Source organism: Halomonas sp. SL18_1 (genome assembly GCF_055755715.1).
Window position 1 is genome coordinate 676,043 of the sequence record NZ_JBVTRK010000001.1, and the last position, 230,686, is coordinate 906,728.

Annotated in this window: 162 protein-coding genes, 2 tRNA genes, 3 rRNA genes, 55 pseudogenes and 1 CRISPR repeat array (2 of these 223 cut by a window edge); of the genes and pseudogenes, 123 read left to right on the forward strand and 99 right to left on the reverse strand. The window is 66.9% G+C overall.

All coding sequences use genetic code 11. From position 1 onward, the window contains the following. The 3 genes in view from ACSJDS_RS03495 to ACSJDS_RS03505 are tightly spaced (at most 48 nt apart) and all read right to left on the reverse strand, a layout consistent with a single transcriptional unit that may run on beyond the window. Positions 1-79, reverse strand: the 5' portion of a protein-coding gene (locus ACSJDS_RS03495; RefSeq protein WP_473032125.1) for an ABC transporter ATP-binding protein. Its footprint begins 602 nt before the window's first position; 79 of the gene's 681 nt are visible here — the first part of the coding sequence; its start codon is at positions 77-79; its stop codon lies off the left edge, out of view. Positions 80-127: 48 nt separating this feature from the next. Then, positions 128-655 (reverse strand): hypothetical protein, encoded by a 528-nt coding sequence (locus tag ACSJDS_RS03500; RefSeq protein ID WP_473032126.1) that lies wholly within the window; start codon positions 653-655, stop codon positions 128-130. Next, the gene (locus ACSJDS_RS03505) at positions 652-954 is read right to left on the reverse strand and encodes a nucleotidyltransferase family protein (RefSeq protein ID WP_473032127.1); all 303 of its coding nucleotides are present in this window, start codon (positions 952-954) and stop codon (positions 652-654) included. The genes ACSJDS_RS03500 and ACSJDS_RS03505 overlap by 4 nt, the downstream gene beginning before the upstream one ends. Positions 955-1,091: 137 nt before the next feature. Here ACSJDS_RS03505 and ACSJDS_RS03510 point away from each other — a divergent pair, with 137 nt between their 5' ends. Then, positions 1,092-2,108: an AraC family transcriptional regulator gene (locus ACSJDS_RS03510; protein ID WP_473032128.1), complete on the forward strand. Its 1,017-nt coding sequence runs from the start codon at positions 1,092-1,094 to the stop codon at positions 2,106-2,108. A 12-nt stretch (positions 2,109-2,120) separates the two neighbouring features. Here ACSJDS_RS03510 and ACSJDS_RS03515 read toward each other — a convergent pair. From ACSJDS_RS03515 to ACSJDS_RS03560, 10 genes and pseudogenes are all read right to left on the reverse strand, one after another. After that, positions 2,121-3,772, reverse strand: a pseudogene (locus ACSJDS_RS03515) (fatty acid--CoA ligase). A 47-nt stretch (positions 3,773-3,819) separates the two neighbouring features. Further along, positions 3,820-5,009, reverse strand: a pseudogene (gene bktB, locus ACSJDS_RS03520) (beta-ketothiolase BktB). 15 nt (positions 5,010-5,024) lie between these two features. Beyond that, a pseudogene (locus ACSJDS_RS03525) lies at positions 5,025-6,172 on the reverse strand (acyl-CoA dehydrogenase family protein). Positions 6,173-6,174: 2 nt separating this feature from the next. After that, on the reverse strand, positions 6,175-7,740 hold the full coding sequence (locus ACSJDS_RS03530) for a fatty acyl-CoA synthetase (RefSeq protein WP_473032129.1): 1,566 nt from the start codon (positions 7,738-7,740) through the stop codon (positions 6,175-6,177). Between the two features lie 180 nt (positions 7,741-7,920). Continuing rightward, positions 7,921-9,143, reverse strand: a pseudogene (locus ACSJDS_RS03535) (ABC transporter substrate-binding protein). A 590-nt stretch (positions 9,144-9,733) separates the two neighbouring features. Then, positions 9,734-10,813 (reverse strand): metal ABC transporter solute-binding protein, Zn/Mn family, encoded by a 1,080-nt coding sequence (locus ACSJDS_RS03540; RefSeq protein WP_473032130.1) that lies wholly within the window; start codon positions 10,811-10,813, stop codon positions 9,734-9,736. Between the two features lie 38 nt (positions 10,814-10,851). Further along, entirely contained in the window at positions 10,852-11,754 is a 903-nt protein-coding gene (locus ACSJDS_RS03545) for a metal ABC transporter permease (protein WP_473032131.1), read from the reverse strand. After that, entirely contained in the window at positions 11,748-12,485 is a 738-nt protein-coding gene (locus tag ACSJDS_RS03550; protein ID WP_473032132.1) for a metal ABC transporter ATP-binding protein, read from the reverse strand. Before ACSJDS_RS03550 ends, ACSJDS_RS03545 begins: the two co-directional genes overlap by 7 nt. Continuing rightward, positions 12,485-12,640: a hypothetical protein gene (locus tag ACSJDS_RS03555; protein ID WP_473032133.1), complete on the reverse strand. Its 156-nt coding sequence runs from the start codon at positions 12,638-12,640 to the stop codon at positions 12,485-12,487. Before ACSJDS_RS03555 ends, ACSJDS_RS03550 begins: the two co-directional genes overlap by 1 nt. A gap of 145 nt (positions 12,641-12,785) precedes the next feature. Continuing rightward, the gene (locus tag ACSJDS_RS03560; RefSeq protein ID WP_473032134.1) at positions 12,786-13,463 is read right to left on the reverse strand and encodes a hypothetical protein; all 678 of its coding nucleotides are present in this window, start codon (positions 13,461-13,463) and stop codon (positions 12,786-12,788) included. Positions 13,464-13,710: 247 nt separating this feature from the next. Between ACSJDS_RS03560 and ACSJDS_RS03565 the strand changes: the two are divergent. Beyond that, a pseudogene (locus ACSJDS_RS03565) lies at positions 13,711-14,151 on the forward strand (malonic semialdehyde reductase); the annotation flags it as partial. Between the two features lie 162 nt (positions 14,152-14,313). Here the strand turns inward: ACSJDS_RS03565 and ACSJDS_RS03570 are convergent. Further along, positions 14,314-15,258 (reverse strand): glycerophosphodiester phosphodiesterase, encoded by a 945-nt coding sequence (locus tag ACSJDS_RS03570; RefSeq protein ID WP_473032135.1) that lies wholly within the window; start codon positions 15,256-15,258, stop codon positions 14,314-14,316. A gap of 221 nt (positions 15,259-15,479) precedes the next feature. Between ACSJDS_RS03570 and ACSJDS_RS03575 the strand changes: the two genes are divergently transcribed. From ACSJDS_RS03575 to cas2, 10 genes and pseudogenes are all read left to right on the forward strand, one after another. Further along, positions 15,480-16,076, forward strand: a complete 597-nt coding sequence (locus ACSJDS_RS03575) for a CRISPR-associated endonuclease Cas3'' (RefSeq protein WP_473032136.1) — start codon at positions 15,480-15,482, stop codon at positions 16,074-16,076. A gap of 144 nt (positions 16,077-16,220) precedes the next feature. After that, a complete protein-coding gene (locus ACSJDS_RS03580; protein WP_473032137.1) occupies positions 16,221-17,702 on the forward strand; it encodes a CRISPR-associated helicase/endonuclease Cas3 in 1,482 nt (493 codons plus the stop codon). A gap of 95 nt (positions 17,703-17,797) precedes the next feature. Further along, the gene (cas5c, locus tag ACSJDS_RS03585; RefSeq protein WP_473032138.1) at positions 17,798-18,406 is read left to right on the forward strand and encodes a type I-C CRISPR-associated protein Cas5c; all 609 of its coding nucleotides are present in this window, start codon (positions 17,798-17,800) and stop codon (positions 18,404-18,406) included. Then, positions 18,403-18,900, forward strand: coding sequence for a type I-C CRISPR-associated protein Cas8c/Csd1 (locus tag ACSJDS_RS03590; protein WP_473032139.1), 498 nt, complete (start codon positions 18,403-18,405; stop codon positions 18,898-18,900). Before cas5c ends, ACSJDS_RS03590 begins: the two co-directional genes overlap by 4 nt. A gap of 41 nt (positions 18,901-18,941) precedes the next feature. Next, a pseudogene (locus ACSJDS_RS03595) lies at positions 18,942-20,299 on the forward strand (IS1380 family transposase). 261 nt (positions 20,300-20,560) lie between these two features. Beyond that, positions 20,561-21,885: pseudogene (cas8c, locus tag ACSJDS_RS03600) on the forward strand (type I-C CRISPR-associated protein Cas8c/Csd1). Further along, the gene (cas7c, locus tag ACSJDS_RS03605; RefSeq protein WP_473032140.1) at positions 21,882-22,751 is read left to right on the forward strand and encodes a type I-C CRISPR-associated protein Cas7/Csd2; all 870 of its coding nucleotides are present in this window, start codon (positions 21,882-21,884) and stop codon (positions 22,749-22,751) included. The pseudogene cas8c and the gene cas7c overlap by 4 nt, the downstream one beginning before the upstream one ends. 9 nt (positions 22,752-22,760) lie before the next feature. Next, a complete protein-coding gene (gene cas4 / locus ACSJDS_RS03610; protein ID WP_473032141.1) occupies positions 22,761-23,399 on the forward strand; it encodes a CRISPR-associated protein Cas4 in 639 nt (212 codons plus the stop codon). 5 nt (positions 23,400-23,404) lie between these two features. Further along, positions 23,405-24,445 (forward strand): type I-C CRISPR-associated endonuclease Cas1c, encoded by a 1,041-nt coding sequence (cas1c, locus tag ACSJDS_RS03615; RefSeq protein ID WP_473032142.1) that lies wholly within the window; start codon positions 23,405-23,407, stop codon positions 24,443-24,445. A gap of 21 nt (positions 24,446-24,466) precedes the next feature. Continuing rightward, entirely contained in the window at positions 24,467-24,757 is a 291-nt protein-coding gene (gene cas2 / locus ACSJDS_RS03620; RefSeq protein ID WP_095620334.1) for a CRISPR-associated endonuclease Cas2, read from the forward strand. 187 nt (positions 24,758-24,944) lie between these two features. Then, positions 24,945-25,923: a CRISPR direct-repeat array (repeat unit 33 nt; unit sequence GTCGCGCCCCGCCCGGGGCGCGTGGATAGAAAC). A gap of 311 nt (positions 25,924-26,234) precedes the next feature. On the opposite strand, the gene ACSJDS_RS03625 is transcribed toward cas2, so the two are convergent. Beyond that, on the reverse strand, positions 26,235-27,239 hold the full coding sequence (locus tag ACSJDS_RS03625; protein WP_473032143.1) for an aldo/keto reductase: 1,005 nt from the start codon (positions 27,237-27,239) through the stop codon (positions 26,235-26,237). Positions 27,240-27,445: 206 nt separating this feature from the next. Here ACSJDS_RS03625 and ACSJDS_RS03630 point away from each other — a divergent pair, with 206 nt between their 5' ends. The 3 genes and pseudogenes from ACSJDS_RS03630 (at position 27,446) to ACSJDS_RS03640 (ending at position 30,161) form a co-directional block, all read left to right on the forward strand. Continuing rightward, positions 27,446-27,829 (forward strand): DUF4168 domain-containing protein, encoded by a 384-nt coding sequence (locus tag ACSJDS_RS03630; protein WP_473032144.1) that lies wholly within the window; start codon positions 27,446-27,448, stop codon positions 27,827-27,829. A 269-nt stretch (positions 27,830-28,098) separates the two neighbouring features. Further along, positions 28,099-29,186, forward strand: a pseudogene (locus ACSJDS_RS03635) (amidase family protein); the annotation flags it as partial. Positions 29,187-29,570: 384 nt separating this feature from the next. Beyond that, on the forward strand, positions 29,571-30,161 hold the full coding sequence (locus tag ACSJDS_RS03640) for a DUF4202 domain-containing protein (protein WP_473034967.1): 591 nt from the start codon (positions 29,571-29,573) through the stop codon (positions 30,159-30,161). A 42-nt stretch (positions 30,162-30,203) separates the two neighbouring features. Here the strand turns inward: ACSJDS_RS03640 and ACSJDS_RS03645 are convergent, their stop codons facing one another. Next, positions 30,204-30,587 carry a DUF6746 family protein gene (locus tag ACSJDS_RS03645; protein WP_473032145.1) on the reverse strand — a complete coding sequence of 128 codons (384 nt, stop codon included), beginning with the start codon at positions 30,585-30,587 and terminating at the stop codon, positions 30,204-30,206. Positions 30,588-30,791: 204 nt separating this feature from the next. Between ACSJDS_RS03645 and ACSJDS_RS03650 the strand changes: the two genes are divergently transcribed. Further along, positions 30,792-31,043 (forward strand): hypothetical protein, encoded by a 252-nt coding sequence (locus tag ACSJDS_RS03650; protein WP_473032146.1) that lies wholly within the window; start codon positions 30,792-30,794, stop codon positions 31,041-31,043. On the opposite strand, the gene ACSJDS_RS03655 is transcribed toward ACSJDS_RS03650, so the two are convergent. After that, positions 31,040-32,122: a C45 family autoproteolytic acyltransferase/hydolase gene (locus ACSJDS_RS03655; protein ID WP_473032147.1), complete on the reverse strand. Its 1,083-nt coding sequence runs from the start codon at positions 32,120-32,122 to the stop codon at positions 31,040-31,042. The two genes, ACSJDS_RS03650 and ACSJDS_RS03655, sit on opposite strands and share 4 nt — an antisense overlap. A 236-nt stretch (positions 32,123-32,358) precedes the next feature. On the opposite strand from ACSJDS_RS03655, the gene ACSJDS_RS03660 reads away from it, so the two are divergent. Beyond that, positions 32,359-33,564 (forward strand): ABC transporter substrate-binding protein, encoded by a 1,206-nt coding sequence (locus ACSJDS_RS03660; RefSeq protein ID WP_473032148.1) that lies wholly within the window; start codon positions 32,359-32,361, stop codon positions 33,562-33,564. Between the two features lie 263 nt (positions 33,565-33,827). Here ACSJDS_RS03660 and ACSJDS_RS03665 read toward each other — a convergent pair whose 3' ends face one another. The 7 genes and pseudogenes from ACSJDS_RS03665 to typA form a co-directional block, all read right to left on the reverse strand. Continuing rightward, positions 33,828-35,141 (reverse strand): branched-chain amino acid ABC transporter permease, encoded by a 1,314-nt coding sequence (locus ACSJDS_RS03665; RefSeq protein WP_473032149.1) that lies wholly within the window; start codon positions 35,139-35,141, stop codon positions 33,828-33,830. Continuing rightward, on the reverse strand, positions 35,141-36,148 hold the full coding sequence (locus ACSJDS_RS03670; RefSeq protein WP_473032150.1) for a branched-chain amino acid ABC transporter permease: 1,008 nt from the start codon (positions 36,146-36,148) through the stop codon (positions 35,141-35,143). The genes ACSJDS_RS03665 and ACSJDS_RS03670 overlap by 1 nt, the downstream gene beginning before the upstream one ends. Before the next feature lie 29 nt (positions 36,149-36,177). After that, positions 36,178-36,882, reverse strand: a complete 705-nt coding sequence (locus ACSJDS_RS03675; RefSeq protein ID WP_473032151.1) for an ABC transporter ATP-binding protein — start codon at positions 36,880-36,882, stop codon at positions 36,178-36,180. 37 nt (positions 36,883-36,919) lie between these two features. Continuing rightward, positions 36,920-37,689 (reverse strand): annotated as a pseudogene (locus ACSJDS_RS03680) (ABC transporter ATP-binding protein). A gap of 132 nt (positions 37,690-37,821) precedes the next feature. After that, positions 37,822-39,267, reverse strand: a complete 1,446-nt coding sequence (locus tag ACSJDS_RS03685; protein ID WP_473032152.1) for a sodium-dependent transporter — start codon at positions 39,265-39,267, stop codon at positions 37,822-37,824. A 156-nt stretch (positions 39,268-39,423) separates the two neighbouring features. Further along, positions 39,424-39,756 (reverse strand): hypothetical protein, encoded by a 333-nt coding sequence (locus ACSJDS_RS03690; protein WP_473032153.1) that lies wholly within the window; start codon positions 39,754-39,756, stop codon positions 39,424-39,426. 108 nt (positions 39,757-39,864) lie between these two features. Next, entirely contained in the window at positions 39,865-41,691 is a 1,827-nt protein-coding gene (gene typA, locus ACSJDS_RS03695; protein ID WP_473032154.1) for a translational GTPase TypA, read from the reverse strand. A 407-nt stretch (positions 41,692-42,098) separates the two neighbouring features. On the opposite strand from typA, the gene ACSJDS_RS03700 reads away from it, so the two are divergent. Further along, entirely contained in the window at positions 42,099-42,644 is a 546-nt protein-coding gene (locus tag ACSJDS_RS03700; RefSeq protein ID WP_473032155.1) for a glycosyltransferase family 2 protein, read from the forward strand. A gap of 128 nt (positions 42,645-42,772) precedes the next feature. Here ACSJDS_RS03700 and ACSJDS_RS03705 read toward each other — a convergent pair whose 3' ends face one another. The 4 genes and pseudogenes from ACSJDS_RS03705 to ACSJDS_RS03720 form a co-directional block, all read right to left on the reverse strand. Then, positions 42,773-43,744, reverse strand: a complete 972-nt coding sequence (locus tag ACSJDS_RS03705) for a Bug family tripartite tricarboxylate transporter substrate binding protein (protein ID WP_473032156.1) — start codon at positions 43,742-43,744, stop codon at positions 42,773-42,775. 176 nt (positions 43,745-43,920) lie between these two features. After that, the gene (locus ACSJDS_RS03710) at positions 43,921-44,889 is read right to left on the reverse strand and encodes a tripartite tricarboxylate transporter substrate binding protein (protein WP_473032157.1); all 969 of its coding nucleotides are present in this window, start codon (positions 44,887-44,889) and stop codon (positions 43,921-43,923) included. A 92-nt stretch (positions 44,890-44,981) separates the two neighbouring features. Next, positions 44,982-46,500, reverse strand: a pseudogene (locus tag ACSJDS_RS03715) (tripartite tricarboxylate transporter permease). 1 nt (position 46,501) lies between these two features. Next, positions 46,502-46,960 carry a hypothetical protein gene (locus tag ACSJDS_RS03720; RefSeq protein WP_473032158.1) on the reverse strand — a complete coding sequence of 153 codons (459 nt, stop codon included), beginning with the start codon at positions 46,958-46,960 and terminating at the stop codon, positions 46,502-46,504. 593 nt (positions 46,961-47,553) lie between these two features. Here ACSJDS_RS03720 and glnA point away from each other — a divergent pair. From glnA to ltrA, 5 genes are all read left to right on the forward strand, one after another. Continuing rightward, positions 47,554-48,960, forward strand: a complete 1,407-nt coding sequence (gene glnA / locus ACSJDS_RS03725; protein WP_473032159.1) for a glutamate--ammonia ligase — start codon at positions 47,554-47,556, stop codon at positions 48,958-48,960. 179 nt (positions 48,961-49,139) lie between these two features. Then, the gene (locus ACSJDS_RS03730) at positions 49,140-49,721 is read left to right on the forward strand and encodes a DUF4124 domain-containing protein (RefSeq protein WP_473032160.1); all 582 of its coding nucleotides are present in this window, start codon (positions 49,140-49,142) and stop codon (positions 49,719-49,721) included. 460 nt (positions 49,722-50,181) lie between these two features. Then, a complete protein-coding gene (gene glnL, locus ACSJDS_RS03735) occupies positions 50,182-51,228 on the forward strand; it encodes a nitrogen regulation protein NR(II) (protein WP_473032161.1) in 1,047 nt (348 codons plus the stop codon). Next, the gene (gene glnG / locus ACSJDS_RS03740; RefSeq protein ID WP_473032162.1) at positions 51,221-52,633 is read left to right on the forward strand and encodes a nitrogen regulation protein NR(I); all 1,413 of its coding nucleotides are present in this window, start codon (positions 51,221-51,223) and stop codon (positions 52,631-52,633) included. Before glnL ends, glnG begins: the two co-directional genes overlap by 8 nt. A gap of 647 nt (positions 52,634-53,280) precedes the next feature. Further along, positions 53,281-54,576, forward strand: a complete 1,296-nt coding sequence (ltrA, locus tag ACSJDS_RS03745; protein ID WP_473032163.1) for a group II intron reverse transcriptase/maturase — start codon at positions 53,281-53,283, stop codon at positions 54,574-54,576. 242 nt (positions 54,577-54,818) lie between these two features. Here ltrA and ACSJDS_RS03750 read toward each other — a convergent pair whose 3' ends face one another. The 6 genes and pseudogenes from ACSJDS_RS03750 to ACSJDS_RS03775 all read right to left on the reverse strand — a co-directional run bounded on the left by ACSJDS_RS03750 (position 54,819) and on the right by ACSJDS_RS03775 (position 62,152). Then, the gene (locus ACSJDS_RS03750) at positions 54,819-55,139 is read right to left on the reverse strand and encodes a type II toxin-antitoxin system RelE/ParE family toxin (RefSeq protein ID WP_473032164.1); all 321 of its coding nucleotides are present in this window, start codon (positions 55,137-55,139) and stop codon (positions 54,819-54,821) included. A 2-nt stretch (positions 55,140-55,141) separates the two neighbouring features. Beyond that, the gene (locus ACSJDS_RS03755) at positions 55,142-55,411 is read right to left on the reverse strand and encodes a type II toxin-antitoxin system Phd/YefM family antitoxin (protein ID WP_473032165.1); all 270 of its coding nucleotides are present in this window, start codon (positions 55,409-55,411) and stop codon (positions 55,142-55,144) included. 41 nt (positions 55,412-55,452) lie between these two features. Beyond that, positions 55,453-56,697 (reverse strand): Wadjet anti-phage system protein JetD domain-containing protein, encoded by a 1,245-nt coding sequence (locus ACSJDS_RS03760; protein WP_473032166.1) that lies wholly within the window; start codon positions 56,695-56,697, stop codon positions 55,453-55,455. A 1-nt stretch (position 56,698) separates the two neighbouring features. Next, complete coding sequence (locus ACSJDS_RS03765) at positions 56,699-60,082, reverse strand: ATP-binding protein (RefSeq protein WP_473032167.1); 3,384 nt, start codon at positions 60,080-60,082, stop codon at positions 56,699-56,701. A gap of 1 nt (position 60,083) precedes the next feature. Continuing rightward, positions 60,084-60,689: a DUF4194 domain-containing protein gene (locus ACSJDS_RS03770; RefSeq protein ID WP_473032168.1), complete on the reverse strand. Its 606-nt coding sequence runs from the start codon at positions 60,687-60,689 to the stop codon at positions 60,084-60,086. Next, positions 60,686-62,152 (reverse strand): annotated as a pseudogene (locus tag ACSJDS_RS03775) (DUF3375 domain-containing protein). Before ACSJDS_RS03775 ends, ACSJDS_RS03770 begins: the two are co-directional and overlap by 4 nt. A gap of 96 nt (positions 62,153-62,248) precedes the next feature. Here ACSJDS_RS03775 and ACSJDS_RS03780 point away from each other — a divergent pair. Next, positions 62,249-63,604, forward strand: a complete 1,356-nt coding sequence (locus tag ACSJDS_RS03780; RefSeq protein ID WP_473032169.1) for a deoxyguanosinetriphosphate triphosphohydrolase — start codon at positions 62,249-62,251, stop codon at positions 63,602-63,604. A 7-nt stretch (positions 63,605-63,611) separates the two neighbouring features. Here the strand turns inward: ACSJDS_RS03780 and ACSJDS_RS03785 are convergent, their stop codons facing one another. After that, entirely contained in the window at positions 63,612-64,526 is a 915-nt protein-coding gene (locus ACSJDS_RS03785; protein ID WP_473034968.1) for a nuclease-related domain-containing protein, read from the reverse strand. Between the two features lie 131 nt (positions 64,527-64,657). Here ACSJDS_RS03785 and ACSJDS_RS03790 point away from each other — a divergent pair. Further along, positions 64,658-65,622: pseudogene (locus ACSJDS_RS03790) on the forward strand (NAD-dependent protein deacetylase). Here ACSJDS_RS03790 and ACSJDS_RS03795 read toward each other — a convergent pair. The 3 genes from ACSJDS_RS03795 to ACSJDS_RS03805 all read right to left on the reverse strand — a co-directional run bounded on the left by ACSJDS_RS03795 (position 65,507) and on the right by ACSJDS_RS03805 (position 67,086). Continuing rightward, positions 65,507-65,911 (reverse strand): YbaY family lipoprotein, encoded by a 405-nt coding sequence (locus ACSJDS_RS03795; RefSeq protein ID WP_473032170.1) that lies wholly within the window; start codon positions 65,909-65,911, stop codon positions 65,507-65,509. The pseudogene ACSJDS_RS03790 and the gene ACSJDS_RS03795 sit on opposite strands and share 116 nt — an antisense overlap. 11 nt (positions 65,912-65,922) lie before the next feature. Further along, a complete protein-coding gene (locus ACSJDS_RS03800) occupies positions 65,923-66,297 on the reverse strand; it encodes a translation initiation factor Sui1 (RefSeq protein WP_473032171.1) in 375 nt (124 codons plus the stop codon). 90 nt (positions 66,298-66,387) lie between these two features. Continuing rightward, positions 66,388-67,086: an HAD family hydrolase gene (locus ACSJDS_RS03805; protein WP_473032172.1), complete on the reverse strand. Its 699-nt coding sequence runs from the start codon at positions 67,084-67,086 to the stop codon at positions 66,388-66,390. A gap of 456 nt (positions 67,087-67,542) precedes the next feature. Here ACSJDS_RS03805 and ACSJDS_RS03810 point away from each other — a divergent pair, with 456 nt between their 5' ends. Next, positions 67,543-67,836, forward strand: coding sequence for a hypothetical protein (locus ACSJDS_RS03810; protein WP_473032173.1), 294 nt, complete (start codon positions 67,543-67,545; stop codon positions 67,834-67,836). A 341-nt stretch (positions 67,837-68,177) separates the two neighbouring features. On the opposite strand, the gene fba is transcribed toward ACSJDS_RS03810, so the two are convergent. The 3 genes from fba to ACSJDS_RS03825 form a co-directional block, all read right to left on the reverse strand. Beyond that, positions 68,178-69,242 carry a class II fructose-bisphosphate aldolase gene (gene fba / locus ACSJDS_RS03815; protein WP_473032174.1) on the reverse strand — a complete coding sequence of 355 codons (1,065 nt, stop codon included), beginning with the start codon at positions 69,240-69,242 and terminating at the stop codon, positions 68,178-68,180. 72 nt (positions 69,243-69,314) lie between these two features. Then, complete coding sequence (locus ACSJDS_RS03820; protein WP_473032175.1) at positions 69,315-70,481, reverse strand: phosphoglycerate kinase; 1,167 nt, start codon at positions 70,479-70,481, stop codon at positions 69,315-69,317. A 37-nt stretch (positions 70,482-70,518) separates the two neighbouring features. Beyond that, positions 70,519-71,541 carry a type I glyceraldehyde-3-phosphate dehydrogenase gene (locus ACSJDS_RS03825; protein WP_473032176.1) on the reverse strand — a complete coding sequence of 341 codons (1,023 nt, stop codon included), beginning with the start codon at positions 71,539-71,541 and terminating at the stop codon, positions 70,519-70,521. Between the two features lie 195 nt (positions 71,542-71,736). Here ACSJDS_RS03825 and ACSJDS_RS03830 point away from each other — a divergent pair, with 195 nt between their 5' ends. From ACSJDS_RS03830 to ACSJDS_RS03840, 3 genes and pseudogenes are all read left to right on the forward strand, one after another. Further along, on the forward strand, positions 71,737-72,198 hold the full coding sequence (locus ACSJDS_RS03830) for an Hsp20/alpha crystallin family protein (RefSeq protein ID WP_473034969.1): 462 nt from the start codon (positions 71,737-71,739) through the stop codon (positions 72,196-72,198). Between the two features lie 36 nt (positions 72,199-72,234). Then, on the forward strand, positions 72,235-72,645 hold the full coding sequence (locus ACSJDS_RS03835) for an Hsp20/alpha crystallin family protein (protein WP_473032177.1): 411 nt from the start codon (positions 72,235-72,237) through the stop codon (positions 72,643-72,645). 154 nt (positions 72,646-72,799) lie between these two features. Next, positions 72,800-73,851: pseudogene (locus tag ACSJDS_RS03840) on the forward strand (class I fructose-bisphosphate aldolase). A gap of 252 nt (positions 73,852-74,103) precedes the next feature. Here the strand turns inward: ACSJDS_RS03840 and tkt are convergent. Next, positions 74,104-76,098 carry a transketolase gene (gene tkt, locus ACSJDS_RS03845; protein ID WP_473032178.1) on the reverse strand — a complete coding sequence of 665 codons (1,995 nt, stop codon included), beginning with the start codon at positions 76,096-76,098 and terminating at the stop codon, positions 74,104-74,106. A gap of 336 nt (positions 76,099-76,434) precedes the next feature. On the opposite strand from tkt, the pseudogene metK reads away from it, so the two are divergent. Both metK and ahcY read left to right on the forward strand, forming a co-directional pair. Next, positions 76,435-77,654: pseudogene (gene metK, locus ACSJDS_RS03850) on the forward strand (methionine adenosyltransferase). 150 nt (positions 77,655-77,804) lie between these two features. Further along, entirely contained in the window at positions 77,805-79,214 is a 1,410-nt protein-coding gene (gene ahcY, locus ACSJDS_RS03855) for an adenosylhomocysteinase (RefSeq protein WP_473032179.1), read from the forward strand. A gap of 57 nt (positions 79,215-79,271) precedes the next feature. On the opposite strand, the gene ACSJDS_RS03860 is transcribed toward ahcY, so the two are convergent. The 3 genes from ACSJDS_RS03860 to ACSJDS_RS03870 form a co-directional block, all read right to left on the reverse strand. Next, complete coding sequence (locus ACSJDS_RS03860; RefSeq protein WP_473032180.1) at positions 79,272-79,736, reverse strand: hypothetical protein; 465 nt, start codon at positions 79,734-79,736, stop codon at positions 79,272-79,274. 9 nt (positions 79,737-79,745) lie between these two features. Continuing rightward, positions 79,746-80,096 (reverse strand): DUF6152 family protein, encoded by a 351-nt coding sequence (locus tag ACSJDS_RS03865; RefSeq protein WP_473032181.1) that lies wholly within the window; start codon positions 80,094-80,096, stop codon positions 79,746-79,748. A gap of 69 nt (positions 80,097-80,165) precedes the next feature. After that, positions 80,166-81,095 (reverse strand): AEC family transporter, encoded by a 930-nt coding sequence (locus ACSJDS_RS03870; protein ID WP_473032182.1) that lies wholly within the window; start codon positions 81,093-81,095, stop codon positions 80,166-80,168. 168 nt (positions 81,096-81,263) lie between these two features. Between ACSJDS_RS03870 and metF the strand changes: the two are divergent. After that, positions 81,264-82,114 (forward strand): annotated as a pseudogene (metF, locus tag ACSJDS_RS03875) (methylenetetrahydrofolate reductase [NAD(P)H]). Positions 82,115-82,259: 145 nt separating this feature from the next. On the opposite strand, the gene ACSJDS_RS03880 reads toward metF, so the two are convergent. The 7 genes and pseudogenes from ACSJDS_RS03880 to prlC form a co-directional block, all read right to left on the reverse strand. Further along, positions 82,260-83,447, reverse strand: a complete 1,188-nt coding sequence (locus ACSJDS_RS03880; protein ID WP_473032183.1) for a TAXI family TRAP transporter solute-binding subunit — start codon at positions 83,445-83,447, stop codon at positions 82,260-82,262. 95 nt (positions 83,448-83,542) lie between these two features. Beyond that, a pseudogene (locus ACSJDS_RS03885) lies at positions 83,543-84,816 on the reverse strand (TRAP transporter permease). Next, positions 84,762-85,703, reverse strand: coding sequence for a hypothetical protein (locus tag ACSJDS_RS03890; RefSeq protein WP_473032184.1), 942 nt, complete (start codon positions 85,701-85,703; stop codon positions 84,762-84,764). Before ACSJDS_RS03890 ends, ACSJDS_RS03885 begins: the two are co-directional and overlap by 55 nt. Positions 85,704-85,793: 90 nt before the next feature. Beyond that, on the reverse strand, positions 85,794-86,777 hold the full coding sequence (locus tag ACSJDS_RS03895; protein ID WP_473032185.1) for a TAXI family TRAP transporter solute-binding subunit: 984 nt from the start codon (positions 86,775-86,777) through the stop codon (positions 85,794-85,796). Between the two features lie 63 nt (positions 86,778-86,840). Further along, a complete protein-coding gene (locus tag ACSJDS_RS03900) occupies positions 86,841-87,644 on the reverse strand; it encodes a Na/Pi symporter (RefSeq protein WP_473032186.1) in 804 nt (267 codons plus the stop codon). 2 nt (positions 87,645-87,646) lie between these two features. Continuing rightward, complete coding sequence (locus tag ACSJDS_RS03905) at positions 87,647-87,892, reverse strand: YheV family putative zinc ribbon protein (RefSeq protein ID WP_473032187.1); 246 nt, start codon at positions 87,890-87,892, stop codon at positions 87,647-87,649. Positions 87,893-87,970: 78 nt separating this feature from the next. Further along, positions 87,971-90,019, reverse strand: a complete 2,049-nt coding sequence (prlC, locus tag ACSJDS_RS03910; RefSeq protein WP_473032188.1) for an oligopeptidase A — start codon at positions 90,017-90,019, stop codon at positions 87,971-87,973. A gap of 144 nt (positions 90,020-90,163) precedes the next feature. On the opposite strand from prlC, the pseudogene ACSJDS_RS03915 reads away from it, so the two are divergent. From ACSJDS_RS03915 to ACSJDS_RS03925, 3 genes and pseudogenes are all read left to right on the forward strand, one after another. Beyond that, positions 90,164-91,502, forward strand: a pseudogene (locus ACSJDS_RS03915) (sodium-dependent transporter). A gap of 56 nt (positions 91,503-91,558) precedes the next feature. Next, positions 91,559-92,098, forward strand: coding sequence for a gamma carbonic anhydrase family protein (locus tag ACSJDS_RS03920; protein ID WP_473032189.1), 540 nt, complete (start codon positions 91,559-91,561; stop codon positions 92,096-92,098). Between the two features lie 71 nt (positions 92,099-92,169). Then, complete coding sequence (locus ACSJDS_RS03925; protein ID WP_473032190.1) at positions 92,170-92,841, forward strand: metal-dependent hydrolase; 672 nt, start codon at positions 92,170-92,172, stop codon at positions 92,839-92,841. Here ACSJDS_RS03925 and ACSJDS_RS03930 read toward each other — a convergent pair. The 4 genes and pseudogenes from ACSJDS_RS03930 to ACSJDS_RS03945 all read right to left on the reverse strand — a co-directional run bounded on the left by ACSJDS_RS03930 (position 92,817) and on the right by ACSJDS_RS03945 (position 96,900). Next, positions 92,817-94,199: a sigma-54-dependent transcriptional regulator gene (locus tag ACSJDS_RS03930; protein WP_473034970.1), complete on the reverse strand. Its 1,383-nt coding sequence runs from the start codon at positions 94,197-94,199 to the stop codon at positions 92,817-92,819. The two genes, ACSJDS_RS03925 and ACSJDS_RS03930, sit on opposite strands and share 25 nt — an antisense overlap. Positions 94,200-94,307: 108 nt before the next feature. After that, positions 94,308-95,255, reverse strand: a pseudogene (locus ACSJDS_RS03935) (sensor histidine kinase); the annotation flags it as partial. An 8-nt stretch (positions 95,256-95,263) separates the two neighbouring features. After that, a complete protein-coding gene (locus ACSJDS_RS03940; RefSeq protein WP_473032191.1) occupies positions 95,264-96,115 on the reverse strand; it encodes a hypothetical protein in 852 nt (283 codons plus the stop codon). Positions 96,116-96,127: 12 nt separating this feature from the next. Beyond that, positions 96,128-96,900 (reverse strand): annotated as a pseudogene (locus ACSJDS_RS03945) (GntR family transcriptional regulator). Positions 96,901-97,261: 361 nt separating this feature from the next. On the opposite strand from ACSJDS_RS03945, the pseudogene lldD reads away from it, so the two are divergent. The 8 genes and pseudogenes from lldD (at position 97,262) to ACSJDS_RS03985 (ending at position 108,140) form a co-directional block, all read left to right on the forward strand. Next, positions 97,262-98,415, forward strand: a pseudogene (lldD, locus tag ACSJDS_RS03950) (FMN-dependent L-lactate dehydrogenase LldD). Between the two features lie 280 nt (positions 98,416-98,695). Further along, a pseudogene (locus ACSJDS_RS03955) lies at positions 98,696-100,326 on the forward strand (FAD-binding oxidoreductase); the annotation flags it as partial. A gap of 81 nt (positions 100,327-100,407) precedes the next feature. Further along, on the forward strand, positions 100,408-101,379 hold the full coding sequence (locus ACSJDS_RS03960) for a (Fe-S)-binding protein (protein WP_473034971.1): 972 nt from the start codon (positions 100,408-100,410) through the stop codon (positions 101,377-101,379). Positions 101,380-101,998: 619 nt separating this feature from the next. Beyond that, positions 101,999-103,539: ribosomal RNA gene (locus ACSJDS_RS03965) — 16S ribosomal RNA — on the forward strand. Positions 103,540-103,633: 94 nt separating this feature from the next. After that, positions 103,634-103,710: transfer RNA gene (locus ACSJDS_RS03970), tRNA-Ile, on the forward strand. Between the two features lie 462 nt (positions 103,711-104,172). After that, positions 104,173-107,171: ribosomal RNA gene (locus ACSJDS_RS03975) — 23S ribosomal RNA — on the forward strand. Between the two features lie 83 nt (positions 107,172-107,254). After that, a 5S ribosomal RNA gene (rrf, locus tag ACSJDS_RS03980) occupies positions 107,255-107,370 on the forward strand. Together the 16S, 23S and 5S rRNA genes with 1 tRNA gene alongside form the textbook arrangement of a ribosomal RNA operon. A 575-nt stretch (positions 107,371-107,945) precedes the next feature. Beyond that, positions 107,946-108,140 (forward strand): hypothetical protein, encoded by a 195-nt coding sequence (locus ACSJDS_RS03985; RefSeq protein ID WP_473032192.1) that lies wholly within the window; start codon positions 107,946-107,948, stop codon positions 108,138-108,140. A 131-nt stretch (positions 108,141-108,271) separates the two neighbouring features. Here the strand turns inward: ACSJDS_RS03985 and ACSJDS_RS03990 are convergent, their stop codons facing one another. After that, positions 108,272-108,604, reverse strand: coding sequence for a TIM44-like domain-containing protein (locus ACSJDS_RS03990; RefSeq protein ID WP_473034972.1), 333 nt, complete (start codon positions 108,602-108,604; stop codon positions 108,272-108,274). After that, complete coding sequence (locus ACSJDS_RS03995) at positions 108,591-109,043, reverse strand: hypothetical protein (protein ID WP_473032193.1); 453 nt, start codon at positions 109,041-109,043, stop codon at positions 108,591-108,593. Before ACSJDS_RS03995 ends, ACSJDS_RS03990 begins: the two co-directional genes overlap by 14 nt. A 125-nt stretch (positions 109,044-109,168) precedes the next feature. On the opposite strand from ACSJDS_RS03995, the pseudogene ACSJDS_RS04000 reads away from it, so the two are divergent. After that, positions 109,169-109,743, forward strand: a pseudogene (locus ACSJDS_RS04000) (isochorismatase family protein). A 13-nt stretch (positions 109,744-109,756) separates the two neighbouring features. Here ACSJDS_RS04000 and yaaA read toward each other — a convergent pair. Both yaaA and ACSJDS_RS04010 read right to left on the reverse strand, forming a co-directional pair. Further along, positions 109,757-110,535, reverse strand: a pseudogene (gene yaaA / locus ACSJDS_RS04005) (peroxide stress protein YaaA). A 103-nt stretch (positions 110,536-110,638) separates the two neighbouring features. After that, positions 110,639-111,669, reverse strand: a pseudogene (locus ACSJDS_RS04010) (NADP(H)-dependent aldo-keto reductase). A gap of 224 nt (positions 111,670-111,893) precedes the next feature. Here ACSJDS_RS04010 and ACSJDS_RS04015 point away from each other — a divergent pair. After that, positions 111,894-112,412, forward strand: coding sequence for a tetratricopeptide repeat protein (locus ACSJDS_RS04015; RefSeq protein WP_473032194.1), 519 nt, complete (start codon positions 111,894-111,896; stop codon positions 112,410-112,412). 55 nt (positions 112,413-112,467) lie between these two features. Further along, complete coding sequence (locus tag ACSJDS_RS04020) at positions 112,468-112,968, forward strand: hypothetical protein (RefSeq protein WP_473032195.1); 501 nt, start codon at positions 112,468-112,470, stop codon at positions 112,966-112,968. A 13-nt stretch (positions 112,969-112,981) separates the two neighbouring features. Here the strand turns inward: ACSJDS_RS04020 and ACSJDS_RS04025 are convergent, their stop codons facing one another. The 7 genes from ACSJDS_RS04025 to ACSJDS_RS04055 form a co-directional block, all read right to left on the reverse strand. After that, positions 112,982-113,953, reverse strand: coding sequence for an NAD(P)H-quinone oxidoreductase (locus tag ACSJDS_RS04025; RefSeq protein WP_473032196.1), 972 nt, complete (start codon positions 113,951-113,953; stop codon positions 112,982-112,984). 22 nt (positions 113,954-113,975) lie between these two features. Next, complete coding sequence (locus ACSJDS_RS04030; protein ID WP_473032197.1) at positions 113,976-114,527, reverse strand: LOG family protein; 552 nt, start codon at positions 114,525-114,527, stop codon at positions 113,976-113,978. A gap of 57 nt (positions 114,528-114,584) precedes the next feature. After that, complete coding sequence (locus ACSJDS_RS04035) at positions 114,585-115,106, reverse strand: DUF501 domain-containing protein (protein WP_473032198.1); 522 nt, start codon at positions 115,104-115,106, stop codon at positions 114,585-114,587. After that, positions 115,078-115,407 (reverse strand): hypothetical protein, encoded by a 330-nt coding sequence (locus ACSJDS_RS04040; protein ID WP_473032199.1) that lies wholly within the window; start codon positions 115,405-115,407, stop codon positions 115,078-115,080. Before ACSJDS_RS04040 ends, ACSJDS_RS04035 begins: the two co-directional genes overlap by 29 nt. A 63-nt stretch (positions 115,408-115,470) precedes the next feature. After that, positions 115,471-115,941, reverse strand: a complete 471-nt coding sequence (ybaK, locus tag ACSJDS_RS04045) for a Cys-tRNA(Pro) deacylase (protein ID WP_473032200.1) — start codon at positions 115,939-115,941, stop codon at positions 115,471-115,473. Further along, complete coding sequence (locus ACSJDS_RS04050; protein ID WP_473032201.1) at positions 115,938-116,351, reverse strand: acyl-CoA thioesterase; 414 nt, start codon at positions 116,349-116,351, stop codon at positions 115,938-115,940. The genes ybaK and ACSJDS_RS04050 overlap by 4 nt, the downstream gene beginning before the upstream one ends. A gap of 155 nt (positions 116,352-116,506) precedes the next feature. Next, on the reverse strand, positions 116,507-116,941 hold the full coding sequence (locus ACSJDS_RS04055; RefSeq protein WP_473034973.1) for a hypothetical protein: 435 nt from the start codon (positions 116,939-116,941) through the stop codon (positions 116,507-116,509). 45 nt (positions 116,942-116,986) lie between these two features. Between ACSJDS_RS04055 and ACSJDS_RS04060 the strand changes: the two genes are divergently transcribed. Next, positions 116,987-118,180: a MalY/PatB family protein gene (locus tag ACSJDS_RS04060; RefSeq protein ID WP_473032202.1), complete on the forward strand. Its 1,194-nt coding sequence runs from the start codon at positions 116,987-116,989 to the stop codon at positions 118,178-118,180. Positions 118,181-118,234: 54 nt separating this feature from the next. Here the strand turns inward: ACSJDS_RS04060 and ACSJDS_RS04065 are convergent. After that, positions 118,235-119,163 (reverse strand): annotated as a pseudogene (locus ACSJDS_RS04065) (tetratricopeptide repeat protein). 181 nt (positions 119,164-119,344) lie between these two features. Between ACSJDS_RS04065 and ACSJDS_RS04070 the strand changes: the two are divergent. Both ACSJDS_RS04070 and ACSJDS_RS04075 read left to right on the forward strand, forming a co-directional pair. After that, positions 119,345-120,013, forward strand: a complete 669-nt coding sequence (locus ACSJDS_RS04070) for a vWA domain-containing protein (RefSeq protein ID WP_473032203.1) — start codon at positions 119,345-119,347, stop codon at positions 120,011-120,013. 48 nt (positions 120,014-120,061) lie between these two features. After that, positions 120,062-121,933: a protein phosphatase 2C domain-containing protein gene (locus ACSJDS_RS04075; protein WP_473032204.1), complete on the forward strand. Its 1,872-nt coding sequence runs from the start codon at positions 120,062-120,064 to the stop codon at positions 121,931-121,933. Between the two features lie 462 nt (positions 121,934-122,395). On the opposite strand, the gene ACSJDS_RS04080 is transcribed toward ACSJDS_RS04075, so the two are convergent. Continuing rightward, a tRNA-Met gene (locus ACSJDS_RS04080) sits at positions 122,396-122,472 on the reverse strand. A gap of 195 nt (positions 122,473-122,667) precedes the next feature. Here ACSJDS_RS04080 and phbB point away from each other — a divergent pair. After that, positions 122,668-123,414 carry an acetoacetyl-CoA reductase gene (gene phbB / locus ACSJDS_RS04085; protein ID WP_473032205.1) on the forward strand — a complete coding sequence of 249 codons (747 nt, stop codon included), beginning with the start codon at positions 122,668-122,670 and terminating at the stop codon, positions 123,412-123,414. 127 nt (positions 123,415-123,541) lie between these two features. On the opposite strand, the gene ACSJDS_RS04090 is transcribed toward phbB, so the two are convergent. Continuing rightward, the gene (locus ACSJDS_RS04090; RefSeq protein ID WP_473034974.1) at positions 123,542-124,300 is read right to left on the reverse strand and encodes a hypothetical protein; all 759 of its coding nucleotides are present in this window, start codon (positions 124,298-124,300) and stop codon (positions 123,542-123,544) included. Next, positions 124,189-125,892 (reverse strand): DUF349 domain-containing protein, encoded by a 1,704-nt coding sequence (locus tag ACSJDS_RS04095; protein ID WP_473032206.1) that lies wholly within the window; start codon positions 125,890-125,892, stop codon positions 124,189-124,191. The genes ACSJDS_RS04090 and ACSJDS_RS04095 overlap by 112 nt, the downstream gene beginning before the upstream one ends. Here ACSJDS_RS04095 and ACSJDS_RS04100 point away from each other — a divergent pair. The 6 genes and pseudogenes from ACSJDS_RS04100 (at position 125,884) to sbcB (ending at position 130,026) form a co-directional block, all read left to right on the forward strand. Then, positions 125,884-126,048 carry a hypothetical protein gene (locus tag ACSJDS_RS04100; RefSeq protein WP_473032207.1) on the forward strand — a complete coding sequence of 55 codons (165 nt, stop codon included), beginning with the start codon at positions 125,884-125,886 and terminating at the stop codon, positions 126,046-126,048. The genes ACSJDS_RS04095 and ACSJDS_RS04100 overlap by 9 nt on opposite strands. Further along, positions 126,014-126,343 carry a hypothetical protein gene (locus tag ACSJDS_RS04105; RefSeq protein ID WP_473032208.1) on the forward strand — a complete coding sequence of 110 codons (330 nt, stop codon included), beginning with the start codon at positions 126,014-126,016 and terminating at the stop codon, positions 126,341-126,343. The genes ACSJDS_RS04100 and ACSJDS_RS04105 overlap by 35 nt, the downstream gene beginning before the upstream one ends. A gap of 241 nt (positions 126,344-126,584) precedes the next feature. Next, positions 126,585-127,348 (forward strand): annotated as a pseudogene (minC, locus tag ACSJDS_RS04110) (septum site-determining protein MinC). A 55-nt stretch (positions 127,349-127,403) separates the two neighbouring features. Beyond that, on the forward strand, positions 127,404-128,222 hold the full coding sequence (gene minD, locus ACSJDS_RS04115; protein WP_473032209.1) for a septum site-determining protein MinD: 819 nt from the start codon (positions 127,404-127,406) through the stop codon (positions 128,220-128,222). Further along, a complete protein-coding gene (gene minE / locus ACSJDS_RS04120) occupies positions 128,219-128,470 on the forward strand; it encodes a cell division topological specificity factor MinE (protein ID WP_102588074.1) in 252 nt (83 codons plus the stop codon). Before minD ends, minE begins: the two co-directional genes overlap by 4 nt. Before the next feature lie 67 nt (positions 128,471-128,537). Beyond that, positions 128,538-130,026: pseudogene (gene sbcB, locus ACSJDS_RS04125) on the forward strand (exodeoxyribonuclease I). Between the two features lie 160 nt (positions 130,027-130,186). Here the strand turns inward: sbcB and ACSJDS_RS04130 are convergent. The 3 genes and pseudogenes from ACSJDS_RS04130 to ACSJDS_RS04140 all read right to left on the reverse strand — a co-directional run bounded on the left by ACSJDS_RS04130 (position 130,187) and on the right by ACSJDS_RS04140 (position 133,741). Beyond that, entirely contained in the window at positions 130,187-130,684 is a 498-nt protein-coding gene (locus ACSJDS_RS04130; protein WP_473032210.1) for a hypothetical protein, read from the reverse strand. A 368-nt stretch (positions 130,685-131,052) separates the two neighbouring features. After that, positions 131,053-133,059 (reverse strand): annotated as a pseudogene (locus ACSJDS_RS04135) (insulinase family protein); the annotation flags it as partial. Further along, positions 133,056-133,741: pseudogene (locus ACSJDS_RS04140) on the reverse strand (SOS response-associated peptidase). The pseudogenes ACSJDS_RS04135 and ACSJDS_RS04140, both read right to left, overlap by 4 nt. Positions 133,742-133,877: 136 nt before the next feature. On the opposite strand from ACSJDS_RS04140, the gene ACSJDS_RS04145 reads away from it, so the two are divergent. Together ACSJDS_RS04145 and ACSJDS_RS04150 are read left to right on the forward strand one after the other, a co-directional pair. Next, positions 133,878-134,495 carry a TetR/AcrR family transcriptional regulator gene (locus tag ACSJDS_RS04145; RefSeq protein ID WP_473032211.1) on the forward strand — a complete coding sequence of 206 codons (618 nt, stop codon included), beginning with the start codon at positions 133,878-133,880 and terminating at the stop codon, positions 134,493-134,495. Next, positions 134,492-135,217: a 1-acyl-sn-glycerol-3-phosphate acyltransferase gene (locus ACSJDS_RS04150; protein WP_473032212.1), complete on the forward strand. Its 726-nt coding sequence runs from the start codon at positions 134,492-134,494 to the stop codon at positions 135,215-135,217. Before ACSJDS_RS04145 ends, ACSJDS_RS04150 begins: the two co-directional genes overlap by 4 nt. 9 nt (positions 135,218-135,226) lie before the next feature. On the opposite strand, the gene ACSJDS_RS04155 is transcribed toward ACSJDS_RS04150, so the two are convergent. Both ACSJDS_RS04155 and ACSJDS_RS04160 read right to left on the reverse strand, forming a co-directional pair. Then, positions 135,227-136,519, reverse strand: a complete 1,293-nt coding sequence (locus tag ACSJDS_RS04155; RefSeq protein ID WP_473032213.1) for an HlyC/CorC family transporter — start codon at positions 136,517-136,519, stop codon at positions 135,227-135,229. A gap of 75 nt (positions 136,520-136,594) precedes the next feature. Further along, the gene (locus ACSJDS_RS04160) at positions 136,595-137,395 is read right to left on the reverse strand and encodes a cytochrome C assembly family protein (RefSeq protein WP_473032214.1); all 801 of its coding nucleotides are present in this window, start codon (positions 137,393-137,395) and stop codon (positions 136,595-136,597) included. Between the two features lie 344 nt (positions 137,396-137,739). Between ACSJDS_RS04160 and ffh the strand changes: the two are divergent. From ffh to ACSJDS_RS04215, 11 genes and pseudogenes are all read left to right on the forward strand, one after another. After that, positions 137,740-139,166 (forward strand): annotated as a pseudogene (gene ffh, locus ACSJDS_RS04165) (signal recognition particle protein). Positions 139,167-139,429: 263 nt separating this feature from the next. After that, positions 139,430-139,678 (forward strand): 30S ribosomal protein S16, encoded by a 249-nt coding sequence (gene rpsP, locus ACSJDS_RS04170; RefSeq protein WP_102652817.1) that lies wholly within the window; start codon positions 139,430-139,432, stop codon positions 139,676-139,678. 23 nt (positions 139,679-139,701) lie between these two features. After that, positions 139,702-140,256, forward strand: a pseudogene (gene rimM / locus ACSJDS_RS04175) (ribosome maturation factor RimM); the annotation flags it as partial. 38 nt (positions 140,257-140,294) lie between these two features. Continuing rightward, positions 140,295-141,082, forward strand: a pseudogene (gene trmD / locus ACSJDS_RS04180) (tRNA (guanosine(37)-N1)-methyltransferase TrmD). A gap of 143 nt (positions 141,083-141,225) precedes the next feature. Continuing rightward, entirely contained in the window at positions 141,226-141,582 is a 357-nt protein-coding gene (gene rplS, locus ACSJDS_RS04185; protein WP_238977431.1) for a 50S ribosomal protein L19, read from the forward strand. Between the two features lie 133 nt (positions 141,583-141,715). After that, positions 141,716-142,597 (forward strand): site-specific tyrosine recombinase XerD, encoded by an 882-nt coding sequence (gene xerD, locus ACSJDS_RS04190; protein WP_473034975.1) that lies wholly within the window; start codon positions 141,716-141,718, stop codon positions 142,595-142,597. A 3-nt stretch (positions 142,598-142,600) separates the two neighbouring features. Then, entirely contained in the window at positions 142,601-143,356 is a 756-nt protein-coding gene (locus ACSJDS_RS04195; protein ID WP_473032215.1) for a DsbC family protein, read from the forward strand. A gap of 109 nt (positions 143,357-143,465) precedes the next feature. After that, a complete protein-coding gene (locus ACSJDS_RS04200; protein WP_473032216.1) occupies positions 143,466-144,782 on the forward strand; it encodes a homoserine dehydrogenase in 1,317 nt (438 codons plus the stop codon). Between the two features lie 3 nt (positions 144,783-144,785). Then, positions 144,786-146,173, forward strand: a pseudogene (gene thrC / locus ACSJDS_RS04205) (threonine synthase). Between the two features lie 394 nt (positions 146,174-146,567). Further along, a pseudogene (locus tag ACSJDS_RS04210) lies at positions 146,568-148,342 on the forward strand (single-stranded-DNA-specific exonuclease RecJ). Between the two features lie 105 nt (positions 148,343-148,447). Further along, complete coding sequence (locus ACSJDS_RS04215) at positions 148,448-149,065, forward strand: YitT family protein (protein ID WP_473032217.1); 618 nt, start codon at positions 148,448-148,450, stop codon at positions 149,063-149,065. Here the strand turns inward: ACSJDS_RS04215 and ACSJDS_RS04220 are convergent. The 3 genes and pseudogenes from ACSJDS_RS04220 to ACSJDS_RS04230 form a co-directional block, all read right to left on the reverse strand. Next, positions 149,062-149,481 (reverse strand): VOC family protein, encoded by a 420-nt coding sequence (locus ACSJDS_RS04220; RefSeq protein WP_473032218.1) that lies wholly within the window; start codon positions 149,479-149,481, stop codon positions 149,062-149,064. The genes ACSJDS_RS04215 and ACSJDS_RS04220 overlap by 4 nt on opposite strands. 187 nt (positions 149,482-149,668) lie before the next feature. Continuing rightward, positions 149,669-152,259, reverse strand: a pseudogene (locus tag ACSJDS_RS04225) (heavy metal translocating P-type ATPase). Beyond that, a pseudogene (locus ACSJDS_RS04230) lies at positions 152,256-152,695 on the reverse strand (MerR family transcriptional regulator). Before ACSJDS_RS04230 ends, ACSJDS_RS04225 begins: the two co-directional pseudogenes overlap by 4 nt. Positions 152,696-152,993: 298 nt before the next feature. On the opposite strand from ACSJDS_RS04230, the pseudogene ACSJDS_RS04235 reads away from it, so the two are divergent. The 9 genes and pseudogenes from ACSJDS_RS04235 to rimI all read left to right on the forward strand — a co-directional run bounded on the left by ACSJDS_RS04235 (position 152,994) and on the right by rimI (position 161,288). After that, positions 152,994-154,324: pseudogene (locus tag ACSJDS_RS04235) on the forward strand (OmpP1/FadL family transporter). Positions 154,325-154,720: 396 nt separating this feature from the next. Then, positions 154,721-155,819 (forward strand): peptide chain release factor 2 gene (gene prfB, locus ACSJDS_RS04240; protein ID WP_473032219.1). Its coding sequence is split into 2 segments (ribosomal slippage): positions 154,721-154,795 and positions 154,797-155,819, totalling 1,098 coding nucleotides; the frame shifts between segments, so codons are not numbered across the junction. 139 nt (positions 155,820-155,958) lie between these two features. Then, entirely contained in the window at positions 155,959-157,539 is a 1,581-nt protein-coding gene (gene lysS / locus ACSJDS_RS04245; protein ID WP_473032220.1) for a lysine--tRNA ligase, read from the forward strand. 258 nt (positions 157,540-157,797) lie between these two features. Further along, positions 157,798-158,184, forward strand: a complete 387-nt coding sequence (locus ACSJDS_RS04250) for a hypothetical protein (protein WP_473032221.1) — start codon at positions 157,798-157,800, stop codon at positions 158,182-158,184. Between the two features lie 68 nt (positions 158,185-158,252). Then, a complete protein-coding gene (locus ACSJDS_RS04255) occupies positions 158,253-158,819 on the forward strand; it encodes an MFS transporter (RefSeq protein WP_473032222.1) in 567 nt (188 codons plus the stop codon). Then, positions 158,741-159,715 (forward strand): MFS transporter, encoded by a 975-nt coding sequence (locus tag ACSJDS_RS04260; protein ID WP_473034976.1) that lies wholly within the window; start codon positions 158,741-158,743, stop codon positions 159,713-159,715. Before ACSJDS_RS04255 ends, ACSJDS_RS04260 begins: the two co-directional genes overlap by 79 nt. Beyond that, the gene (locus ACSJDS_RS04265) at positions 159,693-160,001 is read left to right on the forward strand and encodes a BolA family protein (protein WP_473032223.1); all 309 of its coding nucleotides are present in this window, start codon (positions 159,693-159,695) and stop codon (positions 159,999-160,001) included. Before ACSJDS_RS04260 ends, ACSJDS_RS04265 begins: the two co-directional genes overlap by 23 nt. Continuing rightward, positions 159,998-160,828: a hypothetical protein gene (locus ACSJDS_RS04270; RefSeq protein ID WP_473032224.1), complete on the forward strand. Its 831-nt coding sequence runs from the start codon at positions 159,998-160,000 to the stop codon at positions 160,826-160,828. The genes ACSJDS_RS04265 and ACSJDS_RS04270 overlap by 4 nt, the downstream gene beginning before the upstream one ends. Then, positions 160,809-161,288: a ribosomal protein S18-alanine N-acetyltransferase gene (gene rimI, locus ACSJDS_RS04275; protein WP_473032225.1), complete on the forward strand. Its 480-nt coding sequence runs from the start codon at positions 160,809-160,811 to the stop codon at positions 161,286-161,288. The genes ACSJDS_RS04270 and rimI overlap by 20 nt, the downstream gene beginning before the upstream one ends. A 16-nt stretch (positions 161,289-161,304) precedes the next feature. Here rimI and ACSJDS_RS04280 read toward each other — a convergent pair whose 3' ends face one another. Both ACSJDS_RS04280 and rsmD read right to left on the reverse strand, forming a co-directional pair. Continuing rightward, the gene (locus tag ACSJDS_RS04280) at positions 161,305-161,499 is read right to left on the reverse strand and encodes a cell division protein ZapB (RefSeq protein WP_473032226.1); all 195 of its coding nucleotides are present in this window, start codon (positions 161,497-161,499) and stop codon (positions 161,305-161,307) included. Positions 161,500-161,649: 150 nt separating this feature from the next. Next, a pseudogene (rsmD, locus tag ACSJDS_RS04285) lies at positions 161,650-162,311 on the reverse strand (16S rRNA (guanine(966)-N(2))-methyltransferase RsmD). Positions 162,312-162,401: 90 nt separating this feature from the next. Here rsmD and ftsY point away from each other — a divergent pair. From ftsY to rpoH, 4 genes and pseudogenes are all read left to right on the forward strand, one after another. Continuing rightward, positions 162,402-163,792: pseudogene (ftsY, locus tag ACSJDS_RS04290) on the forward strand (signal recognition particle-docking protein FtsY). Further along, positions 163,789-164,457, forward strand: a complete 669-nt coding sequence (ftsE, locus tag ACSJDS_RS04295) for a cell division ATP-binding protein FtsE (protein ID WP_473032227.1) — start codon at positions 163,789-163,791, stop codon at positions 164,455-164,457. Before ftsY ends, ftsE begins: the two are co-directional and overlap by 4 nt. Positions 164,458-164,551: 94 nt before the next feature. Further along, positions 164,552-165,430 carry a permease-like cell division protein FtsX gene (gene ftsX, locus ACSJDS_RS04300; RefSeq protein ID WP_473032228.1) on the forward strand — a complete coding sequence of 293 codons (879 nt, stop codon included), beginning with the start codon at positions 164,552-164,554 and terminating at the stop codon, positions 165,428-165,430. A 125-nt stretch (positions 165,431-165,555) separates the two neighbouring features. Beyond that, positions 165,556-166,422 carry an RNA polymerase sigma factor RpoH gene (rpoH, locus tag ACSJDS_RS04305; RefSeq protein WP_473032229.1) on the forward strand — a complete coding sequence of 289 codons (867 nt, stop codon included), beginning with the start codon at positions 165,556-165,558 and terminating at the stop codon, positions 166,420-166,422. A 236-nt stretch (positions 166,423-166,658) separates the two neighbouring features. On the opposite strand, the gene slmA is transcribed toward rpoH, so the two are convergent. The 5 genes and pseudogenes from slmA to coaBC all read right to left on the reverse strand — a co-directional run bounded on the left by slmA (position 166,659) and on the right by coaBC (position 171,529). Continuing rightward, positions 166,659-167,270 (reverse strand): nucleoid occlusion factor SlmA, encoded by a 612-nt coding sequence (slmA, locus tag ACSJDS_RS04310; protein ID WP_473032230.1) that lies wholly within the window; start codon positions 167,268-167,270, stop codon positions 166,659-166,661. Between the two features lie 88 nt (positions 167,271-167,358). Next, positions 167,359-168,278 (reverse strand): annotated as a pseudogene (argB, locus tag ACSJDS_RS04315) (acetylglutamate kinase). A gap of 35 nt (positions 168,279-168,313) precedes the next feature. Next, positions 168,314-169,709 (reverse strand): annotated as a pseudogene (locus ACSJDS_RS04320) (phosphomannomutase/phosphoglucomutase). 18 nt (positions 169,710-169,727) lie between these two features. Next, positions 169,728-170,210 (reverse strand): dUTP diphosphatase, encoded by a 483-nt coding sequence (dut, locus tag ACSJDS_RS04325; protein WP_473032231.1) that lies wholly within the window; start codon positions 170,208-170,210, stop codon positions 169,728-169,730. Positions 170,211-170,242: 32 nt separating this feature from the next. Next, positions 170,243-171,529 (reverse strand): bifunctional phosphopantothenoylcysteine decarboxylase/phosphopantothenate--cysteine ligase CoaBC, encoded by a 1,287-nt coding sequence (gene coaBC, locus ACSJDS_RS04330; protein ID WP_473032232.1) that lies wholly within the window; start codon positions 171,527-171,529, stop codon positions 170,243-170,245. Between the two features lie 169 nt (positions 171,530-171,698). Between coaBC and radC the strand changes: the two genes are divergently transcribed. From radC to ACSJDS_RS04385, 11 genes and pseudogenes are all read left to right on the forward strand, one after another. Beyond that, a complete protein-coding gene (radC, locus tag ACSJDS_RS04335) occupies positions 171,699-172,373 on the forward strand; it encodes a RadC family protein (RefSeq protein WP_473032233.1) in 675 nt (224 codons plus the stop codon). Between the two features lie 606 nt (positions 172,374-172,979). After that, the gene (gene rpmB / locus ACSJDS_RS04340; protein ID WP_473032234.1) at positions 172,980-173,216 is read left to right on the forward strand and encodes a 50S ribosomal protein L28; all 237 of its coding nucleotides are present in this window, start codon (positions 172,980-172,982) and stop codon (positions 173,214-173,216) included. A gap of 27 nt (positions 173,217-173,243) precedes the next feature. Beyond that, positions 173,244-173,399 (forward strand): 50S ribosomal protein L33, encoded by a 156-nt coding sequence (gene rpmG / locus ACSJDS_RS04345; protein WP_016417370.1) that lies wholly within the window; start codon positions 173,244-173,246, stop codon positions 173,397-173,399. A 110-nt stretch (positions 173,400-173,509) separates the two neighbouring features. Next, a complete protein-coding gene (gene mutM / locus ACSJDS_RS04350) occupies positions 173,510-174,340 on the forward strand; it encodes a bifunctional DNA-formamidopyrimidine glycosylase/DNA-(apurinic or apyrimidinic site) lyase (RefSeq protein WP_473032235.1) in 831 nt (276 codons plus the stop codon). 66 nt (positions 174,341-174,406) lie between these two features. Continuing rightward, the gene (locus ACSJDS_RS04355) at positions 174,407-175,612 is read left to right on the forward strand and encodes a class I SAM-dependent rRNA methyltransferase (protein ID WP_473032236.1); all 1,206 of its coding nucleotides are present in this window, start codon (positions 174,407-174,409) and stop codon (positions 175,610-175,612) included. 5 nt (positions 175,613-175,617) lie between these two features. Beyond that, entirely contained in the window at positions 175,618-175,953 is a 336-nt protein-coding gene (locus tag ACSJDS_RS04360) for a putative signal transducing protein (RefSeq protein WP_473032237.1), read from the forward strand. A gap of 1 nt (position 175,954) precedes the next feature. Then, the gene (locus ACSJDS_RS04365; RefSeq protein WP_473032238.1) at positions 175,955-176,389 is read left to right on the forward strand and encodes an acyl-CoA thioesterase; all 435 of its coding nucleotides are present in this window, start codon (positions 175,955-175,957) and stop codon (positions 176,387-176,389) included. A gap of 170 nt (positions 176,390-176,559) precedes the next feature. After that, on the forward strand, positions 176,560-177,675 hold the full coding sequence (ald, locus tag ACSJDS_RS04370) for an alanine dehydrogenase (RefSeq protein WP_473032239.1): 1,116 nt from the start codon (positions 176,560-176,562) through the stop codon (positions 177,673-177,675). Positions 177,676-177,904: 229 nt separating this feature from the next. Then, on the forward strand, positions 177,905-178,930 hold the full coding sequence (gene trpS / locus ACSJDS_RS04375) for a tryptophan--tRNA ligase (protein WP_473032240.1): 1,026 nt from the start codon (positions 177,905-177,907) through the stop codon (positions 178,928-178,930). Positions 178,931-179,150: 220 nt separating this feature from the next. Then, a pseudogene (locus ACSJDS_RS04380) lies at positions 179,151-180,358 on the forward strand (YeeE/YedE family protein). Between the two features lie 129 nt (positions 180,359-180,487). Continuing rightward, positions 180,488-182,166: pseudogene (locus ACSJDS_RS04385) on the forward strand (NAD-dependent malic enzyme). Between the two features lie 376 nt (positions 182,167-182,542). On the opposite strand, the pseudogene acnA reads toward ACSJDS_RS04385, so the two are convergent. Next, positions 182,543-185,289 (reverse strand): annotated as a pseudogene (gene acnA, locus ACSJDS_RS04390) (aconitate hydratase AcnA). 184 nt (positions 185,290-185,473) lie between these two features. On the opposite strand from acnA, the gene ACSJDS_RS04395 reads away from it, so the two are divergent. Both ACSJDS_RS04395 and trxB read left to right on the forward strand, forming a co-directional pair. Continuing rightward, positions 185,474-185,683 (forward strand): zinc ribbon domain-containing protein, encoded by a 210-nt coding sequence (locus ACSJDS_RS04395; RefSeq protein WP_473032241.1) that lies wholly within the window; start codon positions 185,474-185,476, stop codon positions 185,681-185,683. Between the two features lie 63 nt (positions 185,684-185,746). Continuing rightward, positions 185,747-186,697: a thioredoxin-disulfide reductase gene (gene trxB / locus ACSJDS_RS04400; protein WP_473032242.1), complete on the forward strand. Its 951-nt coding sequence runs from the start codon at positions 185,747-185,749 to the stop codon at positions 186,695-186,697. 145 nt (positions 186,698-186,842) lie between these two features. Here trxB and ACSJDS_RS04405 read toward each other — a convergent pair whose 3' ends face one another. Continuing rightward, the gene (locus ACSJDS_RS04405) at positions 186,843-187,088 is read right to left on the reverse strand and encodes a SlyX family protein (protein ID WP_473032243.1); all 246 of its coding nucleotides are present in this window, start codon (positions 187,086-187,088) and stop codon (positions 186,843-186,845) included. Positions 187,089-187,221: 133 nt separating this feature from the next. Between ACSJDS_RS04405 and ACSJDS_RS04410 the strand changes: the two genes are divergently transcribed. Next, positions 187,222-187,686: a cold-shock protein gene (locus ACSJDS_RS04410; protein WP_473032244.1), complete on the forward strand. Its 465-nt coding sequence runs from the start codon at positions 187,222-187,224 to the stop codon at positions 187,684-187,686. 102 nt (positions 187,687-187,788) lie between these two features. Here ACSJDS_RS04410 and ACSJDS_RS04415 read toward each other — a convergent pair. From ACSJDS_RS04415 to map, 7 genes and pseudogenes are all read right to left on the reverse strand, one after another. Then, a pseudogene (locus ACSJDS_RS04415) lies at positions 187,789-188,195 on the reverse strand (hypothetical protein). Between the two features lie 10 nt (positions 188,196-188,205). Further along, on the reverse strand, positions 188,206-189,375 hold the full coding sequence (gene dapE / locus ACSJDS_RS04420) for a succinyl-diaminopimelate desuccinylase (RefSeq protein WP_473032245.1): 1,170 nt from the start codon (positions 189,373-189,375) through the stop codon (positions 188,206-188,208). A gap of 60 nt (positions 189,376-189,435) precedes the next feature. Beyond that, complete coding sequence (gene dapD / locus ACSJDS_RS04425) at positions 189,436-190,461, reverse strand: 2,3,4,5-tetrahydropyridine-2,6-dicarboxylate N-succinyltransferase (RefSeq protein WP_473032246.1); 1,026 nt, start codon at positions 190,459-190,461, stop codon at positions 189,436-189,438. A gap of 35 nt (positions 190,462-190,496) precedes the next feature. Continuing rightward, positions 190,497-190,844, reverse strand: a complete 348-nt coding sequence (locus ACSJDS_RS04430; RefSeq protein ID WP_473032247.1) for an ArsC family reductase — start codon at positions 190,842-190,844, stop codon at positions 190,497-190,499. After that, entirely contained in the window at positions 190,838-192,043 is a 1,206-nt protein-coding gene (gene dapC / locus ACSJDS_RS04435; RefSeq protein ID WP_473032248.1) for a succinyldiaminopimelate transaminase, read from the reverse strand. The genes ACSJDS_RS04430 and dapC overlap by 7 nt, the downstream gene beginning before the upstream one ends. A gap of 150 nt (positions 192,044-192,193) precedes the next feature. Next, positions 192,194-194,874, reverse strand: a pseudogene (locus tag ACSJDS_RS04440) ([protein-PII] uridylyltransferase). A gap of 1 nt (position 194,875) precedes the next feature. Then, positions 194,876-195,667 carry a type I methionyl aminopeptidase gene (gene map, locus ACSJDS_RS04445; RefSeq protein ID WP_473032249.1) on the reverse strand — a complete coding sequence of 264 codons (792 nt, stop codon included), beginning with the start codon at positions 195,665-195,667 and terminating at the stop codon, positions 194,876-194,878. A gap of 311 nt (positions 195,668-195,978) precedes the next feature. On the opposite strand from map, the gene rpsB reads away from it, so the two are divergent. From rpsB to accA, 17 genes and pseudogenes are all read left to right on the forward strand, one after another. Beyond that, positions 195,979-196,719 carry a 30S ribosomal protein S2 gene (gene rpsB / locus ACSJDS_RS04450; RefSeq protein WP_473032250.1) on the forward strand — a complete coding sequence of 247 codons (741 nt, stop codon included), beginning with the start codon at positions 195,979-195,981 and terminating at the stop codon, positions 196,717-196,719. 172 nt (positions 196,720-196,891) lie between these two features. After that, positions 196,892-197,761, forward strand: a complete 870-nt coding sequence (gene tsf, locus ACSJDS_RS04455; RefSeq protein ID WP_473032251.1) for a translation elongation factor Ts — start codon at positions 196,892-196,894, stop codon at positions 197,759-197,761. A 113-nt stretch (positions 197,762-197,874) separates the two neighbouring features. Beyond that, positions 197,875-198,675, forward strand: a complete 801-nt coding sequence (gene pyrH / locus ACSJDS_RS04460) for a UMP kinase (protein ID WP_473032252.1) — start codon at positions 197,875-197,877, stop codon at positions 198,673-198,675. Between the two features lie 4 nt (positions 198,676-198,679). Further along, positions 198,680-199,237, forward strand: a complete 558-nt coding sequence (gene frr, locus ACSJDS_RS04465) for a ribosome recycling factor (RefSeq protein ID WP_473032253.1) — start codon at positions 198,680-198,682, stop codon at positions 199,235-199,237. 81 nt (positions 199,238-199,318) lie between these two features. Beyond that, complete coding sequence (gene uppS, locus ACSJDS_RS04470; RefSeq protein ID WP_473032254.1) at positions 199,319-200,086, forward strand: polyprenyl diphosphate synthase; 768 nt, start codon at positions 199,319-199,321, stop codon at positions 200,084-200,086. Between the two features lies 1 nt (position 200,087). Next, complete coding sequence (locus ACSJDS_RS04475; protein ID WP_473032255.1) at positions 200,088-200,888, forward strand: phosphatidate cytidylyltransferase; 801 nt, start codon at positions 200,088-200,090, stop codon at positions 200,886-200,888. 1 nt (position 200,889) lies between these two features. Beyond that, a complete protein-coding gene (gene ispC / locus ACSJDS_RS04480) occupies positions 200,890-202,095 on the forward strand; it encodes a 1-deoxy-D-xylulose-5-phosphate reductoisomerase (RefSeq protein ID WP_473032256.1) in 1,206 nt (401 codons plus the stop codon). 51 nt (positions 202,096-202,146) lie between these two features. Then, on the forward strand, positions 202,147-203,505 hold the full coding sequence (gene rseP, locus ACSJDS_RS04485; protein ID WP_473032257.1) for an RIP metalloprotease RseP: 1,359 nt from the start codon (positions 202,147-202,149) through the stop codon (positions 203,503-203,505). A 126-nt stretch (positions 203,506-203,631) separates the two neighbouring features. Next, positions 203,632-205,974, forward strand: coding sequence for an outer membrane protein assembly factor BamA (bamA, locus tag ACSJDS_RS04490; protein WP_473032258.1), 2,343 nt, complete (start codon positions 203,632-203,634; stop codon positions 205,972-205,974). A 26-nt stretch (positions 205,975-206,000) separates the two neighbouring features. Next, entirely contained in the window at positions 206,001-206,501 is a 501-nt protein-coding gene (locus ACSJDS_RS04495; RefSeq protein ID WP_473032259.1) for an OmpH/Skp family outer membrane protein, read from the forward strand. A 64-nt stretch (positions 206,502-206,565) separates the two neighbouring features. Beyond that, positions 206,566-207,588, forward strand: a pseudogene (gene lpxD / locus ACSJDS_RS04500) (UDP-3-O-(3-hydroxymyristoyl)glucosamine N-acyltransferase); the annotation flags it as partial. 149 nt (positions 207,589-207,737) lie between these two features. Beyond that, the gene (gene fabZ, locus ACSJDS_RS04505) at positions 207,738-208,181 is read left to right on the forward strand and encodes a 3-hydroxyacyl-ACP dehydratase FabZ (RefSeq protein WP_473032260.1); all 444 of its coding nucleotides are present in this window, start codon (positions 207,738-207,740) and stop codon (positions 208,179-208,181) included. After that, positions 208,178-208,944 (forward strand): annotated as a pseudogene (gene lpxA, locus ACSJDS_RS04510) (acyl-ACP--UDP-N-acetylglucosamine O-acyltransferase). The gene fabZ and the pseudogene lpxA overlap by 4 nt, the downstream one beginning before the upstream one ends. Before the next feature lie 3 nt (positions 208,945-208,947). Beyond that, positions 208,948-210,171: a lipid-A-disaccharide synthase gene (lpxB, locus tag ACSJDS_RS04515; protein ID WP_473032261.1), complete on the forward strand. Its 1,224-nt coding sequence runs from the start codon at positions 208,948-208,950 to the stop codon at positions 210,169-210,171. Further along, complete coding sequence (gene rnhB / locus ACSJDS_RS04520) at positions 210,168-210,794, forward strand: ribonuclease HII (protein ID WP_473032262.1); 627 nt, start codon at positions 210,168-210,170, stop codon at positions 210,792-210,794. Before lpxB ends, rnhB begins: the two co-directional genes overlap by 4 nt. A 227-nt stretch (positions 210,795-211,021) precedes the next feature. Then, the gene (gene dnaE / locus ACSJDS_RS04525; RefSeq protein WP_473032263.1) at positions 211,022-214,525 is read left to right on the forward strand and encodes a DNA polymerase III subunit alpha; all 3,504 of its coding nucleotides are present in this window, start codon (positions 211,022-211,024) and stop codon (positions 214,523-214,525) included. A 301-nt stretch (positions 214,526-214,826) separates the two neighbouring features. Further along, positions 214,827-215,780: an acetyl-CoA carboxylase carboxyl transferase subunit alpha gene (gene accA / locus ACSJDS_RS04530; protein ID WP_473032264.1), complete on the forward strand. Its 954-nt coding sequence runs from the start codon at positions 214,827-214,829 to the stop codon at positions 215,778-215,780. A gap of 249 nt (positions 215,781-216,029) precedes the next feature. On the opposite strand, the gene ACSJDS_RS04535 is transcribed toward accA, so the two are convergent. Continuing rightward, complete coding sequence (locus ACSJDS_RS04535) at positions 216,030-216,233, reverse strand: hypothetical protein (RefSeq protein WP_473032265.1); 204 nt, start codon at positions 216,231-216,233, stop codon at positions 216,030-216,032. On the opposite strand from ACSJDS_RS04535, the pseudogene tilS reads away from it, so the two are divergent. Continuing rightward, positions 216,138-217,151: pseudogene (tilS, locus tag ACSJDS_RS04540) on the forward strand (tRNA lysidine(34) synthetase TilS); the annotation flags it as partial. The gene ACSJDS_RS04535 and the pseudogene tilS sit on opposite strands and share 96 nt — an antisense overlap. Before the next feature lie 147 nt (positions 217,152-217,298). On the opposite strand, the pseudogene ppx reads toward tilS, so the two are convergent. After that, a pseudogene (ppx, locus tag ACSJDS_RS04545) lies at positions 217,299-218,806 on the reverse strand (exopolyphosphatase). 441 nt (positions 218,807-219,247) lie between these two features. Between ppx and rho the strand changes: the two are divergent. The 8 genes and pseudogenes from rho (at position 219,248) to ACSJDS_RS04585 (ending at position 226,459) form a co-directional block, all read left to right on the forward strand. Next, positions 219,248-220,507: a transcription termination factor Rho gene (gene rho, locus ACSJDS_RS04550; protein ID WP_473032266.1), complete on the forward strand. Its 1,260-nt coding sequence runs from the start codon at positions 219,248-219,250 to the stop codon at positions 220,505-220,507. A gap of 366 nt (positions 220,508-220,873) precedes the next feature. Then, positions 220,874-222,354, forward strand: a pseudogene (ubiD, locus tag ACSJDS_RS04555) (4-hydroxy-3-polyprenylbenzoate decarboxylase). A gap of 15 nt (positions 222,355-222,369) precedes the next feature. Continuing rightward, positions 222,370-223,148: pseudogene (locus ACSJDS_RS04560) on the forward strand (NAD(P)H-flavin reductase). Then, positions 223,145-223,858 carry a dihydromonapterin reductase gene (gene folM / locus ACSJDS_RS04565; RefSeq protein ID WP_473032267.1) on the forward strand — a complete coding sequence of 238 codons (714 nt, stop codon included), beginning with the start codon at positions 223,145-223,147 and terminating at the stop codon, positions 223,856-223,858. Before ACSJDS_RS04560 ends, folM begins: the two are co-directional and overlap by 4 nt. A gap of 210 nt (positions 223,859-224,068) precedes the next feature. Next, entirely contained in the window at positions 224,069-224,236 is a 168-nt protein-coding gene (locus ACSJDS_RS04570) for a hypothetical protein (RefSeq protein WP_473032268.1), read from the forward strand. A 126-nt stretch (positions 224,237-224,362) separates the two neighbouring features. Then, positions 224,363-224,536 (forward strand): hypothetical protein, encoded by a 174-nt coding sequence (locus ACSJDS_RS04575; RefSeq protein ID WP_473032269.1) that lies wholly within the window; start codon positions 224,363-224,365, stop codon positions 224,534-224,536. 5 nt (positions 224,537-224,541) lie between these two features. Further along, positions 224,542-225,621: a 3-deoxy-7-phosphoheptulonate synthase gene (locus tag ACSJDS_RS04580; protein ID WP_473032270.1), complete on the forward strand. Its 1,080-nt coding sequence runs from the start codon at positions 224,542-224,544 to the stop codon at positions 225,619-225,621. Positions 225,622-225,946: 325 nt separating this feature from the next. Further along, positions 225,947-226,459, forward strand: coding sequence for a DUF3087 family protein (locus tag ACSJDS_RS04585; protein ID WP_473032271.1), 513 nt, complete (start codon positions 225,947-225,949; stop codon positions 226,457-226,459). A 16-nt stretch (positions 226,460-226,475) separates the two neighbouring features. Here ACSJDS_RS04585 and ppk1 read toward each other — a convergent pair. After that, positions 226,476-228,718 (reverse strand): annotated as a pseudogene (ppk1, locus tag ACSJDS_RS04590) (polyphosphate kinase 1). 57 nt (positions 228,719-228,775) lie between these two features. Then, positions 228,776-229,773 (reverse strand): annotated as a pseudogene (hemB, locus tag ACSJDS_RS04595) (porphobilinogen synthase). Positions 229,774-230,093: 320 nt separating this feature from the next. Between hemB and elbB the strand changes: the two are divergent. Then, positions 230,094-230,686: pseudogene (gene elbB / locus ACSJDS_RS04600) on the forward strand (isoprenoid biosynthesis glyoxalase ElbB); it runs 69 nt beyond the window's last position.

Consider the following 230,686-nt stretch of genomic DNA (forward strand, 5'->3'; position numbering starts at 1 on the left):
GCAAGTCGATGCCGTCCAGCACCTCGAGGGGCCCCTGGGGAGTGGGGTAGGCCTTGTGAACCTGATGGAATTCCAGCATGACCACGCCTTTGTTGGGGGAAGACTCATCCTCCCATAGGCGGGTTGCCTAGGCGAAGATACGTTCGAACTCTTCAGTGAAGTCGGTGGAAGCTGGCTCGATCCCGAGCAGACTATGGCAAAGCTGAATCAGCTTTCGTGCCGTCTGGAACAGCAAGCTGCTGAGCTCATGGAGCAGGTTGAAGTGCTCGGCGATCTCACCGTAGTCCGTGGCGTAGTCATGAGCCGCCATATTGCGTACGGCTCGGCAGCGTTGCCAATCCCCCATGGAGTCGATCACGCCCTGCTTCTCGAAGAAAGCCAGCACCTTGAGGAAACTGTCGGTAGGCTCACCCATCAACAGCGCGCTGTGGCGCATGGCGGAGGCAAGGGAATCCTGCAGCTTGGCAAACCGCTCATTGATGGCGGCCAGGGTCTCGAAGAGTTCCACATCCTTCTTGTGATGACCCAGCCAGTCGGCCTCAATGGGCCATTCCATCTTGGCGTCGGACTCATGGAGGAACCAGGCACAACGCTGGATGGCCTCGAGCAGCCTGGCCAAGTGGCGATGCTGCTCGGCAAGTAGATCGGTACTCATGCCGCATCATCCAAGGGTTGGGCTTGTGAGAGGGCGATAGCCTGAAACGGGGTCGGGGGCTGGCCCTGTGTATAATTCAGGATATCCACAGGCAGGTAGAGCGCCTGTTCCAGCGCGTATTTGATCTCGGCCAGTGCCAGGCGCGGCAGTGGCTCCATCGTGATGATCAGGATGTCGAGGTCTCCTCCGCGGCGTCTGTCATCCAGGCGGGAGCCGAACACCCGTATCTCGGCCTCGTCATCGGCCAGGTCGCGCACGATGTCGCGCAGGACTCTGGTCTGTTCATACGTCAAGCGCATTGCGAGTTACTCCATCAATGGCAAGATGCAGTCTAGCAGCCTGTCGGACTTAACACTGATCTGCTTCGCGACGATCAGTCAAATCCGACAGGCTGCTAGTACCTTCGTGCTTCACTGGTCCCAGAGGAGACGCTGCCTTGACCGTCACGGTCTCGATGCATTTCGTCAACGAGCTGTTTCGCGGCGTGCCGGCCATCGCCCGCGACCAGGCCGCCTATCTCAAGCGCGCAGGGATCTCGCCCTTTCTGCTCGAGGCGCCCCACGGGCGGGTCACCGTGGAGCAGTTCGCCGAGCTCTATCGGCTGCTGGTCAACGAGTGCGACGACGAGACGCCGGGCTTCTTCGCCCGGCCGCTGCGCGGCGGCACCCTCAAGCTGCTCTGCCTGAGCGTGCTCGAGGCGCCGACCCTGAAGGTGGCGCTGCACCGCTACACGCTGTTCTTTCGTATTCTGCTCGATGACTTCGGCTACGACTACTCCGTCGAGGGGGAGCTGGCACGGGTGGCGCTGGTGGAACGGCAGCCGCCGGCGGGCAGCCGCATCCTCGTCCACGAGCTGATGCTCAAGCTGTTCCACGGCATCGCCTCCTGGATGGTGGCGCGCAAGATCCCGCCGATCATGATGGAGTGCGCCTACCCCCAGCCGGCCCACAGCGCCGACTACCTCTACTTCTATCCCGGCCGGGTGCGCTTCGAGCGGCCGGAATCGGCCATGTACTTCGACCGCGCGGTGCTGGACGAGCCGATCCGCCAGACCAAGAAGCACCTGGGGGCCTTCCTGCGCCGGGCGCCGGCGGACTGGTTCTACGTCTCCTTCGAGGATCGCCTGGTCTCGCACCGGGTGCGCGAGCATCTCTCCCGCAACCTGGCCACCTCCGGCTCGGTGCGGGACGTGGCGGCGGCGCTGCACATGTCGGTGCGCACCCTCTCCCGGCGACTGGCCGCCGAGGGCACCCACTTCCAGGCGGTGAAGGACGAGTTTCGCCGCGACTACGCCATCCAGGCCCTGACTCGCAGCGACCGGCCCCTGCTGGGGATCTCCGAGGCGCTGGGGTTCGAGGACCTGGCGTGTTTCAGTCGCGCCTTCAAGGCGTGGACGGGCAACTCGCCTGCCGCCTATCGGCGGGCGCTATCGCCGCCCGTCCCCGCCCCCTGAGCGTAGGCCCGATCAGACCTCCTGGCGGATGCGCTTCTTGTCGAGCTTGCCCACGCTGGTCTTGGGGATCTCGTCGACGAAGCGGATAAAGGAGGGAATCGCCCAGCGATTGATCTTGCCCTGCTCGACGAACCGGGTGAGGAACGCCTTGACCGCCTCGGCGTCGGGCGGGCTCGCCGGGTCGCTGGCCACGGCCAGGGCCGCGGGCCGCTCGCCCCACTGGTCGTCGGCCACGCCGATCACCGCCACCTCCTCGATGCCCGGGACCTGGCCGATCAGGTTCTCCAGCTCCAGCGACGAGATCCACTCCCCGCCGGTCTTGATCACGTCCTTGATGCGGTCGCGGATCTGCAGGAAGCTGCGCTCGTCCAGGGCGGCGACGTCGCCGGTGTGCAGCCAGCCGTCGCGCCACAGCTCCTCGCTGCGGGTCTGCTCCTTGTAGTAGCCCTGGGTCAGCCAGGGGGCGCGCACCCTGACCTCGCCGACGCTCTCGCCGTCCTGGGGCAGCGGGGTGCCCGATTCGTCGACCACCTGCAGGCTGACCAGCGGCACGGCGACCCCGGCCTTGCAGCGCCACGGCAGTTGGGTCTCGAAGTCCGCCTCGGCGATATCCCGGGCAGGATGTCGGCGGTCAGCAGTGGGCAGGTCTCGGACATGCCGTAGGCGCTGCGGGTGTCGATGCCCAGCTCCCAGGCCTTGCGGGCCAGCGGCTGGGTCAGCGGGCTGCCGCCCACCAGCACCTTCCACCCGGAGAGGTCGACCCTGCCCGAGGCGATGGGCTCGGCCGAGACCACCATATTGAGCAGCGTCGGCACGCAGTGGGAGAAGTCGACCTTCTCGCCCACCAGCAGCTTGACCAGCATCTCCGGCTCGTAGCGGCCGGGGTAGACCTGGGTGGCGCCCATCAGGGTAGCGGTGTAGGGCACCCCCCAGGCGTGGACGTGGAACATGGGGGTGATCGGCATGTACACCTTGTCGCGATTGAGCAGCTCGAAGCCCGGCGACTGGAAGGTACTGGCCTCGCCCAGGGTGTGCAGCACCAGCTGACGATGGGTGAAGAACACCCCCTTGGGATTGCCGGTGGTACCGGTGGTGTAGAACAGCGTGGCCACGGCGTTCTCGTCGAACACGGGAAAGTCATAGTGGCCGGGCTGCTCGGCCAGCAGCGCCTCGTATTCGCCCACCAGCGGCAGGGCGCTCTCCAGGGGACGGGGTTCATCCTGGCACAGCAGATAGCCGCGGATGCGCGGCAGCCGCTCGGCCAGCGGCTCCAGCAGCGGCACGAAGTCCTCGTGCACCAGCACGAAGTCGTCCTCGGCGTGCTCCATGGTGTAGTGGATCTGCTCCGGGGCCAGGCGCACGTTCACCGTGTGCAGCACCGCGCCGAGCATGGGGATGGCGAAGAAGGCCTCCAGGTAGCGGTGGCTGTCCCAGTCGAGCACCGCCACCACGTCCCCGGCGCCCACGCCCTGGGCGGTGAGCAGGTGGGCCAGCTGATGGACCCGCTCGCGGAAGCGGCGGTAGCTGTGGCGGCTCAGGTCGCGGTAGACGATGGGGTTGTCGCCGGCCATGCGCACCCCGGAGTCGAGCAGGTCGCCGATCAACAGCGGCGGGTTGGTGGCCGAGGGCGTGGCGGGCAGGATCTTGGGAGTGACGGTGCTCATGGGTGGCTCCTTGTCGTTGTTGTTTACTGGCAGAAGGTGGGGCCCGCTCAGCCGAAGCGCTCGATCAGCAGGGCGATGCCCTGGCCGCCGCCGATGCACAGGGTGATCAGGGCGTAGCGGCCGGCGATGCGCTCCAGCTCGGCCAGCGCCTTGATCGTGAGTATCGCGCCGGTGGCGCCCACCGGATGGCCCAGGCCCACGGCGCCGCCGTTGGGGTTGAGCCGCTCGGCGGGGAAGTCGAGGGCCTGGGCCACCGCCATGGCCTGGGCGGCGAAAGCCTCGTTGGATTCGATGACGTCGATGTCGCCGATGCCGAGGCCGGCCTGCTCGAGGCAGCGGGTGACCGCGGGAATCGGCCCCAGGCCCATCACCTCGGGCTCGACCCCGGCCACGGTGCCGGTGACCAGCCGCGCCCGGGCCTTCAGGCCGCGGCGGGCGGCCGCGTCGGCGTCGGCCAGCACCAGGCTGGCGGCGCCGTCGTTGAGCCCCGAGGCGTTGCCGGCGGTGACCAGGCCGTCTTTCTGGAAGGCGGGCCTGAGTCGCGCCAGGTCCTCCAGGGTGATGGCGTCACGCACGTGCTCGTCCTGGGCAAAGACCCGCTCGCCCCTCCCTTCGCGCACGCTGACCGGCAGGATCTGGTCGGTGAAGCGCCCCTCGGAGATGGCGCGGGCGGCCTTGCGGTGGCTCTCCAGGGCGAACTGGTCGACCGCCTCGCGGGTCAGGCCGTAGCGGCGGGCGATATTCTCGGCGGTGCAGCCCATGTGGCCGCTGCCGAAGGGGTCGCTGAGGATGCCCAGGGTCAGGTCGGTGACCGCGGCGTGGCCCATGCGCAGCCCGAAGCGTGCCTGGGGCGGCATCAGATAGGCGCCGCGGCTCATGGATTCGGCGCCGCCGGCCAGGGCGAAATGGCTGTCGCCCAGGGCGATCTGCTGGGCGGCGCTGAGCAGCGCCTGCACGCCGGAGCCGCACAGCCGGTTGACGTTGAAGGCGCCGGCGCTGTCGGGCACGCCGGCGTCGCGGGCGATATGGCGTGCCAGGTAGGCGTCCTGGGGGCCGGTGGTGATGATATGGCCGTAGACGGCGTGGTCGATGGCCTCGGCCTCCAGCCCGGCGCGGCTGAGCGCTTCCCGGGCGGTGAGGGTGCCCATCTCGTGGGGGCGAGCCCGGCCAGGCTGCCGCCGAAGCCGCCGATGGGGGTGCGAACGCCATCGAGGATGACGACGGAATCCAGATGCATGGGGTGTCTCCAGTGTTAGGCCTTTCCCAGCAGCGAGCGAGCGATCACTTCGCGCATGATCTCCGAGGTGCCGGCGTAGATGGTCTGGATGCGGGCGTCCAGGTAGAAGCGTGAGATCGGGTATTCGCGGGTGTAGCCGTAGCCGCCGAACAGCTGCAGGCAGTCGTCGATGGTGCGGCACTGCATCTCGCTGAGCTGCAGCTTGAGCACCGCGGCGTCGGTGGCGTTCATCTCGCCCCGGCGGTAGCGGCCCACGCACTGCGCGAAGTAGGCGCGCCCCATCTCGATCTGGGCGCGCACGTCGGCCAGGGTGAAGCGGGTGTTCTGGAAGTCGCCCACCGTGCGGCCGAAGGCGCGCCGCTCCTTCACGTAGTCCAGGGTCAGCGCCAGGGCGCCCTCCATGGCGCCCAGCGCCTGGGCCGCCACCCCCAGCCGCTCGCGGGGCAGCTCCTGCATCAGGTAGGCGAAGCCGGCGCCAGGCTCGCCGAGCAGGGCGTCGGCGGGCAGCGCCATGCCGTCGAAGAAGAGCTCGGCGGTGTCGCTGGCGTGCTGGCCGATCTTCTTGATCGGCTGGCCCCGCGAGAAGCCGGGCAGCGAGGCGTCCACCAGGAACAGCGAGACCCCCTGGCGCCGGCGGCGGGGTCGGTCTTGGCGCAGACGATCACCAGGTCGGCCACCTGGCCGTTGGTGATGAACAGCTTGCTGCCGTCGAGGCGCCAGCCGCTTTCCGTGCGCTGGGCGCGGGTCTTCATCGCCGCCAGGTCGCTGCCGGCGCCGGGCTCGGTCATGGCGATGGCGCCGATCGCCTCGCCCCTGGCCATGGCCGGCAGCCAGCGCTGCTGCTGCGACTCGGTGGCGATATGCAGCAGGTAGGGCATGACGATGTTGGCGTGGATGTTGTAGGCGCTGGCAAGCCCGCCGAAGCCCTGGCGGGAGATCTCCTCCAGGGCCATGGGCACGATGGCGAAGTCGGCGCCAGCACCGCCCAGCGCCTCGGGCAGGTCGATGCCCAGCAGGCCCGCCTGGCCGAGCCTTTGCCACAGCGAGCGCGGCATCTCGCCGGCGGTTTCCCAGGCCTCGTAGTGGGGCGCCACCTCCTGCTCCAGGAAGCGGCGAATCATGTCGAGAAACAGCGGCGTCATGTCGTCATGGGGTGTGGTCATGGTTAGCCCTTGAGCTCCTGGCGCAGGTGGCGCTTGAGAATCTTGCCGGCGGTGCTCTTGGGCAGGGCGTCGGTGAAGACCACCCGCTTGGGCACCTTGTAGGGCGCCATGCTCGCCTTGGCGTGGGCGATCAGCGCCGCCTCGCTCACCTCGGCGCCCTCCTTGGGCACCACCACCGCTGTGATCGCCTCGATCCACTTGTCGTCGGGCAGGCCGATCACGGCCACCTCGGAGACGGCCGCGTGGGTGAACAGCGCCTCCTCCACCTCGCGGCTGGCCACCACCACGCCGCCGGTGTTGATGACGTCCTTGATGCGATCGACGATGTACAGATAGCCCGCCTCGTCGAGGTAGCCCACGTCGCCGGAGTGGAACCAGCCGCCCAGGAAGGCCTCCTCGCTCATCTCCGGCTTGTCCCAGTAGCCGGTGAGCAGCTGCGGCGAGCGGTGCACGATCTCGCCGTGCTCGCCGGGCGCCACGTTGTTCATCTCGGCGTCGACGATGCGGGTCTCCACGGTGAGGATGGGGCGGCCGGCGGAGGCGGGGCGCTCGTCGTGCTCCTCGGGGCGCAGCACCGTGGCCAGCGGGGCGATCTCGCTCTGGCCGTAGCAGTTGTAGAGCCCCACGCCGGGGATGCGCCGGCGCAGCTCCTCCAGCACCGGCACCGGCATGATGGAGGCGCCGTAGTAGGCCTTTTTCAGCGCCGAGAGATCGTGGCTGTCGAAGTCGGGGTGGCGCAGCAGGCCGATCCACACCGTGGGCGGGGCGAAGAAGGAGGCGATGCCCTGGCGGCTGATCTGGGCCAGGCAGTCGTCGGGTAGCGGGGCCTCGCGCAGGTGGACCGGCGCTCCCAGCAGCAGCGCCGGCATCAGGAAGACGTGCATCTGGGCGGAGTGATAGAGCGGCAGGGCGGCCAGCATCGGCTCGTCGCCCTTGATGTCGAGCTCCACCATGCAGGCCATGTACTCGGCGAGCAGCGCCTGGTGGGTCATCATCGCCGCCTTGGGGGCGGCGGTGGTGCCGGAGGTATAGAGCAGCTGGGCGAGGCTCGCTCCCTCGAGGTCGACCGCCGGCTCGGCGGCATCGCCTTCGGCTTCGTCGAGGGCGACCTGAAGCACGTCGAGGCCCTGGGGCTCCCCGGCGTGCAGGGTGCCGGCGAGGGTCAGTGCCAGGCCCTGGGTGGCGGCGGCGACGTTGTCGGCCAGGCTGAGGTCGCTGAGCAGGCCGGCGGCGCCGGACTGCTCGAGGATGTAGCGCAGCTCGTCGCCGCTCAGCGCGAAGTTCACCGGCACGTGCACCAGGCCGGCACGGGTGGTGGCCAGCCAGGCGATCACATAGGCGTCGGAGTTCTTGCCGTAGACCGCCAGGCGATCCCCGGGGGTGAGGCCCTGGGCCAGCAGCCGGTTGGCGACCCGGTTAACCGCAGCGTCGAGCTCGGCGTAAGTCCAGTGGCGGTCGTTGAAGGCGAGCGCCAGGCGGGCGCCATGCTTGCGGGTGCTGCGGGCCAGGGCGGCGCCGATGGTGTTCTGCTGGATGCGTGATGGAGCTGTGGTTGTCGTTGTCTTCATCGCTTGCTTGACCTCTCAGACAGCGGGGATCGCGGCGAAACGGCGGCTTGGCGCCTGCCCCCGGCCTCGGCCGGGGGCGGGAGGGGCTCGTCGGGGCAGAGCACCCAGAGCAGGGAGGCGCTGACAGGCGCCGAGGGGCAACGGCGCGACGGCGACCCGTCACGCCCTGCACCGGCGCGCTCAGGCACCGCCGTTGACCAGGTGGCACTGGCTCTCGGACAGCGGCCGGAAGGCCTCGTCGGCGGGGATGGTGCGCACGATGCGGAAGAGGTCGTCCTCATCGGCGGCTTCCTCCGGCGACTTCACCTCCACCAGGTACATGTCGTGGACCATGCGGCCGTCCTCGCGGATATAGCCGCCGGTGGCGAAGATGTCGTCGACTGGCGTCTCTATCATCTGCCGGCGCACCGCCTGGGCCTCGTCGGTGCCGATGGCGTCGACGGCCTGCAGGTAGTGCAGGGTGCTGGAGTAGAGCCCGGCGTGGACCATGGTGGGCATGCTGCCGGTGCGCTCGCGGAAGCGCTCGGCCCAGGCGCGTGTCTCGTCGTTGAGGTCGTAGTACCACGCCTTGGTGAACTGCAGGCCCTGGGCGTCTTCCAGGCCGATGCTGCGGATGTCGGTGCTGAACAGCACCATGCCGGCGAGGATCTGGCCCGCCTGGGTGATCCCGAACTCGCCGGCGGTGGTGATGGCGTTGATGGTATCCCCGCCGGCGTTGTTGAGCGCGATGACGTCGGCGCCGGAGGCCTGGGCCTGCAGCATGAACGACGAGAAGTCGCTGCTGGGGAAGGGGTGGCGCGCCTTGCCGACGATGGTGCCGCCGTTCTCGGTGACCACGCGCTCCACGTCGCCCTCCAGGGCGTGGCCGAAGGAGTAGTCGGCGCTGAGCAGGTACCAGTTGGGGTTGCCCTCCTGGGTGATGGCGCGGGCGGTACCGTTGGACATGGCCCAGGTGTCGTAGACCCAGTGGATGTGATTGGGCGAGCAGCTCTCGTTGGTCACGCCGGAGGAGACGGCGCCGTTGACCAGGCCCAGGCGGTTCTCGTCTTCCAGCAGACGCACGGCGGCCAGGGTCACCGAGGAGGCCACCAGGCCGGTCACCATGTCGACGTTGCGCTCGTCGATCCATTCGCGAACGACGCTGGAACCCACATCGGCGCTGTTACGGTCGTCGGCGCTGAAGACCACGATGTCGGCCCCGCCACGCTGCCGCCCACGTCCTCGATGGCCATCTCGATGGCATCGAGCCCGATCGGGCCGATCGGGTCGCGGTAGATGCCGGACATGTCGGCCAGGTAGCCGATGCGGATTTCGTTGTCGGTGATCTCGGTGGCGCCGGCCTGAGAGGCAAGCATGACGGAGGCGGCGAGAGCGCCCAGAGCGAACTGGCGGGATGTGATCATTCGTTTGGCCTTTGCTTGTTGTTGTGTACGGGCAGCGGGGGCTGCCGGCTTCATGGTAGGAGCAAAGGTCGCCGCGGGGTTTACCCATCCGGCCACACTTTTTGCATTTCGTGCCAATCTTTCGGCGTCACGACACAGTGTAAGACCTTGGTGTGAGTCGGCGGACGGCGCGACTGCGGCGTAACGTGGCTGCTTCTTCCACTTATTCAGTGGGTTGAGGCGTATTTGGCAAGGCCGGGTGGCAATGGGAGAGAACAAGGCGGAACAGATGATGCCAGGCTGCAAGGCATCGTCGGCGGAGCTTGGAGGTGGAGCGGGACAGAAAAAGGGTTCATCGCACTTTAGCGTGAACATGTTTGGCAGGTTTAATGGTGGGAGGCCGGCTCTGCCGGGCGAAGGCGCCGCAGGCGCCCTATGAGTAGCGCTGCGCGCTACTTTGTCGAAGCGTCGAGCCGGAGCTGAAGTCGAAGCGTCGAACCGTCCCTCCCACAAAGCCAATGCACGCCAGTCTGCGAAGAGTCAGAAAAGCGGGGGCACCCTGAAGGTGCCCCCGCCGATCGGTCCGCTGAACGAGTCGCCGTCAGGCGGGCTCAGTGGCTATGGTCATGATCGTGATCGTGATCGTGATCGTGGTCATTGTCGTGGTCGTGGTCATGGTCGTCATGGCCCGGCGCTGCCAGTGCGTCGTGCAGGGTCTGGGCGTTGTGGCGCATCATGCCGAGGTAAGTGCTCGCTTCGCCCTCCGCGGCCAGGGCATCGGCGTAGAGGGTGCCGGCAACGGGCAGGCCGGTCTCCTCGGCGAGCTGGTTGATCACCGCGGGACTGGTCATGTTCTCGTGGAACAGGGCGCGGACGTTCTGTTCGCGAATCACGTCGATCAGCCGCGCCATGTCGGCGGCGCTGGGCTCGGCCTCGGTGGAGAGCCCCACCGGTGACAGGAAGTTCAGGCCGTAGGCGTTGGCGAAATAGCCGAAGGAGTCGTGCCCGGTGATCACGCTGCTGGAGGCGGGAATCTCGCCGATCAGCCGACGCATCTCCTCGTCCATCGCCTGCATCTCGGCGATGTAGCGCTCGGCGTTCTCACGGTAGGCGGCCTCTTTGTCCGGGTCGGCCTCGATCAGGCCCTCCAGGATATTGCCGGCGTAGACCTGGCCCATGGCGAGATCCTGCCAGGCATGGGGATCGTAGTCGCCATGCACATGGTCGTGATCATGCCCATGTTCGTGCCCATGGTCATGGTCGTCGTGGTCATGATCGTGGCCATGGTCGTCGTGATCATGGTCATGGCCGTGATCGTCGTGGTCATGGCCGTGGTCGTCGTGGTACTCGAGCCTGTCGATGCCATCGGTGGCGGTGACCAGCGGGCCGGCGTAGTCGCTGGAGTCGATCAGCCGCTCCATCCAGCCCTCGAACAGCAGGCCGTTGAACACCACCAGGTCGGCATCGGCAAGGGCCCGGGCGTCACGGGGGGTGGGCGAGTAGACGTGGGCATCGCTGTCGGGGCCCACCAGGGAGGTCACCTCGACGTGCTCGCCGCCGATGTTCTCGACCATATCGGCCAGGATGCTGAAGCTGGTCACCACCTGGACGCGCTCCGCGGCCATGGCGGCCGGCAGCGCCAGCATGGCCGTGGCGCCGATCATCAGGGCGGAGGGTTTGAAGCTTGGCATTGACTATCTCCTTGGTGCGGTTGTCAAAGGTTGTGCGTTCAGTGAGGCTCGGGCGCGCCCAAGGGGGCGGCCCGCCGTCGCAGGCGGGCGCTCAGGCTGTGGTGACGGCCGAACAGGGCGGAGAGGATATAGCCCACCCCGGCCAGCAGGATGATCGCCGGGCCGGAGGGGATGCTGAGGTGGTAGGAGAGCAGCAGTCCGCCGGTGCTGGCGACCATGGCCAGGCCGATGGCCACCCCGATCAGCCCCTCCAGGCGCTTGCTCCAGAAGCGCGCCGCGGTGGCCGGCAGCATCATCAGGCCCACCGCCATCAGGGTGCCCAGGGTCTGGAAGCCGGCGGTCAGGTTGAGCACCACCAGGCCCAGGAAGACCCCGTGGACCAGGCTGCCGCGCACCCCCTGGCCGCGCAGGAAGAGCGGGTCGAGGCACTCCACCACCAGGGCGCGGAAGATCACCGCCAGGGTCACCACGATCAGGCTGCTGATGGCGGCGATCAGCAGCAGGGCGGTGGTGTTGACGGCCAGTATCGAGCCGAACAGCACATGGGTCAGGTCCACGCTACTGCCGCCCAGCGAGACCAGCATCACCCCGGCGGCCAGCGAGATCAGGAAGAAGCTGGCCATGGCGGCATCTTCGCGCTGGCCGGACATCTGCGAAACGCTGCCGGCCAGCACCGCCACCAGCAGCCCGGAGAGCACCCCGCCGAGGCTCATGGCGGGCAGCGAGAAGCCGGCCAGCAAAAAGCCCAGCGCCACGCCGGGCAGGATGGCGTGGGCCATGGCATCGCCGATCAGGCTCATGCCGCGCAGCACCAGGAACACCCCCATGGGCGGGGCGGCCAGGGAGAGCGCCAGGCCGGCCACCAGGGCGCGGCGCATGAAGCCGTAGTCGAAGGGGGCGATCAGCCACTCGTGCAGGGTTCCGAACAGTTCGGCTAGCATGCGCTGACCCCCGCGATCGGCAGCGGGGCCGTGAGCTGGATCAGCTCCGCCGGCGTCATCTCGCGGAAGGCGGCCGCCGTGGTCCAGTGGGCATGGCCGCCGGCCAGCACCACCACCTCGTCGGCGAGCCTAGTGAGCTGGTCCATGTCGTGGAGCACCACCAGCAGGGTGGTGCCGGCATCGGCCATGTCGCGCAGCACCTCGATCAGCACCTCCACGGTCTCGGCATCGACGTTGGCGAAGGGCTCGTCGAGCAGCAGCAGCTCGGCCTCCTGCATCAGGGTGCGGCCGATCAGCGCCCGCTGGCGCTGGCCGCCGGAGAGCTCGCCCAGGGGGCGGTGGGCCAGATGCGAGATGCCCAGGCGCGCCATGATCTCACGGCCGCGGCGGTAGTGGGCGCCGCAGTAGCCTTTCAGCGCCCCGTGGCTGGGCCAGGTGCCGACCATGATCAGCTCTTCCACGCTCATCGGGAAGGTGAGGTCCAGCGCCAGCTGCTGGGGCAGCCAGGCGCGCCGCGACTTGGGAATCGAACAGTCGATACGCCCGGCCACCGGCTTGAGGGTGCCGGTGATGCCCTGGATCAGGGTGCTCTTGCCGGCGCCGTTGGCCCCCACCAGGGCGGTGATGGCGCCATCGGCGAACTCGCCGTCCACGTGCTGCAGCACGGTGCGATGCCCCTGGGCCAGCTGCAGGTCGCGGAGGGCCAGGCGGGCGGGCTCAGGTACCGGCATCACTGCCACCACCCCGCGGCCCAGCCGACCGTCAGCCACAGCAGTGCCAGGGGAGCGGCCACCAACAGCAGCCGGCGCCCGGCGGAGAGCGAAAGCAGGGAAAAATGGCACGGCCCTTCCTGGCGGTGCCGGTGCGAGTGTGTACGGTGTGCCATAAGCGGGCCCTCGCGACGGATGGATGAGGTTATAACATAACAAATTGGGCGTCATCCAGCGCTTCGCGATGCGTGACTACCCGTTGATGGGCGGCAGTATCCCGCATTCAGCGAAAAATGGAACCATTGGCCGTCCCGTCCGACTTCAATAGCGCAGCGCCACTCCCAGGTGGTTGGGAGTGACCAGCAGCGCATATTCGCCTTCCAGGTGAAGTTCGCCCAGCGACACCCGCGCCGGCTGGAAGCGATTGATCGCCGCCGTGGCCTGGCGCGGCTGGGTCTGTAGCTGCAGCTCGCTGACCAGCATGCCGGTGGCGAAGTTGATGGCGCCGTCGCGTCCGCGGCCGTCGCCCACCCCGATCAGCAGCCCCGCCGCGGTGTTGACGGCCAGCGAGCCGAGCCGTGCCTCCAGGCTGCGGCGCTGGCGCTCCTCCTCGGCGAGGGCCTGCATCAGCCGGCGGGCGTTCTCGATATCTCCCGGGCCATCACGAAGCTCACGGCGCGCCTGAGGGTGCGGCTGGCGGTCGAGGAACATGCCGCCCAGCGCCAGGGCCGATTTCACCACCCCCACGCGGGCATCGTAGCGGGTATCGCGGCTGCTCGATTCGCTGGCCTGATAGGCGTTCAGCGCCAGGCTGCCGGCGTAGATCCCCGTCCAGCTCGCCTGCCAGATACCCGCCTGTCGCGCCCCGCGCTCCAGGGCGTCCTGATAGGCCTGAAATTCCTGCCGAGCCGGCTCGGCAACGGCGCCGGGCGACACGGCATAGAGCAGCAGGGCGAGCAGGAAGAAGCGAGCGGGTGACCAGGGGCGAGTCGGGAACATGAGCGGCTCCAGAACCAGGCGAGTGATGCTATGAGGTTAGGCTTTGTCCGAAAAGTCGGCGAGCGAAGGCCAGACAAGGCAAAAATCGGCGAAAAGACGGAGTTTACGTGGTGTAAATGAGTACTTTGAGCCGATTTTTAACGCCGTATGGTCGAGCGCAGCCAGTTTTCAGACAGAGCCTAGCAGGGTGGAGTGACCGGCAAGACCCATTCCCGTAGAGTCAGGGGAGACCGACCCGGAGACCCCCATGCGACCGCCGCTCGACGACACCGCCCTCGACACCGCCTTCCGCGAGGCGCGCACCCACTACGGCTTTCGCGACGTGGCGATCGATGACGCCACCCTGCATCGGCTCTACGACCTGCTGAAGTGGGGGCCGACCTCGATGAACAGCCAGCCGGCCCGCTACGTCTTCGTGACCAGCCTGGTCGGCAAGTCGCGGCTGCTTCCGGCCCTCTCCGAGGGCAACCGGGACAAGGCCCGCGAGGCCGCCGCCACGGTGATCGTGGCCACCGACACTCGCTTCTACGAGCACCTGCCGACCCAGTTCCCCGGCTCGCCCAACGCCCGGGAGCGCTTCGCCGCCGACCCCGAGAAGGCCGCCGATACCGCCTGGCGCAACGCCACCCTGCAGGGCGGCTACCTGATCATCGCCGCCCGGATGCTGGGCCTGGACGTGGGCCCCATGAGCGGCTTCGACCGCCCCATGGTCGATCAGGAGTTTTCCCCGACGGGCGCTACCAGAGCAACTTCCTGGTCAACCTCGGCGTCGGCGACCCCGCCAGCCTGCGCCCCCGCGGGCCGCGGCTGGCGTTCGATGAGGTGGCCCAGGTGGTGTGAGAGGGCGCGATTAGTCGATCAGGGCGTTCAGGCGGTCCGGGAAGTCGGTGAAGATGCCGTCGACGCCCCAGTCGAGCAGCGTCTGCATGTCATCCTGCTCGTTGATGGTGTAGACATGCACCAGCAGGTCGTTGGCCTGGGCCTGCTCGATGAAGGCGGCATCGATCACCTGGAGGTCATCCTGGTAGGTCAGGTTGGTGCCGATGCCCACCGCATACTCCCGGATGGCCTGAAAGTCTGAATCGGTGATCTCGCTCGGCCCCGGGGTGACCCCGGTCCACTCCTGCAGCTCTTCACTGCCCTCGGCCTGGGGGTGGTACCACACCAGCTGCACCAGCGGCACCTGATCGTTCAGCGCCTGAACCTCGAGCAGGCTCGGCTGGCTGAACGACTGCACCACCACCGCGCCGGCTTCGATCAGCCCGTGAGCTTCCAACTCCTCGAGCAGCGCCTCCTCGATGCCGGGGTAGAGCTCCGGCGACTTGGTCTCGAGGTAGTAGCGGACATCGGTGCCGAAATGGTCGATCACCTCGCCCAGGGTGAGGACCTCGACGCCTTCGTAGGCCTCGTCGGCGTAGTCGGGGTAGGCCGCGTTGAACCAGCTGCCGGCATCCAGTGCCTTGAGCTCCTCCAGGGTGATGTCCTTGAGCTCGCCCTCGCCATCGGTGGTGCGGTCGATGGTCTCGTCATGGAAGGCCACCAGCTCGCCGTCGGCGGTCATCTGGATATCCAGCTCCAGGTAGTCCACGCCCATCTCCTCGGCCAGCACCAGCGCCGGCAGCGTCTGCTCCGGAGCGTGGCCGCTGGCGCCGCGGTGGGCGATCACCTGAAACGCCTGCAGATCGTCCAGCTGCTGCTGCAGCGGGGTGGTCTCGGCCAGCGCCGGGGCAGCCAGCGCCACGGTGCCGAGGGCGGTCAGGGCGTAACGAAACGGCTGGGGATTGAGCAGCGTCATGGGATTCCTTTTATTGAATGTTCAATCAATAAAAATACAGGGCTTGCCTGGCAGGTGCAAATCGCTCTCCTCCGTGCCGCATGAAGGCGGCAGTGTCCGGGTATGACATGCATCAAAGCCATACCGATGAATCCTGGATATTCAATGTAGAGGTGGCGAAGCAGGTTTAGGGGTGCTTAGCTGTGGGTGGGGATTTCGACAGCCAGTATGAGCAGGGATGCATGTATTACGCACACTCATTTCCAAATGAAGGGAAGTCCGCCTGGCAGCCACTTGAAAGCCACCTCAGCGCTGTGGGGCTAATGGCCGCAGAGCGGGCTGCACGTTTTGGAGCGGGTCCATGGGGTGAGGCTGTAGGCTTGTTGCACGACCTTGGCAAGTACACCGTGCCTTTCCAGCGGCGGCTGGAAGGCTCGCCGGAGCGCGTCGACCACTCCACGGCCGGCGCCCATATCGCGATTGAAAATTACCCACAGGTGGGCCATCTGCTTGCCTACCTGGTCGCCGGTCACCACGCAGGGTTAGCCAATGGAAGGGATATCGGTGAGCGCACGCCACTGCAGAACCGCCTGGAAGCTGATGTGCCCCCGCTCGATCCGGTGTGGCAGCAAGAGATAGCGCTTCCCCGTAATCTGTCGCCCCGGCACACTTTCAGCAGCGGCGCGACAGGGCGTTCTTCCAGTATGCCTTTTTGGCGAGGATGCTGTTTTCCTGCTTGGTCGATGCCGACTTTGTCGATACCGAGGCCTTCTATGCAGTGCACGAAAAGGCGTGCCTCACGCCCGTGGTGGCGGGCCGCCGCTGGGCGTGTTGCGTGATGCCCTCGATAAGCGCTTGGCCACCTTCAAGGCAGACAGCGACGTCAATCGCCTGCGTGGTGAGATCCTCTCTCATGTTCGTGCTCAAGCCGAGCTGCCGCCTGGCAGGTTTTCACTGACAGTACCGACCGGTGGGGCAAAACGTTGGCCTCACTGGCTTTCGCTCTCGATCATGCCATTGCTCACGGCATGGACCGGGTGATCTATGTGATTCCATTCACCAGTATCGTTGAACAGAATGCAGCGGTGTTTCGCGATGCCTTGGGAGAGCATGGCGAGGCGGCGGTATTGGAGCACCATAGCGCCTTTGACGCCGGCAGCCAGCGCGACCGCTACACCATCGACAAGTTGCGTCGCGACAGTGAGAACTGGGATGCGCCGATCATCGTCACCACGGCGGTGCAGTTCTTCGAAAGTCTGTTTGCTGCCAAGACCTCGCGCTGCCGCAAGCTGCACAGCATCGCAAGCAGCGTGGTGATTCTCGACGAGGCGCAGACCATGCCCTTGCCGTTGCTGCGGCCCAGCGTGGCGGCACTGGACGAACTGGCGCTGAACTATCGCACCAGTGTCGTGCTGTGCACGGCGACCCAGCCAGCACTGGCCGAAACCGACGATCCCGAGCGCAGCTTTCAGGGTGGCTTTCGGGGCATGCGCGAACTTGCGAAATGTCCTAACAAGCTTTATCGCGATCTCAAGCGCGTATCCGTGCGCCATATCGGCGCGCTAGACGATGGGGAGCTGCGCGACGAACTGCTCGCGACTGAGCAGGTGCTGTGCATCGTCAACAACCGTCGTCATGCCCGGGCGCTGTTCGAGTCGATAGCAGATCAGACTGGCATCTATCACCTCACCACTTCGATGTGCGCCGTACATCGTCGCCAAGTATTGGCCGAGATACGTCAAGTCCTCGAAGATGGTCAGTGCTGTCGGGTAATTTCGACATCACTAATAGAGGCTGGCGTAGATGTCGACTTCCCGCGGGTATTACGCGCCGAGGCGGGGCTGGATTCCATCGCCCAGGCGGCCGGACGCTGTAATCGTGAGGGGAGGCGCTCAGCGGCGGATAGCGATGTGGCGATATTTGCAAACGCTAACGATGAATGGGCACCGCCACCTGAACTCAAGAAGTTTGCACAGGTGACTCGGGAAGTTCTCAGGCACCACGGAGACGATCCTCTGTCGTTGGCGGCGATAGAGGCCTACTTCCGGCTGCTGTACTGGCAGCAGGGCTCCAAGAGCTTGGATAAACATGACCTGTTGGCGCGGGTCGAAAACGGCCGTCTCGAAGGCCTTCCCTTCGAGACCCTTGAACAGAAGTTTCGCATGATTGAGAACAATCAGCGTGCCGTGATCATTCCTTTCGACGACAAGGCCCGGGTCGCGCTGAGGGATCTGGCTTATGCCGATAAGGTAGGGGGCATCGCCCGCAAGCTGCAGCCCTATACGGTGCAAGTGCCACAGCAGGGCTATGTTGCACTTGAGCGGGTCGGTGCCATCGTGGCTATCGAGCCCGACAAATTCGGCGACCAATTCATGATATTGGCCAACGAGGATCTTTATGACAAGCACATGGGATTGAATTGGAGCGATCCGACTTTTCGTTCTGGTGAATCTAATATTTGGTGAAGCCAATACTCATCATCAGGGAACAAGGAGCAGCAGATGACATATGGGGTTCGTCTGCATATCTGGGGGAGCGGGCCTGCTTTACACGGCCCGAAATGAAGGTAGAACGCGTCTCCTATGATGTGATCACGCCTTCTGCTGCACGTGGCATCCTGGAGGCGATTCACTGGAAGCCGGCGATTCGCTGGTGCGTGGATCGTATCCATGTTCTCAAGCCGATCCGCTTCGAGTCGCTGCGACGTAACGAAGTCGCGGGCAAGCTGCCCGCGTCGACAGTTACCAAAGCGATGAAGGCGGGTCGTGTTGACGATGTGTCCTATTTCGTCGACCAGAACCGCCAGCAGCGTGCTGCCACGATTCTACGCGATGTCGGTTATGTAATCGAAGCGCACTTCGAGTTCACCTCGCGTGCCGACGAGAGTGATACGCCCGGCAAACATCTGGATATCTTCAATCGCCGCGCCCGGCAGGGGCAGTGCTTCCACATGCCGTGCCTGGGCACACGGGAGTTTCCCGCCAGCTTTGTCCTGATTGAAGCCGATGCTGCTATGCCAGCCATTGATGACCGCTTGAGTGGGGAGCGTGACCTTGGTTATATGCTGCACGATATCGACTTCGCCAACGGCAAGACGCCGCGTTTCTTTCGCGCCCAAATGCAGGATGGCGTGATTGAGGTGCCGCCTTTTGAGGAGGCGTTGGCATGATTCTCACGGCTCTCAATGACTACTACCATCGGCTAGCGGAAGAAAAGAAGGTGCCGCTCCCGGGTTTCAGCAGTGAGAAAGTCAGTTTCTGTCTGGTGTTTTCCCAAGATGGAAAGCCGTTACAGATCATCGATCTGCGCGATACCACTGGCAAGAAGCCACGGCCGAGCTCTTTTCAGGTGCCTGTGGATAAGGGGCGGTCGAGTAATGTTTACACTTATCCTCTATGGGATAAGACCTCCTATTCGCTCGGTGTCACTGCCGGTGAAAGCAAGCGACTGGCCGATGAGCATGCGGCATTCAAGGCTCGCCAGTTTTCGCTGTTCGGCGAGAGCGATGATCCTGACCTGAGCGCCTTTCTGAGGCTGCTTGATCAATGGGAGCCGGAGCAGCTCTCTGAGTTGCCCGGATATAGCGAAGATGTCTTAGATTCTAACATCATACCTGAATCCGTGAGGTCAGCCACCCGAAATGCTTCTAACTCACTGACCTGAATGGCAATATAGCTGATATCGCCATTCACCCAGACAGTGCCATGCCCAACGTCAAATTCCGCGCCAGTCGCCGCACCCTTACCAGCCACGCCGGGCTATCCATCATCGGGCAGTGCCTCGAGATCGCCGGCGTCGACAGCATCGACAGCCGCTTCCCCACCACGCTGGGCATGCGCACCAGCGACGTGGTCAAGAGCTACCTGGGCCTGCTGTGCCTGGGCATGAGCGACTATGATGCCATCGAAAACTTCCGTCGCGACAAGCCCTTCCAGCAACTGCTGACCCTGCAGAAGGTGCCGAGCACGGCGACGCTGCGACAGCGGCTGGAGAAGCTTGCCGCCAACGACCTGCAGGCACGCACCGCCACCTGGTCCACCACCCTGCTGTCGCTGGTGGAGGCACCGATCACCGCCGAGACGACACATGTCTGCCTCGACATCGACACCTTCGTCATGGACAACAGCAACTCGAAGAAGGAAGGCGTCTCGCGGACCTACAAGAAGGTCGACGGCTACACCCCAATCGCCGCCTACCTGGGCAACGAAGGGTGGTGTCTGGGCCTGGAACTGCGTCCCGGCAAGCAGCACACCATGAAGGAGAGCAACGCCTTCCTGGAGCGGGTGCTGCCCCGCGCCCAAGGCCTGACCGAGCGACCTATCTTGCTGCGTGAGGACAGCGGCTTCGACAGCCAAGCGCATCTGGCCCTTCTCGAACGGCAGCGGCTGGCCTTTGCCGAGGAAGGCCGCCAGCTGGACTACCTCGTCAAATGGAACCCGCGGGACTCGGCCACGGCCGATCAGGACACCTGGCTGGCCGTGGCGGCGGACTATTGGGAAGAATTGCGCCCGGAAAGCGCCAGGCACTATGGACGCAGACCGTCTCGATCCGCGATGGTCGGTCTGAGTACGAGCTCAAGCGCGTGATGCGCCTGGTGGAGCGCACCGCCGATCACGATGGCCAGTTACTGCTCGAACCGGAGTATGAGCTGGAAGGCTGGTGGACCAGCCTGGACGAGGCGCCGGAGGCGGTGATCAAACGCTACCAGGCGCATGCCACTCATGAGCAGTTTCACAGCGAGATCAAGACCGATCTCGACCTGGAGCGGCTGCCGTCGGGAAAGTTCGCCACCAATGATCTGATTCTGCACCTCGCCCAGCTGGCCTACAACATCCTGCGGCTGATGGGCCAGATGGGCATGACCGGCGAGCTGAGCCCGGTGCGCCATCCCGCCAAGCGGCGCCGGATCCGCACCGTGCTCCAAGAGTTGGTACATCGCGCGGCTCTCGTGATCCACAAGGCACGGCAGGTCATCCTCGACTTCGGGCAGGACATCGGGCGCATGACGGTGTTGAACACCCTGCGATGCCGCCTTCGCTATCCCCGAGGCACACCATGCTGATCGTCTGTCGGACAACGACATCACGTAGAGGGCTGACGGTCACCGGCAGCCAGCATCACCGTGCCCGGCGGGTAGCTATGCATGTCAAAACGGGCTGCCGTCGCCGGTCGACGCCGCCCTGGTCGGCCATCACCGGCATGCATTGGGCAGTTGAGACGGAATCGGAGGTCAAAAAATGCGCACTGGCGGTGATAGGGGAAGTGTCGGCGCTGGCTTCACGGAATCAGGATCATATTCCGGCTCGATGGCCAGCGGCAGTACCTGCATGAGAACCGGGAAGCGCGCCGGCTATGGGGCGCTGCGCTTGAAAGTAGCGAAGGAGTGTCGAGGCAGTGCCTTATAACCGGTCATATTGCTCCCCTGGGACCGACCACCCTAAGATTAAAGGCGTTAAGGGTTCTCAGTCATCAGGTGCTTCTCTTGTCTCATTCAACAGTTCTGCTTATGAATCCTATGGCAATAAGGGGCAGAACAATGCTTCGGTTTGTAAGTCAGCTATATTTGGCTATTCGACAGCGCTGAATTACTTGCTTCGAGGCGATGCTGACAATCACCAGCGCTTGCAGATCGGTGATGCGACGGTGGTGTTTTGGGCCAAAGCCAGGGATAGGGCGCACGCCGAGGCAGCCGAGGGCTTTTTCGCCATGCTCAACGAGCCGCCCAGCGATGAGCAGGAGGCCGCCAAACTAGGCACCCTGATGCAACAGGTTTCAGAGGGACGCATCCTGTCAGAGCTTGATCCGATGCTGGAAGCGGATACCCAGTTTTTCGTACTGGGATTGGCACCCAACGCGGCGCGCCTATCGGTGCGCTTCTGGTATGTCGACAGCCTGGAGCACTTGGCGCAGCACTATGCCCACCATCACCAAGACATGTCGCTAGAGCCTTCCCCTTGGAAAGGCATAACGCCGGGAGCGTGGCGGCTTGCTCTGCAGACGGCACCTATGCATGGTGACAGGCCAAAAGCTGAGGATGTGTTACCACAACTGGCCGGAGAGTTGATGCGTTCCATTCTTACCGGCTCCCGTTATCCGCGTTCACTTCTCAATAACATCGTCATGAGATTTCGCAATGACGGCAAGATCAGCGGTATTCGAGTCGCGCTCTGCAAGGCGGTTCTCGCGCGCGAAGCCCGCCTTTCAGTGCATTCGAACTCAACTACTCAGGAGATGCCCGTGAGTCTCGATCCTCATTCCACCCACCCAGGCTACTTGCTGGGCAGGTTATTCGCCGAGTTGGAAATCGCTCAGCGCGGTGCACTTGGCAGCGAAGTGAATGCCACTATTCGTGATCGCTATTACGGTGCCGCCTCGGCGACACCGGCCAGCGTCTTCCCCATGCTGTTGCGCAATGTTCAGCATCATTTGTCGAATATGCGAAAGAAGGACAAGGGCGGGCTGGCGTACAAAATAGAAAACGAGATCGCTACCATCATTGATGGGCTGGGCGATAGGTTCCCCAGGAGTCTTCGCATTGAAGACCAGGGGCGTTTTGCGATTGGTTATTACCATCAGTCTAAAGCCCGCTTTGCCAAGAAAGACAGCGCCGCTAAAAATGCAGAAGATGAGCAGGGAGAGTCAGAGTGAGTGCTATCACTAACCGCTACGAATTTGTGCTGCTGTTTGACGTCTCCAATGGTAATCCCAATGGTGACCCGGATGCCGGCAACCTGCCAAGGCTCGATCCGGAGACCAACCAGGGCCTGGTGACCGACGTCTGCTTAAAGCGCAAGATCCGTAACTACGTTGCCCTGGAGAAGGACATTGACGCCGGCTACGCCATCTATATGCAAGAAAAGTCGGTGCTCAACAACCAGCACAAGAAGGCCTACGATGCGCTCGATATCAAGCCCGAGCCGAAGAAGTTGCCCAAGGAGGTAGAAAAGGCTCGTGCATTGACGGAATGGATGTGCAAGAACTTCTTCGACGTCCGTACCTTCGGCGCAGTGATGACCACCGAGGTCAACTCCGGCCAGGTGCGTGGTCCGGTACAGATGGCCTTTGCCAGCTCCATTGACCCGGTAGTGCCGATGGAGGTTTCGATAACCCGCATGGCGGTCACCAATGAGCGCGATCTCGAGAAGGAGCGCACCATGGGCCGCAAGCACATTATTCCCTATGGCCTCTATCGCGCGCATGGCTACATATCGGCCAAACTCGCCGAGCGTACTGGCTTCTCGGAGGATGATCTCGAGCTATTGTGGCGTGCGCTGATCAATATGTTCGAGCATGACCGATCCGCCGCCCGCGGCGAGATGTCGACACGCAAGCTGATCGTCTTCAAGCATGATCACCCGATGGGTAATGCCCCGGCACATGTTCTGTTTGATAGCGTGAAAGTTAAGCGTGTTGAAGGCGAAGAAGATACTCCGGCCCGCCACTACAGCGACTATCGCGTCTCTGTCGAGGCAGAGGACTTACCGGCCGGTGTTAGCGTCGACGAGAAGTTGTAGGCGAATGGGATGGAGGATGACGTTCGCCTGATCCCGCTCTCGGCACTGCAGCACAAGCTGTTTTGTCCTCGCCAGTGCGCGCTGATCCATCTCGAACAGCAGTGGGCGGAAAACCGCTATACGGCGGAAGGGCGCATCCTCCACGAGCGTGCCGACCACCTGGGCCATGAACGTCGACGGGGCATCCACACCGCCATGGCACTTCCGCTGGCCAGTGAGTCGCTTGGATTGACCGGGGTTGCCGATGTCGTCGAGTTCGATGAGTCCCAGCAGCCTTCAGTGGTCCGACCCATCGAGTACAAGCGTGGTCGGCCCAAGGCCCATCGCGCTGATGAGGTGCAGTTGTGCGCTCAGGCTCTGTGTCTGGAAGAGATGCTGGGTGTCTCGATCGAGGAGGGCGCGCTCTATTATGGCAAGACACGGCGGCGCAAGGCCGTCGCGTTCGACGATGAGCTGCGGGCACTGACCCTGCGAGTCATCGCCGAAACGCGTGATCTCTTCGATAGCGACCACACACCATTCGCTACCTATGAGCCCAAGCGCTGCGACCACTGCTCGCTGATCGATGCCTGCCAACCGCAAGTAATGGGCAAGCAACGCTCGGCAGGCCGCTGGCTGGCGCGTCAAATTCAATCTCTGGATGAGTGAATCGCATGCGCCGTCAGCTCAATACGCTCTACATCACCACCGAAGGAGCCTGGCTCAGAAAAGATGGGGCCAACGTGGTCATGAACGTCGAGGGTAAGGAGCGAGCACGACTGCCCATCCATATGCTCGAGTCACTAGTGTGTTTCGGCAGGGTGCTGGTATCGCCGCCGCTGATGGGGTTCTGTGCTGAGCAGGGGGTTACCATCACTCACTTGTCGCCCAATGGTAAGTTCCTCGCACGTATTGAGGGGCCGGTATCCGGCAACGTGCTGTTGAGGCGCACCCAGTACCGCACCAGCGATGACGAAGTCGGGTGTGCTGCCATCGTTCGTGGCGTGTTGATCGGCAAGGTGCACAATCAGCGAGCGGTAATCTCCAGGGGGCTGCGTGACTATGGCAGCAAGCTGGCCCCGGCCGAGCGCGAAGGGTTGGAAAGGGCGTGCACTCGACTGAGCAGAATCGCACGCGACCTACTGCGAGAACCTCTGCCCCATGGATTGCGAGGCCTTGAAGGGGAGGCTGCGCAGGTCTATTTCAGCGTCTTCGATAGTCTCGTCCGTCATGACGGTGAAGCTTTCCGTTTCACCGGCCGCAACCGCCGCCCACCGCGTGATCGCATCAATGCGCTGCTGTCCTTTCTTTATACGCTGCTGACCCACGACTGCCGTTCGGCTCTGGAAAGCGTTGGATTGGACCCTGCGGTAGGGTTCCTGCACCGCGACCGGCCCGGGCGGCCCAGCTTGGCACTCGACCTGGCCGAGGAGTTCAGGCCGCTGCTGGGGGACCGATTGGCGCTGTCTTTGGTCAATCGTCGGCAACTACGGGAGAAGGATTTCACGGTTGCTGAAAGTGGCGGCGTGGTACTGACTGACGATGCGCGCAAGACAGTGCTGACTGCCTATCAGGAGCGGAAGCGTGAAGAGCTCAACCATGCCTTTATTGGCGAGAAGGCGCCAATAGGCATGCTGCCGATTCTGCAGGCGCAATTACTGGCGCGCCATCTGCGCGGCGATCTGGATGCCTACCCACCCTTCCTGTGGAAGTGATCTGATAAGGAGCGTGCAGCGATGATGGTTCTGGTCAGCTACGATGTCAGCACTTCTTCCGATGGTGGTGAGGGACGATTGCGCCGTGTTGCCAAGGCCTGCCGTGATGTCGGGCAGCGAGTGCAATTCTCGGTATTCGAGATTGAGGTCGATCCCGACCAATGGGTGCGCCTGCGACAGCGGTTGATTGACCTGATCGACGATGAAGTCGATAGCCTGCGCTTCTATTTCCTGGGCAGGAACTGGAAGAATCGAATCGAGCATATCGGCGCCAAGCCTGCATTGGATATGAACGGCCCGCTCGTTTTCTGATTTTCCTAGTCTTGCGAACCCATAGCGTCCGGCGCCTTCCCGGCGGGTTCGCAGCTCTTTAATAATATGATTTTTAAAGATTTTTAGATTTATCAGCCGGTTGAGGGGTGCTTCTCCCGCGTTACTTTGGCAGTTTCGCAAGAGGCTGCCCATTTTGATCGGCATTTCAATGCGTTATAAAGGAGCAGTCGCGCCCCGCCCGGGGCGCGTGGATAGAACACCACTGCCACCCCGGCAGAGTGGGAGGCGTTCATGTCGCGCCCCGCCCGGGGCGCGTGGATAGAAACTGCTTACCTGTTGTGGCTTTCAAGGTAAGCGAGCGTCGCGCCCCGCCCGGGGCGCGTGGATAGAAACGCAGCGGACGGTCTTTACCTGCTGACACCCAAGGCGTCGCGCCCCGCCCGGGGCGCGTGGATAGAAACGGCCGGGCTGGCCGGGCTCCGACACGGTGTCGCTGTCGCGCCCCGCCCGGGGCGCGTGGATAGAAACTTGTCATGCCTCACCAGCATCATCACCGTCTCCTGTCGCGCCCCGCCCGGGGCGCGTGGATAGAAACATCATTTGCCGTATCTCCAGGCGATAAAGCCCACCGTCGCGCCCCGCCCGGGGCGCGTGGATAGAAACTTCGGCCTGCCCAGCGTCACCGTGTGGCGCCAGGCGTCGCGCCCCGCCCGGGGCGCGTGGATAGAAACCGCCCCATCCGCAGCGAGGAGGATTGGGCGGTGGGTCGCGCCCCGCCCGGGGCGCGTGGATAGAAACTACCCAGCGCCGCAATCACTTTCCGAAACTCCTGGTCGCGCCCCGCCCGGGGCGCGTGGATAGAAACTGCGAGGCCATGCCGCTTATCGGCGGCAAACAGACCGTCGCGCCCCGCCCGGGGCGCGTGGATAGAAACCAGGCCGAACTGCTCAACAACCAGCGCTGGGATCTCGTCGCGCCCCGCCCGGGGCGCGTGGATAGAAACATCAACCCAGCCCTGGTATTGCCGGTATTTGTCGGTCGCGCCCCGCCCGGGGCGCGTGGATAGAAACTGTGTGGCCGTTTGAGGCGATGCGTGGTTAGCCTGTCGCGCCCCGCCCGGGTCGCGCGGATAGAAACGATGAGGTAGGCGCTCGCTATGCGCTGATCACCGCGTCGCGCCCCGCCCGGGGTGCGTGGATAGAAGCCACACCGTGGCTACCGCCTTGGTGACCCTGCTTTCGTCACGCCCCTGCGACCTTGTGTTATATGAGCATTTCTTGAATGATCGCTCTTGGCCGATTCCTGCCACTGAGTGACTATCTCAGCAGAGGAAACAAAATCGGCTGATTTCCTTACTTTCTGTGCTGCGCTATTGTTCGTGTTCTCTTCAAGGCTGGCAACACAGCGGTCGCCGAAGCGTCGGGCCGGAGCTAAAGCTACCTCCAACAACGTTCTTTTCTTATGCGGTGGTGCGTCATGACCGCTAGCTGCCACTCGCTGCTCCCGAACAGCCTCGTCAGCGCCGATCGAACGTCTCGGTATCGATCTCCCCTTGCAGCGCTTCGCCGTAGCGCTCGCCGGCTACCTGATCCGGGGTCAGCACGGCGTCCAGCCGGGTGACGGTGGCCGGCGTCAGCCGCAGCTGCTCGGCGTCCAGGTTCTCGTGCATATGGGCCACCGAGCGCGAGCCGGGAATCGGCAGGATGTCGTCGCCCTTGGCTCGCAGCCAGGCCAGGGCGAGCTGGCCGGTGCTTACCTCGAGCTCCTTGGCTACCGCCTGGAGGGCGGTCAGCTGCTGCAGGTTGCGGGTCAGGTTCTCAGCGGTGAAGCGCGGCATGCCGCGGCGCACGTCGCCTTCCGCTAGCGGGGTGTCGGCTTGGACCGCCCCGGCGAGAAATCCCCGGCCCAGCGGGCTGAAGGCCACGAAGGCGGTATCGGCTTCCCGGCACGCTTCGATCACGGCGATCTCCGGGTTGCGGGTCCACAGCGAATATTCCGACTGCACCGCGGCGATGGGGTGCTCGGTGCGGGCGCGGCGCAGGGTGGCCGCCGAGACCTCGGAGAGCCCGATGGCGCCGATCTTGCCCTCCGCTACCAGCCGGCCCAGCTCGCCCACGCTCTCTTCGATGGGCACCGTCTTGTCCCAGCGGTGCAGGTAGTAGAGGTCCAGATGGTCGGTGCCTAGCCGCGTGAGGCTCGCTTCGCACTGGCGGCGCAGGGTGGCAGGACGGCCGTCGATCACCTTCTTGCCCTGTTCGGGGTCGATGGCCATGCCGCACTTGCTGGCCAGCAGGATCTCGTCGCGCTTGGTCGAGAGCGCCTTGCCCACCAGCCGTTCGTTGGCGGTGGCGCCGTAGAGGGTGGCGGTATCGAAGTGGCGGTAGCCCATGTCGAAGGCGGCCTCCAGCGCGCGCAGCGCCTCGGCCTCCGGCACCGGCGGGCCGTAGCCGTGAGAGAGGTTCATGCAGCCGAGGCCGATGGCAGGGGAACCAACGGCGCCAAGGCGGGAAAACAGCGTCATGACGGCGTTCCTTCTGTTCGTTCGAGCCGATAAGGCGATGTCATGGAAGGATAACAGTCGCCCCTTGGACGCGCCCATCGCATGGGCACGCCGTGAGATTTGTTACCAACGCTTACTCGAAACTGGTGAACGCGTGCGGCTGGCTATCGTCACAGGGGGCACATGCACGTTATGCCCCTGGGTAGGGGCGTTTTTTGGAGGTATCAATGCAACGGATGACTGCCCTGTTCTCTGCCGCCCTGCTCAGCGCCGGCCTGATGTCAGCGACCGCCCACGCCCAGCAGGACCCGGCCGCCGCGCCAGAGCAACCGCAGGCGGCGGCACCGGCGACAGATTTCTCCGATGAGGAGCTGCAGCAGTTCGCGGACGCTTCCCAGGATATCGTGGTGATTTCCGAGGAGTACACCGAGCGCCTGCACGCCACCGAGGACGAAGCGGCCCAGCAGGAAGTGCAGATGGAAGCCAACGACAAGATGGTCGAAGCGGTCGAGGAAACCGGTCTCGACGTGGATACCTTCAATGCTATCGGCCAAGCCGTTCAGCAGGACCCCGAGCTGATGCAGCGCGTTCAGGAGAAGGCCGAGTCCTGATGCTGGCGGCCATGTGACCCATGGCCAGCCAGTCGTGCAACAGCTTGTCATTTTCTTGGCGTTCCCTTGCTCGGTCGGCCGGTGCTCTGCTTCCCCTGCATAGAAGGCCGACCCTGCCCTTTCGCCCCGCGCCCGCGGGGTTTTTTGTGCTTCAGCGTACCTTTGCGCCTCGCCCCCGTGGTCGCCTACGTTAAGAGGGCTTCGATGGAGCTGGGTGTCCCGTAAACCGATACAGGGAGGCGCATGTGAGCGATAGCGATCTGGGACTGATGGATGCCGGTCAGCTGAGCGCCCGCTTCCAGTCTGGCGAGGCCTCGCCGCTGGAGGCGACGCGGGCGGCCTTCGCGCGTATCGACCGCTTCAATGAGGCGGTCAATGCCTATGTGTACCTGGACCGGGAGGGGGCCGAGGCGGCGGCGCGCGCCTCGGGCAGGCGCTGGGCGCGCGGGGAGCCGCTGAGCCCCATCGACGGGGTGCCGGTGTCGCTCAAGGACCTGACCGAGGTAGCGGGCATGCCGGCGCGCCAGGGCTCGTTGACGGTGCCGGACACCCCCTGCCGGCGGGATGCGCCGCCGGCGCGGATGCTGCGCGAGGCGGGGGCGGTGATCCTGGGCAAGACCAACTCCTCGGAGTTCGGCTGGAAGGCGGTGACCGACAATCGGGTCTTCGGGGCCACGGCCAACCCCTGGGATACCCGCCTGACCCCGGGCGGGTCGTCTGGCGGGGCCGCCGTGGCGGCGGCGCTCAACATGGGGGTGCTGCATCAGGGCGGCGACTCGGGGGCTCCATCCGAATCCCCGCCGCCTTTACCGGGGTGTTCGGCTTCAAGCCCACCTTCGGCTGGACCCCGCAGTGGCCGCCGAGCAAGGAGCCCACCCTGTCGCATCTTGGTCCCCTGACCCGCACGGTGGCCGATGCCGCCCGGATGCTCAATGTGATCGGGCGCTACGATTTTCGCGACCCCTACGCGGTGCGGGGGCAGCCCGAGGACTGGGGGATGGCGCTGCATCAGGGGTTGCGCGGCCTGCGTATCGCCTATTCGCCGGACCTGGGCTATGCCCAGGTGGATGCCGAGGTCGCCGAGCGGGTGCGCGAGGCGGCCCGCCGGCTCAGGCTGCTGGGCGCCGAGGTCGAGGAGGTGGACCCGGGATTCGCCTCGCCGCTGGATACCTTCCAGAAGCTCTGGTTCACCGCCTCGCTGGTGGTCTGGGAGGAGCTGGACGAGGAGCAGCGTGAGCGGCTCGATCCGGGGCTGGTGGCCGATGCGCGTCGTGCCGAGGCCTGGCGCGCGGTCGATCTGTTCCATGCCCTGACCGAGCGGGCCCGGCTCACCGAGCGGCTCGAGCACTTCAACCAGCGCTATCATCTGCTGATGACACCGGCGGTGACGATTTCTCCCTTCGCCCTGCATCATGCCGTTCCCCGGGCAGCGGCATGCGCGACTGGGAGGAGTGGGCCGCCTTCTCCTACCCCTTCAACCTCAGCCAGCAGCCGGCCGCCTCGGTGCCCTGCGGCTTCACCCGGGCCGGCCTGCCGGTGGGCTTTCAGCTGGCCGGCGGCAAGCATGACGATGCGCGGGTGCTGCGTGTTTGTCACGCCTATATGCAGGCGTATCCGCCGCGCTTTCCCGGTGCCCCCAGCCCAGCGGGTTCCTGACGCTGCCCTTCCTTGGCCGCCCGTGTCTCGCCAGCCTGCTCGGTTGCGGTATGCTGAAGTCACCATCGCTTGCAAGGAAAACCCTATGTCAGATCAAACGCCCTTCGCCGCCACCCTGAGCGCCATCGATGCCCTCCATGCCCAGGACCCCCGCCGGGTGGAGGTCGACGGCGAGGCCATGCCCCAGGAGCTGTGGCACGCCGGTCGCATGAGCGCCTGGCTGGAGCGGCTGGTGGACACCCCCGACGAGCTGACCCGCATCGCCGTGCGGGCGCAGCACCTGCAGCGCTGGCAGGTGCCGCGCAGCGAGTATCCGGAGGGTCGGGTGGGCTATCTCACCTGGCGGCGCGACCAGGGCCAGCGGGCCGGCGAGACCACGGCGCAGCTGATGCGCGAGGCGGGCTATTCGGAAGAGGACGCCGAGCGGGTGGCGCGGATGATTCGCAAGCAGGGCCTGGGCCGGGAGGCCGGCACCCAGGCGGTGGAGGACTGCGCATGCCTGGTGTTCCTGGAGAACTACTTCGCCGACTTCTCGAAGCAGGTCGACCATGACCACCTGATCCGCATCGTCCAGAAGACCTGGAAGAAGATGTCGCCGCGGGCCCATGAGCTGGCGCTGGGGCTGCCGATGAGCGACGAGGCGCGCGCGCTGGTGGAAGAGGCGCTGGCCGGCTGATTGGCACCGCCGCGGCCGATACGGCGCCGCGGCGGTTGGGAGTTACTTCACTAGCGGACGGATGGCCTCTAGATAGGCCCTGCCGTTGTCGCGTACGCGCTCACGTTCGCCGCTTTCGCTGCCTTGATGGACCTCTTCCACCAGGGCCGCCATGGTGGCGACCTCCTCGTCGATCCGGGCCAGAGCATTCTCAATGGTATAGGTGAGCTGGTGAATGATCCCCAGGTCAGCGTCGCTCAGCTCGCGCTTGGCGAGCAGCGCCGAGAGGTGGTCGTTGGCGCTGGAGAGGTTGGATACAGCCTGGGATAGGGTCGCGGCGGTCTGCCCCGTGTGGTGGCGGGGGCGCTCCGGTGCGTCTTCTTCCTCGGCGTGGGCGCCGGTGGCCAGCAGGGCAACGAGCAGGGCGGAGAACAGCAGATGCTTCATGGCGGCTAACCTCAGTGAAGTTCTGATGGTGCTTTCTGAAACTAGGCCGACCGGTCGCAGCCGGCAAGCGTGAATGTTGCGCCGCACGGGATTTTTCTCGCGGCCGATGCAAGACCAGGGATTTGACAGCGGGAGAGTGGTGGACTAAATTCACGATTGCCAATGATAATCGTTATCATAAATTGTGTGATCAAGGAGGTCGCCATGAGGTACTGCTCCACGCCCGTGTATACGGATACCAGCGCCGCGCTGCAGGTCTGCGATGTGTCGGCGGGCTCGGTGCGCCTGGCACGGCAGCTTCCCCGTCCAGGCGACACGCTGAGTGAAGCCGACCGGCAGCTGCTGCAGCTGCGTCGGGAGGAGGCTATCCATGCGCTGTTTCGCCGGCTGTTCCTGCGGACCTCGGAGCAGTACCTGAAGGGCCAACTCGATGAGAAGGGCCAGCTCCGTGGCTAGGGAGTGCGGAGCCAAGCCGCTCGGTCGAGTGTCAGGCGCAGTTCGTCGGCGGTCTCGCAGGGCTTGCCGTGGCGCAGGGTCAGGCGGCGCTCGCTCAGGTTCATGACCACGGCGAACAGCGTCTCCATGCGCTCGTCCGGGGGCTGGTCGGGGTTGAAGTGGCGACAGATCGACATCGGCGCGCCGTGGTGGTCGCTGAGGATGTCGAACAGGGCGGCCTCGTCGAAGTGCGATTCGTTCTGCAGCAGGGCATCGAGCCGCGCCAGCCGCGGGCGGGAGTCGGCCCGGGGGAAGTCCTCGACCTGGTGGGTCGCGCCGGGGGCATAGAGATGATTGGTGTGGGTGACCCGGCCCTGCTGTGCCTCGAGCCGGCCGGGCTCGCCGGGCAGCACCTCCAGCCCCAGGGCCTGGCAGGCGTCACCACTTGGCGGAGCGCCGGCCAGCAGGAAGTGGGCGGGGGAGCAGACCCGGTCGTGGGTGGCGACCCGCAGCGCGCTCTCCCAGTCGGGGCTCTCCAGGATCTTGCGCAGGGCGATGTGGATCGGCAGCCCCTCGCCGCAGGTCTGTGAGCGAATGGCGTTGAGGCAGACCCCCAGGCCCCGGTCATTGAGCCCCACCTTGCCCACCATGCCGGCTTCGCCGACGCTGATCAGCGCCGGTCGGCCGATCCCTTCGATGCGCAGTACCACCACGTTGTGCAGCTGATCGGTTCGCCAGTCCCAGTTCTGGGCCAACCACTGCTGGCCGTCTTGCTGCAGGGCGAAGGCCGAGCAACCGCCGCTGGCGCGGGTCAGGGCGATTTCGCTGCGGCAGTTGAGGGTCAGCACGTCGATGAAGTCGATTCCGGCGCCGCGGGCGATGCCCTCCATCTCCTCGAGAATCGCCGGAAAGCCACGCTCGATCATGGCCTGGAAGCGGTGGGCCTCGCGGCGCGCGGCTTCCCAGTCGATGCCGACGAAATCCCGGAACAGCTGGGCGTAGACGGTCAGGCTGTGCCGGATCAATCGGGCGTGAATGCGGCCATGGGCCTCGCCGATCATGCGCCGGCTGCCGGAGAGTTCGGTGACGGGAAGTGTCACGGGGCGCCTCCTGGTCGGGGTGAGGCCCCCAGTATAGGTGCCTGCCGCAGGCGCTGCCTGCACAGCGTTGAAGTCTTCTTCGCCGGCCCAGGTGGCGCTGATTGTGCTTGCACAATCAGCGGCTTGTGGCGACGGCGAAGCCGGCTAACGTTGGCAGCGGGGGCTTGTATTTTGCGTGCCGTCCTTCCAGATTGAAGGCGTGTCCCATCCTTGCAACCAGAGCGAGAAGAACAACCATGAAGAAGAGCGTATTGGCGATTGCGGTAGCGGCGTCCAGCGTGGCCTTTGTCGGAGCGGCCCAGGCGGAAGTCAAGGTCGGCTTCATCGGCGGCTTCACCGGCCCGATCGAGAGCCTGACCCCGCCGATCTACGACGGCGCGCGGCTGGCGGTACAGCAGATCAACGAGCAGGGCGGTATCCTGGGCGGCCAGACCCTGGTGATGCCCAATGCGGATACCACCTGCAGCGACGCCTCGGCGGCCTCCAACGCGGCGGACCGCATGGTCAACACCGAGAATGTCACCGCCATCGTCGGCGCGCTGTGCACCGGCGCCACCGTGGCCGCCGCCAACAGCGCGGCCATTCCGGGCGGGGTGGTGATGGTCTCGCCGGCTTCCACGGCGCCGGCGGTCACCGAGCTGGACGACAACGACCTAGTGTTTCGCACCGTGCCCTCGGATGCCTTCCAGGGCGAGATCCTGGCCAAGCTGATGCTCGACAAGGGCTTCGATGAGGTCGCGGTCACCTACGTCAACAACGACTACGGTCGCGGCCTGGCCGATGCCTTCGCCGAAGCCTTCGAAGCCGGCGGCGGTTTCCTGGCCGAGAACCTGGCCCATGAGGACGGCCGTGCCGACTACCGCTCCGAGCTGGGCTCGCTCTCCGCCAGCGGCGCCGAGACCCTGGTGGTGCTGGCCTACGCCGACGGCTCCGGCCAGACCATTCTGCGCCAGGCCTACGAGAGCGGCATGTTCACCCAGTACGCCGGCGCCGACGGCATGGTCGGCTCCTCGCTGGTGGAGGCCGTCGGGGCCGACGTGCTGGAGGGCATGATCGCCACCCGCCCGGGCAGCCCGGAACTGCCCGGCACCGATATCTTCGCCGAGGCGGCAGAGGCGGCCGGCTTCGATCCCAGCGCGGTGTTCGCCGCCCAGGCCTACGATGCCGCCTTCCTGCTGGCGCTGGCCATCGAGCAGAACGGTACTGCCGAGCGCGAGGGCCTCTCCGCCGCCCTGCGCAGCGTCGCCACCGCCCCGGGCGAGGTGATTCTGCCCGGCGAGTGGGAGAAGGCCGTGGAGCTGATCGCCGCCGGCACCGAGATCAACTACGAGGGCGCCTCCGGCACCCACGAGTTCGACGAGAACGGCGACGTGCCGGGCGTGGTGGTCGAGATGGTGGTGGAAGACGGCGCCTTCGTCAGCAAGGGCCTGGTCGACCTGTAAGCGCTAACGCAGCCACCTGGCAATGAAAGGCCCCGGCGGGATTTCCCGCCGGGGCCTATAACTTTCGGTTCTTCGCACTTTAGCGTGAACATGTTTGGCAGGTTTGATGGTGGGAGGCCGGCTCTGCCGGCGGTTCGACGCTTCGACGAAGGCGCCGCAGGCGCCCCATGGGTAGCGCTGCGCGCTACTTCGCGAGCTGAAGCTCCCTCCCACAGGGCAAGTTCACGCCAGCCTGAGATGAACCTTACTTCCCACCGCCCTCTCTACCCGTGGTGGCGAACTTTTTCAGGCAGCAGCCCCTGGGGCGCGAAGCGCAGCACCAGGGTGATCAGCAGGCCGATCACGAACACCCGGGCCTGCAGGGCGCGGCTGTCCAGGTTGCCCGGCGGCTCCCAGCCGAAGGCGCCCTCGCCGAGGCTTACCGCCAGCTGCATCAGAAACAGCGCCAGGGGCTCCGACATGATCCAGATGATATAGACCGCCACGGCGCCGAAGATGGTGCCCAGGTTGTTGCCGGGCCCGCCCAGGATCACCATCACCAGCACCAGGAAGGTGTGGTTGAGCGGCAGGTAGCCGTTGGGGTCGAAGAGGCTGTTGAAGGAGGCCAGCGCCCCGCCGCCGATGCCCATCAGGATGCAGCCCAGCACGAAGATCTCCAGGCGGCGGCGATTGATGTCCTTGCCCATGGCCGCGGCGGAAATCTCGTTGTCGCGGATGGCGCGGATCATCCGCCCCCAGGGGGCGTGGTAGGCGCGGTGCAGCAGGAAGAAGATCACCGCGATCATCAGCGCCGTCACCGACAGATACAGCGCCCGGGCCAGGGTGAAGCCCAGCTCGCTGGGTCCAGGCGTGGGCCAGGGCAGCGGCGAGACGGTGGCGGTGCCGCGGGTCAGCCAGTCGGAGTTCTTGAGAAAGGCCTTGATGATCTCGGCGATGCCCAGGGTGGCGATGGCCAGGTAGTCGCTGCGCAGGCCGAGGCAGATCTTACCGATGAAATAGCCGATCCCGCCCGCCAGGGCGCCGCCGACCAGCCAGCCGGTCCAGGCCGGCAGGCCCAGGCCGCCGATGAAGCCGGCCCGCGACTGAATCTCGCCGGTGACCCCGCGCAGCAGGCTGATCACCACCAGGTAGAGCACCACCGCCAGCACCACGGCGATCACCGTGCGCAGCTTCTTCGGTACGCCCAGGCGGTCGAGCTTGGTGGCGCCGTAGACCAGCAGGGCGGCCGCGGCGCCATAGAGCAGGACCCGGCCCAGTTCGCCGGGCAGCTCGCTGCCCCAGAAGGCGTCGTTGACCGGCACGCTGAAGAACATGGCGCTGAAGCCGCCCAGGGCCACGAAGCCCATCACCCCGGCATTGAACTGCCCGGCGTAGCCCCACTGGATGGTCAGCCCCAGGGCCAGGATGGCGTAGCAGGACGCCTCCACCAGCATGCGTGTGCTGTAGGCGGTGCCCATCATGGCATAGACGCCCAGCACCACGGCCAACAGGGCGGTGAACAGCACCACCTCGCGCAGCGGGAAGCGCGACGGTGCGGCGACGCTATCGTCTCGGCGTTCGGTATGTTGTGTGCTCATCAGATCACCTTACCCTTGAAGATGCCGGTGGGGCGCCACACCAGGATCGCCACCAGGATGAAGAAGGGCACCACGATCTTGTACTCGGTGCCGACGAAGGCCAGGTTGCGCGGCAGCTCCAGCCACTCCGGGAAGTGGTGGGCAATGGGCCGCAGCAGCACCGACCAGTTGAACACCGCCAGGGTCTCGGCGAAGCCCACCACGAAGCCGCCGGCGATGGCGCCGTAGGGGTGGCCCACGCCGCCGACGATGGCCGCGGCAAAGATCGGCAGCAGCAGAAAGAAGCTGAGGTCGGGCTTGAAGGTGACGTCCAGCGACAGCAGGGTGCCGGCGGTGGCGGCCAGGCCGCCGGCCAGCACCCAGGTCACCGCCACGATATGGTTGGTGTTGATGCCCGAGGCCCGTGCCAGGTCGGGGTTGTCGGACATGGCGCGCATCGCCTTGCCCAGCCGGGTGCGGCTGAGGAAGAGGTGCAGGCCCACCACGCAGGCGATGGTCAGCACGAACAGGATGACCTGCGGCTCGGTGACGATCACCGGCCGGGTGGCCAGCTCGAAGGGCAGCTCCAGGCGGTAGATCGCCTTGCGCTCGCCGGCCAGGTAGAGGTTCTGGGCGCTGGTGCCGGCGAACAGCCGGATCAGTCCCTGGAGCATCAGGGTGACCCCCAGCGAGCCAATGACCATGACGATGGGCTTGACCCCGTGGGCGCGCAGCGGCTTGTAGAACGCCTTGTCGATGCCCACCGCCAGCAGCGAGGTCAACACGATCGCCAGCGGCAGCATCACGATCGGGGTGGGCAGCCCGACGACGCTGCCGACGCCGGGGAAGGCCAGCGTCAGCAGCAGCACCATGAAGGCGCCGAAGGTCATCATGTCGGCGTGGGCGAAGTGGGCGAAGCGCATGATGCTGAACACCAGCGTCACGCCGATGGCGCCGATGGCGTAGATCGAGCCGGTCACGCTGCCGGCGACGATCACGTTGTTGATGAAAAAGACGAGTTCATTCACGACGGTTTCTCTCCCCTGTTCCCCGCGGCTTAGCCGCCGAGGAAGCTCCTGGCCACTTCCGGGTCGGCCAGCAGCGCGGCCCCGGTATCGGTGAAGCGGTTCTGGCCGGCGGCCAGCACGAAGCCCTTGTCGGCGATGGCCAGCGCCTGCTTGGCGTTCTGCTCGACCATCAGGATGCCCACGCCGGCGGCATTGATCTCTTTCACCCGCTCGAAGATCTCGTTCATGTAGAGCGGCGAGAGGCCGGCGGTGGGCTCGTCGAGCAGCAGCATCTCGGGCTCGGCCATCAGCGCTCGGCCCATGGCCACCATCTGGCGCTGGCCGCCGGAGAGCTCGCCGGCCGGCTGATGGCGCTTGTCATAGAGCGGAGGAAAGAATTCGTAGACCTTGCCCAGCATGCGCTTGACGTTCTCGGGCTTGAGGAAGGCGCCCATCTCCAGGTTTTCCTTCACCGTCAGGCTCGGGAAGACGTTCTTCTCCTGGGGCACGAAGCCCATGCCCTTCTGCACCAGCTTGTTGGGCGGCAGGTTATGGATCGGCTGGCCGTGCAGCAGGATCTCGCCCTGGCTGACGGTGAGCAGGCCGAAGATGGCCTTGAGCATGGTCGATTTGCCGGCGCCGTTGGGGCCGACGATCACACCGATCTCGTCGGCCTCGACGGCCATGTTCACCCCGTTGAGGATGTTCATGCCGCCGTAGCCGCCGTGCACGTCGCGTGCGTCGAGTAGAGGCATTGTGAAGTTCCAGCGTAGGGTCGTTGTTCGTATTGGGTCAGGCGACGTTGGAGCCGAAGTAGGCTTCGATCACCTCGGGGTTGTTGCGGATCTCGTCGATGGTGCCTTCGACCATCACGCTGCCCTGGGCCAGCACGATCACCGGGTCGCACAGCCGGCCGATCATCTCCATGTCGTGCTCGATGACCAGGAAGGTGTAGCCCATCTCGCGGTTGAGGCGCTCGATGTTGCCGACCAGGTCGCCCAGCAGGGTGCGGTTGACCCCGGCGGCGATCTCGTCGAGCAGCACCACCCGCGCGTCGGTCATCATGGTGCGACCCAGCTCGAGAAGCTTCTTCTGGCCGCCCGAGAGGTTGCCGGCCAGCTCGTTGCGCACGTGGCGCAGGCCGATGAAGTCGATCACCTCCAGGGCGCGCTGGCGGACTTCGGTCTCGCGCTGGCGCACCAGGCCGGGCTTGAGCCAGGCGTTGAAGAGGTTCTCGCCGGCCTGGGCGGGGGCACCATCATCAGGTTCTCCAGCGCGGTCATCTGGGAGAACTCGTGGGCGATCTGGAAGGTGCGCAGCAGCCCCTTGTGGAACAGCTCGTTGGCGGGGCGGTTGGTGATGTCCTCGCCGTCGAGCAGCACCTGGCCGCTGTCCAGCGGCAGGGCCCCGGCGATGATGTTGAACAGCGTCGACTTGCCGGCGCCGTTGGGGCCGATCAGCCCGGTGATGGAGCCCTGCTCCACCTGAATCGAACAGTCGTTGATGACCTTCAGACCGCCGAAGGCCTTGTGGACGTGTCGCACGTCGATGATGGCAGCCATAGCGTTGTGCCCAGTTCCTTTGCGGAGTTGGTTGTTATGGGGCGCTCGCCCGCCCAGGGGGCTGGCCGGAACGAGTGCCCTTCGGTTCCTTGGCCACCGCCCGCGGGCGGTGGCCATTGCCGGTGGACCGGCCTACTGCTCCTGGCTGTGGTCGATCAGGAAGGTGCGGCCGGCGGCGAAGGCTCCGACGATCACCAGCGCCCCGATGGTCGGGATCAGGTAGCCCTCGATCTGCGGAATGCTGCGCAGGAACACGAAGGCCACCGCGGCCGGGGCCACGAAGCGGACCAAAAAGCGCCAGATGGAGAACCAGGTCTCGCTGGTGCGCATCTCCTTCATGACCTCGGAGTGGGTCAGCGCCCAGCCGGCGAACAGCGCAATCAGCAGGCCGCCCAGCGGCATGAAGATATTGGTCAGCAGCTCGATAAAGTCGAAGGCACTGCGCCCGAACAGGGCGTGGAAGATCGTTCCTTCGGCGTAGAGGTTGAAGCTGACCACGGTGAGCAGCCCCAGCGCCCAGCTGGCCAGGACCATGACCGTGACCGCCTGGGGGCGGGTCAGGTCGAAGCGCTCGACCAGGAAGGCGGCCACCGGCTCGATCAGCGAGATCGAGGAGCTGATCGCCGCCCCCAGCACCAGGATGAAGAAGACCCCGCCGATCAGCGCCCCGAAGGGCATCTCGGCGAAGGCCAGCGGCAGGGTGACGAACATCAGCCCCGGGCCCTGGCCCGGGGAGAGCCCGGCGCCGAACACCAGCGAGAAGATGGCCAGCCCCGCCACCATGGCCACGGCGGTGTCGACGAAGGCCACCGCCACCGCGGTGCGGGTCAGCGAGGCCTCGCTGGACATGTAGGCGCCGTAGGCCATGATCGCGCCCATGCCGAGGCTCAGGGTGAAGAACGACTGCCCCATGGCGGCCAGCCACCCCTCGAGGCTCAGGTCGGCGATATTGAAGGTGAACAGGAAACTCGCCGCGGCGCCGAAGTCGCCGTTGGCCACGCCGTAGGCCAGCACGCCCAGCAGGATCACGAACAGTGCCGGCATGATGATGCGCAGCCCGTTCTCGATGCCCCTGTGGATGCCCATGGCGACGATCAGCCCCGAGGCGATGATGAACAGGGTGTGGTAGAGGGTCAGCAGGCCGGGGGAGGCCAGCAGGGCGTCGAAGCCGGCGCCGATGGTCTCGGCGTCGGCGCCGGACAGTGAGCCGGTGAGCATCTGCCAGGTGTAGTGGATCGCCCAGCCGGCGATCACCGAGTAGAAGCTCAGGATCAGGAACGCCGAGGCGCCGCCCAGCCAGCCGATCGACTCCCAGGCGCGGGAGGTGTTGTGGGTCCGGGTCAGGTGGCGCATGCCCATGATCGGGCTCTGACGGCTGTTGCGGCCGAGCATGGTTTCGGCGATCAGGATGGGGATCCCCACGGCGAAGATGGTCAGGGCGTAGACCAGGATGAAGGCGCCGCCGCCGTTTTCGCCGGTCAGGTAGGGGAAGCGCCACAGGTTGCCAAGCCCCACCGCCGAGCCGACCGCAGCCAGCAGGAAGGTGCCCTTGTGTGTCCAGACGTTGTGCGTGCTCATGGGGGTTCCGACGGTTTGGGTTCAGGCCTTGTGGGCCGGGTGGCCGGTTTTCAGGTAGAAAAGCCTAACTGTGCCAGATTCCGGTTGCATTGCCAGTGGTCAAGCGTTTAGGGCCCGTTGGGTGGCGCTGGTGACCGAGGGGCGCGTTCGTGGATGTCACGGGGCCTCTTCGTCGTCCTCGTCATCGCCTCGCTCCGCGGGGTGCGGTTCCAGCGCGCGGCAGGCGTCGGGCAGGCGCACGGTATCGCCCAGGGTGAGCTTGCCGCACCGTTTGCGGCGCTCGCCGGAGGTTGGGTCGATCAGCGCTACCACCTCGCCGATGCTGGTGTCGCCCACGTAGGCCTCGACGCGAATGCGGACCACGTCGCCCTGGTAGCGTGCCGAGAGGATATCGCCGGGCCCCGGGTCGCTGTGTCCCATGGGGGCCTGGGCAAAGTGGCGCATCACGCTGTCGGCGCCGGGGTCGTCCCACTCTACGTGCTGGTGCATGGCGTTGCCTCTTCGGTTGGGATCAGACGCCCAGCGTAGCGGTTTGGTCGGCGGGGCGCACACGAAAACGCCCGCCGGAGGGGCGGGCGTTGCCGGGGCCGAGGCCGCTTATTTCTTGCTGGCGCGCTTGCGCTCGTGCTCCTTGAGGAACTTCTTGCGCAGGCGGATATGGTTGGGGGTGATCTCCACCAGCTCGTCGTCGTCGAGGAACTCGATGGCCTGCTCCAGGGTGAACTTCACCGGCGGGGTCAGCACGATGTTCTCGTCGTTGCCCGAGGCACGCATGTTGTCGAGCTTCTTGCCCTTGGTGGGGTTGACCACCAGGTCGTTGGCGCGGCTGTGGATGCCGATCAGCATGCCCTCGTAGACCTCGGTGCCGTGATCGATGATCAGCTTGCCGCGATCCTGCAGGGCGTAGAGCGCATAGGCTAGGGCCTTGCCGTCCACCATGGAGACCATCACGCCGTTGCGACGCTCGATGGCGGCGTCGGGCTTGAGCGGGCCATAGTGATCGAAACGGCTGGTGAGGATGCCGGTGCCCGAGGTCAGGGTCATGAACTGGCCGCGAAAGCCGATCAGGCCGCGGGCGGGGATCATGAAGTCCAGGCGCACCCGGCCCTTGCCGTCGGGGTTCATGTTGGAGAGCTCGCCCTTGCGGTACCCCAGCTCCTCCATGATGGCGCCCTGGTGCTGCTCCTCGCAGTCGATGATCACTTCCTCGTACGGCTCCTGCTTCTCGCCGTCGATTTCGCGAATGATCACTTCCGGACGGCCCACGGCGAGCTCGAAGCCTTCGCGGCGCATGGTCTCGATCAGCACCGAAAGGTGCAGTTCGCCGCGGCCGGAGACGATGAACTTCTCCGGGCTCTCGCCCTGCTCGACCCGCAGCGCCACGTTGTGGATCAACTCCTGGTCGAGACGGTCCTTGATGTTGCGGCTGGTGACGTACTTGCCATCCTTGCCGGCGAAGGGCGAGTCGTTGACCTGGAAGGTCATGGAGACGGTGGGCTGATCCACCGACAGCGGCGGCAGGGCCTCCACGGCGTTGGGGTCGCACAGGGTGTCGGAGATCGCCAGGTCGCTGATGCCGGTGATGCAGACGATATCGCCGGCGGTGGCCTGCTCGGTCTGCACCCGCTCCAGGCCCATGTGGGTCATTACCTGGCCGACCTTGCCCTTGCGGGTGGCGCCGTCGGTGCCGACCACTACCACCTGCTGGTTAGGCTGCACCGCGCCGCGCTTGATGCGGCCCAGGCCGATGACGCCCACGTAGCTGTTGTAGTCCAGCGCCGAGATCTGCATCTGGAAGGGGCCGTCGATCTCCACCTTGGGCGGCTCGACGATGTCGACGATGGCCTGGAACATGGGGCTCATGTCCTCGGCCAGCTCTTCCGGCTCGGGACCGGCGATGCCGTTGAGCGCCGAACAGTAGATGATCGGGAAGTCGAGCTGCTCGTCACTGGCGCCCAGGTTGTCGAACAGATCGAAGATCTGGTCGATGACCCAGTCGGGCCGCGCGCCGGGGCGGTCGATCTTGTTGACCACCACGATGGGCTTCAAGCCCTGGTCGAAGGCCTTCTGGGTGACGAAACGGGTCTGCGGCATGGGGCCGTCCACGGCGTCCACCAGCAGCAGCACCGAGTCGACCATGGACATCACGCGCTCCACCTCGCCGCCGAAGTCGGCGTGTCCTGGCGTGTCGACGATATTGATGTGGAAGTCGCGGCCGTTGCCGTCTCGCCAGCGGATCGCGGTGTTCTTGGCCAGGATGGTGATGCCGCGTTCCTTTTCCTGGTCGTTGGAGTCCATGATGCGCTCCTGCCCCTCGGCCTTGCGGTCCAGGGTGCCGGACTGGCTGAGGAGCTTGTCGACCAGGGTGGTCTTGCCGTGGTCGACGTGAGCGATGATGGCGATGTTGCGAAGATTCTCGATCACGACGCGATCCTGCTGGGAAAAAGTGGGGACGCATTATAGGGGCTGGGGCGCTGCGGCTTCCACCTTTACCGGTGCCACGCGGGCGGTTTTACGAGCCTCCGGCGCCCGGCTCACGCCGGTTGCCCCGGGCTTGGCGCCGCACCGCCTTGATTTAACAGCGCTAAGTGCCGCCAGGGGGTAAGCGACGCTGCAGGAACCGGCGTGGCACATCCAGGCTTCGGTAAGCCGGGTTGCCAGTATTTTACAGGGGGAAGCTGAGAGGGCGGACAATAGGAATTTCAACCCTCTCTTCATTGATACTTTTTCAAACCTGGAGATACACTGAACTTACACTGTAGCCGGTGGCCGGCTGCGGGTTGAACCGGTGAGCGCCATGCATGGCGGTCGCCCTGGGAGCTCGACTGACCATGCCTACTTGCAGCATCGTCCTGGATGCTCGCCTTTCGGGCGCTCGGCTGCCTCGCCAGCTGGGGACCCTGCACAAAGCCATGCGCCAGTGGAACCAGCAGGGCGCGGTGGAGCTATTGGTGGTCGATGACACCAACGATGCGCGGCTCTCCAGCCTGACCCAGCGCTACGGCGTGCGGCTGCTGTTCGTCGACGCCATGGCGCTGGGCAGTCGGCTCAATGCGAGCGTATCGAGCAGCACCGGTGAGATCCTGATCTTTCCAGGGGCGGCCATCGACCTTTCGCCCGAGTGGCTGGCCGATCTGGTCAGCGGCCGCCGCTCTCAGGACTGGGATGCGGCGGTGCTATCGGCGCCACGGGCGCGCTCGCTGCCGCTGCTGTGGCGTCTGCTGCGCCGCCCTTCCCTGGTCGACGCCTTCTGCGTGACCCGCAGCTGGTTCGAGCGTATCGGCGGCTTCGATCCCGGTCTCGAGGCCGAGGCGCTGCCCGAGCTGCTTGGCCGCCTGCGCGCCTGCCAGGCTCGGGTCGCCAGCGGCGAGACCTGAGGTCCAACGCCGAGGCGTGCTCCCCGGCGGTCAGGTGCTGTCGCCCAATGCCGTTTCTCCAGCCCCTCAAGACCGCGCCCGCCATATCGGCGGGCGCGGCTGGGCATGGCTGAAGGACCGAGCCAGGCTCAGTCGTCTTCCGGTACGCCGCCCATCTCTTCGAGCAGCTGACGGTAGTTCTCGGACTGGGCGAAGAGCATCTCGGTGGCCACGCTTTCGTCGCGGAAGTGCACCGGCATCAGGATGCGCTCCTCGGTGATCTCGATGAAGCGCTCATCCTGGGTGGCTGCCTCCAGAGCCTCGGAGAGGCGCTCGACGTGGGCGTCCGGGGTGTTCTTGGGCACTACCACCACGCGGAAGTCGGAGGTATCGATATCGTAGCCGGCTTCCATCACGGTCGGCGCGTCCGGGAAGGCGAACAGCCGCTCGCCGTCCATGCCCAGCAGTACCGGCATCTCGCCGGTATCGGCATAGCCGGAGTGGGTGCCGCCGCTGTAGGCAAAGTCCACGTCGCCGGAGAGGATCAGCGGGGCCATGCCGGCGCCGCCGGAGGTGGGTACGATGCGCAGGTCGAGGCCCTCCTGCTCCATGATGTACTCGATCACCAGGCGATCCAGGGCGTGCTGGGTGGCATAGCTGGTGCCCGGGTTCTCGCGGGCATAGTCGAGCAGGTCTTCCCAGCTGTCGCCGAAGGGGCGGTCTTCACCGGTGACGATGGCGTGCTGGACGGTGGTGATGCTGGCGACGTAGCGGAAGTCGTCCAGGGTGAATTCGGTGTCGTGGGCGTGGGGAGCGAAGGTGAGGGTGCCGTTGGTGCCCGCGTAGACGAAGGTGTGCCCCTCATCCTGGTTATGCATCAGCCGCGTCAGTGCCACCGCACCGCCGGCGCCGGGCTGGTTGACCACGTTGACCGGCTGGCCGAGGTTTTCCTCGAGCACGTTGGCCAGCACCCGGGCCTGAATATCGGTGCTGCCGCCGGCGCCGAAGCCGACCACCAGGGTCAGCGGCTTGGAGGGAAAGTCGTCGGCCTGGGCCTGGCCGGCGAGGCCGAAGGCCATGGCGGCGGAGAGAACAGCGGTGCTCAGCAGCTTCATTTTCATTGTTGGACCTCAGTGGTGTCGTGGCACCTGCGGGTGTCGCGAGATGCCGGATCGGCGAGTGCGGGGCCGGGTTGGCCCCGCGTGTCGAGTCGCCGTTTCAGGTCGCCTGCCGGGGTGTCCGCCAGGCGATCGGAAGCGAAGGACGCTTCGTGCTACGTCCGACAGGCGCGTCGGGATTACTCGGCGCCGGGCAGGCCGCCCAGCTCCTCGAGCAGCGCCTTGTAGCCCTCGACCTGGTCGGCGAGGGTCTGGGTGACCTCGTCCTCGGGCATCCAGGTCACCGGCATCAGGATGCGCTCCTCGGTGACTTCGATGAAGCGCTCGTCCTCGGTGGCCGCCTTCAGCGCCTCGGCGAGGCGCTCGACGTGGGCGTCCGGGGTGTCCTTGGGCACCATGGCCACGCGGATCTCGGCGGCGTTGATGTCGTAGCCGGCCTCCTGAAGGGTGGGGGCGTCCGGGTAGGCCACCAGGCGATCCTCGGCCAGGCTCAGCAGCACCGGCATCTCGCCGGTCTCGGCGTAGCCGGAGTGGGTGCCGCCGCTGTAGGCGAAGTCCACGTCGCCGGAGAGGATTAGCGGGGCCATGCCGGCGCCGCCGGAGGTGGGCACGATACGCAGGTCGAGCCCTTCGCGCTGGGCGATGTACTCGATGATCATGCGGTCCAGCGCGGTCTGGTTGGCGTAGCTGGTGCCCGGGTTCTCGCGGGCGTACTCCACCAGGTCGTCCCAGCTGTCACCAAAGGGGCGGTTCTCGCCGGTGACCAGGGCCGATTGGCCCAGGGTCACGCCGGCCACATAGCGGAAATCATCCAGATCGTAGGTGGTCTCGGTGGAGAGCGGCCCGAAGGTGATGGTCATGGAGGTGCCGAAGACGAAGGTGTAGCCCTCGTCGGTGCTGTTGGCCAGGCGCGCCAGGGCCACGCCGCCGCCGGCGCCGGGCTGGTTGACCACGTTGACCGGCTGGCCGAGCTCCTCGGTCATGATGTCGGCCAGCACCCGGGCCTGGATGTCGGTGCTGCCGCCGGCGCCCCAGCCGACCACCAGGGTCAGCGGCTTGGACGGGAAGTCGTCGGCCTGGACCTGGGCGGCGGCGCCGAGGGCCACGGCGGCGGAGAGGACGGCAGTGCTCAGCAGTTTTATCTTCATGTTAGGAACCTCGTTGGTGGCGTTGTTGTGGGGTTGTGCTGCGTTGGCCCTGGGGCCGTGGTAACAGCCGGCCCGGTGGCCGGCCAAGGGGGTCACACCGACTTGGCCTTGTGCCTGGCCTGCATCCAGCGCCGATAGCTGCTCCAGCCCAGGTGCAGCACCATCAGCACCGTGAACACGACGAAGGCCAGGGCGATGGGGCGCTCGAGCAGGATGCCGATCTCGCCGCCGGAGAGGATCACCGACTGGCGCAGGTTCATCTCCAGCATGGGGGTGACGATGAAGGCGACCAGGAAGGTCACGAAGGAGTAGTCGAACTTCTTCAGGAAGTAGCCGAAGATCGCGAAGACGAAGACGGTGATCAGCCCGAAGGTGCCGTAGCCCTGTACCTGGATGCCGGCCAGGCAGAGGAAGATCACCACCGAGATCACGATATGCGGTGGGACGCTGGTGACCCGGGCGAAGAGGCGCAGGCCGTACCAGCCCACGGCCAGCATCAGCAGGCTCGCCACGATCATCCCCGAGAACAGCGTGAACAGCATCTCGGGGTGGTCACGCAGCATCAGCGGTCCCACCTGGATGCCGTGGATCATGAAGGCGCCGACCAGCAGGGCGGCCGAGACGCTGCCGGGAATGCCCAGGCCGAACAGTGGAATGTAGCTGGCGGGAATCACCGCGTTGTCGGAGGCCTCGGCGGCGGCGATGCCGTTGGGGTTGCCCTTGCCGAAGCTGTCCGGGTCCTTGGCGGTCCGCTTGGCCAGGCCGTAGGCCATGAAGGCCCCCACCGAGGGGCCCAGCCCCGGCAGGGCGCCGACGAAGGCGCCCACCCCGGTGCTCTTGAAGATGGTCGGCAGGGTGCCCTTGAACTCCCGGTAGGAGAGGTCGTCGTCGGTATTCTTGCCCAGCTTGATGACGCTGGCGTCCTTGTTGCGGCGATACTCCTCAAGCTGCACGAACATCTCGGCCAGCGCCAGGGTGCCGATCACCAGGGGCAGGATCGGCACGCCCTCCATCAGCTCGGTATAGCCGAAGGTGAGGCGCATGGCGCCGGTCTCGGGGTCGAGGCCCACGGTGCCGAGGATCACCCCCATGCCGCCGGCGGCCAGGCCCTTGAGGAAGGAGCCCCCGCCATGCCGGCGATGAACACCAGGGCGAAGATCAGGATGGCGGTCAGCTCGTAGGGGCCGAACTTGAGCGCCACCGAGGCGAAGGGGATGGCGACCGCGATCAGCAGCAGGGTGGCCAGCAGGTCGCCGATCACCGAGGCGAGCAGGCCCACCTTGAGGGCCTTGCGCGGCTTGCCGGAGCTGGCCATGGGGTAGCCGTCCAGGCAGGTGGCCGCCGAGGAGGGTTCCCCGGGGTGTTGAGCAAGATGGCCGAGACCGCGCTGCCGGCGGCGGTGCCCTTGGAGAGGCCGATCAGAAAGGCGATGGCGGCGTAGGCCGACATGTAGAAGGTCAGCGGGATGGCGATGGCGATGGCCACAGCCCGGTTGAGCCCCGGGATCACGCCGACGATATAACCGAGCAGCACCCCGCCGAGGATGATGGCGATGGACTCGTAGTGGAAGGCGGCGGCGAAGGAGCCGAGGATGGCGTCGAATCCGATCATGTCATACCACTCCGATGCGCATCAGGTGGGCCGTGAGGCCATAGAGGCCGGCGGTGGGGACGGCGGCGGTCAACACCACCACGTACCAGCGGCGTTCGCCGAGCAGCAGCAGCAGGCCGCCGATCAGGGCCGGCGCCACCCAGGTCAACGGGAAGCGGTCGATCAAGGCGATGAAACCGAGCACATACAGAAACGGCCACGCCTGGTGCCAGAGGTGGCCGAGATCGGGAAGGATGGCGAAGGGCTCGCCGCGGCGCTTCAGGGCGATGGCGCTTACCACCGTCAGGGTGATGGAGCAGCCGAGGATTAGCCAGGCGCCGAGGGTGGCCAGCCGCTGGGGTTGAAGCCCGAAGGCGAAGCCGCTGCCGCCGTAGGTGGGAATGATCCAGGTCAGCAGCACCACCGTCACGGCGGCAACGCCTAGCCCGGACCAGAAATTCTTACGTGGCATATCAGTCATGTGAGTCTGTTGTTGGAAGTTGTCGTTGTGGGTGGCGGGCCGATGCGGCCAATGGCGCGGATGAAGTAGCGCTTTTTATTGGATATCAGCTTGATGAAATGCTGATTTGCTACGTATCGCGGTAGCGATGGACGGTATCCTCTGCTCGATACCCTCTCAAACCCCGGATTAAACGAAAACTTAACGATGCTGCTTGACCGCTGCCGTTGACCTGTCGCCCAAGATGTACTTGCTCTACGGCGTGGCAGCGCCTGAAGAATCTGCACGAAGATAGTGCATTTTTGCGTTTTGGGAACTTTTTTGGTGCATTTGCCGGGGGTTAGGGAGGCGCTGGCGGCAGCGATTTTTTCCAGGCGCTCTTTGGGTGCACGGCAGAAGAGAGAAATACCGATTGCTTTTCAAGTGGTTGGCTGGTTGTCCGTCACTCTTGGTGCGATGTTGGCACGTTGTCTGCATTGTATTGGGCAGCGCCATGTTCGTGCATGGTGGTCGTGGGCAGCCGGCCTGCGGCGTGCTACAACATTTGCTGGGACGAACCAGCGCCAGTGGATCACTCGCCAACGAATCGAGCCTAGGCTCAAACGGAGGACAGCATGTCAGCCAAGACTCTCGCCCTGATTGAAGAACATGATGTGAAATGGGTGGACCTGCGTTTCACCGATACCAAGGGCAAGGAACAGCACGTCACCATTCCCGCGCGTGACATCGATGAAGAGTTCTTCGAGAACGGCCAGATGTTCGACGGCTCCTCCATCTCCGGCTGGAAGGGGATCAACGAGTCGGACATGATCCTGCGTCCGGAAGACGGTACCGGTTTCCTCGACCCGTTTACCGAGGATGCCACCCTGGTGCTGCGCTGCGACATCATCGAGCCGGCCACCATGCAGGGCTACGAGCGTGACCCGCGCTCCATCGCCAAGCGCGCCGAAGCCTACCTGCAGTCCAGCGGCCTGGGCGACACCGCCTTCTTCGGCCCGGAGCCGGAGTTCTTCATCTTCGACGAGGTGCACTGGAAGGCCGATATCGAAGGCGCCATGTACAAGATCACCTCCGAGGAGGGTGCCTGGTCCACCGACCGCCAGGTCGAAGGCGGTAACCTGGGCCACCGTCCGCGGGTCAAAGGCGGCTACTTCCCGGTGCCTCCCGTGGACAGCTTCCACGATATCCGTGGCGCCATGTGCAACACCCTGGAGGCCATCGGCCAGACCGTCGAGGTGCACCACCACGAGGTGTCCAACGCCGGCCAGAACGAGATCGGCGTCAAGTTCAACACCCTGGTGAAGAAGGCCGACGAGCTGCAGGAGATGAAGTACGTGGTCCACAACGTGGCTCACGCCTACGGCAAGACCGCCACCTTCATGCCCAAGCCGCTGGTGGGTGACAACGGCTCCGGCATGCACGTCCACCAGTCGTTCTGGAAGGATGGCGTCAACCAGTTCGCCGGTGACGAGTACGCCGGGCTCTCCGAGATGGCGCTCTACTACATCGGCGGCATCATCAAGCACGCCCGTGCCCTGAACGCCTTCACCAACGCCTCCACCAACTCCTACAAGCGTCTGGTGCCTGGCTTCGAGGCGCCGGTGATGCTGGCCTACAGCGCCCGCAACCGCTCCGCCTCCATTCGTATCCCCTATACCGCGAGCCCCAAGGGCAAGCGCATCGAGGCCCGCTTCCCGGACCCGACCGCCAACCCCTACCTGTGCTTCGCGGCGATGCTGATGGCCGGTATCGACGGCATCAAGAACAAGATCCATCCCGGCGACGCCATGGACAAGAACCTGTATGACCTGCCGCCGGAAGAGGGCAAGGCCGTGCCCACCGTGGCTGAGAGCCTTGACCAGGCGCTGGCCTCCCTGGACGCCGATCGTGGCTTCCTCACCGAGGGTGGCGTGTTCACCGACGAGATGATCGATGCCTATATCGAGCTGAAGATGGAAGACGTCGAGCGCCTGCGCATGACCACCCATCCGGTCGAATTCGACCTGTACTACAGCTGCTGAGGCGGACGGCCGCCCCAGGGGCGGCCGCACCGTACCTGCATGGGGTTCCACCACGGTGGAACCCCTTTTTGTCGTACACTCTCCAAGGAGAAGGCGCCGGTCAGGCGTGGCGAAGGCGGCCAAGAGAGTCGGCGAGGCGTCGGCTGCCGGCGTGGAGAGCGACGAAGAGGACTTCCGGTATGAGCAAGGCGTTGGCGTGTCTGGCCCTGGGGCTGATGATGATGGCCACATCGGCGCTGGCCACTACCATCTATCGCACCACCGATGCCCAGGGCAACGTGACCTTTACCGACCAGCCGGATCGTGGCGGCGAGCAGGTGGAACTGGCGCCCCTGACGGCGGTGCCCTCGCGGGGCGAGGTGCGACGGACGGAGCCGGAGCGGGTGGAGAGCCGCGAGGCGCCGCGTCGCGACCGGGCCCCGGGGCAGCCCTTTATGCCCTATGATACCTTCCGCATCGTTTCGCCGGAGCACGAAGAGACCTTGCCCACCGGCTACGCCGGGGATGTCGCGGTGGAGCTGGCCATCGAGCCGGCGCTTCGCGAAGACCATCAGGTGCGGCTGCTGGTCGGCGGCGAGGTCAGCCAGTCGGCCATGCATACCAGCGCCTTCATGCTTACCGGCCTCTACCGCGGCGAGCATGTGCTGCAGGCCGAGCTGCTGGACGCCAGCGGCGAGGTGCGCCACCGCACCGAGCCGGTGACTCTCTATGTGCAGCGCGCCAGCGTCAACCTGCCCCAGAATCCCAACCGCCCGGATTAGCTCGCCTCTCGCCGGGCACCCCCGCCGCTGTGCCCGGACGGCACTCCCAGGCCCTGTCGCGACAAGCCGCGCGATGAAGGCCGCGATGAGGCCGAAGCGGCAGAAGGCGGGCCCGCGGCGCGCTTCCGGGAGCAGCGCCGTCGCGACGGGCCATCGCTCGAGCGCCACCTGTTTCGCGACCCTTGAGCGGGACGGCGTGTCCGACAGAGGTGCCGTATCAGGGCAGTGCTCTTCTCACTGCTGTGCACCCGCCCTGATGGTGCACTATCTTGGTGCAATCGCCTCGGGTGTGAGAGCACCGAAACGGCGCCGGGCCGCGGAAATGCTGGTTGGCGCGCTTCTTGCTTCTTTCAGGTTGAGTGCCGGCGCCCTTGCAGAGCAGCGCCGCGCCAGTTGCCGCTTCATGATTGCCCGGGGAGGCACGAAGTGGGTGCAAGCCTCTATTCAAGGATTGGCCACCATGTACCAACGCCTGATGGAACATCTCACCACCTCGGTGCTGCTGCTCGATGACGGCCTGCGGCTGAGCTGGATGAATCCGGCCGCCGAGGCCCTGCTGGCGGTCAGCCTGGGGCGGGTCACGGGGGTGCCGCTGTCGTCATTGGCCGCCGACGACGATGGCATGGTGGCGGTGCTGGCCAAGGCCCGCGATGCGTTTCATCCCTTCACCCAGCGTGAGGTCAGGCTGACTCTGGTCACCGGCGCCACGCTCACCGTCGACTATACGGTAACGCCGCTGTCTGCCAGCGAGCTGCTGGTGGAGATGGAGCCTCGCGACCGGCTGCTGCGCATCTCCCGGGAGGAGGCGCTGCTCAATCGTCAGGAGGCGATTAAGGTACTCTCCCGCGGGCTCGCCCACGAGGTGAAGAACCCGCTGGGCGGCATTCGCGGTGCCGCTCAGCTACTCGAGCGGGACCTGCACGACCCGGCGCTGGCCGAGTTCACCCATATCATCATCGAGGAGGTCGACCGGCTGCGGGACCTGGTGGATTCGATGCTGGGTCCGAATCGGCTGGCGCGCCATGAGTCGCTCAACGTCCACAAGGTGCTTGAGCGAGTGCGTGCTCTGCTGATCGCCGAGACGCCCGAGGTGCAGATCAGCCGCGACTACGATCCCAGTCTGCCGGACTTTCCCGGCGACGAGGCGCAGATGATCCAGGCCGTGCTCAACGTGGCTCGCAACGCCGTGGAGGCCATGGCCGCGGCGGGAACCGAGGCGCCCTGCCTGCAGCTGCGGACCCGGGCGCGCCGCCAGTTCACGCTTGGCGCCGAGCGGCACCGCCTGGTCTGCGAAGTGGCTCTAATCGACAACGGCCCCGGCATTCCCCAGGAGCTGCAGGAAACCCTCTTCTATCCCATGGTATCGGGCCGGGCCGACGGCAGCGGGCTGGGGCTGTCCATCGCCCAGGGCATTCTGCATCAGCACCAGGGGCTGATCGAATGCGACTCACGGCCCGGCCACACCGAATTTCGACTACTGATTCCGCTGGAGAAGCGCCATGACTGATGTCGCACGCGTGGTGATTGTCGACGACGATCGCGCCATTCGCTGGGTGCTGGAGCGTGCCCTGGCCCAGCCCGATCTCGAGGTCGAGAGCATCGAGCGCGCCGACAAGGCCTTGGGACGTCTGCTGGACGACCCGCCGGACGTGCTGGTCACCGATATCCGCATGCCCGGCATCGATGGGCTCGACCTGATGTCGCGGGTCCGCGAAGCGCATCCCGACCTGCCGGTGATCGTGATGACCGCCCACTCCGATCTGGACAGCGCCGTGGCCTCCTATCAGGGTGGGGCCTTCGAATACCTGCCCAAGCCCTTCGACGTGGATGAGGCCCTGGCGCTGGTGCGGCGCGCCGTGGCCCACGCCCGTGAGCGCAAGCGGCCGGTCAGCGTGCCCGAAGGCCTGGACGCCGAGATCATCGGCGAGGCGCCGGCCATGCAGGAGGTGTTTCGCGCCATCGGCCGACTGTCGCATTCGCATATCACCGTGCTGATCAACGGCGAGTCGGGCACCGGCAAGGAGCGGGTCGCCCGGGCGCTGCACCAGCATAGTCCGCGGACAGGCCGGCCGTTCATCGCCCTGAACATGGCCGCGATTCCCCGCGACCTAATCGAGTCGGAGCTGTTCGGCCATGAGAAGGGCGCCTTCACGGGTGCCACCGCCCAGCGCCAGGGGCGCTTCGAGCAGGCCGATGGCGGCACCCTCTTCCTCGATGAGATCGGCGACATGCCTGCCGAGACCCAGACGCGGCTGCTGCGGGTGCTGGCCGACGGCGAGTTCTACCGCGTGGGCGGGCACACCCCGGTAAAGGTGGACGTGCGGATCATTGCCGCGACCCACCAGAACCTGGAGATCCTGGTGGAGGATGGCCGCTTTCGCGAGGACCTCTTCCACCGCCTCAACGTGATTCGGGTGCACCTGCCCAAGCTGGCCGAACGGCGCGAGGACATCCCGCGCCTGGCCCGCCATTTCCTGGTCGAGGCGGCCAAGGAGCTTGCCACCGACGTTAAGGTGCTGACCGCCGACGCCGAGGCGCATCTGACTCGTCTGCCGTGGCCCGGCAACGTGCGCCAGCTGGAGAATACCTGCCGCTGGCTGACGGTAATGGCTTCGGGCCGCGAGGTGCTGGTGGAGGACCTGCCCCCCGAGCTGCGCGAGCCCGAGGCCGTGGACGGCGTCAGTGGCGACTGGCGCACCGCCTTTCGCCACTGGGCGGACCGTGCCCTGGCCGCGGGCCATACCCACCTGCTGGAAGAAGCGGTGCCGGACTTCGAACGCATCCTGATCGAGACGGCGCTCAAGCACACCGGCGGGCGCAAGGGCGAGGCCGCCGAGCTGCTGGGCTGGGGACGCAATACGCTGACGCGAAAGCTCAAGACGCTGCTGCCGGCGTTGGCGGATGGCGAGTAAAGAAGGGCTCTTCGCACTTTAGAGTGAACATGTTTGCCAGGTTCTATGGTGGGAGGCCGGCTCTGCCGGGCGAAGGCGCCGCAGGCGCCCATGGGTAGCGCTGCGCGCTACTTCGCGAGCTGAAGCTCCCTCCCAGTGCGCCCGAGAAGGCGTGCACACAGTGCGGTGAGAGTCCGCATCGGGGTAAGCCATGGCCCCGTAGCCAAAGGTAACTGCGTCGTCGCGAGGCGGGGTGGGAAGCAACCGGAGGCGAACTGGCGGTCCGTAGGATGACGAACTCGATTCGGCCGGGTCAGGTGGCGAGCTCGCTGGGAGATAGCGAAGCCTGAAACTCACCCGTCGCGCTGGTATGGCGGACAAAGCGACGACGGGACCTGCCAGGTGGTTGGAGGCGGAACGTCAGGAAGGGTGTACGAGATAAACGGGGAGACCTGGCAGCCGAGGTGACAGCGGCCAGGAGTCAGAGCCTTCATAGTACCGGCGTGCGGATCACGCCCTGGCCACGGCTCATCCCGGCGAAAGCCGGGATCGAGAGATGCTGGAGCGCGGACTCTGCCTACCGCCAAGGCGCCGCACAGGAGGCGCAGAGAACAGAACCTGCGCCGAGGGAAGGGAGGCAGGAAGATGGATGCGAGAGACGACCAGAGATGAGCGAACGCGACAGCACAGCATCGACAGTGCCCCACGATGGGGCTAAACAAGATGCGTCAACACCCGCCACGATGGCAGGGATTGACCGCTCGATCTGGACGGACCGCATGTTGGCGGCGCTGGATAACGGCGTCAAAGGACGTAAGTGGTTCAGTCTGATCGACAAGGTATACCGCTCGTCGACCCTGGTCAGTGCCTGGCTGCAGGTCTACCGCAACCAGGGAGCGGCGGGTGTCGATCGGCAAAGCGTGTCCCGCTTTGCGTCGCAGGCCGAACGCTACCTTGAGGAGCTCCAGGCCGACCTGGCAGCGGGGTGTTACCGCCCGCAAGCGGTGCGACGCGTCGAGATCCCCAAGGGCAACGGCAAGATGCGCCCGCTGGGCATTCCGACCGTCAAGGACCGTATTGTCCAGGCAGCGGTCAAGCGCGTGATCGAACCGATCTTCGAGCATGAGTTCCTGCCGATGAGCTACGGCTTCCGGCCGGGCAGAGGCTGCAAGGATGCCTTACGAGACGTTGATGAGGCGCTCAAGGCGGGCATGACCTGGGTGGTGGATGCGGATCTGCAAGGCTATTTCGATAGCATCCCGCACGACCGCCTGATGGCCCGCGTCGAGGGACGGATCAGCGACGGTCGACTGCTGGCCTTGCTACGAAGCTGGTTGAGCCAGGATATTGTCAGCGACATGAGCCGATGGACCCCCACGTCAGGGACGCCACAAGGAGTGATCATCAGCCCCTTGTTGGCGAACGTCTACCTGCATCCGCTGGACCAGGAAGTGACACAGCACGGCTACCGTATGGTGCGGTATGCCGATGACTTCGTCATTCTCTGCCACAGTGAGCAGGAGGCCCGACAAGCCCTGGCCCACGTACAGGAATGGGTGGCGGCGAATGGCCTGACCCTGCACCCTGACAAGACCCACGTCGGCGATTGCCGGCAGAAGGGACAGGGTTTCGACTTCCTAGGCTACCGCTTCGAGGCGGGCAGGCGCTGGGTGCGTAAGAAGAGCCTCAAGGCGTTCAAGGACAAGGTGAGAAGCAAGACGCGGCGGACGGAAGGCAAGAGCTTGCGGCACGTCATTGCCTCGCTGAACCCCATGCTGAGAGGCTGGTTCGGCTACTTCCAGCATGCCTATCGGACGACGTTCCGGCCTCTGGATGGCTTCATTCGTCGACGTCTTCGGGCCATGCTGCGCAAGCAGGAGAAGCGCCCGGGCGTGGTAACACCCGGTCGGACACATGGCGCTGGTCGAATACGTTCTTCGCGACCGCAGGGCTCTTCACCCTAGCCGGAGCCTGGCGGTACGCGAGCCAATCCCGATGAGGAAAACCATCGACTGGAGAGCCGTGTGCGGGAGAACCGCACGCACGGTTCGGAGGGCGGGGAGGGCACAGCCCTTCCCGACCCCTATCATAGCCTGTTCACGCCAGTCTGCGATGAACCTAAAGAAGAGGGGGCCGCAATACGCGCTCTCTTGAAGGGCAGGCAAGCTCAAGACGCTGCTGCCGGCGCTGGCGGACGGCGAGTGAGTTAGCTCAGGAGTCGGCGCGCCAGCAGCCGCTGCATGTCGCGCCGGCTGTGGGCAATCAGATAGACGATGAGGCGCTCGTCATGCTGGCGATAGAGGATACGCACCGGCGGCTCGATGACCTGGCGATAGTCCCGGATACCCAGCTCCAGCAGCTCACGGGGATGGCTGCCGCGCTCGGGGTGCTGCCCCAGCGACATGATGCGCGCCTCGATGGCGGCGAGAAGCCGCTCGGCCGCAGGGGGTGAGTCATCGGCAATGAAGTCGTAGAGCTCGCGAAGGTCCTCGAAGGCCGAGGCAGTGAGCTCGACCTGCAGCGCCACCGCTAGCGCTCTCCTCGGCGCAACTGGTTGAAACACTCGGCCGCATCCAGAGTCTTGCCCTGCTCGACCTCCTGGCTGCCTAGCGCCAGGATCTTCAGCAGCGCCAGGGTTTCCTGGGTCTGCTCATAGCTCCTGATGTCCTGCACGACCATCCTGGCCTCGCCGTTCTGGGTGATCACCATCGGCTCGCGAAGCTCGTTGAGCGATCGGGAAATCTCGGCAGCATGGGCCTTCAGATAGCTGATCGGCTTGATGTTCTCTGAGTACTTCATGGCGTTCGGTTTCGCATGGGTGTGTGGACTTAATTTAGTCCTTATTCAGTTGTCCAGCAAGCGACACCGAGTCGCTCCCTCAGCCAGCCGAAGTCGATGCGCTCCTGCTCGAGTCGCACGCGCTCGGCCCAGGTATCGTCCCGCAGGGCAAGGAATAGCGCGAGCTCGGCGTCGGTGAGTCGGCTGGGGGTATGCCCGAGGCGCTTGTCGGCAGGCTCCTTGCCCCATAGCGAGCGGTGCGCCAGCAGCGTCTGCTGATCCATTAGCAGCGAGCGGGCTTCGGGCAGCGAGGCACGCACCCGGTCGAGGATACCGAAGCCGTGGGTGTCGATATCACCCCAGTAATGTATATCGACCTCCCTGAGCCAGGGGGTACGTACCAGATGTTCCAGACCGTAGCCCAGCCCGAATACCACCAGCGAGCGGGGTACGTCGGGAAAAGCCAGGCCGTTGGTCTGGTTCTCGGTGATGAAGACGCGCTCCACCGCCGGCCGGAAGGTGGCGAACTGCTCGGCGGGAAGGCTCAGGTCGCTCAGCCCCTGCACGTGGAGGGCCGGGTCGAGCAGGCGCAGGCGCACCAGCGGCGAGGGGCTGCGCAGCCCGAAGCGCTGGTTGAAGCCGCCTACCCCGCTGGCCTCGGGGTCGATGGCCGAGGCCGGCAGAACTTCGTCGAGCAGCGCTGCGAGCAGGCCGCGCCGGACCTCGATGAACTTGGTGTCGACACCGGGAATCGCCAGCTGGCGCGGATAGCAGCCGGGGCGCGGATGGCGCTGGAAGTGGTCGATCACGGCGAGCAGCTGTGGCCAGCTGTCCTCGTGTTCCAGCGCCCTGAGCGGCTGTCGACGCAGCCAGTCGGCCAGCTGCGGCTGGCGGGCCAGGATCTTCTCGGCCAGCGCATCGAAGCGCTCGGCATCACGCTTCCGGCCCAGCAGCCGCAGGGCGTCCTCGCTACTGGGAACGATCAGCTTGGCGGGGAGCTCGTTGCTTCCCTGCACGCGGTTGCCCTGGCGGCGGAACTCGATCGCGTAGCCATGGCCCAGGATGTCGCGACTGTTGTCACGCAGCTGCCTGACCCAGGCGGCCACCTCGGCGAAGCGTTCGGTGATGTCCCGGGCCGTGGGGCGGCGCAGGCGCAGGGCCAGCGGGAACAGCCCTTCGCTGCAGGAGTTATCATGGCCCGTCTGACGGGCCAGGCGGTCGGCGAGGAGGGCACCGCTGTCCCAATGGCGCTGCAGCTGGCGGCGGATCTCATCCGGCGTGGTCCAGGCATGGGTTCGCGACTGCACCTCACAGCACCTCGATCCGTTCCCGGGCGGCCTTCTCCTCGCGGTACTCCTCGATGGTCAGGTTGCGCAGCATCGATTGGCGCCCCTCTTCGTTGTGCACGAAGCCCACGCTGGCCACATAGGGCTCGATGATGTGGATCTTCTGCAGCGGGGTGACGATCAGCAGTTGCAGGTTGAGCCGGGCGAACAGCTCGAGGCCGTAGCGGGCGGATTCGTCGGAGCCGCGGCCGAAGGCCTCGTCGATGACCACGAAACGGAACGAGCGCGAGTGGCTCTCGCCCCACTCCAGGCCGAACTGGTAGGCCAGGCTGGCGGCCAGCACGGTATAGGCGAGCTTCTCCTTTTGGCCGCCCGACTTGCCGCCGGCGTCCGAGTAGTGCTCGTGCTCGCTGTCGTCCTCGCGCCAGCGCTCGGAGGCCGAGAACAGGAAGTGATGGCGCACGTCGGTGACCTTGCGGGTCCAGCGCTTGTCCAGTTCGCTGCTGCCCTCACGGCCGCGGAAGCGCTCGATGATCGCCTTGACCTGCAGGAACTTGGTCTCGGAATACTGCTCGTCGTCGCTGCCGCTTAGGGTGCTCTCGGTGCAGGCGCGCAGCTGCTGGCGGAAGTCGCGAACATCGGCATCCGGGCTGGGTTCGGCGACCAGGCGGATATAGCGCCCCGGGTTGTAGTCGATGTCGTGCAGCGAGGCGTTGATGGTGGCGACGCGGTCCCGGATGTCCTCGCGCTGGCGGTTGAGGAAGGCCTGGAAGCCGGCGATCTCGTTGATGGTGTTCTCGTTGAGCAACCGCTTGAAGCGCGCCTCGAAGCGCGGCAGGTCATCGGCCTGCAGCGCCGCCAGCAGGGTGCGATAGTCGTCGCCGGCGGCCAGGCTGGCATCCACCTCCTCGGTGTCCTGGGGCCAGGCGGTGCGGATGTGCTGCATGGCCTTGACGATCGCCTCGCTCAGCCGGTCGAGCTGCTTCTGGCGGGCATCGATGGCCGCCTGCAGCCAATCGCGCATCTCCCGCTCGCGGTTGTCGCAGGACTCAACGCTGAGCTGGTGCTCGCCCAAGGCTTGGGAACGTTGGGCATCGAGGCGCGGGAAGCTGACCTGGCGTTGCTCGGCAGCGAGGCTCTCGACCAGTGAGCGGGCTTCCGCGAGCTGGGCGTCGGCCGCCTCGCGCCGCGCCTTCAGGCTGCCCTGTTCGCTCTGGGCCTGGCCCCAGGCCGCCTCGGTGGCGGTGCTGGCGGCCTCCAGTTCCTGTAGCTGGGCCTGCAGCGTCCTGAGCCGGTCGGAGCTCTCTTCCAGTTTGCGGCGCTCTTCCTCGCGGCTGGCCAGCTGCGCCGCCGGGGTGCGCCAGTCGAGGACCCGGAACTCCTCGAAGCCCTGCAGGCGGCTGAGGTCGCCGCGCCGCTGGCCGAGCCGGCGCTGCTCGGCCTGGACCTCGGCCACCTGGGCAGCGCTGGCCTGGATGCGTCGCTGCAGGGTCTCGGCTTCTGCCTCCAGGGCGGCGATTTTGGCCTCGTTGCTCCAGCCCAGCACGTAGCGGGTACGGTCGTCGAGGCGATGGCGGTCGTCCTTCTCGTGACGTTCGCCGCCGGTCTTGAGCTGGCCGTTGCGGGTCAGGGCGCGCTGCTCGCGGCGGAACTGGTTCAGTTCGCGACAGCAGGCATAGTCGAAGCGCTTGCCCAGTTCCTGTTCCAGCCAGGCGTAGTGGTCGCTGTCGGGGCGAATGGCCAGCTTGCGTACCAGCGACTCGGGATGCAGCGAGGGTGCGGCGGCCTGGGTGCGGCGTACCCGGTAGTAGACCAGCCGGCCGCGCAGTTGGGTACGCTCGACCCAGTCGGCGACCTCGGCGTAGTGGGCGTCGGGCACCAGCAACGAGAGGGCGAAGTTGTGCAGCACCCGTTCGGCGGCACCTTCCCAGTCGCGGGCATCCTCACGCACCTGCAGCAGCTCGCCGGCGAAGGGAAGGGTGCCTTCCTCCAGGCCGGTGGCCTCACAGAGCCGCTGGCGCAGCGCGAGCATGCGCGCCGGCAGGTTGGAGCGGCGTTCGCGCAACGAGGCCAACTCGGCGTCGAGCGCGTCGTGCTGGTCCTTCAGGCCGCGCAGCGTCAGCTCGTGCTCGGTACGCTGCTCGGTCAGGGCGTTCTCGTCGTCGTCCAGGCTGGCCAGAGCCCGGTCGACGGCCGCGGCATTGGCCCGGAAGGTCTCGGCATCCTCGGCGACCTCCAGGCCCACCGCCTCGGCCAGCTCCCGGTAGCGTTCGGCGCGTCGGCGACAATGGTCGCGCGCCTTGACGAGTTCCTCGATCTCGCGGGCCAACTGGGCCAGGCGGTCGCCCCCGCTGTCGGCAATCGCCCGGCGCAGATCGTCGCGCTGGCTGGCCTCTCGGCGACGCTGTTCGGTCAGCTCATCGAGCCGGGTGGCCAGGCGCACCAGGTCCGCGTCCAGGCGTTCCAGCCGGCGTTCCAGCAGGGCGGCCTTGTGGTGGGAGAAGTAGCTCTTCAGCGCCTCGCGGTCCTCGACCTGTTCGGCCTGCTGCGCCGCCAGGGCCTCGTGCCGGTCGAGGTTGTCCACCAGCGGGGTCAGCGCCTCGATCTTGCGCCGTGCCTCGAGCACGGCGGCGTGGGCGCGGTCGAGGTCGTCGAAATGGCGGATCAGGCCGGTGATGCGCTCCTCCATGGGCAGCGCCTCGAGCATATGGGTGCGCACGAAGTCGGTGAGGTTGCCCACCGACTTCATCGACACCGTCTGGTTGAACAGCTCCATGGCCTGGTCGTTGGCGGCGCCCAGGCCGAAACGGCGGCGAAAGGCGGCCCCATAGGGCGGGAAGCTGTCGTGCAGCTCGACATGGGGGCTGTCGCGCAGGCGCTTCTTGAGGTGCTTGAGGTCGCTACCGAAGTCGTCGAAGTCACCGGCAATGGCCAGTTCACGGTCGGCCACCACGTAGAAGCGCTCCGGCTGGCCCTGGGTGTCGGTGATCCAGAACACCTGGGCCAGGGTCACGTGGGTATCGAAGCCCTCGTTGTAGAAGTGGCCGAGGATCACCGAGTAGCTGTTGTGGTCGCGCAGGCCCACCGACCTGGCGCTGAGTCCCGCGTCGCCGCGTTCGCTCTTGTAGTGGCCCAGCACGTAGGAGCGCAGGCTGCGCTCCTTGGCCTCGGCGCCGGCCGCCTTGTTGTAGGTGATGCGCTGGGCGGGCACCAGAAGGGTGGTGATGGCATCGACCAGGGTGGACTTGCCGGAGCCGATGTCGCCGGTCAGCAGGGCGTTGTCGCCACCGGCTTCCAGGCGCCACACGCGCCGGTGGAAGGTCCCCCAGTTGTAGACTTCCAGGCGCTGCAGGCGAAAGCCGGCGCGCCCCGGTGCCGTGCCGAAGTCGAGTTCGCCGAGCTGCATGTCAGCGTGCCTCCTCGGCATATTCACGGTATTCGGCCAGGCGCTGCTCGAACTCGGCGAGCCATTGGGCATCGACGAACGACTTGAGAAGGCGGCGCACCTCGTAGCGCTGTGTATCGCCCTTGAGGCGACGCAGGAAGCCCAGCTCCACCACCTTGTTGATATGGCCGTCGAGGCGGTCGAGCAGGCGCGCCTCGTTGCTGGTGTCGGCGAGGAACAGCGTGAGCATCTCCTGGAGCTGCTCGCGGGAGAGGATCAGGCGCAGTTCGTCACCGCCGGCATCCTGTTCGGCAAGCTTCTTGCGCAGCAGTGCCAGCAACAGGCTGACCGGGTAGCTCAGCGGCTGGCGCCGCACCAGGCGGGGCAGCGGGTTCTCGTCGTCGTCCGGTCGCTGGTACAGGTAGGCGTAACCTTCGACCTCGTCGAGCATCAGTGACAGCCCCAGCGGGGCCAAATGATCGCGCAGTCGCGCCTGGTGGTCGAGCAGGTCCTGCCACTGGCCGGGATCGCGGTCCTGATAGAGCACGCCCTTCATCAGGGCGATCAGGATCAACGAGAAACGCCGCTCGCCGGAGAGCGTCGGTGAGTCGAATGTCATGTCGCTCATGGGGTGGGCACCGGTTGACGGGTGAAGATGACGCGCGGCAGCCGGGCGCGCCGCCAGCGCCCCTGGTCGTCCTGCCAGGCGAGTTGTTGGGGGTGAGTCTCGTCGAGCAGCCCGTGGCGACCCTCGGTGGCGATGGCCAGCCAGGCCACCAGTTCGGCGAGTCCCTGCTGGAGTGGCTCGTCGGCCAGCAGCTCCTCGAGGGTGACCTGGTCGCGGGTCTGCAGCGCGCGCCGCACCCGGGCGCGCAGGCGCTCCTTGTCCACATGGTGCTGGTCGAACAGCGCCTGGGCGCCGATCGTCTGGTCGTCGCCGCTGGCCAGGCGCTCGGCGACGATGCGCGGCTTGACGGGCGGACGGAAGAGCGGACGCTCCATGGGCAGCTCGAGGCGTGGCGCTGGCTCGTCGAGGGTCATCACCTCCACCTGGGGGCGTCTCGCGCAGCGCCAGGGCGTGGCGCTCGATGTTGTGCAGAATCCCCATGATGCGGCGGTTCTCCAGCCACCCCTGGTCGTCCAGGTAGCGTCGCAGCTGCTCGGAGAGCCGGGCGACGGTACGCTGGGCCACTTCGCCGGCGGATAGCCAGTCGTAGTGGATGCGCGCCAGGCGCGGGTCGGGGGCCAGATCGGCGACCGTCTCCAGGTTGAGGGTGCGCTCCAGCAGTTCGGTGAGCTCTTCCTGGCGAGCCGGCGACATCAGGAACTCCCAGAAGGCATGGAAGCTACGTCCCTGGTCGGAGTCGCGGATGGCATCGTGGTCGCCGAAGACCTCTTCCAGTAGCTCGCCCTTGCTGCCCTCCCAGGTGGCGATGCGCTCACGCACCTCGCGGTCGAGGTGACGGAAGTTCTGTTCGACCTGGCGAAAGTCGGCGAGCAGGGCCCGGGCGGTGTCGGTCATCTGCAGGAAGCGCTCGCGCAGCGCCGTCGTCGCCATCAGGTCGAGACGCCCGGCGCGGATCTCGGCGATCTCGTCATCGATGGCATCGCGGCGCCGCTCAAGGTCGCGGATGCGGGCCTCTGGATCGGTCTCGCTCCCTTGGTCGATCTCGCGCAGCAGGTCGAAGACCTGCTTGAGGCGCGACTCCGCGCCGATGAACTGGCGTTGTTCGAGGCTCGACAGCCAGTGCAGAGCCTGCTCGGCGGCCGGGGTAAGGTCGAAGTGCGGCTCGTCCCCGCGGCTGGGTAGTACTTGCGCAACCAGCGGTGCCGGTCGTCGGCCCACTCGTTGAGGTAGGCCATGGCCTCGCGGGGAAAGGCCGCCTCCCCGATCTCCCGACGCAGATGATGGAGCCAGTCGTCCAGTTGTGCCGCCAGGGGTTGTTCGGCGATGCTGCGCAGGTTCGGCACGATGAAGGTGCGCTGCAGAAAGCCGATGATCATCGGGGCGTTTTCGGCACGCAGCAGGGTCCACGCCGGATGGGAATGGCGTAGCTGTTGCAGGTAGTCGAAATCCAAGGAGCGCATCATCCGCACAGGATAGCCTGGCGCGAAGAGCGACCCAAGTCAGCGATGGCAAAGCGTCGACCGGGAGTGCCAGAATGGGGCTCTCAAGGAGAGATGCCCATGACGCAGATGACCTGGCAGCGGCTGCTGGACCCCTCACGGCTGCACGGAGAGCGCAGCGGACGCGACGAAATCGGCCGCAGCCCCTTTCACAAGGACCATGACCGGATCGTCTTTGCCGGCTCCTTCCGGCGCCTGGGGCGCAAGACCCAGGTGCACCCGCTCACCGACAATGATCATATCCACACCCGCTTGACCCACTCCCTGGAAGTCGGCTGCGTGGGGCGCTCCCTGGGCATGATCGTCGGCGAAGGGCTGCGCGAGCGGCTGCCGGCCTGGATCACTTCGGCGGACCTGGGGGTGATCGTCCAGGCCGCTTGCCTGGGCCACGACATCGGCAATCCCCCCTTCGGGCATGCCGGCGAGTACGCCATCCGCGACTGGTTCAAGCGTGCCGAGGCGGATGGCAGCGGCCTGCTGGAGGGGCTCTCCGAGCACGAGCGCGCCGACCTGCTCACCTACGAGGGCAACGCCCAGGGCTTTCGCATCGTCACCCAGATCGAGTACAACCAGTTCCGCGGAGGCATGCGCCTGACTACCGCGACCCTGGGCACCCTGCTCAAGTACCCCTGGACCGTGGAGCATGCTGGAGCGGCCGGCAAGTTCGGCAGCTACCAGAGCGAAAAGGCCCTGCTGGCGGAGGTGGCCGAGCGGCTGGGGCTCTTGCCCCGCGGCGCCGGGCGCTGGTGCCGGCATCCCCTGGCCTGGCTGGTGGAGGCCGCCGACGACATCTGCTATGCGCTGCTCGACCTGGAGGACGGCCTGGAGATGGGCATCCTGCGCTTCGATGAGGTGGCCGAGGTGCTGCTGCAGATCGCCGGGGACCCGCCGGCGGACTACGCCGCCATGCAGCGTCAAGGGGTGTCCCAGCGGCGGCGTATCGCCGCGCTGCGCGGCGCCGCCATGGAGCGGGCGGTCAATGACGTGGGAGCGGTGTTCGTGCAGCACGAGGCCGAGCTGCTGGCCGGCACCCTGCAGGAGGATCTGCTGGAGCTATGCCACCCCGATCTGGGCTGGGGCGTCAAATCGGCCAAGCAGCTGGCTCGGGAGCGGATCTTCCAGAACGAGCGCAAGGCCAAGCTGGAGATCGGCGCCTATACCACGCTGGGCATTCTGCTGGAGGCCTTCATCGGCGCGGCCCATGAGCTGCACCACACCGGCCGCTCCAGCTTCAAGCACCAGCGGGTGCTGGCGCTGATCGGTGAAAACACTCCGCTGCCCTCCTGGTCGCTCTATGCCAGCTATCGACGCATGCTCGACTTCATCGGCGGCATGACCGACCACTATGCGGTGGATCTGGCCCAGGAGATGGGCGGCAGGCTCAAGGGGACTGAGCCGCTCCGCGCGTCTTCTTGAACAGCGCCTAAACGGCAGGGGGGCGCAGGTTGGGCGACTCTTCCAGCAGGGCGGCTCGCTCGAGCAGCACGCTGATCGCCTTGTCATGCAGGGCGTTGCTCAGCTCGCCGAGGTGCTGCTCGATGAGCTGCTGGGAGAGGGTCTCGCCGCTGACCACGAGCAGCCCCTTGGCCGGGGCCTGGCAGAGGATGTCCCAGCCGGGCAGCGCCAGCACCCCGCGCACCGGCACCGGTTCGCCACACTGCGTCTCCAGCCACTCGGCCAGCCAGCGCGTATCGTGGTGGACCTTCTCCAGTGACCGGCGCTCGCTCCAACCGGGGAAGCGCAGCCGGTCGCGCTCCACGGTCACCACGTTGATCTCCTTGCCGGCGGCGGTAAAGGGGCGGGTACGGGCGCGGGTCTCGACCACGAAGATCCCGTGGGGAGTGACCACCACGTGGTCGATGGTGTGGCTGTCGGTGGGCACGTCGTGGAAGACATAGTAGGGATGGGCCTCGGGGCGAATCAGCCGCTCGAGCTCCTGACCCACGGCCAGCTCGCAGGCCAGCCCCAGCTTGATGCGTCGGATGTGCTGGAAGTCGCGGATCAGCAGGAAGCAGAACACCAGCACCAGCAGGGTGCTGAGCGCACCGTAGAGGGCCCACTCGATCCAGATTTGCTGGTTGGCGAAGAGCATGCGCCCCATGCCGTAGACCAGCGGGGCCAGGGTGACGATGGGGCCAAGCGCGCCGTCCAGGAACAGCGTGCCGAAGGCGCGGTCGAGGCGGTCGCGCAGGGCCTGCCCGGGTTCGCGCAGGGGGCGGGCGTTGAACGGTGAGCGCACCCGGGCGTCATGCAGGTTGCGCAGGGCGATCACGATCACCGCCGTTGCCCCCAGGGGGAACAGGAAGATCAGGGGAAGCAGGTATTCCAGCCAGGCCATCAAGGGGTCCGTCCTTGCCTGTTATGGGCGCATGAGCGATTCATTCTAGACAACCTCACCCTGCCAGGGCCATGGTCTTCGTTGGGAAGCCGTGGTGAAGCACGATGGCCGGCAGGCCAGGGGGAGAGACGATGAGCGAAACAGCAGCGGCGAGACAGGCGGTCGCGGATGAACGGCTGAGGGCCTTCGTGGCGCGCTACCCGCGCCTCGTCGTGATCACCGGCGCCGGGGTCAGCACCGACAGCGGCATCCCCGACTACCGCGATGCCAGCGGTGCCTGGAAGTGTTCGCCGCCGATGCAGCATCGCGAGTTCATGAGTCGCCACGGGGCGCGTCAGCGCTACTGGGCACGCGCGCTGGTCGGCTTTCGGGCACTTCAGCAGGCGCGGCCCGGCCCCGCGCACCGCGCGCTGGCCGAGCTGGAGGCGCAGAGCGTGGTGAGCGGACTCATCACCCAGAACGTGGATGGCCTGCACCAGCAGGCCGGCTCCCGCCGGGTGGTCGACCTCCATGGTCGCGCCGACCTGGTGCGCTGCATGGCCTGTGGCGCGCGACGCATGCGCCATGACTTTCACGCCGAGCTGGCGGCATGCAATCCGCAGTGGCAGACCGCCGACGCCGCCAGAGCCCCGCTGCGGCCCGACGGCGACGCCGACCTGGAGCGGGATTTTGCCGACTTTCAGGTGCCGGGCTGCGGGCGCTGCGGCCGGGGATCTACAAGCCCGACGTGGTGTTCTTCGGCGACAGCGTTCCCGCCGCGCGGGTGGCGCAGGCCATGGCCCTGGTCGAGGCGGCCGATGCGCTGCTGGTGGTGGGGTCGTCGCTGATGGTCTATTCGGGGTACCGTTTCGCCCGGGCCGCGGCTCGGGCCGGCAAGCCGCTGGCCTGCGTGAACCAGGGGCGTACCCGGGCCGACGGGCTCTATGCGCTGAAGCTCGAGGCCTCGGCCGGCGAGACCCTGAGTGCCCTGGCGGCGGCCGTCAGGGCCGAGCCGCCAGCGGGAGATCGATATCATCGGCCGATGCCTCGGGATCCACTGCCACCGGCTCGGGCGAGGCATGGGTCAGACGCCCCGCCTGACGAAGCTCGGCGCTGAGCCGTGGCGCTTCGGCCGCGGCGAGGGCTCGGCGGTCATAGCGAAGCACCGCCGGCCAGGGGCCGCTGCCGTGCGCTTCGAGCCGGGTCTCGGCCAGGGTGCCATCGGCATCGCTCAGGGCGACCCGAAGTTCGGCGCGGTCGTCGAGGCTCAGGCCCTGCGGGGGGAGCACCCGGGTGTTCAGCTCGGCGAACTCCGGCGTGGCGGCGCAGCCGGCCAGCGCCAGGGCGGCCAGCAAGGGCAGCGCCAGGCGTCGCGGGCGCCCGAGGAAACGGTGTGTCGGGGACATAGCGGACCTCCCTAGCCGCCGGCGAGCTTGACGGTGTAACCGCGGCTCTCCAGCTCGGTCTTGAGCGCTTCGCGGTGGTCGCCCTGGATCTCGATCACCCCCGCCTTGACGGCGCCACCGGTGCCGCAGCGCTGCTTGAGGGCCTTGGCCAGGGCCTTGAGCGCTTTCTCGGCCAGCGGCACGCCGGCTACCGTGGTCACCCCCTTGCCCTTGCGGCCGCTGGTTTCCCGGCGAATGCGCACGATACCGTCGAGCGCGGCGATCCGCGCCTGCTCGGCCGCTTCGGCGCAGCTGCACTCCGCCTTTGGGTGGCGGCAGCCGGGGCAGATGTCGCCGTGCTCGGTGGAGTAGACCAGGCCGCGCAGCTGGTCCTGCAGGGTCGCCATGGCGGGCTCCTTTGCGGTGGAGGTGAGGCGATGATACCGCTGGATGGCGCGGCCTGCATCCCGCCCCGGGCCCTTGGCTTGGGTGCCGGCTCAGCGGCTGAGGGCGCTCGACCGGCGCTGCGGCTCCATCGCGCCGGCCAGCTGGCTGACGACCGTGGGCAGCTGGTACATGCTGGTGATCATGATGGCCCCCTCGGGGGTCTCCTCCGCGTCGGGGAAGCGATTGAGGTGGACCACCGTCATGCCGGCGGCCAGGGCGGCACGCACGCCCACCACGGAGTCCTCGATGGCCAGGCACTGCGCCGGGGCATAGCCCATCTCGCTGGCCGCATGCAGGTAGAGGCGGGGGTCGGGCTTCCAGCAGTTGGCCGCGTAGGCGCTGAACAGGCGATCGTCGAACAGGCCATCGAGACCGGTAGCGACCAGTGAGGTGCGGATCTTGTTGGCCGGGCCGTCGGAGACCACCCCCATGGGGTAGTGGTGCAGCAGCGCCAGGGCTTCCGCGGCGCCTTCGATGGGGGTGAGCTCGGTGGCCAGGCGGTGATTGAGGTTGGCCCGCATGGTGGCCTCGAGGGGCGCCAGGGTGGCGGGGTCCACGGGGCCGTGCCGGCTCTCCAGCTCGGCGACGATCCGGCGGAAGCGGGCCCCGCGGAACTCGCCGATGTAGTCGTTGACCTGGAACGGCAGGCCGACGGCGTTGAGGGCTGTGGCCATCTCGTCGGCGAGCAGGGGCTCGCTGTCGACCAGAGTGCCGTCACAGTCAAAGAGCAGGCAGAGCGGGCGTGTCATTGCCGAACATCTCTCGCAGGCCAGGGGCGTTTCACCGCTACGTGGTGATCATTACCTTATCTGTGTCCGACCGTTCGCGCGTCTGGCAGCACACTGCGCAAGACTTTGCGAACGCCGTTTCCGAATAGTATTGCGCCAACCTGGCCAACCTTCAAGGTGAAGGTGGCCGCTGGGGCGCCGATTCGGGTGGCGCGCCAAGGCGCATGTGTCAGATATCACCACCGAAAGCGGCCGGGGCGGGGTGTCATTCTCGAACCGTGGTGTTTCCTTATCCTTTTGATATTAAAGATATTTGTCGAATCATGGCCGGAGGTTGGCCTGCCCTGTGCAACGTTCAGGGTGATTCGACACGGTCGGCGACCACGCCCTAAAGGCATAACGCCGGCAAGCAACTTGGAAAGCCTTCGCGGCTTTCGCCATTCGCAAGTCCAGACCTGAAGATTGGAGGTGCGACCCATGATGTCCAAGGAATTTCTCAAGAAGCTCGGTGTGCTCGGTGTGTCCTTCGGCCTGCTGGCCAGCCCCCTGACCTTTGCCGGCTTCCACGAGGAAGAGGAGCAGGAGCCGGTGCCGCAGGAGGAGACGGCGCCCGATGAGAACTACGGCTCCGCCGATGACACCTTCGGCACCGACCATGACGCCACCGAGTACGAGGACGAAGAAGAGGAGTTCGAGTTCGAGTACGAGGAGGAGAACGAAGAGGAAGAGTGGGAAGTCCCGAGTGACGACGACGATGACGAGGGCTGGTAAGCCCTGAGGCCATCCAGGAGGGATGGCCGTTCTCCCATCGGGTGATCACGGCAGCGTCACCCGCCTTCGCCGCCCCGGCCGCCACCGGGGCGGCTTTTTCGTCGCTGTGGCCCGGGCGCTGGGGCGTCACCCTTGACGCCCCTGATGCGGCTGCCTTGGCGTTTCGGCTACCTTATTTGGCACTTCGCACTTTAGCGTGAACATGTTTGCCAGGTTCTATGGTGGGAGGCCGGCTCTGCCGGGCGAAGGCGCCGCAGGCGCCCATGGGTAGCGCTGCGCGCTACTTCGCGAGCTGAAGCTCCCTCCACAGGGTAAGTTCACGCCAGTCTGCGATGAACCCTTTATTTCACCTTGGGGGCCAGCTCGCCGCGCTCGTAGCGCTGGTACATGGCCTCGAGGCTGATCGGCTTGATCTTCGACGCGTTGCCGGCGCAGCCGAAGGCCTCGTAACGGGCGATGCAGATATCGCGCATCGCGCTGACGGTCTCCTTGAGGAACTTGCGCGGGTCGAACTCGGACGGATTCTGGGCCAGGAAGCGGCGCACCGCGCCGGTGGAGGCCAGGCGCAGGTCGGTGTCGATGTTGACCTTGCGCACGCCGTGGCGGATGCCCTCGACGATCTCCTCGACCGGCACGCCGTAGGTCTCGGGGATCTCGCCGCCGAACTCGTTGATCACCGCCAGCCACTCCTGGGGCACCGAGGAGGAGCCGTGCATCACCAGGTGGGTGTCGGGGATGCGGGCGTGGATCTCCTTGATGCGCTGGATGGAGAGGGTGTCGCCGGTGGGCGGCCGGGTGAACTTGTAGGCGCCGTGGCTGGTGCCGATAGCGATGGCCAGGGCGTCCACCTGGGTGGCCTTGACGAAGTCGGCGGCCTCCTCCGGGTCGGTGAGCAGCTGCTCCATGTCGAGCTTGCCCTCGGCGCCGATGCCGTCTTCCTCGCCGGCCATGCCGGTCTCCAGGCTGCCCAGGCAGCCCAACTCCCCCTCCACGGAGACGCCGCAGGCGTGGGCCATCTCCACGGTGCGCCGGGTGACGTCGACGTTGTAGGCGTAGTCCATGGGGGTCTTGCCGTCCTCGCCCAGCGAGCCGTCCATCATCACCGAGGAGAAGCCCAGCTGGATGGAGCGCTGGCACACCGCGGGGCTGGTGCCGTGGTCCTGGTGCATCACTACCGGGATGTGCGGAAATTCCTCCACCGCGGCCAGGATCAGATGGCGCAGGAAGGGCGCGCCGGCGTACTTGCGGGCGCCGGCGGAGGCCTGGACGATCACCGGGGAGTCGGTCTGGTCGGCGGCCTCCATGATGGCGCGCATCTGCTCGAGGTTGTTGACGTTGAAGGCCGGCACGCCGTAGCCGTATTCGGCGGCGTGGTCCAGCATCTGGCGCATACTGATCAGTGCCATGAACTCACCTGTGTCTATCGCTGTGCAGAGGCGGCACCGCCGGTGGCGGTGCCGGTCAAGGGATGTCGGGGCTTAGCGGGTGGCGGCGTCTTCCAGAGCCTTCACCGCCGGGAGGGTCTTGCCTTCGACGTATTCGAGGAAGGCGCCGCCGCCGGTGGAGATGTAGGAGACCCGATCATTGATCTCATACTTGTCGATGGCGGCCAGGGTGTCGCCGCCACCGGCGATGGAGAAGGCCGGGCTCTCGGCAATGGCCCGAGACAGCGCCTCGGTACCCTGGCCGAATTGGTCGATCTCGAACACGCCCACCGGGCCGTTCCAGAGGATGGTGCCGGCATCCTTGAGCAGGCCGGCCAGGCGCGCGGCGGTCTCCGGGCCGATATCCAGGATCATCTCGTCGTCGCCAACCTGATCGACCGGCTTGACCACTGCCTCGGCCGACTCGGAGAACTCGGTGGCTACCACCACGTCGGTGGGCAGCGGGATCTCGACCCGCTCCATCAGCGCCTTGGCCTGGGGGACCAGGTCGGCCTCATGGAGCGACTTGCCCACCGGATGGCCCGCCGCGGCGATGAAGGTGTTGGCGATGCCGCCGCCGACGATCAGCTGGTCGCATTTCTCGGAGAGGGCGTTGAGCACGTCGAGCTTGGTGGAGACCTTGGAGCCGCCGACGATGGCGGCCATGGGACGCTTGGGGCTGGCCAGCGCCTTCTCCAGGGCGTCGAGTTCGGCGGCCAGCAGCGGGCCGGCACAGGCCGCCGGGGCGAAGCGCGCCACGCCATGGGTGGAGGCCTGGGCGCGGTGGGCGGTACCGAAGGCGTCCATCACGTAGATATCGCACAGCGCGGCGTACCGCTTGGCCAGTGCCTCGTCGTCCTTTTTCTCACCGGCATTGAAGCGCACGTTCTCCAGCAGCACCACCTCGCCGTCGGCCAGGTCCAGGGCGGCGTCCAGGTAGTCGCTGATCAGGGTCACCGGGCGGCCCAGCAGCTCACCCAGGCGCTCGGCCACCGGCGCCAGGGAGAACTCCTCGGCCGGCTCGCCCTCGGTGGGGCGGCCCAGGTGGCTCATCAGCATCACCTTGGCGCCGGCCTCCATGGCGGCCTGGATGGTCGGCAGACTGGCCCGCAGGCGGGCATCGCTGGTCACCTTGCCATGCTTGACGGGCACGTTCAGGTCCTCGCGGATCAGCACGCGCTGTCCACGCAGGTCAAGGTCGGTCATCTTGCGCACGTTCATGGAAGCGGATTCCTCATTTGGGAAGGGCCGAAGTAAATTAGTTGGCGGGCGGCATCGCCGCCACGCGCCGAGCGACGTCGAGCATGCGGTTGGCAAAGCCCCATTCGTTGTCGAACCAGCACAGCAGCTTGATCAGGCGGTGGCCGGCCACCCGGGTCTGAGTGGCGTCCACGATACCGGAGCGGGGATCGTGGTTGAAGTCGACGGAGGCCATGGGTTCCTCGGTGTAGCCGAGCAGGCCGGCCAGGCGCTCCTGGCTGGCGTGGCGGAGCAGGGCGTTGACCTGGGCGGCGCTGGTGTCGCGGCGCACGCACAGCGACAGGTCCATGGCCGAGACGTTGATGGTGGGCACGCGCATGTGCAGGCACTCGAAGCGCCCGGCCAGGTGCGGCATCAGGCGATTGATGCCGCGGGCCAGGCCGGTGTCCACCGGCACGATGGAATGCATCGCCGAGCGGGTCAGGCGCAGGTCGGTCTGATGATAGGCATCGATCACCGGCTGGTCGTTCATCGCCGAGTGGATGGTGGTGGTCACGCCGTGTTCGATGCCTAGCGCCTCGTCCAACACGGTGAGCACCGGCACCAGGCAGTTGGTGGTGCAGGAGGCCGCCGAGAGAATGCGCTGCTCGGCTCTGAGCTGTTCGTCGTTGATACCGCAGACGATGGTGGCGTCCACGTCGCTCTCCGCGGGCTGGGAGAACAGCAGCCGCCCGGCCCCGGCCGCGAGATGACGCTCGGCGGTGGCGCGGTCCCTGAAGCTGCCCGAGCACTCCAGCACCAGGTCGATGCCCAGGGCCTGCCAGGGCAGCCGGGAAGGGTCGCTCTCCGAGAGCACGCGAATCGGCCGGTCGTTGATCACCAGGCGGCCATGCGCCGCCGATACCTGGCCGGGGAAGCGGCCGTGAGTGGTGTCGTAGCGGGTCAGATAGGCGATGGTATCGAGGTCGGAGAGCTCGTTGATGGCCACGACCTCGAGCTCGGGGGCGGCCCGTTCCACCAGGGCGCGCAGCACGCACTGGCCGATGCGGCCGTAACCGTTGATGGCGATACGCTGGGCCATGGGGGCGCCGAAGTCTCCTCGAGCGGGCGGGGCAAAGCGGTAATTCTAGCGCAAATGCCCCGTCGAGTCCCAGCCGACGATGGGCGGCCGAAGGGGCCTTGAAAAGCGCGGGCGCACCCCTATTTCTCCTTTCGGGGAGCCTTGCGAGGCCGTGCCCCATCACTTTTGCCCTGTCTAGCGTAGGAGGTGTTCGTGATGTTCGGAGATCTCAGGCGTTTCGATACCGGGTCGTCCCGGGGCGTGGATTGGTTCCGCCAACTGATGGACGAGATGTTTCCGGAAAGCGGTGCGGCGGATATCCGCTCGGTGCCTCGTGGCAGCTACCCGATGATCAATGTGGGACGCACCGATGATGCGGTGCGTGTCTATGTGTTCGCCGCGGGGCTGTCCGCCGACGAGCTCGATGTCAGCATCCAGGACAACGTGCTCACCGTGCGCGGCACGCGCGCCGCCGAATCCGAGGCGGCCGAGGGAGAGGCGCGGCGTCCCTACTTCCGCCGCGAGCGCAGCAGCGGCGAGTTCGCCCGCGCCATCGCGCTGCCCGACGGCCTGGATGCCGACCGTGCCGAGGCGCGTTGGCACAACGGCGTGTTCGAGATTTTCTTGCCCAAGCGCGAGGAACTCAAGCCGCGGCGAATCGAGATTCGTTCGGCATGACATCGTCCAGCGTCGATAGTGAGGAGGTGAGCCGTCATGAAGGATATCGCCAAGCAGCAAGACACCGCCCGCCAGCTGACCGCCGGTCAGCCGCCGGTCACGGGCGAGCCTCAGGAGGTGGCGCTGCAGCCGCCGGTGGACATCTACGAGGAGGGCAACGCCCTGCACCTGGTCGCTGACATGCCCGGTGTGACCGCTGAGTCGTTGAGCATCGAGGTCGACGACAGCGTGCTGAGCCTGGAAGGGGAGATCCGGCTCGACATGCCGGAGGGCCTGTCGGCCATCTACGCTGAGGTGCGGGCGCAACGCTTCGCCCGGCGCTTCACCCTGAGCCAGGAGATCGATACCGCGGCTATCGAGGCGCGGGTGGAGAATGGGGTCCTGCACCTGGTGCTGCCCAAGAAGCAGACCCATCAGCGGCGGCGCATCGAGGTCAAGGCGGCCTGAGCGCTCGCCCCGGCGGCCGACGGGGCAGTGCCGTCGGCCGCTCCCGCCTGTTAGGCGCCACCTGCCGCACGACTCTCCCCGATGCGCTCCTTCCCCGCGGCGGAACGCTTGCGCTACGCTGAAAGGGCCGGGAGATCCGATCAAGGGGAGAGAGATGACCGATATCGTCAGCTTGCTGGGCGACGACGCCCACCATCTGCTTGAGCACCGCTGTGAGGGCGTGCCTAAGGAGTCGCTGCACCTGCCGGGGGCGGACTTCGTCGACCGGGTGGTGGTGGCGAGCGACCGCAGCCCGGCGGTGCTGCGCAATCTCCAGTCGCTGTTCGACCACGGCCGGCTGGCCGGCACCGGCTATCTCAGCCTGCTGCCGGTGGACCAGGGCATCGAGCACTCCGCCGGCGCCTCTTTGCGCCCAATCTGCGCTATTTCGATCCGGCCAATATCGTCGAGCTGGCCCTCGAGGGGGGCTGCAACGGCGTGGCCTCGACGCTTGGCGTGCTGGCCTCGGTGGCCCGGCGCTATGCCCACAGGGTGCCGATGATTCTCAAGCTCAACCACAACGAGACCCTGAGTTATCCGGCGATCTACGACCAGACACCGTTCGCCCAGGTGGAGCAGGCCTTCGACATGGGCTGCGTGGGCGTGGGGGCGACCATCTACTTCGGCTCCCACGAGAGCCGTCGGCAGATCCTGGAGATCGGCGAGGCCTTCGAGCGTGCCCATCAGTTGGGCCTGGTCACGGTGCTGTGGGCCTACCTGCGCAACCCGGCCTTCAAGCAGGAGGGCGCCGACTACCACGTGGCCGCCGACCTCACCGGCCAGGCCAACCACCTGGCCGCGACCCTCAAGGCGGATATCGTCAAGCAGAAGCTGCCGGAGACCAACGCCGGCTATCGCGCCATCGGCTTTGGCCATACCCACGACCGGGTCTACAGCGAGCTGACCTCCGATCACCCCATCGACCTGGCGCGCTACCAGGTGGCGAGCTGCTACATGGGGCGTGCCGGCCTGATCAACTCGGGCGGCGGCTCGAAGGGGCAAAGCGATCTCGCCGAGGCGGTGCGCACCGCGGTGATCAACAAGCGCGCTGGCGGCATGGGGCTGATCTCCGGACGCAAGGCCTTCCAGAAGCCCCTGACCGAGGGCGTGGCGCTGCTCAACGCCATCCAGGATGTCTATCTCGACGACTCGATCACCGTCGCCTGAGCCCCAGCGCCCGCCCGCGTGATGAACGAAAAAAGGTTCATCGCAGACTGGCGAAACTGGCTTTGTGGGAGGGAGCTTCAGCTCGCGAAGTAGCGCGTAGCGCTACCCAAGGGGCGCCTGCGGCGCCTTCGCCCGGCAGAGCCGGCCTCCCACCTTGAAGCTTGCCAAACATGCTCACGCCAGTCTGTGAAGGTCCGAAAAAGGCACGGCCGAATGGCCGTGCCCTTTTGCCGACTGCGCTGGCGGTAGCGATCAGGCGTCGAGCAGCGCCTGGGCCCGGGCCACCACGTTGTCGACGGTGAAGCCGAAGTGCTTGAACAGATCTCCCGCCGGGGCGGACTCGCCGTAGCTGCGCATGCCGATCACGTCGCCGTCCAGGCCCACGTACTTGGTCCAGTAGTCGGCGTGGCCGGCCTCGATGGCCAGGCGCTTGGTCACGGCACGGGGCAACACCTGCTCACGGTACTCGGCCTCCTGGCCGTCGAAACGGTAGGTCGAGGGCATGGAGACCACCCGCACCGCGCGGCCCTGGCCTTCCAGCTCGGCGGCGGCGTCCATGGCCAGCCCCACTTCGGAGCCGGTGGCGATCAGGATCAGCTCGGGGGTGCCCTCGCACTCCTTCAGCACGTAGCCGCCGCGCTGGATATTGGCCAGCTGCGGCTTGCTGCGCGCCTGGTGCGGCAGTCCCTGGCGCGACAGCACCAGGGCGGTGGGACCGGAGTTGCGCTTGATCGCGGCGTCCCAGGCGGCGGCGGTCTCCACGGCGTCGCAGGGCCGCCAGGTGCAGAGGTTCGGCGTGGTGCGCAGGTTGGTCAGCTGCTCAATGGGCTGGTGGGTGGGGCCATCCTCGCCCAGGCCGATGGAGTCGTGGGTGAAGACGTAGATGGCCCGCTTGCCCATCAGCGCCGCCATGCGCACCGAGTTGCGCATGTATTCCATGAAGATCAGGAAGGTGGCGCCGTACGGAATGAACCCGCCGTGTAGCACGATGCCGTTCATGATGGCGCCCATGCCGAATTCCCGCACCCCGTAATGCAGGTAGTTGCCGTCTGGCGTCTCCGGGGTGATGGCGCGGGCCCCCTGCCAGAAGGTCAGGTTGGAGGGCGCCAGGTCGGCGCTGCCGCCCAGCAGCTCAGGCAGCTGCGGCCCCAGCTCGTTGAGGCAGTTGAGTGAGGCCTTGCGGCTGGCGATGCTCTCGCCGGCCTGCTGGGCCTGCTCGATCATGGCCTCGCTGGTGATCTCCGCCGGCAGCTTGCACTGGGCGCGGCGCTGGAACTCCCGGGCCAGCTCCGGGTGGGCTTCACGGTAGCGCTCGAAGCGGTGCTGCCAGTCGCCCTGCACGGACTGCCCCTTCTCGCGGGCATCCCAGCTCTGGTAAATGGGCTCGGGCACGTGGAAGGGGGCATGGGGCCAGTCGAGCTGCTTGCGGGCCGCGGCGACCTCCTCCTCGCCCAGCGGGGCGCCGTGGCACTCCTCCTTGCCCTGCTTGTTGGGAGCGCCGAAGCCGATCACCGTCTGGCAGATGATCAGGCTGGGCTTGTCGTCCTGGCTTCTGGCCAGCTCGATGGCGGCCTTGATCTCCTCCGGATTGTGTCCGTCCACCTTGGGTACCACGTGCCAGCCGTAGGCCTCGAAGCGCTTGGCGGTGTCGTCGGTGAACCAGCCCTCCACCTCGCCGTCGATGGAGATGCCGTTGTCGTCGTAGAAGGCGATCAGCTTGCCGAGCTGCTGGGTGCCGGCCAGGGAGCAGGCCTCGTGGGAGACCCCCTCCATCAGACAGCCGTCGCCGACGAAGCAGTAGGTGTAGTGGTCGACGATGGTGTGGCCGGGGCGGTTGAACTGCGCCGCCAGGGTCTTCTCGGCGATGGCCATGCCCACGGCGTTGGCCAGGCCCTGGCCCAGCGGGCCGGTGGTGGTCTCGATGCCCGGAGCGTAACCGAATTCGGGATGCCCGGCGGTCTTGGAATGGAGCTGGCGGAAGCTCTGCAGCTGTTCCAGGTCGAGGTCGTAGCCGGTCAGGTGCAGCAGGGAGTAGAGCAGCATCGAGCCGTGGCCGTTGGAGAGCACGAAGCGGTCGCGGTCGGGCCACTTGGGATCGTTGGGGTTGTGCTTGAGGTAGTCGTTCCACAGCACTTCGGCGATGTCGGCCATGCCCATGGGGGCGCCGGGATGGCCGGACTTGGCCTTCTGGACGGCGTCCATCGATAGGGCGCGAATGGCGTTGGCCAGTTCGAAACGGGACGGCATTGGGTCAGCTCCTCGCCTGCGGCAGAATGGGGCAAGTCCACGGCGGCGCCTGTCTGCCGTATGCAGAGGGGCCGGCCGGGTGTGCGTTCTGGCTGGGGGCGCCGCAGGGGTGGGGCGGCGCGGTCGAATTCGGACGCCTATTGTCGCCGACTTGCCGTCGGTCATCAAATGGCGGGTGCCAGAGCGGGTGGCAGCGTGTAAACTCTGCACCGCGAAACCGGTGGATACCGTTTCCGGCCCGCACGGGCCCTTCTCCGCATCGGGCAGGGTCGTCAAGCCCCGCCTGGACAGCGCCGCGCTACTTTTGCCGACGTTCCACAAAGGGTCGAGGACGCCATGAGCGAATACTCCCTGTTTACTTCCGAGTCCGTTTCCGAGGGCCACCCGGACAAGATCGCCGACCAGATCTCCGATGCCGTGCTGGACGCCATCATCGCCCGTGACAAGCAGGCTCGGGTGGCCTGCGAGACGCTGGTCAAGACCGGCGTGGCGATCGTCGCCGGCGAGATCAGCACCTCGGCCTGGGTCGACCTCGAGACGCTGGTGCGCGAGGTGATCACCGGGATCGGCTATACCTCCTCCGATGTGGGCTTCGACGGCGAGACCTGCGGCGTGCTCAACCTGATCGGCAAGCAGAGCCTGGACATCGCCCAGGGGGTCGATCGCACCAAGCCCGAGGATCAGGGCGCCGGCGACCAGGGGCTGATGTTCGGCTATGCCACCAACGAGACCGAGTCGTTCATGCCGGCGCCGATCCACTACGCCCACCGCCTGGTGGAGCGCCAGGCGGAGCTACGCAAGCACGGCCTGCTGCCCTGGCTGCGCCCGGACGCCAAGAGCCAGGTCACCTTCCGCTATGACGCGGCAGGGATGCCCTGCGGCGTCGAGGCGGTGGTGCTCTCCACCCAGCATGACCCGGAGATCGACCAGGACGAGCTGCGCGAGATGGTGCGACGCGAGATCATCGAGGAGGTGATTCCCCCGAGTGGCTGGGGGAGAGCACCAAGTTTCATATCAACCCCACCGGCAAGTTCGTGATCGGCGGGCCGGTGGGCGACTGCGGCCTCACCGGACGCAAGATCATCGTCGACACCTACGGCGGCATGGCCCGCCACGGCGGCGGTGCCTTCTCCGGCAAGGACCCCTCCAAGGTCGATCGCAGCGCCGCCTACGCCGGCCGCTACGTGGCCAAGAACCTGGTCGCCGCGGGACTGGCCGACAAGTGCGAGATCCAGGTCTCCTACGCCATTGGCGTGGCCGAGCCCACCTCGGTCTCGATCAATACCTTCGGCACCGGCAAGATCGACGACGCCCGCATCATTGAGCTGGTGCGCGAGCACTTCGACCTGCGCCCCTACGCCATCACCCGCATGCTCGATCTGCTCCACCCCATGTACCAGCTCACCGCGGCCTACGGCCACTTCGGTCGCGCGCCCTTCGAGACCAGCTACACCTGGAGGGACGACAAGGGCGAGCAGCGCAGCGAGACCTTCACCGCCTTCCCCTGGGAAAAGACCGACCGCGCGAAGGCCCTGCGCCAGGCCGCCGGCCTCTGAGTCGCGCCCCGCGGAGAGCACGACGCCCGGCCAAGTGCCGGGCGTCGTCGTTGGGCACCGGTGCGTTGACCCGCGTTGGTGCTGGCTTGGCAGGGGGGGGCGGCTCGGCCTATAGTGAAAGTCACCGAATTTCCCATCTGGAGGTGACGCATGAACCAGCCCGCCGTTTCGACCCCTGAGGTGCAGGACTATCGGGTCGCCGATATCAGCCTGGCCGACTGGGGACGTCGCGAGATCCGTATCGCCGAGACCGAGATGCCGGCGCTGATGGCGATCCGCGACAAGTACCGCGACGAGCAGCCCCTGGCCGGGGCGCGCATCGCCGGCTGTATCCACATGACCATCCAGACGGCGGTGCTAATCGAGACCCTCACCGACTTGGGGGCCACGGTGCGCTGGTCCTCTTGCAATATCTTCTCCACCCAGGACCATGCCGCCGCCGCCATCGCCGCGGCGGGCATCCCGGTATTCGCCTGGAAGGGCGAGACCGAGGAGGAGTTCTGGTGGTGCATCGAGCAGACCGTCGAGGGCCCGGACGGCTGGGTCCCCAACCTGGTGCTGGACGACGGCGGTGACCTCACCGCGCTACTGCACGACAAGCGCCCCGAGCTGCTCGATGCGGTGCACGGCATCTCCGAGGAGACCACCACCGGGGTGCATCGCCTGCAGGAGATGCTGCGCGACGGCACGCTGCGGGTGCCGGCCATCAACGTCAACGATGCCGTCACCAAGTCCAAGAACGACAACAAGTATGGCTGCCGCCACTCGCTGAACGACGCCATCAAGCGCGCCACCGACCATCTGCTGGCCGGCAAGCAGGCGCTGGTGGTGGGCTACGGTGACGTGGGCAAGGGCTCCGCCGCCTCGCTGCGCCAGGAGGGCATGATCGTCAAGGTCAGCGAGATCGACCCGCTGTGCGCCATGCAGGCCTGCATGGACGGCTTCGAGGTGGTCTCGCCCTACCGTGACGGCGACAACCGGGGCGCCGAGAGCACTGACCGGGCACTGCTCGAGCGCATCGACCTGGTGGTGACGGCCACCGGCAACATCGATGCCTGTGACGCGGCCATGCTCGAGGCGCTCAAGCCCGGCGCGGTGGTATGCAACATCGGCCATTTCGACAGCGAGATCGACACCGCCCACATGCGCCGCCATTGGCACTGGGAGGAGGTCAAGCCCCAGGTTCATAAGGTCTATCGTGACAGCACGCCTGGCGACTTCGATCCCGGCAGCCGCGACTACCTGATCCTGCTCTCCGAGGGCCGGCTGGTGAACCTGGGTAACGCCACCGGTCATCCGTCCCGGGTGATGGACGGCTCCTTTGCCAACCAGGTGCTGGCGCAGATGCATCTCTATGAGCGCCGCTTCGCCGATCGGCCGGAGGCCGAGAAGCGTGACGCCTTGGCGGTCAGCGTGCTGCCTCGCCATCTCGACGAGGAAGTGGCCCGCTACATGGTGGCCGGCTTCGGCGGGGTGATCACCCGCATGACCCGCGCCCAGGCCGACTATACCGGGGTGCCGGCGGAGGGCCCCTACAAGCCGGATGCCTATCGCTATTAAGGCGTATCGCGAGGTAACGGAAAACGAAGCGCCGCCTGCGGGCGGCGCTTCCATTTGTCAGCCGTCGACGAAGGCAAGCATGCGGCCCGCCAGCAGCACGGCCGGCCACAGCAGCAGCGACAGTATGCCGGCCGCGCGCAGCCGTCGGGGCGTGGCATGTGCCAGCCCCGGCCCCAGATTGAGCAGCAGGGCATTGGCGATGGCCAGTGCGATCAGCGCCAGCTTGAGCACGAACAGCGGCATGGCGGTATAGCCGCTGGGGTCGGCGAGAAACAGCAGCGCCCCGGTGACCATTGCCAGCAGCAGCCCCGCGATCGCCACCGGCTGCAGCAGCCGGCCCAGCTCATGCAGCGGCAAGCGCTTGCGCCAACCCAGCAGGCGCAGGTCGAGGGTGACGATGGCGCCGACCAGCAGGGCGATGCCCAGCACGTGCAGGGCATTGATCGCCGCATAGCCCCAGCGTGAGAGCCGCACCCATTCGGCCAGGGCCGTATCGGCGAGCGATGTCAGCAGGGCTTCCACGCTGCCAAGTCAGATTCGCCCGGGATAGAGCACGTAGTGCTCCTCGCCGATCCACAGCTGCTCGGCCTTGAGTACATGTTCACGGGCATGCTCGCCCGAGACGCGCAGCTCCACGCCTTCGGCGAGGTCGCCCTCTGCCAATCCGGCGCGTTCGTTGCGCCAGGGCTGGCCGACCTCGACCGTCCAGGTTTCGCCATCCACGTTGAGTTGCACTTCGCCGTGGGGATTGCCCAGCCGCACATGGGTGATGGTGCCTTCGATCTCGATGGTCTCGCCGCCGACCCAGCCGTGGTGGGCCTGGGCGGGGGCGAGGAAAAGCAGCATGATGATGGCGAGCGCCCAAAATCCATAACGATGCATGATCGCCTCCTTCCGAAGGTGTCTTGCTTCAGGCTAGCTCTACCGGGCCGAGCTTCAAGGCCAAACGTTCTACAGCCCTGCCAGGCGCCCCATCAGCGTCAGATAGAGCGGGATCAGCAGCGGGGCGGCCAGGGTCGTGGCCAGCACCGCCAGGGCACCCTTGGCGGGGCGTATCGCCAGCTCCATGGCCACCACCACCACGTTGGCGGCCATGGGCACCACGCCGATCAGCAGCAGCGCAAGGGCCAGCTCGCTGGGCAAAGGGACGATCGCCTGCAGGCCCAGCACCGTGCCCACGGCCAGCAGCGGCCAGAGGCCGAAGCGCAGCGCCACGCAGGCGGTGATGAAGCGCGCGTCGAACTCATGCAGTGCGACCCGTCCCAGCGTCATGCCGATGATCATCATGCCCAGCAGGGTATAGGTAGCCGGGAACACCGCCAGGCCATCCATCAGCGCCTCGGGCACCGAGAGCCCCAGGCCGCTGACCAGCAGCGCGGCCAGAAAGGCATACACCAGCGGCAGGCGGACGATCTTGACCAGGCTCTGGCGCACCGAGAACTGGCCGCGGGCGCTGAGGTAGAAGCCTATGGTGAACTCGTAGAGGGTGACCCCCAGGATACAGAACAGGTAGAGGGTGACGCCCTCCGGGGGGAGCAGGATCATGGCGACCGGCAGGCCGAAGTAGCCGGTATTGCCGGTGCCCGCCGAAAAGGCCAGCAGGGCGCTCTCCTGGGGCGCGAAGAAGGGGCGCGCCAGGCGGCTGACGACCAGGGCGACCAGGCTGCATGCGACGAACAGCGCCGCGGTGAGCAGCAGATACTCCGGGGTGGGACCGCCCAGCAGCAGGCCACGAAAGAAGGTCAGCGGGGCGATGATGTAAATCAGCAGAGTGGCGATGGGGCGCGGGTCGACGGCCAGCCGCCGGGCCGCCAGCCAGCCCAGGCCGACGAAGCCCAGCAGGGTCCATAGCGGCCCCATCAGGGTGCCGGGGTCGATCATGTGCACTCCCTCGCCAATCGGAAAGCCGTCATCATGCCTGGACGGGGCCGGGATGTCAGCGCCACCAATATGAATGACATCGATAGTGGGCCACGAATCTTTCATTGGCCGGGCCCGCGGGCAGTGGGCAGATAGGGCCAACAGGCACGGTCTTCATGAGGTGAATCGATGAGTACGCAGGAACATCCGCTGGGCATCAGCTTCGAGTTCTTCCCCCCAACACCGAGGCGGGGCGTGACAAGCTGATGGGGGTGCGCGACGCCCTGGCCAGCCGGAATCCGCGCTTCTTCTCGGTGACCTACGGCGCCGGCGGCTCGACCCAGAGCCGCACCCTGAACACCGTACGCCAGGTGCGCGAGAGCGGCATCAGCACCGCGCCCCACCTGTCGTGCATCGGCAGCGAGAAGGCGCAGCTGCGCGACCTGCTGGCCCAATATCGCGAAGAGGGCATCGACAGCCTGGTGGCCCTGCGCGGCGATCTGCCCTCCGGCATGGGCGGCGTCGGCGAGCTGCGCTACGCCAACGAGCTGGTGGAGTTCATTCGCGAGGAGACCGGCGATCACTTCGAAATCGCCGTGGCCGCCTACCCGGAGTCGCATCCCCAGGCGCCCAGCTTCGAGCGGGATCTCGAGAACTTCGCCCGCAAGATGAAGGCCGGCGCCAACATCGCGATTACCCAGTACTTCTTTACCGCCGATGCCTATTTTCATTTCGTCGAGCGGGCGCGCCGGCTGGGCGTCGAGGCACCCATCGTGCCCGGCATCATGCCGATCACCAACTACACCAAGCTGGCCCGCTTCTCGGATGCCTGCGGCGCCGAGATTCCGCGCTGGATCCGCAAGCAGCTCGAGGCCTACGGAGACGACAGTGCGTCCATCGCCGCCTTCGGCGAGGAGGTCATTTCCCGGCTCGGCCAGCGCCTGCTCGACGGCGGCGCGCCGGGGCTGCACTTCTACACCCTGAACCAGGCCGAGCCGAGTCTAAAGGTGCTCGACAATATCACCGGCCGCCGCCCCTGAAAACGGTTCATCGCAGACTGGCGTGAACAGGCCTTGTGGGAGGGAGCTTTAGCTCGCGAAGCAGTGCGCAGCACTGCCAAAGGGGCGCCTGCGGCGCCTTCGCCCGGCAGAGCCGGCCTCCCACAATGCAGCCAGAAGCACGGATTCACGCCAAAGTGTGAAGAGCCCTGAAAACGCCCTCGCCCCGCCAATGGCGGGGCGAGGGCGTTGATGCGCTGCCAAGACGGCGGGCGTCAGTCGGCGCTGTCGGCCGCTTCGCTATCGGCGGCTTCGCTGTCGTCGATCGCCTCCTCATCTTCGTTGACCGCATCATCGTCGTCTTCGTCGTTCTCCTCGTCCGGGCGCAGCTCGGGGGCAGCATGGCGGTCGGTACCTCGAACCCATGCTCCTCGTAGTAGCGCACGGCGCCGGGGTGAAACCAGAGCACGTCGTTCTTGTCCAGGTGCTCCGCGCGGGTCTCCGCCGCGGCGGGATGAATGGCCTCCATGGCGTCGGGGTCGTCGAGCACCAGCGCCATCAGCTCATAGACGAAGCTCTCGGGCAGGTCCTTGTGGCCGATGGCGAAGTTCCAGAAGGAGACCGAGGCGTGCGGAGCGTCCATGCTGGCATAGGTATCAGCCGGGATCTCGAAGGGTTCAACGGGGAAGGCCTCGAGCAGGCTGGCCTGCTCAGCCTCGGTGAGGCCGAACATGTGCACGGCATGGTTGCGCTCGAGGCGTTGGAAGGCGCGGATCGGCAGCCCGGCGCAGAAGGCGAAGGCGTCGCTGAGCCGTGACGGCAGGTAGTCCGCCAGGTGGTTGGCCCCGGCGTACTGCAGGTTCACGTCCTCGATACCCAGCGCCTCCAGGAACTGCGGCCAGTAGGCGGCGCAGGTGCCGCCCATGGGGCCCACGCCGACCCGCCGGCCGCTGAGGTCCTCGAGGCTTTCGATCCCCGAGTCGGCCATGGTGACCACGTGGAAGGGGGTCTGGTACATGGGAAAGAGGGCGCGGACGTTGCGCATCTGTTCGCCGGGGGCGACGACCCCTTCGCCGTCCCATAGCTCCCGGGCCGGCCCCAGGGTCACCAGGCCCAGTTCGGCCTCGCCGGTGTGTACCAGGGTCATGTTGTGGAAGGGCCCCCCGCTGGCCTGGGAGAGCGCAAGCACGCCGAGCTCGTCGCTGATACGGGTCACCAGGCCGTCGCCGTAGACCTGGTAGGTGCCGCCTAGCGAGGCGGTGCCCAGGTGGACGCGCTCGGGCCAGTCGCTGCGCTCGTCGGCGAGGGGGCTGCCGGCCAGCAGGGCGCTGGCGGCAAGCAGGAAGGGGAGGGTCGTATACCGTACGCTAAGCATGGCCTGCCTCCTTGGGTCGTTCGTCTTGCTGACAAAACGGCCGGAGCGGCGGATGCCGCCCCGGCCGGGCACTGCGGGCGCCTCGCGCCGAAGGATCAGCTCGAGACGCTGGGCTTGCGTTTCAGTGCGGCGGCCTGCCAGGCGAAGACCAGAGCGCCGACTGCCAAGCCTGCCAGGTCGGTCATCCAGCCGCCGGCAATCATCGACAGCGCGGCGGCGAGCAGTAGGCCCCGCTGCACGAGGTTGGCGACACCGTTGAGGAACCAGCCCTGCACGGCCGAGGCCAGCAGGTAGATGCCGATACCGGCGGTGATGGCCACGCGCAGAATCTGCGACCAGGTGCCGTCCATCAGCAGCGCCGGGCTGTAGAAGAACATGAAGGGCACGATGAAGGCGGCCAGGCCGAACTTGAAGGAGGTCATGGCCGTCTTCAGCGGGTCGGTATTGGAGATCGCCGCGGCCGCGTAGCCGGCCAGCGCCACCGGCGGTGTGATCGCCGAGAGCACCGCGTAGTAGAACACGAAGAAGTGTGCCACCAGCGGCGGAATGCCGATCTGCTGCAGGCCCGGGCAACCACCGAGGCGGCCACCGCATAGGCGGCGGTGGTGGGCATGCCCATGCCCAGCAGGATCGAAATGCACATGGCGAAGAACAGCGCCAGCAGGTGGCTGGCATCGGCGATGCCCAGCAGCATGGAGGCGAAGCGCGCGCCGACCCCGGTCAAGGAGATGACGCCGACGATGATGCCGGCACAGGCGCACACCGCGATCAGCGGAATCGCCATGCGGGCGCCCAGCGAGAGGGCGTTGAGCAGCGCCTTGGGCCCCATCCAGTGCGGGGTGAACCAGGAGACCACGGCGGCGCTGACCATCGCCAGGGTGCCGGCGCGGATCACCGAGTAGCCCATGAACAGGGTGCCGATCAGAATGATGATGGGCAGGAACAGGTAGACCTGCTTGACCAGGCGACGGAACTGCGGAATTTCATCCTTGCGCATGCCCTGCATGCCGTCGCGGCGGGCTTCCAGGTCGACCATCAGGTAGATGGAGAGGAAATAGAGCGCGGCGGGGATCAGCGCGGCAATGGCGATCTCGGTGTAGGGAATACCGGTGATCTCGGCCATGATGAAGGCGCCGGCGCCCATGATGGGCGGCACGATCTGCCCGCCGGTAGAGGCCGCGGCCTCGATGCCACCGGCGCTGCGCGGGCGGTAGCCGACCTTCTTCATCAGCGGGATGGTCAGCGAACCGGTGGCCACCACGTTGCCGGCGGAGGTGCCGTTGATCATGCCCATCAGGCCGGAGGCAAAGACCGCTACCTTAGCCGGGCCACCCCGCGCGCGGCCGGCGGCGGCGAAGGCGAAGTTGATGAAGCAGTCCCCACCTTGGACGCCTGCAGGAAGGCGGCGAAGGTGATGAACAGAATGATATAGGTCGAAGAAACGGCGGTGGTCGGTCCGAGGATGCCGTTGTCGGTGTAGAGATAGGTGAAGAAGCGCTGCGGTGAGTAGCCGCGATGCTCGAGCAGGCCTGGCAGATAGGGGCCGGCAAAGGCATAGACCAGGAAGACGGCGGTGATGATGATCAGGGCCAGGCCGGCCACGCGACGGGTCAGCTCCATGATCAACGCCACGCCCACCGCCGAGATCAGAAACTCGGTCTGGCCGACGAACGGCGTGCCGGCGGCCATGCGCCAGCGGTTGAGCACGAACAGCAGGAAGGCGGCGACGATGATCGAGGCGACGATCAGCACGGCATCGGCCCAGTGGATCGAGCGGCTGGAGCTGCGCCACACCCAGCTGCTGATCAGGGCGATGGCGGAGGCGATGACCAGCGACCAGCTCAAGTGCACCAGCACCCAGTCGGCGGGCGGTGTGCCGCGGGTCTCGCGCACGAACCAGGCGTAGAGAATACAGAAACTGGCGTAGGCGATGGCGCCGACCGAGGGGATCAGCGCAAACCATTCGGCGCGGCCGATACGCACGCTGCCGGGGCTGCGGTCCAGGGTCATCGCCGCGGTGATGGCGAAACCAACGGCCAGGCCGCCGGCCACGTGGATGATACGAAAGGCCCAGGTCTCGATAGGCGCAATATTGAGCGCATAGAGGTGCATGGCCGTGAACAGGACGCAGGCGGCGAAGACCGTCTTGCCGAGCAGGCCCGAGAGTACGCGCTCGTTGTGAGCGATGGGGATGTCAGCGACCCCTGTCGTGCCGATCTTTGCAGCGGGTTCGTTTGGTTGGGTGTCTTGAGTCATGCCGGAGTGCCTAAAGGGTTGCGAAAGCCTGCGTTAGCGCGAGGCGATGACGCCGGCCCGTAGGCCGGCGTCGATGGCGCGCTGGGACGATCAGCCGCGCAGGTCTTCCGGAATGTCGTAGCCGTTCTCTTCGAACCAGCGCACGGCACCCGGATGCCACGGCAGGAAGGTGTTGTGCTCGTAGTTCTCGGGAACCGTCTCGCGGGCGGCGCCGTGGATCTGCACCATGCGATCGTGATTCTCCATCACGGTCTTGGTTACCTCATAGACCAGCGACTCCGGCATGTCCTTATGGGTGATGGCGAAGTTCCAGATGGAGATGGCCGGCAGATCCTCTTCCAGGCTGCTGTAGACGGAGGCCGGGATGGAGGCCGGGGAGAGCTCCGGGTAGTCGCCCAGCACCTGCTCCATTTCCGCTTCGGAGAAGGAGAAGATGTTGACGTTGGCCTGAGCCTCGAGCTGGCTGAAGGCTGAGATCGGAATGCCCGCGGCGAAGGCGAAGGCGTCGATCAGGCCGTCTTGGAGCTGGCCGGCCTGGTCAGAGGCGCCGCCGTTACGGGTGTCGACGTCGAGGCCGAGTTTTTCGAACAGCTGCGGGTAGTACATGTCCGAGGTGCCGCCGGCCGGGCCCACGCCCACGGTCATGCCGTCGAGGTCGGAGACCGAGGTGATGCCGGAGCCTTGTAGGGTGATGATCTGCAGGGTGGTCTGGTACATCGGGAAAACGGCCCGCACATCGGTGTGCTCGACGCCCGGCGCCAGCTCGCTTTCGCCGATCCAGGCCTGGTAGGCCGGGCCCATGGTCACCATGCCGAAGTCGTGCTCGCCCATCTGGACCAGAGTAGCGTTCTGCACCGGGCCGCCGGTGACTTCGGCACCGAAGGGCACGCCGAGGGCGTCGCCAACCATGTTGGCCCAGCCGGAGCCGTAGATGTAGTAGGTGCCCCCCTGGCTGGCGGTACCTACGGTCAGGCTGCGGGGCCAGTCGTCACGGTCGTCGGCCTGGGCGCCGGTCGCGATCAGGGCGGCGCCTAGACAGGTGCTCAGGATCAGCTTGGATGCGGTATGTCGCATGGTGTCACTCCGATTGCCTTGTCGTTATGAAGAGCGTAGCCCTCTCCGCGGGAAAGCGCTCGCTCATGAAAGATGCGTTGGCATACATCCGTCAGTATAGGCAAAGCCCGTGCCTTGGCGAATAAAAAGCCATTGCATCAAAGAGTTGTCGCAATCGAGTTCGACTAAGGTGGAAAGTGCCGGTTTTTCAATGGGCTGGAATTCCGCACGTGGCGAGCGCTCCGGTGTGCGGGTTTCCGCACGCCGGGGCGGCCTCAGTCCGAGCGTGGCGGCTCGCCGAGCGCGGCAATCAGTCGACTGGCCTGATGCAGGTCGTTCATCAGCGTGGAGGCCAGCCAGGGGGCAGTCGCTGCCAGCGGAGCCGCTCTCGGCCAGGCCCGTCAGGGGGCCGCTCAGGCGGTAACGGCCGAGCAGCCCGACGGCGAGCAGCGGCATGGCGTACTGGGCCAGGTCGAAGCGCAGCCCGAAGCCGGCGATCAGCCAGGCCCCGGTGGTGGTGCCCAGGTTGGCGCCAAACAGCAGGGCGATGGCGCCGGTCAGGCTGACCAGTCCGGCGCCGACGAAGGACATGGCCAGCAGCGTGACCAGGGAGCTGGACTGCACCAGGGCGGTGGCCAGCGCACCGACGCCGATGGCGCGGGTGGGGGCGCGGGTGGCGGCGTGCAGCCAGCGGTCCAGGGTGCCGCCGGAGAGGCGCTTGACGGCCTCCTCCAGATGGCTCATGCCCCACAGGAAGAGACCGATGCCTGCCGCCAGGGTGGCCAGGTCCAGCCTGGCCAGCAGCAGCGCCGCCAGGGCGGCCAGGCCCAGCAGCTCCAGTCGTCGCCGGGCGCCCCGCTGCCTCTCGGCCGCTCCCTGGCGGGTCACCCTCAGTGGCTCCCGGGGTCGAGAATCCGCACGGGGGTGACGGTGTTGCGGCGCTGTTCTTCACGTTCGCGGTTGACGCGGGTCTCGAGCTCGGGGATGGCGTCATCCTCGATGGCTTGCTGCTCGAAGAAATCGCAGTTGACGCAGTCGCGGTAGCGGATGCCGTTCTGCTCCCAGGCGCGGATGCGGTCCATTGCGGCGCAGCGGGGACAGATGGCCCCGGCGATAAAGCGTTTTGGCACGGCCATGGTATCTCCCCTAATGTCAGCCGCCGGGCGTCCCCGGCGGCAGGCTTCGGTGGGTGCCGCCAGGGGGCGGCACCGGCTTCAGGCGGCGCGAATACCGCTGTGGCGCAGCAGCGGCTCGACGCTGGGCTCGCGGCCGCGGAAGGCGCGGAACAGCTCCGCGGCATCGCGGGCACCGCCCGGCTCGAGGATCTCGCGACGGAAGCGCCGCCCGGTCTCGGCGTCGAAGATACCGCTTTCCTCGAAGGCGCTCCAAGCGTCGGCGGAGAGCACCTCGGCCCACTTGTAGCTGTAATAGCCTGCCGCATAGCCGCCGGCGAAGATATGGCTGAAGCCGTTCTGGAAGCGGTTGAAGGGGGCGCGGGGCACCACCGAGACGGCGTCGCGCACCGCGTCGAGCAGGGCCTGGACCTGGGCGGCGTCCGGGGCGGTCAGCTCGTGGTGCAGGCGCAGGTCGAACAGCGAGAACTCCAGCTGGCGCACCAGCCCCATGGCCGACTGGAAGTTCCTGGCCGCCTGCAGCCGCTCGAGCAGCTCGGCGGGCAGCGGCTCGCCGCTGTCGACGTGGCCGGCGATCAGGTCGAGCCCTTCGCGCTCCCAGCAGAAGTTCTCCATGAACTGGCTGGGCAGCTCCACCGCGTCCCAGGCCACGCCGTTGATGCCGGACACGTCGGCCACCGTCTGCCGGGTGAGCATGTGGTGCAGGCCGTGGCCGAACTCGTGGAACAGGGTGGTGACCTCGTCGTGGGTCAACAGCGCCGGGCGATCGCCCACCGGACGGGTGAAGTTGCAGGTCAGGTAGGCCACCGGCAGCTGCAGGGTGTCGCCCTCCAGGCGGCGGACACGGCACTCGTCCATCCAGGCGCCGCCGCGCTTGCCCTCACGGGCGTAGAGATCCAGGTAGAAGCCGGCGATGGGCGTCTCCCCCTCCAGGATGCGGAAGAAGCGCACGTCGGGGTGATAGCGCGGCGCCTCGGCATCCTCCACGAAGGTGACGCCGAACAGGCGCTCCACCACCCGGAAGAGGCCGTCCACCACCCGCGGGGCGGGGAAGTAGGGCCGCAGCTGCTCCTGGGAGATGGCGTGGCGCGCCTCGCGCAGCTTCTCGCTGGCGTAGCCCACGTCCCAGGGGGCGAGCTCGTTCAGGCCCAGCGCATCGCGAGCGTAGGTCTCGAGCTCGGCAAACTCCTCGCGGGCCTGGGGCACGGCGCGTCGGGCCAGGTCCTCAAGGAAGTCAAGCACCTGACGCGGTGACTCGGCCATCTTGGTGGCCAGCGACAGGTCGGCATAGGTGGTGAAACCCAGCAGCTCGGCGAGTTCGTGGCGCAGGGCCAGGGTCTCCTCGATGATCGGGGCGTTGTCGTACTCGCCGGCATGGGGGCCCTGGTCGGAAGCGCGGGTGATGAAGGCGGTGTAGACCTCGCGGCGCAGCTCGCGGTCGTCGGCGAAGGTCAGCACCGGATAGAAGCTCGGAAAGTCCAGGGTGATGCGGTAGCCGTCGATGCCCTTGGCCTCGGCGTTGGCCGCCAGGGTGGCCAGGGCGCTGTCGGGCAGTCCGGCCAGTCGTTCGGCCTCGGCGATGTCCTTGTGCCAGGCCTGGGTGGCATCCAGCAGCTGGTTGGAGAAGGTATTGCCAAGAGCGGAGAGGCGCGCCTTGATCTCGCCGTAGCGCTGCTTCTTTTCCGCCGGCAGGTCGACGCCGGCCAGGTGGAAGTCGCGCAGGGTGTTGTCGACGCTGCGCCGCTGGGCCTCGTCGAGGCTGTCCCAGGCGGGGCCCTCCTTGAGTGCGCGCCAGGCACGGAACAGCCCCTCGTGCTGGCCGAGCCAGGTGCTGTACGCGGAGAGCGGCTCCAGACAGGCCTGATACGCCTCGCGCAGGGCCGGCGAGTTCATGGTGCCGTTGAGGTGCGAGACCGGTGACCAGGCCCGGGCGAGGCGGTCGTTGAGGGCCTCCAGGGGAGCCGCCAGGCTCTCCCAGCTGGGCGTCTCCTGCTCGGCCTGGGCGACCAGGCGGTCGATGGCGGCGCGATTGTCGGCTAGCAGCTTCTCGATGGCCGGCGCCACGTGCTCAGGCAGGATCTCCTTGAAGGGCGGCAGGTCGTGGGCGTCGAGCAGGGGGTTGTGGGACATGCGCACCTCTAATGCGGCTGGGGGAACGGTCAATGATGACGTTAGATGCGGCCGAGTGCAGCGGGTTTCAATGCCGTCAAAGGGTTTGGTGCCGCTAATGCCGGCCTGATAGGCTTGCGGGCTTTCCCCTGAGAGGTCGACGGCATGAGTGCAACCCTGGAGCGCTGGAGCACGCGGCGCGCCTTCATCCTGGCGGTGACCGGCGCGGCGGTGGGGCTGGGCAATATCTGGCGCTTTCCCTATATCACCGGCGAGAACGGCGGGGCCGCCTTCCTGGTGCTGTATATCGCCTTCGTGCTGCTGCTGGGCCTGCCGGTGATGATGGCCGAGATCCTGGTCGGCCGCGCCGGTCGGCGCAGCCCCATGCAGTCGCTGGGCCACCTGGCCGCGGCGGCCGGGGCCAGCGGCTACTGGCGGCTGCTGGGGCTGTTCGGCGCCTTTACGGTGTTCTGCATCCTCTCGTTCTATTCGGTGGTCTCCGGGTGGTCGATCGAGTTTCTGATCAGCTCGGTGAACGGTGACTTCGTCGGTCGCAGCGCCGCCGAGATCGGCGCCGGCTTCGAGGCCTTCCTCGCCGATCCGCGGCGCATGACCTTCAACCATACGCTGTTTCTGTTCATGACCATGACGGTGGTGGCCGCCGGGGTGGCCAGGGGCTCGAGCGGCTCAACAACCTGCTGATGCCGCTGCTCTATCTATTGCTGGTGCTGCTGGCCGGCTATGCCGCTACCACCGAGGGGTTCGGCCCGGCGTTGACCTGGCTGTTCCAGCCGGACTTTTCCGCCATCACGCCGATGGTGGTGCTGCACGCCATGGGCCACGCCTTCTTCACCCTGGCGGTGGGGGCCTGTGCGCTGATGGCCTATGGTGCCGATATGCCCGACCGCCAGAGCCTGCCCCAGGCCGCCGGCGCGGTGGCGGTGCTCGACGTGACCGTGGCGCTGCTCGCCGGCATCGCGATCTTCTCGGTGGTGTTCGCCCAGGGCATGGACCCCGGCGAGGGGCCGGGGCTGATGTTCGTCACCCTTCCGGTGGCCTTCGCCGAGCTGCCATGGGGGCGCTGTGGCTCAGCGTCTTCTTCCTGCTGCTGCTGCTGGCGACCTGGACCTCGTCGATCAACCTGGCCGAGCCGATGGTGGCCACCCTGCAGGGGTTGGGGCTCAAGCGCGGCCAGGCGGCGGGCATCATCGGGGTAGCGGTGTGGCTGGTGGGCCTGCTCTCGGTGCTGTCGTTCTCGACGCTGGCCGACTGGCGGCCGGTGGCGGGCATGAACGTCTTCGACCTGGTGACGACGATTCCCACCGAGTTCTTCCTGCCGGTGGGCGGCCTGCTGATCGCGATCTTCGCCGCCTGGGTGATGCGTCGGGAGGACGCCCGCGCCGCTCTAAACGTGGGCGAGGCGGGGTTCCGGCTGTGGCAGGGGGTGGTGCGCTGGGTCTCCATCCCGCTGACCCTGGTGGTGCTGGCGGCCAGCCTGCTTTGAGCGGGTCTGACTGAAACGAAAGCGGCCGGCCGCTGGCCGGCAGAGGGAGGTGAACGATGAGCAGTGATTCCCTGCGCCCCTGGAAGGGGGTGATGCCCGCGCGGGGCGAGCGGGTCTATGTGGATCCGGCCAGCGTGGTGCTGGGCGACGTGGTGCTGGGCGACGACTGCTCGGTATGGCCCATGGCGGTGGTGCGCGGCGACATGCACCGTATCCGCATCGGCGCCCGAGTGAGCGTGCAGGATGGCAGCGTGCTGCACATCACCCATGCCAGCGACTTCAATCCCGACGGCTTCCCGCTGACCATCGGCGACGATGTCACCATCGGCCACAAGGCGATCCTGCATGGCTGCACGCTGGGCAGTCGCATCCTGGTGGGCATGGGCGCCATCGTCATGGATGGCGCCGTGGTGGAGGACGAGGTGATCATTGCCGCCGGGGCGGTGGTGACCCCGGGCAAGCGGCTCGAGGGCGGTCACGTCTATGCCGGCAACCCGGCCAGGGCGCTGCGGCCGATCAAGGAGAGCGAGCGCGCCTTCTTCCCCTACACCGCGGCCAACTACGTCAGGCTCAAGGACGAATATCTCGCGTCCTAACCCATTGTTTTACCATGCCGGCGCGGGCGATAATCTGGTGATTTATCCAGCTATCGAGGGCTCGCCCCGGCATGGCCAACTTTCGCACCCATCTTGGCGTGGCCGCCGCCGGCGGCGCGGTGCTGGCTCATGGTGGCTGGCAGGCCGGCCTGTGGGACCTGTGGCAGGGGGCGGCGGTACTGGGGCTGGTGACCTTCGGCGGCATCCTGCCCGATATCGACGCCGACCGCTCGAAGGCGATCCGCCTGATCTTCAACCTGCTGGCGGTGCCGGCGGTGGTCCTCGGCGCGCTGCTGCTGCAGTCGCGGCTGGCACCGGGGCCGCTGCTGATGGCCTGCGGCGGCCTCTATCTGGTCGTGCGCTATCTGGCCGGGGCGCTGTTCTCCCGTTTCACCGTGCATCGCGGCATCTGGCACTCGCTGCTGGCCGCCGGGCTCTGCGGGCTGGCCGCGGCGGCGCTGAGCTTTCGGCTGCTGGATCAGCCGGAGCGGCTGGCGTGGCTGCACGGGCTCGCCGTGACGGTGGGCTTCGTCATCCATCTCGCCCTCGACGAGTGCTATAGCGTCGATCTGACCGGGGCGCGCATCAAGCGCTCCTTCGGCACCGCGATCAAGCCGTTTGACTGGAAGGTGCCCGGCAACACCCTGGCGATGCTGATGGCGGGGTTGGCGCTGGCCCCCTGGCTGCCCTCCTGGCCGGTGCTGTGGGGGCTGCTGGGTCAGGGCGCAGCCTTGTGGCGATAGTCCTCGGCTTTCAGGCTGTACTTGCGCAGCTTGTCGTAGAGGGTCTTGCGCGGCAGCCCCAGATGCTCGCACACCTCGGTGATGCGTCCATGGTGGCTGGCCAGCGACTGGCTGATCAGGCTCTTCTCGAACAGCTCCACCTGCTGGGGCAGGGCCAGCTCGCTGGTCTCGGTCTCGACCCCCTCGAGCAGGGCGTCGAGGCGGTAGTCGAAGGCCGAGCCCAGCAGCACATAGCGCTCGGCCAGGTTGCGTAGCTCGCGCACGTTGCCCGGCCAGTCGTGGGCCATCAGCGTCGAGGTGTCGCTGGTATCCAGCGGCGGCATCTCCAGGCCGCTGCGGTTGGACGCGACCACCGCGAAGTGCTGGAACAGCAGCGGGATGTCCTCGCGACGCTCGCGCAGGGCGGGGATCGGCAGGGTCACCACGTTGAGGCGGTAGTAGAGGTCCTCGCGAAACTCCCCGGCCTCGGCGGCGGCCTTGAGGTCGACCTTGGTGGCGGCGATCACCCGGATATCCAGCGGCACCGGCTCGTTGGCGCCGAGACGCTCCACGCAGCGCTCCTGCAGCACCCGCAGCAGCTTGACCTGCAGCGCCAGGGGCATCGACTCGATCTCGTCGAGGAAGACGGTGCCGCCGTTGGCGTGCTCGAACTTGCCGATGCGCCGCTCCACGGCGCCGGTGAAGGCGCCCTTCTCGTGGCCGAACAGCTCCGATTCGATGATGCTTTCGGGCACCGCGCCGCAGTTGATGGCCACGAAGGGGTGGCCGCCCCGGGGGCTGCGCTCGTGGATGGCTCGCGCCACCAGATCCTTGCCGGTGCCGGTCTCACCAAACAGCAGCACGTCGGTCTCCACCTGGCCGATACGCTGCACCATGGAAGCCAGGCGCTGGATCGCCGGGGTACGCCCCACCAGGCGCGGGCCGGGGGCCGACTGCTGGGCTTCCAGCTCCGCCTTGAGGCGGCGGTTCTCCAGGCTCAGGCGGCGCTTCTCGATGCCGCGACGCACCATCTCCACCAGCCGCTCGCCGGCGAAGGGCTTCTCCAGGAAATCCCAGGCGCCTTCGCGCATGGCCTCCACGGCGGTGGAGATATCGCCGTGGCCGGTGATCAGTATGACCGGCAGATCGGGGTCGCGAAGCCGTACCTCCCGCAGCAGGGCCATGCCGTCCATGCCGGGCATGCGGATATCGCTGACGATCACCCCCGGGAAGTCCGGCATCAGGGAGGCCAGCGCGCTTTCGGCGCTCTCATGGGGCTCGGGCAGGTAGCCGGCCAGCTCCAGGGTCTGACCGGCGGTGATCCGCAGATGGGGCTCGTCGTCGATGATCAGGACCGGGGCGGTCGCCGGCTCATGCATGGGATGACTGCTCCTGGGAGTGCGTAGGGGGTGGCGATCGGGGCTGCTCTCACGCGGCAGGATAATGGTGAACAGGGCGCCGCCGCCAGGCCGGTTGGCGGCGGCAAGGTGGCCGCCGAGATCATCGATGATGCGCGAGGAGATCGACAGGCCAAGCCCCAGCCCGCTGCCGGGCGACTTGGTGGTGAAGAAGGGTTCGAAGATGCGCGGCAGATGCGGCTCGGCGATGCCGGGGCCGTTGTCGGCCACGCCGATGCGAACCTGCTTGCCGTCGCGCTCGATGCTCAGCGTCAGGCGCGGGTCGGGGGTGTTGGCCATGGCCTGGAGCGCGTTGCCGATCAGGTTGACCAGCACCTGCTCCAGGCGCACCAGGTCGGCCTGGACCCAGATGTCCTCGTCCGCCCAGGCGCGCTCGACCGCCACCCCGGCGCTGCGTAGCCGCCCCTGATAGAGGCGCAGGGCGTAGTCGAAGCAGGCGGGCACCGAGACGGGGGTCAGGGCGCCGCCGCTCTTGCGCGAGAACTGGCGCAGCTGGGCGCTGATCTCGGCCATGCGCGAGGTGAGATCGACGATCTGCTCGAGGTTGCTGTTGGCGGCCTCCAGGCGCGACCGCTCGAGGAAGGCGCGGGCGTTCTCGGCATAGGCGCGGATGGCGGCCAGCGGCTGGTTGAGCTCGTGGTTGATGCCGGCAGCAAGCTGGCCCAGCACCGCCAGCTTGGCGGCCTGGATCAGCTCGTCCTGGGTCTGGCGCAGGCTCTCCTCCGCGCGGCGGCGCTCCTCGATTTCGCCCGAGAGGCGGCGATTGGTCTCGACCAGGTCGCGGGTGCGCCGGGCCACGTTGCGCTCCAGCTCGTCGCGGGCGTGGGCCAGGGTGCGCCGCTCGCGCTCGGCAAACAGCTCCCGTTCGCGGCGTAGCCGCAGGCGCTGCCAGCCAACGCCGCCGGCCAGCACGACCACGCCGTAGAGGCCGCCGGCGAGAGCGGCGGCGAGCCACTGCGCCTGGTAGACGCTGTCGAGCGGCTTGAGGATATGCATGTCCCAGCCATAGGCGTTCATGTGGCGGGTCAGGCCGAGGTAGCGCGCCTCCGAGAGGGGGCCATGAGTGAACTTGACCAGGCGGCTGCCGTCCGGGCGCCGCTCCTCGACCTCGATATGGGAAGGGGGCAGAGGCTCGTCGGCGTAGCGTCGGGTGGCGAGCAGCGTTTCGCGCTCCTCATCCGACAGCGGCTGCAGGGCCGCCATGCGCAGCTCCGGGCGACTGGCCATGAAGATGATGTCGTCGCCGTCGCTGACCAGCAGCTCGGCGTCCTGCTCCGCCCAGCTCTCCTCCACGGCGTCGAGCAGCACCTTGACCACCATGACGCCGTCGGGGCGGGCATCGGGGGAGGTCTCATCGAGCCATACCGGGGCCGAAAGTAGTAGCCGCGTTCGAGCGACTGGGTGCCGAGCCCGAAGAAGCGACCGCGGCCTCCGGCGATGGCATCCTGGTAGTAGCTGCGAAAGGCGTAGTTGTGGCCGATGAAGGTGTTCTCCATATGCCAGTTGCTGGCGGCCAGGGTGGTGCCGTGACGATCGAGTAGGTAGACGTCGGACACGTCGGCTACGGCGCGGAACTGGTCCAGCAGCCGGTTGAGCAGCATGGGATCCTGAGGCCCCCGCCGGGCGAGAAAGCGCTTGACCATCTCGCGGGACGCCAGCAGCTGCGGCAGGTAGTCGTGGCGGGTAAGGTGACCTTCGAGGCCGGCCGCCGAGAGGCGCAGCTCATTCTCGGCTTCGCGAACCAGGCTCTGCAGGGCCTGCTCGCGGGCCACCTGGGCGGCCTGCCAGGCGGTCAAGGCCAGGCCCAGAGACAGCAGCGACAGCAGCAGCCAGCGCAGCGGACGGCGTAGCCGGGGAGGGCGAAGCGGGGGACTCAACGGCAGGCGTCCTCAGCTGCTGTGTTCGGGTAGTGCCTGGGCGCGACGCAGGGCGCGCTGGGCGCGGGTCTCGGCGCGCTCCATCTCCAGCAGCTCCTCCTCGACGAAGACCAGGTGCTCGTGGGCCCTGGCGCGAGCATCCTCGGCCCGGCCCTCTAGGATGGCGTCCAGCAGCGCGCGGTGCTGCTTCATCAGCAGCGGGCGCGACTGGGGCTTCTCGAACAGGTGGGCTAGGTTGTCGACGATGCTCTTCTCCAGCAGGTGGAAGATGCCGCGGATGGTATGCAGCAGCAGCACATTATGGCCAGCCTCGGCGATGGCCAGGTGGAAGGCGGCGTCGGCCTTGGCCTCGAGCTCCGGGTCGCGTCCGGCGAAGCAGGCCTCCAGCTCCTCGAAGCGCTTGATCAGCATCGCCTTGTCGGCGGGGGTCGAACGCAGGGCGGCGTAGTAGGCGGAGATGCCCTCCATGGCGTCGCGAAATTCGAGCAGGTCGAGGTGAAACTCCTGATGCCGGGAGAGCATGTCCAGCAGCGGGTCGCTGTAGCCGCTGTTGAGCTCATGGGTCACGAAGGTGCCGCCGCCCTGGCGACTGGTCAGCAGGCCGCGGGTGGATAGCTTCTGGATGGCTTCGCGTAGCGAAGGGCGCGAAACGCCGAAGCGCTCGGCCAGCTCGCGCTCCGGGGGAGGCGCTGCCCCGGCTTCAGGCTGCCTTCGAGGATCATGGCCTCGAGGCGCTCGGTGATCACATCGGCCAGCTTGGGCTGGCGCAGGGTCTGATAGGTCATGCAGCGGTTCCTGAAGAGCCGTCGGGGATCTTAATTGGTCTTACCAATAATGGCGCGATTTTCAGCGCGATGCAATGCAGCAGGCTCGACAAAACTCATCCGGATATCAGCGAGTTGTCCGGGAGTTCTCGCCATTAATACCAAAGTATAGGGCGCTGTGGCCGGTAAAAGCCCCTCTCCGGTTTGACACTGCGGAGGGCTGCCCCTAAGGTTCTCAGACTTATTTCGGTCAATTGGTTTTACCAATTTCCCGCTATTGCGGTGCGCTTCGTCCGCCTATTCTGCCAATTCCCGCTGAGTGCTTGCCAGGATCTCTGGGGTCATACGGCTCGGGCGGCGCATCAACTGCACAGGGTTCGCCATGATCATTTCAGCATCCACGGACTACCGCCAAGCAGCAAGGCGCCGTATTCCCCCTTTCTCTTTCACTACGCTGACGGGGGCGCCTACGCCGAACATACGCTGCGGCGTAACGTCGAGGACCTGGCCGGTATTGCCTTGCGCCAGCGCGTACTGAAGGACATGTCGACCCTGTCGCTTTCGACCGAGCTGTTCGGTGAGCCGCTCGCCATGCCGGTGGCGCTGGCACCGGTCGGGCTGACCGGCATGTACGCCAGGCGCGGCGAGGTTCAGGCGGCACGCGCCGCTGCCAGCAAGGGGATCCCCTTCACGCTGTCGACGGTATCGGTGTGTCCCATCGATGAGGTGGCCTCTGCGGTCGATCGTCCCATCTGGTTTCAGCTCTATGTGCTCAAGGACAGGGGCTTCATGAAGCATGTCCTGGAGAAAGCCAAGGCGGCCGGCGTCAAGACGCTGGTCTTCACGGTCGACATGCCGGTGCCGGGGGCGCGCTATCGTGATGCGCATTCCGGCATGAGCGGCAAGCACGCGCCGATTCGGCGCATGCTCCAGGCGGCGACGCACCCCTTCTGGGCCTGGGACGTTGGCATTCACGGTCGCCCTCATGACCTGGGTAACGTGTCGGAGTACCGCGGCCAGCCGACCGAGCTCGAAGACTACATCGCCTGGCTAGGGGACAACTTCGACCCTTCCATCTCTTGGAAGGACCTGGAGTGGATTCGCGAACTCTGGGACGGTCCGATGATCATCAAGGGAATACTCGACGCCGATGATGCCCGTGACGCGGTCCGCTTCGGCGCGGATGGCATCGTCGTCTCCAATCACGGCGGTCGCCAGCTCGACGGGGTTCCTTCGACGGCGCGGGCCCTGCCGGCCATCGCCGATGCGGTAAAGGGCGATCTTGCCATTCTTGCCGATTCCGGCGTGCGCAACGGCCTGGATGTCGTGCGGATGATCGCCCTGGGCGCCGACACCGTGCTGCTGGGACGCGCTTTCCTCTATGCGCTTGCCACTGCCGGCGAGTCGGGCGTTGCCCACCTGCTCGACCTCTTCGAAAAGGAGATGCGGGTGGCGATGACGCTCACCGGTGCGCGCAGCATTGCCGATCTCGGACCCAGCTCGCTGGTGGCGGGCGCCAGCCAAGAGATCGGCTGAATGACCGGGCTGGCCTCCCGCCATGCTAGGGGCCGGCTCGACGACCGCCTCGCCGTGAGCCTCTCCCTGCCTGGCGTTGCAACGCTTGCCCCTACCACTTCCGCTGATCGAGAGCCGCCATGAACGCCCCCTACAAGCAACTGCTCGAAGCCCTGCGCGGCACGCTCCCCCCGAGCGGCTGATCGACGATCCGCTGCGCACCCTGGCCTACGGCACCGATGCCAGCTTCTATCGCCTGGTGCCTCAGCTGGTGGTGCGGCCCGAAACGGAAGAGGAGCTGATGACGGTGCTGGCCGAGTGCCGCTCGCGCCGGCTGCCGGTGACCTTTCGCGCCGCCGGGACTTCCCTCTCCGGGCAGGCGGTCACCGATTCGGTGCTGATCCAGATGGGCGAGGGCTGGCGTGGCCATGAAATCCTCGAGGCGGGCCGCGCGATTCGGCTGCAGCCCGGGGTGATCGGGGCGAGGGCCAATGCGCTGTTGGCCCCCTACGGCCGCAAGATCGGTCCGGACCCGGCCTCTATCGGCAGCTGCATGATCGGCGGTATCGCTGCCAACAACGCCTCGGGCATGTGCTGCGGCACCGCGCAGAACAGCTATCGCACGGTGCGCGACCTGCGGGTGATCCTCGCCGACGGCACCCGGCTGGATACGGCGGATCCGGCCAGCGTTGCCGCCTTTCGCCGTCGCCATGCCGCGCTCGTGGAGGGGCTGGAGCGTCTCGCGGCCGAGACCCGCGGCAACGAGGCGCTGGCCGAGCGCATCCGCCACAAGTACCGGCTCAAGAACACCACCGGCTACGCCCTCAACAGCCTGGTGGACTTCGAGGATGGCATCGAGATCCTCAAGCACCTGATGATCGGCTCCGAGGGCACCCTGGGCTTCATCAGCACCATCACTTACGACACCGTGGTGGATGAGCCGCTGAAGGCGGCGGCGCTGGCCTTCTTCCCCGACATGGCCACCACCTGCCGGGCCACCATCGCCCTCAAGCAGGCGCCGGTGTCGGCGGTGGAGCTGATGGATCGCGCCGCACTGCATTCGGTAGAAGACCAGGCCGGCATGCCGGCGGTGCTCAAGACGCTGCCCGAGGGGGCGGCGGCGCTGCTGGTGGATGTGCGCGGCAACGACGATGACGAGCTCGCGGCGCGTCTCACCGAGGTTCAGGCGACCCTGGAGGGCATCGAGACCCTGGAGCCGGTGGCCTTCACCCGCGACGCCGCCACCTACGCGCTCTACTGGAAGATCCGCAAGGGGCTCTTTCCCGCCGTGGGGGCGGTGCGCGAGACCGGCACCACCGTGATCATCGAGGACGTGGCCTTCCCCATCGAACGCCTCGACGAGGGCGTGCTGGCGTTGACCGATATCTTCCACCGCCACGGCTATCACGACGCCATCCTCTTCGGCCATGCCCTGGAGGGCAATCTGCACTTCGTCTTCCCCAGGGCTTCGAGAAGCCCGGCGAGGTGGAGCGCTACCAAGCGCTGATGGATGAGGTGGCCCAGCTGGTCGGCGTCGAATATGGCGGCTCGCTCAAGGCCGAACACGGCACCGGACGCAACATGGCACCCTACGTGGAGCTGGAATGGGGGCCCGAGGCCTACGCCCTGATGTGGGAGATCAAGGCGCTGTTCGACCCGGAAAACCTGCTCAATCCCGAGGTGATCCTGAGCCGCAATCCGACCCTGCACCTGGAAAATCTCAAGCCGCTGCCCGCCGCCGACCCCATCGTCGACAAGTGCATCGAGTGCGGCTTCTGCGAGCATGTCTGCCCGTCGCGGGATCTGACCCTGACCCCGCGTCAGCGGATCGTCATCGCCCGTGAGATGGCCCGGCTCGAGGCGCTTGGTGACAGCCTCGACGCCCGGGAAACCGAGCGACTAGCGCGGCTGCGCCAGGACTATCGCTACGCTGGTGACGAGACCTGTGCGGTGGACGGCCTCTGTGCCACTCAGTGCCCGGTGGGTATCAACACCGGCGAGCTGGTTCGTGAGATGCGCCATCGTCGACTGGGCCACCGTGCCGGCCTGGCACGTCGAATCGGCCGCCACTTCGACGGCGCCACCCGGGCGGCTCGCGGTGTGCTCGGCCTGGCCGGCATCGGCCGTCGGGTGCTGGGCGATCGAGGGCTGTCGAAGGTCAGCGGCGCGGTCACTCGGCTCAGCGGTAACCGAGTGCCCCAGTGGGTCCCGGCACTCCCCAAGGCGGCGCCGATCCGAGTGCTCGCGCAGCCGCCACGCTCATCGGCCGGCAAGGACAAGGTGGTCTACCTGCCCTCCTGCGCCACCCGGGTCTTTGGGGCCAGCTACGGCGATGACGAGAGTCGTTCGATCATGGAGATTACCCTGACGTTGCTCGAGCGGGCCGGCTTCGAGGTGATCGTGCCCCAGCAGAGCGGGCGGCTCTGCTGCGGGATGGCGTTCCAGTCCAAGGGGCAGTTCGATGAGGCGACCGCCAAGGCCCAGGAGCTCAATCGGGAGCTGCTGGTTGCCAGCCAGAACGGTCGCTATCCGGTGATCAGCGATACCAGTCCCTGCGTGCTGCATATCCAGTCGCGGCTCGACGAGCGACTCTCGCTGCAGGAGCCGGTTGCCTTCGCCCACGACCACCTGCTGCCCAGGCTTGAGCTCTCGCCCCTCGACGAGCGGGTGGCGGTGCATGTCACCTGCTCCAGCACCCATATGGGCCTGGGCGACAAGATGGTCGGCCTGGCACGGGCCTGTGCTCGTGAGGTGGTAGTTCCCGCCGAGGTTACCTGCTGCGGCTTCGCTGGCGACAAGGGGCTGGTGACCCCGGAGCTCAATGCCTCGGCGCTCAAGGGGCTGGCGGTTCAGGTGGCCGACTGCGACGCCGGCTATTCCAATTCGCGCACCTGCGAGATTGGCCTTTCCCAGCACGGCGGAATCCCCTATCGTTCGATCCTCTCCCTGCTGGACCGGGCGAGCCGTGCCAAACCGGCGAGCTGACTCGGCTGTCATCCACAGGCGGTGGGCTGTCGGAGGGGGTGTGGATCGTTTCGCCGGCCGAGCGGAAAGTTTTTTACAAGTGGGCTTGCGTCCGGCGGGGGAAAGCCGTAAAGTACGCATCCGCTGCCGGCGACGGGCAACGTTGCAGGCGGTGACGAGAGTGGTAAGTGGTTGTCTCTCTTTGGGTTTTTCGAATCGCTTCGCAAAATTCTGACTTGACGCCCGCGGCGGGTTCGGTAGAATGCGCCCCACTCGATACAGAGGCCCGTCAGGGACTCTGGGCGGCCACCAGCAACGCTGGGCTTCGACGCCACGCTCACGGCAGTGAGGCGGCGAAGAGAGTTGACAAACTCGGCCGGCTCAGTAGAATGCGCCTTCCTCGCAGGGCGCTGGCGAGGCCGGAAGCTCCGGTCACGGCAGCAAGCGAGACGCTCCACTCTTTAGAGAGCCCGGAGCCGCTCTTTAACAATCGATCAGGTAATTCATGTGGGCGCTTGTCGATGAGGTGGTGAGAAGTCACACCATTATCAAGGCAAGCGACTCGTCAAACGAGACGTTTGAACCTTGAGCCAAGTTTGGTTCGCTTCCTCCTTCGGGAGGGCAAGAACTATATGATCTTAAACTGAAGAGTTTGATCATGGCTCAGATTGAACGCTGGCGGCAGGCCTAACACATGCAAGTCGAGCGGAAACGACGGGAGCTTGCTCCCGGGCGTCGAGCGGCGGACGGGTGAGTAATGCATAGGAATCTGCCCGGTAGTGGGGGATAACCTGGGGAAACTCAGGCTAATACCGCATACGTCCTACGGGAGAAAGCAGGGGCTCTTCGGACCTTGCGCTATCGGATGAGCCTATGTCGGATTAGCTAGTTGGTGAGGTAATGGCTCACCAAGGCGACGATCCGTAGCTGGTCTGAGAGGATGATCAGCCACACTCGGGACTGAGACACGGCCCAGACTCCTACGGGAGGCAGCAGTGGGGAATATTGGACAATGGGGGCAACCCTGATCCAGCCATGCCGCGTGTGTGAAGAAGGCCTTCGGGTTGTAAAGCACTTTCAGTGGGGAAGAAGGCTTTCGGGTTAATACCCCGGAAGAAGGACATCACCCACAGAAGAAGCACCGGCTAACTCCGTGCCAGCAGCCGCGGTAATACGGAGGGTGCGAGCGTTAATCGGAATTACTGGGCGTAAAGCGCGCGTAGGTGGCTTGATAAGCCGGTTGTGAAAGCCCCGGGCTCAACCTGGGAACGGCATTCGGAACTGTCAGGCTAGAGTGCAGGAGAGGAAGGTAGAATTCCCGGTGTAGCGGTGAAATGCGTAGAGATCGGGAGGAATACCAGTGGCGAAGGCGGCCTTCTGGACTGACACTGACACTGAGGTGCGAAAGCGTGGGTAGCAAACAGGATTAGATACCCTGGTAGTCCACGCCGTAAACGATGTCGACTAGCCGTTGGGTCCTTCGCGGACTTTAGTGGCGCAGTTAACGCGATAAGTCGACCGCCTGGGGAGTACGGCCGCAAGGTTAAAACTCAAATGAATTGACGGGGCCCGCACAAGCGGTGGAGCATGTGGTTTAATTCGATGCAACGCGAAGAACCTTACCTACCCTTGACATCGAGAGAAGTTTCCAGAGATGGATTCGTGCCTTCGGGAACTCTACAGACAGGTGCTGCATGGCTGTCGTCAGCTCGTGTTGTGAAATGTTGGGTTAAGTCCCGTAACGAGCGCAACCCTTGTCCCTATTTGCCAGCGATTCGGTCGGGAACTCTAGGGAGACTGCCGGTGACAAACCGGAGGAAGGTGGGGACGACGTCAAGTCATCATGGCCCTTACGGCTAGGGCTACACACGTGCTACAATGGTCGGTACAAAGGGTTGCCAACTCGCGAGAGTGCGCTAATCCCATAAAGCCGATCGTCAGTCCGGATCGGAGTCTGCAACTCGACTCCGTGAAGTCGGAATCGCTAGTAATCGTGAATCAGAATGTCGCGGTGAATACGTTCCCGGGCCTTGTACACACCGCCCGTCACACCATGGGAGTGGACTGCACCAGAAGTGGTTAGCCTAACTTCGGAGGGCGATCACCACGGTGTGGTTCATGACTGGGGTGAAGTCGTAACAAGGTAGCCGTAGGGGAACCTGCGGCTGGATCACCTCCTTAAACGACATATCGCCGCCTCGCGGCAAGTGCTCACAATGAATTACCTGATCGGCCAGAGCAAAGACTGTTTGGGTCGCGGACCCAGTGGTTAGCCGGGTCTGTAGCTCAGTTGGTTAGAGCGCACCCCTGATAAGGGTGAGGTCGGCAGTTCAAGTCTGCCCAGACCCACCAATCTCTAGCCTTAAGCTATAAGCTTGAAGCTGTAAGATAACCCCCTTGGAATCGCGAGCTAGGGTTAGCTTGAAGCTTATGGCTTACAGCTTACAGCGGTTTTAGGGGCCTTAGCTCAGCTGGGAGAGCGCCGTGCCTTGCACGTCAGGTGGTCAGCCTGGGGTCGCGCACGACTTCGATCCCGCTTGGCTCCACCATCTTCTCAGCCTTAAGCCGTAAGCTTGAAGCTGTAAGAAAACCCCATCAAAACAGTCTGATGTCAGCGCTAAGCAATGAGCTTTGATGATGCCATAAAGGTGTTCACTTAAAGCTTACTGCTTAGGGCTTACCGCTCTAAATGCTCTTTAACAATGTGAATCATGCTGACAAGTTCCTTTCTGAGAAGAAAGGACATGAGATACGTCTCAAGCGTATCCGGCAATTGTCGTACGTAATCGCCGACCAGACCCTTTCGGGTTATATGGTCAAGCGATTAAGCGCATACGGTGGATGCCTAGGCAGCCAGAGGCGATGAAAGACGTGGAAGCCTGCGATAAGGCTCGGCGAGGTGGCAAACAACCTGTGACCCGGGCATCTCTGAATGGGGAAACCCACCCTGCATCAGCAGGGTATCCCACACTGAATCCATAGGTGTTGGGAGGCGAACCGGGGGAACTGAAACATCTAAGTACCCCGAGGAAAAGAAATCAACCGAGATTCCCCAGTAGCGGCGAGCGAACGGGGACCAGCCCTTAAGCTGGTGAATGGTTAGGCGAACGCGCTGGGAAGCGCGACCATAGCGGGTGATAGTCCCGTAGCCGAAAGCCTGATCCAGTGAAATCGAGTAGGTCGGGGCACGTGAAACCTTGACTGAAGACGGGGGGACCATCCTCCAAGGCTAAATACTCCTGGCTGACCGATAGTGAACCAGTACCGTGAGGGAAAGGCGAAAAGAACCCCGGCGAGGGGAGTGAAATAGATCCTGAAACCGTATGCGTACAAGCAGTGGGAGCACGCTCGTCGTGTGACCGCGTACCTTTTGTATAATGGGTCAGCGACTTATATTCAGTGGCGAGCTTAACCGATTAGGGGAGGCGTAGGGAAACCGAGTCTTAACTGGGCGACCAGTCGCTGGATATAGACCCGAAACCGGGCGATCTATCCATGAGCAGGTTGAAGGTTGAGTAACATCAACTGGAGGACCGAACCAGGATCTGTTGAAAAAGATTTGGATGACTTGTGGATCGGAGTGAAAGGCTAATCAAGCCCGGAGATAGCTGGTTCTCCTCGAAAGCTATTTAGGTAGCGCCTCACGTATCACCACCGGGGGTCAGAGCACTGTTTCGGCTAGGGGGTCATCCCGACTTACCAACCCGAGGCAAACTCCGAATACCGGTGAGTGCCAGCGTGGGAGACACACAGCGGGTGCTAACGTCCGTTGTGAAAAGGGAAACAACCCAGACCGTCAGCTAAGGTCCCCAAATCCTGGTTAAGTGGGAAACGATGTGGGAAGGCTCAGACAGCTAGGAGGTTGGCTTAGAAGCAGCCATCCTTTAAAGAAAGCGTAATAGCTCACTAGTCGAGTCGGCCTGCGCGGAAGATGTAACGGGGCTAAACCAGGTACCGAAGCTACGGGCTTGTGTGCATCACCCAAAGCTATTCGTTTACGCGAGCGAAGCGAGCGAAAGCGCCCGACGATAGTCGAGTTGGTCGCCAACGTAAGCCGAGCCAGCAGCGAGTGGTTTTCGGGATGCACACAAGCGGTAGAGGAGCGTCGTGTACGCCGACGAAGGTGAGTCGAGAGGCTTGCTGGAGGTATCACGAGTGCGAATGCTGACATGAGTAACGACAAGGGGAGTGAAAAACTCCCCCGCCGGAAGACCAAGGGTTTCTGTTCGACGCTAATCGGAGCAGAGTGAGTCGGCCCCTAAGGCGAGGCCGAAAGGCGTAGTCGATGGGAAACGGGTCAATATTCCCGTACCTCACTGTATTGCGATGGGGGGACGAAGAAGGCTAGGTGAGCCAGGCGTTGGTTGTCCTGGTGAAAGCTTGTAGGCTGGGGGTTCAGGCAAATCCGGATCCCTAAGGCCGAGAAGCGAGACGAACACCCCACGGGGTGGAAGTCATCGATGCCACGCTTCCAGGAAAAGCCTCTAAGCTTCAGATACAGTGGGACCGTACCCCAAACCGACACAGGTGGTCAGGTAGAGAATACCCAGGCGCTTGAGAGAACTCGGGTGAAGGAACTAGGCAAAATGGTGCCGTAACTTCGGGAGAAGGCACGCCGCCACTACGTGAAGGCCCTCGCGGCCGGAGCGGAAGGCGGTCGAAGATACCAGGTGGCTGCAACTGTTTATTAAAAACACAGCACTCTGCAAACGCGTAAGCGGACGTATAGGGTGTGACGCCTGCCCGGTGCCGGAAGGTTAATTGATGGTGTTAGCCCTCGGGCGAAGCTCCTGATCGAAGCCCCGGTAAACGGCGGCCGTAACTATAACGGTCCTAAGGTAGCGAAATTCCTTGTCGGGTAAGTTCCGACCTGCACGAATGGCGTAATGATGGCCACGCTGTCTCCACCCGAGACTCAGTGAAATTGAAATCGCAGTGAAGATGCTGTGTACCCGCGGCTAGACGGAAAGACCCCGTGAACCTTTACTATAGCTTCACACTGGACGCTGATGTTGCCTGTGTAGGATAGCTGGGAGGCTTGGAAACCCGGACGCCAGTTCGGGTGGAGCCAACCTTGAAATACCAGCCTGGCATCATTGGCGTTCTAACTCAGGTCCGTGATCCGGATCGAGGACAGTGTGTGGTGGGTAGTTTGACTGGGGCGGTCTCCTCCCAAAGCGTAACGGAGGAGCACGAAGGTACCCTCAGCACGGTCGGAAATCGTGCAATGAGTGCAAGAGCATAAGGGTGCTTGACTGCGAGACAGACACGTCGAGCAGGTACGAAAGTAGGTTCTAGTGATCCGGTGGTTCTGTATGGAAGGGCCATCGCTCAACGGATAAAAGGTACTCCGGGGATAACAGGCTGATACCGCCCAAGAGTTCACATCGACGGCGGTGTTTGGCACCTCGATGTCGGCTCATCACATCCTGGGGCTGAAGTCGGTCCCAAGGGTATGGCTGTTCGCCATTTAAAGTGGTACGCGAGCTGGGTTTAGAACGTCGTGAGACAGTTCGGTCCCTATCTGCCGTGGGCGTTGGATGTTTGAGAAGAGCTGCTCCTAGTACGAGAGGACCGGAGTGGACGCACCTCTGGTGTTCCGGTTGTCACGCCAGTGGCATTGCCGGGTAGCTATGTGCGGACGGGATAACCGCTGAAAGCATCTAAGCGGGAAGCCCCCTTCAAGATGAGACATCCCCGAGGCCTCGAGCCTCCTGAAGGGCCCAGCGAGACCAGCTGGTTGATAGGCCGGGTGTGGAAGCGCTGCAAGGCGTTGAGCTAACCGGTACTAATGGCCCGTGAGGCTTGACCATATAACCCCAAGGGGTCTGCGCATTGCGCGCGACATTGACGGATACGACGAGACGTAGCGTCGGCATGATTCCAACCGTTTTCGCCTGACGACCATAGCGAGTGGGAACCACCTGATCCCTTGCCGAACTCAGCAGTGAAACCGCTCAGCGCCGATGGTAGTGTGGGGCTTCCCCATGCGAGAGTAGGTCATCGTCAGGCACTTATTCAGAAACCCAGCTTCGAAAGAGGCTGGGTTTCGTCGTTCTAGGGGCTTCCCATGGAGAGTAGCGGAGCGCCGCCCGAGTCCTCGTCAGGCACTTATTCAGAAACCCAGCTTCGAAAGAGGCTGGGTTTCGTCGTTCTAGGGGCTTCCCATGGAGAGTAGCGGAGCGCCGCCCGAGTCCTCGTCAGGCACTTATTCAGAAACCCAGCTTCGAAAGAGGCTGGGTTTCGCCGTTTAGGGGCGGGGTTCGATCAGGCTCGCGACAGTTCGTTACAGAGCGTTTCCCGATGCAGGTGGCAGCGTCTTTGCCTGGGCACTAGGGTAAATCTTGGGTTCATCGCACTTTAGCGTGAACATGTCTGGCAGGTTTTATGGTGGGAGGCCGGCTCTGCCGGGCGAAGGCGCCGCAGGCGCCCCATGGGTAGCGCTGCACACTACTTCGTCGAAGCGTCGAACCGGAGCTAAAGTCGAGGCGTCGAACCGTCCCTCCCACAGGGCAAGTTCACGCCAGTCTGCGATGAACTAAATCTTGTCGCTCTCCATAACGGAGCGTTCTCAGGAGGAGACACCCATGAAGCGAGATGTGATGCGTACGTTGGGCCTGATGCTGCTGGTAATGATGATGGCAGTAGGGCTGGTGGCCTGTCAGGACGATCCCGGACCGGCCGAAGAGGCGGGACAGGAGATCGACGAGGCCATGGAGGACGCTGGCGAGAGCGTCGAGGAGATGGGCGAAGAGATCCAGGATGCGGCCGAGGGTGACTGATCGCACCTGAGGCTGATACGCAAAGGCCGGGCAACATAGCCCGGCCTTTGCGTCGGTTGCGGAAGGCTAGCTTGCCGGGTTCTGCTCGATGCCCTGCAGGTACCAGGGAGCGCCGTCGCGCAGTTCGCGGATCAGGTGCCAGGTCTCGTTGAATTCGGTCTGCTCACCGTTCTCATCCAGGATACCGTGGAAAATGACGGTGGCCTCGGCCTGCGTGCCGACCTCGCGGATGTCCCCATCTCGGCAAAGAGGCGCACGATCTCGGTACGGTTGTTGGCCGGATGCCGGGCGCGTTCCTCGCGCAGCAGGTTATAGAGCTCGGGGGTCACGTACTCCTGGATGCCGCTGAAGTCATGGTTGTCCCAGGCTCGCTGCAGGGTCATGAAATGCTCCTTGGCACCCGACAGGAAGCGCTCGCGGTCGAACCACTCCGGCTCGTTGGCGAAGGCGCTACCGCCGCTCAGCGGGGTGCTGGCCTGAAAGGCCTGAGCGCCGGGCTGGGGGGCGCTGGCGGAGGGCTCGCTGGAGGCCTGGGTGCCGTGCCGCCTGCCCCGCCATGGCGGTGCGGCGGCGGAGAAACCAGATCACCGCAAAGGCCAGGCCGGCCATCAGCAGGATATCCATCATGCGCAGCTCATCGAAGGCCCCGCCGAAGAAGAGGGCGGCGAGCAGGCCGCCGGCGAGCAGGCCGCCGAGCATGCCGGGCATGCGCGAGCCGCCGGCGGCCTGGGACTGGCTCTGGCGGGCCGGGGCTGCCTGGTTGGGTGCCGCGGCGGGACGGTCGGCCGAGCGTGAGAAACTGCCGACATTGCCGCCACCGCCCATGCGGCGGGCTTCCGCATAGTCCATGGCCGGGCCAAGCGTCAGGAATCCGACGACCAGCATGACGAGGAATTGACGCATGAGAAGACTCCGTGTAGTGAGATGGCTCGTAAAGTGTTCAGGCCGTCCATTCTAGCCGGTATGCTGGCCGGAGGTGGAGCAGATGGTGGCGCCTACCGACCGATAACAGAACAAGAGGAGCACACATGCGCATACAAGCTGACGAGAGCCTGCTGTTGATCGTCGATCTGCAGGCCGGCCTGCTGCCGGTGGTCGAGGGGGGCGAGCAGGCGGTGACCGAGGCGGCCTGGCTGGGCGGCGTCGCCCAGGCCCTGGAGGTGCCGGTGTGGGTCACCGAGCAGTATCCCCAGGGCATGGGGGGAGCGAGCCGCGCCTGCTCGAGGCCCTGCCGGGGCACCGCCTGTGGCAGAAGGTGCATTTCAACGCCCACGAGGAGCCCGACTTCGCCGGCGCCCTGGCCGACAGCGGCAGACGCCAGATCGTGCTGTGCGGCACCGAAGCGCACATCTGCGTGATGCAGACCGGGCTCGGGCTGCTCGAGGCGGGCTACGAGGTCTACTGGCTGTCCGAGGCGGCGGTGAGCCGGCGCGCCGAGGAGGCGAGCCTGGCCCGCGAGCGAATGAGCCGCTCCGGGGCGGTGCCGGTGAGTGCGGATATGGTGGCCTACGAGTGGCTGCACCGCTGCGACGGCGAGCGCTTCAAGGACGTCCATCGTCGCTTTTTGAAGCCGCGGTCACCGCGCCCGCTGCGCTTCTTCTAACCAGCGGTTCACCTCAACGCTGGTCTTCACGGCGGGTGAAGACCAGGGTGTCGCCCTCCGAGAGGGTGGCGTTGAAACGGTAGCCCGCCACGTCGAACTCCTTCAGGCCCTCGGGATCGTCCAGCCGCTGGCGAATCATCCAGGCGCTCATCAGGCCGCGCGCCTTCTTGGCATAGAAGCTGATGATCTTGAGCTGGCCGTTCTTCTCGTCCTTGAAGACCGGCGTGATGACCCGGGCCTCGAGGCGCTTGGCATCGATGGCCTTGAAGTACTCGTTGGAGGCCAGGTTGACCAGCACCGGGGTGCCGCTCTCGGCGACGGCCCTGTCCAGCGCCTCGGTCAGGGTGTCCTTCCAGAAGGCGTAGAGATCCTTGCCGGCCGGGTTGGCCAGCTTGGTGCCCATCTCCAGGCGGTAGGGCTGGATCAGGTCCAGCGGACGCAGCAGCCCGTAGAGCCCCGACAGGATGCGCAGGTGCTGCTGCGCGAAGGCGTTGTCGTCATCGCTGAAGGTCTCGGCTTCGAGGCCCAGGTAGACGTCTCCCTGGAAGGCCTGGACCGCGGGCTTGGCGTTCTCCGGCGTGAAGGGAGTGTGCCACTCGGCGAAGCGCGCCGCGTTGAGCCCCGCGAGCTTGTCGCTGATGCCCATCAGCTCGCTGAGACGCTGGGGGAGTAGTCGATGAGGATATCGACCAGCTCGCGGCTCTGGTCGAGAAAGTCCGGCTCGGTATAGAGCGAGGTGGTGGCCGGGGACTCGAAGTCCAGCGACTTGGCAGGGGAGATGACGCTCAGCATCGGGGCACTCCTGTGGCCTGGCGAATCGGTCAGCCCAGTATATCAAGGCGATGCGAAGCGCGGGTCTATCGCGTCGATAGCCCCGCGTTGCCGACCCCTTGGTTCAGGGGCAGGGATTGGGAAAGCGCTGGTGAATCGCCTCGATGCCCTCGAGCACGCTTTGCTCGAGCTTGAGCGATTCGCTCGCCAGATTGTCTTCCAGCTGCTCCATGGTGGTGGCACCGATGATGTTGCTGGTGAGGAAGCTGCGCGAGTTGACGAAGGCCAGCGCCATCTGAGCCGGGTCGAGCTCATGCTCGCGGGCCAGTTCCACGTAGGCGCGGGTCGCCGCCTCGGCCTGGGGCGTGGTGTAGCGCTGAAAACGCTCGAACAGGGTCAGGCGGGCATTGGCCGGGCGCGCACCGTCGAGGTACTTGCCGGAGAGCACCCCAAAGCCCAGCGGCGAGTAGGCCAGCAGCCCCACGTCCTCGCGATGGGCGATCTCGGCCAGGCCCACCTCGAAGCTGCGATTGAGCAGGTTGTAGGGGTTCTGCACGCTGACCACGCGCGGCAGGTCGAGCCGCTCGGCCAGCCGCAGGGCATGCATCACCCCCAGGGCGTGTCGTTGGAGAGCCCGATGGCGCGCACCTTGCCCGCCACCACCAGCTCCTTTAGCGCGGAGAGAGTCTCTTCCAGGGCGGTGGCCTGCTCGTCCTCGTCGTGGGTGTAGCCGAGTTTTCCGAAGAAGTTGGTCCGACGGTCCGGCCAGTGCAGCTGATAGAGGTCAAGGTAGTCGGTCTGCAGCCGTGACAGACTGGCGTCGATGGCGCTGTGGATCTGCTCGCGGGTCAGGCGCGAGCCGCCCCGCAGATAGTCGAGGCCGGGGCCGCTCACCTTGCTGGCGATGATCACATCGTCGCGGCTGCTCCGGGCCTTCAGCCAACGGCCGATATAGGACTCGGTGCTTCCCTGGGTCTCTGCCTTGGGCGGCACGGGGTACATCTCGGCGGTGTCGATGAAGTTGACGCCGAAGGCCACGGCGCGATCGAGCTGTTCATGGGCATCGGCCTCGCTGTTCTGCTCGCCGAAGGTCATGGTGCCCAGGCACAGGCGGCTGACTTCGATGTCCGTGTTGCCAAGCGGTCGCGTCTGCATCCGTCACTCCTGTCGGTGGGGTTGCCGGTGTTGCCCGCCATGGTAGCCGGGGGCCAAGAAGGCGGCAAATGGCAGGGGTTGAGTCGCCGACGGGGCGGGCGTATGCTGGCGACCCTTGGCGGCCCCGGCGGAGACTGAGAGGCGTGCTTATTCAGGCCATGACGGCAACCATGGGAGGGTGAGGTCGTCATGCGTTTACCTTTCTGGATGCAAGGTTGTTTGCCATGACGCAGGCATCGTCACTGTTCACCCGGCTCGAGTATCGGCTCGCGGAGCAGCTGTTTCATACCCCCTGGCTGCCGCGCTCACCGCGCGCTCAGCGGCTGACCATGCATCTCTTTCAGCGCTGTGCCGATGCGGGACACCCCGCGGCGCTGTCACTCTACGGTCACATGCTGTTCCACCGCGGTGCCAGCCCCCAGGACAAGGCGCGCGGGGCCCGCTACGTGCTGGAGGCCGCCCAGTCCGGCGACCTCAAGGCCCAGTATCAGGCCGGGCGGATTCACGAACACGGCTGCGCACAGTATCCCCGGCGGGAGGATCGCGCCGTGACCTGGTATGCTCGCGCCGGCGAGGCGGGGCATCCGCTGGCCGCCGCCCGGCTGGCCAAGGCCTACCGGGCAGGCGAGCTGGGGCTGCCGGTGGACGCCGCCCATGCGGCCCACTGGCAGGCCCTGGCGGACCGCCACGCTCGTCTGGAAGGCGCCGAACTGGACAGCGACGGCACCCAGACGCGACACTGACTGCCCTTCATACGCCACCTGCCCCCGGGCCCAGATCACGAGGACGGATCCATCCGTGACGCTGCCGACACTGCTGGATATCGAGGCGTCCGGATTCGGGCGCGGTAGCTACCCCATCGAGGTCGGCCTGGCGCGGGCCGATGGCAGTCACTGTGCCTTCCTGGTGCAGCCGCTGGCGGAATGGACCCACTGGGATCCCAAGGCGGAGCTCCTCCACGGCATCTCTCGCGCGCGCCTGCAGCGTGAAGGACTGCCCGTGGCCCAGGTGGCGCGCTGGCTCAACGACGAGCTGGCCAGCGTCGGCGTCGCCTACAGCGACAGCTGGGGCTATGACAACACCTGGCTGTCACTGCTGTTTCATCATGCCAGCATGCTGCCGGCCTTTCGCCTCGAGGCCCTGAGAATCCTGCTCGACGAGCGTCAGCTTGCCCTGTGGCACGCCACCCGGGAGGCGCTGGTCCAGGAGCTGGGCATCCACCGCCACCGGGCCGGCGAGGACGCCCGCCTGCTGCAGCTGACCTACCTGCGTACCCGCGAGCTAGCCGAGCGCCCCTGACGGTGGCGCCGGCCTACTCCTCCCCGCTGATCGACAGCAGCACCTTGCCGATATTGGCATCGCGCTGCAGATGGGCGTGGGCCGCCTCGACCTCCGTTACCGGCCAGCTGCGGTCGACCAGGGGGCGAATCTCGCCGCTGGCCAGGCGCGGCCAGACCTCGGCCAGCAGGGCGTCGAGGATGGCCCCCTTGGCCGCGGGCGGCTTGGCGCGCAGGGTCGAGCCGATCAGCCGCTGGCGCTTCATCAGCATCCTGCCCAGGTCCAGCTCGGCCCTGCGGCCGCCCATCAGCCCGATCAGCACCAGTCGGCCATCGGCATTGAGCACCCGCTGGTTGTCGGCCAGGTAGGCGCCCCCCACCGGGTCGAGGATCACATCGGCGCCGCCCCACGCCTTGACCGCCTCCACGAAGCTGCCCCGGTGGCGGTTCCAGCCCGCAGCGGCGCCCAGCTCGCGGCAGGCGCCGAGCTTGTCATCGCTGCCGGCGGTGACGAAGCAGGGATGGTTGAAAACACGACACAGCTGGATGGCGGCGGTGCCCACGCCGCTGGCGCCGGCATGCAGCAGCACCCGTTCCCCGGGGGCGAGCCGGGCTTCCATGAACAGGTTGAGCCAGGCGGTGGCGAACACCTCGGGCAGGGCGGCGGCCTCACGCAGGCCGAGGCCTTCGGGCAGCGGTAGCACCTGGCGGGCGTCCACCACTACCTCCTCGGCATAGCCGCCCCCGGCGAGCAGGGCGCAGACCCGGTCGCCGACGCGCCAGCGGTCGACGCCGGGTCCCGTTTCACACACCGTGCCGCTGACCTCCAGGCCCAGGGTCTCGCTGACCCCGGGCGGCGGCGGGTAGTGCCCGGCGCGCTGCATCAGGTCGGCGCGGTTGACGCCGGCCCAGGCGACCCGGATACGCACCTCGCCCGCCGCCGGGCCGCCCGGCGCGGCGCCTTCACGCCACGCCAGCCGGGAATCGTCGATATGGATGGCATGCATGGATAGCGTCTCCTTGGCGGTATCAGCCGGCGGCCAGGCGGGCCTCCAGGGCGTCCAGCAGGGCGCCGGGCGTCTCGGCGTCGAGCAGGCAGTCGCGGGTGCGCGCGTTGAGAAACCCCTGCGCCACCGTGGCGTCGAGGAAGCTCAGCAGCGGCGAATAGAAGCCGGCGGTGTCGAGCACCCCGATGGGCTTGTCGTGAAGCCCCAGATACTGCCAGGTCCAGGCCTCGAACAGCTCCTCCAGGGTGCCGATGCCACCGGGCAGGGCGATGAAGGCGTCGGCGTGGGCGGCCATGCTGGCCTTGCGCTCGTGCATGTTGTTGACGCGAATCAGCGTTGGCAGCCCCTCGTGGGCCTGCTCGCGCTCCACCAGATGGTCCGGCATCACGCCGATCACCTCGCCGCCGGCGGCCAGGGTGGCATTGGCCAGCTCGCCCATCAGGCCGATGCGCGCACCGCCGTAGACCAGGCCGTGGCCGCGCTTGGCCAGCTCCTGGCCCAGGGCGCGGGCGGCCTCAAGATAGGCGGGGTCCCGACCGTCGCGGGAGCCCAGATAGACACAGAATCTCGACATGCGGATCTCCTTGGCAAGGCAGCCATCCTAGCAGCCTCAGCGTGCCAAGGGGGAGTCTCAGGGCAGGCAGTCGGCCACGCCGTGCTCGGCGTCCATCCACTGGCCAACGACGTTGTGGCCGCACAGGTGGTGGGCGTACTGAGTATGCAGGCAGCGCACCTGGTCCCAGTTGGCGATGCCGCCGATGCCGCGCTGCGTCAGCACCTGCTGGTAGCCCAGGTGGTCCACTTCGCGGCGCTGGGCGTCGCTCATGTGGTGCCAGCGGGCCTCGACGTAGTCGCGGTGGCTGGCGTGATAGGCGGCCAGGAAGTCGGGGTCTTCCTGCAGGCGGCTCTCCAACTGCTTGATCGCGCCGCCGGCCTCGAGGCGGGAGATCGCCACCTTGAGCCGGGTGCAGCTCAGCCAGTAGAGGGTGGGAAAGGGCTTGCCGTCGACGATGGGGGCCATGCGCAGCACCAGCGGGGTGCCTTCGCCGTCCACGGCCGCCACGGCCTCGATGCCCCGCGGGGCGCGACCCAGCTGCTCGGCGATGATGGCCAGCTGGCGGGCGTCAGGCGTCTGATCGGTCTGGATCACCATCGTTGGGGTCCCGTACGAACTTGGTGGAGCGCCCCACGGCACGGAAGAAGGTCCGGTTGAGCTGCTCGGGCGTGGGCACATAGCCTGCCCAGCGCCGCTCGCAGTACTCGTTGGCCCGTGCCATCAGCACGTCGTAGAGGCGATTGAACGGCGCATCATAATCGTAGGGGTCGGCCCCGAACAAGCGGATGTGCGGGTAGTCGGCGAAGCGCTCCATGAAGTAGCGCTCCAGGTCGGCCTCCACCGCGCGGTGCTGCTCGGTATTGTCGGGGTCGAGCCATAGATTGTAGCGGATGGACATGGGAGGCTCCTGGTTGGGGGCTAGGAATAGGACAGTGGGTGGGGCATTCGGCTCGCGCCCGCCTCAGCGCCGGGTGAGGTCGGCCGGCCGGGCGCCGCTCAGCCGGATCAGCTCGCCCGGGGCGAGGCGGATCTCCAGGCCGCGTCGTCCGCCACTGACGTGGATCGTCTCCAGGGCCTCGGCGCTAGCGTCGAGATAGGCGGCCAGGCGCCGCTTCTGACCCAGGGGGCTGATGCCGCCGACCACATAGCCGGTGGCGCGCTCGGCCTCGGCGGCGTCGGCCAGCGTCGCCTTGCGGGCACCGGCGGCCCGGGCCAGGGCCTTGAGGTCGAGCCGGGCCGCGACCGGCACCATGGCCACCACGAGGCGGCCGTCGTCGAGTCGTGCCACCAGGGTCTTGAAGACGCTTTGCGGGTCGAGCCCCAGCGCCTGGGCGGCCTCCTCGCCGTAGGCCGGGGTGCGCGGGTCGTGGTCGTAGCTGAGCAGGCCGAAGTCGACGCCTTCCCGCTCGAGCTGCCTGACCGCTGGCGTCATGCGCCCTCGGGCTCCGTCACCGGCTGCAGGTGGGCCTCCAGCGCATCGCGCAGCTCGCCCTCGATGGGCACGGCACGCTTCGCGACGTGGTCGAACTGGACCAGCACGGTATGGCCCAGATTGGCGAGCACGCCGTTCTGCCAGGCTTCCTGGGTCACGGTGAAGGAGCTGGTGCCAAGCCGGGAGAGATAGGTACGCAGCTCGATATCGCTGCCGTACAGCAGCTCGGCGCGGTAGTCGATCTCCATCCGGGCCATGATCAGTCGCCACTTGCGCGGGTCCAGGTCGGGGGTGAAGAGCTTGAAGAGGTCGTTACGGGCCAGCTCGAACCAGGCCGGCAGGCGGGTATTGTTGATGTGCCCTAGCGCATCGGTGTCGTAGAAGGCGGGTTCGATGGTGCGAACGAACATGGCGTGTCCTTGTTATGCGTGGCATGTCGGTGGCCGGCATGTCGCGACAGGGGGCGCCGGCCAGCAAAGCTACAGCATTGCCCCGAGCAAACGCTAGGTCAAGCGCCCGGTCGTCCGGCGGTAGGGCGAGCCCCTGGCGGAGGCGCGCGTGGAGGTCACACCAGGCGCAGTCCCTGGCGGTCGGCCCAGGCGGCCCCCACCGCATGGGTCAGGGTGTCGCGCAGGTGGTCGGGCAGTGCGGCGCGGGCGGCCTCGACGTCGGGGAAGTCGCGGTTGAGCAGCCAGCAGTAGGCCCAGGCGCAGGCCTCCTCGTCGCTATGGGGCTTGGGGCTTGCGGGCATCTGCATCACCAGGAAGGCGGCGGTGCGTGCCGCCCAGAGCGGAATCGTGTCGCCCGCCCCGGGGCGGCTCCAGGCGGTCAGGGTGGCACCGTCCGGCGTCGCCTCGGGCTCGCCTAGCTTGGCCACGCGCGCGGTCTCGGCCAGGATAAGCGCCAGCCGGTCCGGCTCGCCCCGGCCCAGGCGACGCCACTGGTCGATCAGCGCCGGCATGCCCTGGCGCACCTTGGCATAGAAGCCGCTTTGCGGCATGGTCTTGGTCATCATTTCGCTGCTTCCCTGATCCGAGGAAGGTACATGGAGTACGATTTTGCCACGCCCGTCGAGCGCCGCCACCCCTCCGGCGGCGACTGGCCCTCGCAGAAGTGGCATCGCCACGATGCTAACGTGCTGCCGCTCTGGGTGGCCGACATGGACTTCCGCTCGCCGCCGGCGGTCATCGAGGCGCTGCATGCCCGGGTTGCGCACGGCATCTACGGCTATGGCCTGGTGCCCGACAGCCTGCGGCGTACCCTCTGCGAGTGGAGCGAACGGAAGTACGGCTGGTCTATCGCGCCCGGCTGGCAGCTGTGGCTGCCCGGGGTGGTGCCCGCCCTGCACCTGGCCAGCCTGGCGCTGACCGAGCCGGGCGAAGGGGTGCTCACCGTCACGCCGATCTATCCCCCTTTTCTGCGGGTCGCCGAGCGCACCGGCCGCCTGCCTCAGCAGGCGGCCTTGGCCGAGCCCGCGGCGCCGGGCGAGCCCTGGCGGCTGGATCTCGACGCCCTGGAGGCGGCGATCACTCCCGAGACCCGGCTGCTGCTGTGGTGCCAGCCCCACAACCCTACCGGGCGGGTGTGGCGCCAGGAGGAGCTGGCGGGACTCGCCGCCCTGGTCGAGCGCCACGACCTCTGGGTGGTCTCCGACGAGCTGCACTGCGACCTGCTGCTGGACGAGGGCGCCCGGCATCGACCGCTGGCGGCGGCCTTCCCCGAGCTGGCGGCACGCACCGTGACGCTGTGGGCGCCCTCCAAGACCTTCAACCTGGCCGGTCTCACCACCGCCTGTGCGGTCGTCTCGGACGAAGCGCTGCGCCGTCGCTTCGCGGCCGGCATGCGCGGCCTGATGCCCGATGCCAACGTGCTGGGGCTGGTGGCCGCCGAGGCCGCCTATGCCGAAGGGGACCCCTGGCGCCAGGCGCTGCTGGCGGTGCTGCGCGAGCATCGCCGCACCCTGGTGCGGCGCGTCGCCGAATGGCCCGGGGTGTCCATGAGCGCGCCGGAGTCCACCTACCTGGCCTGGCTCGACCTGCGGCATGCCCAGGGGCTGGCCGGGCGCGTCGGCGAAGGGCGCGCGATATCGCCCCAGCGGGCGCTACTGGCCGATGCCGGCGTGGCGCTCTCCGACGGCGCCGACTTCGGCTGGCCGGGCTTCGCGCGGCTCAACTTCGGCACCACCGCTGCTCAGCTCGAGGCGGCGCTGACCCGCCTGGACGGTGTGCTCAAGGTCTGATGCTCTCTCTTCGCAAGCCCCGCCCCTGGGAGGCGGGGTGCATGGAGGACGCCCTCAGTAGAGCAGGGTGAAGAGGCGGCGGCGGTAGGTCACGGTCAGCGGGTGGTCGGCGCCCAGGGCGTCGAAGACTCGCAGCAGGGTCAGGCGGGCGGCATCGTCGCCGTAGGCGCGGTCGCGCTTCATCAGCGCCAGTAGCCCCTCCAGGCCCGCTTCGTAGTCGCCGTCGGCGACCTGGCGCAGGGCACGCTTGAACTGGGCCTCGCTGTCGTCGCGGCCCGCCAGGGCGGCCAGCTCCTCGTCGTCGGGGGCCTCCTCGGTGAACTCGATGCTGGCGCGCACGCCGCGGGCCGAGGGGGCATCCCGCTCCTCGGGGGCAGGTTGTCGAGCAGCGTGCGGGCGTCGTCGCCGCGACCCTCGGCGACCAGGGTGCGAGCCAGCGCTACCTGATAGGGGTAGTGCTCGGGATGGGCCTGCATCAGCTGCTCATAGAGCGCGCGGGCGGTGGCGGTGTCGCCCTGTTCGAGCGCCTCGGCGGCCTGCTCCTCGGGGCTGGCCGGCGCCGCTTCCGGAGCCGGGAAGTAGCGCCCCAGCCACTCGCGAATCTCCTTCTCGGGCAGCGCGCCCTGGAACTGGTCGACCAGCCCGCCCTGGCTGATCAGCTTGACGTCGGGCACCGAGCGCACGCCCAGCTGGGCGGCGATGTCCTGGTTTTCATCGATATCGAGTTTGGCGAGAATGAAGGTGCCGGCGTATTCCCGGGTGAGCTTCTCCAGCATGGGGGTCAGCGTCTTGCAGGGCTGACACCAGGGGGCCCAGCAGTCGAGCAGGACCGGCACCTGCATGGAGAATTCCAGCAGTTGCTGGATGTTGTCGCGATCGACGTCGATGATCAGCTGCTCATCCGGCGGTGCCGCCTGGGGTTGGGTGTCGGCGGATTCGTTGGCAGTCAGAGGGGCGCCGCTGCGGGGATCGACGATGGACATGGGCGATAGCCTTGCAAAAGAGTGAATTTGGCAGATAGATGCGGGTGGCGGGCCGCGGATTCAAGGGGGCGGGGCGTTGGCCGCTTTGCTCAAGCCGGCGGAGCATCGCGATACGCCCTGTGGTAGGCTCGTGATCGCCTGGTAGTCACATGGCCAGGCATTCAGATACGAGGAACCGTCGATGGCGACATATCAGCTGAACACCAGTAGCGACCTGATCGAGAACCCTTCCCCTCGCTGTGCCTGCATGCTGGTACTCGATACCTCCGCCTCGATGTTCGGCCAGCCCATCCAGGAATTGAACGCTGGGGTTCAGGAGTTCATCGCCTCGATCAAGGAAGACGAGATGGCCGCCTGCTCTGTCGAGCTCGGCGTCATCACCGCCGGGGGGCGCGTGACCGAGCAGCTGCCGTTCACCACCGCCATGAACATCACTCAGTGCCGCCAGTTTGCCGCCACCGGCTTGACGCCCCTGGGCTCGGCCATGGAGCTGGCGCTGGACCGCCTGGAGGCGCGCACCGCCGCCTATCGCAAGGCCGGAGTGGCCTACTACCAGCCGTGGCTGGTGGTGATCAGCGACGGCGTGCCCACCGACGACTGGCAGGCCGTGGCGGCCCGCGCCCGCTCGCTGGCGCAGCAGCGCAAGATGGTGGTGATGCCGGTGGGCGTCGAGGAGGCCGATCTCGATGCCCTGGGCGCCTTCTCCACGCGCCCGGCCAAGCGCCTCGATGGCCTGAAGTTCCGCGAGTTCTTCCTGTGGCTGTCGGCCAGCATGAGCCGTGTCTCGGCGTCCGCTTCGACCACCGCCCAGATCAAGCTGCCCCCCACGGACGGCTGGGACAGTATCTGACGGGCAGACAAGGGGCGCGCCGGGAGGTGCGGCCGGTAAGGAGGATGCGTGGCACTGTGGGGACGGGTGGTAACGGATGCGCTGGGCAAGCAGCGCAAGCTCGGCAAGCGTCTGGCCCGCGGCGGCGAGGGGGAGATCTTCGCCCTGCAGGGGCGGCCCGACGTGATCGTCAAGTGGTACTACCCCGAGGTGCTGCAGAAGCGCGGCGACGAGCTGCACCGCAAGGTAGAGGCCATGCGCGAGCTGCGCGACAGCCACATGACCCGGGACGTGTGCTGGCCGCTGATTCGCGTCTTCGATGACCGCCATCGCTGGATCGGTTTCGCCATGTACCGGGCGCGGGGCGTGAAGATGGGCCTGCTGGCCCATGCGCTGCTCTACGAGCGCTATTTCCCCAACCTCGACCGCCGGCAGATCGTCGGCTATCTGATCCGCTTTATCGAGATCGTCCAGCAGCTGCACCGGGCGGGCATCTGCATCGGCGACTACAACCTCAACAATGTCTACTGCGTGCCGGGTACCGGGCAGGTCACCCTGATCGACTGCGACAGCTACCAGCTGCGCGTGGCCGGCACCTTCTATCCCTGCCCGGTGGGAAGCCCCGACATGACCCCCAAGGAGCATCAGGGCATCGCCTTTCGCGATATCGTGCGCAACCCGCAGAGCGAGGCGTTTTCGCTGGCCATCGTGCTCTTCAAGTGCCTAATGCTGGGCCGCCACCCCTACGATATCGTCGGCGGCGACGACCCGGTACGGAACTTGCGCCGCGGCAACTTCGCCTACGGCCGCGGGCAGCGCGACGTGCCAGAGGGCGCCTGGTACGCGCTGTGGAGCGAACTGCCCGAGGCGATTCGCGACATGTTCGTCACCACCTTCACCGAGGGCGCCAACCAGCCGAGCCGCCGGGCTAGCCTGGCGCAGTGGCATGCCGCCCTGGAGACCTACCAGCAGCAGATGGACCGGGGGAATTTCCTCGTCGGCTGGTCAAGCCGAGCACCCCCGCATCTTCGGGAGGGCGGCATGTCGGATAAGCGGCACCCGTCCCTGTCGGGCCCGGCGGCGGCGGACGATGCGCACGAGGTTCGCCCCGCCTGGCAGGCCCTGGCCGCCGCCGTGGCCGGCCTGGCACACCTGGAGGCCTCCCCGGCGCTGCCCTGTCAGGACGCCGCCGCCTGCGTGCGCGCACCGCGTGCCGCCCTGGCGGTGGCCGACGGCGCCGGCAGCTCACCGGCCTCCGACCTGGGGGCCCGGGCGGTGGTCGGGGCGACCCTCCGGCTGGTGGATACCCTGGACGGGCAGCTGGTCGAGCTGCTGGATACGGCCGCCGAGCCCACCACCGAGACGCAGCGGCAGTTCGCCCTGCTGCTGGTCAAGCATGCCCAGGGCGTGCTGCGCGATCTGGCCGAGGCGCACTGCCGGCCGGTGCGCGACCTGCGCTGCACCCTCTCGGTGCTGATCCTGGGGCGGGAGCGGCTGCTGTGGCTCAAGGTGGGTGACGGCGCCATCGTCATGGAGCGGGCGGTGACCGTCGACCCGGCCGAGGCGGATGCCGGTCCTCAACTGGCGCCGCAGCTGACAACCCTGGGGGAGACCGGCAAGGGCGAGTTCGCCAATCAGACGCAGTTCATCGACGAGCGCCTGTCGCCTGAACAGGTGCAGAGCGGCAGCCAGCCGCTGAACCGGGTCACGGGGGTGGCGGTGATGAGCGATGGCGCGGCCGAGAAGTTCGTCGCCAGCGATGGAAGCCGGGTCTCCGGCCAGCTCAGCCACTGGTTCGACGACCTGCGCGGCGACCGGCTGCGCCACCGCGACCTGGTCCGCCTCTTCTACAGCGAGGCCTTCTGCCGCGGCACCACCGGCGACGACCGCGGCATCGCCCTGGCCTCGCGCTCCCTCGAGGCGCTGACGTCTGAGGTGTAAGCTCAATCACGGGGATGCAGTGAACGCCGCGTCGTCGGCCGGGTGCGTTTAGGCAGCCAAAAGAGGCGGATCAGTAGGTGACTGATCCGCCTCTCTAAAGCGTAACAAAAAACCGAGGCTGGTGGCCTCGGTTTTTGAATTTGGTAGCGGGGGCCGCTGACTTTGAAATGAAGAGCGAACCGACGGTCGTCGGTGCTGTTCGTGAGCGCAACAAAAAAACCGAGGCTGGTGGCCTCGGTTTTTGAATTTGGTAGCGGGGGCCGCTGACTTTGAAATGAAGAGCGAACCGACGGTCGTCGGTGCTGTTCGTGAGCGCAACAAAAAAACCGAGGCTGGTGGCCTCGGTTTTCGAATTTGGTAGCGGGGGCCGCTGACTTTGAAATGAAGAGCGAACCGACGGTCGTCGGTGCTGTTCGTGAGCGCAACAAAAAAACCGAGGCTGGTGGCCTCGGTTTTCGAATTTGGTAGCGGGGGCCGGATTTGAACCGACGACCTTCGGGTTATGAGCCCGACGAGCTACCAGACTGCTCCACCCCGCATCGACGTGGGCGTATTCTAACCCTTTGACGCTCTGTGTCAAGTAATCATTCAACGCTCGTGCACTCTGCGCCAAAGGGTCCATAATCATAAAGGATGGCTTGAAGGGGACTCCTTCAGCTAGCATCCTGTTGCGTATGGGATTTTGATCTGCATCAAGTAATCCTGTCGACATGTCATGATCAGGGAGGTGGAATATGGCTCAATCAGCACCCGTTGCCTGGGTAACCGGCGGAACCGGCGGCATCGGATCGGCGATCTGCCGCGCGCTGGCCGCAGCGGGCTATCAGGTCGTGGCGGGGTATAACAATCCGGAGAAGGCCAAGGCCTGGCTCGAGACCCAGAAGGCTGACGGTTTCGACAATATCGCCCTGTCCGGGGTGGACTTGACCAGCTATGACGCCTGTGTGGCCGGCGTCAAGGAGATAGAAGAGGCCCACGGTCCCGTCAGCGTGCTGGTCAACTGCGCCGGCATCACCCGCGATGGCACCCTGAAGAAGATGTCACCGGAACAGTGGCATGAAGTGATCGACACCAACCTCAACAGCGTCTTCAATACCTGCCGCAGCGTGATAGAGGGCATGCTGGAGCATGGCTACGGCCGGGTCATCAACATTTCCTCGATCAATGGCCGCAAGGGCCAGTTCGGCCAGGTCAACTACTCCGCCGCCAAGGCGGGGATGCACGGCCTGACCATGGCGCTGGCACAGGAGACCGCCACCAAGGGGATTACCGTCAACACCGTGTCGCCGGGCTATATCGCCACCGACATGATCATGAAGATTCCGGAGAAGGTGCGCGAGGCGATTCGCGAGACCATTCCGGTCAAGCGCTACGGCACGCCAGAGGAGATCGCGCGACTGGTGGTATTCCTGGCCGACAAGGAGGCGGGCTTCATCACCGGGGCCAACATCGATATCAACGGCGGTCAGTTCATGGGCTAAACCGGCGAAGCGTATCTTGTTGGATCAGGACGCGGGAGGCTTCGGCCTCCCGCGTGCATTTCTGCGCCGGGGTGACAGGGCGGCTGCCCGGTTGTGCGGCAGCCGCGGGGAGTCGCCGCCGCCGGTGCTATGGCGGCTCAGGGCGGGGGAGCTGGGTCAGACGGGTCAGCAGACCGTCGAACTCTCCCACTTCGCGCTGCCACTGCTCGGGCGAGACCGGGCCGGTGGCCAGCAGGCTGCGCAGCACGGCGCGGACCTCTTCGGCCCGCGAGAGCTCGCGGCCGAGCCCTTCGTTGAGCCGTTCGACCTGAATGGCCAGGCGCAGTGGCTCATCGTGCTGGTTGACCCGGCCCATGGCCAGCAGCGAGAGGTGCACGCGCAGTCGTGCCAGCTGCTCGGTGATTGCCTCGGCATCGTCGGGCCGGTGGCGGGCGGCATTGCGCTGCTCGTGGGCGGCGATCATGTCCGCAGGAAGTGCCAGGTCGTCGTCCAGCGGGACGCTCTCCGCCTTGCCCTCCTGCAGCAGCCTTGCGTCGGCCTGCAGGTGGGCGTCCAGCAGCGGCCGGCAGGCCTGCCAGCGCTGAATTTCTTCGACCACGGCAAGCCGCGTCAGGCGTTCCCGGCGGGCCCGGACGATGCCACTCCAGCGGCGTCGCATGCCCTCGGTGCGGCGGCCGGAGGGCAGCGGCTCCAGGGCGGCGGCCTGGTCGATGGCCTGCTCCAGCACCTCGCTATCGGCATGCCGGGTCGGATGCCAGGCGTCGAGGCGGTCGATCAGCGCCTGCATCTCATCCAGGCGCTGGCGAGCGCGCTGCACATGATCCTCGCGCTGGGCCTCCCGAGCGGCGAAGATCTGGTCGCATAGCCCGCGGAAAGTGCGCCACAGCGCCTGCTCCTCGCCGCGGGGGCGCGCCCGAGACTGCGCCAGCGCTGCTGCAGAGCCTTGGCCTCTTCGGCTCGAGCGGAGGGTGGCATCTGCTGTTCCAGAAGCGCGCCGGCCTGGTCGATCAACTGGCGCTTGGCCTTGGCGACCTCCTCGGCCCGCTGGTCGATCAGCCCCTGCAGCGCATGGCGGATGCGGCCAAAGCGGCGGCCGATCGCCTCTGCCTGGTCCCGGGGAACGGGCGAGTAGCGGCGCCACTCTTCCCGGGCCTGGTCGCGAATCCGGCGCAGCGCGTCGGGGTCGGCGTTCTCGGCGGGGGAGTCCAGCAGGGCCTCGAGCTGCTCGCACAGCGCCTCGCGGGCCTTCAGGTTGTGAGACCGTTCGGCGGCCAGGCGCTCGCGCCAGGGGCCGAGGCGCTCATGGATGCGGTCGGAGGCGGCGCGAAAGCGTTCCGAGAGCTCGCGGGTGGCGGCGGCATCGCCGAGTCCCTTCCAGTCGCGCACCAGCTGCCGGTGGCGACGGTCGAGCTCGGCGTCGCTCAGGCCGTCGTCGCCGGCCAGTGCCTCGATGGCCTGGCTCAGCTGCTCGCGCTTGGGGCCGGCGACGAAGCCGCGCCAGTCGCGCAGCTCGGCGAGGCGTGCGCCGAGCCGCTTCAGGTTGGCCAGATGAGGGCGAAGCGGCGCTGCCGGCAGCGTCTCGGCACGATGCCTCAGGCTCTGGTGCAGGCGGCTGGCCCCCTTGAAGGCGCCGCGCTCGAGCAGCTGTTCGAGCTGGGCCAGGTCCTCGCCGAAGCGTGCCAGCTGGGCGTCCAGATCGCCCTCCTGGCGCGCGGTGGCGCCGGCCAGCTCACTGCGAGCCCGCTTTAGGAGCGGGGTCTCGGGCAGGTCGTCAGGCCAGTCGCAGGCGTCCAGGTGGGCGGCCAGGCGCTGGTGATCACGGTTGGCCAGGGCCGTCTCGATCTCCTCCCGGCGGGCGACGACGCGCTCCCAGGCGGCAATGACCCTGTCGTAGTCGGCCATCACGGCATCGTAGCGCCGGCGCAGGGCCTCGTCAGTGATATGCAGCTCGGAGAGCGCCTGCCAGCGATTGGCCAGCAGCAGCTTCTGGGCGCGCAGGCTGGCGATGTCCTGCTCGCTGAGGGTGTCGCCCCGGGGGAGTCCGGCGAGGCTCTCTTCCAGGGCTTCGAGCAGCGCCTCGCGGGCCTCGCTGGCTCGCTCGTGGCGCCGCTCAGCCGCCGCCTGGGCGTGCTCCTGTGCTTCGTGGTCGGTGATCACCTTGCGACAGCGCAGGCTGGCATCCTGAAAGCGCTGCTCCTGGCCGGCATCGGGAAGGTCCTCCAGGGCCTCCCACTCGCGGACCAGGTGTCGGTAGCGGCCAGCATAGAGTGGCTCCCAGGGCGCGCGGGCTTGGGCCTCCAGGGAGCTGAGCAGGGACTCGCGGCGTTCGCGGGCGGCCTTGAGCGAAGCGGCATCGGCCCGCAGCCGATTGAGCCGCTCGCGGGCCTGGCGCATGACCTGGCGGTCGCGGCGCGCCTGCTGGGCCAGTCGCTGCAGGCCGGCTTCGCTGACGACCCGCTCGGCGGCGGCGTGACGCACGGCGGCAATCCCGTTCTCGCAGGCCTGGTGGATGAGGTCGTCTTCGCTCTCCAGGTGTGCCAGGGCAGCGAGGCGAAGCTGCTGGTTGTCGCCCTGCAGGGTGATGGCGACGAGCAGGGCGGTGTCGTCCAGCGCTTCGACCAGCGCCAGCCGTGAGGCGAGCTCGAGCCCCCGTCTGGCCGCACAGCAGCTCGGTCAGGTAGCTTCGCAGCTCCGGATTGTCGGGGCGTTGTGCGAGCAGGCGCAGGAGTGCCTCGGGGTCATCGAGCCGCGCCAGTGCCGTCCGCCGCACCTGAGGGTCATCGTCCAGGCAGAGCTGCTCCAGCGCCTGGCGCTGGTCGGGGCGAGCGGGGTCGAGCCGGCCGGCGGCCTGGCAGCGTACCTGGGCGTCGGCGTGCTGCCAGCGCGGGGCGAGAAAGCGTCGAAGAAATCCGGGCATGAGGTATCCTGAACTTTGGGCGCGTGGCTAGACCCCGCGCAAGCCACGATGGTCGCTATCGTGGTCGGCAATCTTTGTTTCATTGTTATCTAAGCATGCGCTGCGGCGGCAGAAAAGCCTGTGCGGCAGGTCGGGTGTGGCCAGATGGCGACAATGTCATTGTCGGCTCGCTGGCCGTATCATCAGTTGCAGGGGCCGGGGACTCGCTTAGCTTTAGTCCCACGACCCGATATCACCCGAGTGGAGCCCGGCAATGAGTCTCAACCTGGACAGGGCAAGCATGGCATTCACCTTCAAGGGGGGCATGCTGCCGATGACGGTCATGGAGCTGGCCAGCGCCGACCCCGAGCGCATTCGCGAGCAGCTTTCCGGCAAGCTCAGCCAGTCGCCGGCGTTTTCCAGCATACCCCGGTGGTACTGGCGGTCGAGAAGCTCGATGAGCCGCATCTGGCGCTGGAGCGCATCTGTGCCGTTTGCCGGGCCCACAAGCTGCTGCCGGTGGCGGTGCGCGGCGGTCCCGACCCGGTCAAGCAGTCGGCCTGGGCGCTGGGGCTGGGCTGGTTTCCGCCCAGCGACGGCGTTCGTGCCAGGCCGCTGGAGAGTGTGGCGGCGGTTGAGAGCGCCGCAGCGGTGGAGAGTGCCCCGGACGATGGCGACGCCCAGGCTGGCGAGGAGGCCGTCAGCGTGGCCAGCGGTGGGCGCATCTACCGCGGCACCGTCCGCTCCGGCCAGCAGGTCACCGCCCCGGAGGGCGACCTGGTGGTCATCGGGGCGGTGAACGCCGGTGCCGAGGTGCTGGCCGCCGGCAGCGTGCACGTCTACGGGGCGCTGCGCGGCCGGGCGCTGGCCGGCATCCATGGCGACACCCGTTCTGGCATTTTCTGTCGCGAACTGCGCGGCGAGCTGCTGTCGGTGGCCGGCAACTACAAGCGTCTCGAGGATATCGACCCGCAGCTGCTTGGCACGGCGGTGCAGGTCGCGCTGCGCGATGCCCAGCTGGAGATCACGCCGCTCTAGCGCCCACAGGCATATTCCTTATTCTTTATTTAACGCTTTCGAAAGGATGCTCAACTTGGCCAAGATCATCGTAGTGACCTCCGGCAAGGGTGGGGTCGGCAAGACAACCAGCGCAGCGGCCATCGCCACCGGGCTGGCGCTGCGGGGCAACAAGACCGTCGTGATCGATTTCGACGTGGGGCTTCGCAATCTGGACCTGATCATGGGCTGCGAGCGCCGCGTGGTCTATGACCTGGTTAACGTCATCCAGGGTGAGGCGGGGCTCAATCAGGCGCTGATCCGCGACAAGCGCGTCGACAACCTGCACATCCTCCCGGCGTCCCAGACCCGCGACAAGGATGCGCTGACCGCCGAGGGCGTCGAGAAGGTGCTCAAGACCCTGAGCAGCGACTTCGACTACATCCTTTGCGACTCGCCGGCGGGCATCGAGCGGGGCGCCCAGCTGGCCATGTACCACGCCGACGAGGCGATCGTGGTGACCAACCCCGAGGTGTCGTCGGTGCGCGACTCCGACCGCATCCTGGGGCTGCTGGCGTCCAAGACCCGGCGGGCCGAGCAGGGCGAGGAGCCGATCAAGGAGCACCTGCTCATCACCCGCTACAACGCCGAGCGGGTCGACGGCGGCGACATGCTCAATCTGGACGACATCCGCGAGATCCTGGCCATCGACCTGATCGGCCTGATTCCGGAGTCCGAGGCGGTGTTGCGGGCTTCCAACCAGGGGGTGCCGGTCACCCACGACGAGAAAAGCGATGCCGGACAGGCCTATGTCGATACCGTCTCGCGCCTGCTCGGCGAGGAGGTGCCGCTGCGCTTCCATGAGTTCCAGAAGAAGGGTCTGCTGAGCCGTATGTTCGGAGGAGGTCGCCGGTGAAGTTGCTTGAATTCCTGAAGCGCGAGCGCAAGAAGTCCGCGTCGGTCGCCAAGGAGCGGCTGCAGATCATCGTGGCGCATCAGCGCAGCCAGCGGGGCCAGCCCGATTACATGCCGATGCTGGAGAAGGAGCTACTGGAGGTGATCCGCCGCTATGTCCAGGTGGACGACGATGCCATCAACATTAGTCTGGACAGCGAGGACAACTGCTCGGTGCTGGAGCTCAACGTCACCTTGCCGCGGGCCTGAGCGGGGCGGACGCACGGTGTGCTAGGCTGTGGCCTTCAGCGACGCAGAGTCAGGAGACCCCTCGCCCATGGCGAAGCCCGATGCCGCCCCGATGACTTTCCTCTGGCACGACTACGAGACCTTCGGCGCCGACCCGCGTCGCGACCGCCCCTCGCAGTTCGCCGCGATTCGCACCGATGCCGACTTCCGTGAGATCGGCGAGCCGGTGGAGTGGTTCTGCAAGCCGGCCGACGACTTCCTGCCCCATCCCCAGGCCTGCCTGGTCACCGGGATCACCCCGCAGCAGGCCCGGCGCCGGGGGCTGCCCGAGGCCGAGTTCGCCGGGCGCATCCATGCCCTGATGAGCGAACCCGGCACCTGCGCGCTGGGCTACAACAGCCTGCGCTTCGATGACGAGGTCAGCCGTCATCTCTTCTACCGCAACCTGCTCGACCCCTACTCCCGGGAGTGGCAGAACGGCAACTCCCGCTGGGATCTGATCGATGCGGTGCGGGCCTTTCACGCCCTGCGCCCGGCGGGCATCGAGTGGCCCACCCGCGAAGATGGCGCGCCGAGCTTTCGCCTCGAGGACCTGACCGCCGCCAACGGAATCGAACACGCCGGTGCCCACGACGCCCTGGCCGATGTGCGGGCCACCATTGCCCTGGCGCGGCTGCTCAAGGCGCGCAATGCCAAGCTATTCGACTACCTGCTGTCGCTGCGCCGCAAGCGCGAGGCGGCGAAGGGACTCGATGTCATAAAGCGCAAGCCGGTACTGCACGTCTCGCGCCGCTATCCCGCCAGCCGCGGCTGCAGCGCCCTGGTGATGCCGCTGGCGGTGCATCCCACCAACCCCAACGGGGTGATCGTCTACGACCTCTCGGTGGACCCCGCCCCGCTGCTGGCTCTCGACGCCGAGCAGATTCGCCAGCGGGTCTTCGTCAGCAGCGAAGACCTGGCCGAGGGCGAGGCGCGCATCCCGCTCAAGGTGGTCCACATCAACAAGAGCCCGGTGATCCTGCCCGCCGCGGCGCTCAAGGACGTGGAGGGGCCGCGGCAGGGGGAGTATGGCGACATCGTCGAGCGCCTGGGGCTGGATCTGGGCGCCTGTCGCCGGCACTGGCAGCACCTGGTGGAAAGCCCCGAGGCCGCGGCCAAGGCGGCGGCGGTGTTCGCCGAGCCGCCGCCGGAAGGGCCGGCCGACCCCGATCTGATGCTCTACTCGGGGGCTTCTTCTCTCCCGCGGATCGCCAGCAGATGCAGCGGGTACGGGACACCGACCCCTGGGAGCTGGTGGAGGCGCGCTTCGCCTTTCAGGACCCCGCCTGGAGGAGATGCTGTTCCGCTATCGGGCGCGAAGCTTCCCGGACACCCTCACCGGCGAGGAGCAGGCGCGCTGGGAGGCTTTCCGCTGGGAGCGGATGAACGATGCGGCGCTGGCCGGCTTCACCCTGAAGGACTTCGCCCGCGAGATCGAGCGCCTCAATCAGGTGGCGCTCGGCGACCGCGACCGCCAGATCCTCGAGGAGCTGGTGATGCACGTGGAAGCGATCATGCCGCCCCAGGCCTTCGGCTAACGCTAACTGCCCGGCCAGACGACAGCGCCCGGTCATTGGGCCGGGCGCTGGATTCACACCTTGTCTTGCGCTTTACTCCTCACTCCTTACTCTTTCCTCGCCCCTCGCCCCTCGCCCCTCGCCCCTCGCCCCTCGCACCTCGCACCTCGCACCTCGCACCTTACTCCTCTGCCTCGGGCAGCGGCTCCAGATGGCGCGTCAGCTCGGCGATATCGCTGGGGTCGGTGCCAGGATCGAAAGTGATGTTGGCCACGGCGGTCTCGCGCAGTTCGGGCCACAGCGTTTTCAGTGCCTCGATGTCGACCTCGAGCACCCGGTCGGCCAGGCGCTCGCGGCGGTCGAAGTCGGTGTCGCCGAAGGAGAGGGCGCGCCACAGCCGGTTGGTTCGCCCGGAGAGGCTGGTGTCGCGCTTTAGCAGCTCGTCGTGGACCGCCTGGCGGTAAGTGGCCAGGTCGTCATCGCTCATCGCCGCCAGCTGCTCGCCGAAGTCGTCCAGGAAGGCGTCGATATGCGCCTGGATCGCCTCGCTCGGCGTGTTCGGCGACTGCACCAGCAGGCTAAGACCGGGGCCATCCAAAAGCGGTGTGTAGCCGGCGTTGACCACGTAGCCCAGCTGCTCCTCGGTGCGCAGGCGGTGGTAGAAGGGGGTGTCGAGCACCTGGCCGAGTACCGCCAGACGAGCCTGGGTGGCAAGGGTGCGGTCGGTCCCTGCAGGTAGCGCAGCACCAGCGACTCCTCGCGGGAGGTCACCGGGTGAAGCGGCGGCAGCTCACCGTCGATGCGCAGCGGGGTGAGGTCGGGGATCGCCGCCGGTTCCAGGCCGGGGTCCAGGGCCTCGGCAACGCTCCGCCCCACCCGATTGGCCAGCTCGGCGTCGAGGTTGCCCACCGCCATGGCCTCCAGGCGCAGCGAGGCGAGGAAGGCGTCGCGGTAGTCGCGCAGGTCATCGACCCCGAGGTCGTGGCTCGCCTCCAGCAGCTGCTCGGTCGGCCACTGCGGGCGCATCAGCGCCTCGGCCAGGGTGCGGTGGCCCTGGCGAAACAGTGCGGCCTGGGGAGCATTGCGCCATTCACGCTGCAGCCGGTAGTGAGCGCGAGCGAAGCTTGCCTCGTCGATCTCGCCCTCCTGCAGCTGGATCAGGGTGCGCTCGATCAGCTGCTCCTGGCGGTCCCGCCAGCCCGAGAAGGAGAGGGTGATGCCCCGGGCGTGGGCGTAGGCCTCGGCGCTCTGGCCGGCCAGCCGTGCCGGGTAGAAGTCTTCGTTGAGGCTGTCGTCGAGCCAGCCGGCCAGCAGCCGCGACAGCACGGCCCGGCGCGGGTCGGCGCTGGCGTCGGGGTGCTGCAGGCTGAAGCGCCACTCCACCTTGGGGGTGTTGAAGCTGGCGTCGCTCATGTGCCAGAGGCTGAAGCTGGGATCCTCGACCAGCGCCGCCGGGCGTTCATGCTGCTCCTCGAGCAGCGTGAGGTCTTCGGCAATGAAGGGGTTGGGGGCGGGCAGGGCCAGACCGGCGAGCGGCCTGCCCTCGGCGTCGGCGGTCCGGCTGATCTCCCGCCAGGGGGCGTCGAACCACGGCGACTCCTGCTCGCCCTCCACGTCCGGGGCGCTGTAGAGGCGCAGCAGGCGATCGGGGCGCAGGGCATCCAGGTAGGTCTCGACCTGCTCCCGGTCGAAGCCGTCCATGCGGTAGGCGGCATACTGGACGTCTTCCATCGGGAAGCGCGCCAGGTTCATGGCCAGGCGCATGGCGCCCTGCAGCGGCGAGCCGTGCTGCTGGAAGCGGAACTCCTGCTCGGCGAGCCGGGCCTGCTCATCGTAGCGCCACTCGTCCAGCCCCGCTTCGCGGATCAACGCGATGGTATCGAACAGCGTGGCCTGGATATCGTCGAGCCGCTCGGCGCCGGCGGGGGTCAGGCTGATGCTGACCGCAAACAGGGCGTGGTGACCGTCGCCGCGGGTGATCCCGGCGGCCAGGCCGTCGGCCAGTCCCGCCTCGCGCAGTACCGACAGCAGGCTGCCCTCGCCTTCATGACCCAGCAGGTTGGCCAGGTAGTCGGCGGGCTTGTGGCGATACGCCTGAATCGGGTCCGGCACCGGGAAGAGAAAGCGCAGCTGGCGCCGATCACTCACCGACTGCACTTCCAGGTAACGCGGCAGCTCGTCCTCGCGGGCCAGCGGAGTGGTGATCTCGGGGCGAGAGAGGCCGCGGTCGGCGATGTCGGCGAAGCGCTCGGCGACCAGGATCTCCAACTCGTCGAGGGAGTGCGGGGCGATCAGCGCCAGCTGCATGACGTTGGCGTCGTAGTAGCGTTCGTAGAAGTCGATCACCCGCTCGCGCAGCGTCGGCTCGCCTTCGGGCGGGTCGGCCAGGGTCTCGCGGCTGCCCACCGAGAAGCCGGTGGTGGGGTTGTCGGGATTGAGCACCTGATTGAGCACGTCGTTCTCGCGACGGCCGTCGTCGCGGATCCGTGCCATGTACTCCGAGTGCACGATATTGCGTTCGCTCTCCAGCTGGTCGGCGTTGAACAGCGGGGTCAGGAAGAACGCGCTGAAGCGGTCGAGTGCCCCGGCGAAGGCGTCGGGCTCGATGTCGAAGAAGTAGTTGGTGTCCTGAGGCGCGGTGAAGGCGTTGAAGTTGCCGCCGTGACGGCGGATATAGCGCTGGTAGGCGTCCGCTTCGGGATAGGGTTCGGTGCCCAGGAACAGCATGTGCTCGAGGAAGTGGGCCAGACCGGCCAGGTCGTCGGGGTCCTGGGCGCTGCCCACGGCGACGTTCATCGAGGCGGCCGCACGGTCGGCCTCGGGGTCGCTGACCAGCAGGGCGGTCAGGCCGTTGTCCAGGGTCAGCACCCGGTAGTCGCGCTCGTCGTGGGGGCTGACGCGGGGCGTGATGGCCTCGGCGATGGCCTCCTCGGCCTCTACCTGGCGCGCCTCGACGATCCCGGGCAGCGTGCCGACGATCAGCAAAGGCAAGGCCAGGGTCAGCGCCAGGGCGTGGCGGCGGTAGGGCAGCGTTGCGGCAAGGGTAGGCATCATCTCTCCTGTTCGGGTGTCCAGCGCAGCATGGGGCCGGTGGGGTGGGCGCAACTCGGCTCCTGGTTCAGGGGATTGTTCACTCGTCTTGATACCGGAAAGGCGCCCAACAGTTCCCTAGGGGCGGGAATCAGCAGCCGGCGAGCCGTCTCCGCGGGGGTGAGGGGTCCAGCCAGCGCGGGGCGTCGGCGGCGTCGATGATCGCCGGCAGTCGGTCGCTGAGCGGCGCCAGCAGCGTATTGGTGGGCACGGTAATCAGCGCCGTCGAGTCGGCGTGCTCGGTCAGGGTGGTGTGGTAGCGGCACCACAGGCCGGCGAGCAGCAGCGGACGGCGGTCGAGGCGGGTGACCAGGAACGGCTGCTTGAAGCGCGGCTGGGGCTTCCACACGTAAACACCGCCGGCCGGCACCAGGCAGCGGCGCGCGGCGAAAGCGTCGCGGAACATGGCCCGCGAGTCGAGCGATTCGGCCCGGGCGCAGTGCGGGGCGTGGTCGAGTACCGTCAGCCAGGGCGGCGTGAGCCCCCAGAAGGCCTCGGTCAGGCAGGGGGTGCCGGCCTCCAGGCGAATGATCGACAGGGGGCGTCTCGGCGCCAGGTTGGTGGCAGTTACCAGCGGGGCGTCGAGGCGCAGGTCCGGCAGCAAGTGGGCGGCATCGAGGGGCGGGATGAACAGGCGGCCGGCCATGGCGACTCCGGATAGGGGGTGGCGCCAGAGTAGCCAAGTCTCACAGGGCTGAAAGGGGGCGCTCGCCGATGCTCGAAAACAGTGTTCGATGTGCGCTATGATGGCCTCTGAAGTTAACGTCCCCGCGAGGAGCCCGATGGCCCGTCCCCGACAGCATGCGCCCGAAGCGCTCCATGCCCAGGTCATGGCGGCCTGCGATGCCTGGCTGCAGGACAATCCTGTCCATACGCTGTCGCTGCGCGCCCTGGCGCGTGAAGTGGGCTGTGCACCCAGCACCCTGCTCAAGCTCTACGGCAGCTTCAACAACCTGCTGCAGCACGTGAACATTCACACCCTGAGCCTGCTGCGCACGGTCATCGAGCCGCTGGAAGAGGAGATGGCACCGGAGCCGCGGCTGAAGGCCCTGGCCCTGGCCTACTGGCAGTTCGCCCAGCGCGAACCCTATCGCTGGCAGCTGCTCTTCGACTACCCGCTGGCCCAGGAAGGCGAGCTCGACCAGCGTCAGTCCGACATGATCGAGGCGCTGTTCCTGCGGGTGGAGGCGACGCTCAAGGAGTATCAGCCGGCGCTGGGCGACCTGGAGGCACGTCGCTTGGGGCGCACCCTGTGGGGCAGCGTGCATGGCCTGGTGCTGCTGGGGCTCAACGAGCGCCTGGGCTACTGGCAGGGGCAGCAGCTGGAGGTGGGCGAGCTGCTCGACCAGCTCTTGACCACGACCCTCGCCGGTCTCAAGCATCGGTCCGACATGACGTGAATCTCTCGCTTCTGGGCCTGCTTGGCCTGCTGGCCGTGGTGGGGGGCTGGCGCTGCTCCCGGCGCCCGCGGCCGGTCATTCGCCTGATAGTATTTGCGCTGATCCACGCTATCTATCGGCTGCGTCTGCGTGGCCGCCAGTTCATCCCGGCCCGCGGCCCGGCGCTGGTGGTCTGCAACCACGTCAGCTTCATGGATGCGCTGGTCATCGGCGGGGCCAGCCCGCGGCCGCTGCGTTTCTTGATGGATCGCCCCATCTACGAGTCGCCCTGGCTCAACTGGCTCTTCCGCCTGGTCGGGGCCATACCGGTCGACGCCGATCGCCGGGACCCCGGCAGCGTGCGCCGCGCCCTGGATGAAATCAGCCTGGCCCTGCGCAGCGGGGAGGTGGTGATGCTGTTTCCCGAGGGGCGGCTGACGCCGGATGGCGAGATCCATGCCTTCCGCCGCGGCATCGAGCTGATCCTGGCGCGGGATCCGGTGCCGGTGATTCCCGCCGGTCTAGCCGGGCTGTGGGGCTCCTGGGCGTCTCACCAGGGCGGGCCGGCGCTGACCAAGTGGCCGCGCCGCCTGCGCCCCCGGGTGGCGCTGCACTTCGGCGAGCCCATTCCGCCGCGCCAGGTACGGCGGGATCGCCTGGAGGCCAGGGTTCGCGCGCTCAAGGCCGAGGCCGAGCCCTGGTCGCGGGCCCGCTCGGCCGCCGCGCCGCTGCAGCGTCGTTGACGCCGCCGCTCAGGGGGAGTGGCCGCGGGTGCGTGACGCCCGGCGAGGCGCCTGCCAGCAGCGCGCCGCGGTGATCAGGTTGTCGCGCACCTCGAGGATCTCCATGCGCGTGGTGCCGATCTGCAGGCAGGCGGGGCCATCGGGGAAGGACTCCAAGTGCTCGAGGATCAGGCCGTTGAGCGTCTTGGGGCCATCGGTGGGCAGCTGCCACCCCAGCAGGCGGTTGATGTCGCGGATGTTGGCGGTGCCGTCGATGAGGTGGCTGCCGTCATCCTGATGGTGAATGTCCTGATCCTGGGCCACGTCGGTGGTGAACTCGCCGACGATCTCCTCGAGGATGTCCTCCAGCGTCACCAGACCCTCCACGTCACCGTACTCGTCCACCACGATGCCGATGCGCCGTTTCTGCTTCTGAAAGTTTAAGAGCTGGGTGTGCAGCGGCGTCGATTCGGGGATGAAGTAGGGCTCTCGGGCCTCCTGAACGATGGAGGCCTTGGTCACCTCGTCCCGGGACAGGAAGCGCGCCGCGTTGCGCAGGTGCAGCATGCCGATGATGTTGTTGATGTCGCCCTTGTAGACGGGGATGCGCGTATGCTGGCTGGTGCGGACCTGAGTCAGGATGTCTTCGAGCTCGTCATCCAGGTCGATGCCGACCACCTCGTGGCGAGGCACCATGATGTCGTTCACCGTGACGTTCTCGAGGTCGAGGATCGACAGCAGCATCGCCTGGTGGCGATGAGGAATCAGGGTGCCCGCCTCGTGCACCACGGTGCGCAGCTCGTCACGGGTCAGGTGGTCGCCGCCGCCCTCGATGCTCTTGACGCCGAGCAGCCTGAGCAGGCCGTTGGAGATGACGTTGACCAGCCACACCAGCGGATAGAGCAGCTTGAGCAGCGGTTCCAGCACCAGGGAGGCGGGGAAGGCGATCCGCTCGGGTTTGACCGCCGCATAGGTCTTGGGCGTCACCTCGGCGAAGATCAGGATGACGATGGTGAGGACCAGCGGCGCGATGGCGGGGCCGGTGACCTCGCCGAAGAAGTGGATGGCGAGCACCGTGGCGATGGCCGCGGCCAGGTTGTTGACCAGGTTGTTGCCGATCAGGATCACGCCGATCAGGCGATCCGGGCGGGCCAGCAGGCGAGCGACACGCTTGGCTCGGCTGTCGCCGCTGCCGGCCTGGTGGCTCAGGCGGTAGCGGTTGATCGACATCATGCCGGTCTCGGAGCTGGAAAAGAAGGCAGAAAGGAAGACGAGCAGGAAAAGCAGGCCGAACAGCAATCCCACAGGGAAGTCGTCGCTCAAGTCGAAGGTTCCTCTCTGGCGTGTCAGCCCAGTGTTGTAGGGTGTCGGCCCGGCAGTGTCAAGGCGAGGCTCGCCTCAGCCGCGCTGCAGGACCACCTCCAGCATGAAACGGCTGCCGAAATAGGCCAGCAGCAGCACGGCGCAGCCGCCCAGCGTCCAGCGCACTGCGCGCATGCCGCGCCAGCCCAGGACGTGGTGACTTACCAGCAGCACGGCGAAGATCACCCAGGCGGCCAGCGACAGGATCGTCTTGTGGGCCAGGTGCTGAGCGAACATGGTGTCGAGGAACACGAAGCCGCTGATGATCGACAGGGTCAGCAGGATCATGCCGCCCCAGATCAGCTCGAAGAGGACCCGTTCCATGGTGGTCAGTGGCGGCAGCGACTGGACGATGCCGCGGATCCGGTGGTGGCGCAGGGCCTGATTCTGAAGCCCCAGCAGCACCGCCTGAATGGCGGCAATGGCCAGTACCGCAAAGGCCAGTGCCGAGCTGATGGCGTGCAGGGCGATGCCCGGCGTCAGGCCGCCGGTGCGCTCGGGGCTGGGCAATCCCACGGCCAGCAGCAGGGCCAGGCCGGAGATGGGGAAGAGCGCCACCGCCACGCTGAGCACCGGCTTGGCGAGGCTCACGAGGAGCAGTACGGTGACCATGACGGCGGTCAGCAGTACGGCGCTGGTCGACAGGCCGGGCATGATGCCGGGGCTCTGACTGACCAGTTTGGCGGCCAGGGGCAGGTGGCTCAGCAGGCCCAGCAGCCCCAGGGTGCGGACCAGGGCGGGCCGCGCCGGGGCGCGGCGCAGCAGCGTCATTGCCTGCCAGGAGGCGGCACCCATGTAGAAGATCAGGGCCATGACGGCCAGTGAAAGCGCCTGCATCAGTTGCCATCCGTGCGCCGTTGCCGGCGTCTAAGCGTATCGAGTGTGACAGGGTGTTGCGCGGTTGCGCTGCCACTATACCCAATTCATGCAGAGTCGCACAGCGGGGGCGCTTGCCGTGGCGGCCGACGGTCGCATGGAGACTGCCGGCCACAAGGCGTATAATTCCTACCCAATCATCGCCATGCGACGTTCGACAATGACGGTCGATCGCGACTGTTTTACAGTATTGCGGGTATCGCAGGACGCCAGTCGCATGTGGCGAATCGTCACAGACCCTGTCTTGCAAGCGCCCCCGCACGGCGGGACGTCAGGTACTGCCAGGATCGCAGCCGGAGTGGCCCATGTTCCAGAATCTCAGTGAGCGGCTGTCGCAGACGCTCAAGTCCATCAAGGGTCAGGCGCGTCTGACCGAGGACAACATCAAGGACACCCTGCGCGAGGTGCGTCGGGCGCTGCTCGAAGCCGATGTCGCCCTGCCGGTGGTCAAGGCCTTCATCGAGCGCGTCCGCGAGCGTGCCGTGGGGCAGGAGGTCTCGAAGAGCCTCTCGCCGGGGCAGCAGTTCGTCAAGATCGTCCAGCAGGAGCTTGAGGCGATCATGGGCGAGGCCAACGAGGGGCTTGCCCTCAAGGGCTCCCCCGCCGTGGTGCTGATGGCCGGTCTGCAGGGGGCGGGCAAGACCACCTCGGTGGCCAAGCTGGCCCGCTACCTGCGCGAGCGCGAGAAGAAGAAGGTGCTGGTGGTCTCCGCCGACGTCTACCGCCCGGCGGCCATTGACCAGCTCGAGACGCTGGCCGGCGAGGTGGGCGTCGAGTTCTTCCCGTCGCGCTCCGATCAGAAGCCCGTCGATATCGCCAAGGCGGCGATCAAGCACGCCAAGATTCAGTTTCACGACGTCCTGCTCGTTGATACCGCCGGTCGCCTGGCCATCGACGAGGCGATGATGGCCGAGATCGCCGAGCTGCACCGCGCCTGCCAGCCGCAGGAGACGCTGTTCGTGGTCGACGCCATGACCGGCCAGGACGCGGCCAATACCGCCAAGGCTTTTCACGAGGCGCTGCCGCTGACCGGGGTGATCCTCACCAAGGCCGACGGCGACGCCCGCGGCGGCGCGGCGCTGTCGGTGCGCCACATCACCGGCAAGCCGATCAAGTTCATGGGGGTGGGCGAGAAGGTCGATGCCCTGGAACCCTTCCACCCCGATCGCGTGGCCTCGCGCATCCTCGGCATGGGCGACATGCTCTCGCTGATCGAGGAGGCCGAGCGCACCGTCGACAAGAAAAAAGCCGAGCAGCTCGCCAAGAAGGTCAAGAAGGGCGAGGGGTTCGACCTCGAGGATTTCCGCGACCAGCTGCAGCAGCTCAAGAAGATGGGCGGCATGGGTGGGCTGCTCGGCAAGCTGCCGGGGATGGGGCAGATGGCCGAAATGGCCCAGGGGCCCGGCCCCGAGAAGGAGCTGGGCAAGCTCGAGGCGCTGATCAACTCCATGACGCCCAAGGAGCGCCGTCGCCCGGAGATCATCAACGGCTCGCGCAAGCGGCGCATCGCCGCCGGCGCCGGCCTGCAGGTGCCCGACCTCAATCGTCTGCTCAAGCAGCACAAGCAGATGCAGAAGATGATGAAGAAGGCCGGCAAGAAGGGCGGCATGCAGAAGATGATGCGCGGCATGTCCGGCATGATGGGCGGCGGCGGTCCGGGAGGCCCAGGCGGAATGGGCGGGCCCGGCGGTATGGGGGCATGGGCGGCCCCGGTGGCTTCCCCAGGCGTTGACGCCGGCCTTACCCAGGCGCGCCTGAAAAAGGAATGGCGAGCCGGGCTTTCCAAGTCGAGCGGTTTTCCGTAGAATGCTGCGTCTTCATGGCAGGACCGTGGCAACCGCACGGCTGCACGCTTGACATGCAACAGTGACCGAACGACGCGAAGGCGGGCCAATCGGCCCGCTTTCCGAGCAGGATGCCGAGGCCCCCGGCCATTTGCCGGGCCCGGCGTAGATCGGTATTAAACGTAACCTCAACCGAAGGACAGTTAACGCCATGGTTACCATTCGTCTGGCACGTGGTGGCGCCAAGAAGCGTCCCTTCTATCACCTGACCGTGACCGATTCGCGCAACGCGCGCGATGGCCGCTTCATCGAGCGTCTGGGTTTCTTCAACCCCATCGCCCGTGGCGGTGAAGAGCGTCTGCGCGTCGACCTGGACCGCATTACCCACTGGCAGAGCCAGGGCGCCCAGATGTCCGACCGCGTGGCCGAGCTGGTCAAGGAAGCCCGCAAGCAGGCCTGAACCGGTCGCTTGGCGGTGATGACATGAGCGAGCAAGCCGAAGACATCGAGCGGGACGGCCATGTGGTGCTGGGGAAGCTGACCAGCCCCTACGGCGTCAAGGGGTGGCTCAAGGTCTACTCCCATACCAGCCCGATGGACGGCATTCTCGACTATCCCGAGTGGGTATTGCGCCAGGGTCAGGCGGTTAGCCGTCATCGGCTGCTGCAGGGGCGTCGGCACGGCAAGGGCCTGGTGGCCCAGCTGGCAGGCGTCGAGGATCGTGGCGCGGCGGAGCGTCTGGCCGGCGCCGAAGTGCTGCTGCCCAAGGCAGACCTGCCGGAACTGCCCCGCGGCGACTACTACTGGCATCAGTTGGAAGGTCTCGCGGTGGTGACTCGCGAGGGCGAGGCCCTGGGGCGTATTCGCTACCTGTTCGAGACCGGGGCCAACGATGTCATGGTGGTCAAGGGCGATCCCGAGGGAACGCCGTCGGCCATCGACGCCCGTGAGCGGCTGCTGCCGTTCCTGCCCGACGAGGTGATCCTCGACGTGGACCTGGACGCCGGCGTCATGACCGTCGACTGGGACCCCGACTTTCGAGTCAGCCGGACGCCCAGGAGGCACCCGGGCCGAGTCTGTGGATCGGCGTGGTGTCGCTGTTCCCCGAGATGTTCGAGGCGATCACTCGCCACGGCGTGACCGGTAGAGCCGTGGACAGGGGCATATCGCGCTGGAGTGCTGGAACCCCCGCGACTACGCCACCGATCGGCATCGCACCGTGGATGATCGCCCCTACGGAGGCGGCCCCGGCATGCTGATGAAGGTCGACACCCTGCGCGCGGCGATCCACAGCGCCCGCGAACGGGCCGAACAGGTCACCGGGCAGCGCCCCAGGGTGATCTATCTCTCGCCCCAGGGGCGGCGGCTGGATCAGCGCGGGGTGCAGGAGCTCGCCTCGGGCCCCCCGCTGGTGGTGGTGGCGGGGCGCTACGAGGGCATCGATGAGCGCGTGGTGGAGTGCGACATCGATGAGGAGTGGTCGATCGGCGACTATGTGCTCAGCGGCGGTGAGCTGCCGGCCATGGTGCTGATCGATGCCGCGGCCAGGCTGGTCCCCGGGGTGCTGGGGCATCAGGATTCCGCGGTCGAGGACTCTTTCAACCAGGGGCTGCTGGACTGCCCGCACTATACGCGCCCCGAGGAGATCGACGGGCGGCGGGTGCCGGATGTATTGCTCAGCGGCCACCATGGTGCCATTCGGCGCTGGCGCCTGAAGCAGTCGCTGGGGCGAACCTGGCTCAGGCGTCCCGACCTGCTCGAAGGCAGGACGCTGGACCCGGAGCAGCGCGAGCTGCTGGAAGAGTTCATCGAGGAATACGGCCTGTCCAACGACAGGGCGGAGGTGCAGGACGCGAGACGTTGAGGGCGGTGCCTTCGGGCCGCCCGGGTCGTGGACCTGTGTCACCCATCGTCTCCCGCGCTCTCGAGCAGGCTCGAGCGCCGGGATCACGATTCACCGGCAGCCAACCGGATCGGTGAGTCACGTTTTTTCGAGGAGTTATCGTCATGAGCAGCAAGAACAAGGTGATCCAGGCGCTCGAGGCCGAGCAGATGAGCAAGGCGGTGCCGGAATTCGCCCCGGGCGACACCGTGGTCGTCCAGGTCAAGGTCAAGGAAGGCAGCCGCGAGCGCCTGCAGGCCTTCGAAGGCGTGGTGATCGGCAAGCGCAACCGCGGCCTGAACTCCGCCTTCACCGTGCGCAAGATCTCCCACGGCGTGGGCGTCGAGCGGACCTTCCAGACCTACAGCCCGCTGGTCGACTCCATCGCGGTCAAGCGTCGCGGTGACGTCCGCCAGGCCAAGCTCTACTACCTCCGCGAGCGCAGCGGCAAGTCCGCCCGCATCAAGGAAAAGCTGTCCTGATAGCCGGGTCGGCCGAGGGCGCACCCCAGGGTGGGCCCGCTGCGAAACCCCGTCACCGCTTGCGCGGGGCGGGGTTTCGTTGCATCGGCGCCGGCGGTACGGGAGGAGTCGCATGACGATGGCCGGCAGCCCCATGGGCCTGATCGACGCCTTTCTCGATGCCCGCTGGCTGGCGCTGGGGGCGAGCGCCAACACCCTGGCCGCCTACCGGCACGACCTGGAGGCCTGGTCGGCGCACCTCGAGGAGGCAGGCGAATCGCTGCTTGCGCCCGGCGAGGCGACGCTGGCCGCCTGGCTCGAGACGCGCCGCGAGCAGGGCTACCGGTTGCGCAGCAATGCCCGGCTGCTGTCGAGCCTGCGCGGCTTCTACCGCTGGGCCCTGGGGGAGGGGCTCATCGAGCGCGACCCGCTCAACGAGGTGCGGCTGCCGCGGGTGCGCCCTGACCTGCCGGACACCCTCGACGAAGCGGAGGTGGAGCGGCTGCTGGCGGCCCCGGATCTTTCCACCGACCTGGGGCTGCGCGACCGGGCCATGCTCGAGGTGCTCTATGGCTGTGGCCTGCGGGTCTCGGAGCTGGTGGGCCTGACCCTGGACGCGGTGAATCTTCGCCAGGGCGTGGTTCGGGTGCGCGGCAAGGGCGACAAGGATCGCCTGGTGCCACTGGGGGAAGAGGCCGTACACTGGCTGTCACGCTACCTGCGCACGGCGCGCAACGCCCTGATGGCGGACCCGACGCGCCCGGCGCTGTTTCCCGGGCGGGGGGATCGGGCCATGACGCGACAGACCTTCTGGTACCGTATCAAGGCCCATGCGCTAACCGCCGGCATCACGCGGCCGCTGTCGCCGCATACGCTGCGCCATGCCTTCGCCACGCATCTGTTGAATCATGGGGCCAATTTGCGTGTCGTACAGCTGCTGCTGGGTCACCAGGACCTGTCGACGACCCAGATCTATACCCATGTGGCGCAGGCGCGACTCGAAGCCCTGCACGCCGAACATCATCCTCGAGGTTGATTCATGACCCTATCCGCTCTTCGCCTTGCCGGTGCCCTGGGCGCCCTCAGTCTGCCCCTGATGGCCCTGGGCCTGCCGCTGGCCGCCCAGGCCGACACCGCCGAACGCCTGGCCGAACGCCTGGAAGTGCGCGGCCAGCCGATGCCCGTGGCCAGCGTCCGGGCCACGCCCGTGGAGGGCTTCTTCGAAGTGCGCCTGGAAACCGGCGAGTCCTTCTACAGCGATGCCGAGGGACGCTATTTCCTGGTGGGCGATCTCTACGAGAATGGCCCCGAGGGGCTGGTCAATCTCACCGAACAGGCCGGCAACGCCGAGCGTGCCGCGCGCCTGGCGGCGATTCCCGATGCCGAGCGGGTGATCTTCCGGGGTACCGAAGAGAGCCGCGCCGAGCTGGTGGTGTTTACCGATACCACCTGCCCCTACTGCCGCCAGCTTCACGAGGAGGTGCTGCGCCTCAACGAGCTGGGCATCGAGGTGCACTACCTGGCCTTTCCGCGCACCGGGATGAACGCCGAGGGCGCGCGGGTGCTGGAGCGGATCTGGTGCGCCGACAACCCCAGCGAGGCGATGACCACGGCCAAGCGGCAGGAAGCGCTGAACAACAGCCCCGACTGCGACAATCCGGTCGAGTCGCAGTATCATCTGGGCATGGAGATCGGCGTGCAGGGTACGCCGGCCATCGTGCTGCCCGACGGCCGCATGGTGCCCGGCTACGTGCCCGCCGAGCGGCTGGCCGGCATGCTGGGGCTGGACGACTAGGCTAGGCGCTGCATGTAACGTACGAGTTCGATCCCGGTCAGGCGGTCCCGCAGAGGACCGCCGACCTTCGCTGAGACACAAGGCAACAGGTAATTAAAGGGGAAAGACATTGAAACCGGTGAGAGTGGGAATCTGTGGGCTGGGAACCGTCGGTGGCGGAACCTTCAACGTGCTGACGCGCAACGCCGACGACATTGCGCGGCGGGCCGGCCGCCCGATCGTCATCGAGCAGGTCGCCTATCGCACCCCCAACCCGGAGTGTGACCTCACCGGCCTCAAGACCACCTCGGACGTCTTCGAGGTGGCGACCAACCCCGATGTGGACGTGCTGGTGGAGCTGATCGGCGGCTATGAGGTGGCCCGGGAGCTGGTACTGACCGCCATCGAGCACGGCAAGCACGTGGTCACCGCCAACAAGGCGCTGATCGCCGTACACGGCAACGAAATCTTCCAGGCGGCCCACGAGCAGGGCGTGATTGTGGCCTTCGAGGCGGCGGTGGCCGGCGGCATTCCGGTGATCAAGTCGCTGCGCGAGGGGCTGGGCGCCAACCGCATTCAGTGGGTGGCGGGCATCATCAACGGGACCGGCAACTACATCCTGACCCACATGCGCGACGAGGGCCGTGCCTTCGAGGACGTGCTCGCCGAGGCCCAGGCGCTGGGCTATGCCGAGGCCGATCCCACCTTCGACGTCGAGGGCATCGATGCGGCACACAAGCTGACCATCCTGGCCTCCATCGCCTACGGCGTCCCGCTGCAGTTCGAGAAGGCCTTCACCGAGGGCATCTCGCGGGTCACCGCCGAAGACGTCGAGCAGGCCGACAACCTGGGCTACACCATCAAGCATCTGGGTATCTCCAAGCGTACCGACGCTGGCCTGGAGCTGCGCGTGCACCCCACCCTGATCCCCAAGGAGCGGCTGCTGGCCAATGTGCACGGGGTCAAGAATGCCATCGCCGTGATGGGCGATGCCGTGGGGCCGACGCTCTACTACGGGGCCGGTGCCGGGGCCGAGCCCACCGCCTCTTCGGTGGTGGCCGATATCCTCGACGTGGCGCGGGATATCACCACCGACCATCACTACCGGGTTCCCGATCTGGCCTTCAGCGGCATCGACGAGGACGTCAGCCAGCTGCCGATCATGCCCATGGAGGAGATCATCTCCGCCTACTACCTGCGGCTGTTGGCGGTGGACCGGCCCGGGGTGCTGGCGCGGGTGGCGACCATCCTCTCCGAACAGGGCATCTCCATCGAGGCGCTGATCCAGAAGGAGGCCACCGAGGGTGAGCTGGTGCCGATCATCCTGCTGACGCATCGGACCCGCGAGCAGCACATGAACGAGGCGATCCGCCATATCGAGTCGCTGGCCGATATCGCCGGGCCAGTGACGCGGATCCGCGTCGAATCCCTGGACGAGCAGGAATAACCGATGCGCTATATCAGCACCCGCGGGCAGGCGCCCGCGCTCTCCTTCGAGGAGGTCGTGCTCACCGGCATGGCCAGCGACGGCGGCCTCTACGTGCCGGAGGATATCCCCAGCTGTCGAGCGAAGCGCTCGAGGGGATGGCCGGGCTCTCCTATGCCGAGATCGCCTTTCGGGTCATGCGGCCCTTCGTCAACGGCGAGATCGACGACGAGACGTTCCGCGGCATCGTGCATGATGCCTACGCCACCTTCAGCCACGATGCGGTGGTGCCGCTCAACCAGCTCGATGCCAACCACTTCCTGCTGGAGCTGTTCCACGGCCCCACGCTGGCCTTCAAGGACGTGGCCCTGCAGCTGCTCGGCCGTATCCTCGATCACTTCCTGGCCAAGCGCGGCGAGCGGGCGGTGATCATGGGCGCCACCTCCGGCGACACCGGCTCGGCGGCCATCGAGGGCTGCCGCCACTGCGACAACCTCGACATCTTCATCCTCCACCCCCATAACCGGGTCTCGGAGGTGCAGCGCCGGCAGATGACCTCGGTGCTGGCCGACAACGTCTTCAACGTCGCCATCGAGGGCAACTTCGACGACGCCCAGGCCATGGTCAAGGCGAGCTTCGCCGACCAGTCGTTCCTGAACGGCACCCGGCTGGTGGCGGTGAACTCCATCAACTGGGCGCGCATCATGGCCCAGATCGTCTACTACGTGGCCGCAGGCGTGGCCCTGGGCGCGCCTCACCGCAAGGTGAGCTTCTGCGTGCCCTCGGCCAACTTCGGCAACGTCTTCGCCGGCTACATGGCCTACCGCATGGGCCTGCCGGTGAAGCGCTTCGTGATCGCCACCAACGCCAACGACATCCTGCACCGCACGCTCGCCGCCAACGACTTCTCCAAGCAGGAGCTCAAGGCGACCCTGGCGCCCTCCATGGACATCGTGGTGTCGTCCAACTTCGAGCGCCTGCTGTTCGAGGCCTATGATCGCGACGGCGGTGCCGTGGCCGCACTGCTGGAACGCTTCCAGGCCGAGCCCACCGTCCTGGCGGATGCGCCCCTGGCCCGGCTGCGCGAGCGCTTCGCCAGCCACAGCGTGGACGACGCCACCATCCTGGAGGTGATCCGCGAAGCGCACCACCGCACCCAGGAGATCCTCGACCCCCACACCGCCACCGGCTATCGTGCCGCGGAGCGGCAGCGGGGCGAGGCGAGCGTGCCCATGATCACGCTTGCCACTGCCCACCCGGCCAAGTTCGCCGAGGCGGTGGTCAAGGCGGGCTTCCCGGGCGTGCCGCTGCCGCCCCATATGGACGACCTGCTGGAGCGCGAGGAGCGCTATACCGTGCTGCCGGCGGAGCTTGCCGCGGTGCAGCAATTCGTGGCCGACAACCGGCGCTAAGGCCGACAGCCAGGAGCCGGAAGCGAGGGCTACGAAGGGTAGCGAGGGGCGCCGGGGACAGGTCAGGGAGGTCTCAATGTCGCTGGAGCTGGATGCCCGCTCGGGGCTGATCCGGCGACAGGCCCCGGAACGCCGGACCGACGAGGGGGCGATGTGAACCCCTCCCTGGGTGCTACCGATGCCCTGCTTCGCTCTCGCGTCCTGCTACGCTTGCAGGACCGGTGCTGGCCATCCATGGCCAGCCCGTTCGAAGCAGTGCTTCTCATCCCAGGCATAGGACCCCCTCTTCGGCCTGTCCCGGCGCCCCTCGCTCTTCATGTCGGCAAGACGTCATCGTGCCAATGAGTGCGAACCACAGGAGTCAGGCTTGAACGCCGTAAGCGATCCCATCGATTTGAGCGAGCGCCTGAGGCCGCGCATCCTGCCGCGGCCCCGGGACGCCGCCCTCTATGCCCGCGCCCAGCGGGAGGGGCTCACCGAGCTCCAGGCACGGGTGCTGGCCGGGCGCCTGGCGGGCTTCGAGGGGGAGCTCGCGCCCCTGGTCTCGCCCAGCCTGCGCCACCTGGCCCACCCCGAGAAACTGGCCGACGGCCGCCGCGCCGCCGAGCGCATCGCCCGGGCGGTGACCGAGGACGAGCATATCGGCATCCTCACCGACTACGACGTAGACGGCATCACCTCCCATGTGGTGATCCGGCGCACCCTGGTGGAGCTGTTCGGCGTGCCGGAGGCGAAGCTGCACAGCCTGATCGGCCACCGCATCCATGACGGTTACGGCATCAGCCTGCCGCTGGTGGAGCGCACCCTGGCCCTCTCGCCGCGGCCGAGCCTGGTGATCACCGCCGACTGCGGCAGCAGCGACGAGCCGCGCATCGCTCGGCTGGCCGAGGCAGGCATCGACGTGGTGGTCAGCGACCACCACGCCCTGCCGGTGGAAGGGCCGCCGCCCTCGGCCCATGCCGTGGTCAATCCCACCCGGGACGACTGCGACTATCCCGACCCCACCATCGCCGGCTGCATGGTGGCCTGGCTGACCATGTCGCTGGCCCGCAGCGTGCTGATAGAGTGGGGCGCGCTGCCCGAGGCCACCCCCAAGCTCTCCCCTGGCTCTCCTACGTGGCGCTGGGCACCGTGGCCGACTGCGTCTCGTTGGGCGGCAGCCCCGCCAACCGGGCGGTGGTGACCCACGGCCTGGCGCTGATCAATCGCATGGAGGCCGCCTGCTGGCGCGCCATGGCGGCGCGTCTCGGGGCGGACAGCGTGCCCTTCGACGCCGAGACCCTGGGCTTCCAGATGGGGCCGCGGATCAACGCCCGCTCACGGCTCGACGATCCCTATGCGGCGCTGCACTTCATGCTCGCCGAGCAGGATCATGTGGCAAGCCGCTACCTCGACGTGCTGGATCGGGACAACCAGTCGCGCAAGGCGATCGAGGCCGATATGGCCGAAGAGGCGCGGGCTCTGGCCGCGCCGGCCCTGGCCGCCGATGAGCCCGCCGTGGTGGTCTATCTGGGGAGCGGCCATCCCGGCGTACAGGGGATCGTGGCCTCACGCCTGGTACAGGCCTTCGGTCGGCCGGCCCTGGTGCTGACCCCGGCGGCGGCACCCGGCATGCTCACCGGCTCGGGCCGCTCCATCGAGGGGCTGCACCTGCGCGATGCCCTGCAGCGCACCTTCGAGCTGGCCCCCCAGGCGCTGCCGCGCTTCGGCGGGCATCGCGGGGCGGCCGGCGTGGGCGTGCCGGCGGACCGGCTGGACGAGTTTCGCGCGGCCTTCCTGCAGGCGGTGGCGGAGCAGCTGGGTGGGGCCGAGCTCTACCCCAGGATCCTGACCGATGGCGACCTGGCCCCGGAGGCGCTCAGCCTGGCGACCCTGGGGGAGCTGGAGGCTCTGGGGCCCTTCGGTCGCGAGTTCGAGGCGCCGCTCTTCCAGGGGGAGTTCCTAGTGGAGCGACTGCGCCCGGTGGGCGCCGACGGCACCCATCTGATGCTGGAACTCGCCATGGGGGCGGTGGCCCACCGGGCGATCTGGTTTCGGGCGCTGACCCCGGGGGAGCTGCCGGCGTTCGGCCTGGGCGACCGGCTGCGCTGCGCCTATCGGCTCAATCGCAATCGCTGGCGTGGCCAGGAGTCGCTGCAGCTGATGGTGGAGCACGCCGAGCCGGGATGAGCGGCAGCGGCTGGCCGGCCTGAGGTCGATCAACCCAGCCCGGGCCGGGAGGGTGTAAACTTGCGCCCTTTCCGCTCCCCAGCTATCGACATACAAGGACCTCCCATGGACCCTCAGGACCTGCCCACCGACCCCCACCGCCATTATGAAGACGTCATGGCCATGCTGGTGGGGACGCTGTTCGTGGCCCTCGGCGTGACGCTCTATAGCCAGGCGCTGCTGCTGACCGGCAGCACCGCGGGGATGGCCTTCCTGCTGCAGTACGCCACCGGCTGGCGCTTCGGGGTGTGGTTCTTTCTGATCAACCTGCCGTTCTACTATCTGGCGATCAAGCGAATGGGCTGGTCGTTCACGCTGCGCACCTTCGTGGCCATCGCCCTGGTATCGCTGTTCTCCGAGCTAACCGGCAAGTGGCTCGTGATCGAGAGCCTCAATCCGCTCTACGCCTCCCTGATGGGCGGCAGCCTGATCGGCATCGGCATGCTGGTGCTGTTTCGCCACCGCACCAGCCTCGGCGGCATCAATATTCTCTCGCTATACCTGCAGGACCGCTACGGGCTTCGCGCGGGCTACGTGCAGCTCGGCATCGACGGGCTGATCATGCTGGCCGCTTTCCTGGTGCTACCCGCTGATCGGGTCGGGCTCTCGGTGCTGGGGGCCGTGGCGCTTAACCTGATCATTGCCCTCAATCACAAGCCCGGTCGCTATATGGGGGTTTCTTAATAATTGGGCCAGACGCCGGGCGTCGCCAGCTCCAGCAGATGGCCATCGGGGTCGCGGAAATACAGGCTCTCACCGCCGCGGGGCCAGTGGGTGCGCCCTTCGATGGCGATGCCGTGATCCTCTAGCTGGCGCTCCCAGGCCGCCAGCTCCCGGGCCGGAATGGCCAAGGCCATATGCACGCGGCCCTTGCCGTCGTGGGGCGGAATGGTGCCCATGTCGTCGGGCAGCACCACGGTTTCCAGCGTCTCCCCCTGCAGAAACAGCAGCAGCACGGTGCCCGCCCCGGCGTCATAGGCGGTAAAGCGGTGGTCGGCGTTAAAGGGCTCAAGCCCCATCACGCCTTCGAAGAAGACCCGCGCCCGATCCATGTCCTCGACGTAGAGCGCGGTTTCCAGAATACCGTTGAGCTTGGGCATGGTCGCCTCTCCTCCTTGCCATCTGCTATCAGCCTAGCAGCTGTCGGCGCCGGGCCGCCGGTGGGCGGCCCCACCTAGTCGGCCACCCCTAGGCGGGCCCACCTAGTCGGCCACCCCTAGGCGGGCCCCCAAAACCACCAGACGATGGCGGCGATCAGGATCAGCCCGGTGAGATTGACGATCCAGCTCATACGGCGACCTCCTCTTTCGCGCCCTGGGTGCCCTGAGTGCCCGGGGCGGCGTGTTCGCGGCTGCCGCGGGTCTTCATCAGGCGCAGGCGGTTGGCGTTGCTGACCACCGTGATCGATGACAGCGACATGGCCACGCCGGCGATCATCGGCGAGAGCAGCATGCCGGTGATCGGGTAGAGCACACCGGCGGCGATGGGGATGCAAAGCGTGTTGTAGCCGAAGGCGCCCACCAGGTTCTGCTTGATATTGGTCAGGGTCGCCCGGCTAATCTCGATGGCGTCGGCAATACCGTGGAGCGAGCCGCGCATCAGGGTGATGCCGGCGCTCTCGATGGCCACGTCGGTGCCCTGGCCGATGGCGAAGCCCACGTCGGCCCGGGCCAGTGCCGGGGCGTCATCGATGCCGTCGCCCACCATGCCGACCTTCTCGCCCGCCTGCTGCAGGCGTTCGATCTCGGCGTGCTCGTCCTCCGGCAGCAGGCCCGCGCGGAAGTCGTCGATGCCCACCTCCCGAGCGATGGCCGCGGCGGTGTGCTCGTTGTCGCCGGTGAGCATCACCACCTTGAGACCGTCCGCCTGCAGGCGCCTGACCGCCGCGACGGTATCGTGGCGAAGCGGGTCGCTGATGCCGAAGAGGGCGGCAAGCTTTCCGTCCACGGCGAGATAGACGGCGGTGCGCGCCTGGACTTCCAGCTCGTCGGCCTTCTCTTGGCCGCTGGCCAGGTCGACGCCGGCGTCCTTCAGCAGCCGGGCGTTGCCCAGCAGCAGCGGCTTGCCGTCGGCCGTCTCGGCCTTCACGCCGCCGCCGGTGACGCTCTCGAAGTTCCGGATCTCGGCGGCCTCGGCGCCGGCCTCTTCCGCCTGTTCTTCGCAGTAGGCGAGCAGGGCGGCTGCCAGGGGGTGCTCGGAGCCGCGCTCCAGCGCCGCCACCAGGCCCAGCACGGTCGGCTTGTCGCCATCGAGCACCTCGGCTTCCGTCACGCTGGGCTTGCCCTCGGTGAGGGTGCCGGTCTTGTCCACCACCAGGGTGGTGAGCTTGCTGGCCACCTGCAGCGCCTCGCCGGTTCTGACCAGCACGCCGTGCTCGGCGGCCTTGCCCACGCCGATCATGGTGGAGATCGGGGTGGCCAGCCCCAGGGCGCAGGGGCAGGCGATGATCAGTACCGTGGTGGCGGTCACCAGCATGTGGATTACCCGGGGCTCGGCGCCGACGTTGAACCAGACAAGCGCCGTGAGTACGGCGATGATCATCACCGTGGGCACGAAGATGCTGGAGACCTTGTCGGCCAGCTCCCCGATGGGCGGCCGGGAGTTCTGGGCGCTGGCCACCTGCTCGGTGATGCGGCCGAGCTTGGTGTCGGCGCCGACGCGGGTCGCCCGGTAGACCAGCGAGCCCTTGCCGTTGACGGTGCCGGCGCTCACCTCGTCGCCGGCCCCCTGGCCACCGGCAGCGGCTCGCCGGTGAGCATGGACTCGTCGATATGGCTCTGCCCCTCGGTCACTTCGCCGTCCACCGGGAGGCGCTCGCCGGGGCGCACGCGGATATGGTCGCCCTGGCGCACCGCGTCGATATCGAGCTCGCGCTCCTCGCCGTCGCGGATCACCCGGGCGGTGCGGCTCTGCAGGTCCAGCAGGCGCTTGAGCGCCTCGCTGGTGCGGCCCCGGGCGCGCAGCTCCAGGGCGTTGCCCAGCAGCACCAGTCCGATGATCATCGCCGAGGCCTCGAAGTAGATGCCGTGGGCCACCTGGGGCAGCCAGGGAGCGAAGGCCACCACCGCCATGGAGTAGACCCAGGCGGTGCCGGTGCCCATGGCGATCAGGGTGTCCATATTGGCCTGGCGATGCTGGAAGTTCTTCCAGGCGTTGATGAAGAAGTGGCGGCCGGGGCCCACCAGTACTGCCAGCGTCAACAAGCCGATCACCAGCCAGAAGAGCCTGCCCGCGCCCACCGGATGCGGATGATAGAAGAACATGCTGGCCATCAGCGGCACGGCGAGTGCCAGCGACCAGGCGCTGCCGCGCAGGCGGTGCCGATAGGTCTCGGCGTCCCGGGCGGTGCGGGCCTCCTCTGCCTGGCGCAGATCGAGGATCGGCTCCGCTTCGTAGCCCACCGACTCGACCGCGCCGATCAGCTCGGCCTCGCCGGCGCTGCCGCGCACCTGGGCGCTGCGGCTGCCAAAGTTGACCTCCGCGCTGACCACGCCCGGCGTGCGCGCCAGCGCCTGCTGCACGCTCTTGACGCAGCTGGCGCAGGTCATGCCGTGGATGGCGAGCCGACGGGTCATGGCGCGCGCCTCGTCGGTGGCCGTGGAGACCGACGTCTCGGCCGCGGACGCCGGCTCGTCGGCGGCGTTCTCGTCTTCGCTAGCCGTCTCGTCGAGCGCGCCGGGCGGATAGCCGGCATCGACCAGGGCCTGGTCCAGGGCGTCGTCGTCGAGCGTGGTGGTGACGTCCAGGTGTTTGTCGGGCGGGGTGCCGATCACCTCGGCGTCCGGGTCTCGGGCCTGGATCGCCTCGCGCATGCGCTTGACGCAGCCCTGGCAGCTCATGCCCGGGACCGTCCGTTCCCGTGTCTGTGGGGCGCTCATCGGGTCTCCTTGACCGCGTGGTCGCGGCTTAGCGGTTCGGGGAAGCTCTCGATCAACCGGCACAGGCTATGGCCGTCCGGCGTGCCGTCCGGCATCTCGGCCCAGGCGTCCAGGGCCTGCTCCATGCGTTCGGCCAGGGCCTCGAGTTCGCGGATTCGCTCGCGAATCTCGGGCAGCCGACTGGCCAGCAGGTCACGGACCAGGGGCAGGGCGAGTCGCCCTGGTCGGCGTGATCGAGGATGTCGCGGATCTCCGCTACGCCGAAGCCCAGGGTGCGGGCGCGTTGGATAAAGCGCAGGCGCTCCAGGTCGGTGCGGTCGTAGAGCTGGTAGCCGTTGTCGGGGTGGCGGCGCGGATGCAGCAGTCCCTCGCGGGTGTAGTGGCGCACGGTCTCCCCAGTGACGCCGGCCTGTCTGGCCAATTCGCTCACCTTCATGATCGGGGCTCGGGGTAATGGGTCATGCCTGCCAGTGTAAAACCTATGGGTAACACAAAGGTCAAGGGCCACTAGCCGCGGCTGGGGAAGTCGCCGGTGTATTGCCTAAGGTCATGAAAGTTCATGAGTCCGAGAGGTCTTAATACCAAAGTATTAGCATTTATCGTATTAAAACGAACGTTTGCCCTTGATCCTGGCGCGCTGATGGGCGAAAACGGGGGGCAGTACACCAGCGTCCCGGCGAGGGCGCACCACATAAACAGCTCCAGCACGCTTCAGGAAGAGGACGTCGAGACCCATGCACAATAAGTTCAACAAGCTCAGCTGGGCAGTGGCCATTGCCGCCGCCGCTTTCGCCAGCCAGGCCAATGCCGGCGGCTATCAGATCAACGAGCAGAGCGTCAGCGGCCAGGGCTATGGCCACGCCGGGCGCAGCTCCAACGTCAACGATGCCACCATCGTGTTCGGCAACCCGGCCGGCATGTCGTTTCTCGACCGCGCCCAGGTGACCGCCGGTGGGACCTACCTGAACGTCAATAGCGATATCAAGAACGTCCAGGCGCAGCGGACCCTGGATGCCGGCGTTGCTCAGGGCGGTGCTCCCGTGGGCATGCAGGTGCCGGTGGGCGATGTGCCGGGCGGCAATGACGGGGATATGGTGCCCGGTACCCTGGTGCCCTTCGCCTTCTATGCGCAGCCGGTCAACGAGCGGCTGGCCTTCGGTTTTGGCGTCTATGCTCCCTTCGGCGCCAAGACCGACTACGAGAACGATTTCCAGGGTCGCTACTTCGGCGATTACACGGAGGTGCGCGTCATCAGTGCCCAGCCTACCGTCTCCTACCGTTTCAACGATCAGTGGGCCATTGGGGCCGGGGTGACCTACAACCGGGTCGAGGGCGAGCTGCGTCGCCAGCTGCCCACAGAGCCCTCTTTAACCCATCCGCCGATGTCGACTCGCGGGTGGATGGCGATGACGATGGCTGGGGCTACAATCTCGGTGTGATCTTCCAGCCGGTGCCGGAAACCACCTTGGGCCTGACCTACCGTTCCAAGGTCTCCTACACGCTCACCGGTGATTTCCGCGCCTTCGACCCGATGGGCAACGTGGTGCGTGCAGACGATGCCAACCTGGATCTGACCACGCCGGAAACCGTCAACTTCTCGGTGACCCAGCAGATGAGCGACAACCTCAAGCTGATGCTGGGGGCCTCCTGGGCGCGCTGGAGCCGCTTCGACCAGATCCTGGTCACCGGCAGCCAGGGCGACACCATTACCCAGGAAACCCAGAACTACTCCAACGCCTGGGCCTACTCTGTTGGGGGAGAGTACCAGCTGAATCCTCAGCTGGCCCTGCGGGCCGGTGTGACCATCGACACCACGCCGACCAATGACGAGTTCCGCAGCGTACGGATTCCATCTGACGATCGTCGCATCTTCTCCATCGGCGCCGGCTGGAGCCCCACCGACGACCTGACCCTGGACTTCGCCTACTCCTACCTCTCCGAGCGCAGCACCTTCGTCAGCCAGGAGCGTGATGACCTGCTCGAAGGCGTTGGCGGCGCCACCTACTCCGCCGACTACAAGAACGAGGCCCACGGCTTCGGCGCCCAGCTGACCTACCGCTTCTAGACGGCCGACAGCCAGCGCGATACGGGAACCCGGCCTCGGCCGGGTTCCCTGCGTCTGGGGCCAGGGTGATCGCATGATGCATCGTTTTCTCATCGAGCGGCTTCTGATTGGCAAGGGTGACAGGTGGGAGGGCGGCTTTGCCGCGCGAAGGTGCCGTCAGGCGCCTATTCTCTGGCAGCGCTGCGCGCTACTTCGCCCGCTGAAGCGGCCTCCCACCGTAGGAATCACCCCTTGGCGACAGTCATTGTTGTCGTGTGATTGCCCTACGTCTGGGGCTGTGGCGGATGCGGGGCGGCCGCAGGTTCGGTACAATAGGCGACTTTTCCCCGCTGCCGGGCGCAGGCGAGACGCTTCGCCACGGCAGTCGTTTTTCCATTGCTGACTCGGATGAGCCCCATGCTGGAAACCAACCCCGTTCACAACCTCATCAAGGACCTGTCCGAGCGGACAGACGTCCTGAGGGGGTATCTTTGACTATGCCGAACGCAAGGATCGGCTAGAGGAAGTCACCCGCGAGCTGGAAGACCCCGACGTCTGGAGCGACCCGGACTATGCCCAGAAGCTGGGCAAGGAGCGCGCCTCCCTGGAGCAGATCGTGGCCACCATCGATGAGCTCGACCAGGGGCTTGGCGACAGCCGGGACCTGCTGGAGCTGGCCGAGATGGAGGAGGACGAGGCCACCGTCGCCGAGGTCCAGAAGGAGCTCGAGGGCCTGCAGGGCAGCCTCGAGAAGCTCGAGTTCCGGCGCATGTTCGCCGGCGAAATGGACGCCAACAACGCCTACCTGGACATTCAGGCCGGCTCCGGCGGCACCGAGGCCCAGGACTGGGCCAACATGCTGCTGCGCATGTACCTGCGCTGGGCGGAGCATCACGGCTTCAAGGCCGAGATCATCGAAGCCTCCGCCGGCGAGGTGGCGGGCATCAAGTCGGCGACCATCCACGTCCAGGGCGATTACGCCTTCGGCTGGCTGCGCACCGAGACCGGGGTGCATCGTCTGGTGCGCAAGAGCCCCTTCGACTCCGGGGGTCGGCGCCACACCTCCTTCGCCTCGGTGTTCCTGTCGCCAGAGGTGGACGACAGCTTCGAGGTGGAGATCAACCCGGCGGACCTGCGCGTCGATACCTACCGCTCCAGCGGCGCCGGCGGCCAGCACGTCAACACCACCGACTCGGCGGTGCGTATCACCCACGAGCCCACCGGTATCGTGGTGGCCTGCCAGAGCCAGCGCAGCCAGCACGCCAACCGCGACTTCGCCATGAAGCAGCTCAAGGCGAAGCTGTGGGAGCACGAGATGCAGAAGCGCAACGCCGCCAAGCAGGAGGCGGAGGAGTCCAAGGCCGATATCGGCTGGGGCAGCCAGATCCGCTCCTACGTGCTGGATGACCAGCGCATCAAGGACCTGCGCACCGGCGTGCAGACCAGCAGCTGCGACAAGGTGCTGGATGGTGATCTGGACCAGTTTATCGTCGCCAGCCTTAAGCAGGGCCTATAGTCACCCGCCTGGAACCGCGTAGCGGGGAGGCCTTCGGCCTCCCTTCGCCCGGCAGAGCCGGCCTCCCACCAGACTCGCGCGGCTATGGCGGCAGGTGTGTCCCAGTTTCCTTATCACAGATTTCCAATTAGGTAGCGAAATGGCCAACGAGAGCTCCTCACCGGACAGCCCTTCACTAAACAGCCCCTCACAGAACGGCGCCCAGACCGACGAGAACCGGCTGATCGCCGAGCGGCGCGCCAAGCTGGCCGCGCGCCGGGAGCAGGCCGCCGAGCGCGGCGAGAGCGCCTTTCCCAACGATTTCCGGCGCGACAGCCTGGCCGCGGCGCTGATCGATGAGCTGGGCGACAAGGAGAAGGCCGAACTGGAGGCGCTCAGTCGTCGGGCGGCGGTCTCGGGGCGCATCATGCGCAAGCGCGGCCCCTTCCTGGTGATCCAGGACCCCAGCGGGGTGATTCAGCTCTACGTCGACAAGAAGGGGCTGCCGAGCGAGGTGCTGGAGGACATCAAGGGCTGGGACATCGGCGATATCGTCGCGGCCCGCGGTCCGGTCCACAAGTCCGGCAAGGGCGATCTCTACGTGATGATGGAAGAGGCCAAGCTGCTGACCAAGAGCCTGCGCCCGCTGCCTGACAAGTTCCACGGCCTCACCGACATGGAGGCGCGCTATCGTCAGCGCTACGTCGACCTGATCATGAACCCCGACTCGCGCCAGGTGTTCGAGACCCGGGCCGGGGTGATCAGCGCCATGCGCCGTTTCTTCGAGGAGCGCGGCTTCATGGAGGTGGAGACCCCCATGCTGCAGCCGATCCCCGGCGGCGCCACCGCGCGCCCCTTCGTCACCCACCACAATGCGCTGGACATCGATATGTACCTGCGCATCGCGCCTGAGCTCTATCTCAAGCGCCTGGTGGTGGGCGGCTTCGAGAAGGTCTTCGAGATCAACCGCAACTTCCGCAACGAAGGCCTCTCCACGCGCCACAATCCCGAGTTCACCATGGTCGAGTTCTACCAGGCCCATGCGAACCACCACGACCTGATGGACCTCACCGAGGAGATGCTGCGCAGCGTGACTCGCCGAGTGCTGGGTTCCACCACGGTGGTCAATACCGTGCGCAACAGCGAGGGAGAGGTGCTGGAGACCTTCGAGTACGACTTCGGCAGCCCGCTCAAGCGGATCACGGTGTTCGATGCCATCCTCGAGTACAACTCGGATATCCACGCCGAGGCGCTGGCCGACGAGACGGCTGCCCGCCAGATCGCCGAGCGCCTGGATATCGAGGTCAAGGACGGCTGGGGTCTGGGCAAGGTCCAGATCGAGATCTTCGAGAAGACCGTGGAGCACCGCCTCAAGCAGCCCACCTTCATCACCGAGTACCCCACCGAGGTGAGCCCCCTGGCGCGCCGCAAGGACAGCGACCCCTTCGTGACCGAGCGCTTCGAGTTCTTCGTCGGCGGCCGCGAGATCGCCAACGGCTTCTCGGAGCTCAACGACGCCGAGGACCAGGCCGAGCGCTTCCGCGCCCAGGCGGCAGAGAAGGAGGCCGGCGACCTGGAGGCGATGTACTACGACGCCGACTATGTGCGCGCCCTGGAGTACGGCATGCCGCCCACCGCCGGCGAGGGTATCGGCATCGACCGCCTGGTGATGCTGCTGACCGACAGCGCCTCCATACGCGACGTGCTGCTGTTCCCGGCCATGCGTCCTGAAGGGGAATGAAGGGGCTGCGCCTAGCCTAGCCTTTGCTTGCCTCCTTCCGCTGGGAGAGGTGGCTGAGCGAGGGGCGCCGGGGAGGCCGAAGAGGAGGTCCTACGCCAGGGATGGCGTCGGTAGCGCCCAGGGATGGGTTCACAGCGCCTCCTCGAAGGCCTGCCCCCGGTAAAGCCCCGGGCTTCTCTTCGCCCCCCGGCGGAAGCATTGGTAAACGTCGCGGCCAGCGCCCATAATGGTCGTCGTTTCGACGTCGAGGAGACCGCCATGAAGCTGCTCAACCGCTCTGCCCTGAGCGTCCGCCCGACCCAGCATTTCGTGGACTGGATCAACGCCCTTGAGCCGACGATGGGGGATGACGACATCGCCCTGGCCGACGTCGAGCGCGAGAGCACCGTCTACCTGATCCCCGAGATGGATACGCCCGAAGCGCTAGAAGCCTTCGTTCGTGAACGCTACCTGGAGATCCTCGAGACCGAGCTTCGCGCCTGGGAGGAGGACGAGCGCCAGTGGCCCGAAACCGTAGACTGGTCGCTGTTTCAGCGCTTCCTGCAGGTGGAGCACAGCTACCTGGCCATTGACCTGGACAGCGAGGCAGCGCTGGAGATCTCCGAAGTGGACGATGCCCTGCTGCTGGAGACCGACCAGGATTGAACCGGCTCCCCCGTGGTAGATCGCACCAGAAACCGGCCGCGGCCGGTTTTCTTCGTTAGGACCCCAAGATGAGTCGACTCTTCGACACCCGCCCCGGCGACGACGGCCTGCCCGGCCCCGAGCGGCGCCTGGCCGTGCTGGCGCTGATCCTGGGCACGCTGATGGCGGTGGTGGATGTCACCATGGTCAATATCGCCCTGCCTTCCATCGCCGCCGCCCTCGAGGTGCCGGCCTCCCGGGCGGTATGGGTCACCAACCTCTTCCAGATCAGCTGTGCGGCCTTTCTGCTGGTGTTCGCCGCGCTCAGTCAGCTGCTCGGCCGGCGGCGACTCTATGTGGCCGGGGTGGGCGTTTTCACCCTCGCGGCGCTGGGCGCTGCGCTCTCCAGCAGCCTCGAAGCCCTGCTGGTGTTCCGCGCCCTGCAGGGGCTGGGAGCCGCGGCCACGCTTTCCATCGGTCCCTCCATCTATCGGCAGATCTTTCCCTCGCGGCTGCTGGGCTCGGCGCTGGGGCTCTCGGCCATGGTGGTGGCCGGGGCTATGCGGCGGGGCCGGCCATCGGCGGCGTGCTGCTCTCGGTGGCGGACTGGCCGTGGCTGTTCGCCCTGCACCTGCCGCTGGGTGCGGTGGCGGTGACCCTGGCCTGGCGGGCACTGCCCCGGGAGCCGGGACGGCAGGCTGGCTTCGACCTGGTGGGGGCGCTGCTCTCCGTGACCATGCTGTGCGGCTTCTTCCTGGCCATGGACGGCCTCGGCCATGGCATGCCGGCCGGGCAGGTGGCGGCCTGGTTGGGCGCAGGCCTGGCGGCCGCGCTGCTTTTCCTGCGGCGCCAGCGTCTTGCCCGGTATCCGCTGATGCCGCTGGATATCTTCGGCGAGCGGCGCTTCAGCCTGGCCCTGGCCGCACAAGGGAGTGCCTTCGTCGGTCAGGGGCTGGCCTTCGTGGCGCTCTCCTTTCTGTTTCAGCAGGAGATGGGCTTTACGCCGCTGCAGACCGCCTGGCTGTTCACTCCCTGGCCGTTGGCGATCATGCTGGTGGGGCCTCGGGCCGGGCGACTGGCCGACCGCGTCAATCCCAGCCTGCTGGCCAGCGCCGGGCTCGCCCTGCTGCTGCTGGGGCTGGCGCTGCTGGCGGGGCTCGATGCCGAGGCCGGCGTGGTCGAGGTGCTGTGGCGCATGGCGCTATGCGGGGTCGGCTTCGGGCTCTTCCAGCCGCCCAACAACCGCGAGCTGATGGGCTGCGTGCCCCGCGAGCGCAGCGCCAACGCCTCCGGCATCATGAGCACCTCGCGTACCGTGGGGCAGTCGCTGGGGGTGGCGCTGGTCGGCGCCTTCCTGGCCGGCGGAGCGCCGGTGCAGACCACGCTGTGGCTGGGCTGCGCGGCCTGCGCGCTGGCGCTGGCGGCCAGCCTGGCCCGGGTACCGCTGGCCGGTGCCGCGCAGCGGCTGGCGTCGTCGGGCGCCGGCCAAGAGAGTACAATGGCCTCACAGCCACCATCGAGGAGCCCCCATGAGCATTCAGGCCGAGATTGAACAGAAGCTGCAGGCCCTCGAGCCCACCCATCTGGCGGTGGAAAACGAGAGCCACCGGCACGCCGTGCCCGCCAACTCCGAGACCCACTTCAAGGTCACCCTGGTATCCTCCCGCTTCGAGGGCCTGATGCCGGTCAAGCGCCATCAGCAGGTCTATGCGAAGCTGGCCGACGAGCTCGCCGGGCCGGTACACGCCCTGGCGCTGCATCTCTACACGCCCGAGGAGTGGGTCGCCCGCGGCGAGGACCGACCGGCGTCGCCCAACTGCAGCGGCGCCGGCGCGTGACAGCCGAGCCGCATCGCCTGCAGTACCTGGAGGCCATGGGCCTGACGGCCTGGGTGGCCCGCTATCGGCTGCCCAACGCCAGGCCCAGCGAGGCCTGCGACTGGGAGCTGCCGGCCGCCCCCGAGCCGACACCGCCCGGCGAGCGGTTGCATGCGCTGCTCGATGAGCCGCGCGAGACGCTGCCCGCGCCGGCCCCTGTGCCGGTTCCGCCCCGTGAGTCGCGTGGCCCCGGGCGCGCCCGACAGCTGCTGGGCGGCGAGGTGCCGGAGGGCGCGCCATCGTCGACGTCGCTGGCCGAATCGCCCCGGGGCTCGGAGGCGGCGGCCCCCGCCCCCGAACCGCTGCGCTTCGACCTGCAGGTGGCCTGCCTCGACGGCCGCTGGCTGCTGCTGTTGCCGGGCTCGCGGGCGCCGGATGCCGTGGCGCTGCGGCTGCTGGGCAACCTGCTGCGTGCCGCCGGGGTGGTGCCCGAGCAGCCGCCCGCCTTTCAGGCGTTCCACTGGCCGCAGGTGGAAGGGCTGCCGGTGGAGGCGCCGCTGGAAGAGGCGCGTGAAGGGCTGTGTGCTTTTATCGAAGGGGCCGGGCGTCGCGGCTGGGCGCCGGAGCGGGTGCTGGTGTTCGGTCGTGACGAGACGCTGGATCGGCTGCTGAATCTCGAGGACGGTCGCTGCGAGCTGCTGGCGCTGCCCGGCTGGCAGGGCCCCGCCCTGGAGACGCTGGCCGGCAGCGCCCAGGCTAAGCGCGACCTCTGGCCGACCCTGGCTGGCTGGCGGGATGCCTGGCTTGGCATCGGCGCGACCCAAGGCAATGCGCCTCAAGACGGCTGAGCTTCGGCTGCGCCGCCTGGGGGCCTCCGACCTGGCGCGCCTGACGGCGCTGGAGCAGGCGGCCCAGCCGCGCCCTTGGTCGGGCCAGCAGCTGCGCGCCGCGCTGGACGATGCGGCGCACTGCGTGCTGGCGATCGAGGGGGCGGAAGGCGAGCTGGTGGGCCATGCGGTGGTCGCCAGGCTGCCCTTCGAGGCCGAGCTCGAGGCGATCCTGGTGCGGCCCGCCTGGCGCCGGCGCGGCCTGGCGGCGCGGCTGCTGGCGGCGGCGATCGAGCAGGCACTGGCCTGGCGCAGCGAGCGGCTGCTGCTGGAAGTCCGGGCCGGCAATCGCGCCGCCATCGCGCTGTATCAGCGGGCAGGTTTCGCCGAGGACGGCCGGCGGCGCGGCTACTACCCGCCGCTGTCGGCGGGCGAGCCCCGAGAGGACGCCGTGCTGATGTCGCGCCCGTTGGCGGGATAGGCGGGCCGAGGCGGCCTCAGCGGCTGGTTTCCACCTCCGCCTCATCGAACTTGCCCAGCAGGGCCTCGATGCGGCGATGCCACTCCTCGCGCTCCTGCTTGAGACGGCTGTTTTCTTCGCGCAGCTCCTCGGCTTCCATCTTCAGCAGTTCCAGGGCCTCCACGGCGCTGGTGACTTTCTGCTCGAGCCGGTTGAAGAGTTCGGTGCTCATCCTGTTCTCCTGACAATGCCTGCTGGGCGAGCCCCTGCCCGCCGCTGAATTCCCGAGGCGCAGCGTAACGCCGCCGGCTGTGGCTCGGCAAGCATCCCTTGGCGGCCTTGTCCGCGTCGGCGCCGGCCCTGACGCCATCACCCTCTTAAGTCAGCTGTCTCCCAGCCGGCGGAAGAGTCGCCCGTGGCTATCGCCGGCGCGCACCTCGCGATGCAGTACCCAGTGCTCGGGCACTGCCGGGGTCAGCTCGGCCTCGGTCTCCAGATAGATGAAGGCGTCTTCTGCCAGCCAGCCCGTCTCCAGGGCCGCGCAGCAGGGGGCGGCGAGTCCCTGGCGGAAGGGCGGGTCAAGCAGCACCAGAGTGAAGGGCGTGGGGGCTGGGCGAGGAAGTCGAGCGCATCGGCGGTGACCACCTGGGCGCGTGTCGTGATGCCCAGGGTGACCAGGTTATCGGCCAGTGCCGCGGCGATGCGGGGGTCGCGCTCGACGAATCGCGCCTCCCGGGCGCCGCGGGAGAGCGACTCCAGGCCCAGCGCTCCGGTGCCGGCAAAGAGATCCAGCACCCGGGCGCCGGGCGTGGCCGTGGTCAGCCAGTTGTAGAGCGTCTCGCGCACCCGGTCGGGGGTCGGGCGCAGGCCGGGGCTGTCGAGTACCGGCAGCACTCGCCGGCGGAATTCGCCGCCGATGATTCGCAGGCGGCCGGCGTCCCGGCGGCCGGCGCTCCGGCGGCCGGCGCTCCGGCGGCCGGCGCCCTTGGGCGAGCGAGCGCCGGCGAGGGGGCGCGAACGAGGGGGAGGGCGGCGTCGGGTCATGGTCGCGAATTGTACCTGCCGCTTTGTCCACAGTCATGATGCGCGGTGTTAGGATGTAGCGATCATTCACCCGTGAGGTTGAATTCCCCCATGTTCGGTTTTTTCAAGCGCAAGAAGCAGCAGGAACAGCAGCAGGACGAGCAGAACGATCAGCGGTCGCCGCAGCCCGAGGAGGAGAGGACGCGCGAGGTCCCCCCGCCGAGGAGGCGCCGACAGCGGCGAGTGAAGCACCGGCAGAGGCCGTGTCCACCGAGCCGGTCGAGGACCAACCAGCGCCCGCCGAGCCCGATGTGGTCGAGGCGCCACGCGCCGAGGAGTGCGCCATGGCCGGTCCCGCGGCGGATGAGGCGCGGGAGCGCACCGAGGCGGTCGATGCGTTCGACCGGGAAGAGGAGAATGCGGTGCTGCGCGGAGAGTCGCTGACGCCCGAGCCTCAGCCCGAGCCTCAGCCCGAGCCACAGTCGCCGCCGGAGCCGGAGCCGGAGCCAGAGCCGCGACGCACGCCGCTGCAGGAGAAGCCGGTCTCCGAGAAGAAGGGCTGGTTCGCACGTATTCGTGCCGGTCTCGGCAAGACCCGGGCCAATCTCACCGATGGCATCGCCGGGCTCTTTCTCGGCAAGAAGCAGATCGATGATGAGCTGCTCGAGGACCTCGAGACGCAGCTGCTGATGGCCGACGTGGGCATCGAGGCCACCACCGAGATCATTGACCGCCTCACCGAGCGGGTGTCGCGCAAGGAGCTCAAGGATCCCCAGGCCCTCTATGGGGCGCTGCAGGAGGAGCTCGGCGCCATGCTCGACCCCGTGGCCTTGCCGCTGACGCTGCCCTCCAAGGGCGAAGGGCCCTTCGTGATCCTGGTGGTGGGCGTCAACGGCGTCGGGAAGACCACCACCATCGGCAAACTGACCCAGCGCTTCCAGCGCGAGGGCAGAAGCGTGATGCTGGCTGCCGGCGACACCTTCCGGGCCGCCGCGGTGGAGCAGCTCAAAGTGTGGGGCGAGCGCAACGAGGTGCCGGTGATCGCCCAGCACACCGGTGCCGACAGCGCCTCGGTGATCTTCGACGCGGTGTCGGCCGCCAAGGCGCGGGGCATCGACGTGCTGATCGCCGATACCGCCGGGCGGCTGCACAACAAGTCGCACCTCATGGAGGAGCTCAAGAAGGTGCATCGGGTGATGGCCAAGGTGGATGCCGCGGCTCCCCACGAGGTGATGCTGGTGCTCGACGCCGGCACCGGGCAGAACGCGCTCTCCCAGGCGAGCACCTTCAACGAGGCGGTGCCGGTGACCGGCATCACCCTGACCAAGCTCGACGGTACCGCCAAAGGCGGTATCATCTTCGCCCTGGCCAAGCAGCTCGGCACGCCGATTCGCTTCATTGGGGTGGGCGAGTCCTTGGATGATCTGCGGCCCTTCGCGGCCCGCGACTTCGTCGATGCCCTGTTCGACCGGGGCGACGAGCGTGATGCCGACTCGGCATGATCGTCTTCGAGCACGTGGGCAAGCGCTACGGCGGACGCTTCGAGGCGCTGGCCAACCTCGACTTCCGCGTGCGCCGCGGCGAGATGGTGTTTCTCACGGGCCACTCGGGAGCGGGCAAGAGTTCGCTGCTGCGCCTGATCATGCGCCTGGAGCGCCCCACCCGCGGTCGGGTGCTGGTGGCCGGCCACGACATCGCCCGGCTGCATGCGAGCCAGGTCCCCTTCTATCGGCGTCAGATCGGCGTGGTCTTCCAGGACCATCAACTGCTCTTCGATCGCTCGATCTATCATAACGTGGCTCTGCCCCTGGAGATTCGTGGCGTCGAGCCGCGCGAGGCCGCGCGCCGGGTGCGGGCGGCCCTGGACAAGGTGGGCCTGCTGCATCGCGAGAGGGCGCTGCCCATCGAGCTCTCCGGGGGCGAGCAGCAGCGGGTGGGGATCGCCCGGGCGGTGGTCAACAAGCCGTCCCTGCTGCTCGCCGACGAGCCCACGGGCAACCTCGATCCTCAGCTCTCCGCCGATATCATGGCGCTGTTCGAGGACTTCAATCGCATCGGCACCACGGTGATGATCGCCAGCCACGACCTGGCGCTGATCGCCCGCCTGCGCCATCGGATCCTGCGACTGCGCGACGGGCGCCTGGTGGCCGACGAGGACGCCGCATGAGCCGGGATGCCGCCCGCCAGGCACCCCGTGGGGCGCGCAGCCCCTCCCCGGGTCCGGCAGCCGCCTGCGCGCCTGGGGGCGCCACCACCGAGCCATGTGCCTGGACAGCGCTCGCTGGCTGATTCGCTTCCCCGTCGGCAGCCTGCTGACCATGCTGGCCATCGCCATCGCCCTGGTGCTGCCGGCCGCTCTCTGGCTGGCCCTGGACAGCGCCCGGCTGCTCGACGCCGAGCTGGGCGAGAGCGCCACCCTGACCGCCTACCTGGAGCCGCACGTCGACGATGCCCAGGCGACCCGCATCGAGGAAGCCATCGGTGCCCAGCCGGCGGTCGTGCGAACCCGGCTGATCACCGCCGCCGAGGGCATGGCGGAGTTCCAGCAGGCGCTGGGCCTGGCCGATGCCCTGGGGCGGCTGGACGATAACCCGCTGCCGGCCAGCGTGGTGGTGACGCCCGGTGACCCGGCGCCCCAGGCGGTGCGTGAGCTGGCCGGGGAGCTGGAGGCGCTATCCGGCATCGAGGAGGTGCGCCTCGACCTGGCCTGGCTCGAGCGGCTGCGCCATCTGGCCGAGCTCGGCCACCGGGTGGCGTTGGCGTTGGGCGTGCTGTTCGGCCTGGGGGTGCTGCTGGTGGTGGGCAACACCATTCGCCTGGCGGTGGAGAGCCGCCGCCAGGAGATCGAGGTGGTGATGCTGATCGGCGCCACCCATGCCTTCGTGCGGCGCCCCTTCCTCTACAGCGGCGCCTGGTACGGCCTGGGCGGCGGGCTCTTCGCCTGGGGGCTGTTGGCGCTTGGCAACGAGTGGCTGGCGGCCCCGGTCAGCGCCCTGGCCGCCAGCTATGGCGCCGCCTACCAGCTGCCTCGGCTAGGCGGTCAGGGCTCGGCAATCCTGCTGTTGTGCAGTACACTACTAGGCTGGCTGGGCGCCTGGATCGCCGTAAGCCGCCACCTGGCCCAGGTGCGGCCTCGCTAGCGAGGGGCGGGCGCAAGGCATCTCCCCGCCGCGCCAGCCAGGACGGAACGATCTTCGTCAGCTGCCGTCAAAGGCGGCGACACCGAATACCATGCATGTACGGTTCAAAGGGAGACACCCTGCACATGAGCACCAGTCTTCTGCCGGTGGGTCAACTATCCCCAGGGCATGACCTGAACGGGTACATCCAGGCGGTCAACACCATTCCGATGCTGACCGCCGAGGAGGAGCGCGAGCTGGCCTTTCGCCTGCACGACGAGGGCGACCTGGAAGCGGCGCGCCGTCTGGTGCTGTCGCACCTGCGCTTCGTCGTGCATATCGCGCGCAGCTACTCCGGCTACGGGCTGGCCCAGGCCGACCTCATCCAGGAAGGCAACGTCGGCCTGATGAAGGCGGTCAAGCGTTTCGATCCCAACCAGGGCGTGCGCCTGGTCTCCTTCGCCGTGCACTGGATCAAGGCCGAGATTCACGAGTTCGTGCTGCGCAACTGGCGCATCGTCAAGATCGCCACCACCAAGGCCCAGCGCAAGCTGTTCTTCAACCTGCGCAGCGCCAAGAAGCGCCTGGCCTGGCTCAACAACGACGAGGTCGACGCCATCGCCAAGGACCTCGACGTCAAGCCGGAGGTGGTGCGCGAGATGGAGGGGCGGCTGTCGGCCCACGATGCCGGCTTCGATGCCTCGCCCGGTGACGACGAAGAGTCGGCCTACCAGGCGCCGGTGCATTTCCTGGACGACACCGGCGCGGATCCGGCCTCGCAGCTGGAGGACAGCGACTGGGAAGACGATGCCAGTCGCCGGCTACAGACCGCGCTCTCGGCCCTGGACGATCGCTCCCGCGATATCCTGCAGCAGCGCTGGCTGGGAGAGGACAAGGCGACCCTGCACGAGCTGGCCGACGTCTACGGCGTCTCCGCCGAGCGCATCCGCCAGCTTGAAAAGAACGCCATGAAGAAGCTCAAGCAGCAGCTGGGCGATACCCTGGCGGCGTAAGAGCACCGAGTGACAAGCGACGAGGAGCAAGCCTCAAGGTAACCCCTTGGCTTGCTCCTTTTCGTTTGGCGCTTCGCGCTTTAGCGTGAACATGCTTGGCAGGCTTTATGGTGGGAGGCCGGCTCTGCCGGGCGAAGGCGCCGCAGGCGCCCCATGGGTAGCGCTGCGCGCTACTTCGCGAGCTGAAGCTCCCTCCTACAGGGTAAGTTCACGCCAGTCTGCGATGAACCTTTCCTTTATACCGTCTGCGGGCTCTCTCGCAGCAGCTGGGCCGAGAGCAGCGCCCACTGATCCTCCCAGTGCTCGGTGGGGCGGCGCTGGAAGTCGCTGCGCACGTACTGCGCGATGCGCCCCTCGGCGTGGGCCAGCAGCAGGTTGGCGGTGGCCGAGGCCGGTAGCCGGGTGCGACGCCCCTCGCGCAGCTCGGCCTCGCGCAGCACCTGCTTGAGCTGGGTCTCGAGGCGCTCGAACAGCTGGTGGATACGCAGCCGCAGCCGCGCCGTCTCACCGGTGAGCACGCCGCCGTCGAGCAGCCGCGAAAGCCCCGGGTTCTTCTCGGCGAAGGCGAGCAGCAGGGTAAGAATCTGCCCGCAGCGTGGCACCGCCTCGGGTACCTCCTCCAGGATACGGGTAATGCGTTCGAACAGCGACTCCTCGATGAAGCCGATCAGCCCTTCGAACATCCGCGCCTTGCTGGGAAAGTGGCGATAGAGCGCGGCCTCGGAGACGCCCACTTGCCGGGCCAGGGCCGCGATGGTGATGCGTTTTCCACTGTCTTCCTCCAGCATCAGGGCGAGCGCCTGCAGGATCTGCTCGCGCCGGCTGGGAGGGGGAGTTGCCTGCGTCATGTTGGTCGGTTCTTCTTGGTTGTCCGATTCGATGATGAGCCTTGCGACATCCTGATTCGAGCGTCACCGCCCGGACCAGGCTGCGGGGTCAGTCAGCGCCCTGGCCCGGCGACTCGGCGTCGGTGATCAGGGTGCCGACACCGGCGTTGGTGAAGATCTCCAGCAGGGTGGCATGAGGCACCCGGCCGTCGATGATATGGGCGCTGGCCACGCCGCCCTTGACCGCTTCCAGGGCGCAGCGGATCTTGGGCAGCATGCCGCCGTGGATGGTCCCGTCGGCGATCAGGGCGTCCACCTGGGCGGTGGTGAGCCCGGTGAGCACCTCGCCCTCGGCGTTCATCAGCCCGGCCACGTTGGTCAGCAGCATCAGCTTCTCGGCACAGAGCGCCTCGGCCACCTTGCCGGCCACCAGGTCGGCGTTGATGTTGTAGCTGTGCCCCGCCTCGTCGACGCCGATGGGCGCGATCACCGGAATGAAGTCCCGCTCGGCGAGCATCTCGATGAGGTCCGTGGAGATATGCTCCACCTCGCCGACGTGACCGATGTCGATGATCTCGGGACGGTCATCTCCGGGGTCTGATGCTCCACCTTGAGCTGGCGGGCGCGGATCTGACTGCCGTCCTTGCCGGTCAGACCGATCGCCTTGCCGCCGCACTGGTTGATCAGGTTGACGATGCCCTTGTTGACCAGCCCGCCCAGTACCATCTCTACCACGTCCATGGTCTCGGCGTCGGTGACCCGCATGCCATTGACGAAGCGCGACTCGATCTTGAGCTTGGCCAGGAGGTCGCCGATCTGCGGGCCGCCGCCGTGGACCACCACCGGATTGATGCCCACCTCCTTCATCAGCACCATGTTGCGGGCGAAGGAGTCGATCAGGGTGTCCTCGGTCATGGCGTTGCCGCCGTACTTGACCACCACGGTCTTGCCGGAGAAGCGCTGGATATAGGGCAGCGCCTCGGAGAGTACCTCGACTACCAGGCGGGGGTCGCGGGTCTGTTCGGTCATGAGCGGATTCCTTTCGAATGCGGGGTCGCGGCCGCTCAGTGCGGCAGCGACAGGGTCGGGTCCACCTGCTGCAGGGCCTTGGCGAAGCGGTTACGGATGCGCTCGAGGGCGGCCTCGCTCTTGCCCTCGAAGCGCAGCACCAGCACCGGGGTGGTGTTGGAAGCCCGGCACAGGCCCCAGCCGTCGGGATAGTCGACGCGGATGCCGTCCAGGGTGGTCTTGACGCCGTCGTCGCCGAAGTCGCCTTCCCGGGCCAGCTTCGCCACGAGCTCGAACTTGGTCTCGTCGGTGACGGTGACGTTGATCTCCGGGGTGCCGATGTCCTGGGGGTAGCGGGCGAAGAAGGTGTCGGCGTCGTCGCCCTGATGGGAGAGGATCTCCAGCAGTCGGGCGGCGCCGTAGAGGCCGTCGTCGAAGCCGTACCAGCGTTCCTTGAAGAAGATGTGCCCGCTCATCTCCCCGGCGAGCGGCGCGCCGGTCTCCTTCATGCGCGCCTTGATCAGGGAGTGGCCGGTGCGCCACATCTCGGGGGTGCCGCCGGCCTCATCGATCACCCGGGCCAGGTTGCCGGTGCACTTGACGTCGAAGATCACCTTGGCGCCGGGGTTGCGGGAGAGCATGTCCTCGGCGAAGGCCATCATCAGGTGGTCGGGGTAGATCAGCTCGCCGGCGGGGTGATCACCCCCAGGCGGTCGCCGTCGCCGTCGAAGGCCAGGCCGATGTCGGCATCGGTCTCCTTCACGGTGCGGATCAGGTCGACCAGATTTTCCGGCTTGCCCGGATCCGGATGGTGGTTGGGGAAGGTGCCGTCGATCTCGGCGAACAGCGGGACCGTCTCGGCGCCGAGCCTCTCGATCAGCGCCGGGCCCAGCTCGCCGGCCACGCCGTTGCCGCAGTCCACCACCGCCTTGAGCGGGCGGTCGAGCCGGACGTCATCGAGGATGCGCGCCAGATAGGCCTCGCGCACGTCCTCTTCGCGCACACTGCCCTGGCCCTCGGTCAGGTCGCCGTCGGCGATGCGCCGGTAGAGCGAGGTGATCGCCTCGCCGGAGAGGGTCTCGCCGCCGAGCACGATCTTGAAGCCGTTGTAGTCCGGGGGTTGTGGCTGCCGGTGACCATCACCCCGGAGGCGGTGCCGTCGAGCACATGGGTGGCGAAGTAGAGCACCGGGGTGGGCACCATGCCGATATCGATGACGTCGCGACCGGCGGCGTTGAGGCCGCGGGTCAGGGCGGCGGCCAGGCGCGGCCCGGAGAGGCGGCCGTCGCGGGCCACCACCACGGTGGCTTCGCCGCGGGCGGCGGCCTCGCTGCCGATGGCGTGGCCGATCTGCTCCACGCTCGCCTCGGTGAGGGTGTCGTCGACGATGCCGCGAATATCGTAGGCGCGGAAGATCGAGGCGGAAACGGTCGGGGTCGGGTCAGCTGTCATGGGTCGTATCCTTGGCAATCAGTGGCGGCCCGAGCTGCCGAAGCCGCCCACGCCGCGCAGGCTGGCCTCGAAGTCGTCGACGACCTCGAGCTCGGCCTGCACCACCGGCACCAGCACATACTGGGCCAGGCGCTCGAAGGGCTCCAGCACGAAGGGAGCGTTGCCGCGGTTCCAGGTGGAGATCATCAGCTCGCCCTGATAGTCGGAGTCGATCAGGCCCACCAGGTTGCCGAGCACGATGCCGTGCTTGTGGCCGAGCCCCGAGCGGGGCAGGATCATGCCGGCAAGCCCGGGGTCGGCGATATGGATGGCCAGGCCCGTGCGCACCAGCTCGCACTGGCCGGGTTCGAGGGTCAGGGGGGCGTCGAGCAGGGCGCGGAGGTCCATGCCGGCTGCCCCGTCGGTGGCGTAGCGGGGCAGGTAGTCGCGCAGGCGCTCGTCGAGCAGCTTGACGGCGAGCCGCGGCCGGTCGAGAGAAGAAGGGGGTGTCGTGTCGGTCATCGGGGCTTCCGTTGCAGCGAATTCAGTCGGGGTCAGTGGGCCGGGCGCTCGGGCAGGCAGTCGAGCGCCCGCTCGATGACGGCCAGGGCCAGCTGGGCCTTGGGCTGGGGCGCCAGCGCTTCGCCGCCTTCACCCTCGCCGTCGCGCCACATCAGCAGGGCGGCGTTGTCGTCGGCGCCGAAGCCGAGCCCCGCCTGGGAGACATCGTTGGCGACGATCATGTCCAGCCCCTTTCGGGTCAGCTTGTCGCGGGCGTAGCGTTCCAGGTCGCGGGTCTCGGCGGCGAATCCCACCACCAAGGGGCGGCGGGTCGCCGCGTCGCGGCGGGCGGCGACGCCGGCAATGATATCGGGATTCTTGACCAGCTTCAGGGTCAGCCCGTCCTCGCCCTCGGTCTTTTTGATCTTGTGCTCGGCCAGGGTCTGTGCCCGGTAGTCGGCCACCGCCGCGCAGCCGATGAAGATGTCGCAGCCCTCGGCGAGCCGCCGGGCGGCCTCGTCCATCTCGACGGCCGTCTCCACGTCGAGGCGCTCCACGCCTTCGGGCGTCGCCAGCGACACCGGGCCGCTGATCAGGGTGACCCGTGCACCCAGGGCGGCGGCGGCCTCGGCCAGGGCGTAGCCCATCTTGCCGGAGCTGTGGTTGGAGAGATAGCGCACCGGATCCAGCGGCTCGCGGGTCGGCCCGGCGGTGATCACGATATGCAGGCCCCGGGCCGGCTCCGGCCCGACGGCAGGCCCGGTGTCGGCGGCGGCGTCCAGGGCGGTGAGGATCGCCTCGGGCTCGAGCATGCGCCCCGGGCCGACGTCGCCGCAGGCCTGGTCCCCGCTGTCCGGCCCCAGCAGCCGCCAGCCGTCGTCGATCAGCTGCTGCGCGTTGCGCTGGGTGGCCACATGCCGCCACATGGCCTGATTCATGGCCGGCGCCATGACCTTCTCGGCGTCGCTGGCCAGGCACAGGGTGGTGAGCAGGTCGTCCGCCATGCCGGCGGCCAGGCGCGCCATCAGGTCGGCGGTGCCCGGGGCGATCAGGATCAGATCCGCCCAGCGGGCCAGCTCGATATGGCCCATGCCGGCCTCCGCCTCGGGGTCGAGCAGCGAGGTACGGACGGGTTCGCCGGAGAGCGCCTGCAAGGTCAGCGGCGTAATAAAGGCCTGGGCGCCCTCGGTCATGACCACCCGCACCTCGGCTCCCGCCTGCTTGAGCAGGCGGGCGAGCTGTGCGCTCTTGTAGGCGGCGATGCCGGCACTGATGCCAAGCAGTATATTGCGGCCGGCGATCCGGCGGCCGGCGTCCCGGCGATCCGACGGCGTAGACATGGCTGAATCCCACGGTGAAATCCGACCGCCTACCTTACCACCGCGACGTCACCCGCGCAGCCGCGGCAGGTCGCCCTCGATTGACTACACTGCAAGCCAGCGCCACCCGTCGATGCCTCCGGGCCGTGGCTGGCGCCGGAGTGGAGTACAACCCAGGGAGGAGACAGGGATGTCGATTCGTGACTGGCCGGAGGGCGAGCGCCCCCGGGAAAAGCTGCTGGCGCTGGGGCCGGAGGCGCTGTCCGATGCCGAGCTGCTGGCGATCTTTCTGCGCGTGGGGGTGGCCGGCCGCTCGGCGGTGGACCTGGCGCGGGACTTGCTGACGGCGTTCGGTGGCCTGCGCCCGCTGCTCGAGGCCGAGCGGGAGCGCTTCTGCGCCGAGCGCGGCCTGGGCACGGCCAAGTTCGTTCAGCTGCAGGCGACCCTGGAGCTGTCGCGTCGCCACCTGGCCAGCCAGCTGGCCCGCGGCAACGCCCTGACATCGCCAACGCTGGTGCGTGCCTATCTCGCATCGCAGCTGCGCCACCTGGGCCACGAGGAGTTCGCCGCGCTGTTTCTCGACAGCCAGCATCGGGTGATCCGCTTCGAGTCGCTGTTCCGCGGTACCCTGGACAGCGCCTCGGTCTATCCCCGGGAAGTGGCGAAGCGTGCCCTGGAGCTGGGCGCCGGGGCCATCATCTTCGCCCACAACCACCCCTCCGGGGTGGCCGAGCCGTCCGACGCCGACCGGCGCATCACCGAGCGCCTGCGCGAGGCCCTGGGGCTGTTCGAGGTCCGGGTGCTGGACCACTTCGTGGTGGGCGATGGGGAGGTGGTGTCCTTCGCCGAGCGCGGCTGGCTTTGATGGGGCAGCCGGAATCTGTGAGAGGCCGCTTCAGCGGGCGAAGCAGCCCGTAGTGCTTTCCTTCAGTGCTCGAGGCTGTTCCGGCGACAGGCCTGCGCCTCTAGTGAAGCTACTCCTATATAAGAAAAGGCAGCTGTAGGAGCGCTGCTCCGCATCGCGACTGGCGCCGCCTGGCGCCTCGGCGGAGGCTGCAGCGCCGGCGATGACCGCCAACCTCGGCAACACTGCCGGGAGGCTTGCGGCCTCCAGTCGCGGAAGCGTCGGACCGGAGCTGAAGCTACTCCTGCAGCGGAGTGGCAACGTTGGTGGGCGATTTATAACGTCTTGACCATCCGAGCTCTTTCAGTGTGGCTCAAGATTGGCCCGATGGCTGATCAAGGTGGGTAACTCTTTGCCGCCGGCAAAGCCCGTAAGGCATGAAAGCTTGCGGGAGAGGGGGTAGGGAGTGTAGAATACGCGGCTACTTGTTGCCTGTAGGGGCACACTCTGCTATAAAGTGCAGCCTTTGAATTCCCTGGGGTTAACTTTCGCGGGATCGCCCGGTTTGCCCGACAGGTTTTGAACACTCAGGTACTGATCTACCTGGCCAAGCGGTTGGAGGCTCCAATGTCCAAAGTATGTCAGGTTACCGGCAAGCGCCCGGTGACCGGTAATAACGTTTCACACTCCCAGCGCAAGACCCGCCGTCGTTTCTTGCCGAACCTGCACAGCCACCGCTTCTGGGTGGAGTCCGAGGGTCGCTTCGTCAAGCTGCGCGTCTCCTCCAAGGGCATGCGCATCATCGACAAGCGCGGCATCGACGCGGTGCTCAGCGATCTGCGCAAGCGCGGCGAAGCCGTCTAAGCGAACCACTCCAGGGAGACAGCAGTCATGCGTGACAAGATCAAGTTGGTGTCCAGCGCCGGTACCGGCCACTTCTACACCACCGACAAGAACAAGCGGAACACTCCGGACAAGCTCGAGTTCAAAAAGTACGATCCGGTGGTCCGCAAGCATGTGATGTATAAGGAAGCCAAGATCAAGTAAGGCTTGATCGCTTCCACCGCAGGCCCTAACCCGCCTGTCCTCCTGAACCCGGCCCCGCGGTCGGGTTCAGGCGTATCTGAGCTCCGCTCGTCCAGCCGTTGAGCGCCGCCATGCCCGAACTGCCCGAAGTCGAAACCACCCGCCGCGGTATCGCCCCCCACGTGGAGGGGCGCGAGATCGTCGAGGTGGTGGTGCGCCAGCCGCGGCTGCGCCTGCCGGTGCCGGATGATCTCATCGACCGGCTGGTGGGCGCGCATATCGGTCGCCTGGGGCGGCGGGCCAAGTACCTGCTGATGCCGTTGGCCGAGGCCGGGAGCGAGGCGTCGGCGCTGATCTGGCACCTGGGCATGTCCGGGAGCCTGCGCATCGTCCGGCTGGGGGAGCTGCCCAGGAAGCACGACCACCTTGACCTGGTACTCCAGGATGGTGCCGTGCTGCGCTACCATGACCCGCGCCGCTTCGGCTTCGTCGACTGGCTGGCGAGAAGCGCCGAACGGGACCCGCGGCTGGCGCGGCTGGGGCCGGAACCGCTCTCCGAGGCCTTTGACGGTGAGCGGCTGTATACGCTGTCACGAGGGCGTCGCCTCGGCGTGAAACCCTTCCTGATGGACAATGCCGTGGTGGTGGGTGTGGGCAATATCTACGCCGCCGAGGCGCTGTTTCTGGCCGGGATCGATCCCCGTCGCGCCGCCGGGCGGATCAGCCGCCCGCGCTACGACCGGCTGGCCGCGGCGGCCAAGGAGGTGCTGGCCGCGGCCATCCAGCAGGGCGGCACCACCCTGCGCGACTTCGTCGGCGGCACCGGCGAACCCGGCTACTTCAAGCAGCGGCTCAACGTCTACGGTCGCGACGGCGAACCCTGTCGGCGCTGTGGCGCCGAGCTACGCCGAGTCACGCTGGGGCAGCGCGCCAGTGTCTTCTGTGGTCGCTGCCAACACTGATGAATTGCCAGATTCGATGATTTCCCGGGCCGATGCGCCCATCGCCCGCCTAGCCGAGACGATCTTATGACGACCAACCCCGTTACCCAGCGCCTGCGCCTCAAGAAGAACGCCGACCGCCGCCTCAAGGCCGGCCACCTGTGGCTCTACTCCAACGAGGTCGACACCCAGGTCACGCCGCTGCAAGGCTTCGAGGCCGGGGCCCAGGCGGTGGTGGAAGCCGCCAACGGCAAGGCCATGGGCGTGGCCTACGTCAACCCGCACTCGCTGATCTGTGCCCGGGTGGTCTCCCGCGATGCCGACATGCGCCTCGACCGCTCGCTGCTGGTGCATCGCTTCAACCAGGCCCTGGCGCTGCGCGAACGCCTCTATCCCAAGCCCTTCTATCGGCTGGTGCACGGCGAGGGCGACCTGCTGCCCGGCCTGGTGGTCGACCGCTTCGACGATGTGGTGGTGGTGCAGCTCAATACCCTGGGCATGGAGCGCCTCGCCGAGGAAGTCGTGGCGGCCCTGGACAAGGTGCTGTCGCCTCGGGTCATCGTGTTCAAGAACGACTCCTCCGGGCGCCGCCAGGAGCAGCTAGAGTCCCGGGTGACGGTGGTCAAGGGGACGCTTGAGGGGCCGGTGCCGCTGGAGGAGAACGGCGTGCGCTTCGAGGCGCCGGTGCTCGACGGCCAGAAGACCGGTTGGTTCTTCGATCACCGCGCCAACCGCGCCTGGCTCAACGGCCTGGTAGCGGGCAAGCGGGTGCTCGACCTGTTCAGCTACGTGGGGGGGTGGGGCATCCAGGCCGCCGCCCACGGCGCCAGAGAGGTGCTCTGCGTGGATGCCAGCGCTCAGGCGCTGGAGCGCGTCGCCGACAATGCCGCCCTCAACGGCCTTCATGAGCAGGTGGCGGTGGGCGAGGGCGATGCCTTCGAGGCCCTGGCGGCCCTCAAGGCGGACGGTGAGCAGTTCGACGTGGTGATCCTCGACCCGCCGGCGTTCGTCAAGAAGCGCAAGGACATTCCCAACGGCGAGCGCGCCTATTCGCGGCTCAACCGCGAGGCGATGCGCCTGCTGGGGCGCGACGGCCTGCTGCTCTCTGCCTCCTGCTCCATGCATCTGGCGCCGGAGCGGCTGGTGGAGGTGGTGCGCGGGGCGGTGCGCCATCAGGACCGTCACGGCCAACTGATCTATCAGGGGCACCAGGCGGCGGACCACCCGGTGCATCCGGCGATCCCCGAGACCGCCTATCTGAAGGCGCTGGGCGTTCGCGTCTTTCGGGACTGATGCCGATGCCGCCCGAGTACGTGCGTGTCTTCGCCCATAGCAATGCGCTGCTGGTCAGCCATGTGCACAACGTGCTGAGAGCCGCCGACATCCCCGCCGAGCTGCGCAACATGACCCTCGGCGGCGGTGCCGGCGAGCTGCCGCTGGGCGAGTGCGAACCCGAGGTGTGGGTCGCGCCGCACAATCGCGAGCGGGCCGAGGCGCTGATCCAGGATGCCCTGGAAGGCGTGAGCGAGCGACCCGACTGGACCTGTCCAGGCTGCGGCGAGCCGCTGGAGGGCGCCTTCGATGCCTGCTGGAACTGCGGCACGCAGCGCCAATGGGACGACAAGGAGCGCTGAGGTGAGCTGGGATCTGCCCGACCCGTTCGTGATCGATATCCGCGTCGAGGCCTCGGCCATCGACGAGTACGGCCATGCCAACAACGCCGAGTACCTGCGCTGGGTGGAGCGGGTCAGCTGGGCCCACTCCGAGCGTCTGGGACTGGACCTGGCCCGGTATCGGGCCCTGGACCGGGCCATGGCCGTGCACCGCCATGAGCTGGACTACCTTGCTCCGGCCTTCGAGGGCGACCGGCTGCGGCTGGCCACCTGGATCGTCGGCTGCGACGGTCGCCTGACCCTGACCCGCCGCTTCCAGCTCTTGCGCCCCGAGGATGGCAGGACCCTGCTGCGGGCGCGGACCCGCTTCGCCTGCATCGAGCTTTCCAGCGGCCGGCCGAGACGGCTGCCGGCAGAGTACCTGGCGACCTATGGCGAGGCTCTGGTGACCGAGTAGTCGGCCGAGCATCTTGCGGTGGTGTGCCTGCAAATCTGAAAAATCGTCGGTCGGCGGCCGGCAATATATGATTTTTTACTATTCCATGCCGTGTAACCTTCGTGGATGAGCTGTTTATGCTGTAATGACAGCATGCTGCAGCGTTGCCCGCTTTCATCACCGGAGGTGCCATGAAGATTGCCGTCCCCAAGGAGATCAAGAACCATGAGTATCGCGTCGCCCTGACCCCCAGCGGCGCCCGGGAGCTGGTGGCCCGCGGCCATGCCGTGGCCGTGCAGGCCGGTGCCGGCGAGGGAGCGGGGTTCGCCGACCGCGATTACCAGGCCGCCGGGGCGAAGCTGAACGGCGACATCGAGGCGCTGTGGCGCGATGCCGAGCTGATCGTCAAGGTCAAGGAGCCCCAGCCGGAGGAGGTGGCACGCCTTTGCGCCGGCCAGACGCTCTTCACCTACCTGCACCTCGCCGCCGAAGAGCGGTTGACCCAGGGCCTGATGCAAAGCGGGGCCACCTGCATCGCCTACGAGACCGTCACCGATGCCCAGGGCGGGCTGCCGCTTTTGGCGCCGATGAGCACCGTGGCCGGGCGCATGGCCATTCAGGCCGGCGCGCACAGCCTGGAGAAGGCCCAGGGCGGCGCCGGCGTGCTGCTGCCCGGCGTGCCCGGGGTGGCGCCGGCCAGGGTGGCGGTGATCGGCGGCGGCGTGGTGGGCGAGAACGCCGCACGCATGGCGCTGGGGCTGGGCGCCGACGTCACCGTGCTGGACACCTCGATTCCGCGCCTGGAAGTGCTCGACGACCGCTATCAGGGCCGCATTAAGACGGTCTTCTCCACCGCCGATGCCATCGACGAGGCGGTGCGCGAGAGCGACCTGATCGTGGGCGCCGTGCTGATTCCCGGCGCCGCCGCGCCCAAGCTGATCACTCGCGCCATGCTCGCCGAGATGACGCCGGGCAGCGTGTTGGTGGATGTGGCCATCGATCAGGGGGGCTGCTTCGAGACCAGCCGGCCCACCACCCACGCCGATCCGACCTATATTGTCGATGGCGTGGTGCACTACTGCGTGGCCAATATGCCGGGGGCGGTGGCGCGCACCTCCACCCAGGCGCTGACCAACGCCACCATGCCCTTCGTCATCGCCCTGGCCGACAAGGGCTGGAAGCAGGCGCTGACCGATGACGCCCACTTCCGAGCCGGGCTCAACGTCCACGATGGCCAGGTCACCTACCGCGCCGTGGCCGAAGCCTTCGGCCTGGAGAGCGTCGACGCTGCCCGCCTGGTGCGTTGAGAGTCGAGTACAGCCGCTTGCGAGCGGCGCCGGGGACAGGCCGTAGTGGAGGTCCGATGCCAGGGATGGCATCGGTAGCGCCCAGGGATGGGTTCACAGCGCCTCCACGAAGGCCTGTCGCCGGGAAAGCCGCGGCGGACTTGCCACCGCCTTGCCTACCTGGCCGGTCGCCTTGATCGAGGCCTCGCGTTACCATAGCGGGCATTTCCGACAGCAGAGTCCGCTTTCCATGAGTGCAGCTTCCGAGAAGACCCGCGTTCTCACCGGTATCACCACCACCGGTACGCCCCATCTGGGCAACTATGTCGGCGCCATCAAGCCCGCTATCGCCGCCAGCCAGGATCCGACGGTCCAGTCCTACTACTTCCTCGCCGATCTGCATGCGCTGATCAAGTGCCAGGACCCCAAGCGCGTCCAGGCATCGCGCCTGGAGATCGCCGCCACCTGGTTGGCCCTGGGCCTGGATACCGACAACGCCATCTTCTATCGGCAGTCGGATATTCCCGAGATCCCTGAGCTCACCTGGATGCTCTCTTGCGTCTGCGCCAAGGGGCTGATGAACCGGGCCCACGCCTACAAGGCGGCGGTGGCCGACAACGAGGCCGCCGGCAATCAGGACCCCGACAAGGGCATCACCATGGGCCTGTTCGGCTACCCGGTGCTGATGGCCGCCGACATTCTGATGTTCAACGCCCACCGGGTGCCCGTGGGGCGCGACCAGATCCAGCATATCGAGATGGCCCGCGACATCGCCGGACGCTTCAACCACCTCTACCAGGGGGCCTACTTCACCCAGCCCGAGGCGGTGGTCGATGACAACGTGGCGACGCTGAACGGCCTCGACGGGCGCAAGATGTCCAAAAGCTACAACAACACCATTCCGCTGTTCGTCTCCGAGAAGAAGCTGCTGAAGCTGGTGCGCAAGATCAAGACCAACTCCCTGGAGCCGGGCGAGCCCAAGGATCCCGACACCTGCACGCTGTTCCAGATCTACTCGGCCTTCGCGACCCCGGAGCAGCGCGCCGAGCTGCGGCGCGACTACGAAAATGGTATCGGCTGGGGCGAGGCCAAGAATCGGGTCTTCGACTACCTCAACGAGCACCTGCGTGAGCCGCGCGAGCGCTACCAGGGGCTGATGGAAGACCCCGCCCATATCGAGCGGGTGCTGCAGAAAGGCGCCGAGCGTGCCCGGGCCGAAGCCGCCCCCTTCATGGATCGTCTACGGGTGGCGGCAGGGCTGGGACGTTTTATCTAGTCGGCCCCTTGTCGGATGATACCTGTTTGATGAAAGGGGCCCAGAGCCCTTCGCGGTTCTCATCGATGCTCGATGCCTATCCGCCGGATAGCGCCGATCGATCTATTCGCTTTCGACCTGAAGACCGTCCCCTGAATTCTTTTACGTTCTGTGTGTAGGTTATTAGCATGCTTGATATCATCGCGTCCCGCCTTCCCTGATGCCATCCAGAGAGACTGCCATGAGTGACCTCGCTGCTTCTTCGCGTTTCCGGCTCTCCCTGTCGGCCAGTGCCGCCGGCCTGCTGCTGCTGGGTGCCCTGGCGGTTGGCCTGGCCTTTGGCGCTCGTACCGGCTTGCTGATGGTGGTGGGCGGACTACTGGGCATGGTCCTCTACCATGCCGCCTTTGGCTTCACCGCCGCCTGGCGGGTGTTCATCACCGAGCGCCGAGGGCGTGGTCTGCGCGCCCAGATGGTGATGCTGGCCATTGCCGTGGTGCTGTTCTTCCCGGCGCTGGGGGCCGGAGTCTGTTCGGCCAGCCGGTCTTTGGCTTCGTGGCGCCCATCGGTGTTTCCGTGGTGGTCGGCGCCTTTCTGTTCGGCCTCGGCATGCAGCTGGGCGGTGGCTGTGCTTCGGGCACCCTGTTCACCGCCGGCGGCGGCAACGCCCGGATGCTCGTCACCTTGCTGTTCTTCATCGTCGGCTCGGTGATCGGCAGCGCCCACTTCGCCTGGTGGCAGAGCCTGCCGGCCTTCCGGCCGACTTCGCTGGTCACCGAGGCGGGCGTCGTTGGCGGCATCGCCGTGAGCCTGGCACTGTTTGCCGCCATCGCCGCGCTGACCGTGGTGATGGAGCGACGCCGTCATGGCCAGCTGGAGCAGGTGCCCAGGGTCGACGTCGGTAATCGGCGCTGGCTCACCGGCCCCTGGCCGCTGCTGGCCGGCGCGGTAGCGTTGGCGCTGCTCAACTACGTCACCCTGGCCCTGGCCGGCCGGCCCTGGGGCATCACCTCGGCCTTCGCGCTGTGGGGGGCCAAGGGCTTCGAGCTGCTGGGCGGTGATGTCTCGGCCTGGGGGTACTGGCAGTCGCCCGGCAACGCCGCGGCGCTGCAGGCCAGCGTGTGGCGCGATATCACCACGGTGATGAACGTCGGCATCATGGTCGGGGCGCTGGTCGCCGCCTCCCTGGCGGGCCGCTTCGCGCCGAACTTCCGCATCCCCTTGAAATCGCTGCTGGCGGCAGTGATTGGCGGGCTGATGCTTGGCTACGGGGCGCGCCTGGCCTTCGGCTGCAATATCGGCGCCTATTTCAGCGGCATCGCTTCGGGCAGCCTGCACGGCTGGGTATGGCTGGTGGCCGGCTTTGCCGGCAACATGGTCGGCGTCAAACTGCGCCCGCTGTTCTTCGAGGGCGAAGTGGCCCGTCGGCCGGTCGCCAAGGGCTGTTAACTCCCAATGGCCTTGTCAGCGCCCCGGCTCAGCCCGGGGCGCTGGCGTTTCGGGCATGGTAGAGTTGGGGCCTAAGGCGCCGGTAGAGCGCCCACGGCCCGGTTTCCAGTCACTGCATCGAGATCAGAGATGACCATCGAACCCAAACGCCCACTCTACATTCCCTATGCTGGCCCTCCGCTGCTCGAGATGCCGCTGCTCAACAAGGGCAGCGCCTTCACCCAGGAGGAGCGGCTCGAGTTCAACCTGATCGGCCTGCTGCCCCAGGCGGTGGAGACCATCGAAGAGCAGCTCGAGCGGGCCTATCGCCAGTACCGGCAGTGCCATAGCGACTTGGACCGGCACATCTACCTGCGTGCCATCCAGGACGATAACGAGACCCTCTACTACCGCCTGGTCTCGGAGCATCTCGAGGAGATGCTGCCGATCATTTATACCCCGACGGTGGGCAAGGCCTGCGAAGAGTTTTCCAATATCTATCGCAACCATCGCGGGCTGTTCATCGCCTACAACGACCGCGACCGCATGGACGACATCCTGCGCAGTGCCACCAAGGACAGGGTCAAGGTCATCGTGGTCACCGACGGTGAGCGCATCCTGGGGCTGGGCGACCAGGGCATCGGCGGCATGGGCATCCCCATCGGCAAGCTGGCGCTCTATACCGCCTGCGGCGGCATCAGCCCGGCCTATACGCTGCCGATCATGCTCGACGTGGGCACCAACAATCAGGCGCTGCTCGACGACCCCATGTACATGGGCTGGCGGCATCCGCGCATTTCCCAGGAGGAGTACGACGCCTTCATCGCGACCTTCATTGCCGCGGTGAAGCGGCGCTGGCCCAATGTGCTGCTGCAGTTCGAGGACTTCGCCCAGGCCAATGCCCTGCCGCTGCTGGAGCGCTACCGCAACGAGCTGTGCTGCTTCAATGACGATGTTCAGGGGACCGCGTCGGTCTGCGTGGGTACCCTGATGGCGGCCTGCCAGGCACGCGGCGAGCGCATGGCCCAGCAGCGGGTGGTGTTCGTGGGGGCCGGCTCGGCCGGCTGCGGTATCGCCGAGCAGGTGGTGGTGGCCATGCAGGCCGAAGGGCTCTCCGAGAAGGAGGCGCGCAGCCGCATCTTCATGGTCGACCGGGAAGGCCTGGTGACCTCGGACCAGGCGTGGCTGCGCGACTTTCAGCTCCGCCTGGCCCACGACCCTGCCCTCACCGAGGGCTGGGATGGCCAGTCGCTGCTGGAGGTAGCCCGCCAGGTGAAGCCTACCGTGCTCATCGGGGTCTGTGGCCAGAAAGGGATCTTTACCGAGGACGTGGTGCGAGCCATGCATGCCGGCTGCGAACGGCCGCTGATCATGCCGCTCTCCAACCCCACCTCGCGGGCCGAGGCGACCCCCTGGGACGTGCTCAACTGGACCGACGGCCAGGCGCTGGTGGCCACCGGAAGCCCCTTCCAGCCGGTGGTCTACGACGGCACCTCCTACCCCATTGCCCAGTGCAACAACGCCTATATCTTCCCGGCATCGGCCTGGGCGTGGTGGCGAGCGGGGCCAAGCGCGTCACTGATGCGATGCTGATGACCGCTTCCCGGGCGCTGGCCCGCGAGGCGCCGCTGGTCAAGCAGGGCGAGGGCGCGTTGCTGCCGCCGCTGTCACAGATTCGCGAGCTCTCCAAGGCGATCGCCTTCGAGGTAGCCGCCCAGGCCCAGCAGGAGGGCGTGGCCCTGAAGACCGACGGCATCAAGCTGCGCGAGTCGATCGAGCGCAACTGCTGGACGCCGGAGTATCGGCGCTACCGCCGCCGCTCGTTCTAGGCTCCGTCCGAAAACTGGCTGCGCTCGACCATACAGCGTTAAAAATCGGCTCAAAGTACTCATTTACACCACGTAAACTCCGTCTTTTCGCCGATTTTTGCCTTGTCTGGTCTTCGCTCGCCGACTTTTCGGGCAAAGCCTAGATTCCGAGCCACGGACGACGGGGCTCGGGCTACGAGCTAGCATGCTGCCCGAACCTCGAACCTCGAACCTCGAACCTCGAACCTCGAACCTCGAACCTCGAACCTCGAACCTCGAACCTCGAACCTCGAACCTCGAACCTCGAACCTCGAACCTCGAAGAAAAGAAGCCCCCGTCGGGGGCTTTCACTGCTGTGATGGGGGCGGGCCTCAGGCCCGCCTGTAAGGCCGTCCTGTCAGGCCGACCCAATCATCTTGCGCAGCACATAGTGCAGGATGCCGCCGTGGCGGTAGTACTCCAGCTCATTGGCAGTGTCGATGCGGCAGAGCGCATCCAGCTTCTTCTCGCCCTTGTCGCTCTTGACGGTCACCTTGACCTGGCCGCCCGGGGTGAGAGCATCGAGCCCTTCGATGGAGACCTTTTCGTCGCCGGTAAGGCCGAGACTCTTGCGGCTTTCCCCTTCAGGGAACTGAAGCGGCACCACGCCCATGCCGATCAGGTTGGAGCGGTGGATGCGCTCGTAGGACTCGGCCAGCACGGCGCGCACGCCGAGCAGGCGCGTGCCCTTGGCGGCCCAGTCGCGGCTGGAGCCGGTGCCGTACTCCTTGCCGGCGATTACCACCAGCGGCGTGCCCTTCTCCTGATAGCGCATGGCGGCGTCATAGATCGCCATCTGCTCCCCGGAAGGCACGTGACGGGTCTCGCCGCCGACCACGCCGTCGAGCATCTCGTTCTTGATGCGCACGTTGGCGAAGGTGCCGCGCATCATGATCTCGTGGTTGCCGCGCCGTGAGCCGTAGGAGTTGAAGTCCACCGGCTTGACCCCGCGCTCCTGCAGGTAGCGGCCGGCGGGGCTGTCGGGCTTGATGGCGCCGGCCGGCGAGATATGGTCGGTGGTCACCGAGTCGCCCAGCATGGCCAGGATATGGGCCTCCTTGACGTCCTCGGTGGCGTCGGGCTCGCGGCCCATGCCCTCGAAGAAGGGCGGGTGCTGAATGTAGGTGGAGTCGGAAGACCACTGATAGACCTCGCTATCGGGCACGTCGATGGCCTTCCACACCTCGTCGCCGTCGAACACCTCGGCGTACTGCTTGCGGAACATCGCGGTCTTGACCGTCTCCACGGCCTCGGCGATCTCCGCCTGAGTGGGCCAGATGTCCTGGAGGTAGACCGGCTTGCCGTGGCGATCGACCCCCAGCGACTCGCGGGTCAGGTCGCGCTGGACGTTGCCGGCCAGGGCGTAGGCCACCACCAGCGGCGGCGAGGCGAGCCAGTTGGTCTTGACCAGCGGGTGCACGCGGCCCTCGAAGTTGCGGTTACCCGAGAGCACCGAGGCCACGGCCAGGTCGCCGTCCTCGATGGCCTTCTCGATGGGCTCGGCCAGGGGGCCGGAGTTGCCGATGCAGGTGGTGCAGCCATAGCCCACCAGATTGAAGCCCAGGGCGTCGAGGTCCTCCTGGACGCCGCCGGCGGCCAGGTAGTCGGTCACCACCTTGGAGCCCGGGGCCAGCGAGGTCTTCACCCAGGGCTTGGTGGCCAGGCCCTTCTCGCGGGCCTTTCTGGCCAGCAGGCCGGCGGCCATCATCACGCTGGGGTTGGAGGTGTTGGTGCAGGAGGTGATGGCGGCGATCACCACGGCGCCGGGGTCGAGGCGGAAGGCCTCGCCGTCGAGGTCCACCGCTTGACTGTCATGGTGCTCATAGCTCTCCTCGACGCCCACCGCAGTCTGGCCGCCTTCGGAGAACAGCCGGCCCTTCTCCTCGGAGGAGGTGACCGACTTACCGTCGTCGGCCATGACCTTCTGGAAGGCCACCTGCATGTCCTTGAGGGTGACCCGGTCCTGGGGCCGCTTGGGGCCGGCCAGGCTGGCCTCGACTTCGCCCATGTCCAGCGCCAGGGTGTCGCTGAAGACCGGTTCGGCGCCCGGCTCGCGCCATAGCCCCTGGGCCTTGCAGTAGGCCTCTACCAGCGCCACCTGGCTCTCGTCGCGGCCGGTCAGGCGCATATAGGCGAGGGTCTCGTCGTCCACCGGGAAGAAGCCGCAGGTGGCGCCGTACTCCGGCGCCATGTTGGCGATGGTGGCGCGGTCGGCCAGCGGCAGGTCCTTGAGGCCGTCGCCGTAGAACTCCACGAACTTGCCCACCACGCCCTTCTCGCGCAGCATCTCGGTGACCGTCAGCACCAGATCGGTAGCGGTGATGCCCTCGCGCAGCTTGCCGGTGAGCTTGAAGCCGACCACCTCGGGGATCAGCATGGAGACCGGCTGACCGAGCATGGCGGCCTCGGCCTCGATGCCGCCCACGCCCCAGCCCAGCACGCCGAGGCCGTTGATCATGGTGGTGTGGGAGTCGGTGCCCACCAGGGTGTCGGGGTAGGCCAGCGTCTTGCCGTCCACCTCCTTGGTCCACACCGTCTTGCCCAGGTACTCCAGGTTGACCTGGTGGCAGATGCCGGTGCCCGGCGGCACCACCCGGAAGTTGTCGAAGGCCTGCTGGCCCCAGCGCAGGAAGGCGTAGCGCTCATGGTTGCGCTCCATCTCGATGGCCACGTTGTCCCTGAAGGCCGTGGGGTTGCCGAACTTGTCCACCATCACCGAGTGGTCGATGACCAGATCCACCGGGAGAGCGGGTTGATCCGGGCCGGGTCCTCGCCCAGGGCCTCCACGGCGGCGCGCATGGAGGCGAGGTCCACCACCCCGGGGACGCCGGTGAAGTCCTGCATCAATACCCGGGCCGGGCGGTAGCCGATCTCGCGGTCGGAGCTGGCGGTCTTCTGCCAGTCGACCAGGGCCTGCATGTCCTCGCGTGCGACCCCCTCCTCATCGGCGAAGCGCAGCTGGTTCTCCAGCAGGATCTTGAGGGTCATCGGCAGCCGCTCAATGTCGCCCAGGGCCTTGGCGGCCTCGGCCAGGCTATAGTAGTGGTAGGTGGCGTCGCCGGCCTGGAGCGTCTGCAGGGTATCCGATAGGGATGCGTTGCTCATGCGGTTCTCCTTCTCGCGTTCGCGGTGGGAGTGAACGAACCTTACTGGGACCATCGGTAATACATGGTCATGATAGGCGCCGGTTTCAAGCGCCGCCCGTCGTTTCGGTGCCGCCTCGCCGTGAAGGGGCGCCGACTCGCTATCACGCTGTCACGGCTACTCGGCGATCACAGGGGAGTCAGCCATGCATGAAGAGCGTCTCGACACCCGCCCGGTACATTGTCCCTACTGCGACATGCCCTTCGACCTGATGGTCGACGTGTCCCAGGGCAGCCAGGAGACCTGGGAGGACTGTCCGCACTGCTGCGCCCCTATCCAGCTGCGGATTGCGGTTTCGCTCGTTGACGGTGAACTGGAGGAGGTAAGCCTGGGGCGTGACGATGAGGTGCTGTAGCCCCCGTCACGGCTGCTACAATGGCCGGATCCTGTTTCATCTTCATTGCGACGAGGTTTCTTCATGAGCGATGCGCGTCACGAGCGCCTGATCATTCTCGGCTCCGGTCCGGCCGGCTACACCGCGGCCGTCTATGCGGCCCGGGCCAATCTCAAGCCGCTGCTGATCACCGGCATCCAGGCGGGAGGGCAGCTGACCACCACCACCGACGTGGATAACTGGCCGGGAGACGATGCCGGCGTCCAGGGCCCCGAGCTGATGGAGCGGATGAAGCGCCACGCCGAGCGCTTCGATACCGAGGTGCTGTTCGACCATATTCACGAGGTGGAGCTCAGGGAGCGGCCCTTTACTCTCAAGGGCGACAGCGGCACCTACACCTGCGACGCGCTGATCATCGCCACCGGCGCCAGCGCCCGCTATCTCGGCCTGCCCTCGGAGCAGAAGTTCATGGGCCAGGGTGTCTCGGCCTGCGCTACCTGTGACGGCTTCTTCTACCGCAACCAGGAGGTGGTGGTGGTGGGTGGCGGCAACACCGCCGTGGAGGAAGCGCTCTACCTGTCGAACATCGCCTCCAAGGTTACCCTGGTGCATCGTCGCGACAGCCTGCGCGCCGAGAAGATTCTTCAGGACAAGCTGTTCGAGAAGGCCGCCAGCGGCAATGTGGTGCTGGAGTGGAACCACACCCTGGATGAGGTGCTGGGCGATGCCAGCGGCGTCACCGGGGTACGGGTCAAGTCCACCGAGACGGGCGACACCAAGGAGATCGCTGCGCCGGGGCTCTTCATCGCCATCGGTCACAGTCCCAACACCGGGATCTTCGAGGGCCAGCTGGAGATGGCCGGCGGCTATATCCGGGTGAAGTCCGGCCTCGACGGCAATGCCACCGCCACCAGCGTGCCGGGTGTGTTCGCCGCCGGCGATGTCATGGACCATGTCTACCGCCAGGCGGTGACCTCCGCCGGCACCGGCTGCATGGCGGCACTCGACGCCGAGCGTTATCTGGACGAACTCTAACCGGGCTTCGCCCGGAGCTGTAAGCTGTAAGAAACCCCGTACTGCAAGACTTGGGGGCCTTAAGCTGGCTTACGGCTTACGGCTTACGGCTTACGGCTTACGGCTTACGGCTTACGGCTTACGGCTTACGGCTGCCGCGAAGCGGCTAGTAGTGCGGCGGCACCTCGTCCTGGGGCCGCGGGGCGTCCGCATCCAGCTCGTACAGCGCTCGCTGCTGCTCGCGGAGCTTCTCCTGCATCAGCGCGTTGAGGCGTTCCAGCTGGGCCAGGCGCCGCTCCTGGGCGGCGACGGCCGCATCCAGCGTATCCAGCCAGTGCTCCTGGTAGGCAACACGGCTCTCCAGGGCATCCAGTCGCCCCGCCAGTTCGTCAGGCGATCGTTGATGGCTCATGATAAGATTCTCCCGCTTGGGGTGATGCCGTTTATCGCGTCACCCGATGATGTGTCCGCTGCCCGCTCGAGGCAGTCGGATACCAGCGTCAATACCTTCTATCTATGTCATTACAAGAGAGTCTTTCAAATCCATGAATCAAAAGGTCTTTTTGCGCTGTGGCTTGATCAGCCTGCTGCTCGCCGCGCCGGCGCCGCTGCTGATTGCGCTGTTCGTCCATCTTACCGGTGGCGATCTGTCACGCCAGCTGTTCGCCAGTCTCGAGGTCGGCGGCACCGCCCTGGTCTATGTGGCGGTAGCGGCGGCGGTCTTCGTGCTGTTGATGCTGGCCACCCTGGCCGTCAACGCTCTGACGCCGCAGCTGGTCAACCTGGCCGAGGTCGAAAGCGACGATCGTGAGATCGGCGAGGTCAAGTGGTTCAACGTCAACAAGGGCTATGGCTTCATCAAGCGCGACAGCGGCGAGGACGTCTTCGTGCACTTTCGCGCCATTCGCGGCCGCGGGCACCGCACCCTGGCCGAGGGCCAGAAGGTGCGCTACCACGTGATCGAGAATGAAAGAGGGCTGCAAGCCGACGATGTCACGGTGATTACCTGAACGACGCGCCTGGCTAACGCTTGGCGACGTCTCTCTCGTAGACACCGCTTGGTTACCATCGGCCCGCACGTTGTCGAACGTGCGGGCCGATGTCGTTTCGGGTCACTGGCCGGAGTCGGGCCAGTCGATGACGCCTTCGCTGCCGTCGGGCTGCACCTGCCAGAAGCGGTCCGGATCGTCGCCGGGCTGCCAGCCGCCCAGCGAACAGCGCACCTCGCAGCCCAGCCGGGAGGCGGCTTCCCTGGCGCAGTCGGTGTCGCGGGGCCAGGGGGTATGGGCGCTGTCGAACCATAGGCTGGCGAAGCCGTCGGCGGCCTTCTCTACCAGCAGTACCGGGATGGACCGGCCCTGGTGGGTGCCGCGGGTCTGCCACTTGTGCCGGCCGGCGGCGCGCAGCGGGGAGCATCCAGCCGCTCCCCCAGCCAGGCGTTCACCGTCTCCAGCGGCGCCCGGGCCAGGTAGATCTCGATATCCGGGTAGTGCGTCTCGCTATCGTGCTGGGTTGGCATAACGGCTCTCTCAGGGCTGGGCGGTTCCGTTGACGAACAGCTTGGCGAGGATCGCCTCGTACACCCGGCTCAGGTCGTCGAGGTCGGCGGCCCGTACCCGCTCATTGACCTGGTGAATGGTCGCGTTGCGGGGCCCCAGTTCGACCACCTGGCTGCCCAGGGTGGCGATGAAGCGCCCATCCGAGGTGCCGCCCGAGGTGGAGAGCTGCGCCCGGCGGCCGAGCGCCGCCTCGACCCCGTACAGGGCGGCATCCACCAGCTCCCCCTCGGCCGTCAGGAAGGGCTCGCCGTTGAGCGTCCAGTCGAGCTGGTACTCCAGGCCGTGGGCATCGAGGAGGGCCTCGGTGCGTGAGCGCAGCTGCTCGTGGGTCACTTCGGTGGAGAAGCGGAAGTTGAACACCACCTCCACGTCGCCGGGGATCACGTTGGTGGCGCCGGTGCCAGCGCGGATATTGGAGATCTGGAAGCTGGTGGCGGGGAAGAAGGCGTTGCCCTCGTCCCAGTGTTCGCCCACCAGGGCGTCCAGGGCCGGCATGGCCTGATGGATGGGGTTGCGTGCCAGGTGGGGGTAGGCCACGTGGCCCTGCTGGCCCTTGATGTGCAGCACGCCGCCCAGCGACCCGCGCCGGCCGTTCTTGATCACATCGCCCAGCACCTCGGTGGAGGAGGGCTCGCCGACGACGCAGTAGTCGAGCCGCTCGTGGGCCTCGCGCAGGTGCTCGACCACCGCCCGGGTGCCGTCCACCGCCGGGCCCTCCTCGTCGGAGGTGATCAGAAAGGCGATTCGGCCGTGGTGGTCCGGATGGGCGGTGACGAAGCGCTCCACCGCGGTGATCATCGCCGCCAGGCTGCCCTTCATATCGGCAGCGCCTCTGCCCCGGAGCATGCCCTCGGCGTCGATCACCGGCTCGAAGGGGGGCGTGTCCCAGTGCACGTGGGGGCCGCTAGGCACCACGTCGGTGTGGCCGGCGAAGGCCAGCACCGGGCCGTGGTGGCCGTGGGTCGCCCAGAAGTTCTCCACGTCGCCGAAGGGCAGGCGCTCGATGTGGAAGCCGAGGCGCTCGAGGCGCTCGATCATCAGCGTCTGACAGCCGAGGTCGTCGGGGGTCACCGAGGGGCGGCGGATCAGCTCGCAGGCGAGCGCGAGGGTGGGAGAGAGGTCGGGGGCGTCTTGGGACATGCGGGCTTCCGGCAGTCGCCGGGCGACGCCAAGGGCGTCGCCGCGGTCAGGAGGGTGGAATCACTGGTTGGCGTGCAGCGCTTCGTTGAGCGCCACGGCGCTCTTGTTGGTCAAGCACTCGATGCGGCCAGTGAGAGAGTTGCGGCGCAGCAGCAGGTCGCTCTGACCGGCCAGCTCGCGGGCGGCCACGGTCTTGACCTCCTGACCCTGGTCATCGAGCAGCACCACCTTGGCGCCGGCGGTGAGATAGAGGCCCGACTCCACGGTGCAGCGGTCGCCCAGGGGGATGCCGATGCCGGCATTGGCGCCGATCAGGCAGCCCTCGCCGACCTTGATGACGATGTTGCCGCCGCCGGAGAGGGTGCCCATGGTGGAGCAGCCGCCGCCCAGGTCCGAGCCCTTGCCGACCATCACGCCGGCGGAGATGCGGCCCTCGATCATGCCGGGACCTTCCGCGCCGGCGTTGAAGTTGACGAAGCCTTCGTGCATCACGGTGGTGCCTTCACCCAGGTAGGCGCCCAGCCGCACCCGGGCGGTGTCGCCGATGCGCACGCCGCCGGGGACCACGTAGTCGCTCATCTTGGGGAACTTGTCGACGCAGTCCACCGAGAGGGTACGGCCTTCCAGGCGCGCCTTGAGGCGGCGAGCCGGGAGCTCTTCGATATCGATAGGCCCCTCGCTGGTCCAGGCCACGTTGCGCAGCAGCCCGAACATGCCGGTGAGGTCCAGGTCGTGGGGCTTGACCAGGCGATGGGAAAGCAGGTGCAGCTTGAGGTAGACCTCCGGCGCCGTCTGGGGCGGCAGATCCTCGGCTAGGAACATGGCCACCAGGGGGCGCTGGCTGGCGGCAAGGGACTCGGCCAGCTCGGCCTGGTCGGCGTGGCCGGCATCGCGCAGGGCGGCGGCCAGGGCGCTGCAGTGCTCGGGCAGGAAGCTGATGGCGGCGTTGCCTTCCGGGGCGTCCAGGGCCTCGGCGGCGGCCTTCGCCAGGCTGTCGTCCGGGTTGAGCAGCGGCGCCGGATAGTAGATCTCCAGCCAGTCGCCCTGGGTGTTCTGGGTGCCGATTCCAAGTGCAAAGCTCAGCATGGGATATCCTCTTGAAGAGTGGGGCGAGCCGCGGCTCAGCCCTGGAGTTTGTCGTAGTCGCCGTCGCGGTAGCCGACGAGGATGTCCCCGTCGTTGGTCTCCAGCAGCGGGCGCTTGAGCAGGGTCGGATGGGCGAGCATCAGCTCGCGGGCCTTGTTGGCGTCGACCTCGCGCTTGACGTCGTCGGGAAGCTCGCGCCAGGTGGTGCTGCGCTTGTTGAGTAGCTCCACCATCGGGACCCGGTGGAGAATATGCTCGAGCAGCGCCGCGGAGAGGCCGTCGTCACGCAGATCATGCACCTGATAGGGGATCCCCTGGGTTTCCAGGGCCTTGCGCGCTTTACGGCAGGTATCGCAGTTCTTGATCACGTAGAGTGTCAGCATCGTGCGCTCCTTTCGATGAAACGGCGAATGCGGCGTGCCGCTTCCACGGTGGCGGCCAGCTCGGCGACCAGCGCCAGACGCACTCGGCCGGCGCCGGGGTTGTGACCGGCACTCCCGGGACGTCCCATATAGCGGCCCGGTAGCACGCTGACGTGCTCCTCGGCGAATAGTGCCCGGGTAAAGCGCTCGTCGTCGCCCCCCGGCACCGCCGGCCACAGATAGAAGCTCGCCTCCGGGGTGGGGAAGTCCATGACCGGCGCGAGGATCTCGGTCACGGCGGCGAACTTCTCACGGTAGGCGTCACGGTTGGCGCGCACGTGGGTCTCGTCGCGCCAGGCGCTGATCGAGGCCTGTTGCACGGGCAGGGCCATGGCGCAGCCGTGGTAGGTGCGATAGCGCTTGAAGGCGGCGACCAGTTCAGCGTCGCCGGCCACGAAGCCCGAGCGCAGTCCCGGCAGGTTGGAGCGCTTGGAGAGCGAGTGGAAGACCAGGCAGCGCCGGTAGTCGTGGCGGCCGAGGGTGGCGCAGGCTTCCAGCAGCCCCGGCGGCGGGGCCTCCTCATCCAGGTAGAGCTCCGAGTAGCACTCGTCCGAGGCGATCAGAAAGTCGTGTTCGTCGGCCAGCTCGATGAGCGTCTTGAACTCCGCCAGGGGCGTGACCGCCCCGGTGGGATTGCCCGGCGAGCAGAGGAAGACAATCTGTACATCGCGCCACACCGCCGCCGGGACGCTGGCGAAATCGGGGCGAAAGCCGTGCTCGGCGCTGCAGTCCAGATAGAGGGGCTCGCCCCCGGCCAACAGGGTGGCGCCCTCGTAGATCTGATAGAAGGGATTGGGCACCGCCACCTTCGCCGGCCGGGTGCGGTCCAGCGCCGCCTGCACGAAGGCGAAGATCGCCTCTCGCGTGCCGTTCACCGGCAGCACCTGATGCTCCGGGGCCAGACTGGCGAGTCCGAAGCGTCGCCTTGCCCAGTCGGCGATCGCCTCGCGCAGCGCGTCCGTACCGGCGGTCGCCGGGTAGCGGGCGAAATCCTGCTGGTGCGCCACGAGGGCCTCCAGCGCCGCCGCATAGGGAGCGTGCTGCGGCTCGCCGATGGTCAGCGGCACGTGGGCCAGCCCCTCGGGAGGCGTCACGCCGGCCTTCAGCGCGGCGAGCTTCTCGAAGGGGTAGGGCTTGAGAGCATCGAGATCCGGGTTCATAGGTGTCCAGGTGCGCCGTGGGGCGGCGTCGTTGTCGTGGATGCGGGCAAGCCGGTGATTATAGGGAAGGCCAGGGAAGGCCTCAAACGCGAGGCCGCTGCCCCGCGTTGTCCCCTCTCCGGCGCTCCTCGCGACTCTGCCCTCTCGGGCTTAGCCCGAGACATCCAGCACCTCCACCAGCCGTTCGCGCAGGCGCTGCTGGCGCTCCGGGTCGGTGAGCGGCTTGCCGGCCTTGTCGGTGATGAAGAAGACGTCCTCGACCCGCTCGCCCAGGGTGGCGATCTTGGCCGCCGAGAGGGCGATGTCCTGCTCCATGAAGATGCGGCCCACCCGGGCCAGCAGGCCGGGACGGTCCGGGGCGGTGAGCTCCAGCGCGGTGCGCTCGTTGGCCGGATCCTGCTCGATCAGCACCTGGGTGGGAACCTGGAAATGGCGCAGCTGGCGCGGCGTGTGGCGGGTGACGATCTGCGGGTAGTCGTCGGGGTCGTCGAGTTCCTCCACCAGGTGGCGGCGAATCTCCTCGATGTGCTCGGCGTCGCGTATGGTTCGCCCGCGATCGTCCAGCACGATGAAGGTGTTCAGCGTCCAGTCGTTGCTGGAGGTGGCGATGCGCGCATCGTGGATCGACAGCCCCAGCTGCTCCATGGCGGCGGCGGTGGCGGCGAAGAGGTCGTCCACCGAGCGGGTGTGGATGAATACCTTGGTGCCGCCGTCGCTCATGTCGTCGGCGGGAGCGCTGACCAGGATCAGGGGCAGCTCGGTGCCGCCGTGGGCGAGAATCCCCAGTGTCTGCCAGACGATCTCGCTGGGCGCGTACTGCAGGAAATAGTCTTCGCCGAGGGACTCCCACAGGCGGTCGACTCGCGTCAGGTCGGCGCCCACCGCGGCGAGCAGCGAGCGGGCCTCGGTGCGGGTCTCGCGCACCCAGTCGTCGCGGTCCGGCGGGTTCTCCAGGCCGCGACGCAGGGCGCGCTTGGTCTCGGCATGGAGCTGGCGCAGCAGCGAGGCGCGCCAGCCGTTCCACAGGGTGGGATTGGTGGCATTGATATCGGCCACGGTCAGCACGTAGAGGTAGTCCAGGCGGGTCTCGTCGCGCACCGTGCGAGCAAAGTCGCGGATCACGTCGGGATCGGTGATGTCGCGCTTCTGGGCCACCATCGACATCAGCAGGTGGTGCTCCACCAGCCAGCTGACCAGGCGGGTGTCCCGCAGCGTCAGGCCGTGACGCTCGGCGAAGCGCTCCACGTCCCGGGCGCCCAGGATCGAGTGGTCGCCGCCGCGCCCCTTGCCGATATCGTGGTAGAGCCCGGCGATCCACAGCAGCTCCAGCTTGGGCAGCTGGTGGATCAGCGCCGCCGCCACCGGGAATTCGTCGCGGGCCTCGGGCTCGCGGAAGTACTGGATGCACTTCAGCAGGCGCAGGGTGTGGGCATCCACGGTATAGATGTGGAAGAGATCGTGCTGCATCAGCCCCACCGCCTGGCCGAACTCCGGCAGGTACTTGCCGAGCACGCCGTAGCGGTTCATGCGCCGCAGCTGGCGCGCTACGTTGCCCCCGGAGCGCAGCAGGGCCATGAACAGATGCTGGTGGCGGGCGTCGTCCCGGTAGAGATCGTCGATCTGGTGGCGATGGTCGCGGATCAGCCGAATGGTGTCGGCGCGGACCCCTTCGATCTCGGGATGCTCGGCCATCAGCAGGAACAGCTCGAGCAGCGCCGAGGGGTGGTCGCGAAACACCGAGCGACAGCGCGCCTGGATATAGCCGCCCTTGATCTCGAAGCGCTCGTTCAGCGGCACGGTCTCGAGCGCCTCGCCGGCGCGCAGGATGGCCTCGTCGAAGTGCTGCAGCAGCATGTCGTTGAGCCCTGCCAGCGCCGTGACATGGCGGTAGTAGCGCTTCATGAACTGCTCCACGGCCAGCCGCTCCGGGGTATCGTGAAAGCCGAACAGCTCGGCGATGGTGCGCTGGTGGTCGAACAGCAGCCGATCCTCGGCCCGGCCGGTGAGCATGTGCAGGGCGTAGCGCACCTGCCACAGGAAGGCCTGGCCCTGGCTGAGGATGCGCAGCTCGGCATCGTTCATGAAGCCGGCCGCGACGATGTCCTCGTAGCGCTGGGTACCGAAGTGGCGCTTGGACACCCAGCCGATCATCTGGATGTCCCGCAGGCCCCCGGGGAGCTCTTGAGATTGGGCTCCAGGTGGTACTCGGAGTTGTTGAAGCGGTGATGGCGGGCGATCTGCTCCTGCCACTTGGCCTCGAAGAAGCGGTCGGCGGGCCACAGCCGCTCCGGGGCGATGCGCGCCTTCATGGCGTCGCGCAGCCGCTCGGGGCCGGCCAGGGTGCGCGACTCCAGCAGGTTGGTGATCACGGTGATATCGGCCTCGGCCTCCCGCGAGCAGTCGGCCAGCGAGCGCACGCTGTGGCCGATGTCCAGGCCGATGTCCCACAGGAAGGTGATGAAGTCGGTCAGCGGCTCGCGGTAGGGCGCATCGTCATCGTCTTCCAGCAGCAGCAGCAGGTCGACGTCGGAGTGGGGGTGCAGCTCCCCGCGACCATAGCCCCCCACTGCGAGCAGCGCCACTCCGTCGTCGGGCCAGGCGTGGCGTGACCAGGCCACCTGCAGCAGCTGGTCGAGGCACCAGGCGCGGCCGTGGATCAGGTCGCGAATGTCGGCGCCGGCGCGGAAGCGCTCGTCGAGACGCGCCTGGATATCGGCCAGCGCCGCCTTGAAGGGGGCGATGGGCGAGCGGCTGCCGGCCAGCTCGGCGCGGAAGGTCTCGGCGTCGAACAGCGTTGGATCGGGCGTGAAACGGTAGTGGTGGAGCAGCATGTCAGCGGTCGAGGAAGGCGAGGTCTTCCTCGCCGCGGGCGGTGAGCACCTCGACCCCGGTCTCGGTGACCAGCAGGGTGTGCTCCCACTGTGCCGAGAGGCTCTTGTCGCGGGTCACCGCAGTCCAGCCGTCGCGCAGCACCTTGGTCTGGTGGCCCCCCACGTTGATCATCGGCTCGATGGTGAAGCACATGCCGGCCTCGAGCACGGCATCGGCCTCGGGGGCGTAGCCATCGTAGTGCAGCACCTGGGGATCCTCGTGGAAGCTGGCGCCGATTCCGTGGCCGCAGAAGTCGCGTACCACCGAGTAGCCGTTGGCTTCGGCGTGCTTCTGGATGGCGCGGGCCAGTTCCGAGAGGCGCACGCCGGGACGCACCAGGGCGATGCTGTGGTAGAGGCACTCCTGGGTGATGCGGCACAGGCGCTCGCCCTGGATGCTCTCGCCGACGATGAACATCACGCTGGAGTCGCCGTGATAGCCGTCGGCGGTCTTCACGGTGACGTCCAGGTTCATGATGTCGCCCTTCTTGAGCTTCTTGGCATCGTCGGGGATGCCGTGGCAGACCACATGATTGATCGAGGTGCAGATCGACTTGGGGAAGCCGTGATAGTTGAGCGGCGCCGGCGTGGAGCCGAGCTCGTCCACGATATAGTCGTAGCAGAGTCGATCCAGCTCGCCGGTGGTCACGCCGGCTTTTACGTGGGGGGTGATCATTTCCAGTACGCTGGCGGCCTGACGGCCGGCTTCGCGCATCATCTCGATCTCGGCGGGCGTCTTGATGGGAATGTTCATGGAATCTCGGTTCAGAGGGGCTTGCCGCCCGGGGCGCGGCGGTTCGGGCGGCGTTCGACTTCATCTCGCTGGCGAACTATGGTATAAAGCCGCGCGCTTTCCTGCAATCGTCGACCTCGCCAGGGCCCTTGGCCGGCCGAGTCGCGGCGGCAGTGAGGGGGCATGCGAAGCGCATACCGCAAGCTTCGACAACCACAGCCTTGAAAACACACATGCACCGGCACATGGTCCCGGGTGCTGCCGCGGTGCTTCCCGGCGGTCGGATCCATGGGGTGCATGGAGGCCTAACCCGATATTTTCAGGAGTCATCCATGGCACACGTCAATATGCGTGACCTGCTCAAGGCAGGCGCTCACTTCGGCCACCAGACCCGTTACTGGAACCCGAAGATGAGCAAGTTCATCTTCGGCGCCCGTAACAAGATCCATATCATCAACCTCGAGCACACTCTGCCGGCCCTCAACGAGGCTATCGACGTGGTCGAGAAGATGGCGGCGGCCAACAACAAGATTCTGTTCGTTGGCACCAAGCGCAGCGCCAGCAAGATCATCAAGGAAGAGGCGACCCGCGTTGGCCAGCCCTTCGTCAACCATCGCTGGCTCGGCGGCATGCTGACCAACTACAAGACCATCCGCGTCTCCATCAAGCGTCTGCGCGAACTCGAAGCCATGCACGAAGACGGCACCTTCGAGAAGCTGACCAAGAAGGAAGTGCTGATGGCGACCCGCGAGCAGGACAAGCTCGAGCGCTCCGTGGGCGGCATCAAGGAGATGGGTGGCCTGCCCGATGCGCTGTTCGTGATCGACGTCGACCACGAGCGCATCGCCATCAACGAGGCCAACAAGCTGGGTATCCCGGTCATCGGCGTGGTGGACACCAACTCCGACCCGGACGGCGTCGACTACGTGATCCCCGGCAACGATGACTCCATCCGCGCCATCCAGATCTACGTCCAGGCCATCGCCAACGCCTGCGGCCGTGCCAAGGAAGGGCGCCCGGACGAGTTCGTCGAAGTCACCGAGAGCGAAGGCAGCAGCGCCGCCGCCGAGTAACGACGAGCATCCCAGCAGGCACTGCCTGCGCCCGGCGGGCCGGCGGCACTCCGGCCCGGCCCGCCGAAGGCCCCGCCCGCCGCGGGGCCGTATCTCGCCGAACCAGGGGTTTGGCGTCCCGTTTTTCAGGTCGCCCCCTTTTGCGGGTCGAACTACCATAGAGGTGAATACCATGGCAGCGATCAGTGCCTCCCAGGTCAAGGAACTGCGTGAGCGTACCGGCCTCGGCATGATGGAGTGCAAGAAGGCACTCACCGAAGCCGGCGGTGATATCGATGTGGCCATCGAGAACCTGCGCAAGAGCTCCGGTCTCAAGGCCGCCAAGAAGGCGGGCCGCACCGCCGCCGAAGGCGCCGTGGTGACGCGTGTGGCCGAAGACGGCCGCTATGGCGTGGCGGTGGAGATCAATTCCGAGACCGACTTCGTCGCCCGTGACGACAACTTCAAGGCCTTCGCCGAGAAGGTCGCCGACGCCTTCTTCGCCGCCAAGAGCGAAGACGTGGCCGCGGTCATGGCCGGCGAGCTGGAGACCGCCCGCGAGCAGCTGGTGCAGAAGATCGGTGAGAACATCGGCGTTCGCCGCTGTGCCGTGATCGAGGCACCGGAGGGTGCGCTGGTGGGTGAATACGTCCACGGCGGCCGCATCGGCGTGCTCACCGTGATCCAGGGCGGCAACGCCGAAGTGGCCAAGGACGTCGCCATGCACGTGGCCGCCATCAACCCGGCGGTGGCGCGTCCCGAGGACATGCCCCAGGCGCAGCTCGATGAGGAAAAGGCGATTATCCTTGCCCAGCCCGACATGGCCGGCAAGCCCGAGCAGATCGCCGAGAAGATGGTCCAGGGTCGCCTCAAGAAGTACCTGGCCGAGAACAGCCTGACCGAGCAGCCCTTCGTCAAGGATCCGAACCAGACCGTGGCCGAGTTCGTCAAGGCCGCCGGTGGCGAAGTGCTGAGCTTCACCCGTTTCGAAGTGGGTGAGGGCATCGAGAAGGAAGAGGTCGACTTCGCCAAGGAAGTGATGGAACAGGCCGGGCGCAGCTGAGGTCTCAGGTTCCACGTTTGAGATGGCGTGCGCGGAAGCGCACGCCTTCTTGTATCCGGCCGGCCGGTTCGGCCGCTACCCTCCATCCCGCTGGTGATTCAGGAGACACCCCCATGCCCAGTGCCGACCACCGCGACGCTTATACCGAATCGGACGCCTCGCGCGGCGAGAAGCCCCGGTCCGAGAAGTCCCGCTCCGAGAAGTCGAAGTACAAGCGCATCCTGCTCAAGCTCTCCGGTGAGGCGCTGACCGGGGAGGCCGAGTTCGGCATCGATCCCAAGGTGCTCGACCGCATGGCGCTGGAGATCGGCCAGCTGGTGGGTATCGGCGTGCAGGTGGGGATCGTGGTCGGTGGCGGCAACCTGTTTCGTGGTGCGGCGCTCCACGAGGCCGGCATGGATCGGGTGACCGGCGACCACATGGGCATGCTCGCCACGGTGATGAACGCCCTGGCCATGCGCGATGCGCTGGAGCGCTCCAACATCCGCTCACGGGTGATGTCGGCCATTCCCATGAGCGGCGTGGTGGAGCACTATGATCGCCGCACCGCCATCCGCTACCTGACCTCGGGGGACGTGGTAATGTTCTCCGCGGGTACCGGCAATCCCTTCTTCACCACCGATTCGGCGGCCTGCCTGCGCGGCATCGAAATCGACGCCGACGTGGTGGTCAAGGCCACCAAGGTCGACGGCGTCTACGACAAGGACCCGGTGAAGCATCCCGATGCCGTCAAGTACGAGCAGCTGAGCTATGACGATGCCCTGAACCAGAAGCTCGGGGTCATGGATTTGACCGCTATCTGCCTGGTGCGGGACCATGACATGCCGGTTCGCGTCTTCAACATGAACAAGTCGGGCGCCCTGCTGAATCTGGTGGTGGGTGGCAAGGAAGGCACGCTGATAGACAGAGGTTGATACCGTGATCAATGACATCAAGAAAGATGCAGAAAGCCGCATGAAGAAGAGCCTTGAGGCCCTTCACGGCAATTTCAACAAGATCCGTACCGGGCGCGCCCACTCCAGCATTCTGGATTCGGTGACCGTGGAGTACTACGGCAGTCAGGTACCGCTCAATCAGGTGGCCTCGATCAACGTCGAGGACGCCAGGACCCTCTCCGTGGTGCCCTGGGAGCAGAACATGGTGCCCAAGATCGAGAAGGCCATCATGACCTCGGACCTGGGGCTCAATCCCGCCAGTGCCGGCAACGTCATCCGCGTGCCGATGCCGATGCTCACTGAGGAGACGCGAAAGGGCTACATCAAGCAGGCCAGAAGCGAGGCCGAGCACGCCCGCGTGGCGGTTCGCAACGTGCGCCGGGATGCCAACGGCGACATCAAGTCGCTGCTCAAGGAGAAGGAGATCTCCGAGGACGAGCAGCACCAGGCCGAGGACGCCATCCAGAAGCTCACCGACAAGTACATCGGTGAGATCGACAAGCTGCTCGAGGCCAAGGAGCACGACCTGATGCAGGTCTGACGAGATGCCGGTCGGCTCCTGCCGAAGCGCGGCTTTACGGCGGGCAGCTGCCCGGCTCGGTCCATCGCAATGCGAGACAACATGACGTCACCGCAGTCTACAGACTCTCTGGATGCGCCGGCGGCCACCGGCGATGACCTGCCCCGACACGTGGCCATCATCATGGATGGCAACAATCGCTGGGCCCGTGCGCGCGGCCAGTCCGGCGTGCGCGGCCATCGTGCCGGCGTCGAGGCGGTGCGTGCGGTGATACGGCGCGCCGCCGAGCGCGGCATCGAGACCCTTACCCTGTTTGCCTTCTCCAGCGAGAACTGGAAGCGGCCCGAAGCGGAGGTGGGGGCGCTGATGGAGCTGTTCCTGATGGCGCTCAAGCGCGAGGTCAAGAAACTCCACGAGCACGATATCCGCCTGTCGATCATCGGTGATCAGCGCGCCTTCTCCGCGGCCATCCAGACGCATATCGCCCGTGCCGAGGCGCTAACGAGAGACAACGCTGGCATGCACCTGGTGATCGCCGCCAACTACGGCGGTCGCTGGGACATCGCCCGGGCGGCGCGACGACTGGGCGAGCGGGTGGCGGCCGGCGAGATCGGCGCTGCCGACATCGATGAGTCGAGCCTGGACCGCGAGGTCTGCCTGGCCGGGGATGCGCCGGTGGACCTGTGCATCCGCACCAGCGGCGAGCAGCGGATCTCCAACTTCCTGCTGTGGCAGATGGCCTATGCCGAGCTCTACTTCACGCCGCTGCTGTGGCCCGACTTCGACGGCGAGGCGTTCGACGCCGCCATCGACGACTTCCGCCGACGGCAGCGCCGGTTCGGCATGACCGACGAACAGATCGAGGCGTAAGGTGCTTAAACAGCGGATCATTACCGCGGCGTGGCTGGCGCCGCTGATGCTGGCCGGCCTGTTTGGCCTGCACGGCGGTGGCTTTGCCCTGTTCACCGCCGTCATCGTGCTGCTGGCGGGCTGGGAGTGGACCAACCTGGCCGGCATTCGCCAGCGCGACCACCGGCTGATGCTGGTGGCGGTGCTGGGCATGGCCATGCTGATGCTGTGGATGAGCGGCGCTGCCCTGGCCGCCTGGCCGCTGTGGCTGGGGGCGCTGGGATGGCTGCTCAATCTCTACTGGGTGGTGCACTACCCGCGCAAGGGCGAGCAGTGGCAGTCCGCCACGCGCCGCCTCGCCATGGGCCTTTGGGTGCTGCTGCCGGCTTGGGTGGGGTTCAACGTGCTGCGCGATTCGGGGGCTGTCTGGCTGCTGTTCGTGCTGCTGCTGGTATGGGGCGCCGATATCGGCGCCTACTTCGCCGGCCGGGCCTTCGGCCGGCGCAAGCTGGCGCCGCGGGTCAGCCCCGGCAAGAGCTGGGAGGGCGTCGCCGGCGGCCTGGCGGTCACCTTCGGCCTGGCGCTGATCTTCGCCGTCTGGCAGGGCCTCGGCCTGGGCGGCGGCCTGGCGCTGCTGCTGGCCACGGCGGTGGTCACCCTGGTGTCGGTGCTTGGCGACCTGGTCGAGAGCATGCTCAAGCGCTACCGCAACATCAAGGACTCGAGCCAGCTGCTCCCCGGGCACGGCGGCGTGCTGGATCGCATCGACAGTCTCACCGCGGCCGTACCGCTGTTCGCCCTGCTCTCGCTCGGAGTGCTCTAGGGTGGCGGTGAGAGAGTCCAGCCTCCGGCGCCCACAGGCGGTGACGGTGCTGGGGGCCACCGGTTCGATCGGCGCCAGCACGCTGGACGTGATCGCTCGCCATCCCGAGCGCTATCGCGTTCACGCCCTGACGGCGAATCGCTCCCGCGAGTCGCTGCTGACGCTGTGCCGGCGCCACCGTCCAGAGGTGGCCGTGCTGGCGGCCGAGACGGATGCCGTCTGGCTGCGCGAGCGGCTGCGCGAGGCGGGGTTGGCCATCGAGGTGAGGGCTGGGCGCCAGGCGCTGATCGAGGTGGCCGAAGCCACCGAGGTCGACGTGGTGATGGCAGCCATCGTCGGAGCGGCGGGGCTGCTGCCCACGCTGGCGGCGGTTCGCGCCGGCAAGCGGATACTGCTGGCCAACAAGGAGGCGCTGGTGATGTCCGGCGCCCTGTTCATGGACGCCGTGCTGCACCATGGGGCGACGCTGCTGCCCATCGATTCCGAACATAATGCCATCTACCAGTGTCTACCCTCCGAGCATCGTGGTGGGTTGGCGCGCCACGGGGTCACCCAGCTGCTGCTGACCGCCTCGGGCGGCCCCTTTCGCGGCTGGACTCTCGGCGACCTGGCCGCCGTCACGCCCCAGCAGGCCTGCGCGCACCCCAACTGGTCCATGGGGCGCAAGATTTCGGTGGACAGCGCCACCCTGATGAACAAGGGGCTGGAGCTGATCGAGGCGTGCTGGCTGTTCGATGCCCGGCCGGAACAGGTGCAGGTGGTGGTGCATCCGCAGAGCGTGATCCACTCCATGGCCGCCTACAGCGACGGCTCGGTGATCGCCCAGCTGGGCAATCCCGACATGCGCACGCCCATTGCCTACGGGCTGGCGTGGCCGGAGCGCATCGAGGCCGGGGTCGAGGCCCTGGACCTGTTTGCCGTGGCGCGGCTCGACTTCGAGGCGCCGGACGAGGTCGCCTTTCCCTGCCTGCGCCTGGCTCGCGATGCCATGGCGGCCGGCGGCACGGCTCCGGCGGTGCTCAATGCGGCCAACGAGGTGGCGGTGGACGCCTTCCTCGAGGGGCGCCTGGGGTTCACGGGCATTGGCGAGCTGGTGGCGCGAGTCTGTGAGGCGCTGCCGGTGGAGGCCGCCGACGACCTGGAGTCGATACTCGAACTCGACGCCCGGGCCCGGCGTGATGCCCGCCGCCGGCTGATGCGTGCATGAAGAGAGCGGCCGGGCAGTGATCGGCGGCATGCAATCTGCAAGGAGACTGACTTGGGCCTGATCCAGAACATTCTGGCCGTCATCGTGGTGCTGGGGCTGCTGATTACCTTCCACGAGTATGGCCACTATTGGGTGGCGAAGCGCTGTGGCGTCAAGGTGCTGCGCTTCTCGGTGGGCTTTGGCAAGCCGCTGTGGTCCCGGGTCGACCGCCACGGCACCGAGTTTGCCGTGGCGGCCATTCCCCTGGGCGGCTACGTCAAGATGCTCGACGAGCGAGAGGCGCCGGTTCCTCCCGAGCTGCAGGACCAGGCCTTCAACCGCAAGAGCGTCTGGCAGCGCATCGCTATCGTGGCCGCCGGCCCGGCGGCCAACTTCCTGCTGGCCATCGTCGCCTACTGGGCGCTGTTCGTCGCCGGCACCACCACGGTGGCGCCGGTGGTGGGCGATATCGCCCCCGGTTCGCCCGCCGAGCAGAGCGGGCTGCGCAGCGGCCAGGAGATCGTCGCGGTGCAGGGCGATGCGGTGCGCTCCTGGAACGACATCAATCTCAAGCTGGTGGCCTCGATCGGTGCCAGCGGTGAGCTCACCATGCGGGCTCGGGACGATGCCGCCGCGGACGCCCGGGATTACCGTCTGCCGGTGGAGGCCTACCTGGTGCGTCAGGACCCGCCGCGCCCCCTCCAGACCCTGGGCATCACTCCCTGGCAGCCGCCGTTCCCCGCGGTGCTCGGCCAGGTGCTGGACGGCGAGGCCGCGGCCCGGGCCGGGCTGCAGCCCGGTGACGAGGTGCTGGCGGTCAACGGCACCGCGGTGGACGACTGGATGGGCTTCGTCAACGTGGTGCGGGCAAGCCCGGGCGAGAGCCTCGAGCTCGAGGTGGCCCGCGGCGATGAGCGGCTCGGCTTGACCCTGGTGCCCGGCGAGCAGGCCCTGGACGATGGCGCGACCATTGGCTACGTGGGGGCGGGCGTCGAGCCCGTCGAGTGGCCGGAGGAGTATCGTCGCGAGATCCGCTACGGGCCCGTCGCCGCGGTGGGGCAGTCGCTGGCGCGAACCGGCGAAATGACCGTGTTGACGCTGGATGCGATCCGCAAGATGCTGGTCGGGCTGATCTCGCCCTCCAACCTCTCCGGGCCGATCACCATCGCCCAGGTGGCCGGCGATACCGCACGCACCGGCATGGAGAGCTTCGTCAGCTTCATGGCCTACCTGTCGATCAGCCTGGCGGTGCTCAACCTGCTGCCGATTCCGGTGCTCGACGGTGGCCACCTGCTTTACTATTTCGCCGAGGCGATACGCGGCCGGCCGGTCTCCGAGCGGACCCAGGCCATTGGGCTGCGCATCGGCCTGGCGATGATCGTCACCCTGATGGTGATGGCGCTGTATTTCGATCTGATGCGGCTTTGGTAGCGAGCGACTCCCCCTGCCGGGGGCACAGGGAGGTGGGGCCCGGCTCCGCCCTTGTCAGTCACCCGCACAAATGTATAAGGTGCCTGTCTGGATTGGCGGGCGTATCAACGCGAGCGAAGCGACTGCATGAATATCAAGACCCTCGGATTGGCGGCACTGCTGCTGGCCGGTGCCCAGACCGCACTGGCCGACCCCTTTGAAGTTTCCGACATTCGCGTGGAGGGGCTGCAGCGGGTTTCCGCCGCTTCGGTCTTCAACGCCTTCCCGGTCAGTGCCAGCGACCGCGTGGACGACCGCGAGCTGGCGGAGGCGGCGCGCAGTCTCTTCGCCACCGGCCTGTTCGACGATATCCAGCTGGCCCGCGACGGCGACGTGCTGATCATTCAGGTGGTCGAGCGGCCGACCATCTCGCGGCTGACCATCAGCGGCAACCGCCAGCTTTCCGATGAGGACCTGCGGCGCGGCCTTCGCGAGGCAGGGCTGTCCGAGGGCCAGGTGCTGCAGCTCTCCACCCTCGAGGAGATCCAGCGCGAGCTGGAGGGGGTCTACCAGGCGCAGGGGCGCTACAGCGCGCGCATCGATGCCAGCGTGCGCGAGATCGATGAAGGCCGGGTGCAGGTCGATATCGACATCAACGAAGGTGAGGTGGCCAAGATCCGCCAGATCAATCTGGTCGGCAACCGCCACTTCGATGACGATGCGCTGCGCGACGTCTTCGAGCTCAACGACCGTCCGGGACGCTTCTTCGGCTGGTTCTCCAGCGACGAGTACTCTCGCGAGGCCCTGGCCGGCGACCTGGAGCGGCTGCGTTCCTTCTACTTGGACCGCGGCTATATCAATTTCAACATCACCTCCACCCAGGTCTCGATCAGCCCCGACAAGTCGCAGATCTTCGTGACCATCAACGTCGAGGAGGGCGAGCAGTTCCGCCTCGGCGAGGTGCGCTTCCAGGGTGATCTCAGGATCGGCACCAGCGAGGCCCGCGAGCTGTTGCAGGTGGAGACCGGTCAGGTCTTCTCGCGCAGCGACGTGACCGCCTCCACGGAGGCGCTGCGCGCGCGCCTGGGGGCCGAAGGCTTCGCCTTCGCCAACGTCGAGGGGATCCCGCAGCCCGGCACCGATGCCGACACCGTGGATCTGGTCTTCCGGGTCGAGCCCGGGCAGCGCGCCTATGTGCGACGCATCAATTTCGTCGGCAACACCACCACCCAGGACGAGGTGCTGCGCCGTGAGATGATCCAGATGGAGGGGGCACCAGCGTCCACCGAGTCGATCAGCCAGTCGCGCCAGCGCCTGGATCGCCTGGGCTTCTTCCGCCAGGTCGATGTGGAGACCCAGCCGGTGCCCGGCGAGCCGGACAAGCTCGATGTCACCTACACCGTCGAGGAGCAGCCCTCCGGCTCGATCTCGGCGAGCATCGGCTTTTCGCAAAGCGCCGGGGTGATCTACGGCGCCTCGCTGGCCCAGAACAACTTCCTGGGCACCGGCAATCGGGTCAACGTCGGCGCCCAGCGCAGCGATACCTTCACCAGCCTCAACTTTGGCTTCACCGATCCCTACTGGACCCTGGACGGCATCTCGCGGGGCTACAACCTCTTCTATCGCGAGACCGACTTCGAGGACTCCGACATCTCGACCTACTCCACCGATGCCTTCGGCGGGGGGATCAACTTCGGCTATCCGATCAGCGAGCTGTCGCGACTCAACTTCGGCGCCTCGGTGGAGGACCTGACGGTCAAGACGTATCGCGACACGGCCTCCGAGATCGTGCGCTACGTCGAGGACCAGGGCCGCGATGCCCAGAGCCTCAAGCTCACCGCCAGCTGGACCCGCAACAACCTCAATCGCGGCATCATGCCCACCGCCGGCAACTACCAGCGTCTCTCCCTGGAGACCGCCGCCCCGGGCAGCGATGCGGATTATTTCAAGCTGCGCGCCCGCGCTCAGCAGCTCTTCCCGCTCAACGAGGAGCAGACCTGGGCGCTGAAGTTCGGCACCACCCTGGGCTATGCGGATAGCATCGGCGGCGACCCCTACCCGTTTTACGAGAACTTCTTCGCCGGGGGCCTTGGCTCGGTGCGCGGGTTCACTGCCAACACCCTGGGGCAGCGCACCACTCCGCGAGAGGCCGGCCGCGACCGCACCCTGGGCGGCAACGTGCTGGTCGAGGGCAGCGCCGAGCTGCTCTTCCCGCTGCCCTTCGTCGAGGATCAGCGCTCGCTGCAGACCGGCTTCTTCCTGGATGCCGGCAATACCTTCCTGACCAGCTGCTACCCGGTGGTGGAGGGTGACGGCCCGTCCAACTGCTCGTCCGGCGTCGATCTCGGCGATCTGCGCTACAGTCTCGGGGTGGGGCTCTCCTGGCTGACGCCGGTGGGACCGCTGACCTTCAGCATCGCCGAGCCGCTCAACGACAAGAGCGGCGACGATACCCAGATCTTTCAGTTCTCCCTGGGTCAGACCTTCTGATCCGCTCGCGACGAGGAATCGCCAACATGCGCAAGCTGACTGCCGCACTCTGCTTCACCCTCCTGGGCGCCGTGACGCTCTCGGCCCAGGCCGCCGAGGTCGCGATGCTCGACTGGCGTCAGGCGCTGCTGTCCTCGGATGCCGCCCAGCGCTCGATGAGCCGGCTGGAGAGCCAGATCAGCGGCCAGCAGCAGGAAGCCGAGTCGCTGGGTAGCGAGCTGCAGCAGATGCAGCAGCGCCTGCAGCAGGGCAACCTGTCCGAGGCCGACCGGCAGTCATTGATGCAGGAGTTCCAGCAGAAGGGCAGCCGCTTCGAGCAGCTGCGCCAGCAGATCATGGAGGCGCAGATGCGCGCCGAGCAGAGCTTCCTCCAGGAGGCCGAGCCGAAGCTCGAGCAGGCCGTGGATCAGGTCATCTCTCGTCACGGCATTCAGGTGCTGGTGGAGCCCCAGGGGGTGCTGCACTCCAGCGTCGAGCTTCCCGACCTGACCGGGGAAGTCACCGAGATTCTCAACACGCTCAACTGACCTGGTGCGGCGCCACAGCGCCGTGCCAACGCTTTGACCAGGCTTCCATGACCCAACCACACCCCCGACCTATACCCTCGCCGAGCTTGCCGAGCACCTGGATGCCCGGCTGGTCGGCGATGGCAGCCGCCGCCTGAGTGGGCTTTCGACCCTGAAGGATGCCGGACCGGACCGTCTCGCCTTCTTGACCAACCCCACCTACCTCAAGGACCTTGCGGCGACGGCCGCGGGGGCGGTGCTGCTCCATCCCGAGCACGCCGCCCAGTGTCCGGTGGATCGACTCGAACTCGATAACCCCTACCTGGGCTACGCCAAGCTGTCGCGGCTGTTCGACCCGCTGCTTAGCCGTCCGCCGGCAGGCATCCATCCCTCCGCGGTGGTGGCCGAGGAGGCGCGGCTCGGCGAGAGAGTCGAGGTCGGCCCCCTGGCAGTGGTCGAAGCCGGCGCCGAGCTGGGCGATGACGTAGTGGTCGGCCCCGGCTGCGTGATCGGGGCCGGCGCGCGCATTGGGCGGGGTTCGCGGCTGCATCCCAACGTCACGGTCTGTCACGGCGTGGTGATCGGCGAGCGGGCCATCTTGCACAGCGGCTGCGTGATCGGCGGGGACGGCTTCGGCTTCGCCCATGATGGCGGCGGCTGGCACAAGATCGCCCAGCTGGGGAGCGTGGTAATGGGGGACGACGTCGAGGTCGGCAGCTGCTCCAGCATCGATCGCGGCGCCCTTGAGGATACCCGGATCGGCAACGACGTGAAGATCGACAGCCAGGTGCAGATCGCCCACAACGTGCAGATCGGCGACCACAGCGCCCTGGCCGGCTGCGTCGGCATCGCCGGCTCGACCCGGGTGGGCCGCTACTGCATGCTGGGTGGCGGCGTAGGGCTGGCCGGCCACCTGACGATCTGCGACCGGGTGCAGGTCACCGGCATGAGCCTGGTGACCAACTCCATCGATGAGCCGGGTGTCTACTCCTCCGGCACCGGCGCCATGCATAACGCCCAGTGGCGCAAGAACGCCGTGCGCTTCAAGCAGCTCGACGAGATCGCCCGCCGCCTGGCCAGGCTCGAGAAGCGCAATCCCCAGGGTTGAGACCCGCGTCGGGGGCGCTATAATCCCCGGCCCTGCCACCCGTCGAGACAGCGGCCGAAAGGGCCCCCTCGCGCGGTAGCTTCGGGAAGCCGAGTGCGTGGCGCAAGCGCCGCGGCAGGCTTCCCCACCATATTTCAGAGGTCGCTACGATGGTAATGGACATCAACGAGATTCGTGATTATCTGCCCCACCGCTACCCCTTCCTGCTGGTGGATCGGGTCACGGAGCTGGAACTGGGCGAGGCCATCGTTGGCTACAAGAACGTCAGCATCAATGAGCCCTTCTTCAACGGCCACTTTCCCCACCATCCGATCATGCCCGGCGTGCTGGTCGTCGAGGCGCTGGCTCAGGTTTGCGGCATCCTCGGCTTCAAGACCGTCAACAAGCTTCCGGCGGACGGCTACGTCTACTATCTGGTCGGCAGCGACAACGTGCGTTTCAAGCGTCCGGTGGTGCCCGGCGATCGGCTCAAGCTGGAAGCGAGGGTAGAGCGTGAAAAGCGCGGCATCTGGAAATTTGCCTGCCGTGCTACCGTAGACGGCGAGGTGGCCTGCGAGGCCGAGATCATCTGTGCCGAGAGGAAGGTCGCTTGATTCATTCCACTGCCATCGTCGACCCGAAGGCGCGACTGGCCGATGACGTCGAGGTCGGCCCCTTCACGGTGATCGGCCCCGACGTCGAGATCGGCGCAGGGAGCCGGATCGGTCCCCATGTGGTGATCAAGGGCCCCACCGTGCTGGGCGCGCGCACGCGGATCTTCCAGTTCGCCTCTGTGGGGAAGACTGCCAGGACAAGAAGTATGCCGGTGAGCCGACCCGCCTGGTGATGGGCGATGACAACGTCATCCGCGAGGGGGTGACGTTGCATCGCGGCACCGCCCAGGATCGTGGCGAAACCACCATCGGCTCGCGCAACCTGTTCATGGCCTATGTGCACGTGGGGCACGACTGCATCATCGGCAGCGACTGCATCCTGGCCAATCAGGTGACCCTGGCCGGCCACGTGACCCTCGGCGATTTCTCGATCCTTGGCGGGCTCTCGGCGATTCATCAGTTCTGCCACTTCGGCACCCACGCCATGGCCGGCGGCGGCTCCATCATCACCAAGGACACCCCGGCCTTCGTGCTGATCAACGGCAATCCAGCCAGTGCCCACGGCCTCAACCTGGTGGGGCTGAAGCGCCGCGGCTTCAGCCGCGAGGCCATCAAGGCGCTAAGCGAGTCCTACAAGCTGGTCTATCGCCAGGGGCTGACCGTGGAACAGGCGCTGGACGCGATTCGAGCCCGCTTTGATCTGGCCGAGATCGATACCTTCGTCGCCTCCATCGAAGTCTCCTCCCGCGGTATCACGCGCTAGGCCATGACCGACCTCGAGATGACCGACACGTCCAGGCCCCTGCGGATCTATCTGGTCGCGGGCGAGCTGTCCGGGGATACCCTGGGCGCCGGCCTGATGCGCGCGCTCAAGGCGCGCTACCCCAGCGTCGCGTTTCGCGGCATCGGCGGCCCCAAGATGATCGCCGAGGGCATCGACAGTCGTTTTCCGCTGGAGACCCTCTCGGTCATGGGGCTCGTGGAGGTGCTCAAGCACCTGCCCGAGCTGATCCGGGTGCGCCGTACTCTCAAGGCCGATGCGCTGGCCTGGCGGCCCGACATCATGGTCGGCATCGACGCCCCAGACTTCAATCTCGGCCTGGAGCGGGCGCTGCGCCGGGCCGGCATCACCACCGCCCATTACGTCAGCCCCACCGTCTGGGCCTGGCGACAGGGGCGGGTCAAGGGCATCGCCAAGTCCGTGGATGCCATGCTCACTTTCCTACCCTTCGAGGCGGCCTTCTACGCCCGCCATCGGGTGCCGGTGGCCTTCGTTGGGCATCCCCTCGCCGACGAGTTCCCGCTGCACAGCGAGCGCAATGCCGCCCGGGACGCCCTTGGCCTGCCCGGGCCGGCCACGCTGCTGGCCCTGCTGCCCGGCTCCCGGGCCAACGAGATCCGCTTTCTCGGCGAGACCTTCCTCGAAGCGGCAGAGCGGCTCTGTGAGCAGCGCCCCGAGCTGCGGGTGGTCATACCGGCCGCCACGCCGGCCCGCCACCGTGAGCTCGAGGCGCTGCTGACCGCCCGGCCCGCTCTGGCCGAGCGGGTCACCCTGCTCGACGGCCAGTCCCGGGAGGCCATGGTGGCCGCTGATGCCGTGCTGCTTGCCTCCGGCACCGCCGCCCTGGAGGCGATGCTCTGCCATCGGCCGATGCTGGTGGCCTACAAGATGGCTCCGATGAGCCACGCCCTGGTCAAGCGGCTGGTCAAGACCGAGTGGATCTCGCTACCCAACCTGATCGCTCGCGAGACCCTGGTGCCCGAGCTGGTGCAGGATGCCGCCACCTCGGAGGCGATCGCCGAGCGGCTCGGCGCGCTGCTCGACGACGCCCCCGGCCGCGCCGCCCTGGAGGCACGCTTCGCCGAGATGCACGCCGGCCTGCAGCGCGACGCCAGCCGTCGGGCCTGTGATGCCATCGAGGCGCTGGTGGCGGGCCGGCCACTCCCGGAGAGCGTGGCGGCCGAGCGGGCCGAGGAGGCGGCATCATGAGCTCGGCAAGGGGCAAGGCCGCCGAGCTGCCGCCGCTGGTGGTGGACTACCACGGCGAGCGCCTGGCCGGCGTCGACGAGGTGGGCCGCGGCCCCCTGGTGGGCAGCGTGGTAGCCGCGGCGGTGATCCTGGACCCGACGCGCCCCATCGCGGGGCTCGGCGACTCCAAGGCGCTCACCGCCCGCCGCCGCGAGGCCCTGGACGCCGAGATTCGCGAGCGGGCCCTGGCCTTCGCCCTGGCCGAGGCGAGCCCCGGCGAGGTGGACGAGCTGAACATCTACCACGCCACCCACCTGGCCATGCGGCGGGCCATCGACGGCCTGGCCCCCGCCGCCGAGTACCTGCTGGTGGACGGCAATCGCCTCCCCGGGCATCATCTCCCGGGGCAGGCGGTGGTCAAGGGCGACGCCCGGCACCCGGCCATCGCCGCCGCCTCGATACTCGCCAAGGTGGCCCGGGACGCCCAGATGGTCGAGCTCGATGCCCGCCATCCCGACTACGGCTTCGCCCGCCACAAGGGCTACCCGACCCGGGAGCACCTGGCCGCCCTGGTGCGCCTGGGCGCGCTGCCGGAGCATCGCCGCTCCTTCGGCCCGGTCAAGCGCCAGCTGGCGCTGTTCTAGCCCAGCGCGTCGCCACCGATAGCGAGGGGCGCCGGGGATAGGCCGTCGCGGGGGTCTTTTGCCATGGATGGCAAAAGTAGCGTACAGGGAAGTATTTACAGCGCCCCCGCATAGGCCTATCGCCGGATCAGCCCCGAGCGGAGCAGGATACTGAGCCCTAAGCCATATCGCTGGACCAACAGTCTGGTTTCCGTGCTGACCATACACCGCCAAGCCCCGAGCTCCCTATGACCACGCCCTTCGTTCATCTTCGCGTCCACACCGAATACTCCCTGGTCGATGGCCTGGTTCGCTTGAAGCCGCTGGTCAAGACGGCGGTGGCCCAGGGCGCCCCGGCGCTGGCGGTCACCGACGAGGCCAACCTCTTCGGCCTGGTCAAGTTCTACAAGGCGACCCAGGGGGCCGGCCTCAAGCCGATCATCGGCGCCGACCTGTGGCTCGCCAACCCCCATGACGACGCCCACCCCTACCGCCTGACCCTGCTGGCCATGAACAATGATGGCTATCGCAACCTCACCGAGCTGATCTCGCGAGGCTGGGTGGAGGGGCAGCGCCAGGGCCGGGCGGTGCTCGATCGCGCCTGGGTGCTGGCCCAGAGCGAGGGACTGATCGCGCTTTCCGGCGGTCGCGAGGGGGAGATCGGCCGGCATCTGCTCAGCGACCATCGCGACGAGGCCCGTGCGCTGCTCGAAGAGTGGAACGCCGCCTTCCCGGGGCGCTTCTACCTGGAGCTGGCTCGCACCGGTCGTCCCCTGGAGGAGGAGTGCGTGCATCTCTCGGTGGCCCTGGCCGTGGAGACCGGCACCCCGGTGGTGGCCACCAACGACGTGCGCTTCCTGGAGAAGGCAGACTTCTGGGCCCACGAGACCCGGGTGTCGATTGGCGAGGGCAAGGCGCTGGACGACCCGCGCCGCGAGCGCAAGTACAGCGAGGAGCAATACCTCAAGAGCCCCGAGGAAATGGCGGAGCTCTTCGCCGACATCCCCGAGGCGCTCGAGAACAGCGTGATGATTGCCGCCCGCTGCAGCGTCGACGTACGGCTGGGCGAGATCTTCCTGCCCGAGTTCGGGATCCCCGAGGGCATGACCCAGGACGAGTTCTTCCGCAAGGTCTCCCACGACGGCCTCACCGAGCGCCTGGACTTCCTCTACCCCGTCGAGAAGTACCCGCGGGACGGCGCCGAGTACGCCGAGATCGACAAGCGCTACCGCGAGCGGCTCGACTTCGAGCTCGACATCATCATCCAGATGGGCTTCCCCGGCTACTTCCTGATCGTGATGGACTTCATCCAGTGGGCCAAGGACAACGACGTCCCGGTGGGGCCCGGGCGCGGCTCCGGCGCCGGCTCCCTGGTGGCCTACGCCCAGAAGATCACCGACCTCGACCCCATCGGCTACGACCTGCTCTTCGAGCGCTTCCTCAACCCCGAGCGGGTCTCCATGCCCGACTTCGACGTCGACTTCTGCATGGAGAAGCGCGACCGGGTCATCGAGTACGTGGCCGACCGCTACGGCCGCAACGCCGTGTCCCAGATCGTCACCTTCGGCACCATGGCCGCCAAGGCGGTGGTGCGCGACGTGGCCCGCGCACAGGGGCGCCCCTATTCGCTGGGCGACAAGCTCTCCAAGCTGATCCCCTTCGAGGTGGGCATGACGCTCGCCAAGGCCATCGATGCGGAGCCGGCCCTCAAGGAGTTCGTCGAGGCCGACGACGAGGCCGCCGAGATCTGGGAGATGGCGCTCAAGCTCGAGGGCATCACCCGCGGCACCGGCAAGCACGCCGGCGGCGTGGTGATCGCCCCCACCAAGCTCACCGACTTCTCGCCGCTGCTCTGCGACGAGGACGGCTCGGGGCTGGTGGTTCAGTTCGACAAGAACGATATCGAGGACGCTGGGCTGGTCAAGTTCGACTTCCTCGGCCTGCGCACCCTGACCATCATCGACTGGGCCCTGGAGATGGTGGACAAGGTGCGCGCCGTCAAGGGCGAAGGGCCGCTCGACATCGACAGCATTCCGTTGGACGACGCCCCCACCTTCGAGATGCTCAAGCGCGCCGAGACCACGGCGGTGTTCCAGCTCGAATCCCGCGGCATGAAGGAGCTGATCAAGCGCCTGCTGCCCGATTCGCTGGACGACATGATCGCACTCGTCGCCCTGTTCCGCCCCGGGCCGCTGCAGTCGGGCATGGTGGACGACTTCATCAACCGCAAGCACGGTCGTGCCGAGATCTCCTACCCCCACCCGGACTATCAGCACGAGCTGCTCAAGCCGGTGCTCGAGCCCACCTACGGCATCATCCTCTATCAGGAGCAGGTGATGCAGATCGCCCAGGTGATGGCCGGCTACAGCCTGGGCCAGGCCGACATGCTGCGCCGCGCCATGGGCAAGAAGAAGCCCGAGGAGATGGCCAAGCAGCGCGCCGGCTTCATGGAGGGCTGCGCGGCAAACGGCATCGACAAGGAGCTCGCCGGCAACATCTTCGACCTGGTGGAGAAGTTCGCCGGCTACGGCTTCAACAAGTCCCACTCGGCGGCCTATGCGCTGGTCTCGTATCAAACGGCCTGGCTCAAGGCGCACTATCCCGGCCCCTTTATGGCGGCGGTGATCTCCACCGAGATGGACAACCTCGACAAGGTGGTGCCGCTGATCGAGGAGTGCCGCAACCTGGGGCTCACGGTGACGCCGCCGGATGTCAACGTGGGCGGCTACAAGTTCACCGTGGATACCGAGGGGCGCGTGGTCTATGGCCTCGGCGCCATCCGTGGGGTAGGGGAGGGACCCATCGGCGGTATCGTCGAGGCCCGCGAGGCTGACGGCCCGTTCAAGGACCTGTTCGACTTCTGCCGGCGGGTCGATCCCAAGCGCATGAACAAGCGCACCCTGGAGGCGCTGATTCGCTCCGGGGCCCTGGACAGCCTGGGACCCAACCGCGCCGTGCTCAGCGCGGCCCTGGACGACGCCCTCAAGGCCGCGGCCCAGACCCAGGCTAACCAGAACCTGGGCATGATGGACATGTTCGGCGAGGCCTTCGCCGACGAGACGGCCGAGAGCGACCCCTACGCGGCCTATCGCCGCACCCGCGAGTGGAGCGACAAGGAGCGCCTGGCTGGCGAAAAGGAGACCCTGGGGCTCTATCTCACCGGCCACCCCATCGACGAGTATGAGGGTGAGCTCGCGCGCTTCGTTGCCACGCGCATCGCCGACCTCAAGCCTTCGCGAGAGCCCCAGCGGATCGCCGGCCTGGTGGTGGGACTTCGCACCATGAAGTCCAAGCGCGGCGACACCATGGCCTTCATTACCCTGGACGACCGTACCGGCCGCATCGAGGCGTCGCTGTTCGGCGAGCTGTTCGATACCGTGCGTAGCCAGCTGGAGACCGATCAGGTGCTGATCGTCGAGGGGGAGGTCTCCTCCGACGACTACTCGGGCGGACTGCGCCTGCGCGGCAAGGAGGTCACCCCCATGGTGGCGGCACGCACCCGCTACGGGGAGGCGGTGGAACTCTCGCTCGACGGCGCGGCCGTCAACGGCCGGCTGGTGGAGAGCCTGCGTGAGAGTCTCGCGCCTCACCGCGATGGCGAGGGCTTGCCGGTCCGGCTACGCTACCGCAATGCCGAGGCCGCCGGCTGGCTGGAGCTGGACGGCCAGTGGAAGGTGGCGCCCAGCGACGAGCTGCTGATCGGCCTGCGCGAGGTGCAGGGCCAGGACGGGGTGCGGCTGAAATATCGGTAACTGGCTGCCGGCTGCGGTCTGTCGCATTCCAGCGAGGGGCGCCGGGGACGGGCCGGAGATGGGAAGCTCGGAGCTGTTCCGGCGACAGCTCTCCAGGGAGGCGCTGTAAACCCCTCCCTGGGCGCTACATTTGCCATCCCTGGCAAATGACCTCCCTTTCGAGCTGTCCCCGGCGCTCCTCGTGCCACCCTGCCTGCCTTGCGTGCCACGTTGAGGGTGCGATAATGCCTGCCACTCCATTTTTCGCGCCGTGCCTGGCCCCAGTCGCCAGGGCGGTGAAACACCACAAGGCATCCGGCGAATGAATCCCAACTATCTCGACTTCGAACAGCCCATCGCCGAGCTCCAGGCCAAGATCGAGGAGCTGCGCCTGGTCGGCAACGACAGCCAGGTCAACCTCAGCGACGAGATCAGCCGGCTCGAGGAGAAGAGCCGCAAGCTCACCGAATCGATCTTCAAGGATCTCTCGCCCTGGCAGGTCTCCCAGCTCTCCCGCCACCCCCAGCGCCCCTATACGCTCGACTATCTCGAGCATATCTTCACCGACTTCGATGAGCTGCATGGCGACCGGCGTTTCGCCGACGATGCCGCCATCGTCGGCGGCGTGGCGCGCCTCGACGACAGACCGGTCATGGTGATTGGCCATCAGAAGGGTCGCGAGGTCAAGGAGAAGGTGCGCCGCAACTTCGGCATGCCGCGTCCCGAGGGCTACCGCAAGGCGTGCCGGCTGATGGAGATGGCCGAGCGCTTCAAGATGCCGGTGCTGACCTTCATCGATACGCCCGGGGCCTATCCGGGCATCGATGCCGAAGAGCGCGGCCAGTCCGAGGCCATCGCCTACAACCTCGCCGTCATGTCCCGGCTCGAGACGCCCATCCTGGCCACCGTGGTGGGCGAGGGTGGCTCCGGCGGTGCCCTGGCCATCGGCGTGTGCGACGAGCTGGCCATGCTGCAGTACTCCACCTACTCGGTGATCTCTCCCGAGGGCTGCGCCTCGATCCTGTGGAAGAGCGCCGAGAAGGCCGCCGACGCCGCCCAGGCCATGGGCATCACCGCCGAGCGGCTGCGGGAGCTGGGCTTCGTCGACACCCTGATCGAAGAGCCGCTGGGCGGCGCCCATCGCCATCCGGAGACCACCGCCGAGCGGATCAAGGAGGCGCTGCTGGGCAGCCTCGAGCGCCTCGAGGCGATGGAGACCGAGGCGCTGCTCGAACGCCGGTATGAGCGGCTGATGAGCTATGGCGCCTCGGCTTAACGGCCCTTTCAGCGCTCGGCCATACGGCGTTAAAAATCAAGGCTCTTCGCAGACTGGCATGAACTGGCCCTGTGGGAGGGACGGTTCGACGCCTCGACTTCAGCTCGCGAAGTAGCGCGCAGCGCTACCCATGGGCGCCTGCGGCGCCTTCGCCCGGCAGAGCCGGCCTCCCACCATTAAACCTGCCAAACATGTTCACGTTAAAATGCGAAGAACCTTAAAAATCGGCCCCGCTGGTCGGGAGTGGGCTCAATGTCTCTTCAATCCGCAATCGATCGCGCCCTGGCCCAGACCCCGCCGGGGTGTTGTGTCTGGGTGGCGCTCTCCGGCGGGCTCGACTCCGCGCTGCTGCTGACGCTGGCCGCCGATGCCTGTCGGCGCCACCCGCGACCGCTCCATGCCCTCCATGTGCACCACGGCCTGCAGGATGCCGCCGACGAGTTCGAGCGTCACTGCCGCCGGCTCGCCTCGCGCCTGGGCGTGCCGCTGTTCGTCGAGCGGGTCGAGGTGGACCTCGCCGCCGGAAAGGGGGTCGAGGGCGCGGCTCGGCAGGCGCGCTACGGCGCCTTCGCCCGCCGCGTCGCTCCCGGCGAGACCCTGTGGCTAGCCCAGCATCGCGACGACCAGGCCGAGACCTTTCTGCTCGCGGCCCTGCGCGGCAGCGGGCCGCGCGGCCTGGCCGGTATGCCGCCGATTCGGGGTTGGCAGGGCAGGGCGCTGTCGCGGCCCTTGCTGGGCGCATCGCGGGCCGAGCTGGAGCTCGAGGCCCGGCGTCAGGAGTTGGCCTGGGTGGAGGACCCCAGCAACGCCGACCAACGGCTCGATCGCAACTTTCTGCGCCGTCGGGTGCTGCCGCTGCTGGAAACCCGCTGGCCCCATGCCGGTGAGGCCCTGGCCCGCAGCGCGGCGCTGAGCGGGGATGCCGATACGCTGCTGGCCGAGCTGGCCGAGCAGGACCTGGCCCGGCTGGGCGCCCAGGCCGGCCGGCTGCCCGTCGAGGGGCTGGGCGAGCTGTCGCCTGCCCGACGGCGTCTTCTGGTGCGCCACTGCTGCGCGCGGCTTGGCTTGCCCTCGCCGCCCCAGACGCGACTCGAGACGCTGCTGGCCCAGTTGGCGGTGGGGCCGGACGCTCAGGTGCGGGTTGTCTGGCCCGGCGCCGAGGCAAGGCTGCGGCGCCGGCGGCTCTACCTGCTGTCGCCGCCGCCCCCGTCGGATGATTGGGAAGGGCGCTGGAGCGGTCGCAGGCCGCTCGCCACCCCCGCAGGCGAGGTCGCCGTCCGCCTGGTGCCGGCGCCCGATCGTGACGCGCCGCCCTGGCTGCGCGTGACCCGGCGCCGCGGCGGCGAGCGGCTGCGGCTCGCCGGGCGCGGCAGCCGCGACCTCAAGCGCCTGCTACAGGAGAGCGGGGTGCCCCCTGGGAGCGGCAGCGGCTGCTGGTGGTCTGGGAGGGTGAGGTCCCGGTGGCGGTGCTGTCGCCCGAGCGGGGAGCCTGGTTGCTGGTGGCCCAGGGGTGGCGAGCTAGTCCAGTCTCAGAGTGAAGCCGGCGGCCTGCTGATAGTCGACCTCCTGCTCCAGGTCGTTGAGCAGCAGCGGCTGGTCGTGGTCGGCACCGAGGCGCAGCCGCAGGGTCTCGCCGTCGACCTCGATCTTCGGCACCGAGGGGGGCTGCTCCGGGCGGGCGTGATTGAACAGCACCGCCAGGCGCAGCAGCCTGGCCAGCCGAGCGTGGGATCGCTGCTCCGCCACGGGCAGGGCCTGCCACTCCTTGAGCGGGAACTTGCGGCGGTGCGCGCGTACCAGAAAGGCCAGCAGGCGCTGCTCGGGCCGCGAGAAGCCGGCCAGGTCGGAGTGCTCCAGCAGATAGGCGCCGTGGCGATGAAACTGGCTATGGGCGATGGCCAGGCCGCACTCGTGCACGCGCCCGGCCCACTCGAGAAAGCGGGCCTTTTCCGCCTCCAGTCCCCAGGCGTCGCCAACCTGGGCCAGCAGTGCCTGGGCCGTCATGGCCACGTTGTCGGCCTGGCGAGCATCCACGCCGTAGCGACGCTCCAGCCCCGCCAGCGTCTTGAGACGAGAATCCTCCGGGCTGTTGCGCCCGACCAGGTCGTAAAGCACCCCTTCCCGCAGGGCGCCATCGGCATAGCGCATGGTGTCGAGCTCGAAGGCCTCGAAGACGGCGCAGAGAATCGCCACGCCGGCGGGGAAGACCCGCGCACGGTCGGCCTTGAGGCCCGTCAGGGAGACGCGATCGAGTCGCCGGCAGTCGATCAGCCGCTGGCGTAGGGCGAACAGGCCTTCTCGGGTGATGACGCCCTCCGCCGAGGCCCCCGCGGCGTGGCAGACCGCGGCCACGGCCTTGATGGTGCCGCTGGCACCGACCGGGTCCTGCCAGCCGAGCTGGCGATAGGGGCGCCGAATGTTGGCCAGCTCCGAATGGGCGGCGAGCTCCGCCTTGCGCATTGACGTCCCGGTGATCGCGCCGTCCGCGAAGAACCGGCGGGTGAAGGTGACGCACCCCATGCGCAGGCTCTCCAGGGCCATGGGCTCGAAGCGTTCGCCGATGATGAACTCCGTGGACCCGCCGCCGATATCGACGATCAGCCGCCGGCCACTCTCGACCAGCGAGTGGGCTGCCCCCAGGTAGATCAGGCGTGCCTCCTCACGACCGGCGATGATTTCGATACGGCTGCCCAGCAGCGCCTCGGCCCGCTCGATGAAGGCCTGGCTGTTGGCGGCGTCGCGCAGGGCATTGGTGCCCACCACCCGCAGCTGGCCCGGTGCGATGCCGTCGAGGAACGGGGAAAAGCGCGCCAGGCAGTCCAGGGCGCGGCGCATGGCGGCCTCGCTGAGCCGGCCGGCGTCATCGAGACCGGCGGCCAGCTGGACCTTTTCCCCAGGCGGGCGACCACCTGAAGGCGGTCATCCTGGTAGTTGGCCACCAGCAGATGGAAACTGTTGGAACCGAGGTCAATGGCCGCCAGCCGGCGGGTGGGAGCAACGGGTGGCATCCGGTCCTTGGGGGGCATCGTCGTGGTGTCCTGAGCGTGGATGGCCAAAGGGTGCGGTGCCGTCCCGGGCCTGTCAATTGTGGTATCGATGGGGTTGCGTTCGGCGCCGCCCTTGACTAGTATCGAGGCGTTCGCCTGTTCCGAATGCTTTCCGACCGTTTCACGGCGACCCCGTCGCGGTCAGTTCCAAGTCGTCAGACAGCCCACTGCATCAGCCTGCACTCCCGGCCCTGTGGCCAGGACGCGCTGATCAGGCGAAAACGAACCTGCTCCCTCGCTTCCGATATCGGCCCGGCTACCCCTCAAGGTGCGGTCGCCAGTCCATAGCCATACGATGCAACATGACGAGTGGCAGCCTGTCCGGGCTCTGAACGCATCCACGCGGCGTTATCGCTTCGCCTCCTGTCTTGTCACGGCGCTTGGCCGCCCGGCTTCCATGAGCAACTTCTGAACACACCGATGAATCTTACCGAACTCAAGCAAAAGCCCGTTCCGGAACTTCTGGAGACTGCCCGCGAGATGGGCATCGACAACCTGGCCCGTTCCCGGAAGCAGGACATCATCTTCGCCATCCTCAAGAAACACGCCAAGAGCGGCGAGGATATTTATGGCGACGGGGTGCTGGAAATTCTCCAGGATGGATTTGGCTTCCTGCGCAGCGCCGACAGCTCCTATCTGGCCGGGCCCGATGACATCTACGTTTCGCCGTCGCAGATTCGACGCTTCAACTTGCGAAAAGGCGACACCATTTCCGGCAAGATTCGCCCGCCGAAGGAAGGGGAGCGCTATTTTGCGCTGCTCAAGGTCAGCCAGATCAACTTCGACAAGCCGGAAAACGCCAAGCACAAGATCCTCTTCGAGAACCTCACGCCGCTGTTCCCCCAGGAGCGGCTGCGTATGGAGATCGGCAATGGCTCCACCGAGGATCTCACGGCGCGCATCATCGATTTGACCGCGCCCATCGGCAAGGGGCAGCGTGGGCTGCTGGTCTCCCCGCCCAAGGCGGGCAAGACCCTGATGCTGCAGAATATCGCCACCTCCATCACCCGCAACAATCCCGAGTGCCACCTGATCGTGCTGCTGATCGACGAGCGTCCGGAAGAGGTGACGGAGATGTCGCGCACGGTGCGCGGTGAGGTGGTCGCCTCGACCTTCGACGAGCCGCCGGCCCGCCACGTACAGGTCGCCGAGATGGTCATCGAGAAGGCCAAGCGCCTGGTCGAGCACAAGAAGGACGTGGTGATCCTGCTCGATTCCATCACTCGCCTGGCGCGGGCCTATAACACCGTGGTGCCGAGCTCCGGCAAGGTGTTGACCGGCGGCGTGGACGCTCATGCCCTGGAAAAGCCCAAGCGCTTCTTCGGTGCCGCGCGCAACATCGAAGAGGGCGGCAGCCTGACCATCATCGCCACGGCGCTGGTGGACACCGGCTCCAAGATGGACGAGGTGATCTTCGAGGAATTCAAGGGCACCGGCAACATGGAAGCCCACCTGGACCGCAAGCTCGCCGAGCGCCGCGTCTACCCGGCCATCAATATCCGCCGTTCCGGTACTCGCCGCGAGGACCTGATCGCCTCCGATGAGGAGATGCAGCGCATGTGGATTCTGCGCAAGCTGCTCAATCCCATGGAGGATACCGCGGCCACCGAGTTCCTCATCGACCGCCTCAAGGATACAAAGACCAACCTCGAGTTCTTCGAAGCCATGAAGCGCCGCTGATCGCAGTTGAGCGTCTTCGGCGGCGTTGGAGTCGTCGCCAGTGTTTGCAATCCTGTCGGGAGGCCTGCGGCCTCCAGTCGCCGAAGCGTCGGACCGGAGCTGAAGCTCCTCCTACATTAGAAGTTTTCGTTTGTAGGAGCGCCGGTTCCCGTCGCGACTGGCGCCGTAGGCGCCCGGCGGAGGCTGCAACGTTTGCGGTAACGGCCTACGCCGGGCAACACCGCCGGGAGGCCTGCGGCCTCCAGTCGCGATCTAAAGATGCTCCTACAGCGGAGGCTAGCGCCTGTTGGAGCACTTTGTTCGGCGGTGTGGAAAGGGGCGGCGTGGTATGCTGCCCCTTTTGTGGTTCCGGAAACGGGAAATCGAATGAAGTACAAGGACCTGCGCGACTTCATCAGCGCCCTGGAGGCCCAGGGCGAGCTCAAGCGTATCACCGCCGAGGTGGACCCCTATCTCGAGATCACCGAGATCTGCGACCGCACCCTGCGAGCAGGCGGCCCGGCGCTGCTGTTCGAGAACGTCAAGGGTCATGACATGCCGCTGCTGGGCAACCTGTTCGGTACGCCGAAGCGGGTGGCCATGGGCATGGGCCAGGACAGCGTCGAGGCGCTGCGCGAGGTGGGTAAGCTGCTCGCCTTCCTCAAGGAGCCCGACCCGCCCAAGGGCTTTCGCGACGCCTGGGAGAAGCTGCCGATCTTCAAGCAGGTGATGAGCATGGGGCCCAAGACCGTGCGCAGCGCCCCGGTGCAGGAGGTGGTGCTGGAGGGCGACGACGTCGACCTCGACCGCCTGCCGATCCAGCACTGCTGGCCCGGCGACGCCGCGCCGCTGGTGACCTGGCCGCTGGTGGTCACCCGCGGGCCCCACAAGAAGCGCCAGAACCTGGGGATCTACCGCCAGCAGAAGCTCGGCAAGAACCGCCTGATCATGCGCTGGCTGTCGCACCGCGGCGGGGCGCTGGATTTTCAGGAGTGGCAGCAGGCCCATCCCGGCGAACCCTTCCCGGTGGCGGTAGCGCTGGGGGCCGATCCGGCCACCATCCTTGGCGCGGTGACCCCGGTGCCGGATTCGCTCTCCGAGTACGCATTCGCCGGGCTCTTGAGGGGCTCGCGCACCGAGCTGGTCAAGTGCGGCCATGCCGACCTGGAGGTCCCCGCGTCGGCGGAAATCATCCTGGAAGGCTTCATCTACCCGGACGATACGGCGCCGGAAGGCCCCTACGGCGACCACACCGGCTATTATAACGAGGTCGACCACTTCCCGGTGTTCACGGTAACGCGCCTGACCCAGCGGCGCGACGCCATCTACCATTCGACCTATACCGGGCGGCCCCCGACGAGCCGGCGATCCTCGGCGTGGCGCTCAACGAAGTGTTCGTGCCGATCCTGCGCAAGCAGTTTCCCGAGATCGTCGATTTCTACCTGCCGCCGGAGGGCTGCTCCTACCGCATGGCGGTGGTGACCATGAAGAAGCAGTACCCGGGCCACGCCAAGCGGGTGATGATGGGCGTGTGGAGCTTTCTGCGCCAGTTCATGTACACCAAGTTCGTGGTGGTGCTCGACGACGACGTCGATGCCCGCGACTGGAAGGACGTGATCTGGGCCATCACCACACGCATGGACCCGGCCCGGGATACCGTGATGGTGGAAAACACGCCCATCGACTATCTGGACTTCGCCTCCCCGGTGGCGGGGCTCGGCTCCAAGATGGGGCTGGATGCCACCAGCAAGTGGCCCGGTGAGACCGACCGAGAACGGGGCACGCCCATCGTCATGGACGAGGCCGTCAAGGCCCGTGTCAGCGAGCGCTGGAACGAGCTGGGTATCGACTTGCCCCCCACTCCCTGACGACAAGAGGCATGCATGACGCCAAGGACCCTGACCTGCCAGGTAACGGCAGTAGAGGATCTGACCCCCGACGTGTTCCGGGTACGCCTGGAAGGGCGCGCCGAGGCCATGGCCCACGAACCGGGCCAGTATCTGGAGCTGAAGCTCGACGACGAGACCTGGGTGCCGTTCTCCATCGCCAACGCCCATGAGGGCGACGGCAGCCTGGAGCTGCATATCCAGCACTGGCCGCAGCGCGAGAACTCCGAGCGGATGCGCGCACTGGTCAAGGAGGCCCACCACCTGACGCTGCGCCTGCCCGGCGGCGACTGCGTGCTCGACAGCGAGAGCCAGCGGCCGCTGCTGTTGATCGCGGCGGGCACCGGTTTTGCCCAGATGAAGGCGATCGTCGAGGCCTCCCTGCACGAGGCGCCCGAGCGCCCCATCGCGCTGTGGTGGGCCGCCCGCGAGCGTCGCGAGCTCTACCTGGAAAGCCTGCCCGTGAGTGGGCGGCGGCCTACCCGAACTTTCACTTCCATGCGGTCACGGAAGTGGTGCCGGAGCCGCCGCTCACCGGCGAGCGGATCAGCTATCACCATGGCCGCATCGACCAGGCGCTGGCCGTGGGCCTCGAGGATGTCAGCGGCTGCGACGTGTATATCTCGGGCTCCCCGGGCATGGTCTACGCCTGCGTCGACGTGCTGGCGTCGCTGTCGCTCTCGCCCTCCCGGGTGTTCTCGGACGTCTTCGCCTACGCGCCGCGCACTCCGCTGGTGCCCACCGTGGGCAGCCTGCGACGCGAGCAGCAGGCGTGAGCGCCTCGCCGATCCTGATCACCGGCGGGGCCCAGCGGCTTGGGCGCCACTGTGCCGAGCGGCTGGTGGAAGAGGGTCACCCGGTGATCATCAGCTATCGCCGCGAGCGGCCAGAGCTGGACGAGCTGCGGGCCAGAGGCATCGTGACGCTGCAGGCGGATTTCGCCAGCGAGGCGGGGATCCTCGACTTCATCGCCCGGCTCAAGGCCGAGACTTCGTCGCTGCGGGCGATCGTGCACAACGCCAGCGACTGGGCGCCGGATTCAACCGGGGAAGATGCCGGCAGCAACTTCGAGCGGCTGTTTCGCATCCATATGCTGGCCCCCTATCTCATCAACCTGCAGTGCCGCGAACTCCTCGAGGCCTGCGGTGAGCCGCAGCGCGATATCGTGCACATGACCGACTACGTAGTGCAGAAGGGCTCCAGGAAGCACGCCGCCTATGCTGCCACCAAGGCCGGCCTGGACAACCTGACCCTCTCTTTCGCCGCGATGTATGCACCGTCGATTCAGGTCAATGCCATTGCCCCGGCGCTGATCATGCTCAACCAGGGCGACAGCGAGGCCTATGTCGAGAAGGCGCGCGCCAAGTCGGCGATGCGGATGATCCCCGGCCCCGGGGTGATCTACCAGAGCCTGCGCTATCTGCTCGACAACCGCTATGTCACCGGCGTCACCCTGCCGGTCGATGGGGGCCGGCATCTTGGTTAGAATGATGGGCACCGATATGCAGCCTAAGCAAGGAGAACGTCATGGCAGGACACAGCAATAAGCCGTACCACGACGACAGCGGCCTGGGTCACTGGTCGTCGGGCTGGTGGTGACCGTTGGGCTGGCCTGTCTGCCCCTGGTGGTCGGCATCATCAAGGTGCTGGGCAACTGAGGCTTGCCAAGCGGTGCCCAAGCCGGCAGGATAAGCTCATGACTCAGGAGACACCCATGACCTCGACCGCCCATTGCCTGTACGCCGTTCACCGCCCCCTGTGGGAGCGCGCGGTGCTGCGTGCTGGTGGCGTCGGGGTGGTGCTGGCCGCCGCCGGCCAGTACTGGTATTGGTTTAGCTCCGGTGTGCCGGCGGCCGAGTCCTGAGCGAGGACATCGCCGCGAAGGCACACCCAGCCGGGTTGCCTCCCCCTGAAACCCCCGGTCGGCAACCCGACCGGGGGTTTTGCGTTCTGGTCGCCAGAACATCATCAATCGAAGAGGAGTCGCACCATGATCGACCGCCACGCCGCCATTGCCGCCTTCGCCTCACCCTGCCATGACTATTATGGCGCAGGCTATGGCTGGCGATTTAGCGCCGCGCGGTCGGGCCAGTGCGCCACCTCCGACCGTGAGACCAACGGTGGCATGACCTCGACACGATGTTTACCGATCTCACGGAGCTGAACACCATGAATGCCTCGCTTTCCCTTGCCGAGCGCCTGCCCGGCCACGCCCCGACCCCGCTGGCCCCCGCCGTCACCGAGACGGCCTTGCCCACCCCGGTCGAACTGCGTCATCGCCTGCCCCTGTCGCGCCCGCTGGTGGAGCGTCTGCATGCGCAGCGCCAGGCGGTGCGGGATATCCTCGCCGGCCACGACGACCGACTGCTGGTCGTGGTGGGCCCCTGCTCGATCCACGACCCTGCGGCCGCGCTGGAGTACGCCCGGCGCCTGGCCGAGCTGACCCCGGCGGTGGCCGACCGGCTGCTGCCGGTGATGCGTGTCTACGTGGAGAAGCCGCGCACCACCGTGGGCTGGAAGGGGCTTGCCTATGACCCGCACCTCGACGGTAGTGGCGACATGGCCCGCGGGCTGCATCTCTCCCGCGAGCTGATGCGCGAGGTGGTCGACCTGGGTCTGCCGGTGGCTACCGAACTGCTGCAGCCGATGCTCGCCTCCTACCTGGACGATCTGTTGGCCTGGGTGGCCATCGGCGCTCGCACCACCGAGTCCCAGCTGCATCGGGAGCTGGCCAGCGGCCTGGATGCCGCGGTGGGCTTCAAGAACGGCACCGGCGGCGACATTCAGGTGGCCTTGGATGCGATGCGAGCCGCCGCCCACCCGCATCAGCACGTGGCGCTCAGCGCCGACGGCCGACCGGTGATGCGGGAAACCGCCGGCAACCCCAACACCCACGTGGTGCTGCGCGGCGGCCACGCGGGCCCCAATCACGACCGTGAGTCGGTGAGGGCCTGTCGGGAGGCAATCGAGGCGGCCGGCCTGACCCCGCGGCTGATGGTCGACTGCAGCCACGCCAACGCTTGCAAGGACCACCGCCGCCAGGAGCAGGTGCTGCAAGACGTGATCGACCAGCGGCTCGCCGGCGAGCAGGCGCTGATGGGGCTGATGCTCGAGAGCCACCTGGAGGAGGGCAAGCAGCCCCTGGCGTCGGGGCTGCGCTACGGTGTCTCGGTCACCGACGCCTGCCTGGGCTGGGAGAGCACCGAGCGTCTGCTGCTTAGCGCCGCGGAACAGCTACGCCTGCGCTAATGTGGCTTGCCGGTCGGGGATTGTTGCCGCTTCCGTAGCGAGGGGCGCCGAGGACAAGTCGAAGAGGGGGTCCGATTCCAGGGGTGAGGAGCACTGCTCCGAACGGGCTGGCCATGGATGGCCAGCACCGGACCTGCAAGCGGAGTGGGACGCGAGAGCGCAGCAGGGAATCGGTAGCGTACAGGGAGGTATTTACAGCGCCCCCTCGTAGACTTGTCGCCGGATCAGCCCCGAGCGGTGGGGGCATGAAAGGATATGGCCTGTACCCCGGGGAGCCGAGTCGGGATAATCACCCCCATTTCCGACTCGCCACCCTGGAGGCTCCATGCGCTTTCGCTTCGAACGTCACGACCCCGAGACCTACCGGCGCAAGGCGCGGCTGATCAGCCTGGCCATGGCCGGCCAGCTGATCGTCTTCGGCCTGGTCTTCGCCCAGCTGCTGACCACCACCTTCGGGTCCAGCCTGTGGCTCAATGCCCTGGGCGTGCTGCTGGGCCTGATCGCTACCAGCATGACCTTCGCGGTGCTGCGCGAGCGCCCCTGGATGACCGAGATGCGCTACGTGTGGCAGCTCAAGCATCATCTTTCCCGTGTCAGCGGCTACCTGCCCGCCCTGCGCCGCGAGATCGAGAATGGCAACGACCTGGCCCTGGACCTGCTGACCTTCTACCACCAGGGCATGACTCAGCTCGCCGAACTCAACGGCCGGACCCTGGATGACGACTCGGAGCTGCTCGCCGAGAAGATGAAGGTTCGCCTGCAGCGCCAGGAGAAGGGGCTGCCCGAGCGGGTCGACGGCTTCGACCCCGACGATCTCGCCGCCTTCAAGCGCGGCTAGCGACGGCCGGGCCGCCTCATGCCCTGGCGGCGTAGGCATAGAGCAGCGTCTCCTGGGCGCTGATCGGTGCCTTGTCGCCGGGTTCTCGCTTGAGGTAGTGGCCGTCGGGGGTCAGCTCCCAGCTCTGGCAGTTATCCACCAGGTAGGTCTCCAGGTCCTTGCGCACCCGGGCGGCAAGCTTCTTGTTGAGCAGCGGGAAGCAGGTCTCCACGCGGTGGAACATGTTGCGGGCCATGGCGTCGGCGCTGGAGCACCAGACCTCTGGGGCATTGTCGTTGTGGAAGTAGAAGACCCGAGTGTGCTCGAGGAAGCGGCCGATGATCGAGCGCACGCGGATACGCTCCGAGACCCGGGGATGCCCGGGCGCAGGCAGCACATGCCGCGGATGATCAGCTCGCACTCGACGCCGGCCTGGGAGGCCCGATACAGCGCCTGGATCAGCTTGGGCTCGGTCAGGGCGTTGCACTTCAAGATCAGCCTCGCCGTGCGTCCCCGCCGTGCGTGCCCGGCTTCCCGCTCGATCATTGCCACCAGCCGTTCGTGCAGGGTGAAAGGGGCGTGGAGCAGCGTCGTGATACGCCGCGCCCGGCCCATGCCCGACAGCTGCTGGAAGACCTTGTGCACGTCGGCGCACAGCGTGGGATCGGCGGTCAGCAGGCTGTAGTCGGTGTAGAGCCTCGCCGTCCTGGCGTGATAGTTGCCGGTGCCCAGGTGAGCGTAGTGGCGCAGCTTGCCGCCTTCGCGGCGCACGATATGCATCAGCTTGGCGTGGGTCTTGTACGCCATCACCCCGTAGATGACGATGGCGCCGGCCTCCTGCAGGCGCGAGGCCAGCGCCAGGTTGTCGGCTTCGTCGAAACGCGCCCGCAGCTCGATCACCACCGTGACCTCCTTGCCGCTTCCGGCGGCCTCCACCAGGGCGCCGACGATCGCCGAGTCGGCCCCGGTCCGGTAGAGGGTCTGCTTGATGGCCAGGACCTCCGGGTCGCGGGCCGCTTCGCGAAGCAGGTCCTCCACCGGGGCGAAGCTGTGGAAGGGATGGTGGAGCAGGATATCCTCGCGGCCGATGGCGGTGAACAGGCTCGGCTTGTCGCGTAGCGCCTTGGGTAGCCCGGGCGTGAAGGGGCGGTAGAGCAGCTCGGCGGGGGCCACCTCGTCGAGCACCGACATCATACGGGTCAGGTTGACCGGGCCGTTGACCCGGTAGAGGTCGTCGGCGTCGAGCTCGAACTGCTTGAGCAGGAAGTCGGTCAGCGCCTCGGGGCAGTTGTCGGCCACCTCCAGGCGCACGCCGCTGCCATAGCGTCGGGCAAGCAGCTCGCCGCGCAGCGCCGAGGCCAGGTCGGAGACCTCCTCCGGGTCCACCGAGAGGTCGGCATTGCGGGTCAGGCGGAACTGATAGAGGCCGCGCACCGCCATGCCCGGAAAGACTTCCTCGGCATGGGCATGGATCATCGAGGAGAGAAAGACGAACTCCCGCATGCCGGGCTCGCAGAGGCTGTCGGGCACGGCGATGATGCGCGGCAGCGAGCGCGGCGCCGGCAGGATGGCCAGTCCTCCTTCCCGGCCGAAGGCGTCCTTGCCCTCCAGCTCGACGATGAAATTGAGGCTCTTGTTGACCAGACGGGGGAAGGGGTGGGAGGGGTCGAGTCCGATGGGGCTGACCACCGGCATGATCTCGGCCTCCACGTAGTCGTGGACCCAGGCGCGCTGCGGCTCGGTCCACTCCCCGCGGCGCCGGAAACGGAGCCCTTTGGCCTCCAGGGCGGGGATCAGCGTCTCGTTGAGAATCCGGTACTGGCGCGCGACCTGCTCATGGGCGAGCCGGCCGATCTCCTCGAGCACCGAGCGCGGCGAGCGGCCATCGGCCCCGCCGCTTTCGTCGCCCAAGGCGATCTGGTGCTTCAGTCCGGCGACTCGGATTTCGAAGAACTCGTCCAGGTTGGAGGAGAAGATCAGCAGGAACATCAGCCGGTTGAGCAGCGGATGCGCTTCGTCGAGGGCCTGCTCCAGAACCCGGATGTTGAACTGCAGGTGTGAGACTTCGCGATTGAAGTAGAGGCCGGCGTCGGTCAGGTCGGCCTCGGGCGCGGGAAGCGCCTTGGGCTTGATGCCGGTACGGGTCTGATTGAGTCGAGGCAGGCCGGGCTCGCTGGGCGCCTCGTCGCCGGTCGGCACCGTAGCAGCCGAGCTCCCCGACGGCGAGGTGTCGTCCGGCGGTGAAAGGGGCGTCGGCGGAGGGCGTTGCGGGTCTTCCATGGTCTCTCCCGAGTGGTGAGCCGCAAGGGCGCCGCGCTGCCGCCGAGCCCCCTGCGGTCATGGGGCGAGCAGGCGTGCCGCTCGCTTGGCAAAATAGGTGAGCACGCCGTCGGCACCGGCGCGCTTGAAGCACAGCAGCGATTCGAGGATCACCGTGTCGGCATCGAGCCAGCCGTTCTCGAAGGCGGCCATGTGCATGGCGTATTCGCCGCTGACCTGATAGGCGTAGGTGGGCACCTTGAGCTCGTCCTTGATCCGCCGCACCACGTCCAGGTAGGGCATGCCCGGCTTGACCATCACCATGTCGGCGCCTTCGGCCAGGTCCAGGGCCACCTCGTGCAGGGCCTCCTCGCCGTTGGCGGGGTCCATCTGGTAGGTGCGCTTGTCGGCCCGGCCGAGATTGGCGGCAGATCCCACGGCGTCGCGGAAGGGGCCATAGTAGTGCGAGGCATACTTGGCGCTGTAGGCCATGATGCGGGTATTCACCAGGTGCTCCTGCTCCAGCACCTGGCGGATCTCGCCGATGCGGCCGTCCATCATATCCGAGGGGGCCACCACGTCGGCGCCGGCCTCGGCGTGGAGAGAGCCTGCTTGAGCAGGGTCTCCACGGTGCGGTCGTTGAGCACGTAGCCGGCGGCGTCGATGATGCCGTCCTGGCCGTGGCTGGTGTAAGGGTCCAGCGCCACGTCGGTGATGATGCCAAGCTCGGGGACGGCATCCTTCAGGGCCCGCACGCTGCGCTGCACCAGCCCGCTGGCGCTGTAGGCCTCCTCCGCCAGCTCGCTTTTGAGCGCCTGGTCGACCACTGGAAACAGCGCCATGGCGGGGATGCCCAGGTCGCGGGCCTCCCTGGCCTCCTCGATCAGCAGGTCCAGGGAGAGGCGCTCGACACCGGGCATCGAGGGCACGGCCTCGCGCCGCTGCTCACCCTCCAGCACGAACACTGGCCAGATCAGGTCGGCCGGGGTCAGGGTGTTTTCGCGCATCAGGCGGCGTGAGAAATCGTCGCGGCGCATGCGGCGCATGCGGGTGGCGGGGAACTGGCGCGTGGTCATGAAACTCAAGGCTCTCTTCTCCGGCTATGGGGCCATGCTCGCCATCCCGGCCAGTGTGCCGGCATGGCATGACGGTTCGATGACAACCCCGTGGTTGATGCCTCGAGTATATCAGTGCCTCGGCTCGCCGGAAGCCGCGCCTTGTCGCACCCGGTATGACTCTCTAAAGTGTTGGCTTTAGGATTCTAGCAGCCTGTCGGATTTGACCGATCGCAGTCGATCAGCGCTAAGTCTGACAGGCTGCTAGAGAGCCCTTCGGAATCGCGAGTCGTTACTGCTCAGGGGCGTCGTTTCGCGGTCCGATATTCGAGGAGAAAGGCATGAGTAAACAGGTGGCGGTCATCCTGTCGGGCTGCGGCGTCTACGATGGCTCGGAAATCTACGAGACCACCCTGACGCTGCTGCGACTGGATCAGCTGGGGATCGGCTATCGCTGCTTCGCGCCGGATATCGCGCAGCAGCATGTGATTGATCATCGTAGCGGCGAGGTGGCTGAGGATGAGTCGCGCAACGTGTTGGTCGAGTCCGCCCGATTGGCGCGGGGGAGATCAGCGACCTCGCCACGCTAGAGCCCGGGGAGTTCGACGCAGTGATCCTGCCCGGCGGCTTCGGCGCAGCCAAGAACCTGTCGAACTTCGCCGTTGCCAGCGACGAGATGACCGTGATCGAGGCGCTGGCCGAGCCGCTGGGCGAATTTCATGCGGCGCGCAAGCCCATCGGCCTGATGTGCATTTCGCCGGTGCTGGTGCCGCGGCTACTGGGCTCGGGCATCGCCGTGACCGTAGGCCATGACCCGGGGGTCTCCGGGGCGATCAGCGCCATGGGCGGGCTGCACCGCAGCTGCGGCGTGGAGGATATCGTGGTCGATTTCGAGAACCGCGTGGTGACCACCCCGGCCTATATGCTGGCCACC

Excerpts from the sequence above, each read along its gene's own strand:
- rpsB (WP_473032250.1), top strand. The coding sequence starts at position 195,979 with ATGGCACACGTCAATATGCGTGACCTGCTCAAGGCAGGCGCTCACTTC.
- ACSJDS_RS03555 (WP_473032133.1), bottom strand. The coding sequence starts at position 12,640 with ATGGCACACCGTACACACTCGCACCGGCACCGCCAGGAAGGGCCGTGC.
- ACSJDS_RS03570 (WP_473032135.1), bottom strand. The coding sequence starts at position 15,258 with ATGACGCTGCTCAATCCCCAGCCGTTTCGTTACGCCCTGACCGCCCTC.
- ACSJDS_RS03625 (WP_473032143.1), bottom strand. The coding sequence starts at position 27,239 with ATGACGCTGTTTTCCCGCCTTGGCGCCGTTGGTTCCCCTGCCATCGGC.
- ACSJDS_RS04430 (WP_473032247.1), bottom strand. The coding sequence starts at position 190,844 with ATGCTGACACTCTACGTGATCAAGAACTGCGATACCTGCCGTAAAGCG.
- ACSJDS_RS04250 (WP_473032221.1), top strand. The coding sequence starts at position 157,798 with ATGAAGCTGCTCAACCGCTCTGCCCTGAGCGTCCGCCCGACCCAGCAT.
- ftsX (WP_473032228.1), top strand. The coding sequence starts at position 164,552 with ATGTGCCTGGACAGCGCTCGCTGGCTGATTCGCTTCCCCGTCGGCAGC.
- ACSJDS_RS03810 (WP_473032173.1), top strand. The coding sequence starts at position 67,543 with ATGATGTCCAAGGAATTTCTCAAGAAGCTCGGTGTGCTCGGTGTGTCC.
- ACSJDS_RS03700 (WP_473032155.1), top strand. The coding sequence starts at position 42,099 with ATGCCTACTTGCAGCATCGTCCTGGATGCTCGCCTTTCGGGCGCTCGG.
- ACSJDS_RS03930 (WP_473034970.1), bottom strand. The coding sequence starts at position 94,199 with ATGCATGAGCCGGCGACCGCCCCGGTCCTGATCATCGACGACGAGCCC.
- ACSJDS_RS03905 (WP_473032187.1), bottom strand. The coding sequence starts at position 87,892 with ATGGCCGTGCCAAAACGCTTTATCGCCGGGGCCATCTGTCCCCGCTGC.
- coaBC (WP_473032232.1), bottom strand. The coding sequence starts at position 171,529 with ATGTCTACGCCGTCGGATCGCCGGGACGCCGGCCGCCGGATCGCCGGC.
- ACSJDS_RS03690 (WP_473032153.1), bottom strand. The coding sequence starts at position 39,756 with ATGCACCAGCACGTAGAGTGGGACGACCCCGGCGCCGACAGCGTGATG.
- fba (WP_473032174.1), bottom strand. The coding sequence starts at position 69,242 with ATGGCACTGATCAGTATGCGCCAGATGCTGGACCACGCCGCCGAATAC.
- ACSJDS_RS03995 (WP_473032193.1), bottom strand. The coding sequence starts at position 109,043 with ATGCGTCAATTCCTCGTCATGCTGGTCGTCGGATTCCTGACGCTTGGC.
- ACSJDS_RS04050 (WP_473032201.1), bottom strand. The coding sequence starts at position 116,351 with ATGTTCGTTCGCACCATCGAACCCGCCTTCTACGACACCGATGCGCTA.
- rplS (WP_238977431.1), top strand. The coding sequence starts at position 141,226 with ATGAGCAGCAAGAACAAGGTGATCCAGGCGCTCGAGGCCGAGCAGATG.
- lpxB (WP_473032261.1), top strand. The coding sequence starts at position 208,948 with ATGACCGACCTCGAGATGACCGACACGTCCAGGCCCCTGCGGATCTAT.
- rpsP (WP_102652817.1), top strand. The coding sequence starts at position 139,430 with ATGGTTACCATTCGTCTGGCACGTGGTGGCGCCAAGAAGCGTCCCTTC.
- tsf (WP_473032251.1), top strand. The coding sequence starts at position 196,892 with ATGGCAGCGATCAGTGCCTCCCAGGTCAAGGAACTGCGTGAGCGTACC.
- glnL (WP_473032161.1), top strand. The coding sequence starts at position 50,182 with ATGTACCAACGCCTGATGGAACATCTCACCACCTCGGTGCTGCTGCTC.
- ACSJDS_RS03920 (WP_473032189.1), top strand. The coding sequence starts at position 91,559 with ATGAGCAGTGATTCCCTGCGCCCCTGGAAGGGGGTGATGCCCGCGCGG.
- ACSJDS_RS04055 (WP_473034973.1), bottom strand. The coding sequence starts at position 116,941 with ATGCCGCAAAGCGGCTTCTATGCCAAGGTGCGCCAGGGCATGCCGGCG.
- rnhB (WP_473032262.1), top strand. The coding sequence starts at position 210,168 with ATGAGCTCGGCAAGGGGCAAGGCCGCCGAGCTGCCGCCGCTGGTGGTG.
- mutM (WP_473032235.1), top strand. The coding sequence starts at position 173,510 with ATGCCCGAACTGCCCGAAGTCGAAACCACCCGCCGCGGTATCGCCCCC.
- ACSJDS_RS03985 (WP_473032192.1), top strand. The coding sequence starts at position 107,946 with ATGAAGCGAGATGTGATGCGTACGTTGGGCCTGATGCTGCTGGTAATG.
- ACSJDS_RS04410 (WP_473032244.1), top strand. The coding sequence starts at position 187,222 with ATGAATCAAAAGGTCTTTTTGCGCTGTGGCTTGATCAGCCTGCTGCTC.
- ACSJDS_RS04035 (WP_473032198.1), bottom strand. The coding sequence starts at position 115,106 with ATGGTGATCCAGACCGATCAGACGCCTGACGCCCGCCAGCTGGCCATC.
- ACSJDS_RS04215 (WP_473032217.1), top strand. The coding sequence starts at position 148,448 with ATGGACCCTCAGGACCTGCCCACCGACCCCCACCGCCATTATGAAGAC.
- ACSJDS_RS03530 (WP_473032129.1), bottom strand. The coding sequence starts at position 7,740 with ATGAAGACAACGACAACCACAGCTCCATCACGCATCCAGCAGAACACC.
- glnA (WP_473032159.1), top strand. The coding sequence starts at position 47,554 with ATGTCAGCCAAGACTCTCGCCCTGATTGAAGAACATGATGTGAAATGG.
- ACSJDS_RS03795 (WP_473032170.1), bottom strand. The coding sequence starts at position 65,911 with ATGTCCCCGACACACCGTTTCCTCGGGCGCCCGCGACGCCTGGCGCTG.
- accA (WP_473032264.1), top strand. The coding sequence starts at position 214,827 with ATGAATCCCAACTATCTCGACTTCGAACAGCCCATCGCCGAGCTCCAG.
- rpoH (WP_473032229.1), top strand. The coding sequence starts at position 165,556 with ATGAGCACCAGTCTTCTGCCGGTGGGTCAACTATCCCCAGGGCATGAC.
- ACSJDS_RS03540 (WP_473032130.1), bottom strand. The coding sequence starts at position 10,813 with ATGCCAAGCTTCAAACCCTCCGCCCTGATGATCGGCGCCACGGCCATG.
- cas1c (WP_473032142.1), top strand. The coding sequence starts at position 23,405 with ATGCGCCGTCAGCTCAATACGCTCTACATCACCACCGAAGGAGCCTGG.
- ACSJDS_RS04015 (WP_473032194.1), top strand. The coding sequence starts at position 111,894 with ATGACGCAGGCATCGTCACTGTTCACCCGGCTCGAGTATCGGCTCGCG.
- ACSJDS_RS03640 (WP_473034967.1), top strand. The coding sequence starts at position 29,571 with ATGTCAGATCAAACGCCCTTCGCCGCCACCCTGAGCGCCATCGATGCC.
- prlC (WP_473032188.1), bottom strand. The coding sequence starts at position 90,019 with ATGTCCCACAACCCCCTGCTCGACGCCCACGACCTGCCGCCCTTCAAG.
- ACSJDS_RS04265 (WP_473032223.1), top strand. The coding sequence starts at position 159,693 with ATGAGCATTCAGGCCGAGATTGAACAGAAGCTGCAGGCCCTCGAGCCC.
- ACSJDS_RS03665 (WP_473032149.1), bottom strand. The coding sequence starts at position 35,141 with ATGAGCACACAACATACCGAACGCCGAGACGATAGCGTCGCCGCACCG.
- ahcY (WP_473032179.1), top strand. The coding sequence starts at position 77,805 with ATGAACCAGCCCGCCGTTTCGACCCCTGAGGTGCAGGACTATCGGGTC.
- xerD (WP_473034975.1), top strand. The coding sequence starts at position 141,716 with ATGGGCCTGATCGACGCCTTTCTCGATGCCCGCTGGCTGGCGCTGGGG.
- ACSJDS_RS04160 (WP_473032214.1), bottom strand. The coding sequence starts at position 137,395 with ATGCAGGCGCTTTCACTGGCCGTCATGGCCCTGATCTTCTACATGGGT.
- slmA (WP_473032230.1), bottom strand. The coding sequence starts at position 167,270 with ATGACGCAGGCAACTCCCCCTCCCAGCCGGCGCGAGCAGATCCTGCAG.
- ACSJDS_RS03660 (WP_473032148.1), top strand. The coding sequence starts at position 32,359 with ATGAAGAAGAGCGTATTGGCGATTGCGGTAGCGGCGTCCAGCGTGGCC.
- ACSJDS_RS03650 (WP_473032146.1), top strand. The coding sequence starts at position 30,792 with ATGAGGTACTGCTCCACGCCCGTGTATACGGATACCAGCGCCGCGCTG.
- ACSJDS_RS03865 (WP_473032181.1), bottom strand. The coding sequence starts at position 80,096 with ATGCATCGTTATGGATTTTGGGCGCTCGCCATCATCATGCTGCTTTTC.
- ACSJDS_RS03710 (WP_473032157.1), bottom strand. The coding sequence starts at position 44,889 with ATGAAGATAAAACTGCTGAGCACTGCCGTCCTCTCCGCCGCCGTGGCC.
- ACSJDS_RS04395 (WP_473032241.1), top strand. The coding sequence starts at position 185,474 with ATGCATGAAGAGCGTCTCGACACCCGCCCGGTACATTGTCCCTACTGC.
- ACSJDS_RS03820 (WP_473032175.1), bottom strand. The coding sequence starts at position 70,481 with ATGAACGTGCGCAAGATGACCGACCTTGACCTGCGTGGACAGCGCGTG.
- map (WP_473032249.1), bottom strand. The coding sequence starts at position 195,667 with ATGAACATTCCCATCAAGACGCCCGCCGAGATCGAGATGATGCGCGAA.
- tkt (WP_473032178.1), bottom strand. The coding sequence starts at position 76,098 with ATGCCGTCCCGTTTCGAACTGGCCAACGCCATTCGCGCCCTATCGATG.
- ACSJDS_RS04405 (WP_473032243.1), bottom strand. The coding sequence starts at position 187,088 with ATGAGCCATCAACGATCGCCTGACGAACTGGCGGGGCGACTGGATGCC.
- ACSJDS_RS03870 (WP_473032182.1), bottom strand. The coding sequence starts at position 81,095 with ATGATCGACCCCGGCACCCTGATGGGGCCGCTATGGACCCTGCTGGGC.
- ACSJDS_RS04060 (WP_473032202.1), top strand. The coding sequence starts at position 116,987 with ATGGAGTACGATTTTGCCACGCCCGTCGAGCGCCGCCACCCCTCCGGC.
- ACSJDS_RS03550 (WP_473032132.1), bottom strand. The coding sequence starts at position 12,485 with ATGCCGGTACCTGAGCCCGCCCGCCTGGCCCTCCGCGACCTGCAGCTG.
- trxB (WP_473032242.1), top strand. The coding sequence starts at position 185,747 with ATGAGCGATGCGCGTCACGAGCGCCTGATCATTCTCGGCTCCGGTCCG.
- uppS (WP_473032254.1), top strand. The coding sequence starts at position 199,319 with ATGACGTCACCGCAGTCTACAGACTCTCTGGATGCGCCGGCGGCCACC.
- ACSJDS_RS04585 (WP_473032271.1), top strand. The coding sequence starts at position 225,947 with ATGCGCTTTCGCTTCGAACGTCACGACCCCGAGACCTACCGGCGCAAG.
- ACSJDS_RS03830 (WP_473034969.1), top strand. The coding sequence starts at position 71,737 with ATGTTCGGAGATCTCAGGCGTTTCGATACCGGGTCGTCCCGGGGCGTG.
- ACSJDS_RS03765 (WP_473032167.1), bottom strand. The coding sequence starts at position 60,082 with ATGCAGCTCGGCGAACTCGACTTCGGCACGGCACCGGGGCGCGCCGGC.
- ACSJDS_RS03575 (WP_473032136.1), top strand. The coding sequence starts at position 15,480 with ATGTATTACGCACACTCATTTCCAAATGAAGGGAAGTCCGCCTGGCAG.
- ACSJDS_RS04360 (WP_473032237.1), top strand. The coding sequence starts at position 175,618 with ATGCCGCCCGAGTACGTGCGTGTCTTCGCCCATAGCAATGCGCTGCTG.
- ACSJDS_RS03500 (WP_473032126.1), bottom strand. The coding sequence starts at position 655 with ATGAGTACCGATCTACTTGCCGAGCAGCATCGCCACTTGGCCAGGCTG.
- ACSJDS_RS03505 (WP_473032127.1), bottom strand. The coding sequence starts at position 954 with ATGCGCTTGACGTATGAACAGACCAGAGTCCTGCGCGACATCGTGCGC.
- ACSJDS_RS04580 (WP_473032270.1), top strand. The coding sequence starts at position 224,542 with ATGAATGCCTCGCTTTCCCTTGCCGAGCGCCTGCCCGGCCACGCCCCG.
- ACSJDS_RS03785 (WP_473034968.1), bottom strand. The coding sequence starts at position 64,526 with ATGGCCTGGCTGGAATACCTGCTTCCCCTGATCTTCCTGTTCCCCCTG.
- ACSJDS_RS03835 (WP_473032177.1), top strand. The coding sequence starts at position 72,235 with ATGAAGGATATCGCCAAGCAGCAAGACACCGCCCGCCAGCTGACCGCC.
- ltrA (WP_473032163.1), top strand. The coding sequence starts at position 53,281 with ATGAGCGAACGCGACAGCACAGCATCGACAGTGCCCCACGATGGGGCT.
- rimI (WP_473032225.1), top strand. The coding sequence starts at position 160,809 with ATGCGCCTCAAGACGGCTGAGCTTCGGCTGCGCCGCCTGGGGGCCTCC.
- ACSJDS_RS03825 (WP_473032176.1), bottom strand. The coding sequence starts at position 71,541 with ATGGCCCAGCGTATCGCCATCAACGGTTACGGCCGCATCGGCCAGTGC.
- ACSJDS_RS04040 (WP_473032199.1), bottom strand. The coding sequence starts at position 115,407 with ATGTCCATCCGCTACAATCTATGGCTCGACCCCGACAATACCGAGCAG.
- ACSJDS_RS04025 (WP_473032196.1), bottom strand. The coding sequence starts at position 113,953 with ATGCATGCCATCCATATCGACGATTCCCGGCTGGCGTGGCGTGAAGGC.
- ACSJDS_RS03770 (WP_473032168.1), bottom strand. The coding sequence starts at position 60,689 with ATGAGCGACATGACATTCGACTCACCGACGCTCTCCGGCGAGCGGCGT.
- ACSJDS_RS03590 (WP_473032139.1), top strand. The coding sequence starts at position 18,403 with ATGATTCTCACGGCTCTCAATGACTACTACCATCGGCTAGCGGAAGAA.
- ACSJDS_RS03560 (WP_473032134.1), bottom strand. The coding sequence starts at position 13,463 with ATGTTCCCGACTCGCCCCTGGTCACCCGCTCGCTTCTTCCTGCTCGCC.
- cas2 (WP_095620334.1), top strand. The coding sequence starts at position 24,467 with ATGATGGTTCTGGTCAGCTACGATGTCAGCACTTCTTCCGATGGTGGT.
- ACSJDS_RS04280 (WP_473032226.1), bottom strand. The coding sequence starts at position 161,499 with ATGAGCACCGAACTCTTCAACCGGCTCGAGCAGAAAGTCACCAGCGCC.
- ybaK (WP_473032200.1), bottom strand. The coding sequence starts at position 115,941 with ATGACGCCAGCGGTCAGGCAGCTCGAGCGGGAAGGCGTCGACTTCGGC.
- ACSJDS_RS04145 (WP_473032211.1), top strand. The coding sequence starts at position 133,878 with ATGGCCCGTCCCCGACAGCATGCGCCCGAAGCGCTCCATGCCCAGGTC.
- ACSJDS_RS03730 (WP_473032160.1), top strand. The coding sequence starts at position 49,140 with ATGAGCAAGGCGTTGGCGTGTCTGGCCCTGGGGCTGATGATGATGGCC.
- rho (WP_473032266.1), top strand. The coding sequence starts at position 219,248 with ATGAATCTTACCGAACTCAAGCAAAAGCCCGTTCCGGAACTTCTGGAG.
- ACSJDS_RS03925 (WP_473032190.1), top strand. The coding sequence starts at position 92,170 with ATGGCCAACTTTCGCACCCATCTTGGCGTGGCCGCCGCCGGCGGCGCG.
- glnG (WP_473032162.1), top strand. The coding sequence starts at position 51,221 with ATGACTGATGTCGCACGCGTGGTGATTGTCGACGACGATCGCGCCATT.
- ACSJDS_RS04570 (WP_473032268.1), top strand. The coding sequence starts at position 224,069 with ATGACTCAGGAGACACCCATGACCTCGACCGCCCATTGCCTGTACGCC.
- cas4 (WP_473032141.1), top strand. The coding sequence starts at position 22,761 with ATGGAGGATGACGTTCGCCTGATCCCGCTCTCGGCACTGCAGCACAAG.
- ACSJDS_RS03880 (WP_473032183.1), bottom strand. The coding sequence starts at position 83,447 with ATGCTTAGCGTACGGTATACGACCCTCCCCTTCCTGCTTGCCGCCAGC.
- dapD (WP_473032246.1), bottom strand. The coding sequence starts at position 190,461 with ATGCTGAGCTTTGCACTTGGAATCGGCACCCAGAACACCCAGGGCGAC.
- ACSJDS_RS03755 (WP_473032165.1), bottom strand. The coding sequence starts at position 55,411 with ATGAAGTACTCAGAGAACATCAAGCCGATCAGCTATCTGAAGGCCCAT.
- ACSJDS_RS04220 (WP_473032218.1), bottom strand. The coding sequence starts at position 149,481 with ATGCCCAAGCTCAACGGTATTCTGGAAACCGCGCTCTACGTCGAGGAC.
- cas5c (WP_473032138.1), top strand. The coding sequence starts at position 17,798 with ATGAAGGTAGAACGCGTCTCCTATGATGTGATCACGCCTTCTGCTGCA.
- ACSJDS_RS03800 (WP_473032171.1), bottom strand. The coding sequence starts at position 66,297 with ATGGCGACCCTGCAGGACCAGCTGCGCGGCCTGGTCTACTCCACCGAG.
- ACSJDS_RS03685 (WP_473032152.1), bottom strand. The coding sequence starts at position 39,267 with ATGAGCACGCACAACGTCTGGACACACAAGGGCACCTTCCTGCTGGCT.
- ACSJDS_RS04355 (WP_473032236.1), top strand. The coding sequence starts at position 174,407 with ATGACGACCAACCCCGTTACCCAGCGCCTGCGCCTCAAGAAGAACGCC.
- ACSJDS_RS04575 (WP_473032269.1), top strand. The coding sequence starts at position 224,363 with ATGATCGACCGCCACGCCGCCATTGCCGCCTTCGCCTCACCCTGCCAT.
- ald (WP_473032239.1), top strand. The coding sequence starts at position 176,560 with ATGAAGATTGCCGTCCCCAAGGAGATCAAGAACCATGAGTATCGCGTC.
- bamA (WP_473032258.1), top strand. The coding sequence starts at position 203,632 with ATGAATATCAAGACCCTCGGATTGGCGGCACTGCTGCTGGCCGGTGCC.
- ACSJDS_RS04255 (WP_473032222.1), top strand. The coding sequence starts at position 158,253 with ATGAGTCGACTCTTCGACACCCGCCCCGGCGACGACGGCCTGCCCGGC.
- ACSJDS_RS03890 (WP_473032184.1), bottom strand. The coding sequence starts at position 85,703 with ATGACTCAAGACACCCAACCAAACGAACCCGCTGCAAAGATCGGCACG.
- fabZ (WP_473032260.1), top strand. The coding sequence starts at position 207,738 with ATGGTAATGGACATCAACGAGATTCGTGATTATCTGCCCCACCGCTAC.
- ACSJDS_RS03645 (WP_473032145.1), bottom strand. The coding sequence starts at position 30,587 with ATGAAGCATCTGCTGTTCTCCGCCCTGCTCGTTGCCCTGCTGGCCACC.
- pyrH (WP_473032252.1), top strand. The coding sequence starts at position 197,875 with ATGCCCAGTGCCGACCACCGCGACGCTTATACCGAATCGGACGCCTCG.
- radC (WP_473032233.1), top strand. The coding sequence starts at position 171,699 with ATGTCGATTCGTGACTGGCCGGAGGGCGAGCGCCCCCGGGAAAAGCTG.
- ACSJDS_RS03630 (WP_473032144.1), top strand. The coding sequence starts at position 27,446 with ATGCAACGGATGACTGCCCTGTTCTCTGCCGCCCTGCTCAGCGCCGGC.
- ACSJDS_RS03895 (WP_473032185.1), bottom strand. The coding sequence starts at position 86,777 with ATGCGACATACCGCATCCAAGCTGATCCTGAGCACCTGTCTAGGCGCC.
- dapE (WP_473032245.1), bottom strand. The coding sequence starts at position 189,375 with ATGTCCCAAGACGCCCCCGACCTCTCTCCCACCCTCGCGCTCGCCTGC.
- phbB (WP_473032205.1), top strand. The coding sequence starts at position 122,668 with ATGGCTCAATCAGCACCCGTTGCCTGGGTAACCGGCGGAACCGGCGGC.
- ACSJDS_RS03675 (WP_473032151.1), bottom strand. The coding sequence starts at position 36,882 with ATGCCTCTACTCGACGCACGCGACGTGCACGGCGGCTACGGCGGCATG.
- ACSJDS_RS04030 (WP_473032197.1), bottom strand. The coding sequence starts at position 114,527 with ATGTCGAGATTCTGTGTCTATCTGGGCTCCCGCGACGGTCGGGACCCC.
- rpmB (WP_473032234.1), top strand. The coding sequence starts at position 172,980 with ATGTCCAAAGTATGTCAGGTTACCGGCAAGCGCCCGGTGACCGGTAAT.
- ACSJDS_RS04195 (WP_473032215.1), top strand. The coding sequence starts at position 142,601 with ATGACCCTATCCGCTCTTCGCCTTGCCGGTGCCCTGGGCGCCCTCAGT.
- ACSJDS_RS03780 (WP_473032169.1), top strand. The coding sequence starts at position 62,249 with ATGACGCAGATGACCTGGCAGCGGCTGCTGGACCCCTCACGGCTGCAC.
- rpmG (WP_016417370.1), top strand. The coding sequence starts at position 173,244 with ATGCGTGACAAGATCAAGTTGGTGTCCAGCGCCGGTACCGGCCACTTC.
- ACSJDS_RS03545 (WP_473032131.1), bottom strand. The coding sequence starts at position 11,754 with ATGCTAGCCGAACTGTTCGGAACCCTGCACGAGTGGCTGATCGCCCCC.
- ACSJDS_RS03720 (WP_473032158.1), bottom strand. The coding sequence starts at position 46,960 with ATGACTGATATGCCACGTAAGAATTTCTGGTCCGGGCTAGGCGTTGCC.
- ftsE (WP_473032227.1), top strand. The coding sequence starts at position 163,789 with ATGATCGTCTTCGAGCACGTGGGCAAGCGCTACGGCGGACGCTTCGAG.
- ACSJDS_RS03960 (WP_473034971.1), top strand. The coding sequence starts at position 100,408 with ATGCGCCATCGTCGACTGGGCCACCGTGCCGGCCTGGCACGTCGAATC.
- dut (WP_473032231.1), bottom strand. The coding sequence starts at position 170,210 with ATGACCGACACGACACCCCCTTCTTCTCTCGACCGGCCGCGGCTCGCC.
- trpS (WP_473032240.1), top strand. The coding sequence starts at position 177,905 with ATGAGTGCAGCTTCCGAGAAGACCCGCGTTCTCACCGGTATCACCACC.
- lysS (WP_473032220.1), top strand. The coding sequence starts at position 155,959 with ATGGCCAACGAGAGCTCCTCACCGGACAGCCCTTCACTAAACAGCCCC.
- dapC (WP_473032248.1), bottom strand. The coding sequence starts at position 192,043 with ATGAACCCGGATCTCGATGCTCTCAAGCCCTACCCCTTCGAGAAGCTC.
- dnaE (WP_473032263.1), top strand. The coding sequence starts at position 211,022 with ATGACCACGCCCTTCGTTCATCTTCGCGTCCACACCGAATACTCCCTG.
- ACSJDS_RS04495 (WP_473032259.1), top strand. The coding sequence starts at position 206,001 with ATGCGCAAGCTGACTGCCGCACTCTGCTTCACCCTCCTGGGCGCCGTG.
- ACSJDS_RS03805 (WP_473032172.1), bottom strand. The coding sequence starts at position 67,086 with ATGACACGCCCGCTCTGCCTGCTCTTTGACTGTGACGGCACTCTGGTC.
- ACSJDS_RS03705 (WP_473032156.1), bottom strand. The coding sequence starts at position 43,744 with ATGAAAATGAAGCTGCTGAGCACCGCTGTTCTCTCCGCCGCCATGGCC.
- ACSJDS_RS04070 (WP_473032203.1), top strand. The coding sequence starts at position 119,345 with ATGGCGACATATCAGCTGAACACCAGTAGCGACCTGATCGAGAACCCT.